General features: G+C 67.9%; 222 protein-coding genes, 2 tRNA genes and 1 riboswitch (1 of these 225 only partly in view). Of the genes, 103 read left to right on the top strand and 121 right to left on the bottom strand.

Features of this window, described 5'->3' with window-relative positions; translation table 11 throughout:
- The 4 genes in view from G8O29_RS01395 to G8O29_RS01380 are tightly spaced (at most 40 nt apart) and all read right to left on the bottom strand, a layout consistent with a single transcriptional unit that may run on beyond the window.
- Positions 1–446, bottom strand: the beginning of a protein-coding gene (locus G8O29_RS01395; protein WP_166401436.1) for a sugar ABC transporter substrate-binding protein. It extends 556 nt beyond the left edge of the window; 446 of the gene's 1,002 nt are visible here — the first part of the coding sequence; it begins with the start codon at positions 444–446; its stop codon lies off the left edge, out of view.
- A gap of 40 nt (positions 447–486) precedes the next feature.
- Positions 487–1,425 (bottom strand): nucleotide-binding domain containing protein, encoded by a 939-nt coding sequence (locus tag G8O29_RS01390; protein ID WP_166401435.1) that lies wholly within the window; start codon positions 1,423–1,425, stop codon positions 487–489.
- 29 nt (positions 1,426–1,454) lie between these two features.
- Positions 1,455–3,065, bottom strand: coding sequence for a D-apionate lactonase family protein (locus tag G8O29_RS01385; protein WP_166401434.1), 1,611 nt, complete (start codon positions 3,063–3,065; stop codon positions 1,455–1,457).
- Positions 3,066–3,069: 4 nt separating this feature from the next.
- Positions 3,070–3,912 (bottom strand): phosphogluconate dehydrogenase C-terminal domain-containing protein, encoded by an 843-nt coding sequence (locus tag G8O29_RS01380; RefSeq protein WP_166401433.1) that lies wholly within the window; start codon positions 3,910–3,912, stop codon positions 3,070–3,072.
- A gap of 86 nt (positions 3,913–3,998) precedes the next feature.
- Here G8O29_RS01380 and G8O29_RS01375 point away from each other — a divergent pair, with 86 nt between their 5' ends.
- Both G8O29_RS01375 and G8O29_RS01370 read left to right on the top strand, forming a co-directional pair.
- A complete protein-coding gene (locus G8O29_RS01375; protein WP_302848552.1) occupies positions 3,999–4,910 on the top strand; it encodes a sugar phosphate isomerase/epimerase family protein in 912 nt (303 codons plus the stop codon).
- 369 nt (positions 4,911–5,279) lie between these two features.
- Positions 5,280–5,353 (top strand) — tRNA-Gly (locus G8O29_RS01370).
- Positions 5,354–5,739: 386 nt separating this feature from the next.
- Here the strand turns inward: G8O29_RS01370 and G8O29_RS01365 are convergent.
- On the bottom strand, positions 5,740–6,528 hold the full coding sequence (locus tag G8O29_RS01365; RefSeq protein WP_166401431.1) for an enoyl-ACP reductase FabI: 789 nt from the start codon (positions 6,526–6,528) through the stop codon (positions 5,740–5,742).
- A gap of 5 nt (positions 6,529–6,533) precedes the next feature.
- Positions 6,534–7,763, bottom strand: a complete 1,230-nt coding sequence (fabB, locus tag G8O29_RS01360) for a beta-ketoacyl-ACP synthase I (protein WP_166401430.1) — start codon at positions 7,761–7,763, stop codon at positions 6,534–6,536.
- A gap of 163 nt (positions 7,764–7,926) precedes the next feature.
- Here fabB and G8O29_RS01355 point away from each other — a divergent pair, with 163 nt between their 5' ends.
- Positions 7,927–8,835, top strand: coding sequence for a glycosyltransferase family 25 protein (locus tag G8O29_RS01355; protein WP_166401429.1), 909 nt, complete (start codon positions 7,927–7,929; stop codon positions 8,833–8,835).
- 130 nt (positions 8,836–8,965) lie between these two features.
- Here G8O29_RS01355 and fabA read toward each other — a convergent pair whose 3' ends face one another.
- A complete protein-coding gene (fabA, locus tag G8O29_RS01350; protein WP_166401428.1) occupies positions 8,966–9,475 on the bottom strand; it encodes a bifunctional 3-hydroxydecanoyl-ACP dehydratase/trans-2-decenoyl-ACP isomerase in 510 nt (169 codons plus the stop codon).
- A gap of 347 nt (positions 9,476–9,822) precedes the next feature.
- Between fabA and irrA the strand changes: the two genes are divergently transcribed.
- Positions 9,823–10,248, top strand: coding sequence for an iron response transcriptional regulator IrrA (gene irrA, locus G8O29_RS01345; RefSeq protein WP_166401427.1), 426 nt, complete (start codon positions 9,823–9,825; stop codon positions 10,246–10,248).
- A 47-nt stretch (positions 10,249–10,295) separates the two neighbouring features.
- Here the strand turns inward: irrA and G8O29_RS01340 are convergent, their stop codons facing one another.
- Both G8O29_RS01340 and G8O29_RS01335 read right to left on the bottom strand, forming a co-directional pair.
- Entirely contained in the window at positions 10,296–10,838 is a 543-nt protein-coding gene (locus G8O29_RS01340; RefSeq protein ID WP_166401426.1) for a fasciclin domain-containing protein, read from the bottom strand.
- 106 nt (positions 10,839–10,944) lie between these two features.
- Entirely contained in the window at positions 10,945–11,814 is an 870-nt protein-coding gene (locus tag G8O29_RS01335; RefSeq protein ID WP_166401425.1) for a hypothetical protein, read from the bottom strand.
- Positions 11,815–11,950: 136 nt separating this feature from the next.
- Here G8O29_RS01335 and miaB point away from each other — a divergent pair, with 136 nt between their 5' ends.
- The 10 genes from miaB (at position 11,951) to aroA (ending at position 22,286) form a co-directional block, all read left to right on the top strand.
- Positions 11,951–13,270, top strand: coding sequence for a tRNA (N6-isopentenyl adenosine(37)-C2)-methylthiotransferase MiaB (gene miaB, locus G8O29_RS01330; RefSeq protein WP_166401424.1), 1,320 nt, complete (start codon positions 11,951–11,953; stop codon positions 13,268–13,270).
- Between the two features lie 171 nt (positions 13,271–13,441).
- Positions 13,442–14,005 (top strand): OmpA family protein, encoded by a 564-nt coding sequence (locus G8O29_RS01325; protein WP_166401423.1) that lies wholly within the window; start codon positions 13,442–13,444, stop codon positions 14,003–14,005.
- A 5-nt stretch (positions 14,006–14,010) separates the two neighbouring features.
- Positions 14,011–14,427 (top strand): hypothetical protein, encoded by a 417-nt coding sequence (locus tag G8O29_RS01320; RefSeq protein ID WP_207623603.1) that lies wholly within the window; start codon positions 14,011–14,013, stop codon positions 14,425–14,427.
- Between the two features lie 190 nt (positions 14,428–14,617).
- On the top strand, positions 14,618–15,622 hold the full coding sequence (locus G8O29_RS01315; RefSeq protein ID WP_166401421.1) for a PhoH family protein: 1,005 nt from the start codon (positions 14,618–14,620) through the stop codon (positions 15,620–15,622).
- Between the two features lie 223 nt (positions 15,623–15,845).
- Positions 15,846–16,346, top strand: a complete 501-nt coding sequence (ybeY, locus tag G8O29_RS01310; protein ID WP_166401420.1) for an rRNA maturation RNase YbeY — start codon at positions 15,846–15,848, stop codon at positions 16,344–16,346.
- A gap of 43 nt (positions 16,347–16,389) precedes the next feature.
- The gene (locus tag G8O29_RS01305) at positions 16,390–17,283 is read left to right on the top strand and encodes a transporter associated domain-containing protein (RefSeq protein WP_166401419.1); all 894 of its coding nucleotides are present in this window, start codon (positions 16,390–16,392) and stop codon (positions 17,281–17,283) included.
- A gap of 3 nt (positions 17,284–17,286) precedes the next feature.
- Positions 17,287–18,765 carry an apolipoprotein N-acyltransferase gene (gene lnt / locus G8O29_RS01300; RefSeq protein WP_166401418.1) on the top strand — a complete coding sequence of 493 codons (1,479 nt, stop codon included), beginning with the start codon at positions 17,287–17,289 and terminating at the stop codon, positions 18,763–18,765.
- Between the two features lie 35 nt (positions 18,766–18,800).
- Positions 18,801–18,849: riboswitch (SAM-SAH riboswitch) on the top strand.
- A gap of 7 nt (positions 18,850–18,856) precedes the next feature.
- Positions 18,857–20,023: a methionine adenosyltransferase gene (gene metK / locus G8O29_RS01295; protein WP_166401417.1), complete on the top strand. Its 1,167-nt coding sequence runs from the start codon at positions 18,857–18,859 to the stop codon at positions 20,021–20,023.
- Positions 20,024–20,148: 125 nt separating this feature from the next.
- On the top strand, positions 20,149–20,847 hold the full coding sequence (gene trmB / locus G8O29_RS01290) for a tRNA (guanine(46)-N(7))-methyltransferase TrmB (protein WP_166401416.1): 699 nt from the start codon (positions 20,149–20,151) through the stop codon (positions 20,845–20,847).
- Between the two features lie 92 nt (positions 20,848–20,939).
- The gene (gene aroA, locus G8O29_RS01285; RefSeq protein ID WP_166401415.1) at positions 20,940–22,286 is read left to right on the top strand and encodes a 3-phosphoshikimate 1-carboxyvinyltransferase; all 1,347 of its coding nucleotides are present in this window, start codon (positions 20,940–20,942) and stop codon (positions 22,284–22,286) included.
- Positions 22,287–22,307: 21 nt separating this feature from the next.
- Here the strand turns inward: aroA and G8O29_RS18665 are convergent, their stop codons facing one another.
- The 4 genes from G8O29_RS18665 to ettA all read right to left on the bottom strand — a co-directional run bounded on the left by G8O29_RS18665 (position 22,308) and on the right by ettA (position 26,459).
- On the bottom strand, positions 22,308–22,430 hold the full coding sequence (locus G8O29_RS18665; RefSeq protein ID WP_302848551.1) for a hypothetical protein: 123 nt from the start codon (positions 22,428–22,430) through the stop codon (positions 22,308–22,310).
- A gap of 30 nt (positions 22,431–22,460) precedes the next feature.
- Entirely contained in the window at positions 22,461–23,366 is a 906-nt protein-coding gene (locus G8O29_RS01280; RefSeq protein WP_166401414.1) for an alpha/beta fold hydrolase, read from the bottom strand.
- An 8-nt stretch (positions 23,367–23,374) separates the two neighbouring features.
- Positions 23,375–24,289: an alpha/beta hydrolase gene (locus G8O29_RS01275; protein ID WP_166401413.1), complete on the bottom strand. Its 915-nt coding sequence runs from the start codon at positions 24,287–24,289 to the stop codon at positions 23,375–23,377.
- 514 nt (positions 24,290–24,803) lie between these two features.
- Positions 24,804–26,459 carry an energy-dependent translational throttle protein EttA gene (ettA, locus tag G8O29_RS01270; RefSeq protein WP_166401412.1) on the bottom strand — a complete coding sequence of 552 codons (1,656 nt, stop codon included), beginning with the start codon at positions 26,457–26,459 and terminating at the stop codon, positions 24,804–24,806.
- A 126-nt stretch (positions 26,460–26,585) separates the two neighbouring features.
- Here ettA and G8O29_RS01265 point away from each other — a divergent pair, with 126 nt between their 5' ends.
- Positions 26,586–27,188 carry a nicotinate-nucleotide adenylyltransferase gene (locus G8O29_RS01265; protein WP_166401411.1) on the top strand — a complete coding sequence of 201 codons (603 nt, stop codon included), beginning with the start codon at positions 26,586–26,588 and terminating at the stop codon, positions 27,186–27,188.
- A 25-nt stretch (positions 27,189–27,213) separates the two neighbouring features.
- Here the strand turns inward: G8O29_RS01265 and G8O29_RS01260 are convergent, their stop codons facing one another.
- A complete protein-coding gene (locus G8O29_RS01260) occupies positions 27,214–28,089 on the bottom strand; it encodes a bifunctional helix-turn-helix transcriptional regulator/GNAT family N-acetyltransferase (RefSeq protein ID WP_166401410.1) in 876 nt (291 codons plus the stop codon).
- Between the two features lie 138 nt (positions 28,090–28,227).
- On the opposite strand from G8O29_RS01260, the gene dacB reads away from it, so the two are divergent.
- On the top strand, positions 28,228–29,709 hold the full coding sequence (gene dacB, locus G8O29_RS01255; RefSeq protein WP_367890113.1) for a D-alanyl-D-alanine carboxypeptidase/D-alanyl-D-alanine endopeptidase: 1,482 nt from the start codon (positions 28,228–28,230) through the stop codon (positions 29,707–29,709).
- Between the two features lie 147 nt (positions 29,710–29,856).
- On the opposite strand, the gene G8O29_RS01250 is transcribed toward dacB, so the two are convergent.
- Both G8O29_RS01250 and G8O29_RS01245 read right to left on the bottom strand, forming a co-directional pair.
- Positions 29,857–31,224 carry an alpha-glucosidase/alpha-galactosidase gene (locus tag G8O29_RS01250; RefSeq protein ID WP_207623602.1) on the bottom strand — a complete coding sequence of 456 codons (1,368 nt, stop codon included), beginning with the start codon at positions 31,222–31,224 and terminating at the stop codon, positions 29,857–29,859.
- 9 nt (positions 31,225–31,233) lie between these two features.
- Positions 31,234–31,467, bottom strand: a complete 234-nt coding sequence (locus tag G8O29_RS01245) for a hypothetical protein (RefSeq protein WP_166401409.1) — start codon at positions 31,465–31,467, stop codon at positions 31,234–31,236.
- A 175-nt stretch (positions 31,468–31,642) separates the two neighbouring features.
- Between G8O29_RS01245 and G8O29_RS01240 the strand changes: the two genes are divergently transcribed.
- Complete coding sequence (locus G8O29_RS01240) at positions 31,643–32,569, top strand: helix-turn-helix domain-containing protein (RefSeq protein ID WP_166401408.1); 927 nt, start codon at positions 31,643–31,645, stop codon at positions 32,567–32,569.
- A gap of 286 nt (positions 32,570–32,855) precedes the next feature.
- Here G8O29_RS01240 and G8O29_RS01235 read toward each other — a convergent pair.
- The 8 genes from G8O29_RS01235 to G8O29_RS01200 all read right to left on the bottom strand — a co-directional run bounded on the left by G8O29_RS01235 (position 32,856) and on the right by G8O29_RS01200 (position 38,894).
- A tRNA-Phe gene (locus G8O29_RS01235) sits at positions 32,856–32,931 on the bottom strand.
- Positions 32,932–32,991: 60 nt separating this feature from the next.
- Positions 32,992–33,168 (bottom strand): DNA gyrase inhibitor YacG, encoded by a 177-nt coding sequence (locus tag G8O29_RS01230; RefSeq protein WP_166401407.1) that lies wholly within the window; start codon positions 33,166–33,168, stop codon positions 32,992–32,994.
- Positions 33,165–34,214: a ribonuclease E/G gene (locus G8O29_RS01225; protein WP_166401406.1), complete on the bottom strand. Its 1,050-nt coding sequence runs from the start codon at positions 34,212–34,214 to the stop codon at positions 33,165–33,167. Before G8O29_RS01225 ends, G8O29_RS01230 begins: the two co-directional genes overlap by 4 nt.
- Entirely contained in the window at positions 34,211–34,786 is a 576-nt protein-coding gene (locus G8O29_RS01220) for a Maf family protein (protein WP_166401405.1), read from the bottom strand. The genes G8O29_RS01225 and G8O29_RS01220 overlap by 4 nt, the downstream gene beginning before the upstream one ends.
- 1 nt (position 34,787) lies before the next feature.
- A complete protein-coding gene (gene infA / locus G8O29_RS01215; RefSeq protein WP_050523081.1) occupies positions 34,788–35,006 on the bottom strand; it encodes a translation initiation factor IF-1 in 219 nt (72 codons plus the stop codon).
- An 80-nt stretch (positions 35,007–35,086) separates the two neighbouring features.
- A complete protein-coding gene (locus G8O29_RS01210) occupies positions 35,087–37,711 on the bottom strand; it encodes an HAD-IC family P-type ATPase (protein WP_166401404.1) in 2,625 nt (874 codons plus the stop codon).
- A gap of 179 nt (positions 37,712–37,890) precedes the next feature.
- Positions 37,891–38,487, bottom strand: coding sequence for a GNAT family N-acetyltransferase (locus G8O29_RS01205; protein ID WP_166401403.1), 597 nt, complete (start codon positions 38,485–38,487; stop codon positions 37,891–37,893).
- Entirely contained in the window at positions 38,484–38,894 is a 411-nt protein-coding gene (locus G8O29_RS01200) for a ketosteroid isomerase-related protein (protein ID WP_166401402.1), read from the bottom strand. The genes G8O29_RS01205 and G8O29_RS01200 overlap by 4 nt, the downstream gene beginning before the upstream one ends.
- A 292-nt stretch (positions 38,895–39,186) precedes the next feature.
- Here G8O29_RS01200 and G8O29_RS01195 point away from each other — a divergent pair, with 292 nt between their 5' ends.
- Genes G8O29_RS01195 through G8O29_RS01185 form a run of 3 tightly spaced genes read left to right on the top strand, consistent with a single transcriptional unit; the run spans position 39,187 to position 40,512 of the window.
- Positions 39,187–39,681 carry a hypothetical protein gene (locus G8O29_RS01195; RefSeq protein ID WP_166401401.1) on the top strand — a complete coding sequence of 165 codons (495 nt, stop codon included), beginning with the start codon at positions 39,187–39,189 and terminating at the stop codon, positions 39,679–39,681.
- Positions 39,629–40,045, top strand: coding sequence for a helix-turn-helix domain-containing protein (locus G8O29_RS18760; RefSeq protein WP_367890112.1), 417 nt, complete (start codon positions 39,629–39,631; stop codon positions 40,043–40,045). Before G8O29_RS01195 ends, G8O29_RS18760 begins: the two co-directional genes overlap by 53 nt.
- Complete coding sequence (locus G8O29_RS01185; protein WP_166401399.1) at positions 40,042–40,512, top strand: hypothetical protein; 471 nt, start codon at positions 40,042–40,044, stop codon at positions 40,510–40,512. The genes G8O29_RS18760 and G8O29_RS01185 overlap by 4 nt, the downstream gene beginning before the upstream one ends.
- On the opposite strand, the gene carB is transcribed toward G8O29_RS01185, so the two are convergent.
- Positions 40,493–43,864 (bottom strand): carbamoyl-phosphate synthase large subunit, encoded by a 3,372-nt coding sequence (carB, locus tag G8O29_RS01180; RefSeq protein ID WP_166401398.1) that lies wholly within the window; start codon positions 43,862–43,864, stop codon positions 40,493–40,495. The two genes, G8O29_RS01185 and carB, sit on opposite strands and share 20 nt — an antisense overlap.
- A 240-nt stretch (positions 43,865–44,104) precedes the next feature.
- Between carB and G8O29_RS01175 the strand changes: the two genes are divergently transcribed.
- The 5 genes from G8O29_RS01175 to G8O29_RS01155 all read left to right on the top strand — a co-directional run bounded on the left by G8O29_RS01175 (position 44,105) and on the right by G8O29_RS01155 (position 49,037).
- Positions 44,105–45,241, top strand: a complete 1,137-nt coding sequence (locus tag G8O29_RS01175; RefSeq protein WP_166401397.1) for an aminodeoxychorismate synthase component I — start codon at positions 44,105–44,107, stop codon at positions 45,239–45,241.
- Entirely contained in the window at positions 45,199–45,807 is a 609-nt protein-coding gene (locus G8O29_RS01170; protein WP_437440788.1) for an aminotransferase class IV family protein, read from the top strand. Before G8O29_RS01175 ends, G8O29_RS01170 begins: the two co-directional genes overlap by 43 nt.
- A gap of 189 nt (positions 45,808–45,996) precedes the next feature.
- The gene (gene aspS / locus G8O29_RS01165) at positions 45,997–47,793 is read left to right on the top strand and encodes an aspartate--tRNA ligase (protein WP_166401641.1); all 1,797 of its coding nucleotides are present in this window, start codon (positions 45,997–45,999) and stop codon (positions 47,791–47,793) included.
- Complete coding sequence (locus G8O29_RS01160) at positions 47,793–48,260, top strand: DUF1993 family protein (RefSeq protein ID WP_166401396.1); 468 nt, start codon at positions 47,793–47,795, stop codon at positions 48,258–48,260. Before aspS ends, G8O29_RS01160 begins: the two co-directional genes overlap by 1 nt.
- Before the next feature lie 57 nt (positions 48,261–48,317).
- Complete coding sequence (locus tag G8O29_RS01155; protein ID WP_166401395.1) at positions 48,318–49,037, top strand: GNAT family N-acetyltransferase; 720 nt, start codon at positions 48,318–48,320, stop codon at positions 49,035–49,037.
- A gap of 27 nt (positions 49,038–49,064) precedes the next feature.
- On the opposite strand, the gene G8O29_RS01150 is transcribed toward G8O29_RS01155, so the two are convergent.
- On the bottom strand, positions 49,065–49,742 hold the full coding sequence (locus tag G8O29_RS01150) for a response regulator (protein ID WP_166401394.1): 678 nt from the start codon (positions 49,740–49,742) through the stop codon (positions 49,065–49,067).
- A gap of 136 nt (positions 49,743–49,878) precedes the next feature.
- Here G8O29_RS01150 and mce point away from each other — a divergent pair, with 136 nt between their 5' ends.
- Both mce and G8O29_RS01140 read left to right on the top strand, forming a co-directional pair.
- A complete protein-coding gene (mce, locus tag G8O29_RS01145) occupies positions 49,879–50,283 on the top strand; it encodes a methylmalonyl-CoA epimerase (protein WP_166401393.1) in 405 nt (134 codons plus the stop codon).
- Positions 50,280–50,549 (top strand): DUF1467 family protein, encoded by a 270-nt coding sequence (locus G8O29_RS01140; RefSeq protein ID WP_166401392.1) that lies wholly within the window; start codon positions 50,280–50,282, stop codon positions 50,547–50,549. Before mce ends, G8O29_RS01140 begins: the two co-directional genes overlap by 4 nt.
- A gap of 67 nt (positions 50,550–50,616) precedes the next feature.
- Here the strand turns inward: G8O29_RS01140 and G8O29_RS01135 are convergent, their stop codons facing one another.
- From G8O29_RS01135 to G8O29_RS01125, 3 genes are all read right to left on the bottom strand, one after another.
- Positions 50,617–51,309 (bottom strand): EI24 domain-containing protein, encoded by a 693-nt coding sequence (locus G8O29_RS01135; RefSeq protein WP_437440791.1) that lies wholly within the window; start codon positions 51,307–51,309, stop codon positions 50,617–50,619.
- On the bottom strand, positions 51,309–51,887 hold the full coding sequence (locus G8O29_RS01130; RefSeq protein ID WP_166401390.1) for a nitroreductase family protein: 579 nt from the start codon (positions 51,885–51,887) through the stop codon (positions 51,309–51,311). The genes G8O29_RS01135 and G8O29_RS01130 overlap by 1 nt, the downstream gene beginning before the upstream one ends.
- 142 nt (positions 51,888–52,029) lie before the next feature.
- Complete coding sequence (locus tag G8O29_RS01125) at positions 52,030–53,133, bottom strand: class II histone deacetylase (RefSeq protein WP_166401389.1); 1,104 nt, start codon at positions 53,131–53,133, stop codon at positions 52,030–52,032.
- 180 nt (positions 53,134–53,313) lie between these two features.
- Here G8O29_RS01125 and G8O29_RS01120 point away from each other — a divergent pair, with 180 nt between their 5' ends.
- From G8O29_RS01120 to G8O29_RS01105, 4 genes are read left to right on the top strand one after another with little or no spacing between them, the layout of a single operon-like run.
- Positions 53,314–54,318, top strand: coding sequence for an AAA family ATPase (locus G8O29_RS01120; protein ID WP_166401388.1), 1,005 nt, complete (start codon positions 53,314–53,316; stop codon positions 54,316–54,318).
- Positions 54,315–55,187, top strand: a complete 873-nt coding sequence (locus tag G8O29_RS01115) for a DUF58 domain-containing protein (protein WP_367890111.1) — start codon at positions 54,315–54,317, stop codon at positions 55,185–55,187. Before G8O29_RS01120 ends, G8O29_RS01115 begins: the two co-directional genes overlap by 4 nt.
- Positions 55,188–57,992, top strand: a complete 2,805-nt coding sequence (locus tag G8O29_RS01110; RefSeq protein WP_166401387.1) for a DUF4159 domain-containing protein — start codon at positions 55,188–55,190, stop codon at positions 57,990–57,992.
- Positions 57,989–60,058 (top strand): hypothetical protein, encoded by a 2,070-nt coding sequence (locus G8O29_RS01105; RefSeq protein ID WP_166401386.1) that lies wholly within the window; start codon positions 57,989–57,991, stop codon positions 60,056–60,058. The genes G8O29_RS01110 and G8O29_RS01105 overlap by 4 nt, the downstream gene beginning before the upstream one ends.
- A gap of 258 nt (positions 60,059–60,316) precedes the next feature.
- Here the strand turns inward: G8O29_RS01105 and G8O29_RS01100 are convergent, their stop codons facing one another.
- Positions 60,317–61,006 (bottom strand): DUF599 domain-containing protein, encoded by a 690-nt coding sequence (locus G8O29_RS01100; protein WP_166401385.1) that lies wholly within the window; start codon positions 61,004–61,006, stop codon positions 60,317–60,319.
- A 185-nt stretch (positions 61,007–61,191) separates the two neighbouring features.
- Between G8O29_RS01100 and G8O29_RS01095 the strand changes: the two genes are divergently transcribed.
- The 6 genes from G8O29_RS01095 (at position 61,192) to G8O29_RS01070 (ending at position 67,488) form a co-directional block, all read left to right on the top strand.
- Positions 61,192–62,625, top strand: a complete 1,434-nt coding sequence (locus G8O29_RS01095; protein ID WP_166401384.1) for an FAD-linked oxidase C-terminal domain-containing protein — start codon at positions 61,192–61,194, stop codon at positions 62,623–62,625.
- A gap of 63 nt (positions 62,626–62,688) precedes the next feature.
- The gene (locus tag G8O29_RS01090; RefSeq protein WP_166401383.1) at positions 62,689–63,771 is read left to right on the top strand and encodes an FAD-binding protein; all 1,083 of its coding nucleotides are present in this window, start codon (positions 62,689–62,691) and stop codon (positions 63,769–63,771) included.
- Positions 63,771–65,060: a glycolate oxidase subunit GlcF gene (glcF, locus tag G8O29_RS01085; RefSeq protein ID WP_166401382.1), complete on the top strand. Its 1,290-nt coding sequence runs from the start codon at positions 63,771–63,773 to the stop codon at positions 65,058–65,060. Before G8O29_RS01090 ends, glcF begins: the two co-directional genes overlap by 1 nt.
- Before the next feature lie 85 nt (positions 65,061–65,145).
- Positions 65,146–66,015, top strand: coding sequence for a trypsin-like serine peptidase (locus G8O29_RS01080; protein ID WP_166401381.1), 870 nt, complete (start codon positions 65,146–65,148; stop codon positions 66,013–66,015).
- Positions 66,012–66,884 (top strand): trypsin-like serine peptidase, encoded by an 873-nt coding sequence (locus G8O29_RS01075; RefSeq protein WP_166401380.1) that lies wholly within the window; start codon positions 66,012–66,014, stop codon positions 66,882–66,884. Before G8O29_RS01080 ends, G8O29_RS01075 begins: the two co-directional genes overlap by 4 nt.
- Positions 66,885–67,017: 133 nt before the next feature.
- Positions 67,018–67,488 carry an Hsp20 family protein gene (locus tag G8O29_RS01070; protein WP_166401379.1) on the top strand — a complete coding sequence of 157 codons (471 nt, stop codon included), beginning with the start codon at positions 67,018–67,020 and terminating at the stop codon, positions 67,486–67,488.
- Between the two features lie 68 nt (positions 67,489–67,556).
- Here the strand turns inward: G8O29_RS01070 and G8O29_RS01065 are convergent, their stop codons facing one another.
- The 12 genes from G8O29_RS01065 to ubiA all read right to left on the bottom strand — a co-directional run bounded on the left by G8O29_RS01065 (position 67,557) and on the right by ubiA (position 80,016).
- A complete protein-coding gene (locus tag G8O29_RS01065) occupies positions 67,557–68,012 on the bottom strand; it encodes a hypothetical protein (RefSeq protein WP_166401378.1) in 456 nt (151 codons plus the stop codon).
- 141 nt (positions 68,013–68,153) lie between these two features.
- Complete coding sequence (locus G8O29_RS01060; RefSeq protein WP_166401377.1) at positions 68,154–68,576, bottom strand: hypothetical protein; 423 nt, start codon at positions 68,574–68,576, stop codon at positions 68,154–68,156.
- Between the two features lie 88 nt (positions 68,577–68,664).
- Positions 68,665–70,680: a vWA domain-containing protein gene (locus tag G8O29_RS01055; protein ID WP_166401376.1), complete on the bottom strand. Its 2,016-nt coding sequence runs from the start codon at positions 70,678–70,680 to the stop codon at positions 68,665–68,667.
- Positions 70,677–71,213 (bottom strand): RNA polymerase sigma factor, encoded by a 537-nt coding sequence (locus G8O29_RS01050; RefSeq protein ID WP_166401639.1) that lies wholly within the window; start codon positions 71,211–71,213, stop codon positions 70,677–70,679. The genes G8O29_RS01055 and G8O29_RS01050 overlap by 4 nt, the downstream gene beginning before the upstream one ends.
- Positions 71,214–71,371: 158 nt before the next feature.
- On the bottom strand, positions 71,372–71,878 hold the full coding sequence (locus G8O29_RS01045; protein WP_166401375.1) for a peptidoglycan-binding protein: 507 nt from the start codon (positions 71,876–71,878) through the stop codon (positions 71,372–71,374).
- A 150-nt stretch (positions 71,879–72,028) separates the two neighbouring features.
- A complete protein-coding gene (locus G8O29_RS01040) occupies positions 72,029–73,147 on the bottom strand; it encodes a pyridoxal phosphate-dependent aminotransferase (RefSeq protein ID WP_166401374.1) in 1,119 nt (372 codons plus the stop codon).
- A gap of 65 nt (positions 73,148–73,212) precedes the next feature.
- Positions 73,213–73,941, bottom strand: a complete 729-nt coding sequence (locus G8O29_RS01035; protein WP_166401373.1) for an SDR family NAD(P)-dependent oxidoreductase — start codon at positions 73,939–73,941, stop codon at positions 73,213–73,215.
- Positions 73,938–74,786, bottom strand: a complete 849-nt coding sequence (gene yghU / locus G8O29_RS01030; protein WP_166401372.1) for a glutathione-dependent disulfide-bond oxidoreductase — start codon at positions 74,784–74,786, stop codon at positions 73,938–73,940. The genes G8O29_RS01035 and yghU overlap by 4 nt, the downstream gene beginning before the upstream one ends.
- 142 nt (positions 74,787–74,928) lie before the next feature.
- A complete protein-coding gene (locus tag G8O29_RS01025; protein ID WP_166401371.1) occupies positions 74,929–76,407 on the bottom strand; it encodes an NAD-dependent succinate-semialdehyde dehydrogenase in 1,479 nt (492 codons plus the stop codon).
- Between the two features lie 178 nt (positions 76,408–76,585).
- Entirely contained in the window at positions 76,586–76,915 is a 330-nt protein-coding gene (locus tag G8O29_RS01020) for a hypothetical protein (protein WP_166401370.1), read from the bottom strand.
- Entirely contained in the window at positions 76,912–78,975 is a 2,064-nt protein-coding gene (locus tag G8O29_RS01015; RefSeq protein ID WP_242678832.1) for an OmpA family protein, read from the bottom strand. Before G8O29_RS01015 ends, G8O29_RS01020 begins: the two co-directional genes overlap by 4 nt.
- 66 nt (positions 78,976–79,041) lie before the next feature.
- The gene (gene ubiA, locus G8O29_RS01010; protein WP_166401369.1) at positions 79,042–80,016 is read right to left on the bottom strand and encodes a 4-hydroxybenzoate octaprenyltransferase; all 975 of its coding nucleotides are present in this window, start codon (positions 80,014–80,016) and stop codon (positions 79,042–79,044) included.
- A 12-nt stretch (positions 80,017–80,028) separates the two neighbouring features.
- Between ubiA and G8O29_RS01005 the strand changes: the two genes are divergently transcribed.
- The 3 genes from G8O29_RS01005 (at position 80,029) to G8O29_RS00995 (ending at position 82,885) form a co-directional block, all read left to right on the top strand.
- Positions 80,029–80,781 (top strand): 16S rRNA (uracil(1498)-N(3))-methyltransferase, encoded by a 753-nt coding sequence (locus G8O29_RS01005; RefSeq protein WP_166401368.1) that lies wholly within the window; start codon positions 80,029–80,031, stop codon positions 80,779–80,781.
- Positions 80,778–81,329: a hypothetical protein gene (locus G8O29_RS01000; protein WP_166401367.1), complete on the top strand. Its 552-nt coding sequence runs from the start codon at positions 80,778–80,780 to the stop codon at positions 81,327–81,329. Before G8O29_RS01005 ends, G8O29_RS01000 begins: the two co-directional genes overlap by 4 nt.
- 209 nt (positions 81,330–81,538) lie before the next feature.
- On the top strand, positions 81,539–82,885 hold the full coding sequence (locus G8O29_RS00995) for a glutamate--cysteine ligase (RefSeq protein ID WP_166401366.1): 1,347 nt from the start codon (positions 81,539–81,541) through the stop codon (positions 82,883–82,885).
- 81 nt (positions 82,886–82,966) lie between these two features.
- On the opposite strand, the gene plsY is transcribed toward G8O29_RS00995, so the two are convergent.
- The 9 genes from plsY to G8O29_RS00950 all read right to left on the bottom strand — a co-directional run bounded on the left by plsY (position 82,967) and on the right by G8O29_RS00950 (position 89,983).
- Positions 82,967–83,578 carry a glycerol-3-phosphate 1-O-acyltransferase PlsY gene (plsY, locus tag G8O29_RS00990; protein WP_166401365.1) on the bottom strand — a complete coding sequence of 204 codons (612 nt, stop codon included), beginning with the start codon at positions 83,576–83,578 and terminating at the stop codon, positions 82,967–82,969.
- 3 nt (positions 83,579–83,581) lie between these two features.
- On the bottom strand, positions 83,582–84,856 hold the full coding sequence (gene pyrC, locus G8O29_RS00985; protein ID WP_166401364.1) for a dihydroorotase: 1,275 nt from the start codon (positions 84,854–84,856) through the stop codon (positions 83,582–83,584).
- Between the two features lie 62 nt (positions 84,857–84,918).
- Positions 84,919–85,446, bottom strand: a complete 528-nt coding sequence (locus G8O29_RS00980) for a hypothetical protein (RefSeq protein WP_166401363.1) — start codon at positions 85,444–85,446, stop codon at positions 84,919–84,921.
- A complete protein-coding gene (locus G8O29_RS00975; protein ID WP_166401362.1) occupies positions 85,443–85,886 on the bottom strand; it encodes a hypothetical protein in 444 nt (147 codons plus the stop codon). Before G8O29_RS00975 ends, G8O29_RS00980 begins: the two co-directional genes overlap by 4 nt.
- 115 nt (positions 85,887–86,001) lie before the next feature.
- A complete protein-coding gene (locus G8O29_RS00970) occupies positions 86,002–86,562 on the bottom strand; it encodes a hypothetical protein (RefSeq protein WP_166401361.1) in 561 nt (186 codons plus the stop codon).
- Positions 86,559–87,521, bottom strand: a complete 963-nt coding sequence (locus tag G8O29_RS00965; RefSeq protein ID WP_166401360.1) for an aspartate carbamoyltransferase catalytic subunit — start codon at positions 87,519–87,521, stop codon at positions 86,559–86,561. Before G8O29_RS00965 ends, G8O29_RS00970 begins: the two co-directional genes overlap by 4 nt.
- A 142-nt stretch (positions 87,522–87,663) precedes the next feature.
- Positions 87,664–88,206 (bottom strand): molybdenum cofactor biosynthesis protein B, encoded by a 543-nt coding sequence (moaB, locus tag G8O29_RS00960; RefSeq protein WP_166401359.1) that lies wholly within the window; start codon positions 88,204–88,206, stop codon positions 87,664–87,666.
- A gap of 83 nt (positions 88,207–88,289) precedes the next feature.
- Complete coding sequence (locus G8O29_RS00955; protein ID WP_166401358.1) at positions 88,290–89,087, bottom strand: uracil-DNA glycosylase; 798 nt, start codon at positions 89,085–89,087, stop codon at positions 88,290–88,292.
- A 104-nt stretch (positions 89,088–89,191) separates the two neighbouring features.
- Positions 89,192–89,983, bottom strand: coding sequence for a protein-disulfide reductase DsbD domain-containing protein (locus G8O29_RS00950; RefSeq protein ID WP_166401357.1), 792 nt, complete (start codon positions 89,981–89,983; stop codon positions 89,192–89,194).
- 138 nt (positions 89,984–90,121) lie between these two features.
- On the opposite strand from G8O29_RS00950, the gene G8O29_RS00945 reads away from it, so the two are divergent.
- Positions 90,122–90,679: a YqgE/AlgH family protein gene (locus G8O29_RS00945; RefSeq protein ID WP_166401637.1), complete on the top strand. Its 558-nt coding sequence runs from the start codon at positions 90,122–90,124 to the stop codon at positions 90,677–90,679.
- 217 nt (positions 90,680–90,896) lie between these two features.
- On the opposite strand, the gene G8O29_RS00940 is transcribed toward G8O29_RS00945, so the two are convergent.
- From G8O29_RS00940 to G8O29_RS00885, 12 genes are all read right to left on the bottom strand, one after another.
- Complete coding sequence (locus G8O29_RS00940) at positions 90,897–91,451, bottom strand: YfbU family protein (RefSeq protein ID WP_166401356.1); 555 nt, start codon at positions 91,449–91,451, stop codon at positions 90,897–90,899.
- A gap of 358 nt (positions 91,452–91,809) precedes the next feature.
- On the bottom strand, positions 91,810–94,149 hold the full coding sequence (locus tag G8O29_RS00935; protein WP_166401355.1) for an aldehyde dehydrogenase family protein: 2,340 nt from the start codon (positions 94,147–94,149) through the stop codon (positions 91,810–91,812).
- Positions 94,150–94,317: 168 nt separating this feature from the next.
- Complete coding sequence (gene deoC, locus G8O29_RS00930) at positions 94,318–95,307, bottom strand: deoxyribose-phosphate aldolase (RefSeq protein ID WP_166401354.1); 990 nt, start codon at positions 95,305–95,307, stop codon at positions 94,318–94,320.
- A gap of 102 nt (positions 95,308–95,409) precedes the next feature.
- Entirely contained in the window at positions 95,410–95,787 is a 378-nt protein-coding gene (gene mnhG / locus G8O29_RS00925; RefSeq protein WP_166401353.1) for a monovalent cation/H(+) antiporter subunit G, read from the bottom strand.
- The gene (locus G8O29_RS00920) at positions 95,784–96,056 is read right to left on the bottom strand and encodes a K+/H+ antiporter subunit F (protein ID WP_207623600.1); all 273 of its coding nucleotides are present in this window, start codon (positions 96,054–96,056) and stop codon (positions 95,784–95,786) included. The genes mnhG and G8O29_RS00920 overlap by 4 nt, the downstream gene beginning before the upstream one ends.
- Positions 96,053–96,544, bottom strand: coding sequence for a Na+/H+ antiporter subunit E (locus tag G8O29_RS00915; protein ID WP_166401352.1), 492 nt, complete (start codon positions 96,542–96,544; stop codon positions 96,053–96,055). Before G8O29_RS00915 ends, G8O29_RS00920 begins: the two co-directional genes overlap by 4 nt.
- A gap of 3 nt (positions 96,545–96,547) precedes the next feature.
- Complete coding sequence (locus G8O29_RS00910) at positions 96,548–98,056, bottom strand: monovalent cation/H+ antiporter subunit D (protein WP_166401351.1); 1,509 nt, start codon at positions 98,054–98,056, stop codon at positions 96,548–96,550.
- Complete coding sequence (locus G8O29_RS00905) at positions 98,053–98,421, bottom strand: Na+/H+ antiporter subunit C (protein WP_166401350.1); 369 nt, start codon at positions 98,419–98,421, stop codon at positions 98,053–98,055. The genes G8O29_RS00910 and G8O29_RS00905 overlap by 4 nt, the downstream gene beginning before the upstream one ends.
- A complete protein-coding gene (locus tag G8O29_RS00900; RefSeq protein ID WP_166401349.1) occupies positions 98,421–101,258 on the bottom strand; it encodes a monovalent cation/H+ antiporter subunit A in 2,838 nt (945 codons plus the stop codon). The genes G8O29_RS00905 and G8O29_RS00900 overlap by 1 nt, the downstream gene beginning before the upstream one ends.
- Positions 101,259–101,568: 310 nt before the next feature.
- Positions 101,569–102,351: an ATP-binding cassette domain-containing protein gene (locus G8O29_RS00895; protein ID WP_207623599.1), complete on the bottom strand. Its 783-nt coding sequence runs from the start codon at positions 102,349–102,351 to the stop codon at positions 101,569–101,571.
- Complete coding sequence (locus tag G8O29_RS00890) at positions 102,348–103,424, bottom strand: ABC transporter permease (RefSeq protein WP_166401347.1); 1,077 nt, start codon at positions 103,422–103,424, stop codon at positions 102,348–102,350. The genes G8O29_RS00895 and G8O29_RS00890 overlap by 4 nt, the downstream gene beginning before the upstream one ends.
- Before the next feature lie 137 nt (positions 103,425–103,561).
- Positions 103,562–104,578: a sugar ABC transporter substrate-binding protein gene (locus tag G8O29_RS00885; protein ID WP_166401346.1), complete on the bottom strand. Its 1,017-nt coding sequence runs from the start codon at positions 104,576–104,578 to the stop codon at positions 103,562–103,564.
- A 225-nt stretch (positions 104,579–104,803) separates the two neighbouring features.
- On the opposite strand from G8O29_RS00885, the gene G8O29_RS00880 reads away from it, so the two are divergent.
- The 3 genes from G8O29_RS00880 to G8O29_RS00870 all read left to right on the top strand — a co-directional run bounded on the left by G8O29_RS00880 (position 104,804) and on the right by G8O29_RS00870 (position 107,502).
- Complete coding sequence (locus G8O29_RS00880) at positions 104,804–105,232, top strand: RbsD/FucU family protein (protein ID WP_166401345.1); 429 nt, start codon at positions 104,804–104,806, stop codon at positions 105,230–105,232.
- A 12-nt stretch (positions 105,233–105,244) separates the two neighbouring features.
- On the top strand, positions 105,245–106,462 hold the full coding sequence (locus G8O29_RS00875) for an ROK family transcriptional regulator (protein ID WP_166401344.1): 1,218 nt from the start codon (positions 105,245–105,247) through the stop codon (positions 106,460–106,462).
- 377 nt (positions 106,463–106,839) lie between these two features.
- On the top strand, positions 106,840–107,502 hold the full coding sequence (locus G8O29_RS00870; protein ID WP_166401343.1) for a hypothetical protein: 663 nt from the start codon (positions 106,840–106,842) through the stop codon (positions 107,500–107,502).
- Positions 107,503–107,554: 52 nt separating this feature from the next.
- Here G8O29_RS00870 and G8O29_RS00865 read toward each other — a convergent pair whose 3' ends face one another.
- The 8 genes from G8O29_RS00865 to G8O29_RS00830 form a co-directional block, all read right to left on the bottom strand.
- Positions 107,555–109,174, bottom strand: coding sequence for a dihydroxyacetone kinase subunit DhaK (locus tag G8O29_RS00865; RefSeq protein ID WP_166401342.1), 1,620 nt, complete (start codon positions 109,172–109,174; stop codon positions 107,555–107,557).
- A 12-nt stretch (positions 109,175–109,186) separates the two neighbouring features.
- Entirely contained in the window at positions 109,187–110,179 is a 993-nt protein-coding gene (locus G8O29_RS00860) for an ABC transporter ATP-binding protein (RefSeq protein ID WP_166401341.1), read from the bottom strand.
- A complete protein-coding gene (locus tag G8O29_RS00855) occupies positions 110,172–111,266 on the bottom strand; it encodes an ABC transporter ATP-binding protein (protein ID WP_166401340.1) in 1,095 nt (364 codons plus the stop codon). The genes G8O29_RS00860 and G8O29_RS00855 overlap by 8 nt, the downstream gene beginning before the upstream one ends.
- A gap of 1 nt (position 111,267) precedes the next feature.
- On the bottom strand, positions 111,268–111,456 hold the full coding sequence (locus G8O29_RS00850) for a hypothetical protein (RefSeq protein WP_166401339.1): 189 nt from the start codon (positions 111,454–111,456) through the stop codon (positions 111,268–111,270).
- A gap of 91 nt (positions 111,457–111,547) precedes the next feature.
- Positions 111,548–112,489 (bottom strand): carbohydrate ABC transporter permease, encoded by a 942-nt coding sequence (locus G8O29_RS00845; RefSeq protein ID WP_166401338.1) that lies wholly within the window; start codon positions 112,487–112,489, stop codon positions 111,548–111,550.
- 151 nt (positions 112,490–112,640) lie between these two features.
- On the bottom strand, positions 112,641–113,585 hold the full coding sequence (locus G8O29_RS00840; protein WP_166401337.1) for a carbohydrate ABC transporter permease: 945 nt from the start codon (positions 113,583–113,585) through the stop codon (positions 112,641–112,643).
- Positions 113,586–113,706: 121 nt separating this feature from the next.
- Positions 113,707–115,023, bottom strand: coding sequence for an ABC transporter substrate-binding protein (locus G8O29_RS00835; RefSeq protein ID WP_166401336.1), 1,317 nt, complete (start codon positions 115,021–115,023; stop codon positions 113,707–113,709).
- Positions 115,024–115,179: 156 nt separating this feature from the next.
- The gene (locus G8O29_RS00830) at positions 115,180–116,235 is read right to left on the bottom strand and encodes a LacI family DNA-binding transcriptional regulator (protein ID WP_166401335.1); all 1,056 of its coding nucleotides are present in this window, start codon (positions 116,233–116,235) and stop codon (positions 115,180–115,182) included.
- 140 nt (positions 116,236–116,375) lie between these two features.
- On the opposite strand from G8O29_RS00830, the gene G8O29_RS00825 reads away from it, so the two are divergent.
- The 3 genes from G8O29_RS00825 (at position 116,376) to G8O29_RS00815 (ending at position 118,961) form a co-directional block, all read left to right on the top strand.
- Positions 116,376–117,020, top strand: a complete 645-nt coding sequence (locus G8O29_RS00825; RefSeq protein WP_166401334.1) for an SGNH/GDSL hydrolase family protein — start codon at positions 116,376–116,378, stop codon at positions 117,018–117,020.
- A gap of 63 nt (positions 117,021–117,083) precedes the next feature.
- Complete coding sequence (locus tag G8O29_RS00820) at positions 117,084–118,214, top strand: aromatic ring-hydroxylating oxygenase subunit alpha (RefSeq protein WP_166401333.1); 1,131 nt, start codon at positions 117,084–117,086, stop codon at positions 118,212–118,214.
- 42 nt (positions 118,215–118,256) lie between these two features.
- A complete protein-coding gene (locus tag G8O29_RS00815; RefSeq protein ID WP_166401332.1) occupies positions 118,257–118,961 on the top strand; it encodes a sirohydrochlorin chelatase in 705 nt (234 codons plus the stop codon).
- 56 nt (positions 118,962–119,017) lie between these two features.
- Here G8O29_RS00815 and G8O29_RS00810 read toward each other — a convergent pair whose 3' ends face one another.
- The 4 genes from G8O29_RS00810 to trpA all read right to left on the bottom strand — a co-directional run bounded on the left by G8O29_RS00810 (position 119,018) and on the right by trpA (position 124,026).
- On the bottom strand, positions 119,018–120,406 hold the full coding sequence (locus tag G8O29_RS00810; protein ID WP_166401331.1) for a glutamine synthetase family protein: 1,389 nt from the start codon (positions 120,404–120,406) through the stop codon (positions 119,018–119,020).
- 2 nt (positions 120,407–120,408) lie between these two features.
- Complete coding sequence (locus G8O29_RS00805) at positions 120,409–121,782, bottom strand: aspartate aminotransferase family protein (RefSeq protein ID WP_166401330.1); 1,374 nt, start codon at positions 121,780–121,782, stop codon at positions 120,409–120,411.
- Positions 121,783–121,920: 138 nt separating this feature from the next.
- Entirely contained in the window at positions 121,921–123,084 is a 1,164-nt protein-coding gene (locus G8O29_RS00800) for an alpha-hydroxy acid oxidase (protein WP_166401329.1), read from the bottom strand.
- A gap of 150 nt (positions 123,085–123,234) precedes the next feature.
- Positions 123,235–124,026, bottom strand: coding sequence for a tryptophan synthase subunit alpha (trpA, locus tag G8O29_RS00795; protein WP_166401328.1), 792 nt, complete (start codon positions 124,024–124,026; stop codon positions 123,235–123,237).
- A 118-nt stretch (positions 124,027–124,144) separates the two neighbouring features.
- Here trpA and ychF point away from each other — a divergent pair, with 118 nt between their 5' ends.
- Positions 124,145–125,242, top strand: coding sequence for a redox-regulated ATPase YchF (gene ychF, locus G8O29_RS00790; RefSeq protein WP_166401327.1), 1,098 nt, complete (start codon positions 124,145–124,147; stop codon positions 125,240–125,242).
- Positions 125,243–125,413: 171 nt separating this feature from the next.
- Here the strand turns inward: ychF and G8O29_RS00785 are convergent, their stop codons facing one another.
- A complete protein-coding gene (locus G8O29_RS00785; RefSeq protein ID WP_166401326.1) occupies positions 125,414–126,019 on the bottom strand; it encodes an amino acid synthesis family protein in 606 nt (201 codons plus the stop codon).
- Between the two features lie 66 nt (positions 126,020–126,085).
- On the bottom strand, positions 126,086–126,871 hold the full coding sequence (locus G8O29_RS00780; RefSeq protein ID WP_166401325.1) for an alpha/beta fold hydrolase: 786 nt from the start codon (positions 126,869–126,871) through the stop codon (positions 126,086–126,088).
- 140 nt (positions 126,872–127,011) lie between these two features.
- Here G8O29_RS00780 and G8O29_RS00775 point away from each other — a divergent pair, with 140 nt between their 5' ends.
- Both G8O29_RS00775 and G8O29_RS00770 read left to right on the top strand, forming a co-directional pair.
- On the top strand, positions 127,012–128,484 hold the full coding sequence (locus G8O29_RS00775) for an aldehyde dehydrogenase (RefSeq protein WP_166401324.1): 1,473 nt from the start codon (positions 127,012–127,014) through the stop codon (positions 128,482–128,484).
- Positions 128,485–128,503: 19 nt separating this feature from the next.
- The gene (locus tag G8O29_RS00770) at positions 128,504–129,538 is read left to right on the top strand and encodes an LLM class flavin-dependent oxidoreductase (RefSeq protein ID WP_166401323.1); all 1,035 of its coding nucleotides are present in this window, start codon (positions 128,504–128,506) and stop codon (positions 129,536–129,538) included.
- On the opposite strand, the gene G8O29_RS00765 is transcribed toward G8O29_RS00770, so the two are convergent.
- Positions 129,519–130,703, bottom strand: coding sequence for a GlxA family transcriptional regulator (locus G8O29_RS00765; RefSeq protein ID WP_242678831.1), 1,185 nt, complete (start codon positions 130,701–130,703; stop codon positions 129,519–129,521). The two genes, G8O29_RS00770 and G8O29_RS00765, sit on opposite strands and share 20 nt — an antisense overlap.
- A gap of 152 nt (positions 130,704–130,855) precedes the next feature.
- Here G8O29_RS00765 and G8O29_RS00760 point away from each other — a divergent pair, with 152 nt between their 5' ends.
- The 11 genes from G8O29_RS00760 to G8O29_RS00710 all read left to right on the top strand — a co-directional run bounded on the left by G8O29_RS00760 (position 130,856) and on the right by G8O29_RS00710 (position 141,181).
- Entirely contained in the window at positions 130,856–131,722 is an 867-nt protein-coding gene (locus G8O29_RS00760) for a PhnD/SsuA/transferrin family substrate-binding protein (protein WP_166401322.1), read from the top strand.
- A 7-nt stretch (positions 131,723–131,729) separates the two neighbouring features.
- On the top strand, positions 131,730–132,533 hold the full coding sequence (locus G8O29_RS00755) for a phosphonate ABC transporter ATP-binding protein (RefSeq protein ID WP_367890110.1): 804 nt from the start codon (positions 131,730–131,732) through the stop codon (positions 132,531–132,533).
- The gene (gene phnE / locus G8O29_RS00750) at positions 132,530–133,333 is read left to right on the top strand and encodes a phosphonate ABC transporter, permease protein PhnE (RefSeq protein ID WP_166401320.1); all 804 of its coding nucleotides are present in this window, start codon (positions 132,530–132,532) and stop codon (positions 133,331–133,333) included. Before G8O29_RS00755 ends, phnE (G8O29_RS00750) begins: the two co-directional genes overlap by 4 nt.
- Positions 133,330–133,998: a class I SAM-dependent methyltransferase gene (locus tag G8O29_RS00745; protein WP_242678830.1), complete on the top strand. Its 669-nt coding sequence runs from the start codon at positions 133,330–133,332 to the stop codon at positions 133,996–133,998. Before phnE (G8O29_RS00750) ends, G8O29_RS00745 begins: the two co-directional genes overlap by 4 nt.
- Complete coding sequence (locus G8O29_RS00740; protein WP_166401319.1) at positions 133,995–135,236, top strand: alpha-D-ribose 1-methylphosphonate 5-triphosphate diphosphatase; 1,242 nt, start codon at positions 133,995–133,997, stop codon at positions 135,234–135,236. Before G8O29_RS00745 ends, G8O29_RS00740 begins: the two co-directional genes overlap by 4 nt.
- A gap of 31 nt (positions 135,237–135,267) precedes the next feature.
- Complete coding sequence (locus G8O29_RS00735; protein WP_166401318.1) at positions 135,268–136,197, top strand: 1-acyl-sn-glycerol-3-phosphate acyltransferase; 930 nt, start codon at positions 135,268–135,270, stop codon at positions 136,195–136,197.
- A 103-nt stretch (positions 136,198–136,300) separates the two neighbouring features.
- The gene (gene phnC / locus G8O29_RS00730) at positions 136,301–137,119 is read left to right on the top strand and encodes a phosphonate ABC transporter ATP-binding protein (protein ID WP_166401317.1); all 819 of its coding nucleotides are present in this window, start codon (positions 136,301–136,303) and stop codon (positions 137,117–137,119) included.
- A gap of 34 nt (positions 137,120–137,153) precedes the next feature.
- Positions 137,154–138,056 carry a phosphonate ABC transporter substrate-binding protein gene (gene phnD / locus G8O29_RS00725; RefSeq protein ID WP_166401316.1) on the top strand — a complete coding sequence of 301 codons (903 nt, stop codon included), beginning with the start codon at positions 137,154–137,156 and terminating at the stop codon, positions 138,054–138,056.
- Between the two features lie 68 nt (positions 138,057–138,124).
- Positions 138,125–139,003, top strand: coding sequence for a phosphonate ABC transporter, permease protein PhnE (gene phnE, locus G8O29_RS00720; RefSeq protein WP_166401315.1), 879 nt, complete (start codon positions 138,125–138,127; stop codon positions 139,001–139,003).
- 3 nt (positions 139,004–139,006) lie between these two features.
- On the top strand, positions 139,007–140,332 hold the full coding sequence (phnE, locus tag G8O29_RS00715) for a phosphonate ABC transporter, permease protein PhnE (RefSeq protein ID WP_166401314.1): 1,326 nt from the start codon (positions 139,007–139,009) through the stop codon (positions 140,330–140,332).
- A gap of 174 nt (positions 140,333–140,506) precedes the next feature.
- On the top strand, positions 140,507–141,181 hold the full coding sequence (locus G8O29_RS00710) for an LbetaH domain-containing protein (RefSeq protein WP_166401313.1): 675 nt from the start codon (positions 140,507–140,509) through the stop codon (positions 141,179–141,181).
- Here G8O29_RS00710 and phnF read toward each other — a convergent pair.
- On the bottom strand, positions 141,172–141,882 hold the full coding sequence (gene phnF, locus G8O29_RS00705) for a phosphonate metabolism transcriptional regulator PhnF (RefSeq protein WP_166401312.1): 711 nt from the start codon (positions 141,880–141,882) through the stop codon (positions 141,172–141,174). The genes G8O29_RS00710 and phnF overlap by 10 nt on opposite strands.
- 119 nt (positions 141,883–142,001) lie before the next feature.
- On the opposite strand from phnF, the gene phnG reads away from it, so the two are divergent.
- The 7 genes from phnG to phnN all read left to right on the top strand — a co-directional run bounded on the left by phnG (position 142,002) and on the right by phnN (position 147,266).
- Positions 142,002–142,445 (top strand): phosphonate C-P lyase system protein PhnG, encoded by a 444-nt coding sequence (gene phnG, locus G8O29_RS00700; RefSeq protein WP_166401311.1) that lies wholly within the window; start codon positions 142,002–142,004, stop codon positions 142,443–142,445.
- Positions 142,446–142,528: 83 nt separating this feature from the next.
- Positions 142,529–143,083, top strand: coding sequence for a phosphonate C-P lyase system protein PhnH (gene phnH / locus G8O29_RS00695; RefSeq protein ID WP_166401633.1), 555 nt, complete (start codon positions 142,529–142,531; stop codon positions 143,081–143,083).
- Positions 143,083–144,273, top strand: coding sequence for a carbon-phosphorus lyase complex subunit (locus G8O29_RS00690; RefSeq protein WP_166401310.1), 1,191 nt, complete (start codon positions 143,083–143,085; stop codon positions 144,271–144,273). Before phnH ends, G8O29_RS00690 begins: the two co-directional genes overlap by 1 nt.
- Complete coding sequence (locus tag G8O29_RS00685) at positions 144,270–145,196, top strand: alpha-D-ribose 1-methylphosphonate 5-phosphate C-P-lyase PhnJ (RefSeq protein ID WP_166401309.1); 927 nt, start codon at positions 144,270–144,272, stop codon at positions 145,194–145,196. The genes G8O29_RS00690 and G8O29_RS00685 overlap by 4 nt, the downstream gene beginning before the upstream one ends.
- A gap of 5 nt (positions 145,197–145,201) precedes the next feature.
- A complete protein-coding gene (gene phnK, locus G8O29_RS00680; protein WP_437440790.1) occupies positions 145,202–145,978 on the top strand; it encodes a phosphonate C-P lyase system protein PhnK in 777 nt (258 codons plus the stop codon).
- Positions 145,979–146,046: 68 nt separating this feature from the next.
- Positions 146,047–146,730: a phosphonate C-P lyase system protein PhnL gene (gene phnL, locus G8O29_RS00675; protein WP_166401632.1), complete on the top strand. Its 684-nt coding sequence runs from the start codon at positions 146,047–146,049 to the stop codon at positions 146,728–146,730.
- Entirely contained in the window at positions 146,727–147,266 is a 540-nt protein-coding gene (phnN, locus tag G8O29_RS00670) for a phosphonate metabolism protein/1,5-bisphosphokinase (PRPP-forming) PhnN (RefSeq protein ID WP_166401307.1), read from the top strand. Before phnL ends, phnN begins: the two co-directional genes overlap by 4 nt.
- On the opposite strand, the gene G8O29_RS00665 is transcribed toward phnN, so the two are convergent.
- Complete coding sequence (locus tag G8O29_RS00665) at positions 147,248–147,919, bottom strand: DUF1045 domain-containing protein (RefSeq protein WP_367890109.1); 672 nt, start codon at positions 147,917–147,919, stop codon at positions 147,248–147,250. The genes phnN and G8O29_RS00665 overlap by 19 nt on opposite strands.
- A gap of 103 nt (positions 147,920–148,022) precedes the next feature.
- Between G8O29_RS00665 and G8O29_RS00660 the strand changes: the two genes are divergently transcribed.
- Positions 148,023–149,168: an alpha-D-ribose 1-methylphosphonate 5-triphosphate diphosphatase gene (locus G8O29_RS00660; RefSeq protein WP_166401305.1), complete on the top strand. Its 1,146-nt coding sequence runs from the start codon at positions 148,023–148,025 to the stop codon at positions 149,166–149,168.
- A 29-nt stretch (positions 149,169–149,197) separates the two neighbouring features.
- Here the strand turns inward: G8O29_RS00660 and G8O29_RS00655 are convergent, their stop codons facing one another.
- The 16 genes from G8O29_RS00655 to G8O29_RS00580 form a co-directional block, all read right to left on the bottom strand.
- Positions 149,198–149,563 (bottom strand): hypothetical protein, encoded by a 366-nt coding sequence (locus G8O29_RS00655; protein ID WP_166401304.1) that lies wholly within the window; start codon positions 149,561–149,563, stop codon positions 149,198–149,200.
- Positions 149,564–149,579: 16 nt separating this feature from the next.
- Positions 149,580–149,963, bottom strand: coding sequence for a type II toxin-antitoxin system death-on-curing family toxin (locus G8O29_RS00650; protein ID WP_166401303.1), 384 nt, complete (start codon positions 149,961–149,963; stop codon positions 149,580–149,582).
- 218 nt (positions 149,964–150,181) lie between these two features.
- Positions 150,182–152,176, bottom strand: coding sequence for an RNA polymerase sigma factor RpoD (rpoD, locus tag G8O29_RS00645; RefSeq protein WP_166401302.1), 1,995 nt, complete (start codon positions 152,174–152,176; stop codon positions 150,182–150,184).
- Between the two features lie 76 nt (positions 152,177–152,252).
- Entirely contained in the window at positions 152,253–154,184 is a 1,932-nt protein-coding gene (dnaG, locus tag G8O29_RS00640; RefSeq protein ID WP_166401301.1) for a DNA primase, read from the bottom strand.
- Positions 154,185–154,273: 89 nt separating this feature from the next.
- Entirely contained in the window at positions 154,274–155,578 is a 1,305-nt protein-coding gene (locus G8O29_RS00635; protein ID WP_166401300.1) for an NAD(P)/FAD-dependent oxidoreductase, read from the bottom strand.
- The gene (locus G8O29_RS00630) at positions 155,578–156,933 is read right to left on the bottom strand and encodes a glutamine synthetase family protein (protein WP_166401299.1); all 1,356 of its coding nucleotides are present in this window, start codon (positions 156,931–156,933) and stop codon (positions 155,578–155,580) included. Before G8O29_RS00630 ends, G8O29_RS00635 begins: the two co-directional genes overlap by 1 nt.
- Positions 156,934–156,969: 36 nt before the next feature.
- The gene (locus tag G8O29_RS00625) at positions 156,970–157,677 is read right to left on the bottom strand and encodes a type 1 glutamine amidotransferase (protein WP_166401298.1); all 708 of its coding nucleotides are present in this window, start codon (positions 157,675–157,677) and stop codon (positions 156,970–156,972) included.
- Positions 157,678–157,807: 130 nt separating this feature from the next.
- Complete coding sequence (locus G8O29_RS00620) at positions 157,808–159,142, bottom strand: glutamine synthetase family protein (RefSeq protein WP_166401297.1); 1,335 nt, start codon at positions 159,140–159,142, stop codon at positions 157,808–157,810.
- A gap of 188 nt (positions 159,143–159,330) precedes the next feature.
- Positions 159,331–160,158: an ABC transporter permease gene (locus G8O29_RS00615; protein ID WP_207623619.1), complete on the bottom strand. Its 828-nt coding sequence runs from the start codon at positions 160,156–160,158 to the stop codon at positions 159,331–159,333.
- 76 nt (positions 160,159–160,234) lie between these two features.
- Complete coding sequence (locus G8O29_RS00610) at positions 160,235–161,113, bottom strand: ABC transporter permease (protein ID WP_166401295.1); 879 nt, start codon at positions 161,111–161,113, stop codon at positions 160,235–160,237.
- Positions 161,114–161,166: 53 nt separating this feature from the next.
- The gene (locus tag G8O29_RS00605; RefSeq protein ID WP_166401294.1) at positions 161,167–161,919 is read right to left on the bottom strand and encodes a transporter substrate-binding domain-containing protein; all 753 of its coding nucleotides are present in this window, start codon (positions 161,917–161,919) and stop codon (positions 161,167–161,169) included.
- A gap of 37 nt (positions 161,920–161,956) precedes the next feature.
- Complete coding sequence (locus G8O29_RS00600) at positions 161,957–162,664, bottom strand: transporter substrate-binding domain-containing protein (RefSeq protein WP_166401293.1); 708 nt, start codon at positions 162,662–162,664, stop codon at positions 161,957–161,959.
- On the bottom strand, positions 162,664–163,443 hold the full coding sequence (locus tag G8O29_RS00595) for an ABC transporter ATP-binding protein (protein WP_166401292.1): 780 nt from the start codon (positions 163,441–163,443) through the stop codon (positions 162,664–162,666). The genes G8O29_RS00600 and G8O29_RS00595 overlap by 1 nt, the downstream gene beginning before the upstream one ends.
- Positions 163,444–163,544: 101 nt before the next feature.
- On the bottom strand, positions 163,545–164,297 hold the full coding sequence (locus tag G8O29_RS00590; protein ID WP_242678829.1) for a phosphate/phosphite/phosphonate ABC transporter substrate-binding protein: 753 nt from the start codon (positions 164,295–164,297) through the stop codon (positions 163,545–163,547).
- Positions 164,298–164,311: 14 nt separating this feature from the next.
- The gene (locus G8O29_RS00585) at positions 164,312–164,746 is read right to left on the bottom strand and encodes a tellurite resistance TerB family protein (protein ID WP_166401290.1); all 435 of its coding nucleotides are present in this window, start codon (positions 164,744–164,746) and stop codon (positions 164,312–164,314) included.
- A gap of 9 nt (positions 164,747–164,755) precedes the next feature.
- Positions 164,756–165,553, bottom strand: a complete 798-nt coding sequence (locus tag G8O29_RS00580) for a 23S rRNA (adenine(2030)-N(6))-methyltransferase RlmJ (protein WP_166401289.1) — start codon at positions 165,551–165,553, stop codon at positions 164,756–164,758.
- A gap of 103 nt (positions 165,554–165,656) precedes the next feature.
- Between G8O29_RS00580 and G8O29_RS00575 the strand changes: the two genes are divergently transcribed.
- Positions 165,657–166,316 (top strand): TerC family protein, encoded by a 660-nt coding sequence (locus G8O29_RS00575; RefSeq protein ID WP_166401288.1) that lies wholly within the window; start codon positions 165,657–165,659, stop codon positions 166,314–166,316.
- A gap of 9 nt (positions 166,317–166,325) precedes the next feature.
- Here G8O29_RS00575 and G8O29_RS00570 read toward each other — a convergent pair whose 3' ends face one another.
- The 4 genes from G8O29_RS00570 to G8O29_RS18215 all read right to left on the bottom strand — a co-directional run bounded on the left by G8O29_RS00570 (position 166,326) and on the right by G8O29_RS18215 (position 170,119).
- Positions 166,326–167,171 carry a glycosyltransferase gene (locus G8O29_RS00570; protein WP_166401287.1) on the bottom strand — a complete coding sequence of 282 codons (846 nt, stop codon included), beginning with the start codon at positions 167,169–167,171 and terminating at the stop codon, positions 166,326–166,328.
- Between the two features lie 196 nt (positions 167,172–167,367).
- The gene (pyrG, locus tag G8O29_RS00565; protein WP_166401286.1) at positions 167,368–169,011 is read right to left on the bottom strand and encodes a CTP synthase; all 1,644 of its coding nucleotides are present in this window, start codon (positions 169,009–169,011) and stop codon (positions 167,368–167,370) included.
- Positions 169,012–169,160: 149 nt separating this feature from the next.
- Positions 169,161–169,574 carry a preprotein translocase subunit SecG gene (gene secG, locus G8O29_RS00560; RefSeq protein WP_166401285.1) on the bottom strand — a complete coding sequence of 138 codons (414 nt, stop codon included), beginning with the start codon at positions 169,572–169,574 and terminating at the stop codon, positions 169,161–169,163.
- Positions 169,544–170,119, bottom strand: a complete 576-nt coding sequence (locus G8O29_RS18215; protein WP_207623598.1) for a DUF6524 family protein — start codon at positions 170,117–170,119, stop codon at positions 169,544–169,546. The genes secG and G8O29_RS18215 overlap by 31 nt, the downstream gene beginning before the upstream one ends.
- 447 nt (positions 170,120–170,566) lie before the next feature.
- Between G8O29_RS18215 and G8O29_RS00550 the strand changes: the two genes are divergently transcribed.
- Positions 170,567–171,859, top strand: coding sequence for an adenylosuccinate synthase (locus G8O29_RS00550; RefSeq protein ID WP_166401284.1), 1,293 nt, complete (start codon positions 170,567–170,569; stop codon positions 171,857–171,859).
- Positions 171,860–171,950: 91 nt separating this feature from the next.
- Complete coding sequence (locus tag G8O29_RS00545) at positions 171,951–172,196, top strand: DUF2842 domain-containing protein (protein WP_166401283.1); 246 nt, start codon at positions 171,951–171,953, stop codon at positions 172,194–172,196.
- 26 nt (positions 172,197–172,222) lie between these two features.
- On the opposite strand, the gene G8O29_RS00540 is transcribed toward G8O29_RS00545, so the two are convergent.
- Positions 172,223–174,553, bottom strand: coding sequence for a hypothetical protein (locus tag G8O29_RS00540; protein WP_166401282.1), 2,331 nt, complete (start codon positions 174,551–174,553; stop codon positions 172,223–172,225).
- Between the two features lie 136 nt (positions 174,554–174,689).
- Between G8O29_RS00540 and G8O29_RS00535 the strand changes: the two genes are divergently transcribed.
- Complete coding sequence (locus G8O29_RS00535) at positions 174,690–175,358, top strand: thiamine diphosphokinase (RefSeq protein WP_166401281.1); 669 nt, start codon at positions 174,690–174,692, stop codon at positions 175,356–175,358.
- On the opposite strand, the gene G8O29_RS00530 is transcribed toward G8O29_RS00535, so the two are convergent.
- The 4 genes from G8O29_RS00530 to G8O29_RS00515 form a co-directional block, all read right to left on the bottom strand.
- The gene (locus G8O29_RS00530) at positions 175,333–176,271 is read right to left on the bottom strand and encodes a DMT family transporter (RefSeq protein ID WP_242678827.1); all 939 of its coding nucleotides are present in this window, start codon (positions 176,269–176,271) and stop codon (positions 175,333–175,335) included. The two genes, G8O29_RS00535 and G8O29_RS00530, sit on opposite strands and share 26 nt — an antisense overlap.
- A 176-nt stretch (positions 176,272–176,447) precedes the next feature.
- Positions 176,448–177,827, bottom strand: coding sequence for an L-serine ammonia-lyase (locus G8O29_RS00525; protein ID WP_166401280.1), 1,380 nt, complete (start codon positions 177,825–177,827; stop codon positions 176,448–176,450).
- Positions 177,827–178,492, bottom strand: coding sequence for a glutathione S-transferase family protein (locus G8O29_RS00520; protein WP_166401279.1), 666 nt, complete (start codon positions 178,490–178,492; stop codon positions 177,827–177,829). The genes G8O29_RS00525 and G8O29_RS00520 overlap by 1 nt, the downstream gene beginning before the upstream one ends.
- Entirely contained in the window at positions 178,489–179,169 is a 681-nt protein-coding gene (locus tag G8O29_RS00515; protein ID WP_166401278.1) for a glutathione S-transferase family protein, read from the bottom strand. The genes G8O29_RS00520 and G8O29_RS00515 overlap by 4 nt, the downstream gene beginning before the upstream one ends.
- A gap of 164 nt (positions 179,170–179,333) precedes the next feature.
- On the opposite strand from G8O29_RS00515, the gene G8O29_RS00510 reads away from it, so the two are divergent.
- From G8O29_RS00510 to G8O29_RS00480, 7 genes are all read left to right on the top strand, one after another.
- Positions 179,334–179,873 (top strand): EF-hand domain-containing protein, encoded by a 540-nt coding sequence (locus tag G8O29_RS00510; RefSeq protein WP_166401277.1) that lies wholly within the window; start codon positions 179,334–179,336, stop codon positions 179,871–179,873.
- Between the two features lie 100 nt (positions 179,874–179,973).
- The gene (gene rpiA, locus G8O29_RS00505; RefSeq protein ID WP_166401276.1) at positions 179,974–180,759 is read left to right on the top strand and encodes a ribose-5-phosphate isomerase RpiA; all 786 of its coding nucleotides are present in this window, start codon (positions 179,974–179,976) and stop codon (positions 180,757–180,759) included.
- 100 nt (positions 180,760–180,859) lie between these two features.
- On the top strand, positions 180,860–182,218 hold the full coding sequence (gene gor, locus G8O29_RS00500) for a glutathione-disulfide reductase (protein WP_166401275.1): 1,359 nt from the start codon (positions 180,860–180,862) through the stop codon (positions 182,216–182,218).
- A 75-nt stretch (positions 182,219–182,293) separates the two neighbouring features.
- The gene (gene hflK / locus G8O29_RS00495; protein WP_166401274.1) at positions 182,294–183,475 is read left to right on the top strand and encodes an FtsH protease activity modulator HflK; all 1,182 of its coding nucleotides are present in this window, start codon (positions 182,294–182,296) and stop codon (positions 183,473–183,475) included.
- A complete protein-coding gene (gene hflC / locus G8O29_RS00490; RefSeq protein ID WP_437440787.1) occupies positions 183,475–184,392 on the top strand; it encodes a protease modulator HflC in 918 nt (305 codons plus the stop codon). The genes hflK and hflC overlap by 1 nt, the downstream gene beginning before the upstream one ends.
- Positions 184,389–184,577, top strand: coding sequence for a DUF2065 family protein (locus G8O29_RS00485; protein ID WP_166401273.1), 189 nt, complete (start codon positions 184,389–184,391; stop codon positions 184,575–184,577). The genes hflC and G8O29_RS00485 overlap by 4 nt, the downstream gene beginning before the upstream one ends.
- A gap of 156 nt (positions 184,578–184,733) precedes the next feature.
- Positions 184,734–186,188, top strand: a complete 1,455-nt coding sequence (locus tag G8O29_RS00480; RefSeq protein WP_166401629.1) for a DegQ family serine endoprotease — start codon at positions 184,734–184,736, stop codon at positions 186,186–186,188.
- Positions 186,189–186,284: 96 nt separating this feature from the next.
- Here G8O29_RS00480 and G8O29_RS00475 read toward each other — a convergent pair whose 3' ends face one another.
- Positions 186,285–186,686, bottom strand: coding sequence for an OB-fold nucleic acid binding domain-containing protein (locus G8O29_RS00475; RefSeq protein WP_166401272.1), 402 nt, complete (start codon positions 186,684–186,686; stop codon positions 186,285–186,287).
- A 107-nt stretch (positions 186,687–186,793) separates the two neighbouring features.
- On the opposite strand from G8O29_RS00475, the gene G8O29_RS00470 reads away from it, so the two are divergent.
- Entirely contained in the window at positions 186,794–187,117 is a 324-nt protein-coding gene (locus tag G8O29_RS00470; protein ID WP_166401271.1) for a 2Fe-2S iron-sulfur cluster-binding protein, read from the top strand.
- A gap of 74 nt (positions 187,118–187,191) precedes the next feature.
- Here G8O29_RS00470 and G8O29_RS00465 read toward each other — a convergent pair whose 3' ends face one another.
- Positions 187,192–187,599 (bottom strand): hypothetical protein, encoded by a 408-nt coding sequence (locus G8O29_RS00465; protein ID WP_166401270.1) that lies wholly within the window; start codon positions 187,597–187,599, stop codon positions 187,192–187,194.
- 93 nt (positions 187,600–187,692) lie between these two features.
- A complete protein-coding gene (locus tag G8O29_RS00460; RefSeq protein ID WP_166401269.1) occupies positions 187,693–188,895 on the bottom strand; it encodes a pyridoxal phosphate-dependent aminotransferase in 1,203 nt (400 codons plus the stop codon).
- An 83-nt stretch (positions 188,896–188,978) separates the two neighbouring features.
- Here G8O29_RS00460 and G8O29_RS00455 point away from each other — a divergent pair, with 83 nt between their 5' ends.
- Both G8O29_RS00455 and G8O29_RS00450 read left to right on the top strand, forming a co-directional pair.
- Positions 188,979–189,254 carry an FAD assembly factor SdhE gene (locus G8O29_RS00455; protein ID WP_166401268.1) on the top strand — a complete coding sequence of 92 codons (276 nt, stop codon included), beginning with the start codon at positions 188,979–188,981 and terminating at the stop codon, positions 189,252–189,254.
- Between the two features lie 77 nt (positions 189,255–189,331).
- The gene (locus G8O29_RS00450) at positions 189,332–189,829 is read left to right on the top strand and encodes a MarR family winged helix-turn-helix transcriptional regulator (RefSeq protein ID WP_166401267.1); all 498 of its coding nucleotides are present in this window, start codon (positions 189,332–189,334) and stop codon (positions 189,827–189,829) included.
- A gap of 282 nt (positions 189,830–190,111) precedes the next feature.
- On the opposite strand, the gene G8O29_RS00445 is transcribed toward G8O29_RS00450, so the two are convergent.
- Both G8O29_RS00445 and G8O29_RS00440 read right to left on the bottom strand, forming a co-directional pair.
- Positions 190,112–190,561: a DUF1178 family protein gene (locus G8O29_RS00445; protein ID WP_166401266.1), complete on the bottom strand. Its 450-nt coding sequence runs from the start codon at positions 190,559–190,561 to the stop codon at positions 190,112–190,114.
- A gap of 54 nt (positions 190,562–190,615) precedes the next feature.
- Positions 190,616–191,152 (bottom strand): NUDIX hydrolase, encoded by a 537-nt coding sequence (locus G8O29_RS00440; RefSeq protein ID WP_166401265.1) that lies wholly within the window; start codon positions 191,150–191,152, stop codon positions 190,616–190,618.
- A gap of 166 nt (positions 191,153–191,318) precedes the next feature.
- Here G8O29_RS00440 and G8O29_RS00435 point away from each other — a divergent pair, with 166 nt between their 5' ends.
- The 10 genes from G8O29_RS00435 (at position 191,319) to G8O29_RS00390 (ending at position 201,259) form a co-directional block, all read left to right on the top strand.
- Positions 191,319–191,834, top strand: a complete 516-nt coding sequence (locus G8O29_RS00435; RefSeq protein WP_166401264.1) for a glutathione peroxidase — start codon at positions 191,319–191,321, stop codon at positions 191,832–191,834.
- Positions 191,831–192,973: an acetoin utilization protein AcuC gene (locus tag G8O29_RS00430; RefSeq protein ID WP_166401263.1), complete on the top strand. Its 1,143-nt coding sequence runs from the start codon at positions 191,831–191,833 to the stop codon at positions 192,971–192,973. The genes G8O29_RS00435 and G8O29_RS00430 overlap by 4 nt, the downstream gene beginning before the upstream one ends.
- A complete protein-coding gene (gene thpR, locus G8O29_RS00425) occupies positions 192,970–193,512 on the top strand; it encodes an RNA 2',3'-cyclic phosphodiesterase (RefSeq protein WP_166401262.1) in 543 nt (180 codons plus the stop codon). Before G8O29_RS00430 ends, thpR begins: the two co-directional genes overlap by 4 nt.
- Positions 193,513–193,586: 74 nt before the next feature.
- Positions 193,587–194,615, top strand: coding sequence for an N-acetylneuraminate synthase family protein (locus G8O29_RS00420; protein WP_166401261.1), 1,029 nt, complete (start codon positions 193,587–193,589; stop codon positions 194,613–194,615).
- Between the two features lie 29 nt (positions 194,616–194,644).
- Entirely contained in the window at positions 194,645–195,736 is a 1,092-nt protein-coding gene (locus G8O29_RS00415) for a capsular polysaccharide export protein, LipB/KpsS family (RefSeq protein ID WP_166401260.1), read from the top strand.
- Complete coding sequence (locus tag G8O29_RS00410) at positions 195,733–196,863, top strand: rhamnan synthesis F family protein (RefSeq protein ID WP_166401259.1); 1,131 nt, start codon at positions 195,733–195,735, stop codon at positions 196,861–196,863. Before G8O29_RS00415 ends, G8O29_RS00410 begins: the two co-directional genes overlap by 4 nt.
- Positions 196,860–197,597 carry an FkbM family methyltransferase gene (locus G8O29_RS00405; RefSeq protein ID WP_166401258.1) on the top strand — a complete coding sequence of 246 codons (738 nt, stop codon included), beginning with the start codon at positions 196,860–196,862 and terminating at the stop codon, positions 197,595–197,597. The genes G8O29_RS00410 and G8O29_RS00405 overlap by 4 nt, the downstream gene beginning before the upstream one ends.
- A complete protein-coding gene (gene neuC / locus G8O29_RS00400; protein ID WP_166401257.1) occupies positions 197,594–198,709 on the top strand; it encodes a UDP-N-acetylglucosamine 2-epimerase in 1,116 nt (371 codons plus the stop codon). The genes G8O29_RS00405 and neuC overlap by 4 nt, the downstream gene beginning before the upstream one ends.
- Complete coding sequence (locus G8O29_RS00395) at positions 198,702–199,949, top strand: 3-deoxy-D-manno-octulosonic acid transferase (protein ID WP_166401256.1); 1,248 nt, start codon at positions 198,702–198,704, stop codon at positions 199,947–199,949. The genes neuC and G8O29_RS00395 overlap by 8 nt, the downstream gene beginning before the upstream one ends.
- The gene (locus G8O29_RS00390) at positions 199,946–201,259 is read left to right on the top strand and encodes a 3-deoxy-D-manno-octulosonic acid transferase (protein WP_166401255.1); all 1,314 of its coding nucleotides are present in this window, start codon (positions 199,946–199,948) and stop codon (positions 201,257–201,259) included. Before G8O29_RS00395 ends, G8O29_RS00390 begins: the two co-directional genes overlap by 4 nt.
- Before the next feature lie 26 nt (positions 201,260–201,285).
- Here the strand turns inward: G8O29_RS00390 and G8O29_RS00385 are convergent, their stop codons facing one another.
- The 11 genes from G8O29_RS00385 to G8O29_RS00335 form a co-directional block, all read right to left on the bottom strand.
- Positions 201,286–202,230: a Gfo/Idh/MocA family protein gene (locus G8O29_RS00385; RefSeq protein WP_166401254.1), complete on the bottom strand. Its 945-nt coding sequence runs from the start codon at positions 202,228–202,230 to the stop codon at positions 201,286–201,288.
- Positions 202,227–203,015 (bottom strand): SDR family NAD(P)-dependent oxidoreductase, encoded by a 789-nt coding sequence (locus tag G8O29_RS00380; RefSeq protein ID WP_166401253.1) that lies wholly within the window; start codon positions 203,013–203,015, stop codon positions 202,227–202,229. The genes G8O29_RS00385 and G8O29_RS00380 overlap by 4 nt, the downstream gene beginning before the upstream one ends.
- Positions 203,008–203,715 carry an acylneuraminate cytidylyltransferase family protein gene (locus G8O29_RS00375; RefSeq protein ID WP_166401252.1) on the bottom strand — a complete coding sequence of 236 codons (708 nt, stop codon included), beginning with the start codon at positions 203,713–203,715 and terminating at the stop codon, positions 203,008–203,010. Before G8O29_RS00375 ends, G8O29_RS00380 begins: the two co-directional genes overlap by 8 nt.
- A 24-nt stretch (positions 203,716–203,739) precedes the next feature.
- Complete coding sequence (locus tag G8O29_RS00370) at positions 203,740–205,161, bottom strand: amidase (RefSeq protein ID WP_367890107.1); 1,422 nt, start codon at positions 205,159–205,161, stop codon at positions 203,740–203,742.
- A 69-nt stretch (positions 205,162–205,230) separates the two neighbouring features.
- Positions 205,231–206,259 carry an ABC transporter substrate-binding protein gene (locus G8O29_RS00365; protein WP_166401250.1) on the bottom strand — a complete coding sequence of 343 codons (1,029 nt, stop codon included), beginning with the start codon at positions 206,257–206,259 and terminating at the stop codon, positions 205,231–205,233.
- A gap of 20 nt (positions 206,260–206,279) precedes the next feature.
- Positions 206,280–207,083: an ABC transporter permease gene (locus tag G8O29_RS00360; RefSeq protein ID WP_166401249.1), complete on the bottom strand. Its 804-nt coding sequence runs from the start codon at positions 207,081–207,083 to the stop codon at positions 206,280–206,282.
- Positions 207,076–207,990 (bottom strand): ABC transporter permease, encoded by a 915-nt coding sequence (locus G8O29_RS00355; protein WP_166401248.1) that lies wholly within the window; start codon positions 207,988–207,990, stop codon positions 207,076–207,078. Before G8O29_RS00355 ends, G8O29_RS00360 begins: the two co-directional genes overlap by 8 nt.
- Positions 207,991–209,064, bottom strand: coding sequence for an ABC transporter ATP-binding protein (locus tag G8O29_RS00350; protein WP_166401247.1), 1,074 nt, complete (start codon positions 209,062–209,064; stop codon positions 207,991–207,993).
- A gap of 62 nt (positions 209,065–209,126) precedes the next feature.
- Positions 209,127–210,563 (bottom strand): amidase, encoded by a 1,437-nt coding sequence (locus tag G8O29_RS00345; RefSeq protein WP_166401246.1) that lies wholly within the window; start codon positions 210,561–210,563, stop codon positions 209,127–209,129.
- A 103-nt stretch (positions 210,564–210,666) separates the two neighbouring features.
- On the bottom strand, positions 210,667–212,346 hold the full coding sequence (locus G8O29_RS00340; protein ID WP_166401245.1) for an ATP-binding protein: 1,680 nt from the start codon (positions 212,344–212,346) through the stop codon (positions 210,667–210,669).
- Positions 212,347–212,410: 64 nt separating this feature from the next.
- Complete coding sequence (locus G8O29_RS00335; RefSeq protein WP_166401244.1) at positions 212,411–212,755, bottom strand: DUF6476 family protein; 345 nt, start codon at positions 212,753–212,755, stop codon at positions 212,411–212,413.
- Here G8O29_RS00335 and G8O29_RS00330 point away from each other — a divergent pair.
- The 10 genes from G8O29_RS00330 to G8O29_RS00285 all read left to right on the top strand — a co-directional run bounded on the left by G8O29_RS00330 (position 212,754) and on the right by G8O29_RS00285 (position 223,511).
- Positions 212,754–213,812, top strand: a complete 1,059-nt coding sequence (locus G8O29_RS00330; protein ID WP_166401243.1) for an RluA family pseudouridine synthase — start codon at positions 212,754–212,756, stop codon at positions 213,810–213,812. The two genes, G8O29_RS00335 and G8O29_RS00330, sit on opposite strands and share 2 nt — an antisense overlap.
- Before the next feature lie 271 nt (positions 213,813–214,083).
- Positions 214,084–214,410 (top strand): YjhX family toxin, encoded by a 327-nt coding sequence (locus G8O29_RS00325; RefSeq protein WP_437440786.1) that lies wholly within the window; start codon positions 214,084–214,086, stop codon positions 214,408–214,410.
- Between the two features lie 448 nt (positions 214,411–214,858).
- Complete coding sequence (locus G8O29_RS00320) at positions 214,859–216,766, top strand: potassium transporter Kup (RefSeq protein WP_242678826.1); 1,908 nt, start codon at positions 214,859–214,861, stop codon at positions 216,764–216,766.
- 182 nt (positions 216,767–216,948) lie between these two features.
- On the top strand, positions 216,949–217,845 hold the full coding sequence (gene rpoH, locus G8O29_RS00315; RefSeq protein ID WP_166401241.1) for an RNA polymerase sigma factor RpoH: 897 nt from the start codon (positions 216,949–216,951) through the stop codon (positions 217,843–217,845).
- 100 nt (positions 217,846–217,945) lie between these two features.
- Positions 217,946–218,671 (top strand): phosphatidylserine decarboxylase, encoded by a 726-nt coding sequence (locus G8O29_RS00310; protein ID WP_367890115.1) that lies wholly within the window; start codon positions 217,946–217,948, stop codon positions 218,669–218,671.
- Between the two features lie 3 nt (positions 218,672–218,674).
- Positions 218,675–219,427, top strand: a complete 753-nt coding sequence (gene pssA, locus G8O29_RS00305; RefSeq protein WP_166401239.1) for a CDP-diacylglycerol--serine O-phosphatidyltransferase — start codon at positions 218,675–218,677, stop codon at positions 219,425–219,427.
- Between the two features lie 83 nt (positions 219,428–219,510).
- A complete protein-coding gene (locus G8O29_RS00300) occupies positions 219,511–220,128 on the top strand; it encodes a class I SAM-dependent methyltransferase (protein WP_166401238.1) in 618 nt (205 codons plus the stop codon).
- Between the two features lie 54 nt (positions 220,129–220,182).
- Positions 220,183–221,166, top strand: a complete 984-nt coding sequence (locus G8O29_RS00295; RefSeq protein WP_166401237.1) for a Gfo/Idh/MocA family protein — start codon at positions 220,183–220,185, stop codon at positions 221,164–221,166.
- A 101-nt stretch (positions 221,167–221,267) separates the two neighbouring features.
- The gene (locus G8O29_RS00290; RefSeq protein ID WP_166401236.1) at positions 221,268–223,094 is read left to right on the top strand and encodes a M3 family oligoendopeptidase; all 1,827 of its coding nucleotides are present in this window, start codon (positions 221,268–221,270) and stop codon (positions 223,092–223,094) included.
- A gap of 93 nt (positions 223,095–223,187) precedes the next feature.
- Positions 223,188–223,511, top strand: a complete 324-nt coding sequence (locus G8O29_RS00285; RefSeq protein WP_166401235.1) for a hypothetical protein — start codon at positions 223,188–223,190, stop codon at positions 223,509–223,511.
- Positions 223,512–223,570: the final 59 nt, after the last annotated feature.

Here is a 223,570-nt window from a genome sequence, read left to right as displayed (position 1 = left end):
GGTGCCCCGGCCAGCGCCTGCTCCACCACGAAGTCGGTTGCGGCCTCGGCGATGGTTGCGTTGTCGGCGACGACGATGATGCCCTTGGACAGGTCGGTCGGCGGCCGGTTGAACACGGCGATCGGCTTGTCGGACGCTTGCGCCTCCTTCACGATCGTCACGGCACTTTCGCCATCCTGCGGGATCAGGATGATGCCGTCGACCCCTTGGGCGATGCAGTCGCGCACCTGTTCCAGCTGCTTGTTGGCGTCTTCGATGGCGTTCTTCTCGATCACTTTATGACCGGCTTCGGTCAGCGTGGTGGTGATCGCCTTGTGGCCGGCGACCCAGAACTCGGTTTCCAGATCCTGGAACGCAAAGCAGATGTTCGCCGCCTGTGCGCCCGACCCGAAGGTCGCACCTGCGGACAACAGGGCCAGGGTGGCGGTGGTTCTCAGCAGCTTCATGGTATCCTCCCTTTGAGAGCTGTTTTCAGTGCTTGTCCGGCTACGCGAGGCGCGCCTCCGGGTCTGATCGGGCCACCCCGTCGCGCATGCGCACGAACAGGTCCTCTGGGCCCATCTGGCCGCCTTTGACGATCCAGTCGCAGGCGGCGTCAGCCTGGTGAAAGTGTGCCTTCATCAGCGGCACCGCGGGCGCGATCTCGGCCTCTGCGGTCAGCGCCACGGCTCCGAAGGCCCGGGTGGCGAAACTCGACGTGTCGCCGCCTGCGACGGCGAAGCGCGATGCCGCGCGACGGTCGTGCAGTCCGCGCAAGGTGCGGCCGAACCCCGCCCCCAACCGTGCGGTCGCTGCCTGGACCGACAGGCCGCTGCTCCGATATGCCGTTCGCGCCGCGGCAAGCGCCGGGTCATCGGGACCGCGTGCCGAGGCGAGGATGACGCTCTGTCCGCTGCCAAGCGCCGCGGTTGCAGCCTCTTCAGCCGCGCGACAGACCTTTTCCCAAGCCGCGGGATCAACCAGGGCAAGGTCCCTGACCTCGGCCAGATAGGGCTGGTTGGCGTAGATGTCGAAGGCATGCCGGAAACTGAGCCGCAGGAAGCGCGGCGCACCGATGGCGCCCGCGGCCAGTGCGGCCCCGAGTGCGCGATAGGGCGACTGCCAGCGAAAGTTCTCGTGCACCAGAAGCGGGACTCCGGCCGCTGCGCAGGCCGCGACCATCGCATCGCCATCGTCAAGCGTTTCGGCAAAGGGCTTCTGGCAGGTCACGCCGCGGCTGTGACGTGCCGCAAGTTCGACCAGCGACCGATGCGCGGCGACGGTCGTGACAATGTCGGTGAAGTCGGGATTCACCTCTGCCAGCATCGTGCCGGCATCGGTATAGGCCAGGGCACCGAAATCGAGGGCGAAGGCCCGGGCCTTTGCGGGGTCGGTATCGCAGACCGCGACGATCCGCACGCCGTCGATTTCCGCCCACCCGCGCATGTGGTTCCGGGCGAGGAAGCCGCAGCCGATCAGGGCACCCCGCAGAGTCGTGGTGCGACCTCCAGCCTTTCCGGGCCATCGGTTCTGATCGACAGACCATCGGTTGTCATGCTGGGGCCCGAGACGGTCTCGCGCCAGGTTGCCGTTCGCCCCGCCAATGGCGCGACGGCGCGGATCAGTGCACCAAGCGGTGTGCCTTCGGCACCGAGCGGGCCATCGGGCATCGCCAGCGAAACGCTTTCGACCCCGGCTCGTGCCGCAGCGGCCAGCACGCCAAACGCATGAACCGCAGCAAAGCCGGTCCTCTGGCGGAGATCGACCATCGCCATCGGCAGTCTCAGCCCGTCGGGGTTGGGCACCACCGACCGGCCATAGGGGTTCGACCGCATGCCGATCGAAAAGAGCCCCAGATGCAGCGGTTTGCCTGGGGCGAGGGCCTTGGCCGAGGCGAAGATGGCCGGCAGGGCTTCGCGCGTTGCAATGACCGAGTCGTCGTCAGCGGCATGCACGATCGCGGTCGTGCCGAAGGTCGCGTAGTCGGCCGAAAGGTCCGGCGGGCAGCGGTTGAATTCGGTGAAGTTGGTCAGGCTTCCCGTGCCGACCGGAACGCCGGGAAAGGCCGCGCGCAACGGCGCGATTGCGTCGCGCGGCGCGGGGCCGTCGGGCCAAGGGCCCTCGGGCTGATGACTGGCGAGATAGCTGCGCGGCAGGGCGACGACCCGCAGCGGCCGCAGTCCCAGGTGCAGCAACCGCCCTGCCTGGGCGTCCAGATCGGCCAGATCGTCGAACAGGATCTCGACCGCCACATCTGCCCGCTGGGCCAGAGCGGCGATCTCGACCTCGGGTGTCGCTGCCGAGACCCGCAGCAGGACCGGCACACCCGGGAAGGCCGCCAACCCCCGCAGCGACGACAGCCCCGGTTCATGCGCCAGCAGAACCTGCGGCAGTCGCCAGATACCCGCCACCGGCTGCGGCCGCGGCGGGGGCACCTCTGCCGCAAGGCCCAGTTCCAACGTGATCTCTTGAACGATCTCGCTGCCCGCCGCAATGACATAGGGGCGTGGCAGCGACAGCGGCCGGCAGTAGGTCTTGAAGCTGGCATCCGACCAGTTGCGCTGATCCTCCATCTCGAAGATGTCGCCCCTGAAAGTCAGCCCGACCGACACCGGACCGACGCGATGTGCGATCCCGGCGATCCCGCCCACCGGTTGCGCCGGGGCAATGCGTTCGGGAAAGGCGGCCTCGGACCGGGAACCGTCGGAATGGGTAACGGTCATCGGGGTGCCTGCAACCTCGGCCAGGGGATGTAGCACAACGAAACCGGCACGGTTCACCTCCATGTCGCGGTCAACGGCAAGCCGGAGAGCAAAGCGAATGCGGGTTTCGGCCTCTGCCTCGACGCGAAAGGTGCCCCGGAACCGGCCGAGCCTTTCGTCGAAGCGGCGAAGATAGCTGTTTTCTTCCACCTCCTCGGCCGAGGTGACGACGGGAACGGTTCCCCAATCCGCATCGCGCACAGGACAGGACAGGCCGCGCAAGACCTCGCGCCCGGCAAACCAGAGTCCGCGCAGTTCGCCCTGGCGGATCACCGCACGAAGCCGTCCCAGCGTGATCGCCGCCTGTTCATGCCAGTCCGTCACGGCTTCATATCTTTCCGTGGACGATCAGATCGGCGGCCTGACGGACCACCTTGGGCGAAAGGGCCTCGCGCCAGTCTGGCCGCATGATCCGCGACTTGCCGAATTCCAGCAGGCGCAGCGCGGCGTCCGACGGCACCTTGGGCGAATAGCCGAACCACATCGCGATCTCGACATTCAGGTGCCCGATCAGAAAGTCCTTCGCCGCCTCTCGGTCGATCCCGTAGCGGGTCGCGCATTCCTCGACCGCCTCGGTCATCGCGTCGATCATGCACATCGCAACCATTTCCGACAGGCCAGGCTCGAGGATCGCTAGCTGCTCGACACTGACGCGATGGGTCCTGGTCACGGGCGACCACATCGCCTCGCAGATTTCGACGCCGAGCGCATAGTGTTCTTCCGGCCCCTGCATCAGGGCGCAGACGATCGCCTGCTTGGCCACCCCTCCATGGTAGTCCCGGCGGGCTTCCCAGTCCGACTCGTCATTGTAGAGCGGCGGATGGCAGGGATGACCGACGAAATAGGTCAGGTCGGGACGGTCCTTGGGCAGGACATCGGCATAAGGCGCGGCCGCATCGAGGATCAGCAGCATGGTTCCTGCCGGCAGGCTGGGCGCGATCTCGGCCGCGACCCTGCCGATGATGTTGTCCGGCAGCGCCAGCACCACGACCTCGGCGCCCGGCAGGCCATGGGCAGCATCCGTTGCCGTGATACCCGCATCGGCGAGCCGCGCCCGGCCGACTTCGCCGATCTCGACCGCGCGCAGGTCATATCCTGCGTCGAAGAGCTTTTTGGTGACGCGAAATCCCATTTTGCCACCAGCGCCCAGAACCGCGACCGGTCGTGTCATTGCATCCTCTCCTGAACAGCGTCCGACGGGTGATATCCCCAGCGAATCATATTGTTAAAAAACACTAAGCAACATAGTATACCATTATGCCAGTGTCACCCCCCCAACCCCCGCTGTTAAACCCTCTCGTCAATGTTGCTGTTTCAACTGTCGTCCTGGACGGCAGGCCGTTGGAGCACGGACTCGCGCTTCTGGCGGAGGCCGGTGCTGTCGCGGTGGAACCTGCCTATATCGAAGGATACATGGCCTTCGACGAGGACAGCTTCCGTGAATCGCGCGCGCAAAGGCTTGCGCGCCTGATCGCGGTCAGCGGCCTTACGGTGCATGCAGTCTCGGCCCATACCGACCTGGGCAGTCCCGACAGCCACGAAAAGCTGCGCCGGAGGATCGGATTTGCGGCGGCGCTCGGTGCGCGGATCCTGATCTGCAATGCCACGACCGCTGATCGCACCCAGGACTTCCGTAGGGTCGTCACCGCTGTCCTGCCCGACCTTGCGGCGGCCGGCCTGACGCTTGCGCTCGAGAATCCCGGCCATGGATCGGACGCGCTGATCCCGGACGGCGTGCGCGGCGCCGCGGTGGTTGCCGCATTCGACAGCCCCTGGGTAAGGCTGAATTATGACATCGGCAATGCACTGACCTACGGTGCGCGCCGCGCGTCGGCAGCCGAAGATTTGCGCGCCGCACTTCCGGTCGCAGCCCATCTCCACCTGAAGGACCTCAGGGATGTCGCCGGAGACTGGGTGTTCTGCCCGGTGGGCCAGGGCGATGTCGGCTATGGAACAGACGTGCCGCTCGCAGCCATTCCGCCAGACGTGCCCCTCGGGATCGAGCATCCCATCCGGCTGTGGCGCCCGGCCCACGGCGATCCCAGGCGCCGAGAAGAGGTTCCCTCGGACAGCGCAGTCGTTGCAGCCGTGCGCAGTTCGCTCGAGTGGGTGGCGCGGTCAGCGTCTGGTGATGACCAGGGCCTGTCGACGTTCACCCGAGGCGAATGACTGTCGCAGCGACTGCGATGAAGGCACAGAAAATCCTGTCTGTCTTGCAGCACCGCGTGGCGATGCTTCCGAATTCCTTGCGCTTTTTCAATGAGGGTCTCGATCAGGTGCTGCCACTTGCAGGTGACGCGGTCGAACTCTGCCGTGACGAACCTGACCCATAGTGCTTCATTCCTTTCCTTCGAAAGGTTCGCACCATCAAACCGTGGGATCAAACACCAGTCTCCTTGGACTTTGTCGGAAGGCCACGACCGGCCGCTTTCGCCTATTGCGTCCGCTTGACAACGGTCCTTACGACCTTTCGCGCCAACGTGCCTTTCTGTCGCGCCTTGACGAAGCGATCAGGTCCGAATACCTACCCGGGGCAGAGCGGGCGTTGTGTAATGGTAAGACCCCTGCCTTCCAAGCAGGAGACGCGGGTTCGATTCCCGCCGCCCGCTCCAAGAAGCACTTGCCGACAGTATGCTGACAAAGCGCTCGCTCCTTGAAGAGCAACGCCTTGATTATGTTTGGTTTCGCACAAAGATCGCACTAGCCTTCCAAGCTGGAGACACGGGTTTGATTCCCGTCACCCGCTCCAGCCTCTTCCGGGCGGAAGCACTCTGTGTCCACGCCGGAAATTTCCGGATCGCCGTCTTTTCGCAAGGGTCCGGTTGCGGACCGTCCGGACACCCCGACCCCTGCGCCGAGACCCGATGCGGGCCGCAACGGAAGCAGGCCGTCCGGGCGTGTGATGCGGTGACAGGCCAGGAGTTCCCCCGATGACCGACCACGAGCCAGGCACCCAGTCCAACCATGATGCGCACGAGGAGCCGTCAGGCGGGACCCCTCAGAGATTTTCGCCCTGCGGCATGCCAAGGACATGGAAGCCGCCATCGACATGGATCACCTCGCCCGTGGTGCAGGCGCCGTAGTCCGAGCAGAGCCAGACCGCCGTGCCGCCGATCGCCTCGAGCGTGGCATTCGACCGCAGGGGGGCGTTCTCCTCGGTATGCCGGTAGGTCGCCCGCGCCCCGCCGATGGCCGATCCCGCAAGCGTCTTCATCGGCCCGGGCGAGATCGCGTTGACCCGGATCTTCTGCGGCCCGAGGTCGTTGGCCAGATAGCGCGTCGCCGATTCCAGCGCCGCCTTGGCCACGCCCATCACGTTGTAGTTCGGCACCACACGGTTCGAACCCTGGAAGGTCAGGGTGATCAGCGACCCGCCATCGGGCATCAGCGCCTCGGCGCGGCGGGCCACGTCGATGAAGCTGAAGCAAGAGATGTTCAGCGAATTCAGGAAGTTGCCCTTGGTCGTGTTGATGAAGCGCCCGGTCAGCTCCGCCTTGTCGGAATAGGCGATGGCATGGATGACGAAATCCAGCCTGCCCCAGCGGCGGCCGATCTCGGCAAACAGCGCGTCCAGGCTTTCCTCGTTCGTCACATCCGCGTCGATCAGGAAATCCGAACCCACGCTGGCGGCCAGCGGCTCGACCCGCTTGCCGAAGGCCTCGCCCTGGTAGCTGAACGCCAGTTCCGCGCCTTCCGCCGCCAGCGCCCGGGCGATGCCCCAGGCGATCGAGCGGTCATTGGCCACGCCCATGACCAGCCCGCGCTTGCCCTTCATGAGGTCTGCCATGGCGATTACCCGAGATATCTGGACATGACGAGGGTGGCGTTGGTGCCGCCGAAGCCGAAGCTGTTGGACAGGACCGAGTCGAGGTCCACGTTGTCGCGCATCGTGGTCACGATCTCGCCCGGATCCAGAGCCGGGTCGGGCGTGAACACGTTCGCCGAGGCGGCGATGAACCTGCCGTTCAGCATGATCAGCGAAAAGATCGCCTCCCACACCCCGGCGCCACCGAGACAGTGGCCGGTCAGCGACTTGGTCGAGGCGATGGGCGGCGTGGAGCCGCGGCCGAAGACGCGGCGGATCGCCTCGACCTCGGTGATGTCGCCGACCGGGGTCGAGGTGCCGTGGCTGTTGATGTAATCGATCTTGCGGCCTGCGGGCAGGGTGGACAGCGCCAGCCGCATCGCCCGTTCGCCGCCCTCGCCCGAAGGGGCCACCATGTCGTAGCCGTCCGAGGTGGCGCCGTAGCCGGTGACCTCGGCATAGATCTTCGCGCCGCGGGCCCTGGCGTGTTCCAGTTCCTCCAGAACCACGATCCCGCCGCCCCCGGCGATGACGAAGCCGTCGCGGTTGGCGTCATAGGTGCGCGAGGCGGTTTCCGGCGCGTCGTTGTATTTCGACGACATCGCCCCCATCGCGTCGAAGAGGCAGGAGAGCGTCCAGTCCAGCTCCTCGCCGCCGCCGGCAAAGACGATGTCCTGCTTGCCCATCTGGATCAGCTCGGTCCCGTTGCCGATGCAATGCGCGGAGGTGGAGCAGGCCGAAGTGATGGAATAGTTCACGCCCTTGATCCTGAACGGGGTGGCGAGGCAGGCGGAGACGGTCGAGGACATGCCCTTGGTGACGCCGAAGGGACCGATGCGTTTCGGCGCGCCGGTTTCGCGCACGATGTTGTGGGCCTTGAAGAAGGATTTGGTCGAGGGACCGCCCGAGCCGACGATGATCCCGGTCCGTTCGTTCGAGATGTCGGATTCCGACAGGCCGCTGTCCTTCACCGCCTGGTCCATCGCGATGAAGGTATAGGCCGCCCCATCGCCCATGAAGCGCAGGTCGCGCTTGTCGATGTGGTCTTCCAGCACGATGTTCGGTGCCCCATGAACGCGGCAGCGGAAGCCGTGCTCGGCATAGTCGGGGGCGAAGACGATGCCGGACTTGCCAGCGCGCAAGGACGCCTCGACCTCGGCGGCGGAATTGCCGATGGAGGATACGATCCCGATCCCGGTGATGACGACGCGGCGCATGGGGCCTCCCTTGGTGACGTGTGGTCTGTTTAAGGGAGTGGGGGGGAGGGGGCAAGGTGGTTGGGTCGCGCGGCGCTTGTCCGATGCCGGGGGACCGACTAATCTTGCCAGGACGGCACCCTCCCGACCCCAGACGCGATTTGACCAGGACCTGCTGCGGACCTTGTTCGACCGCGTCTACGTGATCAACCTGCCGCACCGGACCGACCGTCGGCGCGAGATGATGGCGCAACTGGCGATGATCGGCTTGGCGGATGATCCGCTGGTGCAGTTCCTCCCGGCGGTACGGCCCGCAGACCCCGGCAATTTCAGCTCGGTGGGCGAGAGGGGGTGTTTCCTCAGCCACCTCGCTGCGCTGCGGGACGCGGTGGCAGAGGGCCATCGCAGCCTCCTCATCCTCGAGGATGACGTGGACTGGACCCCCGCCGCGCTGGCGCGGAACGCCCGGCTTGACGCACTGCACGAAACCGACTGGGCCTTCCTGCACGGCGGGCGCGGCCACGACCGGGCCGCGTCGGACGGGGCGATACGGCTGGAGCCGCTAAGCCCGGATCGGGACCTGCTTCTGAGCCATTTCATCGGCCTGCGGGGCGAAGTGATCTTCCGGTTGGTCGATCATCTGGAGGCGATGCTCCAGCGCCCCAGGGGCGCGGCCGAGGGCGGGCCGATGCCCGTGGACGGGGCCTATTCCTGGTTCCGCCGCGCGCATCCCGAGGTGGCGTCCTATGTCTGCACCCCTTCGATCGCGCAGCAGAGATCAAGCCGGTCTGACATCTCGGTGCCGACGGGCTGGCGGGCCACCAGGACCGCCGATTGGGCGCGCCGGGTGCTGCGGCCGGTCAGGGCGCTGTTGCGGAGGAGATGGCAGCAGTCAGGCTGGGTCGCGGGCGCTGTTCAGGGCGATGTCCGGGCGATGGCGGCAATGCGTTCGGTCTCCTTGCGGTCGGCCATCGTGGGGCCTCCGAAGGACAGCCGGACCCCGATGAAGTACCAGCGGAAGAGCCATGGGGCGGCAAGGATCGTGATGGCAGATGCGCAGCCGGTGACGGCAAAACATGCGACCAAGCCATAAACCTGGCAAAGATCGGAAAAACCGCGCGTCGCCACCGCAATCGCGCGGTCTGTGGCGGCCGCAGCTCACTCTTGTGTCGCCAGAGCATGATCCGTTGCCGCAAAGCTCGCCAGCCGCCCCGGCGGGGGACTTACGCCTCGCTCAGCGCCACCTTCATGTCCTTCACCAGATAGATCACTTCGCCATCCGCCTCGACCCGGCCATCGGCCACTCCCATGGTCAGGCGGCGGGTCTGCACCGCCTTGGTGAAATCGACGTGGTACGTCAGCCGCTTGCGGTCCGGGCGGACCATGCCGGTCAGCTTCACCTCGCCCACGCCAAGCGCATAGCCGCGCCCCTGCCAGCCGCGCCAGCCGAGGTTGAAGCCGGTCAGCTGCCAGAGGCCATCAAGGCCCAGACAGCCGGGCATGATCGGGTTGCCGGGGAAATGGCAGTCGAAGAACCACAGGTCCGGGGTGATGTCGAACTCGGCCACCACATGACCCTTGCCGTGCGCGCCCCGGTCCTCCGAGATGTCGGTGATCCGGTCCATCATCAGCATGGGCGGCGCGGGAAGCTGGGCGTTGCCGGGACCGAAAAGCTCGCCCCTGGAACAGGCCAGAAGCGCTTCCTTGTCGAAGAAGGTCGGATACGACGCCATCCCTTGTGGTCCCCCATTTGCCCCGTCACCCTCCCTAGCATCCGGCGGCAAAGACTGGCAAGTCTGGCGGGCGCGCGCAGGGCGACAGGCAGGACGGGTTCGCAGCGGTCGGCACGGCCATCGGGTGGGTGAACCCGGCGCAAGAGATTGCCAGGGCGGCCCGGGGCCGGATCGCCGCGCCGCGGACGCGGGTTGCGCCGCGGGTGGCGGTGGCGCCGGTCGTCGGGCCGCTCTGGCCCCGGATTCGGCAGGATTCTGCGGGGATTTCCCGCTGAAGGCCACGATTCCGCATTGAAACGGTCGGGATTGAGGCCCTATATCGGACTGAGTATGGAACGAGGCGGCCAGTGACCGGCAGGGAACGCAGCGCGGAATGGCTGAAGGCGGGGGGCTTGCGCCCGACGCGCCAGCGGCTTGCGCTGGCGGAACTGCTGATCGGCGACGGGATGAACCGGCATGTGACGGCGGAAAGCCTGTTTGCGCTGTCCGCTGATGCGGGCGAAAAGGTCAGCCTGGCCACCGTCTACAATACGCTGCGCGCCTTCTGCGAGGCGGGTCTGATGAACGAAGTCGTGGTGGATGGCTCGAAAAGCTATTTCGATACCCGCACCGACGACCATCCGCATTTCTACTGGGAAGACAGCCACACGCTGACCGATGCCCCGGCCGAAGAGCTGGAGATCGCCGCGCTGCCGCAGGTGCCCGAGGGCATGACGGTCAGCCGCGTCGATGTGGTGATCCGCCTGCGCCGCGCCGAGCAGGGCGCAGCGTAAAAAGGGCGGGGTTGCCCCCGCCCGCACTGGTCACGCAACCTGTCGGCTCACTTCGGAACCAGCACCGTGTCGATGACGTGGATCACGCCGTTCGACTGGTCCACATCGGCGATGGTGATCGTGCCGATGTTGCGCGATTCCGAATAGACCATCGCCTTGTCGCCCTTGAACTTCACCGACAGCGCGTCGCCCGACAGGGTGCGCAGGTTGGCAAAGCCGTCCTTGCCGACCTTGCGGCGCAGATCGGCCAGCTTCAGGTCTCCGGCCACGACATGGGCGGTCAGGACCTTGGTCAGCATCGCCTTGTTCTCCGGCTTGAGCAGCGTCTCCACCGTGCCGGCAGGCAGGGCGGCGAAGGCGTCGTTCACGGGCGCGAAGACGGTGAAGGGGCCGGGGCCCATCAGCGCATCGACCAGGCCCGCCGCCTTCACGGCGGCCACCAGCGTGGTGTGATCCTTCGAGTTCACGGCATTCTCGACGATGTTCTTCGACTCGAACATCGGCGCCCCGCCGACATCGGGGTTGGCGGCAAAGGCCGAGGTGGCAAGGGCAGACAGCGCGACGGCGCCAAGGATCGATTTCAGCGACATGGGACACTCCATTCCGGGACCAGCCGGACCATCCGGCTGTCACATTCAAGGGAACGGAGGCGTCGGCGCCGAAGTTTCGGTCAGGCGATCACGGCTGCGTGATGGGTCAGAACCACTGCCCCGGCTCCATCAGTCCGAGGTCCATCAGCTGCCGGCTGTTCCAGTCGAACCGCACCGAATTCGGCCAGCGGAAGGTCTGGATCGCGTGACGCGAGCCGGGATTGGTGCGCAGCGCCTTGGCGGTGCGGAAGGAACAGACCGCCGCGGTCAGGTTGTTGTGCCAGCGGCAGGAATAGGTGTTCATCTCTTCCTCCGTCAGCGTGAAGTCGGGCCGCAGCGTCACGCCCGGTTTCGCACGGAACAGCGAGATGCGGTCGATCCGGCGCCGGGAATAGGGGATGTGTTCCTCGAAACGCCAGCGCAATCCGCCGTGGAAATCCAGCTGGCGGTCCTTCGGCTGCCAGTCGTTCGCGGGGTCCTTCCGGGCCAGGGCATAGTATCCGGTGCGGTCCAGCCAGGCATCCTCCAGCGACACGGCATCCGGCGCGGCCCCAAGGTCTCCGGCGTAAAGGTCGATCACATAGGTCAGCATCGCCTCGCGCCGTTCCTCGGCGTGGAAGGCCAGCATCTCGCCGACGCGGCGCGTCTCGCAGAAGGGGAAGAACAGGTATTCGGCGTTGTGGCAGTAGTAGATCCACCGACCGGGCAGCGCCGCGGCCGCCCGGTTCACCGCAGCGACCAGCGCCCCTTCGGCAAAGACGTCGTGCCGCACGATGTGGACCCGCCCTTCCTGTTCGGGATGGACCTCCACCCCCTCGGGCGCCAGCAGCACGACATCGCGGAAGCCGATCTTCAGGTGGTGGTCGAGGGTCGAGTCCAGTTCGACCCCGTCCTCGGCCAGGATCAGCGCGACCGGACCCTTGCCGAACCCGGTCGGCGGGCGGTCGAGCAGGGCGGCAAGGCTGGCGTGGCGCATTCCGGTTTCCGTTGGCGGTGGGCGCGAAGGTCTGCGATCCCGCCCGCGGATGCAAGTCCGCGCGGTGGGCCAGGCAGAAGCGTTGAGGTGGGGGGCCGCTTGCGCTAGAAGCCCGGCAGTCCAGGAGACCAGGCCCATGACCGAAGCCAAGAAGCTGTTCGTCAAGACCTACGGCTGCCAGATGAACGTCTACGACAGCGAGCGCATGGCCGAGGCGCTGGGCGCGAAGGGCTATGTCACGACCGAGACGGTCGAGGATGCGGACCTGGTGCTCTTGAACACCTGCCACATCCGGGAAAAGGCGTCCGAAAAGCTGTATTCCGACCTTGGCCGGCTGCGGGCGCTGAAGGCAGCAAGGCCCGGCCTGAAGATCGGCGTCGCGGGCTGCGTCGCCCAGGCCGAGGGCGAAGAGATCCTGCGCCGCGCGCCGGTGGTCGATCTGGTGGTCGGGCCGCAGGCCTATCACCGCCTGCCCGCCATGGTCGAGGCCGGGGGCCGCATCGTGGACACCGAGTTCCCGGTCGAGGACAAGTTCTCCCATCTGCCCGAACGCCGCGCGCTGCGTGGCCCCACGGCCTTCCTGACCGTGCAGGAAGGCTGCGACAAGTTCTGCGCCTTCTGCGTCGTCCCCTACACCCGCGGCGCCGAGGTCAGCCGCCCCGTCGCGCGGCTTCTGGACGAGGCGCGCAAGCTGGTGGCGCAGGGCGTGCGCGAGATCACGCTTCTGGGCCAGAACGTCAACGCCTATCACGGCGAGGGGCCGGGCGGCACCTGGGGCCTCGCGCGTCTGGTGCGCGAACTGGCCGGGATCGCCGGGCTGGACCGCATCCGCTATACCACCAGCCATCCGAACGACATGGACGACGACCTGATCGCCGCCCATGGCGAGGTGCCGCAGCTGATGCCCTATCTGCACCTGCCGGTGCAGTCGGGGTCCGACCGCATCCTGAAGGCGATGAACCGCAAGCACACGGCGGAACAGTATCTGCGGCTGGTGGAACGCATCCGCGCGGCGCGGCCAGACATCCTTCTGTCCTCGGATTTCATCGTGGGCTTCCCCGGCGAGACGGATGCGGATTTCCAGGCCACGCTGGACCTGATCCGCGCCGTGGGGTTCGGCGCGGCTTTCAGTTTCAAGTATTCCGCCCGGCCCGGCACACCTGCGGCCGAGAAGGCTCCGCTGCCGGCCGAGGTGGCCGACGCCCGGTTGCAGGAGCTTCAGGCGCTGATCACCGCCCAGCAACAGGCCACGCAGGCGGCCATGGTCGGGCGCGAGGTCACGGTGCTGTATGAAAAGCCCGGCCGTCTGCCGGGGCAGATGGTGGGCAAGTCCGACCACCTGCATGCCGTGCATGTCCCCGACCCGGACGGTCGAATCGGTGAGATCGTAAGGGTGCGGGTCGCGGCCTCGGCCCCGAATTCTCTGGCCGGCGCCCTGATTTCGCGCGCGGGCTGACTGCATGTCATCAGATCCTGCTGGCAAGAATGCCGCAGTCGCGGCGCCGAAACGCCGTTCGGGCGCCGATCCTGGTATCTGCGTCTTCTCTTGGTCGGGTTTCGTCGGCAATATCCGCCCATTGCTGCTGCCGGGGCCGAACAGGCCCGAATTGCCGAAGTGGGGGACAGAATGAACATGGAAAGCAGGCTGCGGCTGGCGCTTTCGGCTTGCATCGCCGGGATGTGCCTGGTCGCGGCGCCGATGGCCTGGGCGCAGGAGGGCGCGGTTTCGGGCAAGATCGAATGGGGCGTCTGGATCGACCCGGACGGCTGCCAGCACTGGTGGGCGGATGGCGGGACCGAAGGCTACATGGTGCCGCGCCGCGACCCCAGGACCGGCAAGCCGGTCTGCCTGAAACAGGTCAGCTGCCTGACCGAAAGCACCGACACCTATTTCGCGACCGCCAGCGCCACGCTGACCGCCGCGGGCCGGGAGAAGCTTGAAAGATACTTCCGCCAGACGGGCGCCTTCTCCTTCTCGATCGAAGGTCACACCGACAGCCGCGGTTCGGAGGCCTACAACCAGGGACTGTCCGAGGCCCGCGCCGCAGCCGTGGCGGCGGTCGCGCAGTCGGTCGGCGCAGTGGTGGACAGCGTGACGGGCTACGGCGAAAGCCGGCCTGCCGCCTCGAACGCGACCGCAAAGGGCATGGCGAAGAACCGCCGTGTCGAAGTCTTCTGCAAGAAGGGCTGAGGATGATGACGCTTGCAGGATGCAGGAAAACGGGACGCATCGGCGTGCTGGCACGGGCGGGGCTGATCCTGGGATGTGGCACGCTTCTGTCGGGATGCGGCGGGCTGTTCGAGGGGATCGAGGGCACCAGGCCCTATTCGGGACCGGATTCGGTGATTGCCACCGCCCAGGACTTTGGCCGCGACGATTCGAAGCTGGTCGATGGCGAGGCGGCGATCGCCTATGATCCGGATGGATGCCAGGTCTGGATCATCGACGACGGTCTGGAAGGCTATTCCTCGCCGCGCTTCGACCCCAGGACCGGGCTGCCGGTCTGTGACGGCAAGTATCCGCCGGGAACGGTGATCGGCGTCTACGAGACGCGCGATGCCGGCATCCGCGACCGGGTCTCGGGCCCGGCCCGGGGCCACGGCAAGCCCTGAGGCGATCCGCGACCGACAGGAAAACGCAGGGCCCCGGCGACGCCGGGGCCTTTTTCTGTGCGTCATTGCGCCGACTGTCATCAATTCGGCATGATTCCCTACAAGACTTTGTGTCGGCATCGGGTTTCGCTTGCCAGATGCCGTATCCGGCTGCAAAGTTTTTTCGTGGCCCTGCAACAAGGAGACCCCTTTGGGCATCAGCGCGCTGACCCCCCCGTCCGCCGAGGATATCGTCGAGACCATCCTCGAATTTCCCGACAACCGGTTGCTGATCGATCTGTGCGGCGAATTCGACCGCAACCTGGCGCAGATCGAACACCAGATGGGGGTGCACATCCTGCGACGTGGCAACCGTCTGGCGGTTGTGGGCGACAGGATCACGCGCGACCAGGCCGCAGCGGTGCTGCGCTCGCTTTATGCCCGGCTGGAATCGGGGCGCAACGTGGCTGCCGGCGACATCGACGGCGCAATGCGGATGGGCCGCCCCGCCGGCGAGGCAGAGGGCGCCGAGCAGATCGAGCTTTTCTCGACAGGCATGGAACTGCGCACCCGCAAGAAGCCGATCGAACCCCGGACCGAGGCGCAGAAGGCCTATGTCGCCAACCTCTTCCAGAACGAGCTCGGCTTCGGCATCGGCCCGGCGGGCACCGGAAAGACCTATCTCGCGGTCGCGGTGGGCGTGACCATGTTCATCTCGGGCGCGGTGGAGAAGATCATCCTCTCGCGCCCGGCGGTGGAGGCGGGCGAAAGGCTCGGCTTCCTGCCCGGCGACATGAAGGAAAAGGTCGATCCCTACATGCAGCCGCTTTACGACGCGCTGAACGATTTCCTGCCATCGAAACAGGTGGAAAAGCTGATCCAGGAAAAGCGGATCGAGATCGCGCCGCTGGCCTTCATGCGCGGCCGCACGCTGTCCAACGCCTTCATCGTGCTGGACGAGGCGCAGAATGCGACCTCGATGCAGATGAAGATGTTCCTGACCCGCCTGGGCGAAGGCAGCCGCATGGTTATCACCGGCGACCGGACGCAGGTGGACCTGCCGCGCGGCACCGCCTCGGGCCTGGCCGAGGCCGAGCGGATCCTCAAGGGCGTGCGCGGGGTCAGCTTCAACTACTTCACCTCGAAGGACGTGGTGCGTCACCCGCTGGTCGGCCGGATCATCGAGGCCTACGAGGCGGACGAAGCGCGGGCCTGACCGGCGGCTGTCGGGCAGAGGGCTGGCGCGCGAGGCTTCTGTCTCGTCCTCGGGGCTTCAGCCCGCCTTCTCGGCAGTTGGGGGTTTCACCCCCAAACCCCCAGAGTATTTGTCACATGGGCAAGCAGCATTTGCCCATGTCCCAAATACTCCCGCCGGAGGCAGGTCACTTGCGCGCCGCGCGCGATTTGACGGATGGACGGCTTCGCGTTAGGGGCGGGGCATGGACCTGGTCGAGACGGTGATCGAAGACACGCGGTGGGAGGCCTTCGGGCTTGCGGCCCTGGCCGAAAGCGCCGCGCGGGCGGCCCTCGCGGGGCTGGGTCTGCCGATGGCCGGATTCGCGATCAGCGTCCTTGGCTGCGACGACGCGCGGATCGCCGCGCTGAACGCCGATTTCCGTGGCAGGCCGGTGCCGACGAATGTGCTGAGCTGGCCCTCCGAGGAACGGGGGGCGGACAGTGTCGGAGAGGCGCCGACACTGCCGGAGCCGGGCGACGTCGAGGACCCCGAACCGCTGGGCGACATCGCGATCGCCTGGGAGACCTGCGCGCGCGAGGCAGGTGAACAGGGCAAGCCCATGGCGGACCACGTCACCCACCTGATCGTCCATGCCACCCTGCATCTGCTGGGCTACGACCACATCGAGGACGAGGATGCCGCGCTGATGGAGGCGCTGGAGGTCCGGATACTTGCAAGCCTCGGGGTTTCTGACCCATATTGAGGCTCGCACCCGCTGGACGGGTGTTATCTCGGACAAAGGACCGATGGGCAGTAGCACCGACGGGTCTCCGGCAGCGCAGGCCGCGCTGGACGAGACCGATGATCCCGCCTCAGACCAGGGCCAGCGCGGCTTTTTCGGCAGGCTTCTCTCTGCCTTCAGTTCCGTGCCCGAACCGGCCGCCGGCCTGGCCGAGCCGGGCGCCGCACCTGCCTCGCAGGGGCTGCACGCGCTGCGCCGGATGCGGGTGGATGACGTGGCCGTTCCCAAGGCCGAGATCGTTGCCGTGCCGCTGGACATCGGCAAGGACGAGCTGGTCGAGACCTTCCGCCAGCATGGCTTCAGCCGGTTGCCGGTCTACAAGGGCACGCTCGACCATCCGCAGGGGCTGGTCCTCTTGAAGGACCTGGCCTTGCAGCACGGCTTCGGCGCCTCGGGCCGGTTCAGCCTGAAGCGGCTTCTGCGCCCCATCCTCTATGCGCCGCCGTCGATGCCGACAGGCGTCCTTTTGCAGAAGATGCAGAAGGAACGCGTGCACATGGCGCTGGTGATCGACGAATACGGCGGCGTGGACGGGCTGGTGACCATCGAGGACCTGATCGAGACCGTCATCGGCGAGATCGAGGACGAGCATGACGAGGACGAAGGCGCGCTGTGGAAGGAAGAAAAGCCCGGCGTGATCCTGGCGCAGTCCACCGCGCCCCTGGAAGAGATCGAGGCCGCGCTGGGCCTGGCCCTGCGGATGGGCGAGGAGGACGAGGAGATCGACACGCTGGGGGGCCTTGTCTTCCTGCGGTCCGGCCGGGTGCCGGCGCGCGGCGAGGTGATCGAGCACGAAAGCGGTGTCCAGTTCGAGATCGTCGATGCCGATCCGCGCCGGATCAAGCGGGTGCGCGTGCGCCTGCCCGAGGCGGTGGCCCCGGCTTCGGCGGCCGGGTAAGGCATGGGGCAGGGCTGGACCGAAGGCCGGCGGCGGCTGGTGCTGGCCTCTGGCCTTGGCGCCGTCGCGGCGCTGGGGCAGGCGCCCCTGGGGTTCTGGTGGGCGACGCTGGCGGCGCTGGCCGGGCTGGTCTGGCTTCTGTCCCGGGTGCCGGACGCGCGCGGGGCCTTCCTGACCGGGCTGTTCGCCGGGGCCGGGCATTTCGCCCTCGCGCTGAACTGGATCGTCGAGCCCTTCCTGATCGACATCGCGCGGCACGGCTGGATGGCGCCCTTTGCCGTGGTCCTGCTGTCCTTCGGCCTTGGCCTGTTCTGGGCCGGGGCGGCGGCCCTTGCCCGTCTGACCGCGCAGCCCGCACTGGGATTTGTCTGCTGCTTCGTCGCGCTGGAGTGGCTGCGGGGTGTCCTCTTTACCGGCTTTCCCTGGGCCATGGCCGGCCATGTCTGGATCGGCACACCGGTCGATCAGTTGGCCGCGCTGGCCGGACCATCGGCGCTGAGCCTTCTGACGCTTCTGGCCGCGGCCCTTCCGGTCCTGTGGCGCGGAAGGGGGGGGCTGGCCACGGCCGCCCTGCTTCTGGCCCTGGCCTGGGGGTTCGGCGTCTGGCGGCTGGCCCAGCCCCTGCCCGCCCCGCGCGAGGCGGTGGTGCGGCTGGTCCAGCCCAATGCCGCGCAGTCGCTGAAATGGGACCAGGCCCTGGCGGACGAATTCCTGGACCGGCTGCTGGATATGACCGCCGGGGCGCCGCCGGCAGACCTGACGCTCTGGCCGGAAACGGCGGTGCCCTACATGCTGGAATATGCGCCCTCGGTGGCCGGGATGGTGACGGCGGCTTCGGGCGGGCGGCCGGTCGCGGTGGGGATCCAGCGCGAAGAGGCGGGGCGGTTCTACAACTCGATCCGGGTGCTGGAGGGCGAGAGGGAAGAGACCGCGCGCTATGACAAGGCCCATCTGGTGCCTTTCGGCGAATACATTCCCCTTGGCGACCTTGCCTATCAGTGGTTCGGCCTGCGCGCCTTTGCCGCCCAGGCGGGGGCGACCTATTCGGCGGGGCCGGGGGTGCGGGTGCTGGACCTCGGGCGCTTTGGCAAGGTGCTGCCGCTGATCTGCTACGAGGCGATCTTCCCGCGCGAGGTGAACGCGATGCCCGAACGCGCAGACTGGATGCTTCAGGCGACGAATGACGCCTGGTTCGGCATCTGGACCGGGCCGTTCCAGCATTTCGCGCAGGCCCGCCTGCGCGCGGTCGAGCAGGGTCTGCCGCTGATCCGGGTGGCCAACACCGGGGTGACGGCGGTGATCGACGCCCGCGGCAGGGTCGTGGAGGCGCTGCCCTTCGGGACGATGGCGGCGCTGGATGCCCGGGTTCCGGGGGCGCTGCCGCCCACGCCCTACAGCCGCCGGGGCGACGGACCGCTGCTGCTGTTGCTGGCCGGTCTCGGCCTTCTGGCCATGTTCCGCCGCTGGCCCGCTGCCCATTGACGCCCCGACCCCTGCCGCGTAGGGAGGCGCATCTTGAACTGCCACAACGGCTTCCTGGCGTGGCGGGGATCATCCAACGGAGCACTTCCTCATGAGCCGCAAAGATTACGTCTTCACGTCCGAGTCCGTCTCGGAGGGCCATCCCGACAAGGTCTGCGACCGCATCTCGGATGCCGTCCTGGATGCCTTCCTGAAAGAGGAACCCAACGCCCGCGTCGCCTGCGAGACCTTCGCCACCACGAACCGCGTGGTGGTCGGCGGTGAGGTCGGGCTGTCCTCGAAAGAGGCGACGCGCGCCATGATGGACCGGATCGACGGCATCGTGCGCGACTGCGTGCGCGACATCGGCTATGAACAGAAGAAGTTCCACTGGGAAAAGATCAAGGTCCACAACTACATCCACGAACAAAGCGCCCACATCGCGCAGGGCGTGGACCGCGACGGGGCGGGCGACCAGGGGATCATGTTCGGCTATGCCACGACCGAGACGCCCGAGTTCATGCCGGCGCCGATCCTTTATGCCCATGCGATCCTGCGCCGTCTGGCCGAAGCGCGGAAGTCGGGTGCCGAGCCGACGCTTGGGCCGGATGCGAAAAGCCAGCTGACGCTGCGCTATGCGAACGGGAAGCCCGTGGAGGTGACCTCGATCGTGCTGTCCACCCAGCACACGTCCAAGCGCCAGACCTCGAAGGTCATCCGCAGGATCGTGGAGCCCTATATCCGCGAAGTCCTGCCCGAGGGCTGGATCACCCGCAAGACCGAATGGCACGTCAACCCGACGGGGACTTTCGTCATCGGTGGGCCCGATGGCGACGCAGGGCTCACGGGCCGCAAGATCATCGTGGACACCTACGGTGGCGCGGCCCCCCACGGCGGCGGCGCGTTCTCCGGCAAGGACCCGACCAAGGTCGACCGCTCGGCGGCCTATGCCGCGCGCTATCTGGCGAAGAACGTGGTGGCCGCGGGGCTGGCCGAACGCTGCACCTTGCAGGTGAGCTACGCCATCGGCGTGGCGAAACCCCTGTCGATCTATGTCGACACCCACGGCACCGGCCAGGTCGAGGCCAGCCGCATCGAGAAAGCCGTGGCCGAGGTCATGGACCTGACCCCGCGCGGCATCCGCACGCATCTGGAGCTGAGCCGGCCGGTCTATCAGCGCACCGCAGCCTACGGCCATTTTGGCCGCGCGCCCGAGGCGGACGGCGGCTTCTCGTGGGAGCGCACCGATCTGATCGAGGCGCTGAAGCAGGCCGTTTGATCGGGCAAGCCGTCCTTGTGGCATCGAGCCACGCGGACGGCCTCGCCACTTCGGGCTCCGGTCGCGCTTGACCCTGTCGCCTGGCTCTGTTTGAAGGCCCCGGATCAGTTCCGGGGCTTTTTCACATGACCGACGCGGGCCAACGCCGCAACTTCTACGGCCGGATCAAGGGCAAGACCCTGCGGGCAAGCCAGAAGGGCTATCTGGCCGAGGATCTGGGCCCGCTGACCCTGCGCGGGGTGACGCGGGAGGAAAATCCGTCCCGGTCGGCCCTGGACATGGGCTTCGCCAAGGGGCCCCTGTGGCTGGAAGTCGGCTTCGGCGGGGGCGAGCATCTGGTGCATATGGCGGCGCGCCATCCGGAGGTGACGCTGATCGGGGCCGAGCCTTTCGTGAACGGCGTCGCGATGCTTCTGGGCAAGATCCGGGGGGCGGGGGTGACGAACCTCTGGCTGCATCCGGGCGATGTGCGCGATCTTTTCGACGTCCTGCCCGACGCCTGCCTGTCCAAGGTCTTCCTCAACTACCCCGACCCCTGGCCGAAGGCCCGCCACCACCGCCGCCGCTTCGTCACGCCGGAATACCTGCTGCCCCTGGCCCGCGTCACGGCACCCGGTGCCGAGTTCCGCGTCGCCACCGACATCCCCGACTATGTCCGGCAGACGCTGGAGGAAGTGCCCGAAGCCGGGTTCAGCCTGGTCGCGCAGACGGGGGCGGGCGAGGCCTGGGAGGACTGGATCCCGACGCGCTACGAGCAGAAGGCGCTGCGCGAGGGACGCCAGCCGCATTACCTGACCTTCCGCCGCCGGGCACCGGAATTCTAAGCAGAATTCCGGACCGATTTCCGCAAGAAATCGGGGTCGCGCGGGTCGCAAGGTTGCGCTATCAGGCATCCCGGAACCTGAGGGAGACGAAGATGTCCGGCCATGGCGATGCGCAACCGATGAAATCCCGCAAGTCCGGGCCGCTGACGGGCGTGGCCGCTGTGCCGGGTGACAAGTCGATCTCGCACCGGTCGCTGATCTTCGGCGCGATGGCGGTGGGCGAGACGAAGATCTCGGGCCTTCTGGAAGGCCAGGACGTGCTGGACACGGCCAAGGCGATGCGGGCCTTCGGCGCGACGGTCACCCGGCATGGTGAAGGCCTCTGGACGGTGAACGGTGTGGGTGTCGGCGGGTTTCAGGAACCGGCGGATGTGATCGACTGCGGCAACTCCGGCACGGGCGTCCGGCTGATCATGGGCACCATGGCGACGACGCCGATCACCGCGACCTTCACCGGCGATGCCAGCCTGCGCAAACGCCCGATGGGGCGCGTCACCGAACCCCTCGGCCTCTTCGGCGCCCGCGCATATGGCCGTCAGGGCGGCCGCCTGCCGATGACCGTGGTCGGTGCCGCGAACCCCGTCCCGGTGCGCTATGCGTTGCCCGTGGCCTCGGCCCAGGTGAAGTCGGCGGTGCTGCTTGCCGGTCTGAACGCGCCCGGTGAGACCGTGGTGATCGAGAAGGAACCGACCCGCGACCATTCCGAGCGGATGCTGCTGGGCTTCGGGGCGCAGCTTCACGTCGAGAAGACCGCCGAGGGCCATGTCATCACCCTGAAAGGCCAGCCCGAGCTGCGGCCGCAGACCGTGGCCGTGCCGCGCGACCCCTCCAGCGCGGCCTTTCCGGTCTGTGCTGCGCTGATCGTCGAGGGCTCGGACATCCTGGTCCCCGGCGTCAGCCAGAACCTGACCCGCAACGGGCTTTACCTGACCCTGGTCGAGATGGGCGCGGACATCGAATTCCGGAACCCGCGCGAAGAGGGGGGCGAGCCGGTGGCCGACCTGCGCGTCCGGTTCTCGGGCAACATGCGGGGGATCGAGGTGCCCCCGGACCGCGCGCCCTCGATGATCGACGAATATCCGGTCCTGTCGGTCGTCGCGGCCTTCGCCACCGGCCGCACGGTGATGCGCGGCGTCAGGGAGCTGCGGGTGAAGGAAAGCGACCGGATCGACGCGATGGCCCGGGGGCTGGAGGCCTGCGGCGTCCGCGTGGAAGAGGACGAGGACACGCTGATCGTCCACGGCATGGGGCCGGGCGGTGTGCCGGGGGGCGCGACCTGCGCCACCCATATCGACCACCGGATCGCGATGTCCTTCCTGGTCTGCGGGCTGGCGGCGAAGGCTCCGGTCGCGATCGACGACGGATCGCCGATCCAGACCTCCTTCCCGATTTTCGAGGACCTGATGCGGGGTCTTGGGGCCGAGATCGCGCGAGGCTGACCTCGGCCCGGTTGGCCGGCGTCAGAACACGCCGAGCAGGTAGAGGACGATGATGATCGGGATCGGGATGCCGATCAGCCAGGCAAGGGCGCCTTTCATGGGAGAGCTCCGGTTGTTTCGCTGCCGGGGCAACGCTTCGGCCACCGCTGCGGTTCCGTCAGGCAGGTCTGCCGCCTAGCATGGGGACGTGCCGGCAGGGGCTTCGAACTGGCGCTGGATGCGGCGTATCAGGTCGGGGCGCGACTGGAACACCAGATGTCCCTCCTCGGGCAGCACGCAGAGGCGGGCATCGAACCTGGCCGCCAGGCGCCGCACCGCGCCCAGGCCGAACACCGGGTCGCGGTCGCCATGATAGAAGGTGATCCGGGCCTGCGTCGCCAGCGCTGCGCGCGACGGGGCCCAGAGCAGCAGGCTTGCCGATTGCGCCCGGCCCCGGCCCTCGCCCGGGGTCGTCAGTCTGCCGCGCATCGCCTCTTCCAGCCGGCGGGCGATCTCGCGCTTTTCCGCCGAGCGGCGCCAGCCGGTGCCGAGATAGAGCGTCTTGAAATATTCCTCCCAGACCCGCTGGCGGTTTAGCGAACCGATGGCCAGCGCGCCGCCAGCCACCTGCACCGCGCCGCGCAGCGTGGCCAGCGCCGCCCCGGGAAAGGGGGTGGCGCTGGCGACGGCGACCACCTGGACCCGCTCACTGTGCTGGATCCTCCCGGCGGCTTCCAACGCGATGACGGCGCCGGTCGAATAGCCGAGAAGCTGGATTCGGGCCTCCGGGTGGCGGTTGGCCAGGTCGGCGACCCATTGCGCAGATCGGGCGATGTCAAGCGGGGGGCGCAACGGTTCGCCCTGCATGCCGGGCAGGCGGTATTCGACGACGAGGTGGTCGGGGCCGGCCCAGCCGCGCGCCGGGCCGAAGACCCCGGCTGTGGTCAGCGCGCCGGGCAGAAGGACGGTCACGGTCTGCGGGCGGGCCCGCGTCTCGGCCGCGACGGGGTAGAGGGGCGCGCGGGCCGGCAGGTCGCGGGCGGCGCATGCCGCAAGCAGCAGCGCGGCTGCCGATGCCGCCGCAGTAGCCAGGGGGCGCATCCTGGGTCTTACCAGGGCCATCGGCTGGCGGCGAAGGCGGTGAGGGTTGCGGTGATCCGCGCAAAGCTTGCGGCCGCGCGGGGGGCGGAGTGGCGGGCGCGGAGGTAGCCGTGGACGAGGCCCGGCTCGGTGATCGAACGGGCGCGGCCCCCGGCTTCCGCGATCTTCCGGGCATAGGCCGGGGCGTCGTCCGCAAGGGGGTCGCATTCGGCGGCGATCGCAAGGGTTGGCGGCAGGCCGGTGAAATCGGTGTCCCGCAGCGGGCTGACCGTGGGGTCTGCGTCAGGGGCAGGCCCGCCGTGGCGGATGTCCCGGTAGAACAGGACCTCGTCGCGGGTCAGCATGGGGGCCTTCGCATGGGCGAGGTAGCTGCCTGCGGAAGGATCTCCGCCGAGGCCGGGGTAGATCAGGATCTGGCCCATGATCTGCGGCGTGCCGCGGAGGGCGTGGCAGGCGGCGGCGGCAAGATTGGCCCCGGCGCTGTCGCCCACCAGGATCAGCGGACCCCGGGCCGCAAGGTGGCGGGCCACGGCGCAGGCGTCGTCGAAGGCGGCGGGGTGGAGGTGCTCCGGCGACAGGCGATAGTCGACCGAGACGACGGTCAGGCCGGTGGCCCCCCGGATGTCGGCGCAGATCCCGTCGTGGGAATGGAGGCCGCCGACCACGAAGCCGCCGCCGTGCAGGTAGAGGACGGTCGGTTGCGTGCCGGGGTAGATGCGGCAGGGGACGCCGGCGAGGGGGGCGTCGTGCGAGGTCACACCGGCAGGGTAAGGGGTGTCGAAGGCCCGGCACATCCGGTCGTAGATCGCCCGCTGCTCGGCGATGGAGCGGGTGGCGGTGCCCTCGGGGTAGGCGGCCTCGGTGCGCTTGATGAAGGCCCAGGTGGGGGCGTCGATGAGGCTCTGGTAGTCGGGCTGGGTCATGGGCTCCCCTCTTTCCAGGGGAGTGTAGGGGCGGGGGTGGGGGAGGGGAAGGGCCGCTGGCCGCGCCGCGCGCGGCGCCTGGGGCGGGGTGAGGGATTTCAAGGGGTTGGCTGTGGGCGTTAGGGTGGGGTTAAGGATTGGGGGGTGGCATGACCGATGCAATGAAATGACCTTCCCGACAGTCACCCGGAGAGGCCCGGGCACCGGAGAATTGCCTCGCCGGACGTCCGGCAGCTTGTGGGCGCGCCGCTCTGCCAGCAGCAGCGCCAGTGGCCGCACAGGTTCTCGCCGCGACCAGAGCGGAAGCGCGAGTGCGGAACGACCCGAGGGCATGGCCTGGTGCGCAATCCATGCGCAGCCTGCGGATGGTGAGGCGGAACCTTACCCTGCGGTCATGGTGGTGTCCTGTCATCCCCGCGAAAGCGGGGATGACAAAGGGGGGGAGCGGAGTCGGGCTGAAGCCCGACCTGCGGAACTTGCGCCAAGGGAGTCGGGGCAGGCCCCGACCTACGGGCTACCGCGCGAACCGCTTGTACTTCACCCGCTTCGGCTCCAGCGCGTCGGGGCCGAGGCGGCGGACCTTGTCTTCCTCGTAGGCCTGGAAGTTGCCCTCGAACCATTCCACATGGGCGTCGCCCTCGAAGGCCAGGATGTGGGTGCAGAGCCGGTCGAGGAAGAAGCGGTCGTGGCTGATGATGATCGCGCAGCCGGCGAAATCCTCGATGGCGGCTTCCAGCGCCTGAAGCGTCTCGACGTCCAGGTCGTTGGTCGGTTCGTCAAGCAGCAGGACGTTGCCGCCCGATTTCAACAGCTTGGCCAGGTGGACGCGGTTGCGTTCGCCGCCCGACAGCAGGCCGACCTTCTTCTGCTGGTCCGTCCCCTTGAAGTTGAACGCCCCGGTATAGACGCGGGAGTTCATCGCGTAGTCGCCCAGATGGATCACCTCGGCCCCGCCGGAGATTTCCTCCCACACGTTCTTGTTCGGGTCCAAAGCGTCGCGCGACTGGTCCACATAGGCCAGCTTTACCGTTTCGCCCAGCTTGATCGTGCCGGCGTCGGGTTGTTCCTGACCGGTGATCATCTTGAACAAGGTGGACTTGCCCGCGCCGTTCGGGCCGATGACGCCGACGATGGCGCCGGGGGGGACGGTGAAGGACAGATCCTCGATCAGAAGCTTGTCGCCCATCGCCTTCTTCAGGCCCTCGACCTCGATCACCTTGTTGCCCAGACGTTCGCCGTTCGGGATGATGATCTGCGCGGTGGTGGCGCGTTCGGTGACGGTCTGGCTGACCATCTCGTTATAGCGGTTGAGACGCGCCTTGCCCTTGGCCTGCCGCGCCTTGGCGCCGGAACGGATCCATTCCAGTTCCTTTTCGAGGGCCTTCTGGCGCGACTTGTCCTCGCGCGCTTCCTGGGCCATGCGCTTGGCCTTCTGTTCCAGCCAGGAGGAATAGTTGCCCTCGTAGGGAATGCCGCGGCCGCGGTCGAGTTCAAGGATCCAGCCGGTGATGTCGTCCAGGAAATAGCGGTCGTGGGTGACGATCAGGATCGTGCCCTTGTAGTCGATCAGGTGCTTTTGCAGCCAGGCGATGGATTCGGCGTCGAGGTGGTTGGTGGGTTCGTCCAGAAGCAGCATGTCGGGCTTTTCAAGCAGAAGCTTGCAGAGCGCGACGCGGCGGCGTTCCCCGCCCGACAGCGTGGTCACGTCGGCATCGTCGGGCGGGCAGCGCAGCGCGTCCATCGCGACGCCGACGGTGGCGTCGAGTTCCCACAGGTTCTGGGCGTCGATCTGGTCTTGCAGCTGGGCCATTTCCTCGGCGGTTTCGTCCGAGTAGTTCATGGCCAGTTCGTTGTAGCGGTCGAGGATCGCCTGCTGGGCCGCGACGCCGAGCATGACGTTTTCCTTCACCGTCAGCGCGGGGTCGAGGTAGGGCTCTTGCGCGAGGTAGCCGACTTTCGCCCCTTTCGCCGCCCAGGCCTCGCCTTTGAAGTCCTTGTCGATCCCGGCCATGATCTTCAGAAGGGTCGACTTGCCCGCGCCGTTCACGCCGACGACGCCGATCTTCACGCCGGGCAGGAAGTTCAGGTTGATGTTTTCAAAGCAGGTCTTGCCGCCGGGATAGGTCTTGGAGACGTTCTCCATGTGATAGACGTATTGATAGCTGGCCATGGATGGGGTTCCTGAGATCTGGGGTTGGCGCACATGTAGCGGCGAAGGGGCGGGGCTGCAACCGGGGCCGGGCTTGTGCGGGGCGGGCGGTTCGGGTTTTCTCGGCCGCATGGGAGGACGGGTCCGATGCGGCAGGGGTTTCCGGTGGCGACCAGGGGGATGGTCGTGGGGCTGCTCGGCGGGTCGTTCGATCCGGCGCATGAGGGGCATGTGCATATCACCCGCGAGGCGCTGAAGCGGATGGGGCTGGATCAGGTCTGGTGGCTGGTGACACCGGCCAATCCGCTGAAGGCGCGCCAGCCGGCGCCGCTCAAGGACCGGATCGCGCGGGCGAAGGCGGTGATGCGGGACCCGCGGGTGAAGATCACGGCGCTGGAAGAACGGCTGGGCACGCGGGCGACGGCGGATACGATCGACCGGCTGAAGGCGATCTATCCCGGAGTCACGTTCGTCTGGCTGATGGGGGCTGACAATCTGGTGCAGTTTCATCGCTGGGGGCGGTGGCGCGACATCCTGCGGGCGGTGCCGGTCGGGGTGCTGGCGCGGCCGGGGTCGGGGGTGGCCGCACGGCTGTCTGTGGCAGCGCGGGCGTTCCGGGTGCATCAGGTGGCGCGTGGCGAGAACCTGCGCGGCCACAGGCCTCCGGTCTGGGCTTTCGTGAACCTGCCGATGAGCGATGCCTCGTCCAGCGAAATCCGGGCGCGGGGCGGCTGGCGCGCGGGGCGGTGAGGGCCCGCGCGCGGGGCGGGTCCGGTCAGAGAAGCTTTTCCATCCAGGTATCGGCCGGCGCGCCGGTGTAGGGGGCGCAGACGCGCCAGCCCGTCGCGCGGTAAAGCGCAATCGCCTCGGACAGGGCGGAATTGGTGTCGAGCTTCAGCGCGACCAGTCCCATCGCCCGCGCCTCGTCCTCGATGGCGGTCATCAGGCGGCGGGCGAGGCCCTGGCCCCGGGCGGCGGCATCGACCCAGAGCCGCTTGACCTCGGCGGTCGCGGCATCAAGCGGGCGCAGCGACACGCAGCCCACCGGCAGGTCGTCGGACCAGGCCAAAAGGCAGCGGCCCTGCGGCGGGCGGTAGCGGTCGGCACCCGGGTCGGGCAGCAGGAAGAGATCGGGCGTCGCACCGGGGACGCGGGCGACCAGTTCGGCGACATAGGCCTGCCAGCAGGCCAGCACCTCGGGGCTGTCGGGGTCGGCGGGGCGGATCTCCAGCTGGTCGCGGTTCAGCACCGTGGCGATCAGGTCCATCGCGGCCACCAGTTCGGCCGCGCGCGACCCGGCACGGGCAAGGAGACGCGCAGCCCGGGCCTGGCCGATGGCGTCATAGGCCGCAACTTCGGCCTCGCCCGCCGGGGTCAGCCGGGCGATGCGGCGGCGGCGGTCGGCGGGGTCGGTTGCGGTCTGGATCAGCCCCTCGCGTTCGAGGCTGCGCAGAAAGCGGCTCATGAGACCCGAATCCAGCCCCAGCCGATCCCGGATCAGCGCCACATCCGTCCCCTCGGGGCGCACCATGACCAGAACCCGGACCGCCCCCAAGGGCCGCCCCCGGCCCAGGAACGAGGTGTCCAGCGCCCCCACCTCGCGGGTGACGGCACGGTTGAAGCGGCGCAGGCGCGCGACGGCGTCAAGCATGATGGCAGACCTTGGTCAGGTATTTCATCTGACCATAGTCAGGCAATCGCGTCACGCAAGCGCGAATGGCCCGGCTGCATCCCGGACTGGCGGAATCGGCCGGGAAGGCGTTATGACCGGGAAAACGGAGGAAAAGGCGTGATTTCGCGGCGGATGATGCTGGCCGGGCTGCTGGCGGGCGCGGCCTTGCCGGCGGTGGCAGAGGTGATGGACAGCTCGCCCCGCCCGGTGGCGCGCGGGGGCAAGGCTCTGGCGGCGGCAGGGCAGGCGACGCGGAAGCCGGTCGATGCCGAGGCGCTGATCCAGGCGGCCAGGCTTGGCGGATCGGTGGCCTTTGTGGTGATGGACGGCGCAAGCGGCGCGGTGCTGCAATCGCGCGAGCCGGACCTGCCTCTGCCGCCGGCCAGCGTGGCCAAGGCGGTGACCGCGCTTTACGCGCTGGACCGGCTGGGGCCCACGCATCGCTTTGTCACGCGGGTCCTGGCCACCGGCCCGGTGCAGGGCGGGATGGTGCAGGGCGACATCGTGCTGGCGGGCGGCGGCGATCCGACCTTGCAGACCGACCAGCTGGGCGATCTGGTGGCGCGGCTGGCGCAATCGGGCCTGAAGGGGGCCACGGGTCGGTTCCTCTACTGGGACGGCGCGCTTCCCGGCCTGCGCGGCATCGCCGAGGACCAGCCCGACCATGTCGGCTATAACGCCGCGATTTCCGGCCTGTGCCTGAACTTCAACCGCGTGCATTTCGAGTGGAAGCGCGAGGGGAGCGACTGGCGCGTGGCGGTGGACGCGCGCGGCGAAAGGTTCCTGCCGCCGGTCGGCCGCGTGCGGGTGGCCATCGCCCAGCGCGAGGCGCCGCTGTTCACCTATGCGCCGGGACAGGTCGAGGAATGGACGGTGGCCGCCGGCGCGCTGGGCAAGGGCGGCAGCCGCTGGTTGCCGGTGCGCGACCCCGGCGCCTATGTGGCCGAGGTCTTCCGGACGCTGGCGCGCGCCCAGGGCATCCGGCTGGAGCCGGGCGAGCGGGTGGCGGCGCTGCCTGCGGGGTCCGAACTCGGGCGGCTGGAAAGCGAGCCGCTGACGGTCGTCCTGCGCGACATGCTGCGGTTTTCCACCAACCTGACGGCGGAATGTGTGGGGCTGGCGGCCTCGCGGCTGACGACGCTGAAGGCCTCGGCGCGGGCGATGTCGGACTGGGTCGCGGCGACCTTCGGGGTGCAGGTGGACCTGCATGACCATTCGGGGCTTGGCGGGCGCTCGCGCGTGACGGCGCGGGCCATGGCCACGCTGTTGCAGAAGGCCGAGGCAGGGCGGCGCGGCTTGAAGCCGATCCTGCGCGACATGGGGATGAAGGACGACAAGGGCGAGGCGATCAAGGGCAGCAAGGTGAAGGTGCTGGCCAAGTCGGGGACGCTGAACTTCGTCTCGGGGCTGGCCGGCCATGTGGTGCCGCCCGCGCCGGGGCGGGAACTGGTGTTTGCGATCTTCACGGGCGATCCCGGGCGGCGCGATGCCGTGCCGGTCGCGCTGCGCGAGGAGCCCGAGGGCGGCAAGGCCTGGACCGCCCGCGCGCGGCGGTTGCAGGGGCAGCTCATCAACCGCTGGGCCGGGGCCTACGCCTGACCTTTGCATGGCGGCGCGCGCCCGGCCTTGCGGCGCGGGCTCTTGCCATCTTGCCCCCCGCGCCGGGCGCGATTGCCCGGCGCCCTGGCGACAAGGCACCCCGCGGTCCCGCCCCCCACTACGCAGATGCGCCGGGGCCACATGGGTTTAGCCCGCCTTGCGCAGGGGCACCCGCGCCCATTCCGGCAGCCAGTCGCCATGCGCGGCCAGAAGGTCATGGGTCATCGCCCAGATCTGGTCGAGGTCCAGTTCCGCCCCGGTATGCGGGTCGAGCATGGCGGCGTGGTAGATATGCTCGGGGTTTTCCGTCAGCAGCGCCTGCACCGTCAGGTCCTGCACGTTGATGTTCGTGCGCATCAGCGCGATCAGTTGCGGCGGGATGTCATGCACCACGGTCGGTTGCAGGCCCGAGGCATCCACCAGCACCGGCACTTCCACCGCGCAGCCCTCGGGCAGTTGCGGGATATAGCCGCGGTTGCCGATGTTGCCGTAGATCACCGAAGGCTCGCCGGTGACGACCGAGTTCACGATCTCGGAGGCGTATTCGTGGGATTCCTTCACCTCGACGGTGTTGGCGTTCTTCAGCGCCTCGGCTTCCTTCTTCCAGCGGGCGATCTGTTCGACGCAGCGTTTGGGGTATTCGTCCAGCGGGATGCCGAATTTCTCGATCAGGTCCGGGCGGTCCCGCTTGATGAACCAAGGCGTGTATTCGGCGAAGTGTTCAGAGGACTCGGTCACGAAATAGCCCAGCCGCGTCAGCATTTCATACCGCACCTTGTTCGGGCAGCGCGGGTTCCAGTGCGACGGCTTGGGGAAGCGGCCCTCGCGGTAGCCCTGGATGAGGTCGGGGTAGAGGTTGCGGTAGGTCCCGTCCGGCTGGCGGTGTTCGAAGGTCAGGTAGAAGGCCATGTGATTGATGCCGCCCGCGCGGTAGCGGATCTCCTCGACGGGGATGTCGAGGTCGCGGGCCAGTTCCCACGCGGTGCCCTGGACCGAATGGCAGAGGCCCACTTGTTTGATTTTCGGATATTTCGCCGCGATGGCCCAGGTGTTGATGGCCATCGGGTTGACATATTGCAACATTATGGCATTCGGCGCGACTTCGAGGAGGTCGTCGCAGATCGACCAGAGATGCGGGACGGTGCGCAGTCCCCGCATGATACCGCCGATGCCCAGCGTGTCGGCGATGGTCTGGCGCAGGCCGAACTTCTTCGGCACCTCGAAGTCGGTGATGGTGCAGGGGTCATAGCCGCCGATCTGGAAGCAGACGACGACGAAATCCGCCCCGGTCAGCGCGCGCTTCTGGTCGGTGTAGGTCTTGACCTGCGCCTTGCCGCCAAGGGTCTGGGCCAGCTTGCCGACGATGATCTCGGATTCCTCCAGCCGTTCGGGGTTGATGTCCATGAGCCGGATCTCGGCTTCGGCCAGCGCGGGGCGGGACAGAATGTCACCGGCGATGTTCTTGGTGAACACGGTGGAACCGGCGCCGATGAATGTGATGACGGGTTTGGGCATGATGCTCCTTCAGGCTGCAATCTCGAAGGCCGCCTTGACCGGGCGGCGGGTGTGGACGGTTGAGGGGTTCTCCGGCACGGCGTCAACCGGGCCCTGTTCGCGCTGGAGTTTGCGCAAGGGCGCGATGCTCCGGCGGACCGGCATGCGGCGGTCCGGCGGGGTGGTCGGCGCGGACACCGCCGCCCCGGCAGACACCCCCGGAAGCAGCGCCGCAGGGGCGACGCGCTGGATACGGATCGTCATCTTGCTTCCCTTGATCTGTGCTTGCGCCAGGCCGATCGACGTTGACAGGGCCGCCGGTCGCGGACTCCCTCCTTCCCCGTCCGGCCAGCAAACCTTGCGGAAGTCAGGGGCTTCCAACAATATCACTTTGTCAGATTTTTTTCCGGTTTTCTAAGATCGGCAGGGGAGGGCAGGCATGGACGGCACCCGCAGCATGGCGCAGAGGCGGCGCAATCCGATGCCGGTGCCGAACCACGACCGGCATTTCTATTCGCGCAACCGCGCCTTCGGGCGGTTCGGCATCCGCATCTTCCAGCCGCAGCTGATGCCGCAGCCGCACTGGCACGGCCATGTCGAGCTGAACTTCGCGACGCATGTCCGCATGGCCTATGACTTCGACGGCACGAAGCTGGAGGTGCCGGACCGGCGGCTGGTGCTGTTCTGGGCCGGGGTGCCGCACCAGCTGACCGGGCTTCAGCCCCTGGGCGAGGCCCCGCCGCGGCTGGCCAACATCTACCTGCCCTTGGACAGCTTCCTTCAGATGCGCCACATCATGGGCTTGCAGACCGCGCTGATCGGGCGTGGGATGGTGGCGCTGCCGGAACTGCTCTGCGACAGCAACCTCGTGCAGCAATGGTATCAGGACTATCGCTCGGGCGATTTCGAACGGGCCGAGATCGTGAAGATGGAGCTGAACGCGCTGTTCCGCCGCGCGCTGGTGTCAGGCTTCGACTATCTGCGCCCGCCGCAGAACGAGATCGGCACCGACCGGACGCTGAGCTCGGCCCATGTCCGCCACGTCATCGCGATGGTGCGCCATGTGCTGGAAAATCTGGACAAGCCGCTGCTGAACGCACAGGTGACGGCGGTGACGGGCCTGCATGAAAACTACGCGGTGTCGCTGTTTTCGCGGACCATGCAGGTGCCCTTGAAGCAGTTCATCAACCGGATGCGGCTGATGCGGGCGCGGGCGCTTCTGGTGGAAAGCTCGACCGCGATTTCCGAGGTGGCCGAGCAATGCGGCTTCAGCTCGATCACCCAGTTCTACGCCCAGTTCCGCGCCGGCTACGGCATTTCGCCGGCCGCGCTGCGGCAGCACTATGTCCAGATGGACCTGCGCTAGGCTCGTGCGCGCGCGCCGGGCCGAGGGCGGACCCGGCAGCGGCGGTCGTCGCCTGCGGGTGTCGGATGGTCCGGGCATGAACGACCTGCCTCACCTGCACGCAGGCCATGCCCGGGGGCGCGTTGCCGTCTGGACCGGCTGCACGGCGCCTGGCACAGCCGTCACGGAAGCCAAGGCACAAGTCCGTCAGGGGAACGGGAAACCTGGCCGGCAGCCGATCTGTGCGACAGGACCACGCAGGACCTGAACCCTGCGAAGACGTGTACGCTGTTCCTGCTGATTCAAGTGGTGCCCAGAGCCGGAATCGAACCAGCGACACGCGGATTTTCAATCCGCTGCTCTACCAACTGAGCTATCTGGGCACCGTTTGGTGGGCGGGTGATACTCAAGCACCGGGGGGCTGTCCAGAGGGAAAACGCCCCTCAATGCGCCTTTGGCGGGGTCTCGTCGGTGGACCGGTCCTCGGCCTCGTCCGCGCTTTCGGCCGGGATGCGGTAGCTTTCGGTCAGCCAGCGGCCAAGGTCGATGTCGGCGCAGCGGCGCGAGCAGAAGGGGCGGTAGGCGGGCACGGCGGGCTTGCCGCAGATCGGGCAGCTCATGGCAGGCCCTTCGGCAGAAGCTCGGCCAGGGGCAGGCGGTCGCGCTTGCGCGTCAGCTCGTAAAGGCCAAGCGTGGTCCAGCCGGCAAGGTTCGTCTCGCCATCGGTCTTGAAGGCGGCCTTCAGCACCTGATCCAGGATATGCCGGTCGCGTTTCGGCATGGGCGCGAAGTCCACCACCACCTGCCCGCCGAGGCCCCGCAGGCGCAGCTGGCGCGGCAGGTCGCGGGCGGCGGCGATGTTCACCTTCAGCGCCGCGGCGGGCGAGGTGTCGGGGCCGGTGTTCACATCCACCGCCACCAGCGCGCGGGTCGGTTCGATCATCATGTGCGCGCCCGCCTCCAGCGCGACGCGGGGGGAAAGCAGGGCCTCGACCGCCTCGATCACGCCGTGGCGTTCGAGACTTCCGGGATCGGTGTCGGCATCGTCCACCGCCGGGTCCAGCCAGTCGCGGAAGGCCAGATCATGCGCCGAGGGGCCATCGACCAGCAGTTCCGGGTCCCCGGACAGATCGGCCAGCACCGCCTCGGCCAGGCTGCGCATCGCGGCGATGTCCTCGGTGATCGCCTGATCCTCGGCTTCCTCGCAGCCTGACCGCAGGATCAGGCCCAGCCTTTCGGACGCGCCAGACATGCCGGCCTCGGCCAGCGCCGAGAGGTCGGCGCGGCGGTCCTCGTCGCGGATGCGGCGGCTGATGTTCAGGCCGGGCGCGTCGGGGGTGATGATGGCAAAGCGCGACTTGAACAGCAGCCGGGTCGTCACGGGAACCGCCTTGCCGGGTTCGGCCGGCCCCGTGACCTGCACCAGAAGCCGCTGGCCGGGGGCCACGCCGGAAATCTGCCGCAGGAAGCCCGAGCCGCCCGGCAGCCTGACGAAGATGCCGCCCTGGCCCTTGACCGGACGGTCGGCCACCGCGCGGCAGATCGCGCCGGGCAGGATCACGTCGCCTTCGGGGTCGATGGCCAGCTCCTCCAGCCGTCCGTCCACCAGCAGCGCGGCGGCCTGACGGCCCGCGATCTCGTCCAGAACCAGAAGCCGTCCCTTCATGCCTGCCTCCAGACCGGATAGCCGACGGCGGTCAGCAGCGCCGCCGTCTCGGCCACCGGCAGGCCCATGATGCCGGTGTAGCTGCCCGAAATCCACGGGATCAGCGCCCCCGCCAGCCCCTGGATGCCGTAGCCGCCCGCCTTGCCCTGCCATTCGCCGCTGGCGAGATAGGCGTTCAGTTCCGCGTCCGACAGCCGCTTCATCTTCACCACGCTGACGCTGTCGCGCACCAGCACCCGGTCCCCGCGCCGCACCGCGACCCCGGTGATGACCTGATGCCGCCGCCCGCCAAGAGCGGTCAGGAAGGCCGCCGCCTCTCCCGCATCCGCAGGCTTGCCCAGGATGCGGCGGCCAAGCGCCACGGTGGTATCGGCGCAGAGGACCACATCCTCCGGCCCGGCGGGAACGGCACGCGCCTTTTCCTCTGCCAGCCGCAGGCAATAGGGGCGGGGCAGTTCGCCCTTCCTCGGGTCCTCGTCGATGTCGGGGGGCAGGATCAGATCGGGCACGATCCCCATCTGCGCCAGCAAGTCCTTGCGGCGCGGGCTGCCTGATCCGAGGATGAGGCGCAATTTACTTGAAGCGATAGTTGATGCGGCCCTTCGACAGGTCGTAGGGGGTCATCTCGACCTGCACCTTGTCGCCGGCCAGAACCCGGATGCGGTTCTTGCGCATCTTGCCTGCCATCACCGCGATCAGCTCATGGCCGTTCTCGAGTTCGACCCTGAATGTCGCGTTCGGCAGGAGTTCCTTCACGACACCGGGGAATTCGAGAATGTCTTCCTTGGCCATGGTCTCTCCATTGCAGATGGGCCCGCGGGGGATGTCCCGCAGGCGTCCGGTGCGCGATATGCCCCCGAAAGGGCCGGTTTTCAAGCGGATTCTTCCGTGCCCCCCGGACGGTCGCGCAGGCCGAGGCGGATCTGCTTCTCGATCTCGACGACCGCGAAGAACACCACGCCGATCCCGACGATCAGCAGGCCATAGCCGAACGGCACGGCCTCGGTGCCCAGGATCGCCTGGAGGGGCGGCAGGTAGGTCACGGCGAACTGCGCCGCCGTCACCAGGATCACCACCGTCCAGACGACCTTCGTGCCCCGGACCGCCTCCCAGGTCAGCGAGGTGCCGTGCATGTTGCGGATGAAGAACAGGTTGAAGATCTCCAGCACGACGATCATGTTCATCGCCATCGTCTGGGCCATGGCAAGCGAATAGCCCTGATCGATGGCATAGTTGAAGAGGCCGAAGGTCGCCGCGACGAAGAGGCCCGCGATCAGGATCACCTGCCAGACCAGCCCGCCGGTCAGGATCGGCGCGTTGCGCGGGCGGGGCGGGCGCGACATGGTGCCGGCCTCGGTCGGCTCGAAGGCCAGCGCCAGGCCCAGGGTGACAGCCGTGATCAGGTTGATCCACAGGATCTGCACGGGCGTCACCGGCAAGGCCAGCCCCAGAAGCAGCGCCAGCACCACGACCGAGGCTTCGCCCGCATTGGTGGGCAGCGTCCAGCTGATCACCTTCCGCAGGTTGTCCCAGACCGTCCGCCCCTCGCGCACGGCCGCCGCGATGCTGGCGAAATTGTCGTCGGCAAGCACCAGATCGGCGGCTTCCTTCGCCGCTTCCGATCCCTTCAGCCCCATGGCGATGCCCGCATCGGCGCGTTTCAGCGCGGGCGCATCGTTCACCCCGTCGCCGGTCATCGCCACCGACAGACCGTTGGCCTGCAAGGCCGTGACCAGCCGCAGCTTGTGTTCGGGGCTGGTGCGGGCAAAGACATCGACGTCCATCACCTCCAGCGCCAGCTGCGCATCGTCCAGCTTGTCGAGGTCGGCCCCGGTCAGCACGCGGCCCGGCTGCGCCAGCCCGATCTGCGCGGCGATGGCGGCGGCGGTTCCGGCATGGTCGCCGGTGATCATCTTGACCCGGATCCCGGCGCGGCGACATTCGGCCACCGCTTCGATGGCCTCGGCGCGCGGCGGGTCGATCAGGCCCAGAAGGCCGATGAACCTCAGCCCGCCCTCCAGCGCCTTCGCGTCGATGCGGTCGCCCGCCTGTTGCCGCTCGGCGAAGGCCAGTACGCGCAGGCCCTGACGGGCCAGCGCCTCGGCCCGGTCGTGCCAGTGCGCATGGTCGATGTCGCCGCACATGCGCAGCACCCGTTCCGGCGCGCCCTTGACCAGGGTCAGCCCGTCGCCCGTCAGCACCGCCATATAGCGGTGGCGGCTGTCGAAGGGCACCGCGTCCAGCCGCGTGGCGGGCGGCACCTCGCCCACCTTGCCGGCAAAGGCCAGCAGCGCCCCCTCCATCGGGTCGCCCTCGACGAACCATTGCCCGTCCCGTTCATGCAGGGCCGCGTCGTTGCACAGCGCCGCCGCCCGCGCCAGCCGCGCCAGATCGCCCGCCGGGGTGATCTTGCCCCGGGGCTCATAGCCGTCGCCCGAGACGGTGAAGGCACCCTCCGCCGTCTCGGCGGCGGCCACGACCATCTCGTTGCGGGTCAGCGTGCCGGTCTTGTCGGTGCAGATGACCGAGACCGAGCCGATCGCCTCGATCGCGGGCAGGCGGCGCACGATGGCATTGCGCCGCGCCATGGCCTGCACGCCGATAGCCAGCGTGATCGTCATCACCGCAGGCAGGCCTTCGGGGATCGCGGCCACGGCGACGCCGATCACCGCCATGAAAAGCGCGCCGAAGTCCTGATGGCCGACGAAATAGCCGTAGGCGAGCAGCAGCGCCGAGATCAGCAGGATCAGCAGCGACAGCCAGCGCGCGAAATGGTCCATCTGCTGCACCAGCGGCGTGGTCAGCTGTTCGACCCCGGCCAGAAGCCCGCCGATCCGGCCGATCTCGGTGCCCTGGCCCGTCGCCACCACCAGCCCGCGCGCGGTGCCCTGCGTGACCAGCGTCCCCGACCACAGCATCGACCGCCGGTCCCCCAGGGCCGCATCCGCCGCGACCGGGCGCGTGTCCTTCTCCACCGGCACGGATTCGCCGGTCAGGATCGCCTCTTGCGCCGCCAGCCCCCGCGCCTCGATCACCCGCAGGTCGGCCGGCACCTTGTCGCCCGCCTCCAGCAGCACGATGTCGCCCGGCACAAGATCGGCCCCCGGCAGGCTCACCCGCTGCCCGTCGCGCAGGACGGCCGCCTTCGGCGCCAGCAGCGACCGGATCGCCCCCATCGCCGCCTCGGCCTTGCCCTCCTGGATGAAGCCGATCACCGCATTGGTCAGCACGACCGCCAGGATCGCCCCGGTATCGACCCAGTGCTGCAAGACGGCCGTGACGACCGCGGCGGCCAGAAGCACGTAGATCAGCACATTGTCGAACTGCGCCAGGAAGCGGAGGACCGGCCCCCGCGACCTGGCTTCGGGCAGGCGGTTCGGCCCGTGCTCGGCCAGCCGCCGCGCCGCCTCGTCCCGGGTCAGTCCGGTGGGCCGGGCGTTCAGCCGCGTCAGGGCCTCGTCGGTCGAAAGCGCGTGGAACGGGACGGGATCGGTCATTTCTGGCCTCCTTGGGTCTGTCCGGACGGATCGAGAAAGGGCTTGCGTCTGGCGTGGGCTCTCGCAGCGGTCCGGCGGGTCGGATCGCCTCGAAGCTTAACCGTATATGAATGCCCACGGGCAACGCGTTGATTTGGCTCAATTCGGCGGTCTGCCCAAGCGTGGGCAGAAGGTCAGGGTCACAGCGCGCGCATCCAGAATTGCAGGGGCTTCTCGGTCTCGGCCGTGTCGCCGAGGTCCTTCCAGCTGAACCGCGCGACGACCCCCGGAAGCGGCGCATAGCCCCGCCCGCGCCAGAAGGCGTCGTTGGTGCGGGCCTGGGCGGGCCGCGCAGGGTGGTCGTCGGGCCGGATCACCGAACAGAAGGCGACATGGGTCCGTCCCAGCGCGCGGGCGTGGTCCTCGCGCAGATCGATGAATCGGTGGCCGAGGCCGATGCCGCGGTAGGGCCGCAGAAGGACCGACTCCGCCCCGTAGAGGATGGTCTCCGGCCGCAGGCCAAGGTCGCGGAAGGGGGCGCTGAACTCCGGCGCGTGGTCCTCCATCGGGGTCGAGGTCGAGGCGCCGATCAGCTGGCCGTCGTGGAACGCCCCCACCAAGAGCGCCCCGGGGTTGTCGCGGTAGGTGGCGAGGTATTCGCGTTCGTATTCCAGCGAGCCGTCGTAAAGGTAGGGCCAGTCCCGGAACACGGTGATCCGCAGCTGCGCGACGCCGTCGAGAGCGGCCTCCAGCTCGGGGCCGCGCAGGACCCGGACGTCGATGTCTTCCAGGTTCATTGGCTGACCTGCCGGATCCAGTCGTTGAGGTTGTAGAAGGTGGTGATGCGGGAGATGAGGCCGCCCCGGACCTCGAAGAACCCCCCGGCGGGGAGGATGTATGTCTGCCCCCGCGCTTCGGGCAGGCCAGGGTCGGTCTTCAGATACTCCCCATGGACCACGAACTCGGCGGCCGCCCGGGTGCCGTCGTCGGTGGCGAAGATGGTGAGGTCGTGAAGCTGCTCCCGGTAGCTGACCCCCATGTGGGCGCAGAACTCGCGGAACCTGGCCTTGCCGATTCGGTGCCCGCCCTCGTTCACCCGGTGCTCGACGTCCTCGGTCAGGCAGGCGAGCATCCCCTCGGGGTCGGCGGCATTGAAGGCGTCGTAGTAGCGGCGGATCAGGGAGAGGGTGGTCTCGCGGGTCATGGGGGCCTCCGTTTCCCGGCATGGTAGCGGGGGCCGGGGGCGGGGGGAAGTCGCAGGCGGCGGGGTGGGGGCGGAAAGCGACCTTGCGGTGCGCCGCGCGCGGCGCGGTGGGGGCCGCAAGGGATTCCAATGGGTTGGGTGTGGGCGTTAGGGGGTGGTTAAGGGTCTGAACCCTCCAGCTGTGTCGAGTCGGCTCTCTCCTTGACACAGATTCGGACCTCCATGACACTGAAGAACACTGTACCAGATATCGCCCAGTCCATTCACTATTTCGAAAGACCTGTTGATATAAATGGCAACGATCGCTACGTTGTGTGACCTGGGAGCGCTCGTAGAGCTCGATCCCGGTCTCGATCCTGGAGATCTGCCGACACGGCGGCTCTATGGAACTGTCGAATTTGTGGCGTGGTTGAATGATGTGCTGCCAGACCTGGTTGTTGAGGACGACCCACTAAGTGACGACTTAAGCCCCATGGAACAAGTAGCCGCCCTGTTCTCTGAGTATCTGCTCGGAGAGGCGTTCTCAACAGACCGCCGGTTCAAGAAGCTCAACTCTACTCCTCAGCATCATGTATGGGAATTGAAGACTCCAGATGTGAGGATCTTTGGTTGGGTTCCGGCCAAGGATTGCTTCATATGTTGTTTTGGTGACCTTAAGAATGATGTGGTTACGTTTAGCAGAGCCGGTTTGTACATTGCGCGAACAAAGTACGTGCGAGACAATCTTGATTTGGATGAACCTAAGTGTGTTGAAAGCCGGGAGTTCGAGAATGTCATATCAACTTAAGTTGAGTCGTAGGTCACTCAAGTCAGCCCGATTCATTTCGCGGCTGCACTCTACAATTCAGAAGGCGCTGATCGAATCCGGTAAGACCCAGCAACAGGTTGCTCATGAGCTTGGCGTAGATCGGTCAGTAGTGAATCGTAGGCTCAAGGGAAGCGCGAATCTGACAGCTCGCTCAATTTCCGATTTTGCCTATGTGCTTGGAAAGGAGGTAGAGATCAATTTTATTGACCCTGCTGCACCTAAGGGCACGAACTGGATAGTTACTGCAGGTGCAAATGGGCCGCTAGCATTGGAGGCACCACACAATCGACATGTAAACATTGTCGGGGCTACGCCAGCTGGAATTGAAAGCGCCGAGGCATGACAGACTTTGCATATGGAAACACAATCTTCTGCGACGACATTCGACATGAGATTGGCAGCAAACTGTCCCTTATGGGATGTTTCGGCGCGGAGCTAAGAGCCTTTGGTGAGGCTCCCGTTATGCTTTCCTCGTTTTGCGCATACGTCAGTGTTCGAGTGCCTCAATCAATCAAGTTCAATAATCTTAAGATTGTAATAATCGCTGACTTTAAGGACGGACCAAAGGAAGTCGCGAAGGCGGAAATGCCTTTGGATCCCGCACAGGTCAAGATTACTGATCCTGGTCAGATTTTTTCGGTTGATGTTCCTTTCAGGTTTGCTCCATTCATGATCGAAGGTGACGGTTTCATAAGAAGCCGCGCTTATCTTGATGACCTTGAAGTGAAGCTTGGCTCTCTACGAGTGGTCGTACTTGGGCTAGAGGACGTGCCGCCAGAGTTTGGCGCCATCAACCCTGTAAAGTCCTGACCCCATACCCCTCACCCCGCGCCTTCATCGCGGCCACGGCGGCCACTGACGCCGCAGCGGTCGTGAAATATGGGATCTTGTCCATCAGCGCGACACGGCGGATATCCCGGCTGTCGGACACCGCCTGCGTGCCCTCGGTCGTGTTCATCACCAGGGCGATCTCGTTGTTCTTCAGGCGGTCCACGATGTTCGGGCGGCCCTCATAGACCTTGGCGACCGGCTCGGCCGTCACTCCGTTCCGGGCCAGCCACGCGGCCGTGCCCTTGGTCGCGACGATCACGAAGCCCATCGCCACAAGGTCGCGGGCGGCGGCCGCGAGGGCCTCGGTCTTGTCCATGTCCTTGACCGACAGGAAGACGCGGCCCTCGGTGGGCAGGATCGTGCCGGCGCCCATCTGGGCCTTGAGGAAGGCGAGCGCGAAGGTGCGGTCCCAGCCCATCACTTCGCCGGTCGAGCGCATTTCCGGCCCAAGGACGGGGTCGACGCCGGGGAATCGGGCGAAGGGGAGGACGGCCTCCTTCACGCTGAACCAGGGGGTCTGCGGGTCGGCGAGGGTGAGGGGGTCGGCGAGCGGCAGCGGGCTGTCGGGGCCGACGCCCTCGGGGTAGGGGGCGCGCATCGGGAAGTTCGACAGCGGCTCGCCGGCCATCAGGCGGGCGGCGATACTGGCGATGGCAGAGTCGGTCGCCTTGGCGACGAAGGGCACGGTGCGGCTGGCGCGGGGGTTCACTTCCAGGACGTAGATCGTGCCGTCCTTGATCGCGAATTGCACGTTCATCAGGCCGACGACGTTGAGGGCAAGCGCCATCTGCACGGTCTGGTGTTTCAGTTCCTCGACGGTTTCCGGGGAGAGTTGATGCGGCGGCAGGCAGCAGGCCGAATCGCCGGAGTGGACGCCCGCTTCCTCGATATGTTCCATGATTCCAGCGACATGCACGGATTTACCGTCGCTTAACGCATCCACGTCAACCTCGACCGCACCGGAGAGGTATGAGTCGAGGAGGACAGGGGAGGCGCCGGAAACCTGGACGGCGGTGGTGATGTAGCGTTCCAGCTGGGCGTCGTCGCGGATGATCTCCATCGCGCGGCCGCCGAGGACGAAGGAGGGGCGGATGACAAGCGGGTAGCCGACCTGTTGCGCGACGGCGAAGGCTTCGTCACGGGAGCGGGCGGTGCCGTTCTGCGGCTGTTTCAGGCCGAGGTTGTGGAGGAGCTGCTGGAACCGCTCGCGGTCCTCGGCCAGGTCGATGGCGTCGGGCGTGGTGCCGAGGATCGGGATGCCCTCGGCGTGCAGCGCGTTGGCGAGTTTCAGCGGCGTCTGGCCGCCGAACTGGACGATGACGCCGTGGAGGGTGCCGTCATCCTGCTCGACGCGCAGGATTTCGAGGACGTGTTCGAGGGTCAGAGGTTCGAAATACAGGCGGTCGGAGGTGTCGTAGTCGGTCGACACGGTCTCGGGGTTGCAGTTGACCATGATCGTCTCGTAACCCGCGGCGGTCAGCGCGTAGCAGGCGTGGACGCAGCAATAGTCGAACTCGATCCCCTGGCCGATGCGGTTCGGGCCGCCGCCGAGGATGACGACCTTCTTTGCGCCGGTGGGGCGGGATTCGCATTCCACCTCGCCCATCGCGGGGGCTTCGTAGGTGGAATACATGTAGGGTGTCTGGGCCTCGAACTCGGCGGCGCAGGTGTCGATGCGCTTGAAGACGGCGGTGACGCCGAGGCGCTGGCGCGCGCGGCGGACCTGGGCCTCGTCGCGGCCGGTGAGTTTGGCGAGGCGGGCGTCGGTGAAGCCCATCATCTTCAGCTTGCGCAGGGCTTCGGCGGTGACGGGCAGACCGTCCTTGCGGATCTGCGCCTCGGTGTCGATGATTTCGCGGATGCGGGCGAGGAACCAGGGGTCGAAGGCGGTGACGGCCTGGATTTCGTCGTTCGAAAGCCCGTGACGCATGGCCTGGGCGATGACGCGAAGGCGGTCGGGGGTGGCCTGGCCGAGGGCCTTGACGATCGCCGCGCGAGAGGCGGCGTCGAGGTCCCGGGTCGAGCCCGGGACGGGTGTTCCCGGGACGCCCGGTATGGCGATCTCGTCAAAGCCGGAGAGGCCGGTCTCCAGGCTGGCCAGCGCCTTTTGCAGCGACTCGTGGATGGTGCGGCCGATGGCCATGGCCTCGCCCACGGACTTCATCGCGGTCGTCAGGTTGGGCTCGGCGCCGGGGAATTTCTCGAAGGCGAAGCGGGGGATCTTGGTGACGACGTAGTCGATCGAGGGCTCGAAGGAGGCCGGGGTGACCTTGGTGATGTCGTTGTCAAGCTCGTCCAGCGTGTAGCCGACCGCGAGCTTCGCGGCGATCTTGGCGATGGGGAAGCCCGTGGCCTTGGACGCCAGCGCCGAAGACCGCGACACGCGGGGGTTCATCTCGATCACCACCATGCGGCCGTCCTTCGGGTTGATCGCCCACTGGACGTTCGAGCCGCCGGTTTCCACCCCGATCTCGCGCAGCACGGCGATGCTGCCGTTGCGCATGATCTGGTATTCCTTGTCGGTCAGGGTCAGCGCAGGCGCGACGGTGATCGAGTCGCCGGTGTGGACGCCCATCGGATCGACGTTTTCGATGGAGCAGACGATGATGGCGTTGTCCTTGCTGTCGCGGACCACCTCCATCTCGTATTCCTTCCAGCCGAGAAGGGATTCATCGACCAGGACCTGGGCCACGGGTGAGGCCTCGAGGCCCGAGCGCACGATGGCCTCATAGTCGTCGCGGTTGTAGGCCACGCCGCCGCCGGTGCCGCCAAGCGTGAAGGCGGGGCGGATGATGGCGGGGAGGCCGACGTATTCGATGGCGGCCATGGCCTCGCGCACACCGGCGGCGATGTCGTATTTGCCGTCCGCCATCTTCGGCGCGGCGATGATCGTGGCCTTGGGGTTCTCCAGGCCGATCCGGTCCATCGCCTCGCGGAACAACTTGCGATCTTCTGCCATTTCTATGGCTTCGCGCTTGGCTCCGATCAGTTCGACATTGTACTTTTCCAACACCCCCATGTCGGCCAGCGCGAGCGAGGTGTTGAGGCCGGTCTGCCCGCCCATCGTCGGCAGAAGCGCGTCGGGGCGTTCCTTTTCGATGATCTTGGCGACGACCTCCGGCGTGATCGGCTCGATATAGGTGGCGTCGGCCAGACCCGGATCGGTCATGATCGTCGCGGGGTTGGAGTTCACGAGGATGACCCGGTAGCCTTCCTCGCGCAGCGCCTTGCAGGCCTGGGCGCCGGAGTAGTCGAACTCGCAGGCCTGGCCGATGACGATGGGACCCGCGCCGATGATCATGATCGACTTGATATCGGTCCGCTTCGGCATGACAGCCCCCATCCATGGCGCAAAATTGGGCGGGTTATAGACAGAAGCAACAGGGGCGCAAGGGGCAAACGGCGCAGTCGGGCGGGACAAAATCCTTCGAAGGATTTTGCAAATCTTTTCGAAAAGATTTGCCGCGCGCCGCAGGGATCGGGGTCGCAAAGTCGGTGGGGTGCGTCGGGAAAGCCACTGGCGCGAAGCGCGCGATCGGCCTATCTCGGACGTCTGACGATGGGGGCGCGGGTGATCCTACTTGAACACGGGCCAGGCGGGACACCGGCGCTGTTCGACGCGCCGCGCGCGGTCATTGCCGCCATGCGCCCGGCGGAGGTCGTCCCCGCGCTGGCCCGGGCCGAGGCGCTGCGGCGGGCAGGGGCCTGGCTTGCGGGCTATGTCGCCTATGAGGCGGGCTATGCCTTCGAGCCCCGCCTGCGGCACCTGATGCCCCGCAGGCGGCCCGGCCCCCTGGTCGCCTTCGGGGTCCATGACGCCCCTCGACCGGCCGGGGCGGCCTTGGCAGAAGCCGCCGCTGCGGGGGCCGGGACGCGGATGACGGCGCCGGAGCCGCTGGTCGGCCGCCGGGCCTATGGCACTGCGGCGCGCAAGGTGTTCGACTATATCGCGGCAGGCGACTGCTATCAGATCAACCTGACCTTTCCGATGCGGGCGCGGCTGGTCTCGGGCTCTGCGCTGGGGCTGTACGGCGCGTTCCGCCGCACCGGGCCGGTGGGGCATGGCGCCTATGTCGATCTGGGGGTTGGGCCGGTGGTGGTGTCACGCTCGCCCGAGCTGTTCTTTCGGGTCGAGGGCGGGAAGATCGTCACCCGCCCGATGAAGGGCACGCGGCCAAGGGGCAGGGACGCGACCGAGGATGCGGCGATCGTCGCCGAGTTGCAGGGGGCCGAAAAGGACCGGGCCGAGAACCTGATGATCGTGGACCTTCTGCGCAACGACATCTCGCGGCTGTCGCGGGTGGGGACGGTGAAGGTGCCGGCTCTGTTTGCGATCGAGAGCTATTCCACGGTGCATCAGATGACCTCGACGGTCGAGGGCGTGCTGGAGGGCGCGCCGAGCCTGCCGGGGCTGATGGCGGCGCTGTTTCCCTGCGGATCGGTGACGGGGGCGCCGAAGATCCGCGCGATGGAGATCATCCGCGAAGTGGAGCCCCATGCGCGCGGGGTCTACTGCGGCGCGGTGGGGTGGATGTCGCCCGAGGGAGACGCCGATTTCAGCGTGGCGATCCGGACGCTGTCGGTGTCGGGCGACCGGATCGTGATGAACGTGGGCGGGGGGCTGACGCATGGGTCCACCGTTGCGGGCGAATGGGAGGAGGCGCTGTGGAAGGCGCGCTTCGTGAAGGCGGCCGAGAGCCGGGACTGAGGCTGATCGAGACGATGCTCTGGGACGGGGCGGCGGTTCCGCGCTGGCGGTTGCATCTGGACCGGCTCAGGCGGTCGGCGGAGTGGCTTGGCTGGGCCTGTCCCGAGGTTGCGCCCTCCGGCCCCGACCACCCGGCCCGGCTGCGGCTGACGCTGGACCGCGCGGGCGGCGTGGAGTGGACCGTGTCGCCTTTGCCGCCGGCAAAGGCAACATGGCGGGTCGCGCTGGCCGGGGACAGGCTCGACAGCGCGGACCCCTGGCTGCGGGTGAAATCCACCCGGCGGGCGGCCTACGACCGGGCGCGCGCCGCCCTGGCGCCGGAGCTGGACGAGGTTCTGTTCGTGAACGAGCGCGGCGAGGTCTGCGACGGGTCGATCACCACGGTCTTCTTCGACCGGGGCGAGGGCATGCGCACGCCGCCTTTGTCCTGCGGGCTGTTGCCGGGCGTGCTGCGGGCGGAGATCGGCTGCCCGGAAGAGGTGCTGATGGCCGAGGACCTGCCCGGGGTGCGGCTTTGGGTGGGCAATGCGCTGCGCGGGCTGATCCCGGCGCTCTGGGTGGGCTGAGCGCCGGGGGCCAGCCCCCGGACCCCCGGGATATTTTCGGGACAGATGAAAGGGCAGGGATTTCATCTGTCTGGAAATATCCCCGCCGGAGGCATCCGACCGCGGTCGGGGGCGCGAGGGCTTGACTTGGGCGGGCGCGCGGGGTGTATCGGCGCGATGGAATTTCAGGCCCCCTGGAAGGGAATGACGATGCACGCCTATCGCAGCCATACCTGTGCCGCGCTGAACAAGGCCCATGTGGGCGAAACGGTCCGCCTGTCGGGCTGGGTGCACCGCGTGCGGGACCATGGCGGGGTGCTGTTCATCGACCTGCGCGACCATTACGGGATCACCCAGATCCTTTGCGACGGCGACAGCCCGGCCTTTGACGCGCTAGAGAAGGTGCGCGCCGAATGGGTGATCCGGGTCGATGGCCGGGTGAAGGCGCGGGATGCCGCACTGGTCAATCCGAAGATCCCCACGGGCGAGATCGAGGTTTACGCGACAGAGGTCGAGGTGCTGGGCGCGGCGGAGGAGCTGCCGCTGCCGGTCTTCGGTGACACCGAATACCCCGAGGAGACGCGGCTGACCTACCGTTTCCTCGACCTGCGCCGCGAGACGATGCACCAGAACATGATGCTGCGTTCGAACGTGGTGCGCTGGCTGCGCAACGCGATGTGGGATCAGGGGTTCACCGAGTTCCAGACGCCGATCATCACGGCGTCCAGCCCCGAAGGCGCGCGGGACTTCCTGGTGCCGTCGCGCCTGCATCCGGGCAAGTTCTACGCCCTGCCGCAGGCGCCGCAGCAGTTCAAGCAGCTGATCCAGGTCGCGGGCTTCGACCGCTATTTCCAGATCGCCCCCTGTTTCCGCGACGAGGACCCGCGGGCGGACCGTTCCCCGACCGACTTCTACCAGCTGGACATCGAGATGTCCTTTGTCACGCAGGAGGACGTGTTCGCCGCCGTCCAGCCGGTGTTGCAGGGGCTGTTCGAGATCTTCGGCAAGGGTCGGAAGGTGTATTCGGACTGGCCGCGCATCGCCTACCGGGACGCGCTGAAATGGTATGGCAGCGACAAGCCCGACCTGCGCAACCCGATCAGGATGCAGGACGTGAGCGAGCATTTCCGGGGTTCGGGCTTCGCGATCTTCGCCAAACTGCTGGAGCAGGAGGGCAACGAGGTCCGCGCCATTCCGGCGCCCAAGGGGCCGTCGGGCGAGCCGGTGGGCCGCAAGTTCTGCGACCGGATGAATGCCTTTGCGCAACAGCAGGGGCTTCCCGGCATGGGCTACATCTTCTGGCGCGAGGTCGAGGACGGCTCGGGGATGGAGGCCGCGGGGCCCTTGGCCAAGAACATCGGGCCGGAGCGGACCGAGGCGATCCGGCTGCAACTGGGCCTGGAAAAGGGCGACGCCGCCTTCTTCCTGGGCGGCAAGCCGGAGGCCTTCGAGGGCATCGCGGGCAAGGCGCGGAACGTGATCGGCGAGGAGCTGGGGCTGACCGAGAAGGACTGCTTCCGCTTTGCCTGGATCGTCGATTTCCCGATGTACGAAAGGACCGACGAGGGCAAGATCGACTTCTCCCACAACCCGTTCTCGATGCCGCAGGGGGGGCTTGAGGCGCTGAACGGCGACCCGCTGAAGGTGCTGGCCTATCAGTATGACCTGGCCTGCAACGGCTATGAGGTGATCTCGGGCGGCATCCGCAACCACAAGCCGGAGATCATGTACAAGGCCTTCGAACTGGCGGGCTATCCGGCGTCGGAGGTGGACAAGCGGTTCGGCGGCATGGTCAAGGCGTTCAAATACGGCGCGCCGCCGCACGGGGGCTGCGCGGCGGGGATCGACCGGCTGGTGATGCTGCTGGCCGATACCCAGAACATCCGCGAGGTCATCATGTTCCCGATGAACCAGCGCGCCGAGGATCTTCTGATGGGCGCGCCCAGCGAGCCGACCTTGCAGCAGTTGCGCGAATTGCACCTGCGCGTGGTGCCGAAGGACAGCTGATGTATCAGGCCTCCGTCCCCGTCTTCCGCCACTACCTGTCGCGCGTCAGCGACATCGTGGCGGTCGCGGGGCCGGATGCGCTGGACGCCCGGATCGCCGATGCCTTCCCCGCCCGCCAGCAGTTCGCCACTGCGGCGGGTTTTGCCTTGCGCATCGCCTGCCCCCTGGCCGGGCGCGAGGTGCCGGACCTGCCGCAGGGCCTCGGGCCGCGCCTGGCCGTTGCCCGGGCTCTTCTGGGGTCGATGACGCCCGCCGACTTCGAAGGCGCCGAGACCCGGGTGATCCGCCACCGCGCGGGCCTTGCCGATCTGGAGCAGTCGGGCAGCAAGTTCCTCTATCTCTTCGGCCTGCCGAATTTCTTCTTTCACCTGACCATGCGCTATGCCGCCCTGCGCGCCGCCGGAGTGCCGCTGGGCAAGGCGGATTTCGACGGCTTCCACGCCTATCCCGCCGATTTCCGGTTCTGACCCCGCCTTGCGCCCGAAGGACCGGGGGCCTAGCCTGACCTAAGGGCAGGGGAGGGCATGATGGGGGAGGCAAGGCTGGGAGAGGTGGTTGCCGGCTGGACCCCGCCACCGCGCCCGGACCGCGCGGCGATGACGGGGCGCTTCGTCCGGCTGGAGCCGCTGGAGGCCGACCGGCATGCCTTTGAATTGCACGACGCCTTTCAGGGGCACGACGCGCTTTGGGACTACATGCCCTATGGCCCCTTCGCCTCGGGCTCGGCCTATCACCGCTGGGCGCGCGAACGCGAGGGCGGCGAGGACCCCCGGTTCTTCGTGATGCGCGACCTGGGCAGCGGGACATGCGGCGGCATCGCCAGCTACCTGCGCATCGCGCCCGAAGTCGGGTCGATCGAGGTCGGGCATATCTGCATCTCGCCGTCGATGCAGCGCGGGGCGGCGGCGACCGAGGCGATGTTCCTGATGATGCGCTGGGCCTTCGAGGCGGGCTACCGGCGCTATGAATGGAAATGCAATGCGCTGAACCTGGCCTCGCGCCGGGCGGCGCAGCGGCTGGGGTTCAGCTTCGAAGGGGTGTTCCGCCAGCACATGATCGTCAAGGGCCGCAACCGCGACACCGCCTGGTTCAGCGTGATCGACAGCGAATGGCCGGCCTTGGCCGAGGCCTTCACCTTCTGGCTGTCGCCGGCCAATTTCGACGCGCAGGGCCGCCAGCGCGAGCGCCTGTCGGACCTGACCCGGCTGGTGCGGAGCGGGTCCGATCCGGCGCTTGAGGGCTGAAGCGAAGGCCAGCGCTCAGGCCAGCGCTCAGGCCAGCGCGCGGAGCCGGTTCAGCCGGTCCTCGATCATCCGGGCGACGCGGGCGCGGTCGAAGGGGGTGCCGCTGTCGCGGACCGCAGCCTCGAGCGAAGCATCGCCCGAGGCGCGCGCCAGGCTTTGCACGAAGCCGCGCGCATAGGCGGGATCGCCGGGGGCAAGGATCAGCCTGGCGGCCCGGGCCAGATCGTCGCGCAGCGCCATCGGATCGCCGGCGGGAACGGGCACCTCCTCTCCCTTCGCCACCGGGCCGATGCCGGTGGTCAGCTGCCGAATCAGCCGCACCAGACCGGCGACCGAACCCAATGGCTTTTCCAGGAAGGCTGCCGCCCCGGCATCAAGCGCCGGATCCCGGCCCGCCGGATCGCCCGAGATCCCGAGCACGGCAAAGCCCATCTGCGACAGTTCGGCGATCAGATCCTCACCCCGGCCATCGGGAAGCCCAAGGTCGATGATCGCCAGGTCGGGCCGGTAGCAGTTCAGATGAAGGCGGGCGATTTCAAGGCTTTCCGCCCGTCGCAGCCTGGCCCCGGCGCGGTGCAGGATCAGCCGCAGGGCATCGCAGGTGAAGCGGCTGTCATCGACCAGCAGCAGCGTCAGGCCCTGCAAGGGCAGCGGATCGGCCCCGGCGGGCGGGACAGGCAGGGACGGATCGGGGCGAAACGGCATGGTGTACCTCCAGACTTCCGGGGCGAGTGTCGTCAGCGCCGGTAAAGCGGCGGTTAACGCCCCTGCGACCATCGCGCTGCTTGCAGGTCCGGGCCCGGCGCCGCATAACCCGGGTCGAGAGCCAAGCGAGGACCCCATGATCGGACGCCTGAACCACGTCGCCATCGCCGTTCCCGACCTTCAGGCTGCGGCCGAGCAATACCGGTCAACGCTGGGCGCGAAGGTCGGGCCCCCGCAGGACGAGCCCGACCACGGCGTGACGGTGGTCTTCATCGACCTGCCGAACACCAAGATCGAGCTGCTGCATCCGCTGGGCGAGGCATCCCCCATCGCGGGGTTCCTGGAGAAGAACCCGTCCGGGGGCATCCACCACATCTGCTATGAGGTCGACGACATCCTTGCCGCGCGGGATCACCTGAAAGCCTCGGGCGCGCGGGTGCTGGGGTCGGGAGAGCCGAAGATCGGCGCGCATGGCAAGCCGGTGCTGTTCCTGCATCCCAAGGATTTCAACGGCTGTCTGGTCGAGCTGGAACAGGCATGAGCATCACGGGCGCCATCGTCCTTTACGCCGTGACCTGGTTCATGACGCTGTTCTGCGTGCTGCCCTACCGCACCCGGTCGCAGGACGAGGCCGATCACATCGTGCCCGGCACGCCTCCCGGGGCGCCGGCGGACGAGGTGATGCAGCGCAAGGCCTGGGTGACGACGCTGATTGCAACCCCGATCTGGGCGCTGATCGCGGGGATCATCCTGTCGGGCTGGATCACGGTCGAGGACCTGGACTGGTTCGGTCGGATGAAGCCCTGACGGTGCGGCCGGGGCAAAATCCTTCGAAGGATTTTGCAAGACTTTTCGAAAAGTCTTGCGCCCGGTCCTAGCGTCCGGCGCTGGCCAGCTGGTGGTAGAGATGGGTGAAGGTCGCCACGCCCAGCACCGGGATCACCAGGTTCACCAGCGGGATCGACAGCGGCGCGGCCATCAGCGTTCCGGCGGCCCAGAGCGTCCAGCGGTTGCGGCGGCGCATGAGCCTCGCTTCTCCCGGCGGGAGCCGTCGCAGCGCGACCAGGCTGAAATATTCCCGGCCCAGTAGGAAACCGTTGATCGCCCAGAAGACCAGGGGGATGCCCGGCCCGACGAAGGGATAAAGGAACAGCGCACCGACGTTCACCGCGATGACGAGGCCGAGGAAGTTGACCGACTGGCGCAGGCCCTCGGCCAGCGTAAGCGGCGTTGCCGGGGGCAGGCCGGGATAGTGCCGGTCCTCGACCGCATCGGCCACGTCTTCCAGGAAGAACCCGGTGAAGGCCGCAGCGACGGGCACCATCAGGAAGACCGAGAGCCCCAGCATCAGCAACAGCGAAGCCCAGCCGAGGAAGGTCTCGATCCCCGAGATGGGGCCGATCACCGGCAGGTCCACCTGATCGGGTGACAGCCACCAGATCAGTTGCAGGAACAGGATGTAGGCGGCGAACAGCAGCGCCAGGGCCAGCAGCACACCCAGACCCACCACGCGGCGGAAGCGGCGGTCGCCCAGCTGGCCGAGGGCGGCGAAGAAGGCGGTGAAGATCACGCCTCGACCCAGGTCACGATGCGGGCGAGGTCGGGGCGGGGGCGGTCGGGGCCGTCCTCGGGCGGGGTGGCGATGTGGACGATCCCGGCCACCGTTTCCTCAGCAGAGCAGCCGAAGGCGCGGGCGGCGAAGCTTACGTCATGCGCGGGCCAGCCGGTCAGCCAGCAGGCGCCCCAGCCTGCGGCCTCGGCGGCGTTCACGATGCCGAAGCAGAGGGCGGCCGCCGAGGCCTGCTGTTCGGCAACCGGGATCTTGGGCGAGGGTCTGGGCGAGGCGATCACCACCACGGCAAGCTTGCCCAGATCATACTGCCCGCGCCCCTTGGCGATCATCTCGGCATCCCCGCCCAGTTCCCGCGCCCGCGCCTCGGCCAGATCGGCCAGCCGGGCGAAGGCCGCGCCCTGCACCACGATCAGCCGCCAGGGCTCCAGCTTGCCGTGGTCCGGCACGCGGGTCGCGGCGGTGAGGATTTCCTCCAGTTCCGGCCGGGTGGGGACAGGAAAGGAGAAGAGCTTGGCCGGGCGCGAGCGGCGGGTTTTCAGGAAGGCGAGGGCGGCATCGTTGCGGGCGGGCATGGGGGTCCTTCGGGTCGTGGTCGGTGGGCAGTCTAGGGCCGCTGAGCGGCAACCGCCAGTGCGGGCGCCAGTGCGGGCGGGTGGGCCGGGCACCGGAGTTCGCACGAACTCCGGACCGATTTCCGTCGGGAAATCGGGGCGATCACAGGCCGTGGCCCTGTGCCATCTCCTCGATCCAGCCGGCCACGAAGGCGTCGAACCGGGCGTCGGGCTGGCGGCAGGCAAGCGTCGCGGCCAGAGGGTCGGGGGCCGAGACCGGGGCGGCGGACAGTTCCTCCAGCACGGCATGGCCGCAGAAGGGGACATAGACCTCGGAATAGCCGCCCTCGTGCACCAGCGTCAGGCGGCCGTCGCACAAGGCATCGGCGGCCTGCATCATCTGGCGGGTCATCGCGCGGAAGGTTTCGGCAGTGCAGAGCATCCGGCCCAGGGGATCGACGGCGGCGGCGTCGAAGCCGCAAGCGACCACAATCGCCTCGGGCTTGAAGCTGTGAAGCGCGGGCAGCACCACCCTTTCCATCGCGTGCAGATAGGTCGCATGGCCGCAGCCGGGGGGCAGGGGCAGGTTGAGGTTCGAGCCGGGAGCCTCCGGCCCGCCCGTCGCCTCGACCCCGCCGGTGTCCAGCGGATAGTTGCGGTCCTGATGCAGGCTGATCGTCAGCACATCGGGATCGTTCCAGAAGATCGCCTCGGTCCCGTTGCCGTGGTGCACGTCCCAGTCCACCACCGCCACGCTGCGCAGCAGACCCTCGGCCCGGGCCGCGCGGATCGCCACGGCGATGTTGTTCAAGAGGCAGAAGCCGTTCGGGAAATCGGCGGTGCAATGGTGGCCCGGCGGGCGCGACAGTGCGTAGGCGTTGCGGACCGCACCCGTCAGCACCGCCCGCAGGGCCGCTTTGGCCAGACCGGCGGACAGCGCCGCGATCTCGTAGCCGCCCGCGCCGAAGGGGGTGCGCAGGCCCAACTCGCCCCCGCCCGCGTCCGAGGCGGCCTTGAAGGCGGCAAGGTAGCTGTGGGGGTGAACGCGCAGAAGGTCCTCGCGCGTCGCCGCTGCGGCGCTATGCATCGACAGGTGGCGGGTCAGTCCCGTCACCTCGATCAGGTTGCGCAGGCGCCGTTTGGTTTCCGGGTTTTCGGGCAGGCCGCCCGGCATCGGCTGCACAAGGCCCGCGACCGGCAGGGTGAAGGCGTAATTGCCGCCGCCGTGCCAGAAGCACAGTTCGTCGGAAAAGAAGGCGGTGGTCATGGCGGGTCTCCGTTTCGGGGAAGCCTACTCAGCCGGTGCAGGATTGGCCAGCGGCGGGCGACAGTGCCGGGCCGCACGGGCCTCTCACGATCATTTGTGCCGAGTTGGCTTTTGCCATTTGTGCCCGGCGGGATAGTTCGCTTTACTGGTGGGGACGTCACCCCGAAGGGAGCATGAGGCATGGCCGACACCAAGGCGCTGGTCGCGGAAATCGAAGCGCTTGGCGCGACGCTGGGGCAGGCGAAAGCCTCGATCAACCGGCGCTTCATCGGGCAGGAGAAGGTGGTGGACCTGGTCCTTGCCTCGATGCTCTGCGGGGGACATGCGCTGCTGGTCGGCCTGCCGGGCCTGGGCAAGACGCGGCTGGTGGATACCTTGGGCACGGTGATGGGGCTGAAGGCCAACCGCATCCAGTTCACCCCCGACCTGATGCCCGCCGACATCCTGGGGTCGGAAGTGCTGGAGACCGCCGCCGACGGCAGCCGCGCCTTCCGGTTCGTGGAAGGCCCGATCTTCTGCCAGCTTCTGATGGCGGACGAGATCAACCGGGCCTCGCCCCGCACGCAGTCGGCCCTGTTGCAGGCGATGCAGGAGAAAGAGGTCACCATCGCGGGCCAACATCGGCCGCTGGGCAAGCCGTTCCATGTGCTGGCCACCCAGAACCCGATCGAGCAGGAGGGCACCTATCCCCTGCCCGAGGCGCAGCTTGACCGCTTCCTCGTGCAGGTCGATGTGGAATACCCCACGCGCCAGACCGAACGCGACATCCTGATCGCCACCACTGGCGCCGAAGAGGCCGAGGCGCATCAGGTCTTCACCGCCGAGGACCTGATCCGCGCGCAGGGCGTGCTGCGGCAGATGCCGGTGGGCGATCAGGTGGTCGAGGCGATTCTTGATCTGGTCCGCGCCTGCCGTCCGGGGGAACCCGAGGGGCGCGATCTGGCCGACAGCCTGTCCTGGGGTCCGGGGCCGCGCGCGGCTCAGGCCTTGATGCTTATGGTCCGGGCGCGCGCGCTGCTGGACGGCCGCCTTGCGCCTTCGGTTGCGGATGTGGCGGACCTGGCGCAGGCGGTGCTGATCCACCGCATGGCGCTGTCCTTCGCTGCCCGTGCGCGGGGCGAGACGCTGGCGGGCATCATCGCGCGCGTCACGGGGCGCGTCCTGCGGCTTGAGGCGGCGGCGTGACCATAGCCCCCGACCTGCGGTCCCGCGCCGAGGCGCTGGGGCAGACCCTGCCGCCCTTGCTGGCCGAGGCAGAGATGCTGGCCTCGACGGTGATGATGGGCGAGCATGGCCGCCGCCGGGCGGGGCTGGGGGATGAGTTCTGGCAGTACCGGCCTGCGCATGAGGGCGATTCGGCGCGGATGATCGACTGGCGGCGGTCGGCCCGGTCGGATGCGCATTTCGTGCGCGAACGGGAATGGCAGGCGGCGCAATCGGTGACGATCTGGGTGGACCCGGCGAAGTCGATGAGCTTCTCCGGCGAAAGGTCCCGCGTGCCGAAGGCGGACCGGGCGCGGCTTCTGGGGCTGGCGCTGGCGGTCCTGCTGCTGCGCGGCGGGGAACGGGTGGGGCTGGCAGGCCTGGCCTCCCCTCGCGTGGGGCGGGCGCAACTGCTCAGGCTGGCGGCGCGGTTGGCCGACGGCGCGGCGGATCAGGATTACGGCGCGCCGGAAACCGAAGGCATGGTCAGCCATGGCCGGGCGGTGTTCCTGTCGGATTTCCTGGGCGATCTCGGCGGCATCGAGGCGGGGCTCGCGCGGGCCGCCGACCGGGGGGTGAAGGGCGTGCTGATCCAGGTGCTGGACCCGGCCGAGGAGGAGTTTCCCTTCGACGGCCGCACGATCTTTGAATCCATGGGCGGCACGATGCGGCATGAAACCCAGCAGGCGGGCGAGTTGCGCGCGCGGTATCTGGCAAGGCTGGCGGAACGGAAGGACCGGCTGGCGCAGTTGGCCCGCGCGGTGGGCTGGCATTTCACCACGCATCACACGGGGGCACCGGCGCAGTCGGCGCTGCTTTGGGCCTATCTGGCGCTGAAGGGGGGGCGGTAGATGTTCACGCTCGGCCCTCTCGGCTTTGCCGCCCCCTGGCTTCTGGTGGCGCTGGTGGCGCTGCCGATCCTGTGGCTGCTTCTGCGCGCCGTGCCGCCCGCGCCGATCCGGCGACGGTTTCCCGGCGTGGCGCTGCTTCTGGGCCTGAAGGACGAAGAGGCCGAGACGGACAAGACGCCCTGGTGGCTGCTTCTGTTGCGGACGCTGGCCATCGGCGCGCTGATCCTTGGCTTTGCCGGGCCGGTCCTGAACCCCGAGGAGCGCGGGGCGGGCTCTGGCCCCTTGCTGATCGCGGTCGATGGCGGCTGGGCCGATGCCCGCGACTGGCCCGAACGGCAGGCGCGCATCGAGGCGCTGGTCGAGGAAGCCGGCGCGCGGGGCCGCCCCGTGGCGCTGGTCCGGCTGAGCGACAGGCCGGAACAGGTGGCCTTCCAGACCGCCGAGGCCTGGGCCGGCCGCGCGGCGGGGCTGCGCCCGCAGGCCTGGGCGCCGGGCGATTTCTCAGCCTGGGCGGCCGCGCTGCCCGAAGGCCGGTTCGAGACGGTCTGGCTGTCCGACGGCCTGGCGCATCCCGGCCGCGCGGCCCTGGTCGAGGCCCTGCGGGCGCGGGGCGATCTGCGGGTGATCGAGACCGCCCGGCCGGTCATCGCGCTGCATCCGGCGATCCATGCCGAGGGACAGGTGTCGGTCGCGGCCTCGCGCGTGCCGGCGGGGGCGCCGGTCACGGTCGATGTGCTGGCGCAGGGGCCGGACCCCTCGGGCGTCGAACGCGACCTGGGGCGGGTGACGCTGGCCTTCGCGGCGGGTGCGAACCGGGCCGAGGCGGCCATCGACCTGCCGCCGGAACTGCGCAACCGGATCACCCGCTTCGTGCTGGAAGGCGCCCGGACCGCCGGATCGGTCAGCCTGGCCGATGACAGCCTGAAGCGGCGCAAGGTGGCCCTGGTGCGCAGCGGCGCGGATCAGGAGACCTTGCAGCTTCTGTCGCCGATGCACTACCTGCGCCAGGCGCTGGCCCCGACTGCCGACCTGATCGAGGCAAGCCTTGCCGATTCGCTGCTGGCCAGCCCGGATGTGGTGATCCTGGCCGATGTGGCCGAGATTTCCGGGCAGGAGCGGACGGCGCTGACCGAATGGGTGCAGAAGGGGGGGCTTCTCTTGCGCTTTGCCGGGCCGGTCCTGGCGGCCAGCGATGTCAGCCGCATCGAGGAGGACCCGCTCTTGCCCGTCCGCCTGCGCCAGGGTGGCCGCACGGTCGGGGGCGCGATGAGCTGGGGGGAGCCCAAGGCGCTGGCGCCGTTCCCGGAGGGCTCTCCGTTCTTCGGGCTGGTGCCTCCGGCCGATGTGGTGGTGCGTCAGCAGGTGCTGGCCCAGCCCGACCCGGACCTGGCCGAACGCACCATTGCCGCGCTGGAGGACGGGACGCCCCTGATGACCCGCAAGGTCATGGGGGCGGGGCAGGTGGTGCTGGTCCATGTGACCGCGAATGCCGAATGGTCCTCGCTGCCCCTGTCGGGCCTGTTCGTGCAGATGCTGGAGCGGCTTGCGGTCTCGACCCGGCCCGCAGCACCCGAGGCGGGCGATCTTGCCGGCCAGATCTGGGCGCCCGAGGTGGTGCTGGATGCCTGGGGCCAGACGGCGGAAGCCGGAGAGCTGCCGGGGGTGGAGGGCGAGGTTCTGGCCCGGGCGATCGCCGAGGGGCCGACCCCCGCCACGCCGCCCGGGCTTTATGCCGGGGCCGACCGGCGGGTGGCGCTGAACGTGATCGGGGCCGGGACGGTTCTGGAACCCGCCGTCTGGCCTGCCGGCGTGCCGGTGGACCGGCTGGAGGCCCGCGCGGCCCGCCCGCTGAAGGGAGAGCTTCTGACCCTGGCGACGGTCTTGCTGCTGCTGGACGTGCTTGCCGCGCTGTGGCTGGCCGGGCGACTGCGCGGGCTGTCGCGCGGGGCGACGGCGGTCCTGGCGCTGGCGCTGGTCGCAGGCGCCCCGCAGGGCCTGCGGGCGCAGGAGGCAGCCGGGGCGCCCGCCGCCGATCCGGGGGCCGAGGAATTCGCGCTGAAGGCGACCGGCGCGGTCGTGCTGGCCTATGTGCTGACCGGGGACCGCAAGGTGGACGAGATGTCGCGGGCGGGGCTTCTGGGCCTGTCCGACAAGCTGTGGCAGCGCACCTCGATCGAGCCGACGATGCCGATGGGGGTGAACATCGAAACCGACGAACTGGCCTTCTTCCCCTTCCTCTACTGGCCGGTGGTGGCCGGGGCGGCGCAGCCTTCGGAGGCGGCCTATGCCAAGCTGAACCAGTATCTGCGCACCGGCGGCATGATCCTGTTCGACACCCGCGATGCCGATCTGGCCGGCTTCGGCGGCGGCACCACGCCCGAGGGCCAGGCCTTGCAGGTGATCGCCGCGGGCCTGGACATCCCGCCGCTGGAGCCGATGCCGCCCGACCATGTGCTGACGCGCACCTTCTACCTGTTGCAGGACTTTCCCGGCCGGCATCAGGGGGGGCAGGTCTGGGTCGAGGCTTCTCCGGACGCGGCGGCTCAGGCGGCCGAGGGGATGCCGTTCCGCAACCTCAACGACGGGGTGACGCCGGTGGTGATCGGCGGGGCGGACTGGGCCTCGGCCTGGGCCACCGATGACATCGGCATGCCGCTGGTGCAGATCGGCCGCGGCTTCGCGGGCGAACAGCAGCGCGAGATTTCCTACCGTTTCGGGATCAACCTCATCATGCATGTGCTGACCGGCAACTACAAATCCGACCAGGTGCATGTGCCGGCGCTGCTGGAAAGGCTGGGGCAATGAGCGCGAGCCTGGTCTTCGCGCCGCTGGTGCCCTGGGCGCTGCTGTATGTGCTGGCGGGGCTGGCCCTGGCGCTGGTCGCCTTCGCGCTGTGGCGGGGCCTGTCGGGCTGGTGGCTGCGGGGGCTTGCCCTTGGCGCGCTGGTGGCCGCGCTGGCCAATCCCGCGCTTCAGGAGGAAGAGCGGCAGAGCCTTTCGGACATCGTGATCGTGGTCGTGGACGAAAGCGCAAGCCAGGGCCTGTCCGACCGCCGCGCCCAGACCGAGGCCGCGCTGGCTGCCGTCCAGGCCGAGGTCGCGGCCCTGCCGAACACCGAGCTGCGCATCCGCCGGGTCGGCGACGGGGCCGAGGATGCCGGCAGTCTGGTGCTGACCGCCTTGTCCGAGGCGCTGGCCGAGGAACCCCGCGCCCGCGTCGCCGGGGCGATCCTGATCACCGACGGGCGGGTGCATGATGCAGGCGTGGTGCCGAACCTGCCCGCGCCGCTGCATGTGCTGCTGACGGGACGCGCGGCCGACTGGGACCGCCGGATCGTGATCAGGAACGCCCCCGCCTTCGCCATCATCGGCGAGGAGGTCAAGCTGGAGCTGAAGGTCGAGGACGTGGGCGCCCCGCCCGCGCCGGGCGGCGAGGTGGATCTGACCATCGCCATCGACACCGAGGCGCCTGCGACCTACACGGTGCCGCTGAACACCGATCTGGAACTGCCGGTGACGCTGCCGCATGGCGGGGCCAATGTGCTGCAATTCAGCGTCGCCCCGGTCGCGGGCGAGATCACCGACCGCAACAATGCCGCCGCCGTGCAGATCAACGGGGTGCGCGACCGGCTGCGGGTGCTGCTGATCTCGGGCGAGCCGCATGCGGGCGAAAGGGTCTGGCGCAACCTGCTGAAATCCGACGCGGCGGTGGATCTGGTGCATTTCACCATCCTGCGTCCGCCGGAAAAGCAGGACGGGGTGCCGGTGGACGAGCTGAGCCTCATCGCCTTCCCCACGCGCGAGCTGTTCGTCGAGAAGATCGAGGAGTTCGACCTCATCATCTTCGACCGCTACCGGATGCGGGGCATCCTGCCGATGTCCTACATCGACAACATCGTGTCCTATGTCCGGGGCGGCGGCACGGTGCTGGTCGCGGCCGGGCCCGAGTTCGGCGCGGTGGACAGCCTCTACCGCTCGCCCCTGGCGGAAATCCTGCCGGTCGCGCCCACGGCCCAGGTGATCGAGGGCGGTTTCCGCCCGGCGCTGACCGATCTGGGACGGCGCCATCCGGTCACCGAAGGGCTGGAGAAGGAGGCCCCCGCGGGCGGCTGGGGCCGCTGGTTCCGGCAGATCGAGGTGCGCCAGCTGGCCGGTCAGGTGCTGATGTCGGGCCCGCGCGACCTGCCGCTTCTGGTGCTGAACCGGGTCGGTCAGGGCCGGGTCGCGGTGCTGGCCTCGGACCAGGCCTGGCTCTGGGGCCGGGGCTACGAGGGCGGCGGGCCGCAACTGGAACTGTTGCGCCGGCTGGCGCACTGGATGCTGAAGGAGCCGGAACTGGAGGAAGAGACCCTGACGGCCGAGGTCCGGGGCGAGGTGCTGACCATCACCCGCCGGACCCTGGACGAGGCGGACCCCGGGCCGGTCACGATCACCGGGCCGGACGGGGCCACGGTCGATCTGCCGATGCCCATGGCCGCGCCGGGGCGCTATGAGACCGTCTGGCAGGCGCCGGCGCTGGGGCTGTACCGGCTGGAACAGGGCGAGCTGACCCGGGTCATCGCCGTCGGCCCCGCCGCCCCGCGCGAGTTTGCCGAGACCATCGCCTCGGGCGCGGCGCTGCAACCCCTGGCCGAGGCGACGCGCGGCGGGGTGACGCGGCTTGAGCCGGGCAATCCCGACATCCGCAGCGTGGCCGAGGGGCGCGTCGCGATCGGCCGCGGCTGGATCGGCATCACCCCGCGCGCGGCCTATCTGACCGCCTCGGTCAACGTGGTGCCCGTTCTGCCCGCCTGGGCCTGGCTTGTGATCGCCGCCGGGCTGGCCGTGGTTGCCTGGCTGATCGAAGGCCGCAAGGGCGCAAGGGCGGCCTGAGCGGGGGCTCGTCCCTCCCTTGCGGTCGGTCCTCGCCGGGGCCGGGCGAAGCGCGACCGAAAGCGAGCGATGAGCCTTTCGTGACGGGTCCGGCCCTGGCCGGAACGCCCGACCGGCCATCCTGTCCGCAGGTGAGCGCGGCGGATTTCGGGATGACGGATGTCGATATGGTGGTGCGCGGTGCCGGCTGCGCCGGTCCGGCGGTGGCGAAACGCCGGCGCGCGGGGGTCGGACGAGGCGTTGGCAGGGCAGGGGGCCCTAAGGCTCGCGTGACAGGATGATCTGGCGCGACCGGCTGGCGAATTCGCGGCGCAGCAGGACCGCGGTGGACAGGGCCGTGCCGATCAGAAGGCCCCAGGCGCCCAGCAGCCAGCCGAGCGCGGCGAGGGCGAAATAGATCGACCTCAGCCCGCGGTTGAAGCTTTTCGCCGCGGTGATGTTGATCTCGGCCGCCTGGCCGGCGCGGTGGAAGGCGATGGGGTCCGCAGGGTCGTTCGGGACCGCGGCCATCAGGATCGAGCAGTAACCGAACAGCCGATGCGCCCAGACGAATTTCAGCAGGGCATTGGCCAGCAGCAGGATCACCGGCAGCATCTTCAGCGCCACGTCCGGGCCCGAGGCTGCCAGCGGCAGGTCGTCGGCCAGGCGCTGGACGGCCGCCGCATTGCCGATCAGCGCCACGCCGCCGCCGATGGCGATCAGGCAGGCGCTGGCGAAGAAGGCGGTGCCCTGGCGCAGGGAGTCGATCAGTTGCGCGTCGAAGATGCGCGGCTGGCGGGTGACGAAGGTGCGCATCCAGTCGCGCCGGTAATCCTGCATCAGGAGGCTGACCGAAGGGCGGGCGCGCGGCGGGGTCTCGATCAGCCAGCCCGACAGCGTCCAGGCCAGGCCCAGCGCGAGAAGGGCCGTGGCGTCGAGCGGTGTCAGGGGGCCGAGGGGCAAGGTCATGGCGGCAGACTAGGGCGGAGTGGTGCCGAGCGGAAGGGGCCGGGTTCCCTGCACCGTCGGTTGCCCCCCACCCCCATCCCCTCCCCACGGAGGGGGAGGGGAGGCGCCTGGCGCAGGGGCAGGGATTTTGCTTGCGATCTGCCGGATTGGTTATATTATCTTACCAATCACGCAGGGAGGCGCCGATGCAGATGCCGGAACCGGACGCGGGCGTCCTTGCCCGCAAGGCGCGGATCGTGGGTCGCCTGCGGGCCGTCCTGCCCGCCGATGCGGTGATCGACGCGCCCGAGGAGTTGCGCGTCTATGAATGCGACGCGCTGACTGCCTACCGCTGCCCGCCATTGGCCGCCGTGCTGCCACGGACGACCGAAGAGGTCTCGGCGGTGTTGCGGCTGTGCTGGGAGGAAGGCGTGCCCGTGGTGCCGCGCGGGTCGGGGACCAGCCTTGCCGGGGGGGCGATGCCGACGGCGGATTCGGTGATCCTGGGCGTGGCGCGGATGAACCGGGTGCTGGCCGCCGACTACGACAACCGCTTTGTGCATGTCGAGGCGGGGCGCACCAACCTGTCGGTGACCGGCGCGGTCGAGGCGGAGGGGTTCTTCTACGCCCCCGACCCCTCCAGCCAGCTGGCCTGCGCCATTGCCGGGAACATCGCGATGAACTCGGGCGGGGCGCATTGCCTGAAGTATGGGGTGACGACGAACAACCTGCTGGGCGTGCGGCTGGTCACGATGGACGGGACGGTGGTCACGCTGGGCGGGCCCTGGGGGGAGCCGGCGGGGCTGGACCTCTTGGGCGTGGTCTGCGGGTCGGAAGGGCAGCTGGGCGTTGTGACCGAGGCCTGGCTGCGGATCCTGCCCAAGCCCGAGGGCGCGCGGCCGGTGCTGGTGGGGTTCGACAGCAACGAGGTGGCGGGGGCCTGCGTCAGCGACATCATCAAGGCGGGCATCCTGCCGGTGGCGATCGAGTTCATGGATCGCCCCTGCATCCGCGCGACCGAGGCCTTCGCCAAGGCGGGCTACCCGGACTGCGAGGCGCTGCTCATCATCGAGGTCGAGGGGTCGGAGGCCGAGATCAGCGAGCAGCTTGCCCGTATCCGCCAGATCGCGCTGGCGCATGACCCGGTGGAGTTCCGCGAGGCGGAGGACGAGGACCAGGCCAAACGCATCTGGCTGGGGCGGAAGTCGGCCTTCGGGGCGATGGGGCAGATCAACGACTACATGTGTCTGGACGGGACGATCCCGGTGTCCAGCCTGCCGCATGTGCTGAAGCGGATCGGCGAGCTGAGCCGGGAGTTCGGCCTCGACGTCGGCAACGTCTTTCACGCGGGCGACGGCAACATGCATCCCCTGATCCTGTTCAACGCCAACACCCCCGGCGATCTGGAGAAATGCGAGGCCTTCGGGGCGGAGATCCTGAAGCTTTGCGTCGAGGTCGGCGGCTGTCTGACGGGCGAACATGGCGTGGGGATCGAGAAGCGCGACCTGATGGCGGTGCAGTTCTCGGCCGCCGACATGGAGGCGCAGATGCGGGTGAAGGATGTGTTCGACCCGAAATGGCTGCTGAACCCGGCCAAGGTGTTTCCGCTGGGCGCAAGTGCCGGGCGGCGCGCGGGCTGACAGGGCAGAGCGGGGGTTTCACACCCCCGCACCCCCGTGGAGTATTTGGGACATGAGCAAGACATGCGGCCTGTGACTGAGGCGGAACTGGCGGAGGCCGTGGCTGGGGCCTCGGGGCCTTTGCTCGTGCGGGGCGGGGGGACGCGGACGCTGGGCCATGCCGTGGGCGAGGTGCTGGAGACCGGGGGCCTGTCGGGGGTGGAGCTTTACGAGCCCGGTGCGCTGACGCTGGTGGTCCGGGCGGGAACGCCGGTGGCCGAGGTCGAGGCGGTGCTGGCGGGCGAACGGCAGCGGCTGGCCTTCGAGGTGCCGGACCTGCGCGGGCTTCTGGGGCGCGAGGGGGTCTCGACCATCGGTGGCGTGGTGGCCGCCAATGCCAGCGGCCCGCGCCGGGTGCAGGTGGGCGCGGCCCGTGACGCCTGTCTGGGGGCGCGGTTCGTGGATGGGGCCGGGATGGTGGTCAAGAACGGCGGGCGGGTGATGAAGAACGTCACCGGCTATGACCTGGTGAAGCTCATGGCCGGAAGTCGGGGCACGCTGGGCGTTCTGACGGAGGTCAGCTTCAAGGTGCAGGCGATCCCCGAGGCCGAGGCGACGCTGGTCATCGAGGGGCTGGGGGATGCGGCGGGGCTGGCGGCCTTGCGCGCGGCGCTGGGGTCGCCCTTCGACGTCTCGGGCGCGGCGCGGCATTCGGGGCGGTCGCTGGTGCGGGTCGAGGGGATGGCGGGCTCGGTCGCCTATCGCGTGACGCAGCTGCGCGCGCGCCTGGGCGGCGATGTGACGGTGGCCGAAGGGGCGGAAAGTGCTGCGCTCTGGCGCGAGGTGCGGGACGTGGTGCCCATGCGGGACAAGCCGGGCGAGATCTGGCGGATCGTGACCCTGCCGACCGCGGCGGCCGAGATCGTCGCGCAGCTGGAGGGCGAGGCGCTGTGGGACTGGGGCGGCGGTCTCATCTGGCTGGTTCTGCCGCATGGCAAGGGCGCCGACCTCGCGGCTGCCGTCGCGGGGCGGGGCCATGCGACGCTGGTGAAAGGGCAGGGCGGGCCGGTCTTTCCGCCCGAGGCGCCCGAGGTGGCGGCTCTGGTTGCGGGGCTGAAGGCGAAATTCGACCCCCGGGGGATTCTCAATCGGGGGATGATGGGCTGATGCAGACGCATTTCTCACCCGAACAGCTGAAGGACCCCGGCATCGCCCGCGCGAACGAGATCCTGCGGTCTTGCGTGCATTGCGGGTTCTGCACCGCGACCTGCCCGACCTATCAGGTGCTGGGCGACGAACTCGACAGCCCGCGCGGGCGCATCTACCTCATCAAGGACATGCTGGAGGCCGGGCGGCCGGCGGATGAAAAGACCGTCAAGCATATCGACCGCTGCCTCTCGTGCCTCGCCTGCATGACGACCTGCCCCTCGGGCGTCCACTACATGCATCTTGTCGATCACGCCCGGGCGCATATCGAAAAGACCTACAAGCGGCCCTTCATGGACCGGGTGCTGCGCGCGGTGCTGGCGCGGGTGATCCCCTATCCGGGGCGGTTCCGGCTGGCGCTGCTGGCGGCGAAGGTCGGAAAGCCCTTCGCCTGGGCGATCCCCGACGCGCGGTTGCGCGCGATGCTGGCGATGGCGCCGAAGTCCATTCCCCCCGTCAGCCGCAACGACGATCCGCAGGTCTTCCCCGCGCAGGGCGAACGGCGGATGCGGGTCGCGCTGATGACCGGCTGCGCGCAGAAGGCGCTGAACACCGACATCAACGATGCGACGATCCGCCTGCTGCGCCGTCTGGGCTGCGAGGTCGTGGTGGCAAAGGGTCAGGGCTGTTGCGGGGCGCTGACGCATCACATGGGCAAGGAGGACCTGGCCCATGCCAGCGCCGCCGCCAATATCCGCGCCTGGATGGCCGAGCATCGCGCGGGGGGGTTGGATGCCATCGTCATCAACACTTCCGGCTGCGGGACGACGGTGAAGGATTACGGCCACATGTTCCGCACCGATCCCGCCCTGGCCGAGGACGCGGCCACGGTGGCCGGGCTGGCGAAGGACATCAGCGAAGTGCTGGTGAAGATCGGCCTGCCGCAGGGCGCGCCCAAGGGTCTGCGGGTGGCCTATCATGTCGCGTGCAGCCTTCAGCATGGCCAGCAGATAAAGTCGGCGCCGAAGGACCTTCTGAAGCGCGCCGGGTTCGAGGTGGTGGAGCCCGCCGACAGCCATCTCTGCTGCGGCAGTGCCGGGACCTACAACCTGCTTCAGCCCGAAATCAGCGCCGAACTCAAGCGCCGCAAGGTGGCAACGCTGGAGGCGAAGGCGCCGCAGGTCATCGCGGCGGGCAACATCGGCTGCATGATGCAGATCGGGTCCGGCACCGGCATCCCGGTCGTGCACACGGTCGAGCTTCTGGACTGGGCGACCGGCGGGCCACAGCCGCGCGCCTTGCTGGGCTGAGCCCAACACCGCGCTTGCGTGACCGGCCACGAATCCGCCAGACTTCCGCGCAATGCTGACCGTCGCGGGGAAAGGGAAGGGTTGCATGCGTCACCTCGTTGCCAGGCTTCGGGCTTTGGGGCTGGCCCCGTCGCTGGCCCCGTCGCTGGCGCTTGCTCTGGTCGTCGCCTTCGCCGCCTTCGGCCCGGTCCGCGCGCAAGAGGCCGACATGGTCCGGCTTCAGACCGCCGACGACGCGCGCGGCTGGGATGCGGTGGGCAAGCTGATCCTTGGCGACCGGGGCTTCTGCACCGGGGCGCTGATCGGGCCGCAGCTGGTGCTGACCGCCGCGCATTGCCTGTACGACAAGACCACCGGCGTGCAGCTGCGCCCCGAGGACATCGAGTTCCAGGCCGGTTTTCGCAATGGTCGCGCGGTGGCCTATCGCCGGGTCAGCCGGGCGGTGGCCCATCCCGGTTACCGCTTTGGCGCGGCCGACAAGCTGGACCGGGTGACCGACGATCTGGCGCTTCTGGAGCTGAGCCAGCCGATCCGGCTGCCCTCGCTTTTCCCGTTCGAGACCGGGGCTGCCCCGGTCGAGGGCGATGCCGTCGATGTGGTCTCTTACGCGCAGTATCGCGAGGAGGCGCCGTCGATCCAGGAGGCCTGCGAAGTGCTGGCCGGTCAGCGGAACGCGCTGATCCTGACCTGCAATGTCGATTTCGGCTCCTCTGGCGCGCCGGTGTTCACCGTCCGCGATGGCGTGGTCCGGGTGGTCTCGGTGATCTCGGCCAAGGCCGAGGTCGATGGCCGCAAGGTCGCCCTTGCCGTGCCCGTCGCCGAGCCGCTGGCCGCGCTGCGCGGCGCGCTGGAGCAAAGCAAGGCCGGCTTGGCGCGCGGGGTCCAGTCAGGGGGCAAACCGGTCAGCATCCTGTCGGGGGGCAACGGATCGGGCGCGAAGTTCGTCAAGCCATGAAATGGCTTTTCATGCTGTTTGCGGTCTGCCTTTGCGCCATACCGCAAGGCAGTCTGGCGCAGAATTCCGGCCTGGAAGCCCTGACCACGCGCGAGGCGCTGCGCGGGTTCGAGCCCGTGGGCCGGGTCGATGTCGAGGGCGGCGGTTTCTGCACCGGGGCGCTGATCGCGCCCGATCTGGTGCTGACCGCGGGGCATTGCGTGATTGCCGGCGACGGCCGCCCGGTTCCGGCCGAACGCATCCGGTTCCGGGCCGGTCTGGCCAACGGCGCGGCGCTGGCCGAGGCGGCGGTCGCCCGCACCATCGTCGATCCCGGCTTCCGCAGCCTGGACCCGGCCCCGCCCGAGATGATCGCCCGCGACGTGGCGCTGTTGCAGCTGGCCGCACCGCTTCCGACCGCGCTGATCCCGCCGCTGACCGTGGCCCGGCCCGGCAAAGGCGACGAGGTCAGCGTGGTGTCCTATGCCATGGGGCGGGAAGAGGTGCTGTCCTGGCAGCGCGTCTGCCGTGTGATCGGGCGCGAGGGGGTCCTGATCGTGATGGATTGCGACGTCACCTTCGGCGCCTCGGGCGCGCCGGTGCTGGACCGGTCGGGCTATCGGGCAAGGATCGTCTCGATGATCTCGGCGGGCAGCAATGACGGCGGCAGGCCGGTCTCGATCGGCATGGAACTGCCGGGGCTGGTCGATCGGTTGAAGGCGGCGCTGCGACGGGGCGAGGCAACCAGTGTCGCCAACCCGCCGGCGGCCGCTTCGGTCGGACCTGCCGCGCCGACGATGCCCGGCAAGCCGGTGCGGCGGCTTGAGTTGCAGGGCGAAAGGCGGATCGGGACCGGCGCCGGCTTCGGCCAGCGGAACGTTGCGCCGTGATGCCCGGACGGGCCTTGAAAGCCGATCGGCCGTTGCCTACCTGACGCTCATCCGGGTGCCGTGCCGGGCCCGGACGACCTGCCTTGCCCCCTTGAGGGGGAGGGTCCATGACATCGCTTCCAGGAGGATGACAATGCGCAACCTTGATTTCGCGCCCCTTTACCGCGCCACCGTCGGCTTTGACCGGATCGCCGATCTGATGGACCGGGTGCTGTCCGCCGACGTCGCCCAGCCGACCTATCCGCCCTACAACATCGAAAAGACCGCCGAGGATGCCTATCGCATCTCGATCGCCGTTGCCGGGTTCACGCCCGATGAACTCAGCGTCGAGGTGAAGGACGGCTCGCTGTTCGTCACCGCCCGCAAGACGCCCGAGGAAACCCAGCGCACCTTTCTGCACCGCGGCATCGCGACCCGTGCCTTCGAGCGCCGCTTTGCCCTGGCCGACCATGTCCGCGTGACGGGTGCGGTGCATGAGCACGGGATGCTGCACATCGACCTCGTCCGCGAAGTGCCCGAGGCGATGAAGCCCCGCCGGATCGAGATCCAGCGCGCCAACGCCGCAAGCCCGGCAATCGAGGCCAGGCCGGAAACGGTGAACTGATCCTGGCCTGACCCGGAGGAGGGGGGCGCGACGCGGGCTGCGTCGCGCCCCCTTTCAGTGTCGCGGGGTCACGGCACGGGCGCTGCGCTGACCTCGACCGCCCAGCCGTGGCTGTGGCCGACATTGCAGCCGCCGACATGGCCTATGGCCGAGATGGTGATGTAGGTGCCTTCCTCGGCCCAGCCCTCGGCGAGTTCGATGATCTGATCCTCGCCGGGGGCGAGGCGGCGGGTCGTGGCGATGGGCGTGCTGGAGCCGGGGAAGCGGTTGATGACATAGGTGATGTCCGAGCAATGCGTCGTCGGCGCGCCGATGCGCAGCAGCATCTTCTGGCCGGGATTGGGGGCGCTGACTTTCAGCATCTTGCCTTCGTTGCAGATCATCCCGCCATCGGAGACGGGGGTGGAGGAGGTGCAGGTGACTTCCCAGCTTTCGGGGTCGGCCAGGGCCGGGACGGCGGCGAGGGGGGCGACCGCGAGGGTGGTCAGGGCAAGCAGGCTGCGGGGGGTGAAGGGGGTGAGCATCGGTCAATTCCTTCGGGTGAATGCGGGTTACCGTGTCTCTGTGCCGATGACGCTGGCACGGGGTTCGCGGCTTTGGAAAAGCGTCGGGCTGTCACCGGGTAACAGGCGCGTGATATCAGATGACGCGCCCGTTATCAGGGGTTAGCGGGGAAGGATTTCCGTCTTGGCGCCGAAGGAATGCAGCGTGCCCGGGTTGCAGCCGCCGACATGGCCGACGCCGGTGACGGTCAGGAAATTCTCGCCATCGCGCCAACGGTTGCCCAGCCGCATGGTCCTGGCTTCGCCGGGCTTCAGCATCTCCAGCGTGGCGGTGGGCTCGCTGGAGCCGGGGAACAGGTGGATGAGGTAGGTGACCTGCGAGCAATGCGTCCGGGGCGCGCGGATCTTCAGCACCATCCCGGTCGTGGGGCTGGCTGGCGTGATGGCCAGCATCTTGCCCTCGGAACAGATCTGCGAGCCGGGCCAGGGGCCGGGGGTGCTGGCAGGGCAGGTGACGGCCCAGCTTTCGGCCAGCGCGGGAAAGGCGAAGAGGGCAACGGCAGGCGCAACGGCAGGTCCGGGCATGAGCGGCTAGAACGGACAGGCCGGAAACAGCTCCGGCGCGGATGATCATGGCACCCGCGCCGAACTGGCGAACACGGCGATCCGGGTATCAGTTGGCCGACAGGCCTTTCGCCAGCCGCATCAGGTTCACCGCCTCGATCCGGTAGCCGAACGGATCCTCGCCCCGGTTCGCCAGCGCCAGGTCGATGGCCTGGTCCCAGCCCCAGTCGCCCAGATAGACCGAGCCCCTGAGCAGCTGCCCGAAACCCGCTATGGCGGCGGCAAAGCGGGTCTCGGTCGTGGCCGGTTCCCGCCCGGTGATCGGCGTCTCGACCAGGGTCGAGGCCGTGGCTCCCGGCGCCTTCCAGCGCAGGCGCAGATAGCCAAGCTCGCCCTCCGCCGCTTCGGTCGCCGGGGCCGCGCCATAGCGCAAGGGATCGTTCAGCAGGGCCTCCGACCCCGGCGCCGTCACCTCGTAGATCGCCGTGACCTGGGTCCCCGCGCCGATTTCACCAGCGTCCACCCGGTCGTTGTTGAAATCCTCACGCCGCAGCGCGCGGGTCTCATAGCCGATCAGCCGGTATTCCGCGACCGTGGCCGGGTTCCATTCGACCTGGATCTTCACATCGTCCGCGATGGGGAACAGCGCGCCCGTCAACTGGTCCACCAGCACCTTCCGTGCCTCGCTCAGCGTGTCGATATAGGCGGCCTGGCCGTTCCCGTTCTGCGCCAGCGCCTGCATCACCGCATCGTCCAGATTGCCGCGCCCGAAGCCCAGCACCGAGAGGTAAGTCCCCGTCGCGCGCTTCTTCGCGACATAGGCCTCCAGCCCCTCCGGGTCGCTGACCCCGACATTGAAGTCCCCATCCGTCGCCAGAAGAATGCGTGTGACCTCGCCCTCGGCCTTCATCCCCTCGGCCACCTGATAGGCCAGTTCCAGCCCCTCGGCCCCGGCGGTCGCGCCCCCGGCGGAAAGGATGTCCAGCGCGCTCACGATGGCGGCGCGGTCGGCGGCCTGCGTCGGCGGCAGGACAAGCCCCGCCGACCCGGCATAGGTGACGATGGCCACCTGATCCTCGGGCCGCAGTTCCGGCAGCATCAGCATCAGCGACTGCTTCAGCAGCGGCAGGCGGTTCGGTTCGTCCATCGACCCCGAGGTGTCGATCAGGAACACCAGGTTCAGCGGCGGGCGGTCGGCCACCGCGGGGAGGGCTCCCTGGATGCCGATGGTGACAAGCCGCGTGCCGGGGTTCCAGGGGGTGGGCATCACGGCGACGGTCGAGGCGAAGGCCGCGCCGTTTTCGGGCGCGGGATAGGCATAGGGGAAGTAGTTCACCATCTCCTCCACCCGCACCTGTTCGGGCGCGGGAAGGATGCCCGAGGTCAGCGAGGACCGCACCACGGCGTAAGAGGCCGTATCCACGTCGATCGAGAAGGTCGAGACGGGCTCTTCTGCCGTCACCTTCACCGGGTTAGGGGCGGCATTGGCGAAGGCTTCGGTATTCTCTGCCGGGGCGGACCCGGCCTCGGGCGCAAGGCCGGACGGGGCCGCGACATAGCCCATCGCGCCGTCCGGCATCGGGGCTTCGCTGCGCAGGCGCATCTCGGTCTCGGCCATCCCGACGACGGGCGCGGCGGGCGGGGCCGCGTCCAGTTCGGCCATCGGCTCGGGCACAGGCTCGGCCAGCGCGACCGAGGCGGAGGCATCGCCTTCCGCCGTCAGTGCCAGATCGTCGGTCGCGGTCGGTTCGGGGACCGCCTCGTCCTGCGGCGCGACGGGCCCGGCCTTGCGGGCGACGGGGGCTTCCTTCGGCGCCACGACAGCGGTGGGCTTGCCGATCCGCAGATCGGCGACCGGCAGGATCACGGCCACCCCGATCAGCAGGGCGGCGGCCGAAGTGGTCAGGGCAAGGGCAGGGCGCGAGGTCAGATAGTGGAACATGCGACGTACTCCGTTCGGGGGGGCCGCCTGGTGGCGGTCCTCACTGGAACGCGGCGCCTGCGCGGTTCCTTGGAGCCGGTCGAAATTTTCCATCGCAAGCGCCATCGCCCGCGCCTTCGCCTGCCCATCCGGGGCCGGGGCCGCCTGCAACGCAGACCGGAGGTCGTCGAGATCGTCGCTCATTCCGCCCCCTCCCGTGCCATGGCCCGCAGGCGTTTCTTCACTTCGCTCATCCGCCAGGCGATTGTGCCCTCGCTGACGCCCAGCACAACCCCGGCCTCGGCCTGGGTCATCTCTTGCCCCAGCACCAACGCCACGGTGTCGCGCAATTCGGGTGAAAGCCGCGTCATCGCCTGAGCCAGCCAGTCGGCGGCCTCGGCCTGGGCGGCAATCTCGTCCTGCCGCGCGATCTCCCAGTCGCCCCAGCCCTGCGCGGCCTTCGCGCGCGTCGCCTGCCGCCGCCGCAGATCATGCGCCGCGTTCACCACCACGCGGTAAAGCCAGGTGGTGAACTTCGCCTCGCCGCGCCAGTTGCGCAGCTTGGAGGGAAGGGCGGCGCAGATGTCCTGCGCCAGATCCTCCGCCTCGGCCTGCGAGCCGGTCAGCCGCCACGCCAGCCCGTGGATGCGGTCATAGTGCCGCCCGACCAGCGTCGCAAAGGCCGCCCGGTCGCCCTGGGCGGCATGGGTCGCAAGCATCTCGTCGGGCGTGTCCATCAGCATCACGTTAGCTGTGACGCGCCCCGGGGGGCAATCCTTGGGCGCGCCGGAACAGGGCCGCGCCCGGAAATCCCTACCCCGAACGAAAAGCCCCCCGGTCCGGGTAGCTTCCGGGCCGGGGGGCGGGGGGTCACTCGTTACTGACACTGTCAGGATCAGTAGATCATGCCGTCATACAGGCCAAAGGCGCCCGCCGTGCTGCGCAGGTTGGCCGAGGCGCCCTCGTCGCGGGCATAGGCCACGACCGCATTGTAGGTGCCCGGTCCGAAGGCCCCGTCGATCCCGCCGCGATAATAGCCCCAGGCGCGCAGGTTGCGCTGGATCGCCTTGCGCTCGGCCAGCGAATAGCTCTGGAAGGCGCGGGCGGCCGGGGTGGCGTAGATCGAGGTCGTGGCGCGCGGCTCGACATGGCGCGGCTCGACATAGACGGTGCGCGGCGCGACATAGGTCGGACCAGCGGCCGTATAGCCCCGGTCGTAAAGCCGGGCCTTGCGGTTGTTCTTCAACAGCTCGTCAACGATGATCGCGGTGGCGGCCCCGGCGACGAAGCCCTGTTCCTTGTCGCCCCAGGCCAGCGCCGGGGTGGCGGGGATGGCAGCGATGGAAAGCGCGGTCAGACCGGCGACAAGCGTGGTCCTGGCAGAAGCGAACGAGAGCAGCATGAGCATTTCCTTTCGTGAGGGGCCCGAGGCAGCCGGGCCGATGCCATGGGTTATGGGGACCCGGGCCACGCTAGGCAAAATCAGGCCGGCGTTAGGGGGAAACAGGCGGTTGTTATCCGATAACGCATTTGATTTCAGACGGTTGCCTGCTCAGCCGATGGTGTGCAGCGCAGCCGACAACCGCTCTAAACCTTCGTTGATCCGCGCTTCCGGCCCGCCGCCGGCCCCGATGCGGATGTGATGCGGCAGGCCATAGGCCGATCCGGGCAACAGGAACGTCCGGTAGGGCGGCTTCAGCAGCGCGCGGGCCAGCGATTCGCCGTCGATCCCCGCGACCCGAGCCAGGCCGATCAGCCCCGCCTCGGGCCGGTGCCAGGACAGGCGCGGTTCTGCCGCGACAAAGCGGTCCAGGAGGTCCAGCGTCTCGGCCCCTTCGGCCCGCGCCTGCGCCAGCGCCGAGGCCAGCCTTTCGGGCCGCAGCGCGACTTCGGCGATATGCTCGCCGAGCGTGTTCATGATCTCGGACCCGTTCTCGCGCAGGATCATCGCGTCGCGGATGACCTGCGGGTTCCGGCAGATCATCCAGCCGGTCCTCAGCCCTTGCAGGCCAAGGGCCTTCGAGACCGAGCCGGTGGTGATCCCGTAGGGTGTGAGCCCGGCGACGGAGGGCGGCCGGGGAGGACCCCATTCGAGGCCGGCATAGACCTCGTCCACCACCAGCCAGAGGCCGTGCCGGTCGGCCAGTGCCGCAAGGGCGCGCAACTCGGCCTCGGGGATCAGCCGCCCCGTGGGGTTGTTCGGATTGGTCAGGAAGATCATCCGCGTCCGGGGCGTGATGGCCCGCGCCACCGCCTCGGGGTCCAGCCACCAGCCCCGCGCCTCGTCGCGGGCCACGTCGACCAGTCGCGCGCCGATGGCCCTGGCCATCACCCCCGCCTGCGGCCAGCCGGGGGCCTCGGTGACGATCTCGTCCCCCGCCTGAACCAGCTGCCGGAACAGAAGATAGTTCGCCTCCGCCGCCCCAGCCGTGACAAGGACGCTGTCCAACGGCAGCGAAAGCACCGCCTGATCCAGCACCCGCTGCCGCAAGCCCGGCAGGCCGAGGAAGCTCTTGCCGTTCCAGTCCAGAGAAAGCTCGGGGTCCAGGTCGGGCAGGAAGTCCTTCAGCTTCGGGGAGCGCGCGAGCGAAAAGCCGATGAAGCATTCCGGCGGGTCGGAGGCGGTGGTCTCCAGGAGGTAGTCGAACAGCTTGTGAATGGTGACCTTCATCCGCCCCCTCGCGCGCAAAAGTTTTCGAAAACTTTTGCAAAATCCTTCGAAGGATTTTGGCTCCCTCACCGGACGTCACGCCCCTGGTTCAGGATGATGACGTTCCCCGACGACACATCCCCTGCGGGCGAGATCAGGAACCCCACCCAGTCGGCAATCTCTGACGGCTGCATCGCCCGGCCATGCGGCATCGCCGAAATCGCCTTCGCCAGCACTTCCTCGGTCAGCACATTGAACAGGGGCGTCTCGGTCATCGCCGGCGCGATGGAGTTCACTGCGATCTTCTCCTTCGCATAGCGCCGCGCGAGGTCCTTGGTCAGCGTGTCCATCGCCGCCTTCGAGGCCCGGTAATGCGGCGGGTCGAAGACGTCGAAATTGTAGGCGCCATTGGACGAGATGTTGACGATCTTGCGCACCCCCGGCCGCCCGGCCATCGCCTTCACCGCGCCCTGACAGCAATGGAAGGCCGAGGAGAAATTGACCGCCATCTGCCGGTCGAGTTCCGCCGCCGGAATGTCGGGGAAGTCCGACATGAAGCAGGTCCCGGCGTTGTTCACCAGCGCATCCACGCCGCCGAAGCGGGCGGTCAGCCGGTCGAACAGGTCGGCAATCGCTTCGGCGTCGGTCAGGTCCACCGCATCGGCCACGAACCCCTCGCGGTCCGCCGCCATCGCCAGCAGCGCCGCGCCGTCGATGTCCACCCCCACCACCGTCAGGCCATCGGCCAGCAGCCGGTCAACGAAGGCACGACCCAGGCCCCCGGCGGCACCGGTGACGACGGCAACCCGGCTCATGCCGGGGCCTTCGGCAGCGCGTCGAAATCGGCCGAGGAATGCCGCTCGGGCAGTTGCTCCCACGGTTCGCCCCACGAGCGGTTGACCTTCCGCCCCCGGATCACCGCGGGCCGCGCGTCGATCCGCTTCGCCCAGGCCACCACATTCCGGTAGCTCTCCACATCCAGGAACTCGGCCGCATTGTAGGCGCGGCCGAGGACCAGATTGCCATACCAGGCATAGATCGCCATGTCGGCCAGCGAATAGTCCCCGGCCATCCACTCATGCGTCGCCAGATGCCGGTCCAGCACGTCAAGCTGGCGCTTCGTCTCCATCGCATAGCGGTTGATCGCATATTCGATCTTGACCGGCGCATAGGCGTAGAAATGCCCGAAGCCCCCGCCGACGAAGGGCGCGGAGCCCATCTGCCAGAAGAGCCAGCTGAACATCTCGGTCCGCATCGACGGGTCCTTCGGGATGAAGGCCCCGCCGAACTTCTCGGCAAGATACAGCATGATCGAGGCGCTTTCGAACACCCGCTGGCCGTTGGAATGATCCTTCAGCGCCGGGATCTTGGAATTCGGGTTGATCTCGACGAAGCCCGAGCCGAACTGGTCGCCCTTGCCGATGTCGATCAGCCAGGCGTCGTATTCGGCGTCGTGACCCGCCTCCAGAAGCTCCTCCAGAAGGATCGTCACCTTGATCCCGTTCGGCGTGGCCAGCGAGTAAAGCTGCAAGGGGTGGCTTCCCACCGGCAGCGCCTTGTCATGTGTCGGCCCGGCGATGGGGCGATTGATGTTGGCAAAGGTGCCGCCCGAGGGCTGCTCCCATTTCCAGACCTTCGGCGGGGTGTAGTCGTTCGACATGGGGCTATCCTTCGATTGCGGATCGAAGGGAAAGCTAGTGCTTCGGGCGCATGTGCACCAGAGGCCCGAAACGGCGGGACCGCCCTGCCGAAATGCACAAGAGACGATCCGAAGACCGCCCCTTGCCTGGATATCCGCCCCGTCAGACCGACAGGCAGACGTATTTCAGCTCCATGTAGTCGTCGATGCCGTGGCGGCTGCCTTCGCGCCCCAGCCCCGACTGCTTGACCCCGCCGAAGGGCGCCATCTCGTTCGAGATCAGGCCGGTGTTCACGCCCACCATCCCGTATTCCAGCGCTTCCTGCACCCGCGTGATCCGCCCGATGTCGCGGGCGTAGAAGTAGGAGGCGAGGCCGAAGATGGTGTTGTTCGCCATCGCGATCACCTCTTCCTCGGTCTCGAACCGGAACAGCGGCGCGAGCGGCCCGAAGGTTTCTTCCTGCGCCACCTTCATGTCGGGCTTCACGCCGGTGACGACGGTCGGCTGGAAGAAGGTCCCGCCCAGCTCGTGCCGCTTGCCGCCCGTCACGACCTTGCCGCCGCCGGCCAGCACGTCCTGGATATGCTCCTCGACCTTCTCGACCGCCGCTTCGTTGATCAGCGGGCCGGTCGTGACGCCGGGCTTCAACCCGTCGCCGATGGCCAGCTTCTCGACCGCCGCGGCCAGTTTGGCGGCAAAGGCGTCATAGACCCCGGCCTGGACATAGATCCGGTTGGCGCAGACGCAGGTCTGGCCGTTGTTGCGGAACTTCGAGATCATCGCGCCCTCGACCGCCGCGTCCAGATCGGCGTCGTCGAAGACGATGAAGGGCGCGTTGCCGCCCAGCTCCATGCTGCATTTCAGCACCTGGTCGGCGGCCTGGCGCAGCAGGATCCGGCCCACTTCGGTGGACCCGGTGAAGGTCAGCTTGCGGATCAGCGGGTTCTCGCAGAACTCCTTGCCGATGTCCGAGGACCGTTTCGAGGTGATGACCGAAAAGAGCCCCTTCGGCACGCCCGCGCGTTCGGCCAGAAGCGCCAGCGCCAGCGCGGACAGCGGCGTCTCGGCGGCAGGCCGCGACACCATCCCGCAGCCCGCGGCCAGCGCCGGGGCCACCTTGCGCGCGATCATCGCGTTGGGGAAGTTCCACGGCGTGATCGAGGCGGCGACCCCGATCGGCTGCTTCAGCACCTGGATGCGCTTGTCGCGCTGATGGCCGGGGATGATCTCGCCATAGGTGCGCTTGGCTTCCTCGCCGTAGAACTCGATGTAGCTGGCGCCATAGGCGATCTCGCCCCTGGCCTCGGCCAGAGGCTTGCCCATCTCGGCGGTCAGGATGGTGGCGAGATCGTCCTGGTTCGCCATGCACAGGTCGAACCAGCGGCGCAGCACCTGGGCGCGCTCCTTCGCGGTCCGCCCCGCCCATTCGCGGTGCGCGGCATGGGCGGCGGTGATCGCGCGGGCGGTTTCGGCCCGGCCGAGGTTCGGGAGTTCGCAGATCACATCGCCGCGGGCGGGGTTTGTCACGGGGAAGGTCGAGCCATCGTCGGCCATGACCCATTCGCCGGCGACATAGGCCTTAGTCACCAGAAGCGAGGGGTCTTTCAGAAGCGAGGCGAGATCGGTCACGGAATCGAGCATGGGTGGGCCCTCCTTGTGCTGGTGTGACAGGTGCCACGCAGGGCGCGTTCTGTCCAGTTGCAAGGCCGCCGTCAGGCCAAGGTTTGATCAAATCCCCGACAGACTGGACTTGTGGCCGGGAGCCGTCCGGAAATCGAACGATTTCCGGACCGATTTCCGCAGGAAATCGCTGCGAGGATCACCCGTTCGCGTGCATCCGCTCGATATAGGCGCGCATCTCCTCGGCCTCGTGCCGGGCGTCGCGCAGCCCTTCCATCGCGGCCTTCAGTTCGGCCTCGGTCTGACTGATGTGGTTCATCAGTTCCGCTTCGCGGCTTTCCATGTAGGCCAGCGCCTGGTCGCGCAGCTCTTCGGCCTCGTGCAGGGACTGCGCCAGCTTGTCCATTTCCGCCATGTCGCCGCCCTGGACCCGGGTGAAGCGGTGCAGCAGCCAGTGCGTGAACCAGCCCATCGCGAAGGCGACGAACAGGATGATGGCGGTGGCGACGACGAATTCGGTGCGGTTCATGGGGTGTCCTGGGCCTTGAGGCCGTCGGGCCGGCGCTTCGGAGCCAATGTCTTTTCGGTCGGGGCGACCGACGGGCTGGTGTCGTTCGAGAAGTCGTTCGAGAAGTCGGGCGAGAAGTCGGGCGAGAAGTCGGGCGCGGCGGCAGCCTCTGTCCCGCCCGGCGCGGCCGGGGCGGCCGGGGCCGCCGAACCGGCCACGCCCTCTTGCGCTGCCGCAGCGGCGTCTGTCGCAGTCTTCAGCACGAATTCGATCCGCCGGTTCGCCTCGCGGCCCTCTTCGGTCGCGTTGTCGGCGATGGGCTGCGCCTCGCCGAAGCCGACCGCGGTCATGCCCGAGACATCGACCCTGCGGCCCTGCAAGGCCAGAAGCACCGCCTCGGCCCGCGCCTGGCTGAGCGCCTTGTTGCCGGCTTCGGAGCCCTGGCTGTCGGTATGGCCGGCGATCTCCATCTGCATGGCCGGGCAGTTGACGAGGATCTTCGCCAGTTCGTCCAGGACCGGGCGCGCGGTGGCGGCGATCTCGGCCGAGGCGGGCGTGAAGGTGATCTTGGTCCGGGCGATCACGGCGTTGACATCGGCTGCACATTGCTCGGGCGTGGGCAGGGCGGCCAGCGGATCCAGCGCCTCGTCATAGCGCACGTTGACGCGGAAGGTCTGCCCCTGGCCCAGCGCCTCGGACAGGATCCGGGTGATCCGCCCGCGCGTCTCGGTCGATCCGGTGACCCCGTTCACCTCGACCAGATCGGCCCGGACCAGCAGCCGGCCGCTGTCCACCTGCGACAGCGCCTTCAGCCCGGCCAGGACCCGGATCGCCCAGCCGTCGGGCAGGCCCGGGTCCACCCGGGTCGCGGTCAGGATCTCGGCCCCGGCAAAGGCCGAGCGCGCAAAGGCATCCACCGCGTTGCGCTGCATCTCGTCGGTCAGCCGTCCGCGCAGCTCGACCCGGCCCTTTTCGGTGAAGACCGCGGTGAACTCGGCCGGACCCTGGGCGGCGGTCTCCTTCTTTTCCAGCGTCGAGGTCAGCGAGAACACATCCGGCAGTCCGGTTTCCAGCTCGCCCACCACCTTGTCGAAGACGTCCTGCGGCACGTCGCTGCCCGCCAGCAGGGTCACATCCGCGTCCGAGAAGGTGATCGACCCCGATCCAAGCTCGGTCACCGCCCGAATCCCCAGGCTGACCGCATCCGCCCAGCGCGGGGTCGGCGTGCCAAGGCCGACCTGGCAGACCGTGGTCCCCGTGACCCCCACCGCCGTCGCGGCCCGCAGGATCTGGGTCCGGGCGCGGTCGGTGTCGGCCGAACAGCTGTCGAACCGCGCGCCCTCGGAATCGACCACAAAGCGCAGGCTGAACGGCGTGATGACCGGACGCGGGGCGGAAATCTCCATGACCAGCTGGACATTGGCCGGCACCATCGCCCGCAGGTCGGCCTCGGCCTTGCGCTTTTCCTCGGCGCTGTCGGTGATCGCCTTGACCTCGACCCGCTCGGCCGTGACCGAGACCTTGGACAGCCGCAGCCGTTCAAGCGCCTTCACGCCGAAGGCCAGCGCCTCGTTCCAGCCCGCGGGCGCGGGGTAGTCCGCTGTCTCCAGCATGTCGGGCAGTTCCGTCCCCTGCGCCAGCGCCGCCGCCGCTGCCGCAAGATCGGCCTCGCTCATCCCGCCCTCGTCGGGGGTTTCCGGGATCAGGCCGCTCAACTGCACCTCGTCCTCGGTCCGCAGCATCTCGACGCTGAACCTGGGCGCCTCGATGGCCGAGGCGGGGGTCACGTCCAGCCCGTCGCGGATGCGCGAGGCATCGACCAGTTCGCCCACCTTGTTCACCGCGCGGAACCGCGCCGCCTCGTTCGGCGCCGTTCCGGTTAGGCGCACCTGCAACCCGTCGGTCGTGACCGTGATCCAGGTGATCCCGGCCTCGGCCAGCTTGGTGCTGACCACCTTCTCGGTCCGCGCCTCGATCACGCGCGCAGCCCCGAGCGCCACCGAGACCATCAGCGCCGCCGCCAGGAGAAAGGCAAGAAGCGCAAGCGTGGTCGAGGACAGTCTGGCGATGAAGGGCGGCAAATCGGGTTCCGGAAGACTCAGGTGCGACGACGCACCCCTGTTTCCTAGGGGTTCAGGCCGCCGGGTTCAACCAAGCCATGCCGAAGCGGCAAGAAACGGCACCGGGATCAGGCCCGCGTCCCGGTTTGCCCGGAAGATCATCAGGCAGGAGGCTGGATCGTCCAGGTCCAGCCGCCGCATCTGCCAGCCCAGGTGCAGGCCCATCGCCCAGACCCCGGCCAGCGCCACGACAAAGGCCAGCGGCCGCCCGGCCCCGGCATGGGCCAGGACCACGGCGGCGGCAAACAGCACCAGCGTGGCCGCGAAGAAGCCCCAGAGCCAGGTCCGGCTGTTCTCGCCGAACAGCCGCGCGGTGGACTTCACCCCGATCAGCGCATCGTCCTCGCGGTCCTGATGCGCATAGATCGTGTCGTAATACAGCGTCCATGCGATCCCTGCGGCATAAAGCGCGACCGCCGCCGGGGGCACTTCGCCCGCATGGGCCGCCCAGGCCAGCAGCGCGCCCCAGTTGAACGCCAGCCCCAGAAAGACCTGCGGCCACCATGTGAAGCGCTTGGCGAAGGGATAGATGGCGACCAGGGCCAGGCTGGCCACGCCCAGCCCCACCGCCAGCCAGTTGTAGGTGAACAGGATGCAGGCCGCGAGCAGCGCCTGCACCACCATCCAGACCAGCGCGCCGCGGACCGTCGCCTGGCCCGAGGGCAGGGGCCGCGACCGGGTTCTGGCCACCTTTGCGTCGATGTCGCGGTCGGTGATGTCGTTCCAGGTGCAGCCCGCCCCGCGCATCAGGAACGCCCCCACCGCGCAGGAGACCGCCAGCCAGAGGTCCCAGGGCCGAAAGCCGCCCGCCCCACCCGCCAGCGCCAGCGCCCAGAGGCAGGGCACCAGCAGAAGCCAGGTTCCGATCGGCCGGTCGGCGCGCGACAGGCGCAGATAGGGCCGCGCGGCGGCGGGGGCGTAAAGGTCCACCCAGTTCGCCTGCGGGGCGTCGGCGACCCGGCCCGCTGGGGCAGCCTCTGGCATTTCCGGCGCTTGGGTCATAGGCTCTGGCTCATGGATGCGAAGATCAGGCTCTTTGTAGATCAGCCGCTTGGGGCGGGGCAAGCCGTGGCCCTGTCGCAGGACCAGGCCCACTATCTGACCGGCGTGATGCGGCTGACCGAGGGCGCGGCGATCCTGCTGTTCAACGGCCGCGACGGCGAATGGCGCGCGACCCTTGCCCGGGCCGTGAAACGCAACGCCATCGCGGTCTGCGAGGTGCAGACGAAACCTCTCCGCCTGCCCCCCGACCTCTGGCTGCTGTTCGCGCCGATCAAGAAGGCCCGCACCGATTTCATCGTGGAGAAGGCGGTGGAACTGGGCGCCGCCCGCATCCTGCCGGTCCAGACCCGCCACACCAACGCCGAGCGCATCCGGCAGGACCGTCTCCAGGCCCATGCCGTCGAGGCCGCTGAACAATGCGGCGCTACCCATGTGCCCGAAGTCGCCGCGCTTCAGCCCCTCGACCGGCTCTTGTCGAATTGGCCCGAGGGCCGAGCCCTCATCTGGTGCGACGAGGCCTCGGCCAAGGCGCCTCCCTCCCCCCGGCGTGGGGGAGGGATGGGGTGGGGGGGCCTTGCGCTGCCACCCGCCCCCGCCGCCATCCTGATCGGCCCCGAGGGCGGTTTCTCCGCCGAGGAATCCGCCCGCCTGCGTGCCCGGCCCGATGTCACCGCGCTGTCGCTGGGCCCCCGCATCCTGCGCGCCGACACTGCCGCCGTGGCCGCCCTGACGCTGTGGCAGGCCGCCTGCGGAGACTGGCGATGAGTTTCGTCCGCCCCGAACTTGCCGACACGCTCCACCGCTGGCGCGAGGTGATCGCGGGGGTGGGCCTTGCCGCGCTGGGGCTCTGGACGGCGACGCGAGGCGGCTATCTCCTCACGCCCTTCAGCCTTGCGCTTGCGGTGCTTGGCGGGGCCTGGGCGCTGACCGCCTGGCGCCGGCTCCGGTTCCGGCAGGACGGCGAGGCCCCCGGCATCGTCCGCGTGACCGAGGCGCAGATCGCCTACCTTGGCCCCCGCATCGGCGGCTTTGTCGGCCTGCCGGACCTGTCCGAGATCCGGCTTCTTACCCTGCGCGGTCGCCGGATCTGGAAGCTGAAACAGGGCGACGGCCAGCTTCTGCACATCCCGGTCGAGGCCGACGGGGCCGAGGCGCTGTTCGATGCCTTCGCCACCCTGCCGGGGATCGACATGGCCGCCGTGGTCGCCGCGCTGGGGACGGAGGCGCCCCCCTCCGACAGCCGCGTCATCGCACTGGCCGCACGCGACCGCCTGATCTGGGCGCGCAAGGGGGCGGGCGTCGTGGTGCGCTAGGTCCGCTGCCCTCTGCAAAGCGAGCAATTCCTCTGTGCGATTGCCAACAGAAGTATGACGTCCACAGCCAAGCCCTTGAAATCGAAAGCTCTGCAAAACTGACCACGCGCGGGCACCTGGCGACCCCCCTTGACTTGCCCGCGCCTGCGCGACACCTGTTGGCCTCCGGTCGGCAAGCCGAAGCCAGAGGCAGCGAAGGTCCCAAATCCATGTCCATTCCCCAGTCCGGCGGCGGCCTCATCGAAAGCTTCGACCAGCTTGCCGCCTATATGGAGGCCGGCTGCAAACCCGCCGCCGACTGGCGCATCGGGGCCGAGCACGAGAAGTTCGGCTGGCTGACCGACAGCCGGACCCCCTTGCCCTATGCGGGCGATCGGTCGATCTCGGCGATCTTCGCCCAGCTTCAGGCCCGCTTCGGCTGGACCCCGGTCCACGAGGGCGAACACGTCATCGGCCTGACCCGCAACGGCGCCAACATCAGCCTGGAACCCGGCGGCCAGTTCGAGCTGTCGGGCGCCCCCCTCGCCTCGACGCTGGAGGTCGGGGCCGAACTGCAAAACCACCTGGACGAGCTGCGCCAGATCGCCGAGCCGATGGGCGCGCGCTTCATGGGCATTGGCGCGGCGCCGGTCTGGACCCATGACCAGATGCCGGTCATGCCCAAGGGCCGCTATCGCCTGATGACCGACTACATGGGCCGCGTCGGCACCCATGGCACGCAGATGATGTACCGGACCTGCACCGTGCAGGTGAACCTCGACTATGGCTCCGAGGCCGATTTCGTGCAGAAACTGCGTGTGGCGCTGGCCCTGCAACCCGTGGCCACTGCGCTGTTCGCCTCGAGCCCCTTCTTCGAGGGCAGGCCCAACGGCCACAGGTCCTGGCGCAGCCGGATCTGGCGCGGGCTGGACGACAGCCGGACGGGGATGCTGCCTTTCGCCTTTGAGGAGGGGATGGGTTTCCAGCGCTATGTGGACTGGGTTCTCGACGTGCCGATGTATTTCGTCTACCGCGACGGCCGCTATATCGACGCGCTGGGCCAGTCCTTCCGCGATTTCCTGAACGGACGGCTGCCGGCCCTGCCGGGCGAGAAGCCGACGCTTTCGGACTGGGCCGACCACATGACCACGGTCTTTCCCGAAGCGCGGGCGAAAAGGTTCATCGAGATGCGCGGGGCCGATTGCGGCGACCAGGCGCATATCGCGGCGCTGCCGGCCTTCTGGGTGGGCCTGATGTACGATCATGCGGCCCTGGACGCGGCCTGGGATCTGGTGAAGGGCTTCGATGCCGAGACTCGGGAAGGGCTGCGGGTCGCCGCCTCGGTCTCGGCGCTGCGCGGAGAAGCCGGCGGCGTGCGGCTGATCGACCTGGCGCGGGCGGCGGTGGGCCTGTCGCATGCGGGCCTTGCCGCGCGGGGCCTGGGCGAGGCGGAGCAGCTGGCGCCGCTGGTGGAAAGCCTGAAGACCGGGCAGGTGCAGGCCGACCGCTGGCTGGCGCTTTACGAAGGCGACTGGGGCCGGGACCTGACCCCGATCTACGAAGCCGCCTCGCTCTGACGCGCCGCCTCGTTCGGCGGCGTCTCCTCGTCAGAGCCTGCCCGTAGAGGGGTGCAGCGGCCGAGGCGCAGCCCTGCGGACTCAGGCTTTCTTCGCGCCGATCCGAGGCTCGGTCCCGGCCTTGATCCGCTTCAGGTTCTCGGCATGGCGGACATAGATCAGGATGGTCAGGATCAGCGCCAGCAGCAGCAGGCTGCCATCCGTCAGGGCCAGGATCCACAGCGCCGAAGTGGCCGCAGCCATGAGGGCCGCAATCGACGAGGTGCGGCTGACGACCGCCGTCAACAGCCAGGTCGCGCAGACCGCGGCACCGACGATCCAGTTCAGCGCCAGCAGGACGCCGAGGAACGTTGCCACGCCCTTGCCGCCGCGAAAGCCCAGCCAGACCGGGAACAGATGGCCCAGGAAGGCGGCAAGCCCCGCCAGCTGTGCCGCATCCTCGGCCAGAAGCCAGCGCGCCACAAGCACCGCCAGCGCACCCTTGCCGCCGTCCAGCAGCAGTGTGGCCAGCGCCGCACCCTTGTTTCCGGTCCGCAGGACATTGGTCGCGCCGATGTTGCCCGAGCCGATCCGGCGCAGATCGCCCAGGCCCATGACGCGCGTGACCAGGACGCCAAAGGGGATGGAGCCCAGCAGATAGCCCAGCACCGCCGTCAGCAGCAGAAGCCCGGAAGATGTCACGAGGTCAGGCATGTCTCAGGCGTCCGCAGCAGCAAAGACCTGCGTCCCCGCGACCCAGGTGCCCAGCACCTTACCTTCCATCCTGGCGCCGTCAAAGGGCGTGTTCTTCGACTTCGAGCGCAGGCGGAAGCGGTCCATCAGGAACGGGGCATCCGGGTCGAACAGGACAAGATCGGCCGGTGCCCCGGGTGCCAGCCTGCCCTGCGGCAGGCCCAGCCGCCGCGCCGGGTTCAGCGCCATGGCCCGGAACAGCGCCGGCAGGTCAAGGTGGCCGGCATGAAACAGCCGCATCGCCGCGGGCAGGAAGGTTTCCAGCGCCACGGCACCCGCGGCGGCCTCTTCATAGGGCAGGCGCTTCGATTCCTCGTCGGCCGGCGTGTGCAGCGACGAGATCACGTCGATCGTGCCGTCAGCCACCGCAGCCACGATGGCCAGCCGGTCCTGTTCCGACCGCAGGGGCGGGGTGAACTTGAAGAAGGTCCGGTAGTCGCCCACGTCGAATTCGTTCAGCGTCAGGTGGTGGATCGACGTTCCCGCCGTCACATCCAGCCCCGCCGCCTTCGCGCGCACCAGCGCGGGCAAGCTGTGCGCGGTGGTGATCTGGTCGGCATGATAGCGCACCCCCGTCATCTCGACCAGCGCGAGGTCGCGCTCCAGCCCCATCCGTTCCGCGATGGGCGAGACGGCGGGAATCCCGCGCAGCGAGGCGAACTTGCCGCTGGTGGCCGAAGCCCCGGCCGAAAGCGAGGGGTCCTGCGGGTGCCCCACCACCAGCGCGCCAAGGCTGCGGGCATAGGTCATCGCCCGCGCGATCGCTTTCAGATCGGTCGAGACCCTGAACACATCGGTGAAGGCAACGGCCCCGGCATCGCGCAGAAAGCCGATTTCGGTCATCTCGCGCCCCTCGCGGCCCTTGGTCAGCGCGGCCATGTGGCGGATGCGGACCGGGGCCTCGGCGGCGCGGCGGGTCACGAACTCCAGCGTCTCCGGCGTGTCGATGGCGGGATGCGTGTCGGGCCGGGCGATGATCGTCGTCACCCCGCCCGCCGCCGCCGCCGCCCCGGCCGAGCCGAAACTTTCGCGGTGCCTCTCGCCCGGCTCGCCGATCTTGACGCCCAGATCGACGATGCCGGGGGCAAGGCACTTGCCGCCGCAGTCGATGACCGCAGCCTTCGGCGCCTTCTCGTCGCGGGCCAGGATCACGCCGTCCTTGACCGTCAGGCTGCCCGGGGCATCGGTTCCGGCCTCGGGGTCGATCAGGCGGGCATTGGCGAAATGGATCGTGGTCATGCGAGGTCCGTCCGAGGCTCGGGCAGGGTATGCGACGACGCGGGCGGCTTGTCCACTGGAACTCATCCCAGGGCCAGCCAGAGCGCCACCACGGCCATCAGGACCAGCGCCAAAGCCATGAGAACGAAGGCCGCCGTGGGGCGTTGCGCTGGCGGGGCGGGCTGGGGGGACGGGGCAAGGACGCCCGTCGCGGCGGCGGTGGGCAGGGGTTCGAAATGCACCGGCGGGCGGTCCTCCCGGTAGGTGCCGACCAGCGTCAGGCGCGGATCGAGGCTCAGCGTCACCTCGCGCCCGTGCAGCGCCCTGGACAGAAGGATCACCACCGGACCCTTCAGCGCGTCCAGCCGGGGCCGGTCCGCCTGAAGCGCGGCCTCGGGTATCCCCAGCCCCTCGGCCAGATAGCCCGCAAGGCCGAGGTCGGAAAGATCGGCCACATCGAACAGCTCGACATGGGCCGGGTCGATGTCGGGGTCGCCCAGCAGCACCGGCAGCAGCCGCGCCTTGTCGCGCTGCATCTCGTCCGCGCTCAGCGCCGCCTGAAAGACGCGGACGCCCAGCCGGTCCTGCGCCGGAACGGTCAGCGTGGTCACGCCCGCCCCCCCATGATGCGGGCGGCGGTGGCGGCGGGGTCGGCCTGATACTTGATGAGATGCCGGTCGCCCGAGGCGGTGGTGACCTGCACCGCGCCCAGGAAGGCCCGGGCCGAGACGATCTGACCCTGCGGGATCGCCCGCCCGCCGGGGCCCAGCAGGCGGCGGTCGGTCAGCCGCCAGACCTCGGCCAGCGCCTCGGAGGCAAGGTAGGCGGCCCGCACCCCGATGGCCAGAACCGCGCCAAGGGGACCGGCAACCGGATAGGGGTTGCCCTGCCAGATCAGGAACAGCCCCGCCGCCGTGCCCAGGACCACGGCCATGATCAGATGCCCGCGCCAGTAGGCCAGACGGTCGGCGCGAAACTCGGCCAGCACGGTCTCGCCCTCTTGCAAGGGGGTGACGGTGCCGAGGATCGGGTCGGGTTCGATCCGGGCCATCAGGCGATCCAGACGATGACGATGGTGAAGATGGCGATGAAGACCAGGACGGCGGCGGCCACCATGCCGCCCTGGCGCATCTCCTCGCGGGTTGGCTTGCGGTCGGGGTCAGGGGTCATCGGCTTTCCCTTGTTTGCAGGCCCCGGATCAGGGCAAACACGTCACGCCCCTCGGCGATGTTCTCGAAGCCCTTCTTCTCGGTCGTCGTTCCGCCGTCACCGTCGTCTTCCCGCCGGGTGTGCAGCCACACGGTAGAGGCCCCTTTGCCCTCGACCAGTTCGACCGCCGTCTGCGGACGGATCGGCAGCACTTCCAGCGAGCGTCTCCAGTAGCGCCGGGCGATATAGGCCGCACGATCCGTCAGCGCATAGCGGACCCGGCGATGGGCCTGCATCGCCTCGATCCATTGCAGAACGACCAGGTAGAGGCCCACTGCCAGAAAGGGGGTCGCGAAGATGGCAAGAAAGATGCCCAGACCCAGCGACGCGATCCCGTCAGCCTTGCCCATGAAGAACAGACCGAACCCGAAGCAGGCCACACCGCCGACCAGGAAGGGTGTGCCGAAAGCGGCCAGCAACAGCCGCTTGGGAAGGTCGAAGATGCCGGGCACCGGGGCGCCCTGCCACAGCAGCCGTTCGCCGGGGGCAAGGTAATCCTGCCAGGCCTCGCCGGTCACGCCATCATCCCCACGATCTTCCGCCCCCGCTCGGCCCGCAGGTTCCGCGCCAGAAGGTCCATGCAGGCCATCCGCACCGCAACGCCCATCTCCACCTGATCCTGGATCACGCTGCGGTTGATGTCGTCGGCCAGATCGCCGTCGATCTCCACCCCCCGGTTCATCGGGCCGGGGTGCATGACGATGGCGTCGGGCGCGGCATGGGACAGCTTCTCGGCGTCCAGGCCGTAGCGGTGATAGTATTCGCGTTCCGAGGGGATGAAGCCGCCGTCCATCCGTTCCTTCTGGAGCCGCAGCATCATCACCACATCCGCGCCCTTCAGTCCTTCGCGCATGTCGTCGAAAAGCTCGCAGCCGAAGTCCTCCACCCCCGAGGGCATCAGGGTGGGCGGCGCGATCAGCCGCAGGCGGTTTTCCATTTTTCCCAGGAGAATAAGGTTCGACCGCGCCACGCGGCTGTGCGCGATGTCCCCGCAGATCGCGATGGTCAGCCGCTGGATGCGGCCCTTGGCGCGGCGGATGGTCAGGGCATCCAGCAAAGCCTGCGTCGGATGCTCATGCCGCCCGTCGCCGGCGTTCAGGACCGCGCAGTCAACCTTCTGCGCCAAAAGGTTGACGGCACCGGACGACCCGTGCCGCACGACCAGCAGGTCCGGGTGCATCGCGTTCAGCGTCATCGCGGTGTCGATCAGCGTCTCGCCCTTCTTCACGCTGGAATTCGCCACCGACATGTTCATCACATCCGCCCCAAGCCGTTTCCCGGCCAGTTCGAAGGACGACTGCGTGCGGGTCGAGGCCTCGAAGAACAGGTTGATCTGCGTCATCCCCGCCAGCACGTCGGACTGCTTGACCGTGCGGCGGTTCAGGTCGACGTAACGCTCGGCCAGGTCGAGGACGGTGGTGATCTCCAGCGGCGAAAGGTGCTCGATCCCCAGCAGATGGCGGGCGCGGAAGGCCATGGTCGTCCCCTCTCCGGTCTGATGTCCGGTTTCCCCCTCTATCGCAAAGGGCGTGCGGCGCGGCAAGCGAAAGGCGTGTCGTCGATTTCGTGGGTGCTCGCGGTCGCATCCCGACGAGGACACGAAGTCGAACGGGAAGGCGCTATTTGCGCTTCAGGTGTTCTTCCAGCCGCGGCATGATCTCGACGAAGTTGCAGGGGCGGTGGCGGCTGTCCAGTTGCAGCTTCAGGATCTCGTCCCAGGCATCGCGGCAGGCGCCGGGGCTGCCGGGCAGGGCGAAAAGGTAGGTGCCGCCCGCCACGCCCCCCGTCGCGCGGCTTTGCACCGCCGAGGTGCCGATCTTCTGCATGCTCACAAGGGTGAAGACGGTTCCGAAGGCCTCGATCTCCTTCTCATAGACCTCGCGGTGGGCCTCGACGGTGACATCGCGGCCGGTCAGGCCGGTGCCGCCGGTGGTCAGGATCACGTCCACGGCCGGATCGGCGATCCAGTGCCGCAGGCGGCCCACGATGGCAGAGCGGTCGTCGGGGACGATGCCGCGATCGGCCAGGATATGTCCGGCCGCGGTCAGCCGATCGACCAGCGTGTCGCCGGACTTGTCCGTCTCGGGCGTCCGGCTGTCGCTGACGGTCAGGACCGCGATGCGGACAGGGTGGAAGGGCAGGGTTTCGTCGATGCGTGACATGTCATCCCGTATGGCAGCTGCGTCTGCCCGCATCCTTCACCGAAAGGCCGAAGGACGGAAGGGCCCTCTGATTCCGGTCGGCATCAACCGCGCAGGCTGCGGAGTCGCTCCTGCAACGACAGGAGGTCGGCCCAGGCTTCGCGCTTGGCCGAGGGGTTGCGCAGCAGGTAGGCCGGATGGGTCATGGGCAGCAGGGGCCGGCCCAGCGCCTCGGTCCAGTTGCCCCGCGCGCGCAGGATGCCGCGCGCCCCGGTCAGCGCAAACAGCGGCGTGTTGCCGACCGCCACGATGACCTGCGGATCGACCAGCGCGATATGGCGTTCCACGAAGGGCAGCATCATGGCGATTTCCGCCGGTTCCGGGTCGCGGTTGCCAGGGGGGCGCCAGGGCAGGACATTGGTGATGTAAAGCGCGGCTTCGCCATCAGGCGACCCGCGCGAAAGGCCGATTGCCGCGAACATCCGGTCCAGAAGCTGGCCCGCGCGCCCGACGAAGGGGCGGCCCTCGCGATCCTCCTCGGCCCCTGGGGCCTCGCCCAGGATCAGGACGCGGGCCTGCGGGTTGCCATCGGCAAAGACGGTGTTGCGCGCGCCCTTCCGCAGCTCGCAGTAAGGATAGGCCGCAATGGCCGCGCGCAGGGCGTCAAGCGACCCCGCCGCCGCAGCCGCGCCCCGGGCGGCCGCAACGGGATCGTCGGCAGGCAGGGCTGGAGTCTCGGGTAGAACAGCGTTTGCGGCCAATGGCTTGCGGGGTTCTGCCGCAAGTTCGTAGCGGTTCACGGGGGCGTCGCCGATGGCCTCGTCGGCGCCGCAGTCCAGTTGCCAGGCCAGCGCCGCCAGCGCGGCATGCCAGTCCTCGGCTGTCTCGGCTGCGATTCCCATGGGCAAAGACTAGGCCGGGGTGGCCTGCCCCACAACCCTGCCCCACAACCCTGCCCCCATAACCCTGCCTCGGGGCGTGCGGGCGACTGTCTCAGGGGGCGGGCTCAGGGGGCGGGGCAGCCCTTCACCTCGACCGCGCCATTGGCGGCGAGGATGGTCATGGTGATCCCCGAACGATCCAGCGCGAAGGGCGCGCCGTGCGGGGGGACGAGTTCGGTGATGCTGATCAGTTCGCCGCCGCGCCGTTCGGTGACGGCTTCGGCCACCCAGATCTCGCGGTTGGCGGTTTCGAAGGCGACGACCTCGGGCAGGCCGGGGTCGGGCAGGGTCAGACGGGCGGTCAGGCGCAGGCCGTCCCTGATCGGGTCGATGCTGCACGAGACGCGGGTCACCCCCGCCTCCTGCGCCGTCGCGGCGCGCTGCGACAGGGCGGTGCGGATGTTCGCGTCCGGGGCGCCGGGCGCGGCAAGGTCGGCGCCAAGGTCAACCGAGGCCGGCAGACAGATCTCGTCGCAGACGCCGAGGTCCATCCGCACCCGCAGCCGGACCGGGCGTGCCGGGTCCGAGGGCGTGACTTCCACCGGCAGGACCAGGCGGTCGCTGTAGCCGATGGTCTGCATGCCGTTCAGGTTGAAGACGGCGGGCGCGGGCCAGTGGATGCGCACCGACTGCACGTTGTCCGAGCCCGACCAGTCGAAGCTGGGCGGGATGCCCGCGTCGCCCGGACTGCGCCAGTAGGTCTTCCAGCCCGGGGCGAGCGTCAGGTCCAGGGCCGCCATGTGGCTGCCATTTTCCGTTTGCCATCCTGACCTTAGCTGAGCCTGCAAGACATCATCCTGCGTGGTGGCAAGGGCGGGGGAGGCGATCAGGGCAAGGGTGGCGGCGACTTTCAGCATGGGGCGAAGATAGGCAATCCCGGGGTCAGAGGAAATCACTTTGCGGCGAAGCTGCGTGATCGTGGCGGTTTGGCCATCATCCGGACTTGCTCGCCGCGGTCTCCGGGGCCATGTTTCCGGCAGGGGAGGGCGGTGACGATGGACCTTGCCGGACAGATCCTGATCGCGATGCCGGGGATGACGGACCCTCGGTTCGAGCGCAGCGTGGTGCTGCTTTGTGCCCATTCGGCGGAGGGCGCGATGGGGTTGATCGTCAACAAGCCTTTGGAAGATCTTAGCTTTTCCGGGCTGCTGGAGCATCTTGGCATCCCCCTTGGCCCCCTGGGCCGCGACATCCGGGTGCATTTCGGCGGGCCGGTGGAGCGGGGGCGGGGGTTCGTGCTGCACTCGGCCGACTGGCGGCCTGCGGGCGAGGGCACGATGCAGGTGCCGGGGGGCCTGGAGATGACCGCGACGATCAACGTGCTGGAGGCTTTGGCTTCCGGGGGTGGCCCCGGTAAGGCCTTGCTGGCGCTGGGATATTCCGGCTGGGGGCCGGGGCAGCTGGAGGCCGAGATCGCGCGGAACGACTGGCTGACTTCTGATGCGCCGGAGGGGTTGGTGTTCGGCTCGGATGACCGGGTGAAATGGTCGGAGGCGCTGCGGGGGATGGGGATTGATCCCTTGACCCTGAGTGCGGCGGCGGGGCGGGCCTGAGACCGCAAGGGACTCCGGGTAAGGGGTTGGGAACGCTGGGTTGATCCGGGGGATTTCCGGGAGGTTAACGGTATGGAATCCGTCTGGCATGCGTCTGGAATCTGTCCAGACGCTCGGCGGGCGGGGGAGGCGTTAACCTTGGGGCGCGAATCGGGGCGTCAGATAGATCGACTCCAACGCCCCTAGTGAGACTGTAGTGAGATTTTCCGCGAAGCCTCTACGCGACCGCCTGAGCGGGGTAAGCAGCTTGCAGGACGGAGATGATTTCATCCGCCGTCATCTGGACGTTGGGTCGCAGCCCCACGGTGTCGCGGATCGGATCAAAGACCCGGAACATCAGAAGATAGTTGTCCAGCCGCTGCGAGTGCGAATTCAAGTAATGGTCCTTGAAGTTCTGAAACCGGCCCATTTCATTGATTAGGTGCTTGGCGACGCCGTAGTGATCTTCATTGTTCCCGTCGAAGCCCGGAAACTTCGGAGCGTCGCCGTGGTTTGCTGCGCAAACCTTCGCTTTGTCATCGTCTGACAAGTTGGCAAAGCTCTGTTCAAGAAATGACCACATGACCAAAATGTCGGTAGTTTGGGAAACCACTGCCGGGTCTGCTTCATAGTCGTGCAGAAGTCCGGTCCAGTCCCACTTCAGGCTCCAAAGGTGACCGCCGTAGATCGCAGCCATGAGCCCCTTCACGTCTATTTCGCCTTCAATCTTCAGACCCTTGTGGATGTCTGCAAGCAAAGCGATGATGATTTTCTCGCCGTCCGAAAGTTTCATTTTCTACCCCGAGGTGTTGCCATCTGTCCGATAAGGTAACGGACGATCAACTTTTCAAGAGGCGACAGAACGAAAGGGGAATGAACTGTGTCGGCCCGCTTAAGTCAAAGGTCTAGAGAGACTAACGGATCTGGCCAGGGTGCAAGGCTGACCGCGACCGGCACGCGGGGGTGGGAGCGATATATCGCGCCCGCCCCCGGGGGGCGGGTCGGGCGCGGTCAGATTTGCTTTGGGCAAATCTGACGAAGAAGGAGAAGTTGGGGAGAAAGAGTCGGGGTGAACCCCGACCTACGTTTGGGGCGGCCCCCCATCCTAGCCCTCCCCCACGAGGGGGGAGGGGAGCGCGGGGTGACCGCCCTCACTCCCCATACGGAACCCAGACGGTCTTGATCTCGGTCGCCTGGGCCAGGAAGGTCCGGCCCTCGGAGCTGGGGGAAAGCCAGTCGCGCGCCCTGCCGTGGTTGACCCAGGTGCGTTTCAGGTTGCCGGCGGCCTCGCGCTCGATCAGGGCGGAGAGGGGGTGGGAGGAGAAGCTCCACACCGCATCCACGTCCATGTGGCCGGCGAGGGATTTGGCGAGGTCGGGGGCGGGGCCGGTGACGATGTTGATGACCCCTGCGGGCACGTCGGAGGTGTCGAGGACCTGGTAGAAATCGGTGGCGGCGAGGGGGTGTTGGCCGGGGACGAGGACCACCGTGTTGCCCATGGCGATGGCGGGGGCCATGACGGAGATGAGGCCGAGGAGGGGGCATTCGTCCGGGAGGAGCGCGCCGATCACGCCGACGGGTTCGTTCATCGCCAGCGCGATGCCGCGGATGGGGACGGATTTGGCGGCGCCATCGTATTTGTCGGCCCAGGCGGCATAGGTGAAGAGGCGCTGGATGGAGGCCTCCACCTCGGCTGCGCCGGGCTTGCCGGTGAGGTTCTCGAGGCGCCGGGCGAACTCGGCGGCGCGGGCCGAGAGGTTCTCGGCGATGAAGTAGAGGACCTGGGCGCGGTTGTAGGCCGTTGTTTTCGCCCAGGCTTTGGCGGCATGGGCGGCCTCGACGGCGTTGCGGATGTCCTTGCGGTTGCCGATGCCGACATGGCCGAGGAGGTGGCCCTTGGGGCTGTAGACGGGCTGCGAGTAGCCGCTGTCCGGGCGGGTCTGCTTGCCGCCGATATAGAGCTTGGCGGTGCGGTCGAGGGCATCGACCTGCGGGTCCGCCGGGGCCGGGATGGGCGCGGCAGGTTTCAGGGCGGCGGGTCTTGCGGCGGGCTTGAGGTAGGCCATCAGGCCCTCCCACCCGCCTTCGCGACCGAAGCCGGATTCACGGACGCCCCCGAAGCCTGCGGCGGCGTCGAAGAGGTTGGTGGCGTTGATCCAGACGACCCCGGCCTTGAGTTTGGGGGCGATGTCGAGGGCGAGGTTGATGTTTTCCGTCCAGACCGTCGCGGCGAGGCCGTAACGGGTGTTGTTGGCAAGCTGGACGGCTTCTTCGGGCGTGCGGAAGGTCATCGAGACCAGCACCGGGCCGAAGATCTCTTCCTGCATGAGGGGGGAGGCGGTGCCGAGGCCGGTGATGAGGGTGGGCGGGTAGAAGCAGCCCTGCGCGGGCAGCGGGCAGGGGGCCTGATAGTGCTCGCCCTCGGGGTTGTCCTGGACGAGGCGGGTGATGGTGTCGAGCTGGATAGGGTCGACGATGGCGCCGATGTCGATGCATTTGTCGAGGGGGTCGCCGACCCGCAGGCCGTCCATCCGGCGTTTGAGCTTGTCGTAGAAGCGGGGGGCCACGCCTTCCTGGACGAGGAGGCGGGACCCGGCGCAGCAGACCTGGCCCTGGTTGAACCAGATGGCATCGACGAGACCCTCGACGGCGGAGTCGAGGTCGGCGTCGTCGAAGACGATGTAGGGGCTCTTGCCGCCAAGCTCCAAGGTGAGGGCCTTGCCGGTGCCTGCGGTGGCCTCGCGGATGCGTTTGCCGACCGAGGTGGAGCCAGTGAAGGCGATCTTGTCCACGGGGGCATCGACGAGGGCCGCGCCGGTGCTGCCGTCGCCGGTGACGATGTTGAGGACGCCCTTCGGAAGGCCTGCCTCGCGGCTGATGTCGGCGAAGAGGAGGGCGGTGAGGGGGGTGTATTCGGCGGGTTTGAGGACGACGGTGTTCCCGGCGGCCAGCGCCGGGGCGACCTTCCAGGCGAGCATCAGGAGCGGGAAGTTCCAGGGGATGATCGCGCCGCAGACGCCGAGGGGCGCGAGGTCGGGGTGTTCGGATGGCAGGAGTTGGGCCAACCCTGCGTGGTAGGAGAAGTGGCGGGCGACCAGCGGGATGTCGATGTCGCGGGACTCGCGGATCGGCTTGCCGTTGTCGAGGGTCTCGAGTACCGCGAAAAGGCGGGAATGTTTCTGGACCAGGCGGGCGAGGGCGTAGAGGTATTCGGCCCGGCGGAAGGCGGGCAGGCGCGCCCATTTCGGCTGGGCACGGCGGGCGGCTTCCACCGCGCGGGCCACGTCCTCGGCGGTGCCCTGGGTGACCTGGGCGAGGGGCTGGCCGGTGGCGGGGTTGCGGGTGATGAAGGTCTGCCCGGGCGCGGTGAAGCTGCCGTCGATGTAATGGCCGAAGGTGGCGTTGTGGCTGGCGATCCAGGCGAGGGCCTCGGCGGCGCTTTCGGGGGCGGGGCCGTAGGCCATGCTGTCGAAGATTTCCTTGATGGTCATGGGATCAGTCCTTCGCCGTCGCGCGGGTGGGGGCGGTTTTCGAAATGAGCGCTGACGCGCAAGCTGTTGTCTCGCCTTTGCGCGCGAAGGGCGCGCAACCGGCTCGGGCGAAGGGCCTCCGGCGGGGATATTCCGAGAAGAGAAAGCCGGGAGCCGGTGGCCATGGGGTCAGCCCATCGCGTGGCGGTTGGCGGCGGAGTAGTGGCCGGTCAGGTGGTGTTCGAGCTGGCGTTCGATGTCGCCCAGAAGGGAGGAGGCCCCGAAGCGGAAGAGGTCGGGTTGCAGCCAGGGGTGGCCCAACTCGTCCTTCATCAGCGTCAGATAGACCAGCGCGTCCTTGGCCTTGGCGATGCCGCCGGCGGGCTTGTAGCCGACCTTGTAGCCGGTGCGCGCCTCGTAGTCGCGGATGGCGCGGATCATGGTGAGAGAAACGGGGAGGGTGGCGTTCACCGCCTCTTTCCCCGTCGAGGTCTTGATGAAATCGGCCCCGCCCATCATGCAGACGAGGCTGGCGCGGGCGACGTTGCGCAGCGTGCCAAGCTCGCCCGTGGCAAGGATCGCCTTGACATGGGCGTCGCCGCAGGCTTCGCGCATGTCGCGCATCTCGTCGTAAAGCGCCTGCCAGTTCTGCGTCAGGACATGGCGGCGGGAGATGACGATGTCGATTTCCTTCGCCCCTGCACGGACGCTTTCGCCGATCTCGGCGATCCGGAGTTTGTAGGGCGACAGACCCGCCGGAAAGCCGGTGGAGACGGCGGCGACGGGGATTGAGGTGCCCTCCAGCGCGCGGACGGCGGTTTCCACCATCTCGTGATAGACGCAGACCGCGCCGACCGTGAGGCCGGGCATCCCCAGACGCTCCAGCATCCAGGGCGCGACCGGCTGGCGGGCCTTGGCGCAGAGGCGCTGGACGCGGCCGGGCGTGTCGTCGCCGGACAGGGTGGTCAGGTCGATGAGGCTGATCGCCTTCAGAAGCCAGGCAGCCTGATATTCCTTCTTCACGCTGCGGCGGCCGGGCAGGGTGGCGGCGCGGCGTTCGATGGCCGAGGTATTGGCCTGGACCGAGGCCACCCAGTCGAGATCCAGCGCCATGCCGGGGTTCCGGGCATGGGTGACCTGGGGCAGGAGGCCCGTCCGGGCTGGTGTTTCGGTGTTCATCGGGCTTCCCTGCGGCGCTGCCGGTTCAGCCGGACGATGCCATGCGCGGGGCCGGTCCGGCAAGGGGCGCATCGGCAGAATTCTGACCGTATGGTCAAAAAATCAGGGGTCCGGCCGTTCCTGCCCAAGCGTCGCCCAGGGCGTCCCGGTGCCGGGATCGGGCAGGTCGGGGTCGGCCTCGCCGCGCAGGATCAGGGTCTTGGCCAGGAACAGGGCCGAGATCGGCGCGGTCAGCAAGAGGAACAGGGTGATGAGCCATTCCTGGATGCTGACGGTTCCTGTCACCGGCAGGCTGCCGATGGACGAGGCCAGAAGGGCGGCGCCGACGCCGATCGTGGTGGCCTTGGTCGGCGCATGCAGCCGCTGCATCGGGCGCGGCAGGCGGATCAGGCCCCAGGAGCCGACCAGCGCGAAGAAGCCGCCGCCGACGAGGCCCGCGGCGACGATGAGCTCGATTGCGGTCTGAAGGATCGGGGTCATTCGATGATGCTCCCCCGCAACAGGAACTTGCAGTAGGCCACGGTGCCGAGGAAGCCGGTCAGCGCCAGCAGGACCGCAGCCTCGAGATAGAGGCCGGTGCCGGCGCGGATGCCGTAAAGGACGACCAGGGCGATGGCGTTGATCGTCATCGTGTCCAGCGTCACGATCCGGTCGGTCAGGGTGGGCGCGGTGAACAGGCGCCAGATGTTCAGCGCGAAGGCCAGGCCGATGCAGGCGAACATGAAGGTCAGGGCGTAACCGAGGATCATTCGAAAATCCTTTTCAGGCGGGCCTCGTAGCGGGACTTGATCTGGTCGCGGACGGCGTCCGGGTCGGGGGCATGCAGGGCATGGACCAGAAGCGCGCGGCCGCAGGCGGACATGTCCGAGGACAGCGTGCCGGGGGTCATGGTGATGGTGCCGGCCAAGAGGCTGACGGCCTCGGGCGATTTCAGGTCCAGCGGCACGGTCAGCCAGCGCGACTGCACCTTGTCGCGCGGGATGAACAGGATGACATAGGCCACCTGGAAGTTGGCGACGATGATGTCCCAGAACACCAGCGCCGTATAGCCTAGAAGCCGCAGGGGATGGCGGACCCGCGCGCGGTCGGGCCACCAGGCCGAGGTGACGAGCGGCAGGATCGTGGCCAGGATCACCGCCATCACCAGGCTGCCGAGCTTCCACTGGTTCACCAGCATGAACCACAGCACGATCAGCGTCAGCGACAGGTAGGGATGCGGGAAGAGGCGTTTCAGCATGGTCTATCCCCCCTGGCCCAGGCGCGCGGCGGCGATATAGCCCTGCGGCGCATAGAGGCTTTCGGACGTTGCCCCAAGCCAGCCCGTCACCGGCCCGGCCAGCAGGGTCAGCGCGACAAGCCCTGCAAGCAGGCCGAAGGTGCCGGTGAAGGCCAGACCCTCGGGTGCGCGGTCGTCCGGTGCGGCCTCCATCGCGGAGGGTTTCCAGAACAGGGTGGAGCCCGCGCGGGCAAAGCCGAGGATCATCAGGAAGGAGGAGAGGAGGATCACGCTCCAGACCAGGGGCGCCTGGGCGCGGAAGGCATCGAGGATCAGAAGCTTGCCAAGGAAGCCCGACAGTGGCGGCATCCCGGCCATGGCGATGGCTGCGGCCATGTAGAGCGCCGAGATCAGCCCGGCCTGGGCGATGGGCGGCGCGGTCTCGGTCAGCCGGGCATGGGCGCGGCGGCGGATGACGAGATCGGCCACCAGGAACATCGCCGCGGTCGCCAGCGTGGAGTGCAGGATGTAGTACAGCGCCGCCGCCGTGGTCGCCGGGGTGAAGGCGCCGATCGCGATGAAGGCGGTGCCCATCGAGGCGATGCCGCCGAAGGCCACGAGGCGCGGCAGGGTGGAGGCGCCGAGGACTCCGATGGCGCCGATGACCAGCGTCACGAGGCCGGCCGGCAGGATGAGGTCGGAGATCAGCGTCCCGGTCGCGGGCAGGTCGGGCGGAAAGACCATGGCGCCGAAGCGCAAGGTGGCATAGGCGCCGACCTTGGTCATCACCGCGAACATGGCGGCGACGACGCCGGGGGCATTGGCATAGGTGCCGGGCAGCCAGAATTGCAGCGGCACCAGCGCCCCCTTGATCGCGAAGACGAGGATAAGAAGGACCGCCGTCACCCGCAGCATGGCCGCGTCGCCCTGGGGCAGGTCGGGCAGTTTCGCGGCGAGGTCGGCGATGTTCAGCGTGCCGGTGACGCTGTAGGTCAGCGCCAGCGCGAAGAGGAACAGCGACGAGCCGATCAGGTTGAAGGCGACATATTGCAGGCCCGCCCGCGCGCGCGCCGATCCCCCGCCGTGGATCATCAGCCCGTATGAGGCGATGAGCAGGATCTCGAAGAAGACGAAGAGGTTGAAGGCGTCGCCGGTCAGGAAGGCTCCGCCGATGCCCATCAGAAGGAACTGCAACAGCGGGTGGAAATGCGCCCCCTTCGCGTCCCAGCCCGAGCCGATGGCGTAAAGCACCACGGCCAGCGCCAGCGCGGCCAGAAGCAGGACCATCATCGCCGACAGCCGGTCCAGCACCAGCACGATGCCGAAGGGCGCGGGCCAGTCGCCCAGGAAATAGACCTGCGGCCCATGGGTGGAGGCCGACCACAGCAGCGCCAGCGCCAGGGCGTTCAGCAGCAGGATCGAGGTCACGCCCGTGACGCGCTTCAGCAAAAGGTCGTTGCGCATCGCCGTGACCATCAGCCCGGCCACGAAGGCGGGCAGGACGACCGGCAGGATGATCCAGTGGCCTGTCATGCCCAGCCCTCCTCGGCGTCGTCCTGGTCGGCGTCGGCCGGGTCGCTGGCGGCCATGTTCACCCGGTCATGGCCCGATTCCAGAAAGCCGCCGATGGCCATGATCATGATGACCGCCGTCATCCCGAACGAGATCACGATGGCGGTCAGCACCAGCGCCTGCGGCAAGGGGTCGGCATAGGTCTCGCCGCTGCCGATGATCGGCGCCTGGTTCTGCACCAGCCGGCCCGAGGCGAAGAGGAACACGTTCACCGCGTAGCTGAGCATGGTCAGCCCCAGGATCACCGGAAAGCTGCGCAGGCGCAGCGTCAGGTAAAGGCCCACGGCGGTCAGCGTGCCGATGGTGATGGCGACAAGGGCTTCCATCAGCGGGTCTCCTGCGGGGCTTCGGTGTCATAGGCGCGGGTGTTCACCACCTCGCCCGTCCGCTGCGCCAGCCGCGACAGCGAGGCCAGCGCCAAGAGCACCGCGCCGAGGACGCAGAGGAACACGCCCAGGTCGAAGATCGCCGCGGTGGCCAGCTCGAATTCCTCCAGCGGCCAGAGATGGACATATTCGAAGCCCGAGGTCAGGAACGGCAGCCCGAAGGCCCAGGCCCCCGCGCCCGAGAGCGTGGCGATCAGCACGCCCCAGCCGATCAGCACATGGTGGTCGAAGCGCTGGCGCGAATGGCTCCAGACATAGCCCGAGGCCATGTACTGCATCAGATAGGCGATGGCGAAGACGAGGCCCGCGACGAAGCCGCCGCCGGGCATGTTGTGGCCGCGCAGGTAGATGTAGACGCCGACCATCATCGCCATGGGCAGAAGAAGCCGGGTCGAGACGACCAGCATCATCGGGTGGCGGTCGCCGGCCTCGCGCTCGGGGCGCGTCTCGGCCAGGCGGCGGGTGACGGCGGGGCTGCGCAGCAGGTTCTCGGACAGGGCATAGATCGCCAGGGCGGCGATGCCGAGCACGATGATCTCGCCGAAGGTATCGTAGCCCCGGAAGTCCACCAGGATGGTGTTGACGACGTTCGTCCCGCCCGCGCCGGGTTTCGACTGGGCCAGGTGGAAATGCGAGATCGGCGGAAAGGCGGCCTGGCGGGTCAGCATTTCCCAGGCAAGCCAGCCGATCCCTGCGCCCGCGATGCCCGCGACGCCCGCGTCGAACAGGCGGCGCGGCGCGGGGCTTTCCTCGGGCGTGGTCTTGGGCAGGAAGTTCAGCGCCAGCAGCATCAGGAGGATCGTCACCACCTCGACCGAAAGCTGGGTCAGGGCAAGGTCGGGGGCGGACATCAGGACGAAGAAGGGCACCAGCAGAAGGCCCACCACGCCGACGAAGACCAGCGCCACCACCCGGACCCGGTGCAGGAAGGGCACCGCAAGCGCCGCGGCCAGCATGACCGCCCAGACCACGGCCACCAGCGGTTCGACCGGCATCAGGGCGCGGGTGCCCGGAACATGGCCGCCGCCGGTGAAGGCCCAGAGCCCCGCACCCGCGATGGCCAGGACCGCAACCGCGATCGCGCGGGAGAGCGAGCTGTTGTGCAGCGCATAGGTGAGGCTGCGGGCCAGGGCCGCGAGGGGCTCGATGATGCCGTCGAAGATGCGCTTGGCCTCGGGGCGCGGGGTGGCGTCCCAGATCGCGCGCAGGGGGCCGAAGGCGCCCAGCATCATCAACCCGCCGCCGACCGCCGCGACGGACATCCACAGCGCCACCGCCTGAAGCCCGTGCCAGTGGGTGATCTTCACGGCAACCGTCTCTCCGGTCACGGCCGAGGCGGCTGCATTCACCAGCCAGGCGGCCGAAGCCATGGGAAAGAGGCCGATCACCACGACGAGGACCACCAGGAAGGCGGGCGCCCCCCAGAGGCCGGGGCCGGGGTCATGCGGCGTATGGGGATAGTCGTCGCGGACCGGGCCGAGGAAGCCATGGGCCAGGAAGCGGAAGCTGTAGGCCACCGAGAACAGCGCGGCGATGGTGGCAAGGACCCCCATCGCCCAGGGGGTGATCCATGTGGTATGGGCGGCTTCCTCCAGCATCAGTTCCTTGGAGAGGAACCCGTTCAGGGGCGGGATGCCGGCCATGGAAAGGCTGGCCAGAAGGGCGATGCCGAAAGTGATCGGCATCAGCGTCCTGAGACCGCCGAGACGCTTGATGTCGCGGGTATGGGCCTCGTGATCCACGATCCCGGCGGTCATGAAGAGCGCGGCCTTGAAGGTGGCATGGTTGATGATGTGAAAGACCGCGACCGTCGCCGCGGCCCTGGTGCCGAAGCCGAGAAGCATGGTGATGAGGCCAAGGTGGCTGACGGTCGAGAAGGCGAGAAGCGCCTTGAGGTCGTCCTTGAAGAAGGCGATCTTCGCGGCCATCACCATGGTGACAAGGCCCGCGGTCGAGACGATCCAGAACCATTCCGGGGTGCCGGCCAGCACCGGCCACAGCCGCGCCATCAGGAACAGGCCCGCCTTCACCATGGTCGCCGAGTGCAGATAGGCCGAGACCGGCGTGGGCGCGGCCATCGCATGCGGCAGCCAGAAGTGGAAAGGGAACTGCGCCGATTTGGTGAAGGCGCCCAGCAGGATCAGGATGAGGGCGGGCAGATACCACGGGCTGGCCTGGATCGCCTCCTTCTGGGTCAGGATCACGGTCAGGTCGTAGCTGCCCGCGATGTTGCCCAGGATCAGCATGCCCGCGATCATCGCCAGGCCCCCGCCCCCCGTGACCGCCAGCGCCATCCGCGCGCCCTGGCGGCCCTCGGGCAGGTGCTTCCAGTAGCCGATGAGGAGGAAGGAGGAGAGCGAGGTCAGCTCCCAGAAGATCAGCAGAAGCAGGATGTTGTCGGACAGGACGATGCCGACCATCGCGCCCTGGAACAGCATGAGGTAGCTGTAGAACTGCCCCATCGGGTCGGATTTCGCCAGGTAGAACCGGGCGTAGAGGATGATCAGAAGGCCGATCCCCAGGATCAGCCCGGCGAAGAGCAGCCCGAGCCCGTCGAGGAAGAATGTGGCGTTCAGGCCGAGGGCAGGAAGCCAGTCGATCCTGGTCTGGACGATGCCGCCCGCAAGGACGGTGGGGGCCTGAAGGGCCAGCAGGCAGAGGGCGAGGAGCGTGACCGATCCGGTCAGCGCGGCGCAGGCATCGCGGCCGGCGCGAATCATCAGTCCGGGCAGCAGGGCGCCGAGGAACGGCAGCGCCGCAATCAGGGCTAGGGTCATTCGGGCGGCATCCTCGTCGTGGCGGCTGGTTCTGGTTCTTGATCGCGTCGCGGCGGGTTTCGGGCGATTTTGGGCTTCGCGTCAAGGGTTTCAACCCCCTTGCGACCGGATTGCCGGGTTTTTTGCACGCGGCGGTCCGGCGGAGGACCGTCCTCGGGGGCATCGAACCCCCTCGGCCGGGCTGCCGCGGCGCTGGATCCGGTCGCGGGAGGGGGGAGGGCGCGGTCGCTCTGCGGTTAGCATTTGCAGACGGGTAAATGTCCAGGGGCAGGGCCGGGCTCGGGCGGGCTGCCCCTGGTTGTGCCGCGCGTCAGGCGGCTTCGGTCACGCCCTCGGGCAGTCTGGCGCCGGTCATGAAGGCCACCGCATCCGACATCGTGTAATCCTGCGGCCGGATCACGCAGAGCCTGCGGCCCAGCCGGTGGATGTGGATGCGGTCGGCGATCTCGAACACATGCGGCATGTTGTGGCTGATCAGGATGATCGGGATGCCGCGGTTCTTCACGTCGCGGATCAGCTCCAGCACCCGGCGGCTTTCCTTGACCCCCAGCGCGGCGGTGGGTTCGTCCAGGATCACCACCTTCGACCCGAAGGCCGCCGCGCGGGCCACCGCCACGCCCTGGCGCTGGCCGCCGGACAGCGTCTCCACCGCCTGGTTGATGTTCTGGATCGTCATCAGCCCCAGTTCATTCAGCTTCTCGCGCGCGAACTTCTCCATCCGGGGACGGTCGAGCTGGCGGAACAGCGTGCCCATGATCCCCGGCTTGCGCAGCTCGCGCCCCATGAACATGTTGTCGGCGATCGACAGGGCGGGCGACATCGCCAGGGTCTGATAGACCGTCTCGATCCCCGCCGCGCGCGCCTCGATCGGGGTCTTGAAGCTGACCTCGCGGCCCTCCAGCCAGATCTGGCCCTCGTCCGGGACCACGGCCCCGGAGATCGCCTTGATCAGGGTGGACTTGCCCGCGCCGTTGTCGCCGATCACGGCGAGGATCTCGCCGGGATAGAGATCGAAGTCGCAATCGTTCAGGGCGATGACCTTGCCGTAGCGCTTGGTCAGGCCGCGCGCCTTGAGAATCGGTTCCTGCGTCATGCCGACACCTTTCTGATCCACTGGTCCACAGCGACGGCGAAGATGATCAGCACGCCGATGAGGAAGAAGGTCCATTGCGGGTCGGTGCCGACCAGGCGCAGACCCATCTCGAAGACGCCGACGATCAGGGCGCCGAAGAACATGCCCAGGATCGAGCCGCGCCCGCCGAAGAGGCTGATGCCCCCGATCACCACGGCGGTGATCGACTGGATGTTGCCCAGCTGCCCGGTCGAGGCGGTGGGCGAGACGCTTCCGAAGCGGCCGATCATCACCCAGCCCGCGATGGCGCAGAACAGGCCCGCCAGCGCATAGACCTGGATCAGCACCCTTTTCGTCGGCACGCCGGCCAGTTCGGCGGCATCCGGGTCGTCGCCAGTGGCATAGACATGCCGGCCCCAGGCGGTGTTGCGCAGCACATAGGCCATGATTGCCACCAGCGCGATCATCAGGAACACGGCGTAAAGCACCTTCACCCCGCCGGGCTGGATCGCCTGGCCCCAGAATTGCAGCGCGGGCGCCTTTTCGGCGATGTCGGAGGACCGGATGGTCTCGTTGCGGGAATAGATGAAGTTCGAGGCGAGCAGGATCTGCCAGGTGCCCAGCGTGACGATGAAGGGCGGCAGCTTCAGCCGGGCGATGAGAAAGCCGTTCAGCGCGCCCATCGCGGAGCCCAGAGCAAGGCCGATGGCGATGGCGGCCGGCGCCGGAATGCCGTAGCGGAAGGTCATCTGCCCCATCAGCACCGAGGAAAAGACGGCGATCGCGCCGACCGAAAGGTCGATGCCCGCGGTCAGGATGACGATGGTCTGGGCGCAGCCAAGGATGCCGACGATGGCGATCTGTTGCAGGATCGTGGACAATGTGGTGGCCTTGAAGAAATTGTCCGCCAGAAGGCCGAAGACAATCACGGAAACCACCAGCACGATCATCGGCACTGCCGAGGGCGTCTGGTGCAGCCAGTGCTGAAGCTTCTTCAGCGCGCCTTGCTCTTCGTGAAACTCGGCCACCGTTTCCGCCGCACCCTTGAGGCCGGCCTCATAGGCGCTGGACACCGACTTTGCGTCATTGCTCATGCGTTTCCTCCCCTGGACCCGCCGGTTTGGGACGGGCCGGTTATGCGAAGGGCGGCGCGATGGCCGCCCTTCACCGGTCAGAATGCGGTCAGGGCAGGCCGCAAATCAACTGCGGCCTGCACCCGGCGCTCGCGGGATCAGCCCCAGCAGAGCTCCATGCCCTTGGCGGTGTCGATCGACTCGACCCCCTCGACCGGCTTGTCGGTGACCAGCGCCACGCCGGTGTCGAAGAAGGTCTTGCCTTCGGTCGGTGCGGGTTTGGTGCCGTCGGCGGCGAACCTGGCGATGGCTTCGACGCCGAGAGCCGCCATCAGCAGCGGATACTGCTGCGAGGTGGCGCCGATCACGCCGTCCTTCACGTCCTTGACGCCGGGGCATCCGCCATCGACCGAGACGATCAGCACGCCTTCCTTGCCCGCCGCCTTCAGCGCCTCATAGGCACCGGCAGCGGAAGGTTCGTTGATCGTATAGACCACGTTGATGTCGGGATCCTTGGCCAGGAGCGCCTCCATCGCCTTCAGGCCGCCTTCCTCGTTGCCGGCGGTCACTTCGTTGCCGACGATGCGCGGGTCATCCTCGTCGCCCCATTTGTTCGGATCCTTGGTGTCGATGCCGAAGCCGGTCAGAAAGCCCTGGTCGCGCAGCACATCGACCGAGGGCTGGCTGATCGCCAGGTCCAGCATCGCGATCTTGGCGTTGGCGGCGGCATCGCCGAGGGTCGCCCTGGCCCACTGGCCGATCAGCAGGCCCGCCTGGAAGTTGTCGGTCGCGAAGGTCGCGTCGGCCGCGTCGATCGGGTCGAGCGGGGTGTCAAGCGCGATCACCAGCACGCCGGCATCGCGGGCGGCCTTGACCGAATCGACGATGGCCTTGGTGTCCGAGGCGGTGATCAGGATGCCCTTGGCGCCGTCGGCCACGCAGGCCTCGATCGCGGCCACCTGGCTTTCGTGGTCGCCGTCGATCTTGCCGGCATAGGATTTCAGCGTCACGCCCAGTTCGGCCGCCTTGGCCTCGGCGCCTTCCTTCATCTTCACGAAGAACGGGTTGGTGTCGGTCTTGGTGATCAGGCAGGCCGAGACGCCCTCGGCCGAGGCGACGCCCGCCGACAGCGCAAGCGCGCCCGCGCCCAGAAGGGCTTTGGTGATGACTTTCATGGTCTTCCTCCCAAGGTGGGGGCAGGTTCGCCCCCGTTTCGAAATCCGTGCGCCGGGCAAAGCGACCCGGCGACAGCGCCCAGAAAAGCCGATTCCCGCCCCTGCGTCAAGATAATTAAATCACTCTGATTTATTATTGACAGAACCGGCCTCCGACCGCAGTCTGAGGCGATACGACCGGAAGCCCGGCTTCCGGCGCGCCATCCCGAGAGGAGGGGGGAGGCCATGCTGATCGGTATTCCGCCCCTGCTGGGGCCGGAGTTTCTGGCAACGCTGCGTGCGATGGGGCATGGCGACGAGATCGCCATCGTGGACGGCAACTATCCGGCGGCGGACCATGCCCGGCGGCTGGTGCGGGCCGATGGGCACGGGGTTCTGGCGGTGCTCCGGGCGGTGCTGACCGTGATGCCGCTGGACCGGGCCGCGCCGGCGGCGATGTTCCGGGCCGGTCTGAACAACGATCCCGGCCAGGCGGGCGGCATCCACCGGCAGATCGACGCGCTGTGCGCCGAGATGGCGCCGGGTCAGGCGGTGGTCCCGCTGTCGGGCGAGGCGCTTTATCCCCGCATCCGCACGGCTCATGCCGTGGTCGCCACCAGCGAGACGGCGCTGTTTGCCAACGTGATCCTGCGCAAGGGCGTGATCGGGGCCTGAGGGAGACGCCGGATGCAGGATGCCGCGCCCGACCGCAGCCTTCCCGATCCCGCCGCGGTGCGCGGGACCAACCAGTCGGGCATGCGCGACCACAACGAGCGGCTGGTCCTGTCGCTGGTGCGCCGGCACGGGGCGCTGGCGAAGTCGGACATCGCGCGGATGACGGGGCTGTCGGCGCAGACCGTCAGCGTCATCATGCGCGGGCTGGAGGAGGAGCGGCTGCTGGAACGCGGGCAGCCGGTGCGGGGGCGGGTGGGTCAGCCCTCGATCCCGATGTCGCTGGCCGCCGAGGGGGCGTTCTTCCTGGGGCTGAAGGTCGGGCGGCGGTCGGCCGACCTGGTGCTGACCGATTTCCGCGGTCGGATGCGGGCGGCGCGGCGGCGGGTCTATCGCTATCCCACGCCGGACGCGGTGGTCGGTTTCGTGCGCGAGGCGGTCCCGGCGCTGACCGGGGAACTGCCGCCCGCGCTGCGGGGGCGGGTGATGGGCATGGGCGTGGCGATGCCGTTCCAGTTGTGGAACTGGGTCTCGGTGCTGGGCGTCCCGCAGGAGGAGATGGACGCCTGGCGGCACCGCGATCTGGGCGCCGAACTGGGGGCGGTGGTGGGGCTGCCGGTCTATGTCCAGAACGACGCGACCTCGGCCTGCGGGGCGGAGCTGATCTTCGGGACAGGGGACCGGCCGAAGGATTTCCTGTATTTCTACTTCGGGACCTTCATCGGCGGGGGGCTGGTGATGAACGGCCAGCTTTACCTTGGCCGGACGGGGAACGCGGCGGCCGTGGGGTCGATCCAGGTGCCTGCCCCGGGGGGCGGCACGCGGCGGCTGATCGACCTGGCCTCGATGTCGGTCCTGGCCGAGGCGATGGAGGCGGCGGGCGAGGGGTCGGACCACCTGTGGAGCCAGCATGACCGCTGGGAGGTGTCGGACCGGGTGCTGGAGCCCTGGCTGGATCAGGCGGCGGGGGCGCTGGCGCAGGCCACGCTGGCGGCGGCGGCCTTGCTGGAGATCGAGGCGGTGCTGATCGACGGCTGGATGCCGGTCGCGGTCCGGGCCGAGCTGGTGCGGCGGACGGGGGCGGCACTCTTGCGGCTGGACCTGGCGGGGATCGAGCCTCCGGTGATCCGGGAGGGGACGGTGGGGGCCGATGCGCGGGCGCTGGGGGCGGCGGCGATCCCGCTGTCTCAGCGATACCTGATCGATCAGAACGCCGCGGTGCGGGAGGGGTAGCGCCGCGCGCGGCGCGGTTTGCGGGGCTTTTGAAATCAAGGGGTTGGGTGTGGGCGTTTACGGCTTGGTAACGGGTGCCTCCCGGCCTGGCCCTCCCCCACGGAGGGGGGAGGGAGGCGCTTTGGGCTGGCGGTGGCGTGGGGGCCGCAAGGGTGTCCCCTCTGGCTGGCGGCCGGGGGTTTCACACCCCCGGACCCCCGTGGGATATTTGGGAACAGGTGAGTTCCATAGGTGGGAAAAGGACGATTTTAGCTGCACTTTTGCGATGGCCTGTCGCAACAGCTTGGCAATACCACCGACCGATCCAGCCTCTGGGGTTAGCATTGACAAGAAGTTTGACGGCATGATCTTGTTCCAGAACCAACTTTGGAGGTGACATGGCGATTGATGTTTCGACATTGGGTTACGGGATACTAGCCCTATCAAACCCCGCAAAATGGCCCAACGAAAGCCAACAAGGTGTTGATTTTCTGATTACTGGAAAGGAAGCCTACATCTGGGCTTTGATTGTCGAATCGTACATTATTAATGGCAATGCGAGTTCGCCCAAGAAATTTGAGGCGGGTATAGAGAAGATCGGCTTCTATGCGCATAGGTACTTTGAGCAATATTTCAAAGCCTATCCGCCTGACTTCGCTGATGCAGGACAACAGTACACTTCTGCTAAGCGTGGGTTGTTTCAATCGGTCAAAGGAGTCATGGGGAATCCAATACGCACTATAGGCGTCGGAGAAGCAGCCGAAATGCTTAGTCGTGAATTTCGGTCGCTTGAAAGCAAAGGCTACATCGTAGATCCATTTATTGAGGCGCTAGGCGGAGTTACAGTTGCTGTCTTAGGGGCCGTTCCATACTCTTTTACGAAGCGAACTGAGTCCGGAGATCAAAAGTATCTCAAAGTAAAGGCGCTTCTTTGGGAGTACGAACGACTCTCTGAAGGTGAAAAAGACGAGATACGATTTCACTTCTTTATGGAGAAGGCAATCGAGAGGGTCAAGGCGATTGCAATCGGTTTTGCGGCTGGAGAGAAAAAGATAGATTAGTGTCCGATCCGACGGGGAAGATTATGGGATTGGTGAGGCGCAGAGGATTGGATCACTTCGCCAAGTCCTCGAACAACCGCGCCACGCCCTCGGCCCCCGGATCGTTGTGGCCCTTGAGTTTGTCGGCGGCGAGGTAGCTCGCTCGCCCGGCTTTGGCGCGGGTCATCTGGGCGGTGGCGTTGGCGCCCTCGCGGGCGGCCCTGGCTGCGGCGGCCAGTCCCTGCGGGAGGGCGGCCAGCGCGGGGGCAAGCGCGTCGATCATGGTGCGGTGGCCGGGGGCGGCTCCGCCCACCTGCATCACGCGGTCGAGGCCTGCGGTGAGGGCTCCGATCCAGGTTTTTCCGGACGCGGAGGCGTCGCCGGCGGCGGCGAAGAAGATGGCGAGAAGGACTCCTGACGAGCCGCCCATGGTCTGGGAAAGCTCCATGCCGATGGCGCGGTAAAGCTGGGTCGGGTCGGCGAGGGGGAGGCGGTCGAGGGCGGCGAGGAGCGCCCTGGCGGCCCCGGCCAGCGTGCTGCCGGTGTCGCCGTCGCCGGACTTGGCGTCCAGCGCGTTCAGGTCGGATTCGACGGCGATCAGCGCCTTGCAGCAGCGCTCGATCAGCGCGCGGCGGGCCGGGTGGGCGGATGGCACGGGCTGGATCGGCGCGAGGCCGTCGGGGAGGGGGCGGACGGCGACCGGACCGAAGGGCGAAAGGCCGGGCCAGGCGTGGGGGGCGACGGGCGCGGCGAGGCTGGTCACCTGGGCGTGGTCCACCGGCAGCAGCGAGACGGAAAAGCCGTGCATGTCGAGCGAGGTCATCAGCGGGGCGGGGCCGATCATCCATTTGACGCGTGCCCCCAAGGCGGAGCGGGCGAGTTCCTCGGCCAGGACCGACATTTCGAGGGGCGTTGTGGAGCCGAGGTTGTTCAAGAGCGCCACATGATCGCCGGGCCCGGTGTGAGGCAGAAGTTTCCCGGCCACCATCTGCATGGCCGACCGCGCGCCGGAGAAATCGACCTGTTCGATCCCGGCCTCGCCATGGATGCCGAGGCCAAGCTCGGCCTTGCCCGCACCGATGCGGTCCTCCTTGGGAGAGCCGGGGACGGTGCAGGTGTCCAGCGACATGCCGATGGAGACGGCGCCCTTGATGACGGTCTGGGCGGCGGCGGTGATGGTGTCGAGGTCGGCGCCGGATTCGGCCATGGCTCCGGCGATCTTGTGGACGAAGAGGGTTCCGGCCACGCCGCGGGCCTGCGGCAGGTCGGGCAGCGCCACGTCGTCATCGACGATGACCATGGAGACCTTGAGCCCGAAGGCGCGGGCGCGCTCGGCGGCGAGGCCGAAGTTCAGCCGGTCGCCGGTGTAGTTCTTGACGATCAGAAGGCAGCCCGCCTTGCCGGTGACGGCGAGGATGCCGGCCAGCACGGCATCGACGGAAGGGCTGGCGAAGACGTCGCCGCAGACGGCCGCTGTCAGCATCCCCTGCCCGACGAAACCGGCGTGCGAGGGTTCATGGCCGGACCCGCCGCCGGAGACGAGGGCGACCTTGGAGCGGTCCCAGTCGGTGCGGATCAGGACGCGGATATGGGGATAGCCGTCAAGCCGCGCCAGCTTGCCCGCGCCGGTTCTGAGCAGGCCGTCGATGGCTTCGGTGACGAGGCTTTCGCGGGAGTTCATGAACTGTTTCATGGGCTTGGCCTTTCAGATGCGGTTGCCTGCGGCGTCGAACCAGAGGGGGTTCAGCGGGCGGATGTGCAGGGTCTGCCCGGGTTTCAGGGGGGTGTGCGGCTCGGTCAGGGTGATGAGGCTGTGGGGGCCGAGGGCGAGGTGCAGGCGGGTCTGGTCGCCGAGGTGTTCGATGCGCTGGATCGTGGCCTCCTGCCCCTCGCCGACATGGATATGCTCGGGACGCAGGCCGATCTGCGCTGCGTTCGGGGGCGCGGCCCCGAAGGCATCGGCGGGCAGCAGGTTGATGTGCGGCTGGCCGAGGCGCGAGGCGACATAGGCGGTGACGGGTTCCTCGTAGATCTGGCGCGGGGTGCCGAACTGGACGAGGCGACCCTGGTCAAGGACGCCGACATGGGTGGCCATGGTCATCGCCTCGATCTGGTCGTGGGTGACGTAGAGGAAGGTCGCGCCCATGTCGGCGTGGATGCGTTTCAGCTCGATCCGCAGGTCGGCGCGGAGTTTCGCGTCCAGCGAGGAAAGCGGTTCGTCCATCAGGTAGATGCGCGGGTTGCGGACGAGCGCCCGGCCGATGGAGACGCGCTGCATCTCGCCCCCCGAAAGCGCGGTGGCCTTGTTGTCGAGTTTGTGGGGGATGCGAAGGACTTCGGCGACTTCCTTCACCCTTTGCGCGATCTGCCGTTCCGGCATCGCGATCATGGGCGAGCGCAGCGGGAAGGCCAGGTTCTCGCGCACGGTGAGGTGGGGGTAGAGCGAATATTGCTGGAACACCATCGCCACGTCACGCTGGGCGGGGGTGTCGGCCAGGACGGATGCGCCGTCGATGCGGATGTCGCCCGCGTCGGGCCTGTCGAGGCCGGCGATGAGGCGCAGCGTGGTGGTCTTGCCCGCTCCGGTCGGGCCGAGGAGGACGACGAAGGCACCGTCGGGGATGGTCATGGAGACGTCCTTCAGGGCCTGGGTGGCGCCGTAGGACTTGGACAGGTTCGAAAGCGTGACCTCAGCCATGATGGACCCCGGCATTGGCGGCGGTGCGGAAGGCGCGGCCGGTGGTGGCGTCGAAGAGCGACAGGCGCGGGGTGTTCAGGGCAAGGCCGGTCAGGTCCCCCACGCGCGCGGGCTGGGTGGAGGGCGTGCGGGCCTTCACCGCGCCGAAGGGGGTGGAGAGGGTGACGATCTGGGTGGTGCCGAGGTATTCGACGGCCTCGATCCGGCCCTTGAGGGGGGCGGTGTCGGAGAGCGCGACATGTTCGGGGCGGACGCCGAGGACGAGGGCTCCGGCGGCGGGTTCCTGAAGTCGGGGGAGGGGCTGGGTGTGGTCGCCGAGGGTGATCGTCCCGGCCCCGGCGGCGGCCTGGCCATCGAAGCGCAGGAAGTTCATCGCGGGGCTGCCGATGAAGTCGGCGACGAAGAGCGTCGCGGGGTGGTCGTAGATGTCCTGCGGGGTGCCGAACTGTTCGACGACGCCGTGGTTCATCACCACGATCTTGTCGCCCATCTGCATCGCCTCCAGCTGGTCGTGGGTGACGTAGACGGTGGTCGCGTGCATCCGGTCGTGCAGCGCGCGCAGCTCCTCGGCCATGATCTCGCGGAATTCGGCGTCCAGCGCGCCCAAGGGTTCGTCCATCATGAAGGCCTTGGGGTTGCGCACGATCGCCCGCCCCAGCGCCACGCGCTGACGGTCGCCCCCCGACAGGCCGCCGACGCCCTTGTCCAGGAGATGGTCGATGCGGAGGATCTTCGCGACCTCGGCGACCTTCCGCTGGACCTCGGCCCTGGGGACGCCTTGCGAGACAAGGGGATAGGCGATGTTCTTGCGGACGTTCATGTGCGGGTAGAGCGCGAACATCTGGAACACCATCGCAATGTCGCGCTGGCTGGCCGGCTTCTGGGAAACGTCCTCGCCGTCGATCAGGATCTCGCCCGAAGTGGGCAGTTCGAGGCCCGCGATCATGCGCAGGGTGGTGGTCTTGCCGCAGCCGGAAGGGCCAAGCAGCATGAAGAACTCACCGTCCCTGATGGTGAAGGATGAGCCCTTCACGGCGGTGAAGGCGCCGAAGTCCTTGCGAAGGTTGCGGATGACGATTTCGGCCATGCTATTCCGGGAAATGCGAGACGACGATGAACATCACCGTGCCGACCAGCGTCACGAGGAAGGACCAGGTGTAGGCCCAGAGGAAGAAGGGCTGCATCAGCATCACCACGCCCAGCGCGATCAGGATCGAGGCCAGCATCTCCCAGGGGCCGCGGCGGAGGCGGAGGAGGCCGGTGAGGAAGCCGGTCATGGCGCTCTCCTGTCAGCGGTGCGCTTCGGGCTGCGGGCGGGTGCCTCCGGCGGGGATATTTGGGGACAGATGAACGGGATGAGGATCGCGGTCATTTGCGCACGGCTCCGAAGGTGATCCCGCGCAGGAGGTGTTTGCGCAGAAGGATGGTGAAGATCATGACGGGAAGAAGGAACAGGGTCGCCCCGGCCGCCACGGCGGGCCAGTCCTGGCCGCCGACGCCGATGATCGTGGGGATGAAGGGCGGCGCGGTCTGGGCATTGCCGGAGGTGAGAAGGACCGCGAAGGCATATTCGTTCCAGGCGAAGATCAGGCAGAAGATCGCGGTCGAGGCGATGCCGGTCGCGGCCTGCGGCAGCACCACTTTGCGGAACGCCTGAAAGCGGGTGTAGCCGTCGATCAGCGCGGCCTCTTCGTATTCGCGGGGGATCTCGTCGATGAAGCCTTTCAGGAGCCACACGGCCAGCGAGATGTTCACCGCCGTGTAGAGGAGGATCATGCCCAGATGCGTGTCGGAAAGCCCGAGCTCGCGATACATCAGGTAGATCGGGATGGCGACGGCGATGGGGGGCATCATCCGGGTGGAGAGGATGAAGAACAGCAGGTCGTCCTTCAGCGGCACCTTGAAGCGGGAAAAGGCATAGGCGGCGAGGGTGCCGAGGAAGATCGACAGGAAGGTCGAGCCGAAGCCGATGATGACCGAGTTCAGGAAGCGCTCGCCGAAGCGCGATTGCCCGGCGATGACCATGCCCTGGTCGCGCACGATCCGGTCATACCAGGTTTCGGGCGGAGGCAGGGCCGCGAAGTCTTCGGCCGCGATGCGGGTGCGCGTGGTGAAGAGGTTGACGTAGCCCTCCAGCGAGGGCTGGAACAGGATCTTCGGCGGGTAGGAGATGCTGTCCGGCCCGGACTTGAAGCTGGTCGAGATGATCCAGACCAGGGGCAGGAGGGTGATGCAGGTGTAGAGGACGACCAGAAGGCCCGCGACCCATTTCGAGGCGCGCGAGGGTTCGGTGACGGACCAGGCGCTCATCGGGTGGCTCCTGGGATACCCGCCCCGGGCTTGACCCGGGGCCTCCGGTCGGGCCGGGCGGCGAGGATGGGCAGAGATCCCCCCGGATCAAGTCCGGGGCAGGCTGGGTCGAGCCCGGGATGGGGTTGCCGGGGCGTTGGACGCAAGGACATCACCGTTCCTTCACCTTGTTCAGCGCCTTGACGTAGATCGAGGCGAGGCCGAAGACCGTCACGAAAAGGATGATCGCATAGGCCGAGGAATAGCCGGTCCGCCATTTCTCGAAGGCTTCGCGCTTGAGGTCGATCGAGGCGAGGAGGGTTTCGTTCCCCGGCCCGCCGCCGGTGAGAAGCACGACCATGTCGAACATCTTGAAGTTCTCGATGCCGCGGAACAGCACCGCCAGCATCAGGAAGGGCAGCACCATCGGCACGGTGATCGTCCAGAACTGCCGCCATTTCGAGGCGCGGTCCACCTCGGCGGCCTCGTAGATGTAATCGGGGATGCTGCGCAGGCCCGCGAGGCAGATCAGCATGACGAAGGGCGTCCACATCCAGGTGTCGACGATGATGATCGACCATTTCGCCAGGCCCCCGGGGCCGAGCATGGAGAAGCTGGAGGCCGGGATGCCGGTGACCAGTTCGACCGCATAGTTCACCAGCCCGATCTGCGGCTGATAGAGGAAGGTCCAGAAATTGCCCACCACGGCCGGCGACAGCATCATCGGCAGCACGATCAGCGTGGTCAGGAGGTCGTTGCCCCTGAACTTGCGGTTGATGAGCCAGGCGAGGGTGAAGCCCAGGACGACCTGCAACAGGATGGTCCAGACCAGGAAATGTGCCGTGGTCTGCATATTGGCCCAGATGCCGTCATCGGTGAGGATGCGGGAATAGTTGCGCAGGCCGACCCATTCCACCTCGCGGTTCGGGCGGTTGGCGGCGTAGTTGGTGAAGGACAGCCGCACCGTCCAGATCAGCGGGAAGATGTTGATCGCCAGAAGCAGCAAGATCGTGGGCGCGACGAAGATCCAGGCGATGGCGCGGTCGGAAAGGCCCCGGACGCGGCGGGCGAGGGGGGCGGGCGTGGCGCGTGCGGCGGCTTCAAGCGGGTTTGGCATCGGATGTCCCGTGGATTGGCAGGGGGCGGCGTCGCCCCTCGGCCTGCCCTCTCCCCGGATGGGGAGAGGGGTCACTTCTTGCGGTCGGAGACCCCGGGTCAGGCCCGGGGCGGGGGCGCGATCACAGCTTGCCTTCGTCCTGGAAGATCTCGGTCCAGTCGGCGATCAGCCCGTCCAGCGCCTCTTTCGCCGTGCCCTGGTCGGCCACGATGTAGTTGTGCAGCCGCGCCTGCATGGCCAGAAGAAGCTGGGCATAGGCCGGTTCCTGCCAGAAGTCCTGGACGCCCGCCATCGCCTGAAGGAAGTCGCCGGCGAAGGGCGCGGTGTTCACGAAGTTCGGGTCCTCCAGCACCGCCTTGTGGCAGGAATAGCCGCCGGCGGCCCACCATTTCTTCTGCACGTCGGGCTGGGCGAACCATTTGATGTAGGCCAGCGCGCCGTCCATGTTGTCGGTGTTGGCCACAACGGAAATGCCCTGGCCGCCGAGGGTGGAGGCCGCGACGTTCTGCGGCGGGTTCACGAAGAAGTCGATCTTGTCGCCGCCGGTGTTGGGGTCGGCGTAGAGGCCGGGGAAGAAGGCGAACCAGTTCATCGCCATCGCCACCTGGCCCGACTTGAAGGCGTCAAGCGACTGTTCCATGTAGGCGTTGTCATAGCCGGGCGGCGTCGCGGTCTTGTAGAGTTCCTTGTAGAATTCAAGGGCTTCCACCGCCTCGGGGCTGTTCACCGCGCCTTCCATGTCATAGCTGCCGGGGGTGTTCTCATACTTGAACCCCCAGGCGTACAGCGCGCCGGTCGCGCCCATGGTGATGCCTTCCGAGCCCCGTTCGGTGAAGATCGAGGCGCCATAGACCGTCTTGCCGTCGATCTCGCGGCCCTGGAAGAACTGGGCGATCTGGAGAAGCTCTTTCTGGCTTTGCGGTTCGCGCAGGTCCTGGCCGGTGGCCTCCTTGTAGGCGGCCTTGATGTCGTCGCGGTTGAACCAGTCCTTGCGGTAGAACCAGCCGTTCGCATCGCCCATCGCGGGCAGCGCGTAGTAGTTGGGCGTGCCCTTGGGCCAGGTCGAATAGGCATAGACGGTCGCGGGGGCGAAGTCGTCCATGCTGATGCCTTCGGCGTCGAAGAAGTCGTTCAGCTTGACATACCAGCCGTTCTCGGCGGCGCCGCCGATCCACTGGCTGTCGCCGATCAGCAGGTCGCAGAGCTGGCCGCCCGAGTTGAGCTCGTTCAGGATGCGGTCGGCGAAGTTCGGCCAGGGCACGAATTCGAACTTCATCCTGATGCCGGACTGGGCCTCGAAGTCCTTGGACAGTTCCACCAGCGCATTGGCCGGATCCCAGGCGGCCCAGCACAGCGTCAGCTCGTTCGCCTGGGCATTGGCCTGGGACGCCCAGGCCAGAGCAACAGCCGCCGAAGCGGCCAGAGTCGTCCGTTTCATGTAGTCCTCCCGGTTGATGTGGCGGACCCGTGCGGATGCCGGGCCTTCTTCGGATTGACCGGACGATAGGCAGAAGCGCGGCGGCCTGTAAAGCATTTTTGAGGTGCGTACCTCAGATTTCAGTGGCCGCGGGGATCAAAGCGATTTGAGGTCGGCTCAGGCCAGCGGGTCGATGGCCGAGGGAAGGGGCAGGACGGGCAGGTTCTCGCGCAGGACGATCTCGATTCGAATCTGTTCCTGGGCTGCGTCCAGCGGCTGCCGGTCGGCCTTGGCGCGCAGCACGCGCAGGGTCGAACGGGCAAGATGGCCCAGGTTCTGGGTGATGACGGCGGCGATCTCTCCGGTCGTCAGCGCCTGGCGGACATGGGGGGTCAGTTCGTGGCAGATGACCGTCAGTTTGCCGGAAAGTCCCGTTTCGGCAAGCACTTGCGTCAGGGATCTGTTCCCCCCGCCCATGGCATAGATGCCCCTGATCCTGGGGGCATTGGCCAGCATCTCGACCACCACCTGGCGCAGGGTCGCGGGCGAGCCGTGGGTTTCCAGCGATTGCAGCACCTCGAGCCCCGGAAAGTCGCGCAGCATCACCTCGTCAAAGCCGCGGCGGCGTTCGATCATGTCGCGCGCCAGGAGCGACTGGCCCAAAACCATGACCTGCCCCGGACCGCCCCCCAGAAAGCGGCCCATCAGCACCCCGGCCGTCCGGCCCGCGGCGCGGTTGTCGATGCCGATGAAATGGTCGGCGTTGGGCAGGTCCGAGACCAGGGCGACCACGGGCAGGCCCCGGGCGCGCAGGGCCCGGACCGCATCGCGCACAACGGGCGTTTCCGGCGCCATCAGCGCAACGCCGGCATAGTCGCGGTCAGCCAGGCTGCCCAGGAGAGCGGCCAGGGCATGCGGGTCCTCGGCCGGAAAGCGGAGCAGGCGCAGCTCGGTCCGGCTGGTGGCGGCGGCCTGGCCGGCCTCGACCAGGGCGGCCGCAAGGGATTGAATGAACTGGCTTTCCGTGTCCGGAAGCAGGACGGCCAGCCGATAGCTGCGGCTGCGCGCCAGGTTCGCGGCGCTGAGGTCGCGGACATAGCCCAGCCGCGCGATGGCGTCGTTCACCGCCTTGACGGTCTTTTCCCGCACCCCCGGACGCGCGTTCAGCACACGATCGACGGTGGCAAGGCTGACACCCGCTTCGCGGGCGATGTCGTTCACGGTTGGCCGCAAGAGGGGCTCCACTTTCCTCGGCCGCGAGTATCGGGTGCCGGGTGAGGTACGTCAATCAGGACCTGTGCCTGCCCGGCGCGCCGCGGGTGGATTTCCCGGCGCGCGGGCGCTAGCCTGACCGGGCATTCGGGAGATCGGCAATGACACGGACAATCCTGCTTTTCGGCGACAGCAATACCCATGGCACGATGCCGATGCCGGACCTGGGCGCGGGCGCGCGCTTTGACCGGGACGAACGCTGGGCGGGGCGGCTGGCGAAGCTGATGCCGGACTGGGAGGTGATCGCCGAGGGCCATCCGGGCCGCACGACGGTGCATGACGACCCGGTGGAGGGCGCGCATCGCAACGGGTTGACGGTGCTGCCCGCGCTGCTGGAAAGCCACAAGCCGCTGGACGTGGTGCTGGTCATGCTGGGCACCAACGACCTGAAGCAGCGCTTTTCGGTCAATGCCTGCGACATCGCCCTGTCGCTGGAGCGGCTGGTGCGGGTGATCCTGGGCTCGGACTGCGGGCCGGGGAGGCGGGCGCCGGGCGTGCTGCTGGTGGCGCCGCCGCCGATCGAAGAGGTCGGCTGCCTTGCGGGGATGTTCGCGGGCGGGGCGGCGAAGTCGCGGCAGCTGGCCGCAGAGGTGGCGGCGGCGGCACGGCGGGCGGGCGTGCCTTTCCTGGATGCAGGGCAGGTGGTCAGGGTTTCGCCCATCGACGGGATCCATTATGACGCCGAGGCGAACCCTGCCCTGGCCGAGGCCTTCGCCGCCGCGATCAGGGCGCATTTCCCCGGCTGAACGTCGGCTTTCCGCTGGCGGGAGGGTGGTCCGGGGGGCAGGATGAGGCAGGAGAACACGCCCATGACCCAGCACGACGCCGCGCTTGCCATCGCCGAGTTGCGCGCCAATGTCGCGGTCCCGTTCGAGCGCGCCCGGGCCATGCCGAAATCGGTCTATACCTCGGCCGCCTTCGCGCAGGCGGAAGAGCGGCACATCTTCGCGCAGGAGTGGCTCTGTGCGGGCCGGGCGGATGCGCTGCCTGCCCCCGGCGACTATCTGACCATGGTGATCGCGGGCGAGCCGGTCATCATCCTGCGCGACCGCGAGGGGGTGTTGCGGGGGATGTCAAACGTCTGCCGCCACCGGATGAGCACGCTGCTGGAAGGCCGGGGCAATGTGCGGTCCATCGTCTGCCCCTATCACGCCTGGACCTACAATCTGGACGGCAGCCTGCGCGGCGCCCCGGCGATGGCGCGGAACGAGGGGTTCTGCAAGGAGGAGGTGAAGCTGCCCGCGATCCGGGTCGAGGACTGGCAGGGCTGGATCATGGTCACGCTGAACCCCGAGGCGCCGCCGGTGGCAAAGCGGCTGGCGGGGGTGGACCGGCTGGTGGGCCACCTGCCGATGGCCACCTACCGCGAGGTCTTCCGCGAGGAATTCCGCTGGGACACCAACTGGAAGGTTCTGGCCGAGAACTTCATGGAAAGCTACCACCTGCCGGTCTGCCATGCCGGCACCATCGGCGGGTCCTGCGACCTGAACCTGATGGAATGCCCGCCGGGAGAGGAGGCGTTCAACTACCACTGGATCGTGAAGAACGACTCGATCCCGCTGGCGCTGGCGCATCCGTCGAACCGGGTTCTGGTGGGCGACCAGCGGCGGATCACCTGGCTGCTGGCGATCTACCCGGCGCTGCTGATCACGCTGACGCCGGGGTATTTCTGGTATCTCAGCCTGACGCCCGACGGTCCGGGCTCGGTCCGGGTGCTGTTCGGCGGGGGCATGAGTGCCGACTGGTGCGCCGACCCGGAGGCCAAGCGGCATCTGGCGGCGCTCAAGGCCCTGCTTGACGACGTGAATGTCGAGGACAAGGGCTGCGTCGAACGGGTCTGGAAGGGTCTGTGCGCGGGTCTGTCGAGCCCTGGGGCGCTGAGCCATCTGGAACGGCCGAATTACGACTTCGCCCGCTATATCGCCAGCCGGATGCCCTGAGGCGGGCTTGACCCCGGGCCGCGCTGCGTCAGCTTAGGCGGCATGACGCAATGCGCCCTGATCCTGGCCCACGGCCAGCCCTCCGACCCCCGCCCTGCCGGTGCCGCGCTGGAAGAGCTGGCGGCGCGGGTCGAGCGGCTGATGCCGGGCTGGTCGGTGGGCGCGGCGACGCTGGCCGAAGAGGGCGCCATCGCCCGCACCGTCGAAGGGCGGGCGGGGGGCGTGGTCTTTCCGATGTTCATGGCGGGCGGCTGGTTCGTCCGGGTGCAGATCCCGCAACGGCTGCGCGCGGCGGGGGCGGAGGGCTGGACGGTGCTGGAGCCCTTCGGCTGCGATCCTGCGGTGCATGAGCTCTGCGTGACGCTGGTGCGAGAGGCGGGGGCGGATCAGGTCATCCTGGCGGCGCATGGGTCGTTCAAGTCCTCGGCGCCCGCCGACATCGCCTTCCATGTGGCCGGACGGATCGCGGCAGGGACCGGGGCGGTCGTCGCTGCGGGGTTCATCGACCAGGAGCCTCGGCTGTCCGGGCTGACCGGGCTGACCGGGCGCGGCGGGGTCTGCCTGCCGTTCTTTGCGGCCGAGGGCGGGCATGTCAGCGAGGACATCCCGGCCGCACTGGCGGAAGCGGGCTTCACCGGGCGCATCCTGCCGCCGGTCGGTCTGGATGCGCGGGTGCCGAAGCTCATCGCGGCGGCGATCGCGCGGGGCGTGCCGGTCTGTTCCGGAGCCTGCCGGTGGATGCGGTGAGCCGGATCCTTTGAAGGATCCGGGCCGATTTCTTGAAAGAAATCGGCGCCCGGATTTCAGACCGTGTGCAGGTAGAGGTCGAAGTCCACCTCGCTGACCGTGCGCATCACGCGGGCATATTCGGCGGCGATGATCGCGGTGAAGGTGCGGTGCATGTCCTCACCCAGCGCGTCCTTCAGGAAGCCCGACCGTTTCGCGGCGTCGATGGCGGCCTTCCAGTCGGTCGGGATGCCCACGCTGTCCTCGTCGGCATAGCCGTTGCCGGTGGTTTCCGGGCCGGGGTCGATCTTTTCCTGCATGCCCTTGCGGACCCCCGCCAGCACGGTCGCGGCGACCAGATAGGGGTTCGCGTCCACCCCAGCCGGGCGATGTTCGATCCGCCGCGCCTTGATGTCGCCCGCCGGAATCCGCAGCGCGACCGAGCGGTTGTTGACGCCCCAGCTTGGGCTGACCGGCGCATAGCTCTGGTTGGCAAAGCGGCGCCAGGAATTGGCGTGGGGGGCGAAGACCAGCATCGATTCGCCCATGGTCTGCTTCAGGCCGCCAAGCGCGTGCAGGAGCGTGGGGTTCCACTTGCCCTCTTCGGCCTCGACAAAGACATTCCGGCCCCCGTCGTCCAGCAGCGAGACGTGGAAATGCATGCCCGAGCCCGCGTAGTTCTCGTTCGGCTTGGCCATGAAACAGGCGACGACGCCATGCGCGCGGGCCTGGGCGCGGACGATCCGCTTCAGGCGCATCAGGTCGTCGGCGGCCTGCATCACGTCGGTGCGGTAGTGCAACGTCAGTTCATACTGGCCGGGGGCGTATTCGGAGATCAGCGTCTCGGCCTTGATCCCGGCCTTCTCGGCGCCTGCGTAGATGTCGGAGAAGAGCGGCAGCATCCCGTGCAGGTGATCGACCGAATAGACCTCGGTCTTGCGGGAGGATCGGCGGTCCAGCACGTCGCGCGCGGGCTGCATCTTGCCGTCCGGGCCGCGTTCGGGGTCGAGAAGGAAGAATTCCAGCTCGAAGGCGCCGGCGGGGTGCAGGCCCTCGGCGGCCAGCAGGTCCACCTGCCGTTGCAGCGCATGGCGGGGGTCCGAGGTCATCGGGGCGCCGTCGAGGGTGTACATCGACATGAACACCTCGCCGCGCGGGGGCCGGGTGTTGTGCAGCGGCTTCAGCGTGCCGGGGATCGGCCAGGCCCGCAGGTCGCCGTCGCCCTGATCCCAGATCAGGCCGGTCTCGTGCACATCCTCGCCGCAGATGTCGAGGCCGAGAATGGAAATCGGCAGATGGCGGCCGTTGTTGTAAAAAGACAAAAGCTCATGCCGCCTGATGATCTTTCCTCGGCCGATCCCATTGGCGTCGTGCAGGATAATGTCAAAAGCCTCGATCTCGGGATGGGCCGCGAGAAAGGCTTCCGCCTCGGCTGGGGTGGACCCGGAGGGGCTGGTCTGGGGCATGGTCAGGCTGCCTGGAAAAGGTCGGTCAGGATGGTGTCGAAGTTTGCGATCAGCCTGTCAACCTGGGCCTTCTTCGTCGCCGGGCTGATGAGCATCATGTTGTGAAACGGCGCGATCAGCGTGCCGCGGTTGATGAGGCCGGTGTGGATCGCGGCCTCGACCCGGGGCTGGTGGGCCATGCCCGCCTCGGTGCCATTGCGCAGCGGTCCGGGGGCGCAGATGAATTCCACCCGCGCGCCGACCCGGACGACATGCCAGGGGGCGCGGTGGCGGTAGATGGTCTTAGCCAGCCCGTGCGAGAGACGCTCGGCCAGCTTCTCCATATGGGCGTAGTTGTCGGGCGTCATGACCTCGGACAGCGTGGCGACGAGGCAGGCGAACTGCATCGGGTTGGCGGAAAGCGTGGTGCCCATGCCGGTGCGGCCGGGCTCGCGTTTCGCGTCCGCCTCGTGATAGCGCCTTGCGGTCTCGTCGGTCAGGCCCCAGACGGCGGTCGGCATCCCGCCCGCCACGCATTTGCCGACGACGAAGATGTCGGGCCGGAGCGAGTGGACGCGGGTATAGCCGCCAAGGCCGGAGGAAATGGTATGCGTCTCGTCGATGATGAGCAGCGCGCCGTATTTCCGCGACAGCTGGCGCAGGCCGTCGTGGAACCCCGCCTCGGGCAGGACCATGCAGGAGTTGGTCATCACCGGCTCGGTCAGGATGGCGGCGACATCGCCCTGGGCCAGCCCGGCCTCGACAGAGGCCAGGTCGTTGAACTCGGCGCAGACGGCGGTCTGCGTCGGGTCGTTCACCTGGCCGAGGAGGCCGGGGGAGGTGACGGTGCGGCCGTTCTCCAGGGAGACGAAGGTATCGTCCACCGTGCCGTGATAGCAGCCGTTGAAGACAAGGACCTTCGGCCGCCCGGTGATGGCGCGGGCGACGCGCAGGGCAAAGCGGTTGGCGTCGGTCGCGGTGGTGGCGATCTGCCAGCGGAAGGGGCCGAAGCGGTGGGTCAGCAGGCGTCCGGCCTCAAGCGCGGCCTCGGTGGGCAGCATGTAGGTCAGGCCGCGGCGGGCCTGGGCGCGGATGGCTTTCGCCACGGGCGGCGGCGAGTGGCCGAACATCGACCCGGTGTCGCCAAGGCAGAAGTCGTCGAGGGTGTGACCGTCGATATCCTCGATCCGGGCGCCCCGGGCTTTCGCCACCAGGGGCAGATGCGGCATCGGCCAGTCGGCCATCCAGTGCATCGGCACGCCGCCAAGGAAGGTGCCGGCACCGTCCTTCAAGGCTTTCAGTGCCTTGGGGCGGGCCCTGGCGTAGACCTCGGCCTCGCGCCGGGCAAAGCTGGCCAGACGGTCGGTGGAAATTCCGGCGATGGTTTCAAGTGACATGGCAGGCGCCCCGGGAACAGTCGCTGCGTTTATGCCGAAATTTGATCAAATTGCAAGCGGCGGCTCGTCCTGAGCCTTCGGCGTCTTTTCGCGGGACGGCAGCGAGGAGACGCCGAAGGCGCACGATGAGCGGGGGTTTCAGGCCCAGCGGCCCTCGAAATCCTCGGGCACCAGAAGGTTGTGGCGGCCCATGTTCTTCACGTCGCGTTCGCCGCACAGCGCCATGGTGATGTCCATCTCCTTGCGGATCACCTCCAGCGCGGCGGTCACCCCGGCCTCCCCCATCGCGCCCAGCCCGTGGATATAGGCGCGGCCGATCATCGTGCCTTTCGCCCCCAGCGCCAGCGCCTTCAGCACGTCCTGACCCGACCGGATGCCGCTGTCCATCCAGACCTCGGTCCGGTCGCCGATGGCGCGGACGATGGAGGGCAGCATGCGGATCGAGGACAGCGCCCCGTCCAGCTGCCGCCCGCCGTGGTTCGACACGATCACCGCATCGGCGCCGGCGTCGGCGGCCATCTTCGCGTCCTCGGGGTCGAGCACACCCTTCAGGATGAACTTGCCCTTCCACTGGTCGCGGATGCGGATCACCTTGGACCAGTCGAGCTGGGGGTCGAACTGTTCGTTGGCCCAGGCGGTCAGGTCCGACAGTTTCTGCACGCCCTTCACATGGCCGACGATGTTGCGGAACTGCCGCCGCGGGGTCCGAGCCATGTTCCAGGCCCAGCGCGGCTTGGTGGCGATGTTGATCAGATTCGGGATCGTGGGCCTTGGCGGCGAGGTCAGGCCGTTCTTCAGGTCCTTGTGGCGCTGGCCGAGGATCTGGAGGTCCAGCGTCAGCACCAGGGCCGAGCATTTCGCGGCGCGGGCGCGTTCGATGATCGCATCGACGAAATCCTCGTCCTTCATGACGTAAAGCTGGAACCAGAACGGCTCGGGGCTGTGGGCGGCCACGTCCTCGATCGAGCAGATCGACATGGTGGACAGCGTGAAGGGCACCCCGGCCTTGGCGGCGGCGCGGGCGGCGTGGATCTCGCCGTCCGGGTGCTGCATACCCGTCGAGCCGACGGGCGCGAGGGCCACCGGCATCGAGACCTTCTGCCCGGCCATCGTGCTCTCCAGCACCCGTCCGGTCAGGTCGCGGGCGACGCGCTGGCGGAAGCGCAGTTTCGCGAAGTCCGAGGTATTCTCGCGGAAGGTCTGTTCGGTATAGCTGCCGCTTTCGCAGTAGTCCCAGAACATCTTCGGGGTGCGCTTCTGGTGCAGGCGCTTGAGGTCCTCGATGCAGGTGATGACAGGCATGGCCGGGTCCCTTGCGGCAGATTGGTAAGATCGTGTTACCAATGCGGCGCGGTCCCGTCCATCGCTTTCCGCGACCTTGCCCGGCCGGGCGCCGGAACTCGATACGAGTTCCGGTCCGATTTCCGCAGGAAATCGGCGCGGAGCGCGGCGTCAGGCCGAATGTGCCCCGTCGGACAGCGCCTTGACGCGGGCCAGAACCTCGGCCACCGGGACGCCTGCGCCGATGTCCTTGACGATGGCCGAGCCGACGACGCAGCCATCGGCCACCGAGGCGATGGCCTTGGCCTGTTCGGGCGTGGAGATGCCGAAGCCCACGATCACCGGCAGGTCGGTCGACCGCTTGATCCGCGCAACCTCGGGCCCGACGTCGGAGGCCTGAGCGGCAGCAGCCCCGGTGATGCCGGTGATCGAGACATAATAGACGAAGCCCGAGGTGTTCTGGAGCACCTTCGGCAGGCGTTTGTCGTCGGTGGTGGGGGTGGCGAGGCGGATGAAATTCAGGCCCGCTTTCTGGGCGGGGATGCAGAGCTCGTCATCTTCCTCGGGCGGCAGGTCCACGACGATGAGGCCGTCGATCCCCGCCTCGGCCGCGTCCTTGAGGAACCGGTCGACCCCGCGAGAGTAGATCGGGTTGTAATAGCCCATGAGCACGATGGGGGTCGTCTGGTCGCCCTTGCGGAAGGCGCGGACCATGGCAAGGACCTTGTCCATCGTCATGCCGCCTTCCAGCGCGCGCTGCCCGGCGGCCTGGATCGTCGGACCGTCGGCCATCGGATCGGTGAAGGGCATCCCAAGCTCGATCACATCGACCCCGGCGGCGGGCAGGCCCTGCATGATGGCAAGGCTCGTCGCCTCGTCCGGGTCGCCGCCCATGATATAGGAGACGAAGGCCTTTTTGCCCTGCGCGCGCAGCCGGGCGAAGGTGTCGTCGATCCGTGTCATGGCGGTCCCCCTTGTCAACGGCTCCATCTGCCACGGGGGGCGGGCGGAAATCAATGGGGCCGCTTGATCCTTGGGTCCGGCCCCCGTAATACGCCCCCTGTCGCCAATGGAGGGCATGATGGGTTTCAGGATGGGCATCGTCGGGTTGCCGAATGTGGGCAAGTCCACGCTCTTCAACGCGCTGACCCGGACGGCGGCGGCGCAGGCGGCGAACTTTCCCTTCTGCACCATCGAACCCAATGTGGGCGAGGTCTCGGTGCCGGATGCGCGGCTGGAGAAGCTGGCGGCCATTGCCGGGTCGAAGCAGATCATCCCGACGCGGATGACCTTTGTCGATATCGCGGGACTGGTGCGGGGGGCGTCGAAGGGCGAGGGGCTGGGCAACCAGTTCCTGGCCAACATCCGCGAATGCGACGCCATCGCCCATGTGCTGCGCTGTTTCGAGGACGGGGACATCACCCATGTCGAGGGCCGGATCGACCCGGTGGCCGATGCCGAGACGATCGAGACGGAACTGATGCTGGCCGACATGGAGTCGATCGAACGTCGCCTGACCGCGCTGGGGAAAAAGCTGCGCGGCGGGGATCAGGAGGTGCTGGACCAGGACCGTCTGCTGCGCGCCGCCTTGGCGGCCCTGAATGAAGGCAGGCCCGCGCGGACAGTCGAGGTGGCGGCGGATGACCGCAAGCAATGGCGGATGTTGCAGCTGCTGACCGCGAAGCCGGTCCTTTACGTCTGCAACGTCGAGGAGGCCTCGGCGGCCTCGGGCAATGCGCAGTCGGCCCGGGTGGCCGAGATGGCGGCCAAGCAGGGCGCGGCCTCGGTGGTGATCTCGGCCCGGATCGAGGAGGAACTGGCGCAGCTGCCCGAGGAGGAGGCGAAGCTGTTCCTGGAGGAGATGGGGCTGAAGGAGGCGGGGCTCGACCGGCTGATCAAGGCGGGCTACGCGCTTCTGGGCTTGCGGACCTATTTCACCGTGGGGCCGAAGGAGGCGCGGGCCTGGACGATCCCCAAGGGCACGCTCGCCCCGCAGGCGGCGGGGGTGATCCACGGGGATTTCGAGAAGGGCTTCATCCGGGCCGAGACCATTGCCTACGAGGACTACATCGCCGGGAACGGCGAGGCGGGGGCGAAGGAAGCGGGCAAGTTCCGGGTCGAGGGCAAGACCTACGAGGTCAAGGACGGGGACGTGCTGCACTTCCTGTTCAATGCCTGACGTACCGCGCGCGGCGCGGGTTTCGGGGTGAGTGATTTCAACGGGTTGGCTGCGGACGTTTACCCGAGGTTAACCCCACGGGCCGCTCGTCGTTCACTTCGTTTCTCCGCGCTGGGTCGCGCCTCGCCGGATTGACCGATGAGAAGCCGAAGGCGAACGAGGAGGGGGCCGTCAGACCCCCGCCGGGTTGTCGATCTCGCCGCCCATCTCCCGGATGTCCTGATAGCGGTCGCCGATCCGGTGGTGCGGCCGGCCACCGAGGCTGGCGCCCAAAGCGATGACCAGTTCGTCATGGCCCGGCGCGTCGGGGATCGAGAACTGCACGGTCAGGTAGTGCGAGCGGCGCCCGGCGTCGTGCTTGTCCATCAGGGGCACCTGCACTTGCGTGTTCGCCGGCCCGCGGGTGTTGGTGAAGCCGAGGTAGGTCCTGGCCCCCACCGCCTCGCGGAACACATTGCCGAAGCGCAGGGTGTGGATCAGGGCGGAACAATGTTCCAGTTCGCAACCCGTGCCGCCGAGAGCGGCCTTGCCGTAGGCCTCGATCTTGTCGCCGCCGCCCGCCAGGCGGATCAGGCGGTCGGTGAGAAGTTTCCCGAGGGCCGGTCCCATGCGTCTGATGTCCGGGGAAAGGTCCGCGACGAAGCCGCGCCCGGCCCAGGGGTTCGTCACCACGGCGGCGACGGCGATCATCCGCAGCGGCGGCGTGCAGGCGCGGCCGCCGTCGGTGACGGTCTCTTCGTCATAGGTCACGATCTTGCGCAGTTCCGGCAGAGACATGGGGCGGTTCCTTTCAGGACGGCAGTTGGGCGCGGGCAGCGTTCGGCGAGGTGCGGGCAGGATCGGTCATCGCAGCACCTCGGTCAGGAAATCCACCACGGGGCGGTTCACGGCCTCTGGCGCCTCGGCCAGGGCCATGTGTCGCAGGCCCTTCAGGATGACCAGCCGCGCGCGGGGGATTTCCCCGGCGATGGCCATGCTCATCGCGGGGTTGTTGCCGTGGTCCTCGTCGCCGGTGAGCACGAGGGTCGGGACGGTGAGGGGCGGGGTGGGGGCGACGATTTCGTCAACGCCATGCGCGAGGATGCGGTAGAGCTTGACATAGACCTCGCGCCTGTTGGCGAGGACCCATCGGCGTGTCAGGTCCATCAGGTCGGGGCGGGTCGCCTGCGCGGCCTCGGTATACCAGCGTTGCAGGGCAAGCTCGACGGTGGCTTCGGGGCCTTCGGCCTCGGCCTGGGCGAGGCGGTAGAGGATGGCGGCCTGCTGTTTCTCGCTGCGGCGGTGGGCGGAGTGGAGAACAACCAGCGCCGTGGTGCGGTCGCGGTGGTCCTGGGCGAAGCGGCGGGCGATCATTCCGCCGAGCGAGAAGCCCACCACGGCGGCCTTGTCGATGTGCAGGTGGTCGAGAAGGGCGGCCAGCTGGTCCGACAGGTCCGTTAGGGTTGGGTCCCCTTCCGGCGGGGCGGTCTGCCCGTGGCCGATCAGGTCATAGGTCAGGACGCGGAAATTCGTGAGCTCGGGCAGCAGCCACTGCCAGACGGCGCGGGTCAGCCCGAGGCCGTGGATCAGCGCCACCACGGGGGCGTCCTCGGGGCCGGTCAGGTCGTAGGCGGTGCCGTTGAAGGTCATGGGCGTGTCCGGTGGCTGTGGTGTTCCGGTGTGCCATTCCATGCGGGCTGAGTGTTTCGATTTTTCGACAGGCCATGGCGACTTTCCGGCAGCGTCAGCGGGAAGGCGGCTTCATCAACGGGAAGAGCCGGGAGGGTGCGATGGCCGAGCTGAAGCGCTGCCAGATGCTGATCGACGGGGATTGGGTGGGCGCCTCGGATGGCGGGGTGTTCCCGTCGGTCTCGCCGGTGACGGGCAGGGTCTGGGCCGAGGTGCCGGAGGCGACGGGCAGGGACGTGGACCGGGCGGTGCGGGCGGCGGAGCGGGCGTTGTCGGGCGAATGGGGGCGGATGACGCCCTCGGCCCGGGGCAAGTGCCTGCGGCAGCTGGGGGATCTGCTGGCCGAGGCGTCCGAGGATCTGGGCCGGGCGGAGACGCTGGACACCGGCAAGATGCTGAAGGAGACGCGCTGGCAGGCCAGATACATCGCGGAGTTCTTTCATTTCTATGCAGGCGCGGCGGACAAGATCGCGGGCGAGGTGCTGCCGATCGACAAGCCGGACATGCTTGTCTTCACGAACCGCGAACCTCTGGGCGTGGTGGCGGCGGTGGTGCCTTGGAACTCGCAGCTGTTCCTGTCGGCGGTGAAGCTGGGGCCGGCGCTGGCGGCGGGGAATACGGTGGTGCTGAAGGTGTCGGAGCATGCCTCGGTGCCGATGCTGGAGTTCGGGCGGCTGATCGAGGCGGCGGGGTTTCCGCCAGGTGTGGTGAACATCATCAGCGGGCATGGCGAGGTGGGGCGGGTGCTGACCTCGCATCCTCTGGTGGCGCGGGTTTCGTTCACGGGCGGGCCGGAGACGGCGCGGCATGTGGTGCGGAATACGGCGGAGAATTTCGCGGAGCTGTCGCTGGAGCTGGGGGGGAAGTCGCCCTTCGTGGTGTTCGAGGACGCGGACCTCGACAGCGCGGTGAACGGCTGCATGGCGGGGATCTTCGGGGCGACGGGGCAAAGCTGTGTGGCGGGGTCTCGGCTGATCGTGCATGAGGCGGTGGCGGAGGCGTTCCTGGCGCGGCTGGTGGCGGCGGCGCGGGCGATCCGGATTGGCGATCCGCTGGCGGACGAGACGCAGATGGGGCCGCTTTGCACCGAGGCGCAGGTCAGGCACATCGAGGCGCAGGTGGCTTTGGCCGTGGAAGAGGGGGCCAAGGTCCTGACCGGGGGCAGGCAGCCGAGCCTGGGCGGGACCTATTACGCGCCGACGATCATCGACTGCCCCTCGCCCGACCTGACCATCGTGGATACCGAGCTCTTCGGGCCGGTGCTGTCGGTGCTGCGCTTCCGGGACGAGGCCGAGGCTGTGGCCCTGGCGAACCGTTCGCAACACGGGCTGGCGGCGGGGGTCTTCACCCGCGACGGGGCGCGGCAGATGCGGGTGGCGAAGGCCATTCGTGCCGGGATCGTCTGGGTGAACACCTACCGCGCGGTGTCTCCGATCGCGGCTTTCGGGGGCGTCAAGGGCTCGGGCTACGGGCGCGAGAGCGGGTTCCAGGCGATGCTCGACTACACGCGGCCCAAGACGATCTGGGTCAACACCGCATCCGAGCCCATCGCCAATCCCTTCGTGATGCGCTGAAATTTCAGGGAGTTAGGACATGAAGTTCCATCTGGCGATCAACATGGAGCGGATCGACGGCTCCCTGGACATGAAGGATGTGGCGCGCCACACGCTGGAGATGGTGCAGATGGCCGACGCGGGCGGCTTCGGCATCGCCTGGGCGGCCGAGCATCACGCGCTGGAGATGACCATCGCGCCGAACCCGTTTTCCATCCTGGCCTGGTGGGCGCAGCATACGAACAACATCCGGCTGGGCACGGCGGTGATCGCGGCGCCCTACTGGCACCCGATCCGGGCGGCGGGCGAGGCGGCCTTCGTCGATCTGATCTCGGGCGGGCGGCTGGAATTCGGGATCGGCTCGGGCGCCTATCAGCGCGAGTTCGACCGGATGCGGCCGGGGCTGAAGCAGACCGACGCCTGGCGCTACATGCAGGAGATGCTGCCGGTGATCCGGGCGTTGTGGCAGGGCGATCACGCGCACGAGGGCGAGTTCTGGTCCTTCCCGGCCTCGACCTCCTGCCCCAAGCCGGTGCAGACCGAGGTCCCGGTCTGGGTCGCGGCGCGGGCGCCGATCACTTATGACTACGCGGTCCGGCAGGGCTGCAACATCCAGTCCTGGCCCCTGACCCGCGACATGGGCGAGGCGCGGCTTTACATGCAGCGGCTGGAGGAGGCGCTGGCGAACCATCCCGGCGCGCGGCGGCCGGTCATGGCGATGATGCGGCACACGGCGGTCTATGACCGGAAGGAGGACTGGATGGTCCCGGTCCGGGCGGCGCAGCGCCAGCTGTCGCAGTTCGAGAACCTGTTCAGGAATCTGGGCGATGTCGAGAACGGTTTCCCGAAGGCGATCCCCTTCGATCAGCTGGGCAACCGGGCGGAGTATGACCCCGAGATGCTGCACCGGAACCTGATGTTCGGCACGCCCGACGAGGTGATCGCCAAGCTGAAGGACTACCAGGCGATCGGGGTGGATGCGTTCATCTATTACGCCTCGCTGGGGCTGGGGCTGGCCGAGCAGAAGCGCTCGCTGGAGCTGTTCTGCAACGAGGTCATCCCGGCCTTCGCCTGACGGGCGGCTCGTCCCAGGCCTGCGGCTTCTCCGCGCCGGGGTCCGCCGACGAGGAGACGAAGGCGAACGAGGAGGCCCCGTCCCGCACCGCGCGGGTGGTGCGCTGGCGCAGCGTCTCGAGATAGGCGGTCAGCGTGCCGGGCCAGGAGGGGGTGGCCTCGCCCGGCGCCCAGCCCTGGCGGTAGTCGCTGGGGCGGCGGCCAAAGCATTTGCGGAAGGCGGACGCGAAATGCGACAGCGCGTTGAACCCGGTCGCGGTGGCGATCTCGCGGACCGACAGCTTGGTGGCGATCAGCAGGACGCGGGCATGTTGCAGGCGGACAAGGGTGCCGAACTGGACGACGGAACAGCCGAGGCCACGGTGGAACTGGCGTTCCAGCTGGCGCTGGGACAGGCCCAGCCGGCGGGCGATCTCGGGGACGGGCAGGGGATCGGCGATGTTCGCCTCGATCAGCGCAATGGCCTGACGCAGGACCGGGGCGAACTGGTCGGTGCCCCGGCCAGGCGTGCGGCGCTGAGGCGCGTCGGCCGGGCGGATCCCGTGGTGAAGCATCTGGTCAGCGATCTCTCCCGCCAGACCTTCGCCGTGGCGGTCGGCGATCAGGCGCAGCATCAGGTCCATCCCGGCCATGCCCCCGGCGCAGGTCAGCACGGTTTCCGCCGGCGTGTACAGCTGTTCCACCACCGCGATGTCGGGGTGACGTTCCCGGAAGCCCGGCGCCCAGGACCAGTGCACCGCGACCTGCCGCCCGGTCAGAAGGCCCGCGCGCGCCATGGGATAGGCGCCAAGCTCGACCGCGCAGAGCCGCGCGCCCTCGCGCGACAGGCGGCGGAGCCAGGCCAGAAGCGGGCGCCCGGCATAGTCCTCGGCCCCCCATGAGGCCAGCAGGAACACCGCCTCGCCGCGGCGCGGCCGGTCGTCCAGCGGGCCGGCGGCGATCGACAGGCCGTTCGAGGCCGGAACCTCGGGCCCGTCCGGCGACAGGATCTGCCAGTGATAGAGCGGCCGGGAGGCGAGGTAGTTCGCGATCCGCAGCGGCTCGATCATGGTGATCAGCGTGGCGAGGTTGAAACGGGGCAGGACGGTGAAGGTCATCCGCTCGGCCGCCGGATCGACCGGGGGCGTCGGATCGAGAGCTGGCGACAGGATGCGGTTTTTCGTCATGGGGGCAGGCTAGCCGACGAAAAACCGCAAGGGAAGGCGGGCGGTCCTGGCCGCGCCCCGGCCCTGTCGCAGGACTGTAACCTACGCGTCGCCTGGTTGTCACCGGCCTCTGCTAAGCGAGACCCATCGCTTGCATCGACAGGATCCATGTCATGAACCGCTTGCTCGCCTCGGGCCTTCTGGCCGCCAGCCTTGCCTTCGCCGCCCCCGCGGTCGCGGACGAGACCATCCGCTTTGCCGTCACCGACATCGACGGGCTGGAGCAGCTTCAGCGCGACATGGGCCCGTTCAAGGAGGCCTTCGAGGCCGCTTCGGGGCTGAAGGTCGAATTCTTCCCGGTCTCGGGCCGCACCGTCGCGGTCGAGGCGATGGCCGCCGACCAGGTGGATTTCGTGCTGACCGGCCCGGCGGAATATGTGGTGTTCAACGCCCGGCTGGATGCGCAGCCGGTCGTCACCTTCGCACGGCCCGACTATTATTCCAACGTGGTCGTCCTGGACGAAAGCCCGGTCAAGGACCCGGCGGATCTGAAGGGGATGAAGATCTCGTTCGGCGAGATCGGCTCGACCTCGCAGCACCTTGGCCCGGTCGATCTGCTGGCCAAGGCGGGGCTGACCTATGCGGTGGATTACGAGCCCGTCTTCCTGAACCGCAACGTCGCCGTCGAGGCGCTGATCGCGGGCGACATCGGCGCGATCGGTCTGAACCGGACCCATATCGAGAGCATGGCCAAGAAACTCCCCGACGTGAAGCTGCGCGTCCTGCTGAAGGGGGAACAGCTGCCCGACGACATCCTTCTGGCCTCGTCCAGGGTCGCGCCCGAGGTGGTGGAGACCGTGCGCAGGACCTTTGCCGAACAGGGCGAGACCCTTCTTGCCGCGATCACCTCGGTCGAGGAGAACGCGAAATACATCGGCGGCAGCTTCAACGCCGCGGTCACCGACGCCGACTATGACGTGGTGCGCAGGATGTACGAGAACATCGGCATCAAGGAATTCACCGAATTCGTCGGGCAGTGAGACCGCGGTGAACGCTCCAGTCCTTCCTGTCCGGGCCGAGGCCGGTTCCACCCTGGTGGAGCCGGTCCTTGCCGTTCAGGGGCTGACCAAGGCCTTTGCCGGGACCGGGATCCTGCGGGGGGTCGATTTCGCGCTGGCTCCGGGTCAGTCCACGGCGCTGATCGGGGCGAACGGATCGGGCAAGTCCACGCTGCTGCGCTGCCTGGTGCGGCTGGTTGAGCCGACGTCGGGCGGGGTGCTGATGCTGGGGCAGGATGTCGGGGCCTTGTCGCCGCGGGCGCTGCGGCGGTTCCGGGCGCGGGTGGGGATCGTCTGGCAGAAGCACAACCTGGTGCCGCGCCTCTCGGCCCTGTCGAACGTGATCCATGGCGCGCAGGCGCGGATGTCGGGGCCGCGGGTCTGGACCCAGGCGCTGGCTCCGGCGCAGGTGCGGGCCGAGGCCATGGCCTGTCTGGCCCGCGTGGGCCTGGCCGATCGGGCGCTGGCCCGGGTGGACAGCCTGTCGGGCGGGCAGAGCCAGCGCGTCGCCATCGCGCGGATGCTGATGCAGCGGCCCGAGTTCATCCTGGCGGATGAACCCGACGCCAGCCTTGACCCGCAGACCGGGCAGGAGGTTATGGAGCTGCTGCTTGGCCTCGTGCGGCAGGACGGGCTGTCGCTGCTGGTGATCTCGCACCGGCTGGAGCATACGCTGGCCTTCTCGGACCGCATCCTCGGGCTGGCGCAGGGCCGCATCGCGCTGGACATGCCCACGCCCGCGGCCAGCGCCGGCGAACTGCGGCGCTTCTTCGACCATGAGGCCGCAGCATGAGCGACGCGAGCCTTCCCGCCCCGCCGCGCTTTCGCCAGATCGGCCTGCCGGGCTATGTCGGGCTGCTGGTGGTGGGGGCGCTGGTCGTCTCGTCGCTGGCGGCGACGGCCCCGACGATGGACAAGCTGGCGCGGGGGCTGACGCGGCTTTTCGCGCCCTCGGGCCTGTTCACCCAGATGTTTCCGCCGGATTTCAGCCGCATCGGGCCGATTTCCTGGAAACTGCTGGAGACCTTGCAGATGGCCGTTGCGGGCTGTTTCCTGGGCCTGATCTTCGCGCTGCCCTTCGCGATCCTGGCGACCGACCGGCTGTCGCCGCATCCCCTGGTCCGCACCGTCGCGCGCGCGGTGATCGCGCTGTTCCGCACCGTGCCCGATCTGGTCTGGGCGATCATCTTCATCATCATCGTCGGCCTTGGCCCCGCCGCCGGGGTGCTTGCGATCATGGTGGACAAGATCGGCTTTGCCGGCCGCTTCTTCGCCGAGGCGATGGAGGAGACCGACCCCGGCCCGCAGGACGCGCTGCGCGCGATCGGGGCCAGCCGGCTGGGCATCATCGGGTCGGCCGTGCTGCCCGCCTGCCTGCCGAGTTTCACCGCCACCTCGCTTTTCGCGCTGGAGAAATCGGTGCGCGGGTCCGCCGCGCTGGGCCTGGTCGGCGCGGGCGGGATCGGGGTGGACCTGAAGGTCGCCTTCGACCTGTTCAACTATGACGAGGCGCTGGCGATCATCCTGATGCTGCTGGCGCTGGTCATCGCCGTCGAGCAGGGCTCGGGCTGGATCCGCAGGAAGCTGATATGAACAAGATGACCACCGACACCGCACATCGCTACTGGAACGCCGAATGGCAGAAGTCCGACGGGTCCTCGCCCTGGGCCATCCCCGAGCCCTGGGTGATGGACCATGCCTCGACGCTGCCCTCGGGCGCGCGCATCCTGGACCTGGGGGCGGGGATCGGCCGCCATGCGCTGGCCCTGGCCGAGGCGGGGCACCGGGTCACGGCGCTGGATGCGGCGGAGGCTGCGGTCGCGGCCATCGCGGCGGCGGCCTTCGCGAAGGGCCTGACCATCGAGACGGTCGAGGCGCCGATGACCGATCTGCCCTTTGCCGATGCCAGCTTCGATCACGTCCTGGCCTGGAACGTGATCTACCATGGCGACGAGGCCGTGGTGCGCCGCGCCCTGTCCGAGGTGGCCCGCGTCACCCGGCCGGGCGGCACCTTCCTGGCCACCATGCTGTCGGCCCGCCGCCTGCCGGTGGAACAGGCCCGCGCGCCGGGCCGCGAGATCAGCCGCAACACCTGGGTCTTCGAAGGCCCGGGCGACAAGGTGCATCCGCATTACTTCTGCACCGCGCCGGACCTGCTGTCGCTGCTCTGGGGCTTCGAGGTCCTTACCCTCTTCGACCGGCCGCATGAAAAGCCGGGCTCCTGGCACTGGCACCTGCTGGCGGAGCGGCTGGGATGAGCGCCGAGCTGATCGAAGGCGCGCGGGTGGTGCTGGAGGATCGGGTCGAGACCGCCTCGGTCCGCATCGAGGCCGGCCGGATCACCGGGATCGACGTGGCGCGCGACGGGGCGGCGGTGGTGCCGGGGCGGGGCCGGGTGCTGGCGCCGGCCTTCGTGGATGTGCATGGCGACGCCTTCGAGCGCCAGATCATGCCGCGCCCCGGCGTCACGGTGCCGGTCGAGACCGCCATGCTGGAGACCGACCGCCAGCTTGCCGCGAACGGGATCGGCACGGCCTATCATGCGCTGACGCTGAGCTGGGAGCCGGGCCTGCGCAGTGTCGAGACCGGCTGGCAGGTCGTCCACGCGCTGGCGGCGCTGCGCCCGCGCCTGACCGCGGACAACCGCATCCAGCTGCGCTGGGAAACCTTCTGCGCCGAGGCGGAACCCCTGATCGCGCAGGTGCTGGCCGAGGCGGACCGTCCCGCGCTGGCCTTCAACGACCACACCAGTGCGATGCTCCTGCATCCCGACGTGGCGCTGCACGACCGGCCCTTCGACCAGGTGCCGGACTATCCGGTGACGCCCTTCGACGCGCCGCGCTTCCTGAAGAAGATGGCCGACCAGTCGCGCCGCGCGGGGATCTCGGCGGAGGCCTATGCCGCGCTGATCGCCCGGGTCTGGGAGCGCCGGGCCGAGGTGCCGCGGCAGATCGAACGGCTGGCGGCGCTGGCCCGGCGGCACGGGGCGCCGATGCTGAGCCATGACGACAGCCAGGTCGAGACGCGCGCCCATTACCGCGCGCTGGGCGCAAGGGTGGCCGAGTTCCCGATGCACGAACGGGTGTTCCATGCCGCGCGCGCGGCGGGCGATGCCATCGTGCTGGGCGCGCCGAATGCGATGCGCGGGGGCAGCCATCTGGGCAGCCCGGGTGCGGCCGAGATGATCGCGCGGGGCCTGTGCGACATCCTGGCCTCGGATTACTTCTATCCGGCCATGCTGGGCGCGGTGGCGCGGCTGTCGGCCGACCGCGTGGCGCCCCTGCCGGTGCTGTGGCGGCTGGTCTCGGCCAACCCCGCCCGCGCCATGGGCCTTGCCGACCGGGGCCGCATCGCGCCCGGCCTGCGGGCCGATCTGGTGCTGCTGGACTGGCCGGAAGGCCATGCCCCCGCTCCGCTGCGGACCTGGATTGCCGGGCGCGGCGGCTATTCCGCGCTGCCGGCGATCCCGGCGCCCCACCTCGAACCCGCCCCGTGACTGGGCCGAACCGCTGCCCGGAGGTTTCCCGATGCTGACCGACCTGCTGCCCCTGCCTGCCGAACCCAGCCCCTTCTTCGACGAGACCCCGGCCGAGCCGGTGCGCTTCACCTATTCGCACCCCGACCAGTCCGCCTTTCGCCGCCGGCTGATCCGCACGGTGGAACGGCTGTCGGGCCAGCCGAAGCTGGAGCGGCTGTATCTGGACTGGGCGCGGTCGGGCAAGCGGTCGGGGGAAAGCGTGTTCGACGCCGCGCTGCGGCTGATGCGGGTGGCGGTGCGGGTCCATGCCGACGAGGCCGAGCAGGAGCGCATCCGCCCCGAGGGCGGGCTGCTTCTGGTGGCGAACCATCCGTTCGGGGTGCTGGACGGGCTGGCGCTGGGCTGGCTGGGGATGCGGCTGCGCGGCAACGTGCGGATCCTGACCAACAGCCTGCTCTGCCGGGTGCCGGAAGTGGACCCGCATCTGTTGCCGGTGGATTTCTCGGGCACGCCCGAGGCGCGGCGGCTGACGGCCGAGACCCGGCGCAAGGCGGCGCAGCTGCTGGCCGAGGGCAAGGTGGTGGCGGTCTTTCCGGGCGGCGGCGTCGCCACGGCGAACCGGCCGCTGCGGGGCCATGCGGTCGATTCGCCCTGGCACCCCTTCGTGGGGCGGCTGGCCACGCTGCCGGGCGTGACCACGCTGCCGGTGCATGTCGCCGGGCAGAACTCGCGCCTGTTCCAGATCGCCAGCCACACCTCCTATCCCCTGCGCGTGGCGCTGATCTTCCACGAGACCCGCCGCCGCATGGGGCGCCCGCTGGAAATGACGCTCGGCGCGCCGGTCACGTCCGAGATGCTGGCCCATGTGCCGCGCGACGAGATCGCCGCGACCTTGCGCCGGCGCTGCATGGCGCTGGCCGGCCCCGCGATCCCCGACCCGGACGAGACCTTCGTCTGGCCCGCGCACGTCCGCTGGTAGGCCGCGCGGCAGGCAGGGAACCGTCACAGAAGCTTCATCCCGGTTTTCGCCAGCTGTCACATTCTCCCGCTATGACCCGTTCAACACGACCGGGGGACGATCGATGCTGGATGTTGTCGCAGTGACCAAGCTGTTCGGCCAGAAGGCCGCGGTTGACAACATCAGCTTCAGCGTGGATCGCCCGGCCTTCGTCGGCATCATCGGCCGTTCGGGCGCGGGCAAGTCCACCTTCCTGCGGATGATGAACCGCCTGACCGATGCCACCTCGGGCGAGATCCGGGTCGATGGCCGTGATGTGTTGGCGCTGAAGGGTGCCGAGGCGCGGGCCTGGCAGTCGCAATGCGCGATGATCTTCCAGCAGTTCAACCTGGTGCCGCGGATGGACGTGGCCTCGAACGTGCTGCACGGCATCCTGAACCGCCGCTCCACCCTTCAGACCATGTTCAACCTCTGGCCGCGCGCCGACATCCTGCGCGCGCTGGAGATCCTGGACCGGCTCGGCATCAGCGAACAGGCCCCGAAACGGGCCGAGGCGCTGTCGGGCGGCCAGCAGCAGCGCGTCGCCATCGCGCGGGCGCTGATGCAGGACCCGAAGATCATCCTGGCGGATGAACCCATCGCCAGCCTCGACCCGATGAACGCGCAGGTGGTGATGGACACGCTGCGCAGGATCAATCTTGAGGACGGGCGCATGGTGATCGCCAACCTCCACACCCTGGACACCGCACGCCGCTACTGCGATCGCGTCATCGGCATGCGCGACGGCCGCATCGTCTTTGACGGCACGCCCGACATGCTGTCGACCAATGTCGCGCGCGAGATCTACGGCGCCGACGAAAGCTTCAACGAGGCCGCCACCTCGACCTCGATCCCCACCGATACAACAGCCGACCGCGCCTATGCGGACGCCCTGCTGTCGTGAAACCGGCCGCAAGGCCACAACCCATGGAGTTCCCATGCAAAAGCTGCTGACTGCAACCGCCCTGACCGCGCTGATCGCCAGCTCGGCCGTCGCGCAAGACATTACCGGCTTCAACATCGGCATCCTCGGCGGCGAGAACGCCCAGGACCGTCTGACCAACAACGAATGCTTCCGCGCCTATGCCGAGGAAACGCTGGGCGTTCCGGTCAAGCTGTTCGCCCCGGCCGACTATGACGGCGTGATCCAGGGCCTGCTGGGCGGCACCATCGACATGGCCTGGCTCGGGCCGTCAGCCTATGCCAAGGTCTACCTGACCGACCCGGAAGCCGTGGATGTGGCCCTGGTCAAGACCAACCTCGACGGCACCTTTACCTACTATTCCATCGGCTTTGCCCGCGCCGACAGCGGCATCAAGTCGATGGACGACATGAAGGGCAAGGTCATGTCCTTCAACGACCCGAACTCGGCCTCGGGCTATCTGATCCCGCGTGTGGAGCTGCCGCAGCAGGGCTATTCCATCGAGCCCGGCGAATTCTTCGCCGACGTGAAATTCACCGGCGGGCATGAGCAGACCATCGTCGCCGTCGCCAACGGCACCGTCGATGCCGGCGTGACCTGGGCCGATGGCCAGGGCAACTGGGAAGACGGCTACAACTCGGGCGCGCTGCGCAAGGCGTCGGATGCGGGCCTTGTGGACATGAACGATCTCGTCGAGATCTGGCGCTCCAAGCCGATCCCGGAAGGTCCGATCGTGCTGCGCCGCGCGCTGCCGGAAGAGGTCAAGGCCAAGATGATCGACCTGACCATGGGTCTGATCGAAAAGGACAAGGAGTGCGCCTACAACATCGCCGCCGGCGAGACCGCGGGCTTCTCGAAGATCGACCACAGCTTCTACGAGACCATCGTCGAAGTGCGTCGCCAGCAGGACGGCACCTGATCCGCGCCTGATTTCCGCCGGACCCCGCCGCTCCCCGGGGTCCGGCTTCCGCTTATCTGGAAAAACCCATGGTGGATATCGCCTTCGGACCGGAAAAGGGCCAGCGGCCCGACCTTGCGGACAATCGCGAGGCCTATCTCGACATGGTCCGCCGCAAGCGGATGTATGGCGGCATCCTGATGGTCCTGTTCGTGGCCATCATGGCCTCGGGCTGGTGGCTGGCCGACAGCCGCAATGCCGGCGGCTTCTGGAACGGCCTGAGCCAGCTGTTCGATTTCCCCGCCGAGGTCCTGTCCGAGGCCTGGGCCAAGCGCGCCAATCTGCCGCATCTCTTCTGGGACCATGTCCCGGCACTGATCGAGACGCTGAACATCGCCGCCGTCGCCACGCTGATCGGCACGGTCGCCGCCATGGCGCTGTCGCTGCTGGCCACCCGCGGCCTGGCCCGCTGGCCGCGGATGATCCCGGTGTTCCGCCGGATCATGGACATGCTGCGCGCAATCCCCGAGATCGTGATCGCCCTGGTCCTGATCTTCATCCTGGGCGGCGGCCCGGTGCCGGCCGTCATCGCCATCGCGCTGCATACGGGCGGGGCGCTGGGCAAGCTGTTTTCCGAAGTGGCCGAGAATGCCGACCTCAAGCCCGTCGAGGGGCTGCAATCGGTCGGCGCCAACTGGTCGCAGCGCATGTGGCTGGGGGTGATCCCCCAGGTCGCGCCGAACTGGCTGAGCTATGCGCTGCTCCGGTTCGAGATCAACGTCCGCGCCTCGGCGATCCTGGGCTTCGTGGGCGAGGGCGGCATCGGCCACGACCTGAAGCTTGCGATGCAATGGGGCCAGGGCCGCTATGACGAGGTGGTGGCGATCTTCCTGCTCTTGTTCCTGGCCATCGTCGCCATCGACCGCATCTCGGACCATTACCGCCACAAGCTGGTGAAGGGGCACTGATCCATGACCGCAACCGCAATGGCCCCCTCGCTGGCCGAGACCGTGACCCGCCGCTTCGCCGCCCGGCGCCGCATGGCCTTTGCCATTCCGGCCGCGATCATCGCCTATCTGGTCTATGCCGCGATCAGCTTCGATGTCGCGGGCCTGGTGAACCGCGCGCGGTTCGACAATGCCGCGATCCTTCTGTCCGACTTCTGGTCGCACAAGACCCATGTCACCCGCGACAACCGCAACGGCAAGCTGACCGTCGCCATCGAGGGCGAGGCGAAGGGCACCTATCCCGAAGGCATGCTGCCCGACTGGGTCAGCGTCGCCGGCGGCGTGACGACGATCGACCTCGGGCAGGGCCATGTCGTCACCTATGACGACGCCGGCGCCCGCTATGTCGTTCCCGGCTACGGCACCATCGACATCCGCGAGGTGGACGGCCGCCCGGTCCTGACCGCGCCCGAGCCGCTGCCGTCCTGGATCAACGCGGCCGAAAACCGCATCGCCGTGACCACGCCGGCGGGGCGGTTCAACTACACGCGGTCCAAGGTGGAAACCTTCCGCTATCAGGCCGGCTGGGAGCTGTGGTTCTTCACGCTGGACAGCCCGTTCTACGGCAAGTCCCCGGGCGAGCTGGCGGGCCTGGCGCTCTGGGGCGACCGCATCGCGGCCGACAGGTCCAATCTCGGCTACATGCTGTCCGAGTTCTGGAACAACCGCATGTGGCGGCACGGCGACGTGGCCTGGGCGATCTTCGAGACGATCCTGATGGCCTTTCTCGGCACGATGACCGCCGCGCTGGTCGCGCTGCCGCTGTCCTTCCTGGCTGCGCGCAACTTCATGCCGCTGGGCATCTTCCGCGCCGCCGCGCGCCGGGTGTTCGACTTCATCCGCGGTGTGGACGGGCTGATCTGGACCATCATCCTGTCCCGCGCCTTCGGTCCAGGACCCATGACCGGCGCCATCGCCATCGCCATCACCGACACCGGCAGCTTTGGCAAGATGTTTTCGGAAGCCCTGGAAAACATCGATGAAAAGCAGGTGGAAGGCGTCCGCTCCACCGGCGCGAACGCGGTCCAGCGCGCGCGCTTCGGGGTGATCCCGCAGATCATGCCGGTCTTTCTGGCCCAGGTTCTGTACTATCTGGAATCGAACACCCGCAGCGCCACGGTGATCGGCGCCATCGTCGGCGGCGGGATCGGGCTCTTGCTGACCCAGGCGATCCTCACCCAGAAGGACTGGGAGGAAGTGGCCTATTACATGGTCCTCATCATCCTGATGGTCATGCTGATGGACAGCCTCTCGGGCTGGCTGCGCCGCAAGCTGATCAAGGGCAGCTAGGACCCGCGCTGCCGCTGCCTTTCGTCTTTGCCCGACTATCGTGAGGGTTTGGGGGTGAAACCCCCATCGCCCGAGGAGGAGGCGAAGCCCGACGACGAGACAAAGGACTTGCGCCGCAGGCGCTCCGCTTGAAAACCGCCCGCCCCGGGCGCAGCGCATCAAGGCTAACCGAACATGAATGCCCGCAGCCAACCCCTTGAAAAGACGGACCGCGAAGCCCCGGCCACGCGCGGCGCGCGCCTGTCCCCCGAGGGCGCGGTGATCCATCCCACCGCCCAGGTCGTGAATTCCCGTTTCGAGGCCTGGACCGAGGTCGGCGAAGGCGCCCGCATCCTGAACACGACCTTCGAGGCCTATGCCTACTGCGACCGCTTCGCCGACATCGCCAACACCACGGTCGGGCGCTTTGCCAACATCGCGGCGATGACGCGGATCGGTCCGACCGACCATCCCTACACCCACGCCGCCCAGCACCATTTCCTTTACCGGTCGTCCTATTACTGGGACGATGCCGAGGACGATCCGGCCTTCTTCGCCGCCCGCGCGGCGCGGCGCACGACGCTTGGCCCCGACTGCTGGATCGGCCATGGCGCGATCATCAAGCCCGAGGTCACGCTGGGCGCCGGGGCCGTGGTGGCTGCCGGCGCGGTGGTGACCAGGGACGTGGCGCCGTTCATGATCGTCGCGGGCTGCCCGGCACGGCCCTTGCGCGCACGCTTTGCGCCGGGGGTGATCGACAGGCTGCTGGCGCTGGCCTGGTGGGACTGGCCGCACGACCGGCTGCGCGCGGCGCTGGAGGATTTCCGCAGGCTGAAGGCCGAAGCCTTCCTGGAAAAGCATCACGCCTGATCGGCCACCGTCAGCGTCACCCGTTCCCCCGCGAACCAGGTCTGCCCGTGTTCGACCGGCAGGCCCTTCGGATCCACGTTCAGCGCCACGGTCCGCAGGACCGGAGCGCCGGGCCGCACGGTCAGCGCCAGCGCCAGCACGGGATCGGCCAGCTGCGCGGTGATCCGCGTCTCGGAGCGGGTGTAATCCGCCAGCCCCAGCGCGGCCAGCGCCCGGGTGATCGACTGCGTCTCGCGCAGGGCCCCGGGCAGATCGGGAAAGCGGGCGGCGGGAAAGACCGAGCGGAAGGCCGCAATGGGCTGATCGTCCGACAGCGAGACGCCTTCCACCACATGCACCGGATCGCCCGCGCGCAGCCGCAGCGCGCGCGCCTCCTCGGCGTCGCCGGGGCGCGTCTCGATCCGGCTGATCCGGCGCGAGGGCGTGTGGCCGGCCGCCAGCAGGTTCTCGTGGAACCGCACCCGGCGGCCCAGCGGATAGTCGGTCGGGCGCTGCGCGACAAAGACGCCCGAGCCGCGCCGGGAATGGACCAGCCCGGCCTCGGCCAGCGCGGACAGCGCATGGCGCACCGTGTGACGGTTCACCCCGAACCGGGCGGACAGCGCCGCTTCGGTCGGCAGCCGGTCACCGGGCCGGTAGTGCCCGGCCGCGATCTCGGCCCGCAGCGTGGCGGCAATGGCCGCCCAGAGCGCATCCTTCATCAGGTTCCCCCCGTCATGAAAACTTCACAACTCTCCGGTTGGCCTTGCCGGTCAAGTCGTCTATGATTTGTATAGTTGTATAGAGTATTGGACAACCCCTTCCAGATGTCGAGGTGGCCATGACCCCATCTTCCGCCGAGGCCCGCAAGGCCTGGATCGCAACGCTTGCCAAGGCCCCGCCCGCGCGGCTGGCGGACCTGATGCCAAGCCTGCCGCCGCATGATCTGTTGCGCGCGCCCGAGGTGGGTGCGGTCATGGTGCGTGGCAGGACGGGCGGCACGGGTGCGGCGTTCAACCTGGGCGAGATGACGGTCACGCGCTGCTCGGTCCGGCTGGGCAGCGGTCCGGTCGGCCATGCCTGGGTGCAGGGCCGCGACAAGGACCATGCCCGCCGCGCCGCGGTGATCGACGCGCTGATGCAGACCGATGCGGCGGCGGACCTTGCCGCACGGGTGATCGCCCCCTTGCAGGCCGAGGCCGAGGCGCGCCGCGCGGCCCGCGCCGCGAAGGCCGCCGGGACGAAGGTCGAGTTCTTCACCATGGTCCGGGGAGAGGACAATTGAGCGCCGCAACCCCATCCGCAGCCCAGAGCGAGGCCCAGAGCGAGGCCCCGAGCGAGGCCCGGAGCGAGGCCCGGAGCGAGGCCCTGTCCGGCGGCTTCGCCGATGCCCCGGTCCAGTCGGCCCGCGCCTTCCGCGAGGTTCTGGAGGCGATGGCGCGTCCCGGCACCATCCGGAAGGTGGCGGGTGCCCGGCCCCCCGCGCCGCTGTCGGTCGCGGCGGGGGTGGCGCTTCTGGTGCTTTGCGATCCCACCACGCGGCTGCATCTGGCCGGCGCCGCCGATTGCCCGCCCGTGCGGGACTGGGTGGCCTTTCACATCGGCGCGCCGCTGGCCCCGGCCGAGACGGCGGATTTCGCCCTTGGCCGCTGGGAGGCGCTGCAACCCGTCACGCGCTTCCGGATCGGCCAGCCGGATTACCCCGATCGCTCGGCCACGCTGATCGTGGAATGCGACCGGCTGGTGAACCATGGCCCCGCCCTGACGGGACCGGGGATCGAGACGGCGACCTGGCTGAACCTGCCGGAAACCGCTGCCTTCCGCGCCAACCGGGCGCTGTTTCCCCTGGGCTTCGACTGCCTGTTCACCGCCGGCGACCGGATCGCCGGTCTGCCCAGGTCCACCCGTGTGGAGAATATCTGATGTATGTCGCCGTGAAGGGTGGCGAACGCGCCATCGACAATGCGCACCAGTGGCTGGCCGAGGAACGCCGGGGCGACCTTGCGGTCCCGGAACTGACCATCCCGCAGATCCGCGAACAGATGAAGCTGGCGGTGAACCGGGTGATGGCCGAGGGCTCGCTGTACGACCCCGACCTGGCCGCCCTGGCGATCAAGCAGGCCCGCGGCGACCTGATCGAGGCGGTCTTCCTGATCCGCGCCTACCGCACCACGCTGCCGCGCCTTGCGGCTTCCCGGCCAGTTGCAACCGGGGCGATGGCGGTGGACCGGCGGATTTCGGCGACCTTCAAGGATCTGCCGGGCGGGCAGGTGCTGGGCCCGACCTTCGACTACACCCACCGCCTGCTGGACTTCGCGCTGATGGCCGAGGGCGAGCCGCCGACCGGCGCGGCGCCCCTCAGCCCCATCCCCTTTCCACCGGGGGGAGGGGAGGCTCCCGGCCCGGCTGCTCCGCCAGACGCTGCAAGCGATGCGCCTCCCTCCCCCCGCGTGGGGGAGGGATGGGGTGGGGGGGCACCCCGCTTGCCGCATGTCACCGGCTTCCTCAACCGGGACGGCCTGATCGAGACCGCCGAGGCGAGCGATCGGACACCTCCCGACCTGACGCGCGAGCCGATGGAGCTTCCCGCCGACCGCGCCTTGCGGTTGCAGGCGCTGGCGCGGGGGGATGAGGGGTTTGTGCTCGGCCTCGCCTATTCCACCCAGCGCGGCTATGGCCGGACCCATGCCTTCGTGGGCGAATTGCGCATCGGCACGGTCGCGGTCGAGGTCGAGATCCCGGAACTGGGCTTCGCGGTCGAGATCGGCGAGATCGAGCTGACCGAGTGCGAGACGGTGAACCAGTTCAAGGGCAGCCGCACCGAGCCGCCGCAGTTCACGCGCGGCTATGGCCTTGTCATGGGCCAGTCGGAACGCAAGGCCATCGCGATGAGCCTGGTGGACCGCGCCCTGCGCTGGCAGGAGCTGGGCGAAGATTTCACCGGCGCCCCGGCACAGGATGAGGAGTTCGTCCTGATGCACTGCGACAACATCCAGGCCACGGGGTTCCTGGAACACATCAAGCTGCCGCACTACGTCGATTTCCAGGCGGAGCTGGAGCTGGTGCGCAAGCTGCGGGCCGAGGCGGCGGCACTGCGGGAGGCAGCGGAATGACCGATCAGGCTTACAACTTCGCCTATCTCGACGAACAGACCAAGCGGATGATCCGCCGCGCGATCCTGAAGGGCATCGCCGTGCCGGGCTATCAGGTGCCCTTCGCCAGCCGGGAGATGCCGATGCCTTATGGCTGGGGCACGGGCGGGGTGCAGGTGACGGCGGCCTGCCTTGTGCCCGAGGACCGGCTGAAGGTCATCGACCAGGGCGCGGACGACACCACCAATGCGGTCTCGATCCGCCGCTTCTTCCAGCGCACCGCCGGGGTGGCCACGACCGAGGCCACCACCGAGGCGACCGTGATCCAGACCCGTCACCGCATCCCGGAAACACCTCTGAAGGCGGGCCAGATCCTGGTCTATCAGGTGCCGATCCCTGAACCCCTGCGCTTTCTGGAACCGCGCGAGACCGAGACGCGGAAGATGCACGAGCTGGAGGAATACGGGCTGATGCATGTCAAGCTGTATGAGGACATCGCGCGCCACGGGCAGATCGCGACCAGCTACGCCTATCCGGTGAAGGTCGAGGGGCGCTATGTGATGGACCCCTCGCCGATCCCGAAGTTCGACAATCCGAAGCTGTCGGGCAATCCGGCGATCCAGCTGTTCGGCGCGGGGCGCGAGCAGCGGATCTATGCGCTGCCGCCCTGGACCGAGGTTGTCAGCCTCGATTTCGACGATCACCCGTTCGAGACCTCGAAGGCGCCGCATGACTGCGACCTCTGCGGCGCGCAGGACAGCTATCTGGACGAGGTGATCACCGACGATCAGGGGGGGCGGATGTTCGTCTGTTCCGACACCGATTTCTGCGCCGGGCGGCGGGCGAAGGGCCATGCGGGTCGGTTGGGCGCAGGGCAAAAGTCTTCGAAGACTTTTGCAAATTCCTTCGAAGGAATTTGGCCCGGGACGGAGGGCGCGCGATGACGATGATGGAGCGCATGGCCGTGACGGATCAACCGCTCTTGCGGGTCGAGGGTCTGACGAAACGCTATGGCCCTCGCATCGGCTGTGCGGATGTGTCCTTCGACCTCTATCCCGGCGAGGTGCTGGGGATCGTCGGCGAAAGCGGTTCGGGCAAGTCCACGCTGCTGTCCTGCCTTGCGGGCCATCAGCGCCCCGACCTGGGCCGGATCACCTATGACGGGCGCGACGTGCTGGCGATGAGCGAGACCGACCGCCGGCGCCTGTCGCGCACCGACTGGGCCTATGTCCACCAGAACCCGCGCGACGGGTTGCGCATGGGCGTCAGCGCCGGCGGCAATGTGGGCGAGCGGCTGATGGCAGTGGGCGCGCGGCACTATGGCGAGATCCGCGGCAAGGCGCTGGACTGGCTGGGCCGGGTCGAGATCGCGCCGGACCGGATCGACGACCGGCCAAGTGCGTTCTCGGGCGGGATGCAGCAGCGGTTGCAGATCGCACGGAACCTTGTCACATCGCCGCGGCTGGTGTTCATGGACGAACCCACCGGCGGGCTGGACGTCAGCGTGCAGGCGCGGCTTCTGGACCTGTTGCGCGGGCTTGTCCGCGACCTCGGCCTGTCGGTCATCATCGTGACCCATGACCTGGCCGTGGTCCGGCTGCTGGCGCATCGGCTGATGGTGATGAAATCGGGGCGCGTGGTCGAACAGGGCCTGACGGACCAGGTGCTGGACGACCCGCAGCACGGCTATACGCAGCTTCTGGTCTCGTCCGTGCTTCAGGTGTGAGATGGCGCGGCGGGGGGCCAGCCCCCCGCACCCCCCGGGATATTTCTGGACAGATGAAGGAACGTCCGATGATCGAGGTGCATGATCTGGCCAAGAGCTTTACCCTGCACAACCAGGGCGGCGCGGTGATCCCGGTGATGGCGGGTGCTGCGCTGACCGTGGCGCCCGGGGAATGTGTCGGCCTTGTCGGCCGGTCCGGGGCGGGCAAGTCCACGCTGATGCGGATGGTCTATGGCAATTACCTGGCGGCCTCGGGCAGCCTGATCGTCGCCGGGGTCGATGTGGCAAGGGCCTCTCCGCGCGAGATCATCCGGCTGCGCCGCGAAACGCTGGGCTATGTCAGCCAGTTCCTGCGCGTCGTCCCCCGCGTGCCGACGCTGGATGTGGTGGCAGAGCCGCTCTTGGCCCTTGGCATCCCGGCCGCCGAGGCGCGGAACCGGGCCGCGGCGCTCTTGTCCCGGCTGAACATCCCCGAACGGCTCTGGCCCTTGTCGCCCACCACCTTCTCGGGCGGCGAGCAGCAGCGGGTCAACATCGCGCGGGGCTTTGCCCATGCCTATCCGGCGCTTCTGCTGGACGAACCGACCGCCAGCCTGGATGCCGCCAACCGCGAGGTGGTGCTGGGCCTGATCGAGGAAGCCAAGGCGCGCGGCGCGGCGATCCTGGGGATCTTCCACGACGAGGCCGCCCGGGCGCGCGTCTGCGACCGGCTGGTGGACGTCACCGGCTTCACGCCCAGCGTCGCGGCATGAGCCTGGTGCCGGCCATCTTTGCCGTGGTCGGGCCCTCGGGGGCGGGCAAGGACACGCTGCTTCGCGGTGCGCTGGCCGCGCGGCCCGACCTGCGGCTGGTGCGCCGGGTCATCACCCGGCCCTCCGAGGCCGGGGGCGAGGAGTTCGAGGGCGTCACCGAGGACGAGTTCGCCCGCCGCCGCGACCGGGGCGCCTTTGCGCTGACCTGGGAGGCGCATGGCCTGTCCTACGGTATCCCGAGGGCAGAGGTCGAAGGTCCGGTCGCGGTGATCTTCAACGGCAGCCGCGCCGCGCTGCCCGAGGCCGTCCGGGTCTTTCCGGGCCTGCGGGTGATCCTGGTGACGGCACCCGACATCGTTCTGGCGGCCCGCCTGTCCGCGCGGGGCCGCGAAAGCGCCGAGGACATCCGCGCAAGGCTGTCCCGGGCCGCCTTCGAGATGCCGCCGGGGATCGCCTTCCAGACGGTGGTGAACGATGCCAGTCCCGAGATCGGCACCGCGCGGCTTCTGGCCGCGCTTCAGCCGGTCAGGGCATAGCGGTGGAGAAGATGGAAGTGGCCGTCCGCATCCTCGCCGAAAAGGCACAGGTCCTGAATCTGGAAGGGCCGGGGCAGGGCGTCGGCGAAATGCGCGGCAAGCGCCGCCATCACCGGGGCGGGATCGGCCAGCCGGTCGGTCAGCGTGAGGTGGAAGCGGAATTCCTCCATCACATAGGGATAGCCCCAAAGGTGCAGCAGGTCGCGCTGGCGGGGCGTGAGGGTTTCGGGGCGGCGGCGGGCGATCTCGGCCGCGGTCAGGGGGGCGCGGAGGGCGTTCGTGCCCTCGACCACCGCAGCGCCAAGGTCGAGAAGGGCCGCCTCGCAGCCCTCGGGGGTCAGGGCGAGGAAGCCGTGCAGGTTCTCCAGCCGCAGGCCTTCGCAGGTGACGGGCGCCAGACGCGCGGCCAGTGCGGCGACATGGGCGGCGGCGGCCTGGGGCGTCACGCCTTCGGCCAGCCGGAAGGGCGCGCGGATCGTGCCGTGAAATCCGTAGCGGCGCGGGTCGGCGGTGAACGTGGCGGTTGCGGGCAGGCCCGGCAGATCGGGCTGGGTCAGCGTCCGGCCGGTGGCCGGATCGCGGCCGAGCCATTCATTCGCGCGATCGGCGAGGGCGCCGGGGCGCGGAGCATAGTAGACGGCGAAGCGTTTCATCTGGTCCATGGGCGGGGCCTAGCGGGCGATTGTCACTTGCGCGTGACGGATCTGTGTCAGCAGACGCCAGCCGCAGACGGACCGCAAGACAAGAGAGCATGACATGACGACCGAGACGATCCTGGCCAACGCGACCCTGGTGCTGCCGACCGAAACCCTGCGCGGGCAGTTGCGCGTTGTCGATGGCCGCATCCAGGACATTGCCGAGGGTACGGGCGTGCCCCACGGCGCGGTGGACTGCGGCGGCGACCTGGTGATGCCGGGGCTGATCGAGCTCCACACCGACAACCTGGAACGCCATATCCAGCCGCGTCCCAAGGTGGACTGGCCGCATGCCGCCGCGATCATCGCGCATGACGCCGAGCTGGCCAGCGTCGGCATCACCACGGTCTTCGACGCGCTGCGGGTGGGGTCGGTCGTGTCGAACACCAGGATGAACTATGGCGAATATGCCCGGGCGCTGGCCGACGAGATCCTGGGCCTGCGCGCGGGTGGCGCCCTGAAGATCAGCCATTTCCTGCACCTGCGGGCCGAGGTCTGTTCCGAAACCCTGATCGAGGAGCTGGACAAGTTCGGCCCCGAGGACCGGATCGGCATCGTCAGTCTGATGGACCACACGCCGGGCGCGCGGCAGTTCCGCGATGTCTCGAAGCTGAAGGACTACTATGTCGGCAAATACGGAATTTCCGAGGCCGACTGGGAGGCGCATGTCGCCGCGCAGAAGGCGCTGCGGGCGCGGCTGGGGGCGGCGCACGAGGCCGCCGCCGTCGCCGCTGCCCGCCGCTATGGTGCGGTGCTGGCCAGCCACGACGACACCGAGCCGGACCATGTGGTGCAATCCGCCGCGCATGGCGCGCATTTCGCCGAGTTCCCGACCACCGTCGAGGCGGCCGAGGCCTGCCAGGCGCATGGCATCAAGGTGATGATGGGGGCGCCGAACCTGATCCGCGGCGGCAGCCATTCCGGCAATGTCGCGGCGCAGGACCTGGCCGAGGCTGATCTTCTGGACATCGTGTCGTCGGACTATGTGCCCTCGTCGCTGCTGTCGGCGGCGCTGATGCTGGGGGACCTCTGGGGCGACGTGGCGCGGGGGATTGCCACGGTCACCGCCGCGCCGGCCCGGGCGGTGGGCCTTGACGACCGCGGGGCGCTTGTCGAGGGCCACCGGGCCGACATCGTGCGGGTGGCGAGGATCGGTCAGGCGGGCGCCATTCGCGGCGTCTGGGTGCAGGGCAACCGGGTCGGCTGATCGCGCGGGGCCCGTGGCCTCCGGCCTCTCTAGCCGCAGCTGGTCTGCCAGGACCGGCTGGTGAAATCCCAGCACTGGCCGATGGACTCCTTGAGGTCGTAGATCACGTCCAGCGACTGGCTGGGCGTGTCGGGGTCGCAGGTCAGCCGGGCGATGATGGCTTCGCCTTGCCGCACGGTGACTCCGCCGCGCAGGCCGCCGGTCGCCTCCGGGTCGCGGGTGACGCTGGTCCAGACCTCGTAGCTGTAGCCTTCGTTCGGGAAGGCGACGGTTTCCCAGATGTCGTTGCCGATGCCGGGCCAGGGGGTGAAGGCCAGGGTTTCGAGGGGTTGGGAGAGGGTGAGTTCGGGCCTCCGGTCCGGGCGGAGTGTGCGGTGATGGGGCAGGGGGCGCAAGGTGGGGAAGGGCGGATCAGCGATTGTCAGACTTGACCAGACGCAGCTTGAACCATTGCGCGAGAGCGTCTAAATCGGTCGCACCTTCGGCAACTGACACCACGATATCGTCGATCCATTCTTCTTCAGCCAATCGAATTTCGTATCCGCTGCGTTCCACCATCAAGAGCGTGACGATCAGCGCCGAGCGCTTGTTGCCATCGACGAAACCGTGGTTCTGAACCAGAGCGTGCAGGAGGGCCGCGGCCTTGCGATGAATCGGACGGTGGTAACCTGAATATGGCCTGCCGATTGCCGACTGGATTGCATCCAGACTGACAATGCCGCCCCGGCCACCGTAGGTCAGGGCTTCATCATGCGCCGCCAACACATCGGCAAGCGTCACACGGTAATGGCTCACCGGTTCACAAGGCGCTTCAACGCGTCGTGATGCTTACGCGATATGGCCCTGATGACCCGCTCGGACCCCAGACTGACCTTTGCGGGCTTTTGCGTCAGCGCAGAAGCTGCGCGCGCCTTGGCTTTCGTGCTGGAGCCTTGCGGCTCGTCAAGCGCGCGAGACGTTGGATCGGCGATCCGCTTCGAAGTCTTCTCGAAACTTGGCATATTCGCAGGCCCTTACTGATCCAGGAACGACCTCAGCTTCCGGCTCCGGCTCGGGTGCTTCAATTTGCGCAGCGCCTTTGCTTCGATTTGCCGGATGCGTTCCCGCGTCACGCTGAACTGCTGGCCCACTTCCTCCAGCGTGTGGTCGGTGTTCATCCCGATGCCGAAGCGCATCCGCAGGACACGTTCCTCGCGGGGCGTGAGGGAGGCCAGCACGCGGGTCGTGGTTTCCTTCAGGTTTTCCTGAATGGCGGAATCCAGCGGCAGGATCGCGTTCTTGTCCTCGATGAAATCGCCAAGCTGGCTGTCTTCCTCGTCGCCGATGGGCGTTTCCAGGGAGATCGGTTCCTTGGCGATCTTCATCACCTTGCGGACCTTCTCCAGCGGCATCTGGAGCTTCTCGGCCAGTTCCTCGGGCGTGGGCTCGCGGCCGATCTCGTGCAGCATCTGGCGGCCCGTCCGCACCAGCTTGTTGATCGTCTCGATCATGTGGACCGGGATGCGGATCGTGCGGGCCTGATCGGCGATGCTGCGCGTGATCGCCTGGCGGATCCACCAGGTGGCATAGGTCGAGAACTTGTAGCCCCGGCGGTATTCGAACTTGTCCACGGCCTTCATCAGGCCGATGTTGCCTTCCTGAATGAGATCAAGGAATTGCAGGCCGCGGTTGGTGTATTTCTTGGCGATCGAGATCACCAGACGCAGGTTGGCCTCGACCATTTCCTTCTTGGCCTGACGCGCCTCTTTCTCGCCCTTCTGGACCTGGTTCACGATCCGGCGGAATTCGCTGATGTCCACGCCGACATACTGGCCGACCTGCGCCATCTCGTTGCGCAACTCCTCCACCTTGTCGCGCGAGCGTTCGATCAGCGCTTGCCAGCCGCGGCCCGGTTTCTGCGCCATTCGGTCGAGCCAGGTCGGGTCCAGCTCATACCCCTGGTATTCCTGGATGAATTCCTGCCGGTTGATCCGCGCGGCATCGGCCAGCTTCACCATGGCCGAATTGATCGACATGATCCGCTTGTTGATGCCGTAAAGCTGGTCGATCAGCGCCTCGATCCGGCTGTTGTTCAGGTGCAGCTCGTTGACCAGAAGCACGATCTCTGACCGAAGCTTCTGATAGGCGGCCTCGTCCGCCGTCGAGAACCGCTGAGACGACGACAGCGTCGCGTTCATGCGGCTTTCCTGCATGGCGGCCAGCTTGTCATAATCGCGCGCGATCAGGTCCAGCGTTTCCAGCACGCGCGGCTTCAGCGCGGCCTCCATCGCCGCCAGCGACATGTTCGAGGCCTCGTCATCCTCGTCCTCGTCCATCTCGGCGATGATCGGGTTGCCATCAGCATCCAGTTCGGGCTCGGCGCTGGAGGCCCGGCGCGGGGCTGCCTGGCCGACGCCCACCTCGTCCAGCGCCGGGCCGTCCATCTCGCCCTCCTCGCCGTCAAGGCTGCGGCCGAAGGTTGCCTCGAGGTCGATGACGTCGCGCAGGAGAATCTCTTCGTTCAGGAGTTCGTCGCGCCAGATGATGATGGCCTGGAAGGTCAGCGGGCTTTCGCAGAGGCCCGCGATCATCGTGTTGCGGCCGGCCTCGATCCGCTTGGCGATCGCGATCTCGCCCTCGCGGGAGAGGAGTTCCACGCTGCCCATCTCGCGCAGGTACATCCGCACCGGGTCGTCGGTGCGGTCCAGCGTCTCGGCGGTGGTCCCGGCAACCGCGATCTCGCGGCTGGTGGAAGTTTCGACCAGTTCGCCCGCAGGCGCCTCGCCGTCCTCGACCTCTTCGTCCTCGATGATGTTGATGCCCATTTCGGACAGCATCGACATCACGTCCTCGATCTGTTCCGAGGACACCTGATCCGGCGGCAGGACCGTGTTCAGCTGGTCATAGGTGATGTAGCCGCGCTCCTTGGCGTCGGCGATCATCTTCTTGACCGCCGCCTGGCTCATGTCGAGCGAAACATCCGCGTCATCGGTTTCCGGCTTGGCGTCGTCGGTGTCCTTGAGGGCCATGGGGTCTCCATCGGGGGCGAATCGGTGCAAGGCTGGTCGAATCAATAACGCGAATCAGACCGGGGGAAAGGCCGAATCAGCGGTTTTTCTTGACCCAGACCTGGCTATCGATCAGGGATTGCAGATGTCTTGACAGGGCGGTGCGGTCTTCGCCGAGGTCCGAACTGTCGGTGATGCCGCCTTTTTCCGACCGATGGCGGGCTTCGGCGGCCTGGGAAAGCCGCCAGGTCAGGCCTTCGTCGGGCAGGCCGTCCATATCCTCCATCGCATCTTCGATCTCGCGGCGTGCGCCCCGGCGGGCTTCCAGTTTGGCCAGTTCCTCGGCAAGGCAGAGCGCTGCAAGCTCGTCGTCCTGGGTGTTGCGGACCGGGGGTGCGATGGCGACATGGGGACGCGAGAGGAGTGCGTCAAGGGCCGCAGGCGCGGATTGGGCGATCTTCGCACGCAGGTCCGGCATGTCGGCGCCCGCAAGGATCATCTGGCGCAGCATCTCGTGGTCCTCGCCGGTCAGGTCCAGCCGTTCAAGCGCGCTTTCGAAGCGGTGGATCAGCGCGGGGTGCAGGATCAGCGTGGCCAGGATCACCGCCTCGCGCAGGGCTTCTTCGACGGGGCCTTGCGCCTGGGCCAGAAGCGAGGAACGGGTGGAGGCAAGCGCGCCGCCCGGGGGCGCAAATCGGCCGCGACCGGGACGGAACGGGCCGGGCTGGAAGGGTCGATACTGCGCCGTGCCGAACAGGTCCAGCCGCAGGCGCTTTATCTCGTCGGCATAGTGGCTGCGGATCGAGGGGTCGGTGATGCGTGCGAGGTGGCCGCGCAGCACCTTGTCCAGCGCGGCGCGACGTTCGGGGCTGTCGAAGACGCGGCCCTCGGTCTCGCGCTGCCAGAGAAGCTGCACCATCGGCTTCGCCTGGTCGAGCACCGCCTGCATCGCGGGCGCGCCTTGCGCCTTCAGAAGGTCGTCGGGGTCCATGCCCCCCGGCAGGATGGCGATGCGCAGCGCCTTTCCGGCCTCGAGGAGCGGCAGGGCGAGGTCGATGACCCGTTGGGCCGCCGCGATCCCGGCCTTGTCGCCGTCCAGCGCCATGATCGGCTCGTCACTGATCTTCCAGATCATCCGCAGTTGATCCTCGGTGATCGCGGTGCCGAGGGGGGCGACGGCGGCGGTGAATCCGGCCTCGGACAGGGCGATCACGTCCATGTAGCCTTCGGCGACGATCAGGGGCTTGCCCTTGCCCGCCGCCTCGCGCGCGGGGGCGTGGTTGAAGAGGGTGCGGCCCTTGTCGAACAGGTCCGTTTCCGGGCCGTTGAGGTATTTCGCCGGGGCATTGGGGTCGAGCGCGCGCCCGCCAAGGCTGATCGGGCGGCCTCGGGTATCCTTGATCGGAAAGATGATGCGCCCGCGGAAGCGGTCGTACAGGCTGCCGTCGTCGGCCCTGGCGACAAGGCCGGAGGCCACCATGAGGTCCGGCGCGATTCCCTTGGCCGCGAGGGCGTCCTTCAGGGCGTGGCGGTTGTTCGGCGCCCAGCCGATGTCCCAGCGGTCCCAGGCTGCTTCGGTCAGGCGGCGCTTCTGCGCGAGGTAACTGCGCGCGTCGGCCCCGGCGGCGGTCTTCAGTTGCAGGCGGTAGAACTTCACCGCCTCGTCCATCACCTGTTGCAGAAGCGTGCGGCGGTCGGCGCGTTCGGCGGCCCCCGGGTCGCGGGCGGGGATCTGCATCCCGGCCTCGCGGGCGAGGATTTCCACCGCCTCCATGAAGCCGAGGTTTTCGGACTCTTTCACGAAGGTGACGGCATCGCCCTTCGCATGGCAGCCGAAGCAGTAGTAGAACCCCTTGCGGTCATCGACGTGGAAGCTGGCGGTCTTTTCCTGATGGAAGGGGCAGGGGGCCCAGAAATCGCCCTTGGCCAGGTTCGACTTGCGCATGTCCCAGGTGACTTTCCTGCCCACGATGGAGGACAGGGTGACCCGGGTGCGCAGTTCGTCGAGGAATCCGTTCGGCAGGGGCATGGCTCTGCTTATATCAGATCGCGCGCCGGGTGCAGCCCCCGGGGGCCAGCCCCCGGACCCCCGGGATATTTTCGGACAGATGAAGAACCCTAGAGACCCAGCCGGTCGCGCATCGCATACCAGGTCATGGCGGTGACGAGGAGCGGCCAGCGCAACAGCGCCCCGCCGGGGAAGCGGTATTGCGGGACCGAGGCCATCAGGTCGAAGCGTTCCATCTGGCCCGCGGCGGCTTCGGCCATCAGCTTGCCCGCAAGGGTGGCCATCGCGACGCCGTGACCGGAATAGCCGGAGGCGGAGAGGATGTTCTGACCGGGACGCGTGAAGCAGGGCATCCGGTTCACGGTGATCGCGAGGGTGCCGCCCCAGGCATAGTCGATCCGGGTTTTCGCAAGCTGCGGATAGACCTTCAGCATGGGTTTCGAGACGGTCCTGATGATGTCGGGGAAGCGGTAGCCGTAGGATTCTCCGCCGCCGAAGAGCAGGCGGTTGTCTTCGGAGAGCCGCCAGTAGTTCACCACGAAACGGGTGTCGGCCACGGCGACGGGTTCGGAGAGGAGGTCGCGCGCCGCTTCACCCAATGGTTCAGTTGCGACGATGAAGTTGTTGATCGGCATGACTTTTGCCGAAACCTTGGGGGAAAGCTGGCCAAGGTAGCCGTTCCCGGCCAGGATCACCGTGGCGCAGTCGACGTGGCCCGAGGGCGTGCGGACCACCGGGCGCGGGCCGGGTTCGACGCGGTGGACTTCCGAAAGTTCGTGGATGCGGACCCCCGCCTTCGCGGCAGCCTGCGCAAGGCCGATGGCGTAGTTCAACGGATGCAGGTGGCCCGCGTCGCGGTCGATCTCGCCGCCGACATATTCGGTCGATCCGATCAGCCGCCGGATACCGGTTCTGTCCAGCGGTTCGAGATGCTGATAGCCGTAGTCGCGTCTCAGCTTCTCGGCATAGGCGTGGGCGTCGCGGACCTCGGCTTCTGACCGGCAGGCGTGGGCGATGCCCGGGTGGAAGGTGACCGGCATGGCGTGGTCGCGGATGAGGGATTTGACCAGGGTCTTGGCTTCCTCGGCCAGATCCCACAGGCGGCGGGCGTTTTCGCGCCCCACGGTCCTTTCCAGCCAGACCTGATCCTGTCGCTGGCCAGAGCCCACCTGACCGCCGTTGCGGCCCGAGGCGCCGAAGCCCACGCGATGCGCTTCCAGCAGCACCACGTCGAAACCGCGCTGCGCGAGGTGCAGCGCCGCCGACAGGCCTGTGTAGCCCCCGCCGACCACGCAGACATCGGCCCGGGTCGCGCCCTTCAGGACCGGAAAGCGGTCGATGGGCGCGGCCGTCGCAGCATAGTAGCTGGCCGGCCATTCCCCCCGCCGGTCGTTCGCGTGCAGAAGGTCGACCATCAGACGTTGAGGAGCAGATGCTCCCTCTCCCACGGGCTGATGACTTGCAGGAACTCCTTGTATTCGTTCCGTTTCACGCTGTCATAGACCTTGATGAAATCCTGTCCCATCACGTCCTTCAGCGCCTCGTCCTCGTCGAGAAGGTCCAGCGCGTCGCCGAGGTTCACCGGGATGTCTTCCGAATCGATATAGGCCGAGCCGGTGAATTCGGGCCGCGCCTCGGTCTTGTTCATCAGGCCGAGATAGCCGCAGGCGAGGGTGGCCGCGATGCCGAGGTAGGGGTTGCAGTCCATGCCCGGCAGGCGGTTCTCCACCCGGCGGGCCGAGGCGCCGGAGATCGGGACACGCAGGCCCGTGGTGCGGTTGTCGCGGCCCCATTCCAGGTTGATGGGCGCGGCGAAGTCGGGGACGTAGCGGCGGTAGCTGTTGACGTATGGCGCGAACAGGGCGACGGCGGCGCCGAGGTGTTTCTGCAATCCGCCGATGAAATGCAGGAATTCCGGTGTCTCCACCCCCTTCGGTCCGGCGAAGATGTTCTTGCCGGTTTTCGTGTCCACGACCGAGGTGTGGATGTGCATCGCCGATCCGGGTTCCCCGGCGATTGGCTTGGCCATGAAGGTAGCAAAGCAGTCATGCCGCAGGGCCGCCTCGCGGATCAGGCGCTTGAAGAAGAAGACCTCGTCGGCCAGCCGGATCGGGTCGCCGTGGGCGAGGTTCAGCTCGATCTGGCCCGCGCCGCCTTCCTGGAGGATGCCGTCGATCTCCAGCCCCTGGGCTTCGGCATAATCGTAGATGTCGTCGATGACCTTGCCGTATTCGTCAACGGCGGACATGGAATAGGCCTGCTTGCCAGCTGCCCGGCGGCCGGATCGGCCCATGGGCGGGATCACCGGCTGGTTGGGGTCGATGTTGCGGGCGGTGAGGAAGAATTCCATCTCGGGCGCGACCACCGGGCGCCAGCCTTGCGCGGCGTAAAGATCGACGATCCGGCGCAACACGTTGCGGGGCGAGAAGGGGACGAGGTTGCCCTGCTGGTCCTTGGCGTCGTGGATCACCTGAAGCGTCACGTCCGCCGTCCAGGGCGCGGCGGTGGCGGTGGACCAGTCGGGCTCCAGGATCATGTCGGGTTCGGTGAAGGCGTCGAAGGGGTTGTCGGCCCATTCGCCGGTGATCGTCTGAAGGAAGATGGAATTCGGCAGGAAGTAGCTGGTCTGCTTGGCGAATTTCGCGGCAGGCATCGCCTTGCCGCGCGCCACCCCGGCGATGTCGCCGATGATGCATTCCACCTCGTCCACCCGGCGGTTGCCGATGTAGTCGCGCGCTGCCTCGGGCAGCTGGTCGGTCCATTTGGACATATGTCACACGTTGGTTGGGGGTGGCCCCCGCGCTGTCTAGGCGCGGAGCTTCTCGGCCCCGGTTGTCTTGGCTTGGCGGGTCAGGAAGAAGTCCGCGATCCGGTCGGCCATCGACGGGCTGTCGAGCGGCGTGTCAAGCCGTTGGGTGGCATCGGCCAGAAGCGCGTCGGGGACCAGACCCGGCCCCCGGTGCTTGATGAGCCCTTCCATGAACTCCTTGCGGAATTCGGGGTGGGGCTGGACGGTGAACATGCGGTCGTCATAGAGGAGCGCCGCATTTTCGCAAAGCGCGGTCGAGGCGAGGACCTTCGCCATCTCGGGCTTCTTCACGACCTGGTCCTGGTGCCAGGCGTTCAGCGTATAGGTCCGGTCGCCGAAATCGTATTCGGTGGGTCCGACTGTCCAGCCGCCGGCGAATTTCTCTACCTTGCCGCCCATGGCCTGGGCGATGATCTGGTGGCCGAAGCAGATCCCGACCACAGGGACATGCGCGGCATAGGCGGCGCGGATGAAATCCTCAAGCGGCGGGATCCAGGGGTGAGGTTCATAAGCGCCATGGCGCGAGCCGGTGATGAGCCAGCCGTCGCAGTCGTGCACCGACCCGGGAAATTCATTGCGCAGGACGGCCCAGCGGCGGAAGGTCAGGCCCTTGCCGGCAAGCAGGGTCTCGAAGAAATCCGGGTAGTCGCCCTGGTGGCGCAGTGCGTCGGGGCTTTCGCCGGTCTGGAGGATGCCGATCTGCATCGTCTTGTCCTTCGCTTTGCCTCAAGGTGGGTGCGCCGGGGTGGATTGGTCAAGGGGGCTCGTCTTGCGCCTTCGGCGTCTCTTGGCGCGGCGCGGGCAGCGACGAGGGCCGAAGGCAACCGAGGAGCGGTCAGACGGTGTCGAGGTAAAGTTCCACCCTTTCCTCGGGCGACAGTTCGGCGATGTAGTGCAGTTCCTGCCGCTTGGTCTGCACCATGTTGCGGATCAGTTCCTTCGGCAGGAAGCGGGACAGCACGTCCGAATGTTCGAACGCGTCGATCGCGGCTTCCCAGGTCGAGGGGATCTGCGGCAGGTCCATCGCATAGGCGTTGCCGGTCACGGCGGGCGGGGGTTCGACCTCGTCCTCGATGCCGGTCAGGGCAGCACCCAGGATCGCGGCGAGCATCAGGTAGGGGTTCACGTCCCCGCCCGCGACCCGGTGTTCGATGCGCCGCGCGGCGGGGTTGCCGGCCGGGATGCGGATGGCTGCGGTGCGGTTCTCATAGCCCCATGAGATCGCGGTCGGGGCATGCCGGCCCGGCACGAGGCGTTCGTAGCTGTTCAGATGCGGCGCGAAGAGCAGCGTGGAATCGTGCATCGCCGCCAGGCACCCCGCAACGGCGTGGCGCAGCTGCGCGGTGCCTTTGGGTCCGCCGCTGTCGAAGATGTTGTCGCCCTTTTCGTCGATCACCGAGAAATGCGTGTGCAGGCCGGACCCGGAATAGTCGGCATAGGGCTTGGCCATGAAGCTGGCGGCGAAGCCGTGCCGGCGCGCCAGGCCCTTGACCAGCATCTTGAACAGCCAGGCATCGTCGGCGGCGCGCAGCGCGTCGTCGCAATGCATCAGGTTGACCTCGAACTGGCCAAGGCCGGTTTCCGACGTCGTGGTGTCGGCCGGAATGTCCATCGCCTCGCAGGCGTCGTAGAGGTCGGTGAAGAAGGTGTCGAAGGCGTCCAGCGCCCGGATCGACAGCGTTTCGGCCGCCTTGCGGCGCTTGCCCGAGCGGGGCGAGGGCGGGACCTGAAGCGTCTTGCCCGAGTCGTCGATCAGGAAGAATTCCAGCTCCATCGCGCAGACCGGCGTCAGGCCGCGGGCCTTGTAGCGGTCCACCACAGCGCGCAGCGCATGGCGCGGGTCGCCCTCGTAGGGCTGGCCGTTCTCGCGGAACATCCAGATCGGCAAAAGCGCGGTCGGCGCCTCGAGCCAGGGCATCGGCATGAAGCCGCGTTCGGTGGGTTTCAACACCCCGTCCTGGTCGCCCTGTTCGAAGACCAGCGGGCTGTCGTCGATGTCCTCGCCCCAGATGTCGAGGTTCAGGACCGAGAAGGGGAACCGCGTTCCGTCCTTCACGACCTTCTCGGCAAAGCGGGCCGGCACGCGTTTGCCCCGCGCCTGTCCGTTGAGGTCCGCGGCGGCCACGCGAATGGTCCGCACGTCGGGGTGCTTTCTGAGGTAGTCTTTCATGTTCATGTCGTCGCAAGGTCACGGCACGATCTGCCCGCGCCCGCAGCCAGCCGTGGCTGCCCCCTGCGCAGGATGGGACCATGCCCTTGGCCCTTCCCCTGGTTTCGATCTTTTCCCCCGCAGGCCTTCTTTTCGGCGTTTCCGCGGGTCCGGGCGGGTGCCCGGATAATTTGATCAAATCCAGCCTACTACCGGATCAGGTTCGGACGCAAGCGGATTCTGCTTCGGCTGTTGGAGGGCAGGTGCCGGTTCAGCCGCTTGTTGATCTGTCCGTAGAACGTGGTGACGGCGAGGGTCAGCAGGATGAAATAGAAGGCGACGATCGGATAGGGGATGAAGGGGTTGAAGGTCTTGTCGGCAAAATACTTCGCGTAATAGAGCGCATCGCCCTTCTGCCCGAAGGCCGGGAAGCCCGAAAAGAACACCAGCGTCGTGGCGTGGAACAGGAAGATCGCCTCGTTGGTGTAGGCGGGCCAGCCAAGGCGCAGCATGGTGGGCCATTCGATGCGGATGAATTTCTTCCAGCCGGTCAGGCCGTAGGCCTCGGCGGCCTCGAGGTCGCCCTTGGGGATCGATTTCAGCGCGCCGTGGAAGATCTCGGCCGAATAGGCGGCGGTGTTCAGGAACAGGACCAGAAGCGCGCCGGCCCAGGCCCGGGTGGTCCAGGCGGTGTTGAGGTAGATCCCCAGGATGTCGATCCCGCCCTTGGGCAGAAGGACCAGCGCCTCGTAGGCCAGGAAGAACTGGATGAACAAGGGCGAGCCGCGGAAGATGAAGACGAACCACTCGGCAGGCTTGCGGATCCAGGGGTTGCGCGCGGACTTGGCCAGCGCGACCGCATTTGCCAGGAAGAACCCCGCCAGCAGCGCCAGGATGCCGAAGTAGAGGTTCCACAGCATCCCCGACCCGATCAGGGTGAACTGCTGGCACAGCGTGAAGTCGGACCGCGGCAGGAGGTTCTCGCCGATCCCGATGGAGCGCAGGCCATAGGCCTGGATGGTTTCCCAGCAGGTCATGCTCATGCGCCGGTCTCCCCGGCGGGACAAATTCCTTCGAAGGAATTTGCAAAAGTTTTCGAAAACTTTTGCACGCTCATGCGCCGGCCCTCCGCAGGGCCTCGCCGCCTGCCGTGGCCTGGCCATGGCTGAGCTTGCGGGTGATCCGCGCGATGCCGATTTCCGAGACGCGGGTGAAGGCCAGGTAGAAGACCATCAGCGCCAGGAAATACCACAGCCGCCAGTCGCCGTGCGGGTATTCGTAGGCCTGGGTCTTCGACCCGCCCAGTTCGCGGGCGTAATAGACGATGTCCCTGACCCCCAGCAGGAACAAGAGCGGCGTGGCCTTGATGAGGATCATCCACAGATTGCCGAGGCCGGGCAGGGCGTAGATCCACATCTGCGGAATGAGGATGCGGCGGAAGGTCTGGGCCCGGCTCATGCCGTAGGCCTCGGCGGTTTCCGGTTGCGCGCGGGGCACGGCCTGCATCGCGCCGTAGATCACATTGGCGACGAAGGCGCCGAAGACGATGGCGAAGGTGACGACCGCCAGCATGAAGCCATAGGCCTGGTGCCAGAAGGCCGAGGACCGGGCCAGCGGCACCTTGGCTTCGGGGCAGACGCGGAATTCAAGTCCCTGCCAGGGCCAGGCGTGGTTTTCGCAGACGATCAGGCTTTTGCCGTATTCGATGATCTGATCCAGCGCGATGACGAAGAACAGGAAGAAGATGATGTCGGGCACCCCGCGCACCATCCAGATGTAGATCTTGCCCAGCCAGCTGACCGGAGCGACATGCGACCGCGCGGCGGTGGCCCCCACGAAGCCCATCGCAAGGGCCGCGGGCGCCGTGATGGCCAGAAGCAGCAGGACCGTCACGAAGGACCAGTAGAACTGGATGTGTTTGGCCGAGGTCAGATAGCAGACGGCCCAGGTCAGGCCCTCGATGGCTTTCGGATCAGCGCAGAACTCGAACATTCGCAGGTCCCGTCAGGAAAGGGGCGGACCCGAAGGTCCGCCCGGATCAGGTCTCAGCAGCCTTCCTTGCCGGCATCGCCCCAGGTCTTGGCCTCGGGTCCGAAATATTCCGGCTTGGTGATCATCGCGTCCAGCGTGCCGTCGCATTTCATCGACTTGATCGCCGCGTCGAACTTCGCGCGCAGATCATCGTCGCTTTCCCGGAAGCCCAGGCCCACGCCGCCGCCGATGGATTCCTCTTTCTCCAGCAGGACCAGCTGGCCACCCGATTCCGCCGCGATCGGCACCAGATAGTCCTTGTCGGCCAGCACCGCGACCGCCTCGCCGTTCTTCACCGCCGCCACGGTTTCCTCGGGCGTGGCGTATTCCACCAGCTGCATGCCGTTCTCGGCCACGAAGGCGGCCTGGATCGTCGAGGTCTGCGCCGCGACCGGGCCCGACATCAGGTCGGCATCGGCCGACAGCGCCAGATAGGCCGAGGCGGCGGGCGGCAGGTAGCCCTGGCTGAAGTCGATGACCGCTTCGCGTTCGTCGGTGATGCTCATCCCGGCGATGATGACGTCATAGTTGCCGGACTGGAGGTTCGGGATGATCGAGTCCCAGTCGTTCACCACCCATTCGCAGGTCAGGCCGGCACGCTTGCACAGCTCGTCCCCGAGTTCGCGCTCGAAGCCGGCAACCTGGCCCGCGTCGTTGATGAAGTTGTAGGGCGGGTAGGCGCCCTCGGTCCCCAGACGCACGATGTCCTGCGCCTGGGCGGCGCCTGCCAGGGCCACGAGTGCGGTTGCGGTCAGTAGTCGTTTCATCCTTGGTCTCCCCATTGTCGGATGCTTGTCGTGCCGGTCATTCGAACCAGCGGTTTTCCGGGCGTGCAAGGGTGCCGTCGCGACGCATCGCGTCCAGAGCGCCATCCAGCCGGCCCAGAAGCTCGGTATTGCCCTTGCAGACGGCCATCGCCACGCCGTCGTCCGGGATCATCTCGGGATACAGGAACTCCAGCCCCTCGGCCGCGATGAATTCGTGGATGTCGGGGCGGGAATGGAACGGGCCAAGCGCCAGGCCGACCCGGCCCGAAACCACGGCTTCCAGCACCTGCGGCTCGGTCGGGAAGGCGACATGGCGATAGCCCATCCGGCGCAGATGCGCCTCGTGCACGGTGCCCGACTGCACGGCCACTTCGGTCATCGCGGGCAGCGGGGCGCCGGGCGGGCCGATGTACCATTCCTCGGGATCGGTGCCGTGGTAGGGGGTTGTGAAATCGACCAGCGCGCGGCGGTCGTCGGTCACGGCCATGCCGCCCAGCACCACGTCGAAACGCCCCGACATGACGCCCGGGATCAGCTGGTCGAAATACGCAAGCTCCCAGGTGCAGGACAGGGCGGCCCGGGCGCAGACCTGATCCATCACGTCGCGTTCGAAGCCGGTGATGACGCCGGCCTCGTCCAGGTAGGTATAGGCCGGGAAGGGCGCGTCCGTGCCGATCACCACCGGCCCGGACGCGGCCAGCACCAGCCCGGCAACCACCGAGGCAATGGCCCCCGCACAGGCCATCAGCCTGCCGTCGCCGAAAGGAACCCGCGCAACCGTTCGCTTTGCGGATTGCCGAACAGGGCCGCGGGCGGGCCTTCCTCCTCGATCCGGCCCTGATGCAGGAACACGACATGATCGGAACAGTCCGCCGCCAGCTTCATGTCATGCGTGACCAGCAGCATCGTCCGCCCCTCGTCGGCCAGCGCCTTGATGACCTTGACCACTTCCTGCTCCAGTTCGGGGTCCAGCGCCGAGGTCGGCTCGTCGAACAGGAGCGCGCGGGGCTCCATGCACAGCGCCCGGGCGATGGCTGCGCGCTGCTGCTGGCCGCCGGACAGCTGGGCCGGCCAGGCATCGGCCTTGTCGCCGATGCCCACCTTGGCCAGATACTCCCGCGCCCTGGCCTCGACCTCTTTCGGGTCGCGTTTCAGCACGGTGATCGGCGCCTCCATCACGTTCTGAAGGATGGTCATATGCGCCCAGAGATTGAACTGCTGGAACACCATCGACAGATTGGTGCGGATGCGCGTGACCTGATCGCGGTCGGCGGGGTGGCGGGCCAGACCCTCGCCCCGCCAGCGCACGGCCTCGCCTTCGAAGCGGATCTCGCCCTGCTGGCTGTCCTCCAGCAGGTTGCAGCAGCGCAGAAGCGTGGACTTGCCCGAGCCCGACGATCCGATCAGCGACACCACATGCCCGCGCGGCGCGACGAGATCGACCCCTTTCAGGACTTCCAGCGGGCCGTAGCGCTTGTGCAGATCGCGGATCTCGATGACCGGAGTGTCGGTTGGGTCGGGCATGGCTCTCTGTGCAAAGCGGTATGATCAGGCAGTAGGAATCAGATTCCCGGGCAATGCAACGGCGATTTGGCCGGATCGGGGGCGCGCCGGTGGCGATTTGGTCAGATCGTCGCGGCAATCTGCCCGGGCGATGGCGGATCGGGCACCGCAAGGTAATCGGCCACGGCCAGGCGCACGAAGCCCTTCAGCCGCAGCGTGGCGCGATCGGCGGGCGATAGCGAGACGATGGCTTCGGCGACCGCATCGTGGATCGGCGCAGGGTCGCGGCCGGCTGCGGTGATGAAGGGCAGGCCCGGGGTCGGGTCGGTCAGAGCCACCACGCGCAGGCCGGCGACCTGCGGGTCGAGATCGCAGAGCAGCGCATGGGTCACTGCGTCCAGCGCGGCGATGTCGGCGCGGCCCTCGGCCACCGCCTGCGCCGACAGCCGGTGCCCGCCGGTCTGCACTCCGGGCAGAAGGCGCAGCCCCAGCCGTGCCGCATGGGTCTGCGGCGCGGCCCAGCCGGATTGCGACAGGGGTTCGTTATAGGCCAGCCTCGCGCCGTCGAAATCGGCCAGGTCGCGGCGCGGGTCGTCGGGGCGGGCGACGAAGACCGAGCGGTAGTGCCCCGGCGCGCAGCCCTCGACCCCGTAGTCCGGCGTGCCGACATAGGTCACGCGGTCATGCAGCCGGGCGCGGAACGGATAGCCGCAGGTCTGCGACAGCACGAGATCGGGCGCGGTCCAGGCCTCCCAGTAGGCCCGTTCGCCGCGGGTCAGCGTCTCGGGTGCGGCGATGCCCCGCGCCCGAAGTCCCGCGCGGATCAGCGACCAGAGCCGGTCATTCGCGCCCTGTGCCGGACCGAAGTCGTACATTCCCAGGCTTGCGATCATTCGCGTTCGGCCCGCTGCCGCGCCAGCGAGGATTCGACATCGGTCAGGCCCAGAAGGTTGGCCACCAGCCGCATCAGCCGGTCCTCATGCGCCTCGCGCAGGCCGTCGGCCAGCGCCACCGACCAGAGCGCGGTCATCAGCTCGGCCCGGTCCTCCAGCGGCACCGCGTCCTTCAGCGCGCGGGTGAAGCGGACGGTATCGGGGGCCTCGGCCTCCAGCGCCTCGGCCTCGCTCCGCAGCCGCGCGGTGGCGAAGGGATCCAGCCCATAGCGGCGTGACAGCACACGGTCGATCCGTTCGACCTCTTCGGCGGCATAAAGCCCGTCGGTGCGGGCGACGCGGACCAGAAGCGTGGCTAGGGCCAGCCGGGCATCGGGTTCCGGCAGGGGCGCGGGTTCGGGGGCCAGAAGGCGGCGGAGAAGGTCGATCATCCCCTGAACCTAGGGCTTTGCGGCCGAATTGGAAAGCCGGGCAAAGCGGGTCGCGATCGCGGCCAGTTCCCCGGCGAGACCATAGGGCGGGTTGACGGTGAACAGGCCCGAGCCCTCCATCCGGTGCCCCGCGCGCGCCGGGGGAAAGCGCAGCTCGTGGCGCAGCCCGTCGGGGAAGGCCGTCTCCAGCGCCCGCAGCATCGGCCCGTGGGCACCGCCCTTCAGGATCGGATACCACAGGATCAGCACGCCCACGTTCCACTTGCGATGGATCTGCGCCATATGCTGCGGGATCGCCGCGTAATCCGCCTTCACCTCGTAGGAGGGGTCGATCAGCATCAGCCCCCGGCGCGGGGTGGGGGGCGTCAGGGCAAGGGCCAGCTCGAAGCCGTCCTTCCGGTGAACATGCGCGCCCCAGTCCCTTGCAGCCGCCGCCAGGGCGGCATGTTCCTGCGGGTGCAGCTCGGCCAGGTGGAGCGTATCGGTCTCGCGCAGCCCCAGGGCCGCGATCAGGGGCGAGCCGGGATAGACCCGCGCGCCATATTGCGCCCGCGCCTCGTCCAGCCGCAGCCGGTAGGGGTGATCGGGCGGAAACAGCGGTTCGGCCCGCGCGATCCCCGCCGCGGCTTCGCCGGTCTTCACCGCCTCGTCCGCCGACAGGTCATAGAGCCCGCGCCCGGCATGGGTCTCGATATAGGTCAGCGGCTTGTCCTTGCGGGTCAGGTAGTCCAGCGCCCATGCCAGAGCGGCGTGCTTGTGGACATCCGCAAGGTTTCCGGCGTGGTAGAGGTGCTGGTAGGAAAGCATCCCTCTGCCCTAGCCGGCTTTCGCCCGCTTGGGAAGCTCCGGCCAGCTTGCGGGGCGTTCGGGATGGGCGTAGGAGCGGCGCGGGGGCGATGCGGGAGCTGCCATGGAAATCTTCACCTACCAAGGGTTCGTCGCCCTGATGCAGGTCATCGGGATCGACCTGGTGCTGGCGGGCGACAACGCCATCGTGATCGGGCTTGCCGCCGCCGGGCTGCCGAAGGACCAGCGCCGCAAGGCGATCCTGGTCGGGATCATCGCGGCCACCATCATGCGCATCGGCTTTGCCCTGGCGACGACGCAACTCTTGGAGATCATCGGCCTGCTTCTGGTGGGCGGGCTCTTGCTGCTGTGGGTCTGCTGGAAGATGTGGCGCGAGTTGCAGACCAGCCATGCCGAGGAACATGCCGCGGTCGAGGCGCTGGCCGAGGCCGATCTGAATGCCGACGGCACCATCGTCGCCGCCGCCCCGCGCAAGACCTTTGCCCAGGCCGCGACCCAGATCGTGATTGCCGACGTGTCGATGAGCCTGGACAATGTGCTCGCGGTGGCCGGGGCCGCGCATGACCATCCGACGGTCATGGCGATCGGGCTGATCCTGTCGGTCGCGCTCATGGGGCTGGCGGCAAGCTTCATCGCCAACCTGCTGAATCGCCATCGCTGGATCGCCTATGTCGGGCTGTTCATCATCCTTTACGTCGCGCTGAAGATGATGTGGGAGGGCTGGCACCAGGTCGAGCCCATGGTCCTTGGCATGCTGGGTTAGCCCCGGGGCTCAGGCGTCCTCGCCCTCGGGATCCTCGATCTGCCGACCGGCCAGAACATCGTCCAGCGCGCGCTGCCGGCGCTCCTCCTTGCGGGCGATGGCCTTCAGGATGTCGCGCCGGTCCGGACAATGGCGCAGCACATCCGCCCGCCGCTGCCGCATGATCGCAAGATCCTGCCGCAGCTTGCGGACCTGGTCCTCCTTGGACTGGAACGACAGGCCGATGCTGCGGCGATAGCGCAGCAGGCGGTCGTCCAGATAGGTCACGCTGCCCAGAAGCCGGGCGCGGAACATCAGCACCTGGTCCTCGAAGACCTCGGTCTCGGTGATCGGCCCGAAGCGGTCGAACAGGACGCGATGCCAGGCGCTGCTGGCACCCAGCGCATGCGAGACGGCCTTCGCCAGCTCGGGCAGGGACTTCTGCTGGAGCGCGGCGGGCCTCGTTCTGGTCCGCTGCCGGGCAAGCGCCGCGCCCGAGGCATCGAGGTCGGTCACGTTGGAATAGACATAGCGCGGATCGTCCCGCGCGATGGCCTCGGCGATGACGCGGGCGCGATGCGGTTCCGAGATGTCGTCGCCGGCGTTGTAGATCAGCCAGTCCGAGGTCACGAGGTCGAACAGCCGGTTTACATGGCCGATCAGCCCCAGGTTCTGCGGATTGCGGTTCAGGACGATCCGGTGCGGCCCGGCATAGGCTGCGGCCATGTCGGACATGATGCGGAAGGTGGCGTCGGGCGAGGCGTCGTCGCTGAGGACGATCTCGAGATCCGGGTGATCCTGCGCCAGAGCGGCGGCCACGGTCTCGGCGATGAAGGCTTCCTGCCGGTAGGCCATGACGACAAGGGAAAGGCGCATGCTGGGCTCCTACAGCTGCGACGGACTATGCGTCGCGGCTGGGCCGGCTGCAACCGGGGCCGGGAGGCCTCGGGGCGGGCTTTGCTGCGGTACAGGGGGCAGGGCACGACTTTGTCCGGTCCGTCCGGTCCGATCCTCGCTTGCGCGAAAGTGCGCGGCGGCACCCGAACCGGGTTTGACCGCTTGCGGCGGCTGCCTAGACCAGCCGCGACACCTCTACCGCCGCCCGCACGAAATCCGCGAACAGCGGATGCGGCGCGAAGGGTTTGGACTTCAGTTCCGGGTGGAACTGGACGCCGATGAACCAGGGATGGTCCTTGACCTCGACGATCTCGGGCAGGCGACCGTCGGGAGACATGCCGCTGAAGATCAGGCCGCATTTCTCCAGGTCCTCGCGATACTGGATGTCCACCTCATAGCGGTGGCGGTGGCGTTCCTCGATCACGGTCGTGCCATAGACCTGCGCGACCTTCGAGCCCTCCTTGAGGTTCGCGGTATAGGCGCCAAGGCGCATGGTGCCGCCCTTCGCGTCGTCGGCCTTGCGGCGGACGGTGTGGTTGCCCTGGATCCATTCCTTCAGGTGATAGACCACCGGAGTGAAACGCTTTTCACCCGCCTCGTGGTCGAATTCCTCGGAGCCCGCGTTCTTCACGCCCACAAGGTTCCGCGCGGCCTCGATCACCGCCATCTGCATGCCGAGGCAGATGCCCAGATAGGGGATCTTCTTTTCCCGCGCGAAGGTCGCGGCGCGGATCTTGCCTTCGGTGCCGCGTTCGCCGAAACCGCCGGGGACAAGGATCGCGTGGAAGTTTTCCAGATAGGGCGCGGGATCCTCGCGCTCGAAGATCTCGGCGTCGATCCATTCGGCGCGGACCCTGGTGCGGTTTGCCATGCCGCCGTGGGTCAGCGCCTCGGCGATGGATTTGTAGGCGTCTTCCAGCTGGGTGTATTTGCCGACGACGGCGATGCGGACCTCGCCCTCGGGGTGGGTGATACGGTCCATCACGTCCTCCCATCGGGCAAGGTTGGGCTTGGGCGCAGGCGTGATGCCGAAGGCGTCGAGGACGGCCTGGTCCAACCCTGCGTGGTGATAGGCCAGCGGGGCCTCGTAGATCGTCTTCAGGTCGTAGGCCGGGATGACATGTTCCTTGCGGACGTTGCAGAAGAGGGCGATCTTTTCCCGCTCGCGGTCCGGGATCGGGTGTTCGCTGCGGCAGACGAGGACATCGGGGGCGAGGCCGATGGACTGGAGTTCCTTGACCGAGTGCTGGGTGGGTTTGGTCTTGAGTTCCCCGCTTGCGGCCAGGTAGGGCAAGAGCGTCAGGTGCATCAGGATCGACTGGCCGCGCGGGCGTTCGTGGATGAACTGGCGGATGGCTTCGAAGAACGGGAGCCCCTCGATATCGCCGACGGTGCCGCCGATCTCGCACAGCATGAAGTCGACCTCGTCTTCGCCGATGCGGAGGAAGTCCTTGATCTCGTTGGTGACGTGGGGAATGACCTGGATGGTTTTGCCCAGATAGTCGCCGCGACGCTCCTTTTCCAGGACATTGGAATAGATGCGGCCGGAGGAGATCGAGTCGGTGGTCCGTGCATGGACGCCGGTGAAGCGTTCGTAGTGGCCGAGGTCGAGGTCGGTCTCGGCCCCGTCGTCGGTCACGAAGACTTCGCCGTGTTCGAAGGGCGACATCGTGCCGGGGTCCACGTTGAGATAGGGGTCGAGTTTGCGCAGGCGGACGGTGTAGCCGCGGGCCTGGAGCAGCGCGCCGAGGGCGGCGGAGGCCAGCCCCTTGCCGAGAGAGGAAACCACGCCGCCGGTGATGAAGATGTAACGCGCCAAGGCGGGACTCCCGTGTTTGTCGGCGATTCGGATGGGGTGGAATCGCGGCACCACGGGAGTTGAGCTATAGCCGCTCCCGTGCAGGTTAGCAACGCCTTGCCCGCTAGATCATGCGGGCAGGGCAGGAAGGGACGGCAATCGGTTGTGGGTCAGTTGCCGGTGGCCGGTGCGGCGGGTTCGTCCGCACGCTGCGGGGTGACGGGCGCACCCCCGCTGCCGGTGATCATTCCGGGAAGGGTCAGGTCGGTGCCGGCAAGGCCGCCGCCGGTCGCGGGCGCGGTGGTTGCGGGTCCGTCCGCCGGCGCGGTGGTCGTTGCGCTGTCCACGACCGAACCGCCATCGCCGCCGCGGGTGGCGAGGATCGTCAGGATGAGCGAGGTCACGATGAAGGCCGCCGCGAAGAGCCAGGTCAGCTTGGTCAGCGCGGTCGCCGCGCCGCGCGCAGACATGGTGCCGCCGCCCCCGCCCATGCCAAGCCCGCCGCCCTCGGAGCGTTGCAGCAGCACGACGCCGATCAGAAGCAGCGCGAGGATCAGGTGGATGGTGAGGATGACGTTTTCCATGGGCCTTCCCGGAAGCTGACGCGCCTATCTAGGCGGAAGGGGGCCGGGGCGCAAGGGTCGGCTTCCTTGGCGGGGGAGCCGTCCTCGCGGCATCGAGCCGCTCGGACGGCGCTGCCGCGGGCCCGGGGCCGGGACGGGGGGATGGCGGAGGTGTCGGATGCCTCCGGCGGGAGTATTTGGGCCATGGGCAAGATGGAAGGGGCGGGAGAACGGCGCCGGCCGTGCATCTCGTCGGTGGTCTGCGGGTCCGAGAGGCGCCGGCGCAGGATCGACCAGCTCATGCCGATGCTTAGGACCAGCGAGAGGGCGGGGATCGCAAGCCGGGTGTTCGGGGTGGAATTGTCGAGGCCGATCAGGCCCCGGTCGCTCAGCACCCGGAGGCCCGCAGCGAAGATCGCCACGATCACCAGGGCGCCGAGGAGGCCGATCGAGCGCAGGGTGGCCACCGCGCAGACCATGACGAGGACCGCGTGGATCAGGCCGAGGAGGACGGCGAGGGGCGTCGGGTCGGCCCGGGCGCTGCGCGCCCGGATGACATGTTCCACGAGGTCGGGTTCAAGCTTGCCGTCAGCAGCAGGAAAGCGCCAAGGCAGCGCGGAAGGATGCCCATGCTGGTGCCCCCCGGGAATGCGGTCGGCCCATGCTATCCCTGTCGGCCCCTGTCGGCAGCCGTGGCAGGGGCTGCGACGGAGGTGTCCTGGCATGATCCGGCCCCGGCGGACCTGTGGCTGCGACTCTCCGTGGCCTCTGGATGTTGACTGGTTCCTGGCCTGGATGAGTGCCGCGCGGTCGGTGCAGCATCTGCGGCTGCCGGTGGATCGTCGGACTGCCGACGCCGCGGGTGGCCGACCGATTGCCCGGATTTGCCTGCCCTTGGCCGACCGGGCGGGGCCAGCCATGCCGCGCAGGCTGCGCGCGCGTTTCGAGGGTTTCCCCTGCGCCGCCCGGTCGCTATACCCCCCGTGGTTTGATCGTAGTCCGGGGAGATCGGAATGGCCAACGTCGTCGTGGTGGGTGCCCAGTGGGGCGATGAGGGCAAGGGCAAGCTCGTCGACTGGCTGAGCGAGCGCGCCGATGTGATCGCGCGGTTCCAGGGCGGGCATAACGCAGGCCATACCCTTGTCATCGGGAACACGGTCTACAAGCTGTCGCTTCTTCCCAGTGGCATCGTGCGGCCGGGCAAGCTGTCGGTCATCGGCAACGGCGTGGTGGTGGACCCCTGGCATCTGGTGGCCGAGATCGAGAAGCTGCGCGGCCAGGGGGTGGAGATCGGCCCCGAGAACCTGATGCTGGCCGAGAACGCCTCGCTGATCCTGCCGATCCATGGCGAGCTGGACCGGGGGCGCGAGGCGCAGACGACTGTCGCCAAGATCGGGACCACCGGGCGCGGGATCGGCCCGGCCTATGAGGACAAGGTGGGACGCCGGGCGATCCGGGTGGCGGATCTGTTCGACACGGCGACGCTGGAGACGCGGATCGGGCGGCTTCTGACCCACCACAACGCGCTGCGCGCCGGGCTGGGGCTGGAGCCGGTGGACCCCGCGGCGCTGAAGGCGCAGCTGCTGGAGATCGCGCCGAAGCTGAAGCCCTATGCCGGCCCGGTCTGGAAGGTGCTGACCGAGGCACGGCGGGCGGGCAAGCGCATCCTGTTCGAGGGCGCACAGGGCTCGCTTCTGGATATCGATTACGGGACCTATCCCTATGTGACGTCCTCCAACACCATTGCCGGGCAGGCGGCGACCGGGACGGGGGTGGGGCCCACGGCCATCGACTTCGTGCTGGGGATCGTGAAGGCCTATACGACGCGGGTGGGCGAGGGGCCGTTCCCGGCAGAGTTGCATGATGCGGATGGCGAAAGGCTGGGCGAGCGCGGGCATGAATTCGGCACGGTGACGGGCCGCAAGCGGCGCTGCGGCTGGTTCGATGCGGTCTTGGTGCGGCAGACCTGTGCCACCTCGGGCGTTTCGGGGATCGCGCTGACCAAGCTGGACGTGCTGGACGGTTTCGAACGGCTGAAGATCTGCGTGGGCTATGAGCTGGACGGCAAGCGGCTGGATTACCTGCCCATCGCGGCGGATGAACAGGCGCGCTGCCGGCCCGTCTACGAAGAGATGGAAGGCTGGTCGGAGACCACCGCCGGGGCGCGGTCCTGGGCGCAGCTGCCGGGGGCGGCGATCAAGTATGTGCGGCGGATCGAGGAGTTGATCCAGTGCCCGGTCGCGCTAGTGTCCACCTCTCCCGAGCGGGACGACACCATCCTGGTGACCGACCCCTTCGCGGACTGAACGGGCGGGCTCTTCGTGCGGCTTCGCCTTCTCTTCGCGGGAAGGCGAGGAGCGACCGAAGGAAGCGAGGAGCGGTGCGGGGAGAGATGCGATGGCGTTGAGCTACAAGGCCCGCAGGCGCTGGGCGCTGGTGATCCTGCTGGTCGGGATGCCGATATACGTCGTTGCGGCGGTGACGCTGGTCGGGCTGATCGAGCGGCCGTCGGTCCTGGTGGAACTGGCGATCTACGTCGCGCTGGGGTTTCTGTGGATCCTGCCGTTCCGCTTTGTCTTCCGCGGGATCGGCCAGCCGGACCCTGATGCGGAAAAGACGGACGGGCAGGGCCCGTCCGTCTGAACCGGTTGCCAGGATTTGCGAAAGGCTCAGCTCAGGCGACGGGCCTCGGCCAGGTAGGGCGAGGTTTCGGCCAGGCTGTAATGCCCGCGCGTCACCTTCTCGATCCGGCCGGTCCGCAGAAGCGTGCCGAAGCTGCGCAGGCCGTCTTCGCGGCTGACCGGCTTGCCGCCCGCGCTGGCGATCATCCGCCGCATCAGTTGCGGGCGGGTGAACTGGCTGCGCTTCTCGACGCAGGTCGCGTAGGCCGCCGCCGCCTCCAGAAGCTCGGCCATGGACTGGGCGCCGACCGTCTCGGCAAAGGCGGCGAGGCCGGAGTCGTCGATCGCGGCGCTGTCCTCTGCGAGGTCCTCGTCATCGGCCACTTCGGCAGCGGTGCCGTAGGAGGGCTTTTCCAGCACGATGTTGCGGGCCGGTGACGCAGATGCGGCAACCGCGGCACCTGCGCCGATGGCACCGGAAAGCCGCCCGGTGCGCAGCGCCACCATCGGCTGGCCGTCGGGACTGGCCGGCGCGATACCGGGCGCGGCCGGCGCCATCGAGGGGGCCGGTGCCTGGGCGGCAGCCGGAATAGGAGCGGAAGCTGAAGCAGCAGCGGCGGCCGGGCTCACCCGGTCGATGCGCTGTTCGGACACCAGGACCAGCGGCGGCGGGCTGATCATGCCGGGCCGGATCGTGCCCGGCCGCGGTTCCTGCGGGCGGATGCTGACCGACTTGCGCCGGGTCGGCCTGACCTCGGCCGGCGCTGCCGGTGCTTCGGGTTCGTCCGGCTGGATCGCTTCGGCCAGATCGTCGCGGTAGGGATCGAGTTTCACGTCGGCGCGCGGCGCCTCATAGTCCAGATCGGCGCGGTCGGCCTCGGTGGAGGCCACGGCGGCCTTCAGGCGCGACAGGGCTTCCTGCCGCCGACGGTTGGTCTCTTCGGCCATGACCTCTTCGGCCTGCTGCATGAGACGGGCGATCTCTTGCGATTCGCTTTCCCGGTCCAGCCCCGCAGCGGCAGGATCGCCTTCCGGATCGGGATGCAGCCGCACGACCCGCGAATTCAGCCGGCGCGACCGCCTGGTGGCCCTTGCATCGGGCTGAAGGGCGTCAGGCGCGGGCGCGTCAAGGGCGGCAACGGTTTCGACCGGCGGCTCGGCTGCCAGAGGTGCGGTGTCCTCGGTAAGGTCCGCGTCGGCACGACCCGTGCGGACCGGCTGCTCAAGCATGGCCGGATCGTCGGCTTCCTTCCGGAAGAAGGCAACATCCGCCTCGGGCAGTTCGTCACCGGCGGCAGCGAAATCCTCGGGAAGCGGGTCTTCCGCAGCCAGCGCAACCGCATCGGTCGAACCCTCAGCTGCGGCAAAGGCCACCTCCTCGAGCAAGGGCGGCTCGACCCCGGCACGATCCATGGCAGCGACCGATCCGGCGGACTCCGGCACCCTGCCGTCAAGCGCGGCCAGATCGGACAGGTCGGTGGCCTCGGTGAAGGCCTCTTCGAGCTGAAGCGCGCCGAACGCGGCGTCGTTGAACGGATCGAAGGCGTCCGCGTCGGCGGCTGCGGGCGCCGAGGCGCTGTGTTCGTCCGCGACCAGCGCGCCAAGCCGCGCGACCATTTCCGGACCCTCGTCCCGGATGGTCTCGACGGCGGCCGGTGCCAACGGCTCGTCAACCGGCACCTCGAGCGTCCATGCGTCAACCGCGGCGTCGGCTTCCCCGGCACCCGCAGCCTCGCCGTCGGCCTCAAGAAGCATGTCCCCTTCCTCGGACGCCGGAGACTCGGCCTCGAAGGCGATGCCGGTCGCATCCAGCCCGGTGTCTGCGGCCTCTGCCGGGGCGCGGTCCTGCGGCACCGGCAGGTCCGCATCCGGTAGTTCTTCGGTCAGCGCGTCAGCCGCGCCTGCGGCCAGATCGGCGGCCAAAGGTTGCACCGACCGGCGAATGCGGGTCAGCTTGGCGGCGACGCCTTCCGGGATGACATCCCGCAGCGCGGGTTCGTCGCTGCTGGCATCCTCTTCCCCCGGATGCCCGGCCTCGTCCGCAAGGCGGGCACGGCGCCGGGCGGGCGCCTGATTGAGCTGGATGCGCGGCGTGACCGAGGGCTCGGCCGGCCGGGCTCCGTCCGGCGCCTCGTCCTGCGCGGCATCGTCGCGCCTGGCCATTCCGTCAGCCAGACGGGCCACCTCGCGCTCGGCCAGCCGGTGCAGCATCGCAGCATCCGGCGGCGGCGGTTCGGCGCCGAAATGGCGATCCTGGGCCGCAAGATCCCGGAAGTATTCCGCAATCGCCTTCATCGTGTCGAAGGGATTATCGAACCCTTCCAGCGTGCAGCTGAAAGTCCCGTAGGATACGGTCAGGATCTTGCTTTCACTGGTCATGACTGGACAGCCTTTCGCCTTGGTCGTCTCACGTTAGTGCCGGACATCGTCCTATTGCATGGACAGACCGGGGTAATTTGATGGATTGATTGTGGCCGCAGCGCGGGAAATCTGCCTTAATTGGATACAGTCTTACATGAATTCACCGATTGTCCAGTCAACCCATGGTGTGACACTGGCCGGGGGAGGCCCGATCCCCGCGCGGGATCTGGCCCTGGCCCTGGCCCGGGCGCCGGTGGCGGTCGCGGCCGACGGCGGGGCGGACCGGCTGTTGCAGCTGGGGGTCATGCCGGAGGCGGTGATCGGCGACATGGACTCGATTTCCCCGGCCGCCCGGCGGGCGGTTCCCGCGGCCCGTCAGCACCTTGTGGCCGAGCAGGTGACGACCGATTTCGACAAGGCGCTGCGGCTGATCGCGGCGCCGCTGGTCCTGGCGCTCGGCTTTGCCGGCGCGCGCATGGATCATGGCCTGGCGGCCTTCGCCACGCTGATCGCGCAGGCCCATCGGCGCTGCATCCTGCTTGGCCCGAAGGATTTCGCCTTTGCCGCCCCGCCCCGCCTGACCATGGACCTGCGGCCGGGCGAGCCCCTGTCGCTGTTCCCGATGGCCCCCGTGACCGGGCAGAGCGAGGGGCTGGAATGGCCGATCTCGGGCATCGACTTTGCGCCGGACGGGATGATCGGCACCTCGAACCGGGTCACGGCGCCGCGGGTGGTGCTGGAATTCGACCGGCCGGGGATGCTGGTGATCCTGCCCCGCAGGCGCCTCGATGCGGCAATCAGGGCGCTTCGGTCAACGCCGTGACCGCAGGGGTCTGGCGCTTGGTTTGCGCGGCCAGCCGCTCGCGGTGGATGATGTAGAGGCCCGAGGAGACAATGATCGCGATGCCGATCCAGGTCAGCCGGTTCGGGAAGTCGTCGAAGATCAGGTAGCCCAGGATCACGGCGGTCACGATCTCGACATAGTGCAGCGGTGCAAGCGTGGCCGAAGGCGCGAATTTCAGCGCGTAGGTCATGCACATATGGCTGACCGCGGCCCAGAAGCCGACGCCGAACAGCCAGAGCCAGGTCCAGCCTTCGGGCCAGATCGGGTCGAGCGACGGGATGCCGGAACCCTCGGCCAGAAGCATGATGGGAAGGCAGAGGAGAAGCCCGGTCCAGGAGGTGTGGAACTGCATCGTCACCGGATGCATCCAGGCGGAAATCGCGCGGGTGACCAGCATGTAGAAGGCGAAGAGGAAAGCGGTGGCGAGCGGCCAGAGCGCCACCAGGCCGAAGGCGGCAAGCGAGGGCTGGATCACGAACATCGCGCCGACAAACCCCACCGCACAGGCGGCGATGCGGCGGGGACCGACCTGGTCGCCGAACAGGAATGACCCCAGGATCAGCAGGATGAAGGGCTCGACGAAGACGATGGCCAGGGCATCGGCGATGGGCATGAACGCGATGGCCGAGACGAAGGCGAAGGTCGAGACGAGGAGGAACAGCGCGCGCAGCGTGGTGTAGCCCAGTGCGCGCAAGTCAATCCCCAGCGGCAGGCGCAGGACCAGCACCACGGGCAGCATGAGGGCGGTCTGCACCACGAAGCGCGCGGCGGTGACCTGGCCCACGGGCATCCCGGCCTCGGCGGCGAGTTTGGCGGAGACGTCCAGCATGGGCGCGATCACGCAGAAGGCAAGCATCAGGACGACGCCCTGAAGGGTGGTGTCGCGGGTCATGACCCTTGGCTAGCTGTTGCGCAGGGGCGCTGCCTGCCTGAAAGCGACATCGCTTGCGGGGCGGGTTTCAAATTGAGCGCTGACGCGCAAGCCTTTCGTCTCGTCGTCGGCCTGCGCCTCCTCCTCGGGCGATGGGGGCGCTGCCCCCGAATCCTCCCGTCGGAGGCACCCTTCGGTCAGCAGTTCGGGACGTTGACGGCAAGGCCGCCGAGGCTGGTTTCCTTGTATTTCTCGTGCATGTCTCGGCCCGTCTGGCGCATCGTCTCGATGCAGACGTCGAGGGAGACGAGGTGCTGGCCGTCACCGCGCAGGGAAAGAGAGGCGGCGGAGACCGCCTTGATCGCGCCGAGGCCGTTCCGTTCGATGCAGGGCACCTGCACCAGACCCTTCACCGGGTCGCAGGTCATGCCGAGGTGGTGCTCCAGCGCGATCTCGGCGGCGTTTTCCACCTGTTCCGGGGTCCCGCCCAGGACGGCACAGAGGCCTGCGGCGGCCATGGCGGCGGCGCTGCCCACCTCGGCCTGGCAGCCGCATTCCGCGCCCGAGATCGAGGCGTTGTGCTTGCACAGGCCGCCGATGGCCGCAGCGGTCAGAAGGAAATCGCCCACCCGGGCCGTCGAGGCACCCGGGACGTGGTCGAGGTAGTAGCGCAGGACCGCCGGGACGACGCCAGCGGCCCCGTTCGTTGGTGCGGTGACGACTTGGCCGCCGGCGGCGTTTTCCTCGTTCACGGCCATCGCGTAGAGCGACATCCAGTCGTTGATCGTGTGCGGCGGGGTCAGGTTCAGCCCGCGTTCGGCCAGAAGCGCATCGTGGATGCCCTTGGCCCGTCTGCGGACCTTGAGGCCGCCGGGCAGGATGCCTTCGCCCTTCATGCCGCGGTTGATGCAGTCGTTCATCACCTGCCAGATGCGGTTGATGCCCTGGTCCAGCTCCGTGGCAGAGCGGAACGTCAGCTCGTTCGCGCGCTTCATCCGGGCGATGGTCAGGCCCGACCGCCTGGCCATCTCCAGCATTTCGGCCGCCGTCTCGAACGGGTAGGGCACATCGGCGCGGGCCTTGGCCTTCGCGCCCCCGGCCTCGGCCAGTTCGCCCGCGGTCAGCACGAAGCCGCCGCCGATGGAGTAGTAGGTTTCCTCAAGGATCACGTCGCCCTGGGCATCGGTCGCCTTGAGGATCATGCCGTTTGCGTGGCCGGGCAGGGCGGGGCCGTAGTCGAAGGTCAGGTCCTTTGTCGGGTCAAAGGCAAGGGTGCCAAGGCCCGGGGCCTCGATCACGCGGGTTTCCTTGATGCGGGCCAATGTAGCCTCGGCCTTTTCCGCATCGTAGGTGTCGGGCGCAAAGCCTGCGAGGCCGAGGATCGTCGCCCGGTCCGTCGCATGCCCGACCCCGGTGAAGGCAAGCGAGCCGTGCAGCGAGGCGCGCAGGCCGTGGAAATGGAAGGGCGAGGCGCGCATCGTTTGAAGGAAGCGCGCGGCGGCGACCATCGGGCCCATGGTGTGGGACGACGACGGGCCGATGCCCACCTTGAACATGTCGAAGACGGACAGGAACATCAGGAACCCGGGTTGGTGAAAGGGGTGGGGCCAAGGCCGTCCGACGCCGCGACGCGCAGGGCGGCGGGGCGCGATTCATGTGCGGCGAGGACGGCCTTGAGATGCGGGAAATCGTCGATGCGGATGCCGTAGGGCGCGGGCGGCAGCAAGATCAGCCAGCGCACCAGAACGCCGATGTAGTAGCCCAGAACGCCCGGATGATCGGGCGACAGCCAGCGCGGCGCCTGGGCGGCCAGCATCGCCTCGATCAGGCCCAGCCGGGCGATGATCTGTTCCTGCGCGGCGGCCTGGGCGGCGGCGCTGTTCGCCTCGCCCGCCGGACGGTGCGGGTAGAACATCGCCAGCGCCGCCTGGTGCAGCGCATTCGAGGTGAAGAAGAGCCAGGACAGGAACGCCCCGCGGTCGGGATCGGTCGGGCCGGGGCCAAGGCGCCCGGTCCGGTCCACCAGCCACAACAGGATCGCCGCCGTCTCGAACATCGGGCCGTCGTCGGTTTCCAGCGCCGGGATCAGCCCGACGGGGTTCACGCGGCGGTATTCCGGGCTTGCCAGAGCGCCGCCCTCGATGTCGACGATGGCCAGGGTATGCGGCAGCTCCAGCTCCTCCAGTGCGAAGCGGACGATGGTCGAGGCGAAGTCGGGCGCATGGTGCAGGGTCAGGGTCACAGGACAGATCCTTCCGGCGGGTTTGGCTGTTCGGGGTTGGTGAAGGGATGGGGGCCGAGGCCCTCGGCGCGGGCGACGACCGGGGTCTCGACGCGCGCCTCTTGCGCACGGGCCAGTGCGGCGAGGGTCGGGTAGTCGGCCAGGTCCAGCCAGCGCGGGCCGTCCACCGGGTAAAGTGCGGCCCAGCGGGTCAGGACCACGGCATAGACGCCCAGCGGCCGCCCGGCGGCGAAAAGGGCCGGATGCGTCCCGGCCGCGCTGTCGAGCAGGCCGAAGTGGCGCAGCATCCGGGCCGACATGATCTCGTGATGCGCGGCATGGGCGTCGGCGGGGGCGTACTGGTGCGGGTAGAAGATCGTGCGCAGGTCGGCATGGGCGGTGTTCGACAGGAAGAACAGCCATTTCAGGAAGGCCGGGCGGTCGGGGTCGGCGGGGCCGGGCCCCAGCTTGTGCGTGTCCGTCAGCCACAACAGGATCGCACCGGTTTCCGAGATAGGGCCCACCGGCGTTTCCAGCGTCGGGATCAGCCCGGTCGGGTTCAGCGCGCGATAGGCGGGGCCGTCCTGTTGCCGCGTCCTTCGGTCCACCAGCGCCGTCCGGTAGGGGATGCCCGCGCCATCCAGCACCAGGCGGATGATGAGAGAGGCATTGTCCGGGGCGTAGTGCAGCGTGTACATCGGCGGCTTCCGTAGGCGGCAGAGGCAGGCTTGCGCAAATCTGGGCACATCGCTGCGAAAAAAGCGACCCTCTGCAATCATTCGACGCTTGGGGGCCTCCGGCGTTAACCGTCTGGCAACCCTGATCGGGTCAGACTGCGCCGTGACAGGCGAGGGAGGTCGGGATGCGGCGGCGGATGATGATGGCGGTGCTGATGGCGATGGGGCTGGCGCGGGCCGCCTCGGCACAGGACTCCTTTGCCGAACTGCGGGTCGGGGGCGACCCGGACCGGTTCGTCGCCGAAGTGACCGACCTGATCGCAGGGTTCGGCGGGCCGCAGGGCCTGACGGCAGCCGGGATCGAGGACCATATCGCGCTGGAGCGTGCCGGGGCGCGGGCATCGGCCTTGCGCCGCCTTCTGGCGATGGACCTGGACGGGGACGGGGCGCTGGATCGCGCGGAGCTGAAGGTCAGCCAGCGCGCGGCCAGCGCCGCGATGCGGGGCCGGATGGAACGACAGTTCATCGCGGCAGATGGCGATGGCGACGGGCGGATCAGCCCGGTCGAGATGGCAGAGGTTGGGCGGACGGCGGCCCTGCGCGCGCTGGGCGAGGCGGAGGCAGAGGCGCTGCGGGCGCTGATGTCGCTGGACCGCAACGGCGATGCCGCCCTGACGCGGGACGAGGTTGCCGCCGCGATCATTCCGCCGGACGAGGCGACATGACGTCCTGCACCCCGGCCGATCGGCAGCGGCACCGGTCTGAACCCTCTCGCCCTGCGGCCGTCTTTGCGCTATTGCGAAGCAACCAACAGGGGATTTCGCCATGGCTGCCGAATTGTCACCCATCGACCAGGCCAAGTTCGTCGCCGCGCGGCGGTCGGTCGATTTCGTCGAATCGGGGATGAAGCTGGGGCTGGGCACCGGCTCGACGGCGGCCTGGATGGTGCGCTGTCTGGCGGAACGGGTGCGGGACGACGGGCTGGAGGTGACCTGCGTCGCCACCTCGACCCGCACGGTGGACCTGGCGCGGTCCTGCGGGCTGAAGGTCGTCTCGCTGGACGATGTGAAATGGCTGGACCTGACCATCGACGGCGCGGACGAGTTCGACCAGAACCTAAACCTCATCAAGGGCGGCGGCGCGGCGCTGCTCCAGGAAAAGATCGTGGCTACGGCCAGCGACCGGATGATCGTGATCGCCGATGCGGCCAAGGAAGTGGCCCAGCTTGGCGCCTTTCCCTTGCCGGTAGAGGTGGTCCCCTTCGGCTGGCAGACCACCAAGGCGCTGATCGAGGAAACGCTTTACAGCCTGGACGTGCTGAACCGCGAGGTCAGCCTGCGCATGGCGGGTGATGCGCCCCTGCGCACCGACGAGGGGCATTTCCTGCTGGACCTGAACCTGAAACGGATCGGCAACCCGCGCCAGCTGGCGCTGGTGCTGAACCAGATCCCGGGCGTGGTCGAGAACGGGCTGTTCATCGACATCTGCGACGTGGTGGTGATCGGGCAGGGCGACGGGCGGGTGACGGTGCGCGACATCAACTCGGGCCGGATCGAGAACGGTGCGGTGGACATCACCGAAAGCCGCAACATCTTTGCCGACCTCGACTGACCCAAGGAAGATCCGGCAAACGGAAAGTGGCCTTCGGGGGCTTTCGCTCTGTCGCAGGACGGCTTAGCTCTGGCATGCGGCAACGGTAAGGGGGGCGGCAATGGCCTTCGACTACGATCTCTTCGTCATCGGCGGCGGCTCTGGCGGGGTGCGCGCGGCGCGCGTCGCGGCGGGCGAGTATGGCGCTAAGGTCGGCCTGGCCGAGGAAAGCCGGATGGGCGGCACCTGCGTCATCCGCGGCTGCGTGCCGAAGAAGCTGATGGTATTCGCCTCGGCCTATCCCGAGGCCATTGCCGAGGCGCGGGAATATGGCTGGGACGTCACGGCGGGCGGCCTGGACTGGCCGCGGTTCCGCACGCGGCTGGAGGCCGAGCTTGACCGGCTGGAAGCGGCCTATCGCAATACCCTGAATTCGGCGGGTGTGACCGTCCACGACGAACGCGCCCTGATCGTGGATGCGCATCGCGTCCGCCTGGCCTCGGGGGCCGAGTTCTCGGCAAAGCACATCCTTGTCGCCACCGGCGGCCGGCCCTTCGTGCCCGACATTCCGGGGCGCGAACTGGCGATCACCTCGAACGAGATCTTCCACCTGCCCGCGCTGCCCCGGCGCGCGCTGGTGGTGGGCGGCGGCTATGTCGCGTCAGAGTTTGCCTGCATCCTCAAGGGACTGGGGGGCGAGGTCTGCCAGTATTACCGCGGCGCCCAGATCCTGCGCGGATTCGATGACGAGGCGCGCGGCCATGTGGCCAACGCCATGCAGGCGCAAGGCATCGATATCCGCTGCGGCACCGATGTGATGCGGCTGGAAAGGACCGGCAGCGGCATCCGCGCCGTGGCCACCGACGGCAGCGAGGAGGTGTTCGACCTGGTGCTCTATGCCACCGGGCGGCGGCCCAACAGTGCGGGCCTGGGGCTTGAGGCGCTCGGGATCACCCTGGGGCGCAACGGCGAGATTCCGGTGGACGCCTACAGCCAGACCGTTGTGCCTTCGGTCTATGCGGTGGGCGATGTGACCGACCGGATCAACCTGACCCCCGTCGCGATCCGAGAGGGCCATGCCTTCGCCGACACGGTCTTCGGCGCAAGGCCCACCGCCTTCGACCATCAGCTTGTCGCCTCGGCCGTCTTCACCCGGCCCGAACTGGGCAGCGTGGGTCTGTCCGAGGAAGCCGCCCGCGCGCAGGAACCGGTCGAGGTCTATGCCACCGCCTTCCGGCCGATGCGGACGGCCTTTGCCGGCAAGCCCGACCGCGTGCTGATGAAGCTGATCGTCTCTCAGGCCACGCGCAGGGTTCTGGGCTGCCATATCGTCGCACCCGAGGCCGGCGAGATGATCCAGCTTGCGGCCATCGCCATCCGGATGGGGGCGACGAAAGAGGATTTCGACGCCACCTGTGCCGTGCATCCGACCATGGCCGAGGAACTGGTGACGATGCGAAAACCGGTGCGCATCGGCTGAGATCGGGTCGGGATGGGTTGATTTCCGGCTGGATATGACCAGCTTAGGGATAACGGAAAGAAGAGGTTCGGTTCTATGGCAGGAAGTGGCGGTCCCTGGGGCGGCGGTGGCGGCTCGGGCGGGGACGACCGAGGGGGAAGAGGGAACGGCGACGACGGCGACCGTCGCGGCGTCCGGCCTGGCGCGGGCGGGGGACAGATCCCCGAGATCGACCAGCTGATGAAGAAGGGGCAGGAACAGCTGCGCGTGCTGATGGGCGGGCGCGGCAGCCGCGGCACCGGGGGTCCCGGCGGCGGCGATGACGGCCCGCTGTTCACCAGGCAAGGCATCGGCCTTGGCGTTCTGGCCCTGATCGCGGTCTGGTCCTTCATGTCCTTCTACACCGTCCGTCCGGAAGAGCGTTCGGTCGAGCTTTTCCTTGGTGAAAGCGCCGGCGTCGGGGATCCGGGCCTGAACTTCGCACCCTGGCCGATCGTGACCTACGAGAAGGTTCAGGTGACGGGCGAGCGCACCACCGAGATCGGCACCGGACCGGGCCGCAAAGATTCGGGGCTGATGCTGACCCGCGACCAGAACATCGTGGACATCGGCTTCCAGGTGGTGTGGAACATCTCGGACCCCGAGAAATATCTGTTCAACCTCGCCGACCCCGAGGCGACGATCCGCGCGGTCAGCGAAAGTGCCATGCGCGACATCATCGCGCGGTCCGAGCTTTCGCCGATCCTTAACCGGGACCGCGGCGTGATCGCCTCGGATCTGCGCAAGGCGGTGCAGGCCACGCTGGACAGCTACAATTCCGGGATGACTGTGATCCGCGTCAACCTTCAGGTGGCCCAGCCCCCGCGCGAGGTGATCGACGCCTTCCGCGCCGTGCAGGCCGCGCAACAGGAACGCGACCGGCTGGAAAAGGAAGCCGATGCCTATGCCAACCAGGTGACTGCGGGCGCACGCGGTGAGGTGGCACGGCTTCTGGAAGCCGCCGAAGCCTACCGGGCCGAGGCAGTGAACTCGGCCCAGGGTGAAGCGGCGCGGTTCCTTTCTGTCTACAACGAATATGTGAAGGCGCCCGAGGTGACCCGCCGGCGGCTTTACCTGGAAACCATGGAACGGGTGTTTGGTGGCATGAACAAGGTGATCCTCGACGGCGTGGCCGGGGGCGAGGGTGGCGGTCAGGGCGTGGTGCCCTTCCTGCCGCTGAACGAGCTCGGTCGCGGAAACGCCGCGCAGGGTGCGGCTGCAACCGGAGGATCGAACTGATGCGTGCGGTCTATCTTCTTGGCGCGCTTGTCGTGCTTCTGGTGCTGGTGCTGTCCTCGCTTTTCATCGTGGACGAACGCAAGAAGGCGCTGGTGCTGCAATTCGGCCAGGTCGTCCAGGTGAAAGAGGACGCGGGCCTTGGCTTCAAGATCCCGCTGCTTCAGGATGTCGTGCTGTACGAGGATCGTATCCTCGGGCTCCAGACCCAGCCGATCGAGGTCACGCTTCTATCCGACCGCCGTCTGGTGGTGGATGCCTTCGCGCGCTGGCGCATCGTCAACCTGGTGGAGTTCCGCCAGTCGGTCGGCACCGGCGGCGAGGACCGGGCGCAGCAGCTTCTGGGCAACATTCTCAGCCAGGCCATCCCGGAAGTGCTGGGCAACACGACGCAGGATCAGGTCCTGTCGCAGGACCGCGTGGGACTGATGAACCAGATTCTGACCATCGCCAAGCGCGAGGGGGCGGCGCTGGGGATCGACGTGATCGACGTGCGCCTGACCCGCACCGACCTGCCGGAACAGAACCTTGAGGCGACCTTCGCCCGGATGCGCGCCGAACGCGACCGTGAGGCGGCGGACGAACGCGCCCGCGGCGGCGAGGCCGCGCAACGGGTGCGGGCGGCCGCGGACCGGACGGTGGTCGAGCTGACCTCGGACGCCCGGCGCCAGGCCGAGGTGATCCGCGGCGAGGCCGATGCCGAACGGAACGGCATCCTCGCCGCGGCCTATGGCCAGGACCCGGAGTTCTTCGCCTTCATCCGGTCGCTTTCGGCCTACGAGGCCAGTCTGAAGGGGGGCAACTCCTCGATCGTGATGCAGCCCGACAGCGAGTTCTTCGATTACCTCCGGTCCGATGCAGGCCGGGCCAGCGGGGCGTCGGTCGGTCCGACCACAGTGCCGGCCCCCGCCGCGCCGTGAGCGAAATCCTTCTGGCACTGGGTCTGGTGCTGGCGGTCGAGGGGCTGGTGCTTGCACTGGCCCCTCGGCGTGTCGAGGACGCGCTCCATCTGATCGCATCGCTGCCGCCAGAGCGGCGGCGCATGCTTGGCCTGGTTGCCCTTGCGCTCGGCGTTCTGGTGATCTGGCTGGTGAAACCGGCCTGACGCGCCGATGTTCGTGAAATCTGCGTTCACATCCCTTTGAAACAACGCGACGGGGTTTGCATTGCGAACCTCCTTGCCTAACTGTCTTGTCAGCAGCGCCGGGCGAGGGTCTGTCAACACCCTCCCTCCCGCCAGATCCGATGAACAGGAGTTCGCATCGTGCCCGATCTCACCCCTTCCATCCGCTCGGCCCTGCGGTCCAGCACGCTTCTGGCGCTGGTCCTGGGCTTCGGCCTCAGCCTTGCCCCCGCCAGCGAGGTGCAGGCCTTCGGCGCGCCGGAAAGCTTTGCCGAACTGGTGCAGAAGATCAGCCCGGCCGTGGTGAACATCACCACCAGCGCGATGATCGCCGGCCCGGCCAACAATCGCCCGATCGTGCCGGAAGGCAGCCCGCTCGAGGACCTCTTCCGCGACTTCAACGGCCCCGGCCAGCGCGGCCCGCAGCGGTCCGAGGCGCTCGGCTCAGGCTTTGTCATCAGCGAGGACGGCTACATCGTGACGAACAACCACGTCATCGAGAACGCTGACGACATCACCATCGAGTTCTTCTCGGGCAAGAAGCTCAAGGCGAAACTGGTCGGCACCGATCCCAAGACCGACATCGCGCTGCTGAAGGTGGACAGCGACAAGCCGCTGGAATTCGTCAGTTTCGGCAATTCCGACCTCATGCGGGTGGGTGACTGGGTGATGGCGATGGGCAACCCGCTGGGCCAGGGCTTCTCGGTCAGCGCCGGCATCGTCTCGGCCCGCGGCCGCGTATTGCAAGGGTCCTACGACGACTACATCCAGACCGACGCGGCGATCAACCGGGGCAACTCGGGCGGGCCTCTGTTCAACATGGACGGGCAGGTGATCGGGGTGAACACGGCGATCCTCAGCCCAAACGGCGGCTCGATCGGCATCGGCTTCTCGATGTCGTCGAACGTGGTGGCGAAGGTGGTGGACCAGCTGAAGCAGTTCGGCACCACCCGGCGCGGCTGGCTTGGGGTCAGGATCCAGGATGTCTCGCCCGAGATTGCCGAGTCGCTGGGTCTGGACGCAGCCGCCGGCGCGCTGGTGGCCGATGTGCCGGACGGCCCGGCCAAGGAGGCCGGCATCCGCGCAGGTGACGTCATCACCCGCTTTGCCGGGCAGGAGGTGGCGGATGCCGGCGACCTGACCCGCCGGGTCGCCGATGCGCCGATCGGCGAGGCGGTGCCGGTGATCGTGCTGCGCGAGGGCAAGACCGAGACGCTTCAGGTCACGCTTGGCCGCCGCGAAGAGGCCGAGGCGACGGCGACGCCTGCCTCGGCGCCCGCCGATGCCGGCCCGAAGCAGATGGAGACGCTCGGCCTGACCTTGGCGCCGCTGGATGACGAGGCGCGGGCGCGGCTGGGGCTTGAGGCTTCGGCCCAGGGTCTGGTGATCCTGAAGGTGGATCCGACCTCCGAGGCCTCGACCAAGGGGCTGATGGAGGGAGACCTGATCACCAAGGTCGGGCAGCAGGCCGTCGCGCGCCTTCAGGATCTGGAGGACCGGATCAAGGAGGCCAGGGACGGCGGACGGAAGTCGGTCCTGCTGCTCCTGCGGCGCGGTGGCGACGCGCGCTACGTGGCGCTGTCGATCGAATAGGGGCGACCGGCCGCCTGGCTGCGGGGGCGCGGACTTCTGCGAAGTCCGGATCGGAGCCTGAAAGGCTCCGGTCCGGTTTCCGCAGGAAACCGGCGCCTAGGGCTGGTCGCCCGCCCGCACCCCGTCGGGCCGGAACCCCGGGTCCAGAAGCCGGTCGAGCAGCGACGACAGGTCCTCGATCACCTCGGCCACCACATGCACCACCCCCGCCTCGCGCTGGAGCCTGCCCGTCACCCGCAACAGCCGCCCCGCGATCACCGCGCGGCGAAAGCGTTCATAGACACTGGCCCAGACCACGACATTGGCCGTTCCCGTCTCGTCCTCCAGCGTGACGAAGATCACCCCCTTCGCCGTGCCCGGCCGCTGCCGCACCAGCACCAGCCCCGCCACGGTGACCCGAGCGCCTGCCGGCGGCTCGCCCAGCCGGGCGGCTTGCAGCGCCTTCGGCGGCCGCGGCCAGGATCCGCCACGCGGGCCAGTGGGGTGCATGAGGGTCATGAGAACAATGATAGAACATGCGCCGCAGAGGGCAAGACCCGCAGACCTCTGGCAAATCCGGCCGGACTGGCCTATGTCACGTCTGACGATCCCGAGAGGCATGAGACATGGCGAAGATCATTTACGTCGAACACGGTGGCCGCGAGCATGTTGTGGAGGTTGCGAACGGCCTGACGGTAATGGAAGGCGCCCGCGACAACGGCATTCCGGGGATCGAGGCCGATTGCGGCGGCGCCTGCGCCTGTTCGACCTGCCATGTCTATGTCGATCCGGCCTGGGTGGACCGCCTGCCGCCGAAGGACCACATGGAATCCGACATGCTGGACTTCGCCTGGCAGCCCGACCCTGTCCGCTCGCGTCTGACCTGCCAGATCAAGGTCACCGACGCACTGGACGGGTTGCGGGTGCAGATGCCGGAAAAGCAGATCTGACGCCCGCTCCTCGGTGACTTCGTCCCTCGTCGCTGGCCTCCGGCGACGAGAAGCCGAAAGCGAACGAGGAGCCCTCAGTCCGTGGCCTTGCCCAGCCGGTCCGCCTTGCGGCGCACCAGCATCGACCGCAGGTCGTGCATCGCCAGCAGCAGCGCATCCGTGACCGCCTCAAGCTGGGCATCCGTCGCCCGCGATTGCGCCCATTGCGTCGTCAGGTTCAGGTGATCGACCGTGCGCAGGATGTCATCCACCTCGCGCGCCGCCAGCTGGGCCTGGCGCGCGGCAAGCCACTCTCCGATCGCCGCCCGGTCTGCCGCCGTAAGTTCGGCCTCGCCATGCGGCTTGATGTTGCCGTTCTTCACGTTGACCGTGGCGATTTCGACCATCTCGATCCGGCGCTGCCGGTTCTCGGTCCCGACGCGGAAGACCACCGCCCCGTTTTCGCGCACCCGGAAGTAGTAATCGGGAAGATCAGCGGTCATTGTTGCGAAATGCCTATGTCAAACACGTCGGGACAACCCCGGCGTGCAGGATGCCATTCCTTCCCGAGCCAAGCAGAATCGTCAACCCTGACATCAGACCAGCGCGGCGCAGAAGGCCTGGATGCGCGCGCAGGCCTCGCGCAGCACCGCATCGCTGGTGGCATAGCTGACCCGGAAGTTCGGCGAGACGCCGAAGGCCGCGCCGAACACCACGGCCACCCCGGTTTCCTCCAGCAGGGCGGTTGCGAAGACCTCGTCATTGGAGATCACCGTGCCCGCGGGCGTCGCCTTGCCGATGAGGCCCGAGATGTCGGGATAGACGTAGAAGGCGCCCTCGGGCTTCGGGCAGCGGATGCCCGGGGCCTGGTTCAGCATGCCGACCACCAGATCGCGCCGGCACTGGAACACCCGCCGCCAGTCGGCCAGAAACTCCTGCGGGCCCGACAGGGCCTCCAGCGCGGCCCACTGGCTGACCGAACAGGGGTTCGAGGTCGATTGCGACTGGATCGTGCCCATCGCCTTGATCAGCGCCACCGGGCCGCCGCAATAGCCGATCCGCCAGCCGGTCATCGCATAGGCCTTGCTGACGCCGTTGCAGGTCAGCGTGCGGTCGTAAAGGCCCGGCTCCACCTCGGCGGGGGTGCAGAATTCGAAATCGTCGAAGACGAGATGTTCGTACATGTCGTCCGACATCACCCAGACATGCGGGTGGCGCATCAGGACATCGGTCAGCGCCTTCAACTCGGCGCGCGTATAGCCCGCGCCCGTGGGGTTGGACGGCGAGTTGAAGATGAACCACTTGGTCCTTGGCGTGATCGCGGCCTCCAGCTGTTCCGGCGTCAGCTTGAAGGCGGTCTCGATGCCCGCGACCACGGGGACGGGCGTCCCCCCGGCCAGAAGCACCATGTCCGGGTAGCTGACCCAGTAGGGTGCGGGGATGATGACCTCGTCGCCGGGGTTCAAGGTCGCCATCAGCGCGTTGTAGAGGATCTGCTTGCCGCCGGTGCCGACGGAAATCTGGGCGGGCGTGTAGGTCAGCCCGTTCTCGCGCAGGAACTTGGCACAGATCGCGGCCTTCAGCTCCGGGATGCCGTCCACAGCCGTGTAGCGGGTCTTGCCCGCGTCGATCGCGCGCTTGGCAGCCTCGCGGATATGTTCGGGCGTGTCGAAATCCGGCTCTCCGGCACCCAGGCCGATCACGTCGCGGCCCTCCGCCTTCAGCTGTTGCGCCTTCGTGGTAACGGCGATGGTGGGCGAGGGCTTGACCCGCGCCAGGGTGTCGGAGAGGAAGGCCATGGCCGCGCCTTTCGGTGGTGGAGTTTCGATCCGGCGTGACTTAGGCTGCGGCCCGACAGGGTTCAAGCAGGAACGGAAACCAGATGGACGAGACGGCCGAAGCGCGCCTGAAACGAATGCGGATGCGGTCCTGGCGGCGCGGCACCAAGGAAATGGACCTCGTGCTCGGCCCCTTTGCGGATGCGCATCTGGCCGGGCTCTCCGCCGCCGATCTTGACCTTTACGACGCGCTTCTGGCCGAGAACGACCAGGACCTGATGTCCTGGATCCTCGGCCAGTCCGCCGCCCCGCCGGCGCTGGCCGGGCTCCTGGCCCGGATCGCGGCTTTCGCCGAAACGCGGCTCAAGGCAGGAAACTGACCAAGGTTCTCGGCAAGTTTACTGAATGTTTGCGGTTTGTGCCGAATCTGTCGCTGTGCGAACGGTGGAGAAACGGTATGACAATCTATGCCCCGGTGCTGGATGGGTCGCAGAAGGCCTTCCTGTCCTGCTATCTTGACAACCTGGCCCTGGTCGAACGGCTGCACCGGCTGCTTCTGGACGTGATCAAGGATGAATTCGAACGTCTGGGCATGCTTGAGATCAATTCGGTCCAGGCCCTGCTGCTGTTCAACATCGGCGACAACGAGGTCACGGCGGGCGAGTTGAAGTCGCGCGGCTACTATCAGGGCTCGAATGTCAGCTACAACCTGAAGAAGCTGGTGGAACTGGGCTACATGCATCACCAGCGCTCTGAAATCGACCGCCGCTCCGTGCGGGTCCGGTTGACCGAGAAGGGCCGCCAGGTGCGGGCGGTGCTGGCCGAGCTGTTTGCCCGCCATGCGGAAGGCATCGAGCGGCGCGCGCTGATCGACGCCTCGGGGATGGATGAGATCAACATGGCGCTGAAGCGGATGGAGCGGTTCTGGACCGAACAGATCCGCTACATCTACTAGGCCAGGGTCCGACGGCGGCCGAGGCTGGCCGGGCTTGCGGCGCGACTGGCCATCGGGGCGCGGCCCGAAACCCCGCCACAGCGCAATGACCCGCGCCCGGGCTGGCAACGGCATCGGGGCGGGAAACCGGACCGTCCGGGCGCGCGCCTGCTGCCGCGAGGCGAGGGCCGATCGAGCAGGGCCGACCGAGCAGGACCGACAGAGAAGGCCCGACAGCCGCAGCCCGCAACCCGCGCGCCGAAGGACGCGGGCCGGGGAAAGGCGGACAGGCAGGTCGACGGGTCAGTTCACTTTGCGGGCGGGCAGGAAGGGCAGGGGGGTGACCGGCAGGCCCTCTTCGATCAGCGCCCTTGCCTCGTCGGGTCTGGCCTCGCCATGGATCGCCCGGCCCGGCGCTTCGCCGGCGTGCATGCGGCGGGCCTCGGCCGCGAAGTTCATGCCGACATATTCCGAGTTCTCCTCGATCTGCCGGCGCAGCGCGGCCAGCTTCTCTTCCAGTTCGGATGCCGGGGCGGTCAGATCGGGACGACCATCGCCCTCACGCAGGCCGGCACCGTGGGCCTTGCGGGCAGGCCGCACGGCCGGTGCCATCAGGTCCTTGCGCACCTCGGTCGACCCGCAGACCGGGCAGGCGATCTGTCCCGCCGCTTGCAGCGCGGCGAAGGCGTCGGCCCCCTTGAACCAGCTGTCAAAGCCGTGGTCGTTCCTGCATCGAAGACTGTATCGGATCATCCCGCGCCCGCCTGTTTCTGGCGAAACCACTAGCTAATCAGTCCGGCAGAAAGTTCAATGCCGGCGGCGCCCGTCACGTTTGCGCTTCGGTCCCCAGTCCGCGCCCTCCTCGGCCGCGATCGGCGCGGGACGTCCGTCCTCGGGCGGCGTGAAGCCAGCGATGATCCTTGCCAGTTCGGGTTCGTTTACCAGTGCCGCCGCCTCTGCCGCCGGGAACCACTGGCGCCGGCGTTCCTTCGCTTCGGGAAAGCTGTCGGCCAGCCGGAACACCTTCATTCCGTAGACCGCGACGGCGCAGGGCACCGAGGCGTCTGCGCCCAGCAGCTTCTGATAGCCGAAGCGCCCCAGGCAGAGCGGGCTGATCCGGCCATCGACCCCGGCTTCCTCCCAGGCCTCCTGCGCGGCGGCAGCTTCGGGCGCAAGCCCGGGCATCGGCCAGCCTTTCGGGATCACCCAGCGTCCCGTGTTCCGGCTGGTGATCAGCAGCACCTCGATCCCTTCGCTGCCCTCACGCCAGCACAAGGCCCCATACTGCACTTTTGCATGCCCCGATCCGGCGCCCTGCGCCCCGAACTTTTCTTGCCAACTCATTCCGACATCCACCTGACCGCCCGTTCACCGGCGCTGGCCGCTGCTCGATGTTTACCTTTCAAATATGGCATGACCGGGGACGAAATCACAGTGCTTTCGGGATTATTTGACGCGCGGCGGACCCGAATTATCTCTCCCGGCGCAAGATGCCGCGAAAGGAGGCGACATGATAAGGCTCATCTTCTGCCTTCTGGCCTGGATCACCCTGTCCCCGGCTTTCGCGGGCGAAAGCTTCCGCTTCGCTTCGATCGACGGCGGGGTGATCGACCTTGGCGACTGGCGGGGCAAGCCGGTCCTGGTGGTCAACACGGCCTCGCTTTGCGGCTATGCCGGCCAGTTCGAAGGGCTTCAGGCGCTGCACGAGCGGTTCGGAGACCGGGCCCTGATCCTGGCCGTGCCCTCGGATGACTTCAACCAGGAGCTTGCCGACGAGGCAGCCGTCAAGGAATATTGCGCCCTGACCTTCGATCTGACCCTGCCGATGACCGAGATCACCCATGTCAGGGGCGCGGCGGCGCATCCGTTCTATGTCTGGCTGCGCAAGGAGACCGGCTTCGTGCCGCGCTGGAACTTCAACAAGGCGCTGATCGGCCCCGATGGAAAGGTCGTGGCCACCTTCGGCGCCCCGGTCGCGCCGGAAAGCGCCGCCATCGCCGGACGGATCGAGAAACTGCTCCGATGATCGTGGCGCCGCCGCCCGTCCTGGCCGGGCCGGGGGCAGGCCCGCTGTTCATCGGGTCGGACATCTATCGCCGCTCGTCCTATGGCCAGGCGCATCCGTTGCGGATCCCGCGCGTCTCTACCGTGATGGACCTTGCCCGCGCCCTGGGCTGGCTGCCGCCCGAACGGTTCCGCAGCAGTCCGCGCGCCAAGCCGGCCGCGCTGGCGCTCTGGCACGAGCCGGCCTATGTCGCGGCGCTGCAAGAGGCCGAAACCCTGGGCGCGGCCTCGCCCGAGATGCGCGACCGCTTTCACCTCGGCACCCTGTCGAACCCCGTCTTCCCCGAGGTCTATCGCCGCCCCGCCACCGGGGCGGGCGGGGCGATGCTGGCGGCCGAACTGCTGGCCCGGACGCCCGGTATGATCCATGTGCCGGGCGGGGGCACGCATCACGGGCTTCCGGGGCGGGCGAACGGGTTCTGCTACCTCAACGACGTGGTGCTGGGCATCAAGGTTCTGCAAGGCGCTGGCCTGTCCCGCATCGTCTATGTCGATCTTGACGCGCATCATTGCGACGGGGTGGAGCTGGCCTTTGCCGCTGATCCGGGGGTGCGGATGATCTCGGTCCACGAAGAGGGGCGTTGGCCCTTTACCGGCGCGCTGGAGGATCGGGCAGGCGGCAGCGCCTTCAACCTGCCGGTTCCCAGGGGTTACAACGACAGCGAGGCGCGGGCCGTGCTGCACGGGTTGATCCTGCCGCGGGTGGCCGAGTTCCGCCCCGAGGCGCTGGTGCTGCAATGCGGGGCGGACAGCCTGCGCGAGGACCCGCTGTCGCGACTGGCCCTGTCGAACCGCGCCTATCTGGAGGCGGTGCGGTCGCTGCTGCCCCTGGCGCCGCGCGTGCTGGTGCTGGGCGGGGGCGGCTACAATCCGTGGTCGGTCGGCAGGCTCTGGACGGCGATCTGGGGGCTGATAGCGGGACGCGAGCTGCCGGACCGCCTCCCGGAGGCCGCGCAGGCGGTGCTGCGGGGGCTGGGCTGGGGCGGGGGCGGCCGACCGGTGCCCCAGCCCGAGATGTGGACGACGCTGCTGGACGCGCCGCGCGAAGGGCCGGTGCGGGAGGAGATCCGGGACCGGCTGGCGGTGCTGGCGCGGCGATGATCCGGGCCTTTCTGGGCATCGACCTGCCGCAGGCCGTGCGCGGGGCGTTGCAGGTGCAACAGGTGCTGATGCCGCTGCCGCGCAAGGTCGAAGCGCAGAACCTGCATCTGACGCTGGTGTTTCTGGGCGAATGTCCCGAGCCGGTGCTGGACGCCGCGCACGAGGGGTTCGACGCCCTGCGCGAAAGGCGGTTCACCCTGTCTTTGCAGGGGCTGGGGCTGTTCGGCAAGGCCAGGCCGCACACGGTCTGGGCCGGTGTCGCGCCTTCGGCTCCGCTGACCCATCTGCAAGCCAAGGTCGAAACCATCGCGCGCCGCGCCGGGTGCCCGATCGACGCGCGCAAGTTCGTGCCGCATGTCACGCTGGGACGGCTGCCCGCGATGGACCCCGCCGACATCGCTCGCCTGGAGCGGGCGGTCGCAATGGGCGCAGGGTTCCGCAGCGAGCCCTGGGAGGTGACCGAGCTGACCCTCTGGCGCAGCCATCTGACCACGCGCGGTCCGCAGTACGAGGTGCTGGTCCGCTATCCGCTGGGCTGAGCCGCCCGTTGCCCTGGTCGTCTTGACAGGCGCGGCGGGCTGACGCACCACGGGCGGCAACGATGGAGACCCCCATGAAGATCGCCCACCGCGAGATCGGCCCCGGCCACCCCCCGCTTGTCATCGCCGAGATCGGCATCAACCACGGCGGCGACCTTGCCGTGGCGAAAGAGATGGTGCGCCTGGCCGCAGGCGCGGGCTGCGAGATGATCAAGCACCAGACCCACATCATCGAAGACGAGATGACCGAGGAGGCGAAGTCGATCTTTCCGCCGAACGCCGATGTCTCGATCTGGCATGTGATGGAGCGCTGCGCCCTCAGCCGGGACGAAGAGGCCGAGCTGAAGCGCCATACCGAAAGTCTGGGGATGATCTGGATCTCCACCCCGTTCAGCCGGGCGGCGGCGGATTTCCTGGAAACGCTGGACGTGCCGGCCTACAAGATCGGCTCGGGCGAGGCGGACAACCTGCCCCTGATCCGCCACATCGCGCGGAAGGGCAAGCCCGTGATCCTGTCCACGGGGATGCAGACCATCGAGACGATTCGCGCCAGCGTGGAGATCCTCGATCAGGCCGGGATCGACTATGCGCTGCTGGAATGCACCAACCTCTATCCCAGCCCGGCCGAGATCGTCAGCTTGCGCGGGGTGACGGAACTGCGCGAGGCGTTCCCGAAGGCGGTGGTGGGGTTCTCGGACCACTCCATCGGGCCGGAAATGGCCTTGGCCTCGGTGGCGCTGGGGGCCTGCATCCTGGAACGGCACTACACCGACACGCGCTATCGCAAGGGGCCCGACATCATCAACTCGATGGACCCGGCGGAACTGCGCTTCCTGATCGACCGGTCGAAGGAGATCTGGATCGCGGCGAACAACCCCAAACAGCGGTCCGCGCCAGAGGAGGACGTCTATCGCTTTGCCCGTGGGTCCGTGGTCGCCGACCGCGACCTGCCCGAAGGCCATGTGATCGGCGAGATGGACATCTGGGCCCGGCGCCCCGGCAGTGGCGAGATCGCGGCCTATGATTTCGACAAGGTGGTGGGCAAGCGGCTGAAGCGCGCGGTGACGCGGAACACGCAGCTGAAATGGGGGGATCTGGGGTGAGAGGTGCAGGCGGGAGCCGGCCAGAGTTCGTGATCCTTGATCCGCGCAAGGAAAAGCGGCGGCTCATAGCAGAGGTTCTGGAACCCGTCGGTAAGCTGAAATGGCTGCGCCTGCCGCCAATCTCAGTGCATCGCTATCCTGAAACGTTCGCTAGGGCCGAACTTGCTGCCAAGGCCGCAGTTCGCCTACCGAAGTCGGGGTTGGGCGGCTGGATGCAGCGCCGAATTTATTCCTGGCAATACAATGGCACCCGTGCCCTGCTGGAAAAGCGACCGGAGGCGGTCGCGGTGGTTTGGAACGGGCTGAACGGGACACGGCGCGCCTTTGCAGAAGCTGCGCGTGATGCAGGCGTCCGCACATTGTTCTTCGAGCTGGCACCCTTTCGCGACCGGGTGACTTGTGATCCACGGGGGGTAAACTTCGCCAATTCGCTGCCACGAGAAATCCGGCCCTATTTGGACTGGGCAGCCCGCAGCGGTATCGCGCCCGATACCTGGAAAGCCGAGCGTGCGCGCATTCGTCAGCGCAAGCCTCTGCGTCCCGCTGTTGCGCATAACACGGCGAGCAGGGCTGAAGGCCTGACAGGACCTTTCCTTTTTGCGCCTCTTCAGGTTCCGGGCGATTCCCAGCTGCGCCTCTTTGGCGGTGCCTTTCGCACTGTGCCCGACTTCATTGCTGCCCTGGTGAGTGCGGCTGATGCGCTTCCCGAAGGTTGGCATCTTCGGATCAAGGAACACCCGTCCGCCGAGAAATCCTTTGCACATCTGGTCCGGGGCGCGCGTGTCGTGCTGGACAATGACAGTGACACTTTCGACTTGGTGGCGCGGTCAGCGGGTGTCATCACAGTCAATTCGTCGGTAGGCTTGGAGTCCATGTTCTTCGACCGTCCAGTCATCGCATGCGGCCAGTGCTTCTGGGCTATCCCCGGAGTCGCCGAGATCGCAGCCGACCCTTCCGCCATTGCCCGCAAATTTGCAGAAGCGCCAGGACTGGGGTTCGATCCTGCTGCGCGGGCGGCGTTCCTCAACTTTCTGCTTGGCGAATACTATATTGCGACGGACAACAGCGATCCCGCGCGATCGGACAAAATTATGGCTCGACTGGAGAAGGCGTGGCCATGATCCCGCGCTGGAAACTGCGCCGCGAGCTGGTGCGAGCGAAAGATCGCCTTGCCGCGATGACTGGCAGTCTTTACGAACCCTTCCTTCAACGCCGCCACGACCGCTGGCGAGCTGCTCGGCCAGTCCCAGTTGAACTGGGGGTGCCATTCACCGGCAAGGTCGCCATCTTCCTTATCTACCAGCCGAACCGCATCGCCCCCTCCATTCTGGTAACGCTGCGCTGGCTGGTGGCCAACGGCTACGCGCCGCTTGTGGTCGCAAACAGCCCGATTCCCAACGTGGACCGTCCGGCGCTTGAGGCATCGTGCTGGCGGCTCTTCGAACGACCGAACTTCGGCTACGACTTCGGCGGGTACCGCGACGGTGTGCTCTTGCTGGAGGCCTGGGGCGTGCGGCCTGACAGGCTGATGATCCTGAACGACAGCGTCTGGATGCCGCAGCGCGCGGACTCGACACTCTTGCGAAGACTGGAAGAAGTCGACGCTGATCTGGTGGGCGGGACGATGCATGGTCCGGCAGGAAAACGGCGCGGACATCTGGAGTCCTACCTGTACCTCATCAACCGTGGTTGTCTGGAAAATCATGCATTCCGCCAGTTCTGGTCGCAGTACCGATGCTCGAACGCGAAACAGAATGCGATTCGGCGGGGCGAACGGCAGTTCACCGCCGAAATGCAGGCGGCTGGAGCGAGGGCTGAGGGGCTCTTCTCATTGGAGCGGTTCTTAGGGACGATGGCTGAGCAATCGGTCGAGGTACTACGGAAGACGCTCGACTACGCGTCCTACGTCGAACCCGAACATGCCGAGGAGCGCGATGCCCTTCTGGCGGGGTTCCAGCCCAGCGAGAACTGGAAAAGCCGCGCACTGGCGCATCTGGACCGGGCCGCGCGCCGCCGCCGTTTCAACGCTGTATTCATTTATCCCTGCGACTGCCTGCTGGGCATGGACTTCGTGAAAAAGTCCACCGGATCGGCGGGGCTGCTTGGCTTGTCATTGCATCACGAGATGCGAAAGGCCTATCTGCGTGCTGTTGCCGCAGGCGACTTGCCACCTCTGGCTCCTGAGGTGCGGTTAGAGATGGAGAACTCCGTGCGCAAGTACATCCAGAAAGGTGAAGGACGCAGATGAAGAATCCTCTCGCCTCAGTCACTTACCCGCTTCGCAAGTTTCTCTCGCCGCTGAACTTTCGTGGTCTGAAAGTCTCTACAAATGGCACGCATGTCTCGCGTGGGGTCTGGAAGGCGGTCTATCGTGGCACCTATGAGTTGCCCGAGATAGAGGCGCTTTTCGGACTTCTGCGACCGACCGACCGGCTGCTGGAACTTGGTACCGGGATGGGTATTGTGTCAGGCCTTGCCGCGCTGGCGCATCCACAACTTCAGGTCATCAGTTACGAAGCCAACCCCGTCATGATCCCGGTAATCGCCGAACTGCACCGGCTGAACGGCATTTCCAATGTGCAAGTGAACAATGCCGTGCTCACTCGTACCAGTACTGCCGGCATGCGCGACTTCTACCTGAAGAAGTCCTTTGCAGTCAGTTCGCTGTTGCCAAACAGTGATAGCGATCAAAGGTCGATAAAGGTGGCCGAGCACCGCATTGAGGATGTGCTCATGGACTTCCGACCGGATGTGCTGCTCTGCGACATTGAGGGCGGCGAGGCAGAGCTTTTCCCCGGATTGGACCTGACTGGCTTACGTGCCGTTATCTTGGAGCTTCACCCGTCAGTGATCGGCAGGGTTTCTGAAGCCGCAATCTACGCTTCACTCGCGGCGTCTGGGCTGTATCCGCGCATCGAACTGTGTTCTGGAACGGTTGTCGCATTCGAGACGGTCAGTCGGAAAGTTGAAGCTTCCGCATGACCCGCCACCTCCTCTTCCTCACCGGCACCCGCGCCGATTTCGGCAAGCTGGAACCCCTGGCCATCGCCGCCCGCGATGCCGGGCACCGGGTCACCTTCTTCGTCACCGGGATGCACCTGCTTGATCGCTACGGCCTGACGGTGAACGAAGTGCGGCGGCTCTCCGGGGTGGGGGTGCATGAATTCCTCAATCAGCGCCCCGGCGATCCGCAGGATGTGATCCTGGCCAAGACAGTCATGGGCTTTTCCGACTATGTCACCGAAAACCGCCCCGACCTGATCGTGATCCACGGCGACCGGATCGAGGCGCTGGCGGCCTCGCTGGTGGCGGCGACGAACTACATCCGCTCGGCCCATGTCGAGGGCGGCGAGGTCTCGGGCACCATCGACGAGGTGTTCCGGCACTGCTGCACCAAGCTGTGCGCCTGTCACTTCGTGTCGTCCGAGGCGGCGGCACGGCGGGTGATGGCGCTGGGGGAACCGGAAGAGACGATCCACATCATCGGCTCGCCGGAACTCGACTTCCACGCGCGGCCCTCGGGCGTGACGATTGACGAAGTGCGCAGTCGCTACGAAATTCCCTTCTCCGACTATGGGATAGCGGTCTTTCATCCGGTGACGTCTGAACAGGATTCCATCGGTGCGCAGGCCGCCGACCTTTTCGGCGCCCTGGAAGCCTCGGGGCGCAACTTCGTGGTGATCGCCCCGAATAACGACCCCGGCTCGGCCGAGATCTTCGCCGTGCTCGACCGCCTGCCGAAGGACCGGTTCCGGGTGCTGCCCTCGATGCGGTTCGCGCATTTTTCCGAACTGATGAAGAACGCGGCCTGCATGGTGGGCAATTCCAGCGCCGGCGTGCGCGAGGCGCCGTTCCTGGGCCTGCCGTCGCTGGATGTCGGCACGCGCCAGACCAACCGGGCCGAGGCACCCTCGGTCATCGCCTGCAAGGCCAGCGACCGCGCGGTGATCCTGGACTTCCTGGCCGGCCATTGGGGCCGACGGGACGCACCGCACCAGGGCTTCGGCCAGGGCACGGCTGCCGGGCGCTTTGTCGAGGCGCTGGCCCGCCCCGAATTCTGGCAGCGCGATCTGCAAAAGGCCTTCCGTGACTGATCCGACCGGCCCCGGCCTGCGCGCCTATCTTGCGGCAAGCCATCTCATCCCGCTGGCGGCACCGTCCCTCCTGCGCCGCCGACTGGTGCGCGGCAAGGAACTGACCGACCGCTGGCGCGAGAAGCTGGGCGAACCCGGCCTGCCACGCCCCGAAGGACCGCTGGTCTGGCTGCATGCCGTGGGCCTGGGCGAGACGCTGGCCCTGCGCGGCCTGATCGCGGCCATGGCGGATCAGGCACCGGGAGCCGAGTTCCTCGTCACCTCGACCACACGCGGATCGGCCGAGGTCATGGCCGCGAACCTGCCGCCCCGCACGCGGCACCAGTTCCTGCCGCTGGACGCGCCCGGCTATCTGCGGCGGTTCCTTGATCACTGGCGGCCCGCGCTTTCGGTCTGGGCCGAACAGGATCTCTGGCCGGGTGCCGTCGTCGCGACCGCGGCACGGGGCATCCCGCTGGCGCTGGTGAACGCCCGGATGAACGCGGCCGCCTTCGCCCGCCGCCGCCGACTGCGCGGCCCTTTTCGCGATATGCTCGCCCGCTTCCGCCTGATCGCCGCGCAGGACGAGACGACGGCCCGGCACCTGCGGCAGCTTGGGGCGCCCGAGGTCCAAGTGACGGGATCGCTGAAGGCCGCTGCCCCGCCGCTGTCTGCCGACCCCGACGCGATGGGGACGCTTCGGCAGATGTTGTCCGGCCGGCCAAGGGTTCTCCTCGCCTCCTCGCATCCCGAGGACGAGGCGGTGGCCCTGACGGTGCTGCGCGGCATGGCGGACCGGCCCTTGTTGCTGATCGCGCCGCGCGAGCCGGCGCGGGGGGGCGACATTGCCGCGATGGCGGCCGGGCTTGGCCTGCGCGCGACGCGGCGCAGCGCGGGCGAGGGGCCTTCGGGCGAGGTCTGGATTGCCGATACCCTGGGCGAGATGGGCCTGTGGTACCGGCTCTGCCCCGTGACCCTGATCGGCGGCACCTTCGGGGCGACCGAAGGCCACAACCCCTGGGAGCCGGCCGCACTGGGCTCTGCCATCCTGCACGGGCCCCGGGTGGCGCATTTCGCCGCCGACTTCGCCCGGCTGGACGAGGCGGAGGCGGCGCTGGAGATCGGGGCCGAAACGCTCGGGCCCGCCCTGCTGGCCGACCATGCCGACCGCGCCGCCCGGGCGCATGCGCTGTCGCAGGCCGCGCGGGACAGCCTCGCGCCCCTGGCGCGCGAGCTTCTGGTGCTGGGGGGGCTGGGATGAGGCTCTGGGTCTTTCTCAGGCTCTGGTCGGCGCTCTGGCATCTCGGGCTGCCCGTGGTCCTGGCCTATCTCTGGTGGCGCGGGCGGAAGGATCCGCTGTATGCCCGCCACATCGGCGAACGCTTCGGCCGCCATGCCGAACAGTCCCCCGGGGCGGTCTGGGTTCACGCGGTCAGCCTGGGCGAACTGCGCTCTGCCGTGCCGCTGATCCGCGCGCTGCTTGATCGGGGCGAAAGGGTGGTGACCACCCATTTCACCCCCGCAGGCCGGCGCGAGGCCGACCGGGTCTTCGCCGCCGACATCGCCGCCGGCCGGCTGACCCCGGTCTGGGTTCCCCTTGAAACCTCATGGGCTTACGCCGGGTTCTTCGATGCTTTCCGCCCGAAACTGGGCCTGGTCATGGAAATCGAGATCTGGCCGCGCATGATCCTTTCCGCGCGCCGGGCGGGCGTGCCGCTTTATCTCTGCAACGCGCAATATCCCTCGGATTCCATGGCGCGCGATGCCCGTCTTGGCATCCGCCCGGCCCTGATGCGGCTTTGCACCGGGGCATTGGTCAAGTCCGGGCTTCAGGCGCAGCGCCTCGCTGCGGTGGGCGTCCCGAACCTCACCGTTACGGGTGAACTGCGCTTCGACCAGCCGATCCCGGCCGAGCATCTGAAGGCCGCCGGCCGCCTGCGCCCGACCCTCGGTCCGCGCCGGGTGATCGCCTTCGCCTCGGTGACCGAGCCCGAGGAAGCGCTGTTCATCGCCGCCGCACAAGAGATCCTGTCGGTCCGCACCCCGCCCGTCATCCTGTTCATCCCGCGCGCGCCGGAACGGTTCGACGCCGTGGCGCGGGCGCTGGCGGCGAAGGGCGTCCTCTTCGACCGCCGCAGCACCCGCTTCGACCACAGCTTCGCGCCGCGCTCGCAGGCGCCGATGGATGTGCTGCTCTGCGATTCGCTGGGCGAGATGTATTTCTACCTGGGCTTGGCGGACCGCGTGGTGGTGGGGGGCGGCTTCCAGCCGAAGGGCAGCCACAACATCATCGAGCCGCTGGCCCTGCGGAAGCCCGTCCTTGTCGGTCCGCAGATCCAGACCATCGAATACCCGGCGGTCGAGGCCATCGCGGCCGGTGTCTGCCATCAGACGACCGCTGACCGACTGGTGCAGGATGTGCTGGCCTGGCCTGATCCCGATCCCGAAGCGATCAGCGCCTTCATGGCGGCTCATTCGGGTGCGACCCGGAGGACACTGGCGGCATTGGAGCCGCTGCTGTCGGATCCTGACTCCGGGCTGACAGGCAAGAACCAGCCGGCTTTCCCTTGACCCGATCCGGATGCCATGCGTGATGGCTACAGGTCCATCTCGATCTGGCCGGTGAACTTCCGGGCCTCCCAGGCAGCCGCGATCAGATCGTTGGTCGCCCGCATCCGATCAAAGCGCGGGCGCAGATGATCTTCCGGCAAGTCCTCTCCGGCGGCGAGTGCCAGGAAATCCCGCGTGGCCGCCAGGAACATCCCGTTGCGTTCAAAGGGAAAAGCGCGCTGTTCCTGCCCCGAGGCCGTCAGCACGTCCAGACGGGCGGCCTGCAAATCCGCCTCGATCCTGCACTGGTCGGTCGCCAGTGCCAGTCGCCGCACGAAGACGGGCGAGATGTAGTCCATCGCCACCGATCCCGCGGCCCCGCCGGGGGCGCTCAGATGCAGGCTTGTTGCGAAATCGACCCCCGGAAATCCGGCATGCCCAAGACTGCGGACATCGTGCAGACGCAACCCCGGAAACAGGGCCAGCATCAGGTCGATCTCGTGACAGAGATCCAGCAACACGCCGCCGCCTTCGGCTTTCGCGGCATAGCTTTCGGCAAAGCGCCAGTTCTGACGCCATTTCCGCACATCATGGCCGATCTCGGCATGAAATCGGAACGTCCGGGACAGGTCCATGGCCGCAAGGGCCCGCACCACCGGATGATAGCGCATCATGAAGCCGATCATCGACCGCCGTGCCACCGGCTCGGCTGCGGCGCGGATCTCGGCGACCTGCGCCATCCTCCAGGCCAGGGGTTTCTCGACGTAGAACGGCCAGCCCCGGTCGGCACATAGCCGGATCAGGTCAAGCCTGACCGGGGTCTCCGTGGCGATGACCATGCCCGCCACGTCGCGCCGAGTGGCCACTGTATCGCGCTGGAAACACCGCCACGGGATCAATTCTGCCCTGGCTCCCAGCGTGGCAAGGTTCTCTGCGTGGCGCCGCCCGATCGATCCCGCCCCGATGACAAGGATGGTTCCGGTCGGGATCACCACGCCGAGAACCCTCCATCGACATTGACCATCTGGCCGGTCATGTAGCCGGCCTGCGGGCTGCACAGGAACAGCATGACGCCGGCGATCTCGTCGGGGCTGGCCATGCGGTTCAGCATGATCAACTCGCCGACGCGGCGCTGGAATTCTTCGGAATGGTTGTTGAAGACGGCCCCGGGAGCAATGGTGTTCACCGTCGCTCCGCGGTGGGCCCAATAGCCTGCAAGCCAGACCGTAAGCCCGTGGATTCCGGCCTTGGACACACCATAGGCGGCGAAGTTCTTGAACGGCATTCCGTCGTAGATCCGGTGATGCGCGCCATTCAGGGCGTACATCGAGGCGACGTTGATCAATGTGCAGGGCCATCTGCCCACGATGTCGCGGTCCATCTGCCGCGCGATCATGAAGGGGGCGGTCAGATTGGTGCGCATCGTGCGTTCCCAGTCGGTCACGCTGATGTCGGCGAAATCGGGAAACGGCTTGCCGGCCCCCATCAATAGCTCGCCCGTGATGGCGGCATTGTTCACGACCACGTTCGGTTGCCAGCCGTCAGCCAGGATGTGTCCGAAGATCTCCGACACCTGAGCTTCATCGCTGACGTCGAGTTCGTAGAATCGGAACCGGTCGTTCCCGGCATGGGCGTCCTGCAAGGCTTCGGCCCGGGCGCCGGGAAGGTCCGAGGCGATGACCCGTGCCCCCGCCGACAGCATCTGCCGCACATAAGTCGAACCCAGCACGCCGCCGGACCCGGTGATGAAGATGGTGCGCGATGCAAGGTCAGTCATGCGATGCCTCTTTCAACCTTTCGCTCAGCAGCCATTCCACAAGCCGGAAATCGAATGGCGTGTCGATATCCACGCAGCGTTCCGGCGGAATTTCGTAAGGGATGACCCGGCCCTCGTAGATGCTGGTCGCGCGCCGCAAGTAGTCCGGGTTGACCACGTATGTGCTTGCCGCATGTTCCCAGACCTTCGGCGCGGATTGCCGCGACCAGACCCCACCCGGCAGTTCCTTCGACACTTTCAGGCCGCCGTCAGGACGAAGCTCCACAAGGTTGAAATATGGATTTTTTCGCGCCTCGCAGACGCTCATCACCATGTCAGGATGTTCGATTTCGTAAAGTGTAAGGGCACCGTCGATATCCTCGGGCAACCGCAGGGGTGAGGTGCAGTCGAGGTCTAGGAAGGCCGAGACCGGCCCGGTCAGCGCCTCGCTTGCCGCCAGCGCGTGCTGCCAGACCCCCCATTTCGGCGCGGAGTCGGTGGCAAGCTCTGCCGGACGCAGACCGATCTCCAGCGCGCCGCGCTTGACGGCATGGTCATAGATCGCCTCGTCGTCGGTGGACACGACCACCGCGCCCACCCGCGGGTTGGCGAAAAGCTGGTCCAGCGACCAGTCGATCAGCGGCTTGCCGTAGAGCATGCGGAAGTTCTTCCCCGGCACGCCCTTCGACCCCTTGCGCGCCCCGATATGACCCAGGATCATCCCTGCCTCCCGTTTCGCCCAGCCCTAGCGCGAAACTGCGGCGGCCACCAGAGGCGGGTGGCGCTGGGGCCATTCGGTCGCCCGGTGCCAGGCCTGCCCGATGGCCAGCACGCGGGCATCCTCGCCCGATCGGCCGATGATCTGCATGCCCATCGGCAGGCCCTGCGCGCCAAAGCCCACGGGCACCGACAGCGCGGGCAGGCCGATCAGGCTGGCCGGCACGACGACCTCCATCCAGCGGTGATAGGTGTCCATCCTGCGACCGGCGATCTCTTGCGGCCAGCGCCAGTCGGCCGGGAAGGGCCAGACCTGCGCCGAGGGCAGCACCACGGCATCGAACCGATGGAACAGCCGCGCCGCATGGGCGTGCCAGCGGCTGCGGATGACGCTGGCCTCGTAAACGGCCTGGGCCGTCAGCCCCAGACCCTGCTCGATTTCCCAGAGCGTCTCGGGCTTGGTCAGCGCCCGTTTGGCGGGGTCTTCCGCCAACGCCCGCTTGCCGCCGGCGTTGAGCATCGCCCGCAACGTGACCCAGGATTGCCACAGCTTCTCGGCCGGGAAGGGCGGGGCAAGAGGCTCGACCACCGCGCCCATGTCTTCCATCCGGCGCAGGGCGCTCTCGCAGAGATCGAGGATACCCGGCTCCATCGCATAGGCCCCGCCCCAGTCGCCCAGCCAGCCGATCCGGCAGCCTCGCATCCCGCCTTCCAGCCCCGTCAGCAGATCGGGCACCCGGCGCGGGAAGGGCACTTCGGGGTTCTCGCCCGCCAGCACCGCAAGCAGCCGCGCCAGATCCTCGACCGTACGGGCCATCGGCCCCTCGGTCGAAAGCGTGGACAGATAGGTATCCCCCTCGGCATCCTGCGGCACCAGACCCCAGGTCGGGCGAAAGCCGTAGACGTTGCAGAAGGCCGCCGGGTTGCGCAGGCTGCCCATCATGTCCGACCCGTCCGCCACCCAGGCCATGCGACAGGCCAGCGCCGCCGCCGCTCCGCCCGAAGACCCGCCCGTGCTGCGCGACAGGTCATAGGGGTTGCGCGTGACCCCGAAGACCGGGTTGAAGCTGTGCGACCCCTGGCCCCATTCCGGCACATTGGTCTTGGCCGCGATCACCGCCCCCGCCGCCCGCAATCGCGCGGCCACGAGGTCGTCCCCTGTCGGCACATGATCGGCAAAGACGGGCGAGCCCCAGGTCGTCCGCAGCGCCTCTGTCGCCACCAGATCCTTTACGGCAAAGGGGATGCCATGCAGCCACCCGCGCGGTTCGGCGTCATCCAGACGCCGGGCCTCGGCCATCAATGCGTCGGGATCACGCAATGAAACCAGCGCGTTGATGGCAGGATTGACCGACACCACCCGGTCAAGCCAGACGGCCATCACTTCGGACGGGGCAACCTTCCGGGCATGGATCGCCGCCGAAAGTTCTGTCGCGGACCATTCCAGCACGGCGTTCCCTTCCCCAGACATCCCAGCCGGAGCGGGGGGCGCCCCCCGCTCCGCCGGGTCGAACAAGGCCTATTTCTGCAATTCGGTCCAGATCGCAGTGATGTAGTCCAGCGCCTTGCCGGTGCAGGTCGGCAGGAACACACCCGCCGCCTTGTGCTCTTCGGGGATCATCACCTCGGGTGCCTCGCGCATTTCCGGGTCCATGAAGGCTTCCGAGCCGGCGATCCCGTTCGCATAGCGCGCAAAGTTCGAGATCAGCGCGGCGTTCTCGGGCAGCATGATGAAGTCGAGGAACCTGTAGGCCTCGTCCACGTTCTTCGCATCCGACAGCAGCGCGACCGAATCCATGAACAGCGGATAGCCCTCGCGCGGGTAGCCATACTGCACGTCGCCATTGGTGTTGAGCCGCACCCGCATGGTCGAGCCGTTCCAGTTGACCGAGGCTGCCCAGTCGCCGTTCGACAGCCGTTCGGTCGCGCCATAGTCCATGCTGATCCAGTCGGGCTTGGCCGCCAGCAGCGCGTCGCGCGCCTTCTTCATGACCTCGGGGTCCTCGCTGCACGGCTCGCCGCCGACATACATCGTGGCCAGCGCCACGATGTCGTTCATCTCGGGCACGACGTTGATCTTGCCCTTCAGCTCGGCCGGCACATCCAGGAAGACGGCCGAGGTGTTGATGTCGCCGGAATAGACCTTGGTGTTCACCGCGATCCCGGTCGAGCCCCACTGCCACGGAATGGTGAACTTGCGACCCGGGTCCCAGGCCACGTCGCGCCATTCCGGGGCGATGTTGGCATGGTTCGGCAGCCTCGACAGGTCCAGCTCCTGGATCAGGCCCTTCTCGATCCAGATCGGCACATAATTTGCCGAGGGCACCACAAGGTCGAAGCCCGACCCTCCGGCCTCGACCTTGGCCAGCGCCACGTCGTTGCTGTCATAATCGGTGACCGTGACCTTGATCCCGGTTTCCTTCTCGAACTTCGCCAGAAGCTCGGGGCTGGTGTAGTTGCCCCAGTTGTAGAGTTGCAGCTTGCCTTCCGCCGAGGCAAGGCCGGTCGAGGCCAGAAGCAGCGCGGTTGCGGACAGAAGTCTTTTCATTGTCGTCTCCCGGTTGGTTGTCAGTCTCTTTTGCGGGTCAGCAGGAAAAAGGCGGTCAGCAGGACCACCGTCACCCCCAGAAGCATGGTCGAGATGGCGTTGACCTCGGGGGTGAAGGCGCGGCGCAGCTGGCCCAGCATGTAGGTGGGCAGCGTGTCCTGCCCGCCCGATTTCACGAACTCGGTAATCACCACGTCATCCAGGCTGATGACGAAGGACAGCATCGCCCCGGCCATGATCCCGGGTGCCAGCAGGGGAAGGGTCACCCGCCGGAAGGTCTGCCAGGGGGTCGCGTAAAGATCGGCCGCGGCGGTTTCCAGCGACAGGTCCATGCTTTCCAGCCGGGCGCGGATCGGCAGATAGGCGAAGGGGATGCAGAAGGCGGTATGGGCCGCGATCAGGTAGCCCAGGCCCTGATACCCCGTGGCGACCTTGATGATCCCGAAGAAGATCATCAGCGCCACGGCCGTCACCACCTCGGGCACCATCAGCGGCTGGTTGATCATCACATAGATCAGCGTCTGGCCCCGGTAGGCCCGCCGCCGTGTCGTTCCAAGCGCGGCCAGCGTGGCCAGCGTCGTTGACAGGACCGAGGCCGAAACCCCGATGACAAGCGACCGCACGGTCGCATCCTTCACCGCCTGGTTCGCCCAGGCATCGCCGTACCAGTGCAGCGAGAACCCGCCCCAGACCGCGACCGAGTTCGAGGCGTTGAACGAGAAGATCACCAGCGTCACGATCGGCAGATAAAGCAGGACGAAGGCCGCGACGGCCATGGTCGCAAAGCCGGGCAGGCGGCTGATCTGGAACCCGCGCTCAGCCATGGCCCGCGCTCCGGTCGCGGTTCGCCACCCGGACATAGACCAGCAGCGCCGCCATCACGATGATCAGCAGCAGCACCGACAGCGCCGCGCCCAGCGGCCAGTTCCGGCCTTGCAGGAATTGCAACTCGATGAAGTTGCCGATCATCATCTTCTTGCCCCCGCCCAGGATGCGCGGGGTGACATAGGCGCCCAGCGAAGGCACGAAGACCAGGATCGACCCGGCGATGATCCCCGGCTTCACGATGGGCAGGATGACCCGGCGCAGGGTCGTCCAGCGGCTGGCGTAAAGGTCGTAGGCGGCCTCCAGCAGCCGCATGTCGAAGCGCTCGATCGTGGCGTAAAGCGGCAGCACCATCAGCGGCAGGTACACATAGGTCATCCCGATCAGCACGGCGGTCTCGGTATAGACGATGCGCAGGGGTTCGCTGATCACGCCCAGCCAGAGCAGCGTCGTGTTCAGGATGCCCTCGTTGCGGATCACCTCGTTGATCGCGAAGGTGCGGATCAAAAGGTTGGTCCAGAACGGAATGGTGATCAGGAACAGCCACAGCGCCCGCTGCGAGGGCGGGCGCGTGGCGATGAACCAGGCGGTCGGGAAGCCGATGACAAAGGTCAGGGCCGTGGTCGTCAGCGACAGCCAGACCGAGCGCCAGAAGATCTTCAGATGCGCGTCGGCCAGGGTATAGCGGTCCTCGAAGATGTCGTAGCTCAGAAAGATCGAGCGCCAGCCTTCGATCGAGAACTGCCGGATCACGCCGCCGGTGTCGTTCGCGGTCAGGAAGGAATAGTAGACCACGATCAGCAGGGGCCCCGAGGCCGCCAGCGCCAGCACCACCAGCGCCGGCAGCGACAAAAGCCAGCCGTTGCGGGCAGAGGCGCGGAGGGCCTGTTCCTCGGCGGGGCTCATTCAGTCCTCCACCCGTTGCACGGCGCCGTCCGCAAAGCGGATGCCGACCGCCTGGCCCTCGACCAGTCCGGCCTCGCCCGAGGCCGGGCTTTGCAGCCGCGCGACGACCTCGGTCCCGTCCGCCAGCGCCAGGTGGCAATGCGTGTCGGTGCCGAAATAGACCAGCGTCCTGACCGTCGCCTTCAGCCCGTCCGAGGGCAGGCCAAGCCGCACCTGTTCGGGCCGGACGCTGACCGTCGCCTCGCCGCCCGCGGGCAGGCCCGGCACGTCGATCCGCTCTCCGGTGGCAAGGCGAATCGCCCCGGCCTCGGCGGTGCCGTGCAGGAAGTTGGTCTCGCCGATGAAACTGGCGACGAAGCGGTTCTTCGGATGGATGTAGATGTCCTTTGCCGATCCGACCTGCTGGATCTTCCCCGCACTCATCACCGCGATGCGGTCGGACATGGTCAGGGCTTCTTCCTGGTCATGGGTCACGAAGATGAAGGTGATGCCCGTCTCCAGTTGCAGCCGCTTCAGCTCGATCTGCATCTCCTTGCGCAACTTCAGGTCCAGCGCCGACAGCGGCTCGTCCAGCAGCAGCACCTTGGGCTGCGGCGCCAGCGCGCGCGCCAGCGCCACCCGCTGCTGCTGCCCGCCCGACAGCTGGCTGGTCTTGCGACCCGCCATCGCCTCCAGCTTGACCAGGGCCAGCATCGCGGCGGTCCTGGCCTTGACCTCCGACGCGGGCTTGCCAAGCATTTCAAGCCCGAACGAGATGTTCTGCGCCACGGTCAGGTGCGGAAACAGCGCATAGCTCTGGAACACCGTGTTCACCGGGCGGCGGTTCGGCGGCAGGGTGGTGATGTCGGTCCCGTCCAGCAGGATCGTGCCCTCTGTCGGCATCTCGAAGCCCGCGATCAGGCGCAGAAGCGTGGTCTTGCCGCAGCCCGAGGGCCCAAGCAGCGTGAAGAACTCGCCTTGCCGGATGTCCACCGAAACATCGTCCAGCGCCCGCACCACGCCGCTGCCTTGCCCGAACGCCTTCACGACATTCCGGGCCGAGATCGTCACCGCATCGGCCAAGGACACCCCCATTCATCCCCGCTTTTGATCATATTGGGCGGAATCCTTCCCGCGGGACAAGCGATTCCTTGCCCTCAACCTGCCATCGGCGCCCTTTTCCCCGCCCAGGGGGCGGCGCGCTCGATCTCTGCACAGAGGCTGATCAGAAGCTCGTCCTGCCCGAACTCCGCCGCCAGGTGAATGCCGATCGGCAGCCCGGCCGAGGAGCGGCCCAGAGGCAGGCTGGCCGCCGGCTGGCCGCTGGCGTTGAACACGGCGCAGAAGGGGGAATAGGCGAAGATGCCGTCCGGCCCGGTGCGGAAGCCCACGTAATCCTCGGTGTCGTGGCTGAAGCGTCCGATCCGCGCCGGCGGTTCGGCCAGCGTCGCCGACAGCAGCACCTCCGGCCCCTGATCGAAGAACCCAGCCATCTGCCGCCCGAAGGCATGGATCTCGCCCACCGCCTCCAGATAGCGGGTGGGATGCAGGGTCTGCGCATGGGCCCAGGCGCCGCGCCCGACGCCCTCGACCTCGTCCGGCCGGGGCGGACGGTCCCCCAGTTTCGACCGGATCGACAGCGCGGTGCCGATGCCGACGATGTCGGTCCAGGCCCGCATCATCATGCCCACATCCGCCTGCGGCCGGGCCGGTTCGACCCGATGGCCCAGCGATTCCAGCAGTCGGCCCGCCGCGCGCACCGCCTCGGCCACCTCGGGGTGGATCGGCGCGCCGGTGAAGGTCGTGTCGCAGATCCCGACCCGCAGCCGCCGCGGCGGGCGGCTGATCGCCGCCGCATGGCCCCGCACCAGCGGCGGGGCGACATAGGGCGCGCCCAGGTCCGGGCCCTCGCAGGCGTCCAGCATCACCGCCGTGTCCCGCACCGACCGCGTGAGGAACCCGTCGATCGCCATGCCCGCCCAGCCTTCGCCCGCGTAAGGCCCGTCCGGCAGCCGCGCCCGCGTCGGCTTGAAGCCGAACAGCCCGCAACTGGACGCCGGGATCCGCACCGACCCGCCCCCGTCCGAGCCATGCGCCATGGCCACGATCCCCGCCGCCACCGCCGCCCCGGCCCCGCCCGAGGACCCGCCCGGCGTGTGGTCCAGGTTCCAGGGGTTCCGCGTCGGCCCGCCATAGACGACGGCTTCGGTCGCCGCCCCAATGCCGCCCTCGGGTGCGGTCGTGCGCCCGAAGGTCACGACCCCCGTCGCCTTCATCCGCGTGAAGATCGCCGAATCCTGCGCATAGACGGTGTTGGCGAACAGGCGCGAGCCATTGTGGCTGGGAAAGTCCCGCGCCTCGGCGCCCAGGTCCTTGATCAGGAAGGGCACGCCGCGGAACGGCCCCGGCGGCAGGCCCTCGGCAATCGCCTTGCGCGCCACGCCTTCCTGCACCAGCACCACCGCGTTCAGGGCCGGATTGCGCGCCTCGACCGCGGCCAGTGCCGCATCCAGCAGCTCGGACGGCGTGACCTCGCCCGCGGCCACCAGCGCCGCCAGGGCGGTTGCGTCCACGGCCCCCAGATCTCCGATCATCCCGGTCTCCCTTCCTGCGGCGCGCCCAGCCTGCGACGGGCCGCAGGGGATCGTCATGTCCGAACCCGACATCGCCTGCCGCTATCGGACGGACAGAGGCGCGTCAGCGTCCCGGCATCACCCGAGCCAGGGCCTCGCGCAGCGCCTCGGGCAGGATCGGCTTGGGCAGGAACCCGTCAAGGGCCGCGCGCAGCGCCTCGTCCTCGCGCACGGCCAGGATGTCCGCCGTCATCGCGATGACCGGAATCCGCTGGCCGTGGCGGGCGCGGATATGTTGCAGCGTCTCGGCCCCGTCCATGCCGGGCATCATCAGGTCCAGCAGCACCGCGTCCACGCCGCCCTGCTCCAGCCGTTGCAGGGCCTCGGGGCCGCTGGCCGCCTCGATGAACCGGGCGCCGATGGCGGTCAGCAACTGGCCGGCGACCAGCCGGTTGGTGGCGATGTCGTCCACCACAAGGACGGTGCAGTCGCGCAGGTCCGACAGCTCGCGCTGCTGCGGCACGGCCTCGGCCTCGGGGGCCAGGACGGTCAGGCGCATGGTCGTGCCCTGGGCCGTGGGCAGGATCACCAGATCGCCCGACATCTGCCGCGCCACTGCCCGGCTGATCGCCAGGCCCAGACCCACGCCGGGCGTCTCGCTTGATCCGCGGAAGAAGGGTTCGAACACCTTCTCCCGCAAGGCCTCGGGGATGCCGCGGCCCTGGTCGGCCACGTCGATGACCAGCCGCGACCGCATGTAGCGCACCGTGACCGACACCGGCCCGCGCGCGGAATGCTTCAGCGCGTTGCCGACCAGATTGCCCAGGCATTGCCGGACGCGCTGGCTGTCGATCAGCAGATGCGTCGGCACGTCGCGTTCGACCGTCACCACAAGGTCGCGCCCCTGGTTGCGCGCCTGAAGCTCGAAGACCAGCAGGTTGGCCGACAGTTCCGCCCGGACCGCGACCGGGCGCGGGGTGATCGCGACCCGGCCCTCGGTCAGGGCCGAGTAATCCACCGCATCGTCCAGCATCACGGCCAGGTCGCGGGCCGAGGTGACGATGGTGCGCAGCCGCTGCCGCGACGGGCCGCTGGCCGAGGCCGCCTCGATCTCGCCCAGGCCGATGACGGCGTTCAGCGGCGTGCGCAGTTCGTGGCTGATCTGGGCAAGGAAGCGACCCTTGGCGACATTCGCCGCCCGCGCCGCCGCCGCCGCCTCGACCCCGGCCCGGTGCATCCGGTTGTTCGAGATCATCGCGGTCGCGGTGTAGCCGAAGGTGACCAGGACCGTCAGCGTCGAAATGCCAAGCGCGATCCAGTTCCCGCCGGCGATCCAGTGCCACGTGTTGAAGCCCAGCACGACCGCGCCCGCGCTGATCAGGCCGACAATGCCAAGCGGCAGATGGATCGACCGGACCGAGGTCAGGTGCAGCAGCGCACCCATCACGATCCCGACGGAGATCGCCTTGGCATAGGGATCGTCGTGCAGCCAGAGCATGCCGGCGGCGGAAATGATCGCCGCCTCCATCGGTATGAGGGTGGCCAGATAGGCCAGATGGCGGCCAGGCTGCCGGGCGGGGTCAAGGCCGCGCAGCAGGCGCTGCGAGACGATCTCGCCGATGATCTCGACGCAGAACAGCGCGGCGGCCAGGGCCGGCGGGATGAACAGCGAACACAGAACATAGGCGAGTGCGACAAGGATCAGACGCGGCAGGAACTCGCCGCGGAGGATGCGGTACTGCCGCGCCAACTCGTCCCGGACCCGCTCTGCTTCGGCAATCGAGGGGCTGGGAAGCTTGGGCATCGGGCGGGTTGCACCAGGGCGTTGACGGGGCTGTCCGACACTAGCCCCATCGCTGTGCCGCCGGTCAAGGGCCGGTCTCCGGTTCGATGCGCAGTTCCTGCCGCAGCGTGCCGCCCTTGCCATAGATCAGGATGCGGTCGTCCTCGGTGACGATGGCGGTCCAGCCGGTGCCGAAGGTCACGGCGGCGGGCCGGGTGCCTTCGGGCAGGTGCAGCCCCGCGGGCAGGGCAGGGGTCTGGGGGGCGAAAGTCTGAGGCATGCGGGTGACAAGCAGCCCGACCACGGTTATGACGCCGCCGATCATGGTAAGCGTCAACAGGACGACAAGCCATTTCAGCAGCCGCAGGCCGGGCGGCAGGGCGGCATCGGGGGCCTCGGGCGTGACGGGATCGGACAGCGGAGACGACATGGACGGGCCTTTCGAGGACGATGACGTCGCGGGCGGGGGCGGCGGCGGGACGCTTTCGGTGACCATCGGCCCGGAGGCTCCCGCCCGCCTTGATAAGGCCCTTGCCGCCGCCGTGCCAGAGGCAGCCGCCCTGTCCCGGTCGCGGCTGATGCGGATGATTGCCGAGGGCGCGGTCAGCCGCGCGGGGCAGGTGGTGACCGACCCCAAGGCGAGGGTGGCCGAAGGCGAGATCTACCTTCTGCGGCTGGACCCCGCCGCCGAGGTCGAGACCCGGGCCGAGGCGATCACGCTGTCGGTCGTCTGGGAGGATGCCGATCTCATCGTCATCGACAAGCCCGCGGGCATGGTCGTCCATCCCGCGCCGGGTTCGCCCTCGGGGACGCTGGTCAACGCGCTGCTGCACCATTGCGGCGACACGCTTTCGGGGATCGGGGGCGAAAGGCGGCCGGGGATCGTGCACCGGATCGACAAGGATACCTCGGGGCTTCTGGTCGTGGCCAAGTCCGACCGGGCGCATCACGGGCTGGCGCGGCAGTTCGAGGAGCATTCGGTCAACCGGCACTATCTGGCCGTGGTCCATGGCCTGCCCTCTGCCGCCGATCCCCGGCTGCGCGGCCTGCGGGGGGTCGGCTTCGAGCCGGGGGGAACCCTGCGGATCGCCACCAACCTGGCCCGGCACCGCACCGACCGGCAGCGTCAGGCGGTGGTCTGGGAGGAGGGCCGCCACGCCGTCACCCGGGCGCGGGTCGTCGAGGCCTTCGGGGCCGACCAGGCGGCGCTGATGGACTGCTGGCTGGAGACCGGCCGCACGCATCAGATCCGGGTCCACCTGGCCTATGCCGGGCATGGCCTGGTCGGGGACCGGACCTATGGCGGGCGGCGGAAGCTGTCGGCCGCGCTGGGGCGGGGGGCGGAGGTCGGGAACGGCTTCCCCCGGCAGGCGCTGCATGCGGCCAGCCTGGGGTTCGACCATCCGGTGACGGGGGAGAGGATGGAGTTCACCTCGCCCCTCCCGCCGGACATGGCCGGGCTGATCGAGGCCCTGCGGGCCGGATGAGGCCGGGGGCGCCGCGCGCGGCGCATTCATGCACGCCAATGAAATCAATGGCTTGTCTGTGGGCGTTAGGGATATGTTAGGGTTTCCGCAGCCCCGTGCTCGGGGGGCCGGATTTCCTGAGCCAGAAATCTGACACATCCCTTACGGAAGGGATCCGGGTCCGCCGTAGCTGTGGGTGCACGGGCCGAAAGCGGCCAATGGAGTGCGTTTCATGTCCGAGACTGTGGCAACCTGCTGACGTCATCCGCCCCCTCGGGGGCTGCCGGATGACATGAACGACCCGACGAAGCGCATCGGCCTTCGTCCGGTCTGGCATGGCTACAGACTTCGGACAAGTCCAATGAACATCTCGCGGACCGAACAAAGGGTCCTTCACGTCCTCGCCCTTGGCGGGCGTATCGAACACGCGCGCAGCAGCGGCAGGGTCCGCGAGATCCTCTGCGTGACCCGCGACGGGCTGATCCGGGCCGACTGCACGCTGGAGGTCTTCCAGCGGCTGCGGCGCAAGCGGCTGATCGCTTCGGAAGGCGGCGGACCCTACCGCATCTCGCGGCCGGGGCGGCTGTCGGTGCGGGCGCAGGCCGACAATCAGGGCTGATGCAGGACAACGCGGCGCGGGTGACGGGCGCGGATGCCTCCGGCGGGAGTATTTGTGACATGGGCAAGCGCCTGAGTGTGTTCGGTGGGTGTCGCACGGGCCTGCCCGAGGCCAGCCGGCGGCGTGTTGGCCTGGGCGGGCGCCCCTCTCCGGCGCCCGCCCGCCGCTTTGCAGGCGCAGCATTGTCGGGCATCCGTCATCGGCGTATGACTCCTGCCATCACCGACTGTCTGAGTCGGTACCGGCATCGGAGCCAACGCTTGCCCCTCCTGCCAGGGGGAAACCACATCCGGCCGTCGCCGCAAGGCGGTTCTGCCGGGTCGCCTGAGCCAATCGCAACCCACACATCGCCAGCCACGATGTCACCCGAGGGTGAATCATGATCCATGACCCGTTGCCGCGGGGCGTTCAGCCTGCCTTGCCTCTGTTTGACGAAGACAAGAGCGAATTGGCGGACTGTCTGACCGCAGAGGGACAAGCCGACGACATCCACAGCGACGCAGCCGGGCGACAGGGCGTCGCGGCGCTGACGCCGGGCGCGATCGGAGTCGTCTATGGCGACATCGGCACCTCGCCGATCTATGCCTTCCGCGAGGCCCTGCGCGCCACCGGCGCAGCCGTGCCCGGCGCGGGCGAGGTGCCGGGCATCCTGTCGCTGCTGATCTGGACGCTGATCCTGATCGTGACGGTCAAATATGTCTTCCTGCTGCTGCGCGCCGACAACCGGGGCGAGGGCGGCATCCTTGCGCTTTACACGCTGGTGCGGCTGGCGGCGGGGCGGCGGTCGGTGCCGGTTCTGCTGCTGGCCCTGGCCGGGGCGGCGCTGTTTGCCGGTGACGCGGCGATCACGCCGGCGATTTTCGTCCTGTCGGCGGTCGAGGGGCTGGGGCTGATCCTGCCCGCGCTGACGGCTTACGTCCTGCCGATCACGCTGGGCATCCTGCTGGTGCTGTTCGTGGTGCAGCGGCGCGGCACGGCCAGCGTGGCGGCGCTGTTCGGGCCGATCTGCGTGGTCTGGTTCCTGACGCTGGCGGGCCTTGGCCTGTGGCACATCGCGGACGAGCCGTCTGTGCTGGCCGCGTTCAATCCGGTCTGGGGGCTGATCTTCCTGCTGAACCATCCGGGCGTGGCCTTCGTGGTGCTGGGCGCGGTGTTCCTGGCGGTGACCGGGGGCGAGGCGCTTTATGCCGATCTGGGCCATTTCGGGCGGCGGCCGATCATGCTGGCCTGGTTCTGCCTGGTGCTGCCGGCGCTGGTGCTGAACTATCTGGGGCAGGGGGCGATGGTGCTGGTGCATCCCGAACGGGCGGCGGATTCCTTCTTTGCAATGACGCCCGAGCCGGGGCTGCCGCTTCTGGTGATCCTGGCGACGATGGCCACGGTCATCGCGAGCCAGGCGGTGATCACCGGGGCCTTTTCCATGGCGCGGGGGGCGATCCAGCTGGGGTTCCTGCCGCGGCTGCGCATCCGCCACACCGCCGAGGGGCAGAGCGGGCAGATCTACATCGGCTCGGTCAACTGGCTGCTGTTGGCCGGGGTGCTGTGGCTGGTGCTGAGCTTCGGGTCCTCCTCGGCGCTGGCTTCGGCCTACGGGATCGCGGTGACCGGGTCCATGGTGCTGACAACCTGTCTGGGCATGCTGTATCTGGTGCGCGGCAAGGGCCTGTCGGTGCCGCTTGCGCTGCTGGTGGGCGCGCCTTTCCTGACGATGGAGCTGGTGTTCCTTGCGTCGAACGCGCTGAAGATCGGCGATGGCGGCCATGTGCCGGTGGTGGCTGCGGCGGTCACGGGGTTCGTGATGTGGACCTGGTGGCGCGGCACGCAGGCCGTGCGCGCGCGGGTGGCGAAGCTGGCCGTTTCCACCGGCAGTTTCGTGAAGAGGATGCGAGACTCGTCCGTCAATGTGATCCCCGGGACGGCGTTCTTCCTTACCGGCGACCCGGACATCGTGCCCTCGGCCCTGCTGCACAACATCAGGCACAACCGGGTGCTGCACGAGCAGACGGTCCTCTTGACGGTCGAGACGCTGCGGGTGCCCTGTGCGAGGGCCGAGGAGCGGGCGAGCGTGGAGCCCCTGGAAGGCCGTTTCATCCGGGTGATCCTGCGCTTCGGCTTCATGGAGACGCCGAACGTCAGCCGGGCGATGGCCCATGCGCGGGCGGCGGGGCTGAAGTTCGACGTGATGGCCTCGACCTTCTTCCTGGGGCGCAGGCGGGCGGTGGCGACGGGGAGCGGGGTGGAGCTGTGGCTGGACAAGGCCTATGTCGCGCTGAGCCGGATGGCGGCGGACCCGTCGGACTTCTACCACCTGCCGCGCGACCGGGTGGTGGAACTGGGGGAGCGGGTGGCGATCTGACGAAATCGGTCGGGAATTCTGACATTCGCGTGAAATCCTTGACATGTTTCTTTTCGACCAACGGCGGGAGCCACAGCTGGCGTTAAGGGTTGCATGATAGAGACCCTTGCAGGGGCGCTGTGGTTACCTTAGGTTATCGGCGTCCCGGGGGCGCTTACGCACCGGGATGAACAGGGGGCAAGATGAGCACCTACACCAACCTACCCGCACCCAGCCCGGAACAGGGGCTGAACCGGTATTTGCAGGAGATCCGCAAGTTTCCGCTGCTGGAGCCGGAAGAGGAGTACATGCTGGCCAAGCGCTGGGTCGATCATCAGGACCCCGAGGCGGCGCACAAGCTGGTCACCAGCCACCTGCGCCTGGCGGCGAAGATCGCCATGGGCTATCGCGGCTATGGCCTGCCGCAGGCCGAGGTGATCTCCGAGGCGAACGTGGGCCTGATGCAGGCGGTCAAGCGCTTCGACCCGGAAAAGGGCTTCCGCCTGGCCACCTATGCGATGTGGTGGATCCGCGCGGCGATCCAGGAATACATCCTGCGGTCCTGGAGCCTGGTGAAGCTGGGCACGACCTCGGCCCAGAAGAAGCTGTTCTTCAACCTGCGCAAGGCCAAGGCCAAGGTCGGCGCGCTGGAGGATGGCGACCTGCGCCCGGAGAACGTGGCCCAGATCGCGCGCGACCTCAGCGTTTCCGAGGAAGAGGTCATCGACATGAACCGCCGGCTCTCGGGCTCGGACGCCTCGCTGAACGCGACCGTGGGCTCGGACGGCGACAGCGCGACGCAGTGGCAGGACTGGCTGGAGGACGAGGACAGCGACCAGGCCGAGGCCTATGAGGAAAAGGACGAGCTGGACGCCCGCCGCGCGCTTCTGGCGCAGGCGATGGCGGTGCTGAACGACCGCGAGAAGGACGTGCTGATGCAGCGCCGCCTGGCCGAGGACCCGGTGACGCTGGAGGAACTGTCGGAAAGCTATGGCGTCAGCCGCGAACGCATCCGCCAGATCGAGGTCCGCGCCTTCGAGAAGCTTCAGGCCCGGATGCGCGAGCTGGCCAAGGGCAAGGGGATGCTGGTCCCGGCGTGAGCGGGGCGCCGATTTCCGTGCGGAAATCGGCCCGGAGCCTGTGCAGGCTCCGGGCCGGAGTTTTTGAAAACTCCGGCTTGCGCCCGGTCGGTTTTCGTTGATCCCGGATCACGGCAGGGATAGGGAAGCGGCCATGCGCATGATCGACACCTTCCTGAAACCGATGCACCCCGAGGGGTGGAAGTTCGTTCCCGTCTTTGCGGCGGTCACGCTGGTCCTGTTCTGGATCTGGGACCCGCTGGGCTGGCTGGGTCTGGGCCTGACCGTCTGGTGCTACTATTTCTTCCGCGACCCCAGGCGCGCCGTCCCGGAAAACGCAGGCCTTCTGGTCAGCCCCGCCGATGGCGTCGTCAGCCTGATCGAACGCGCGGTGCCACCGGCCGAGCTGGGGATGGGCCCCGAGGCTCTGGTGCGGGTTTCGGTCTTCATGTCGGTCTTCAACTGCCATGTGAACCGCGCGCCCATCGCGGGCACGGTGACGGCAGTGGCCTATCGGCCGGGCAAGTTCTTCAACGCCTCGCTGGACAAGGCGTCCGAGGAGAACGAGCGCAATGCGCTGGCCATCGAGATGGCGGACGGGCGCAAGATCGCCGTGGTGCAGATCGCGGGCCTGGTCGCGCGGCGGATCATGTGCTGGAAGCAGCCGGGTGAGAGGGTGCGGACCGGCGAACGCTTTGGCCTGATCCGCTTCGGCAGCCGTCTGGACGTCTACCTGCCCGAGGGCGTGCAGCCGCAGGTGGCGCTGGGGCAGACGATGATCGCGGGCGAAACGGTGATCGCGCTGATCGGTCAGGACGCCCCGGCGCGCGTGGCGCGGGTGGAGTAGCCCATGGCTCGCAACCCGACCGACGCCCCGCGCGAGCTTTTGCTTCTGAAGCTGTTGCCGAATCTGGTGTCGATCCTGGCGCTGTGTTCGGGGCTGACGGCGATCCGCTATGCGATTGCGGGGAACTACACGCTGGCGGTGCTGCTGATCGGGATCGCGGCGGCGCTGGACGGGCTGGACGGGCGGCTGGCGCGGATGCTGAAATCGGAAAGCGCCATCGGGGCCGAACTCGACAGCCTGTGCGACTTCGTGAACTTCGGCGTGACGCCGGCGCTGGTGCTGTATCTCTGGGGGCTGCGGCCCGAGACGAGCCTGGGGTGGATCGCGGTGCTGGTCTATGTGGTCTGCTGCATGTTGCGGCTGGCCCGGTTCAACGTGGGCAGCAAGGTGGCGGCGGGAGAGGCGGCGGAGAAGACCTCGTTCATCGGCGTGCCTTCGCCTGCGGGCGCGCTGCTGGTGCTGTCGCCGCTGTATCTGGTCTTTGCCCTGGACCGGACCCTGCAGATTTCGCCGGTGCTGGTGGCGGCCTGGATGGTCGGGATCGGCGCGCTGATGATAAGCCGGGTCCGCACGCCGTCGCTGAAGCGCATCACCGTTTCCTCGGACCATGCGCGCTATGTGCTGGTGGCGGCGGTGGTGGTTGTCGCGGCGGTCCTGACCTACCCCTGGGTCACGCTGCTGACGCTGTGCCTGGCCTATCTGGCGGGGGTCCTGTGGCTGGCGCTGCGCGGATGGCGCCGGGCGCCGACCGGCTGACGCACGCCTGGGTTGCGTCTTTTGCTTGCAATCCTGCGCAGGCCGGGCACAGTCGCGCGCGCAGGAATTTTCACGAGAGTCGCATGCAGATCGATGCCATTCAGAAAACCTATCGTCGTTGGGCCCCGGTCTATGACCTGACCTTCGGGCGCATCACCCAGGGCGGCCGCATCCTGGCGGCGAACCATGTCAACGCCCAGGGCGGCGAGGTGCTGGAAGTGGGCATCGGCACCGGCCTTGCGCTGGACTACTACGCCCCGAATGTGCGCGTCACCGGCATCGACCTGTCGGCCGAGATGCTGCGCGAGGCCGCGAACCGCGCCCATCGCAAGGGCCTGAAGAACCTGGCCGGGCTTTACCAGATGGACGCGCGCGAGATCGCCTTTCCCGATGCCGCCTTCGACCATGTGGCTGCCATGCACATCATGTCGGTCGTCCCCGAGCCCGAGCGGGTGCTGGACGAGATGGCCCGCGTCTGCCGTCCCGGCGGTTCGGTCATGATCGCCAATCACTTTGCCGGGCGGGCCGAGGGCTGGTCCTGGGCCGAACGGCTGGCGGCCCCGCTGGCCGATCTTCTGGGCTGGCATTCGGATTTCGCCATCGAGCGGGTGCTGGGCCATCCGAAGCTGAGACTGGAGGAACAGGTCCAGGTCCCGCCCTTCGGACTGATGACCTTCCTGCGCTTCCGACGGGTTGAATAGTCCGGCAAACTCTGCCCTAGTGCGCCCGACATCCGGCAAGCAGGGGGGGCGGTCATGAAACCAGTCAGATGGGGTGTGCTCGGGGCCGCCAATTTCGCGCGCGAACACATGGCCCCCGCGATCCATGCCGCCGAAGGGGCCGAACTGGTGGCGCTGGCGACGTCGGACCCGGCGAAGGCGGCGGGGTTCCGGGCCTTCTGCCCCGGCCTGACAGTGCATCCCACCTATGAGGCGCTGCTGGCCGATCCGGGGGTCGATGCGGTCTATATCCCGCTGCCGAACCATCTGCATGTGGACTGGACGCTGAAGGCGCTGGCTTCGGGCAAGCATGTGCTGACCGAAAAGCCCATCGCGCTGCGGGCCGAGGAGATCGACCGGATCATCGCCGCGCGTGACGCATCGGGCCTTCTGGCGGCCGAGGCCTACATGATCGTCCACCATCCGCAATGGCAGCGCGCGAAAGAGTGGTTCGAGGCGGGCGAGATCGGCGATCTGGTCCATGCCGATGTGGCCTTCAGCTTCAACCTGACCGACCTGGGCAATATCCGCATGAAGCCGGAAACCGGCGGCGGGTCCTTGCGCGACATCGGGGTCTATACCTTCGGCTGCGCCCGTTTCGTCACCGGGGCCGAGCCGGTGGACCTTTCGGCCCGGATCGCCTGGGCGAACGGGGTGGATGTCTTTGCCCAGGTGGCCGCGACGATGGAGGGGCCGCGCGGGCGGTTCACCTATGGCTCGATGACCTCGATGCGGATGTACAACCGGCAGGTGGCGACCTTCCAGGGCACGAAGGGCATGATCCGGCTGGAGGGCGGGCCGTTCAACGCCAACGTGAACGACCTGGCCGAGGTAGAGCTGCATCAGAACGGCAACCGGGTGACGGTGGAACGCTTTCCCACGGCGAACCATTACAGGCTTCAGGTCGAGGCGTTCTCGCGGTCGGTGCGGACGGGGGCGGCCTATCCCTGCCCGCTGGAATTCGTCCGCGGCACCCAGGCGATGATGGACCGCGCCTATGAGGTGGCGGTCGCGATCTGAGGCGCCACGACGAGAGGCCGAAAGGCGCAAGCGGAGCGGTCGGGGGCTTTCCCCGGGCCGGTCCGGCGCATAGATGATGTGAAACCAGCCCGGAGAGTGCCATGACCCTTGATCTGCCCCAGCCCGTTTTCGACGCCAATGCCAGCGGGGGCGGCCTCAGTGATTTGCCGGACTGGGACCTGACGGACCTTTACCCCAGCCCAGACGGCCCGGAATTCGCCGCCGACATGGCGGAACTGGAACGCGCCTGCGCGGCCTTTGCCCGGACCTACGAGGGCCGTCTGGGCCGGCAGGACGCGGCGGGCCTTCTGGCCTGCGTGCAGGAATACGAACGGATCGAGGTGATCGCCGGGCGGCTGATGTCCTATGCCGGTCTGCGCTATTATCAGAACACCATCGACCCCGAACGCGCCCAGTTCATGGGCAATGCCCAGGACAGGGTGACGACGGCGACGACTCCGCTGGTCTTCTTCAGTCTGGAATTCAACCGGCTGGACGACGACCATCTGGCGCGGCTGATGGCCCAGAACGCGGACCTTGCCCGCTACAAGCCGGTCTTCGACCGGATGCGCGCGATGCGGCCGCACCAGTTGTCGGACGAGCTGGAACGCTTTCTGCACGACGAAAGCGTGGTGGGCGCCAGCGCCTGGAACAAGCTGTTCGACGAGACGATGGCGGGGCTGATGTTCCCCGTGGACGGCGAGCCCGAGGAGCTGAACCTGGAAGCCACGCTGAACCTCCTGACCGACCCGGCGCGTCCCCGGCGCGAGGCGGCGGCGCGGGCGCTGGCCGAGGTGTTCCAGAAGAACATCAAGCTTTTCACCCGCATCCACAACACGCTGGCCAAGGAAAAGGAAATCCACGACCGCTGGCGCAAGATGCCCACGCCCCAGCATTCGCGCCACCTGGCGAACCATGTCGAGCCCGAGGTGGTCGAGGCGCTGCGCAATGCCGTGGTCGCGGCCTATCCGAAACTCAGCCACCGCTACTACCGGCTGAAGGCGAAATGGATGGGGCTCGACAAGTTGCAGGTCTGGGACCGCAACGCCCCCCTGCCCACGGAAACCCCGCGTCTGGTGGACTGGGCCGAGGCGCGCCGCACCGTGACCGAGGCCTATGCCGCCTTCGACCCGCGCATGGCGGACCTTGCCGCCCCGTTCTTCGACAAGGGCTGGATCGACGCAGGCGTGAAGCCGGGCAAGGCCCCCGGCGCCTTTGCGCATCCCACCGTCACTACGGTGCACCCCTATGTGATGCTGAACTACCTGGGCAAGCCGCGCGACGTGATGACGCTGGCGCATGAGCTGGGCCACGGAGTGCATCAGCTGCTGGCGGCGGGGCAGGGGGAGCTTCTGTCCTCCACCCCCCTGACGCTGGCGGAAACGGCATCCGTGTTCGGCGAGATGCTGACCTTCCGCAAGCTTCTGGATCAGGCGCAGAGCCCGGCCGAGAAGAAGACCCTGCTGGCGGGCAAGGTCGAGGACATGATCAACACGGTCGTCCGCCAGATCGCCTTCTACGACTTCGAATGCAAGCTGCACGCCGCCCGCGCGCAAGGCGAGCTGACGCCGGACGATATCAACGCGCTGTGGATGTCGGTGCAGGCGCAATCCCTGGGCGATGCCTTCGAGTTCATGCCGGGCTACGAGACCTTCTGGACCTATATCCCGCATTTCGTCCATTCGCCCTTCTACGTCTATGCCTATGCCTTCGGCGATGGCCTCGTGAACGCGCTTTATGCCGCCTATGCTGCGGGTCTGCCGGACTTTCAGGAGAAATACTTCGCCATGCTGAAGGCGGGCGGGTCGATGCACCACAAGGATCTGCTGGCACCCTTCGGTCTGGACGCCAGCGACCCGACCTTCTGGGACAAGGGCCTGTCGATGATCGCAGGCTTCATCGACGAGCTGGAGGCGCTGGAGGCGTGACCGCCCGCCCGCCCTGCGGCGGAACGGCGCGGGGCAGGGGGCTTGGCAACCGGCGATCATGCGCCTAGCTTGAAGGTGTGACAGGAGGATTCCATGCCGAAACTCGTCCGCCTCTACATCGAAAGCGTTGCGCTGGGTTTCCTGATCTCGGCGGTCTTCACGGGCGGACTTCTGTGGCTGGACGTGGCGGGGCTGGGGCATCTGGTCCTTGGCTCTGGCATCGGCTGGATCGCGGCGGTGATGCTGGTCGTGTTCAACGGCATCGTGTTCTCGGCCGTCCAGTTTGCCTTCCGGATCATGGGGATGGCAGAGCCCGAGGATGGCCCCCGCGGCGGGCGCGGCGTGCGTGAGCCGGTTGCCGTTCCTGTCACGGTCCCCGTTGCCGTCCCGGTGCAGACCCGGCAGCCGCGGCGCTGATCTGACCGGGCTCACGATTTGCTGCGAAGGGTTTCGCCCGGTCCGTGGCGCCGTGAGCG

The sequence above is a fragment of the Rhodobacter calidifons genome, from assembly GCF_011174775.1.
Taxonomy (GTDB): Bacteria; Pseudomonadota; Alphaproteobacteria; order Rhodobacterales; family Rhodobacteraceae; genus Tabrizicola; species Tabrizicola calidifons.
The sequence above is the reverse complement of the archived record's forward strand: the minus strand, read 5'-3'. Positions and strand labels throughout refer to the sequence as shown.

Coding starts and splice junctions, on each gene's coding strand:
- G8O29_RS00880 (WP_166401345.1), top strand. CDS start 104,804: ATGCTGATCGGTATTCCGCCCCTGCTGGGGCCGGAGTTTCTGGCAACG.
- secG (WP_166401285.1), bottom strand. CDS start 169,574: ATGGAAAACGTCATCCTCACCATCCACCTGATCCTCGCGCTGCTTCTG.
- phnG (WP_166401311.1), top strand. CDS start 142,002: ATGACCCCATCTTCCGCCGAGGCCCGCAAGGCCTGGATCGCAACGCTT.
- pyrC (WP_166401364.1), bottom strand. CDS start 84,856: ATGACCACGATCCATTTCGCCAATGCCCGCCTGATCGACCCCGAGGCC.
- G8O29_RS00420 (WP_166401261.1), top strand. CDS start 193,587: ATGAAGATCGCCCACCGCGAGATCGGCCCCGGCCACCCCCCGCTTGTC.
- G8O29_RS01025 (WP_166401371.1), bottom strand. CDS start 76,407: ATGCTCGATTCCGTGACCGATCTCGCCTCGCTTCTGAAAGACCCCTCG.
- G8O29_RS00615 (WP_207623619.1), bottom strand. CDS start 160,158: ATGACCTGCTGGGAAACCATCCAGGCCTATGGCCTGCGCTCCATCGGG.
- G8O29_RS00600 (WP_166401293.1), bottom strand. CDS start 162,664: ATGGCCTGTGCGGGGGCCATTGCCTCGGTGGTTGCCGGGCTGGTGCTG.
- G8O29_RS00300 (WP_166401238.1), top strand. CDS start 219,511: ATGCAGATCGATGCCATTCAGAAAACCTATCGTCGTTGGGCCCCGGTC.
- thpR (WP_166401262.1), top strand. CDS start 192,970: ATGATCCGGGCCTTTCTGGGCATCGACCTGCCGCAGGCCGTGCGCGGG.
- G8O29_RS00735 (WP_166401318.1), top strand. CDS start 135,268: ATGCTGACCGACCTGCTGCCCCTGCCTGCCGAACCCAGCCCCTTCTTC.
- G8O29_RS01110 (WP_166401387.1), top strand. CDS start 55,188: ATGTTCACGCTCGGCCCTCTCGGCTTTGCCGCCCCCTGGCTTCTGGTG.
- G8O29_RS01075 (WP_166401380.1), top strand. CDS start 66,012: ATGAAATGGCTTTTCATGCTGTTTGCGGTCTGCCTTTGCGCCATACCG.
- G8O29_RS01105 (WP_166401386.1), top strand. CDS start 57,989: ATGAGCGCGAGCCTGGTCTTCGCGCCGCTGGTGCCCTGGGCGCTGCTG.
- G8O29_RS01265 (WP_166401411.1), top strand. CDS start 26,586: ATGCGGCAGGGGTTTCCGGTGGCGACCAGGGGGATGGTCGTGGGGCTG.
- aroA (WP_166401415.1), top strand. CDS start 20,940: ATGTCCGGCCATGGCGATGCGCAACCGATGAAATCCCGCAAGTCCGGG.
- G8O29_RS00285 (WP_166401235.1), top strand. CDS start 223,188: ATGCCGAAACTCGTCCGCCTCTACATCGAAAGCGTTGCGCTGGGTTTC.
- G8O29_RS01380 (WP_166401433.1), bottom strand. CDS start 3,912: ATGACACGACCGGTCGCGGTTCTGGGCGCTGGTGGCAAAATGGGATTT.
- G8O29_RS01060 (WP_166401377.1), bottom strand. CDS start 68,576: ATGCCCGGACCTGCCGTTGCGCCTGCCGTTGCCCTCTTCGCCTTTCCC.
- G8O29_RS00550 (WP_166401284.1), top strand. CDS start 170,567: ATGGCCAACGTCGTCGTGGTGGGTGCCCAGTGGGGCGATGAGGGCAAG.
- G8O29_RS01130 (WP_166401390.1), bottom strand. CDS start 51,887: ATGCCCGCCCGCAACGATGCCGCCCTCGCCTTCCTGAAAACCCGCCGC.
- trpA (WP_166401328.1), bottom strand. CDS start 124,026: ATGACACGGATCGACGACACCTTCGCCCGGCTGCGCGCGCAGGGCAAA.
- G8O29_RS00595 (WP_166401292.1), bottom strand. CDS start 163,443: ATGCCCGACCCAACCGACACTCCGGTCATCGAGATCCGCGATCTGCAC.
- G8O29_RS01325 (WP_166401423.1), top strand. CDS start 13,442: ATGAACATGGAAAGCAGGCTGCGGCTGGCGCTTTCGGCTTGCATCGCC.
- G8O29_RS01140 (WP_166401392.1), top strand. CDS start 50,280: ATGAGCATCACGGGCGCCATCGTCCTTTACGCCGTGACCTGGTTCATG.
- hflC (WP_437440787.1), top strand. CDS start 183,475: ATGCGTGCGGTCTATCTTCTTGGCGCGCTTGTCGTGCTTCTGGTGCTG.
- G8O29_RS01365 (WP_166401431.1), bottom strand. CDS start 6,528: ATGGCAGACCTCATGAAGGGCAAGCGCGGGCTGGTCATGGGCGTGGCC.
- G8O29_RS00570 (WP_166401287.1), bottom strand. CDS start 167,171: ATGCGCCTTTCCCTTGTCGTCATGGCCTACCGGCAGGAAGCCTTCATC.
- G8O29_RS01125 (WP_166401389.1), bottom strand. CDS start 53,133: ATGACCACCGCCTTCTTTTCCGACGAACTGTGCTTCTGGCACGGCGGC.
- G8O29_RS01000 (WP_166401367.1), top strand. CDS start 80,778: ATGAGTTTCGTCCGCCCCGAACTTGCCGACACGCTCCACCGCTGGCGC.
- G8O29_RS00360 (WP_166401249.1), bottom strand. CDS start 207,083: ATGGCTGAGCGCGGGTTCCAGATCAGCCGCCTGCCCGGCTTTGCGACC.
- G8O29_RS00475 (WP_166401272.1), bottom strand. CDS start 186,686: ATGACCCTCATGCACCCCACTGGCCCGCGTGGCGGATCCTGGCCGCGG.
- G8O29_RS00345 (WP_166401246.1), bottom strand. CDS start 210,563: ATGATCGGAGATCTGGGGGCCGTGGACGCAACCGCCCTGGCGGCGCTG.
- G8O29_RS00375 (WP_166401252.1), bottom strand. CDS start 203,715: ATGATCCTGGGTCATATCGGGGCGCGCAAGGGGTCGAAGGGCGTGCCG.
- G8O29_RS00745 (WP_242678830.1), top strand. CDS start 133,330: ATGAACAAGATGACCACCGACACCGCACATCGCTACTGGAACGCCGAA.
- G8O29_RS00590 (WP_242678829.1), bottom strand. CDS start 164,297: ATGTACGACTTCGGTCCGGCACAGGGCGCGAATGACCGGCTCTGGTCG.
- G8O29_RS00820 (WP_166401333.1), top strand. CDS start 117,084: ATGACCCAGCACGACGCCGCGCTTGCCATCGCCGAGTTGCGCGCCAAT.
- G8O29_RS01155 (WP_166401395.1), top strand. CDS start 48,318: ATGATGGGGGAGGCAAGGCTGGGAGAGGTGGTTGCCGGCTGGACCCCG.
- G8O29_RS00895 (WP_207623599.1), bottom strand. CDS start 102,351: ATGACGCAGGAACCGATTCTCAAGGCGCGCGGCCTGACCAAGCGCTAC.
- G8O29_RS00620 (WP_166401297.1), bottom strand. CDS start 159,142: ATGAAAGACTACCTCAGAAAGCACCCCGACGTGCGGACCATTCGCGTG.
- ettA (WP_166401412.1), bottom strand. CDS start 26,459: ATGGCCAGCTATCAATACGTCTATCACATGGAGAACGTCTCCAAGACC.
- G8O29_RS00815 (WP_166401332.1), top strand. CDS start 118,257: ATGACGCAATGCGCCCTGATCCTGGCCCACGGCCAGCCCTCCGACCCC.
- lnt (WP_166401418.1), top strand. CDS start 17,287: ATGGGGCAGGGCTGGACCGAAGGCCGGCGGCGGCTGGTGCTGGCCTCT.
- G8O29_RS00800 (WP_166401329.1), bottom strand. CDS start 123,084: ATGCCTGTCATCACCTGCATCGAGGACCTCAAGCGCCTGCACCAGAAG.
- G8O29_RS00885 (WP_166401346.1), bottom strand. CDS start 104,578: ATGAAAGTCATCACCAAAGCCCTTCTGGGCGCGGGCGCGCTTGCGCTG.
- G8O29_RS00840 (WP_166401337.1), bottom strand. CDS start 113,585: ATGCCAAACCCGCTTGAAGCCGCCGCACGCGCCACGCCCGCCCCCCTC.
- dnaG (WP_166401301.1), bottom strand. CDS start 154,184: ATGCCCCTGCCGAACGGATTCCTCGACGAACTGCGCACCCGGGTCACC.
- G8O29_RS01275 (WP_166401413.1), bottom strand. CDS start 24,289: ATGACCCAGCCCGACTACCAGAGCCTCATCGACGCCCCCACCTGGGCC.
- G8O29_RS00405 (WP_166401258.1), top strand. CDS start 196,860: ATGAAGAATCCTCTCGCCTCAGTCACTTACCCGCTTCGCAAGTTTCTC.
- G8O29_RS00810 (WP_166401331.1), bottom strand. CDS start 120,406: ATGCCCCAGACCAGCCCCTCCGGGTCCACCCCAGCCGAGGCGGAAGCC.
- G8O29_RS00865 (WP_166401342.1), bottom strand. CDS start 109,174: ATGAAACAGTTCATGAACTCCCGCGAAAGCCTCGTCACCGAAGCCATC.
- G8O29_RS01035 (WP_166401373.1), bottom strand. CDS start 73,941: ATGAGCCGGGTTGCCGTCGTCACCGGTGCCGCCGGGGGCCTGGGTCGT.
- G8O29_RS00685 (WP_166401309.1), top strand. CDS start 144,270: ATGACCGATCAGGCTTACAACTTCGCCTATCTCGACGAACAGACCAAG.
- G8O29_RS01055 (WP_166401376.1), bottom strand. CDS start 70,680: ATGAGCGACGATCTCGACGACCTCCGGTCTGCGTTGCAGGCGGCCCCG.
- plsY (WP_166401365.1), bottom strand. CDS start 83,578: ATGCCTGACCTCGTGACATCTTCCGGGCTTCTGCTGCTGACGGCGGTG.
- G8O29_RS00330 (WP_166401243.1), top strand. CDS start 212,754: ATGGACGGGCCTTTCGAGGACGATGACGTCGCGGGCGGGGGCGGCGGC.
- G8O29_RS00945 (WP_166401637.1), top strand. CDS start 90,122: ATGGACCTTGCCGGACAGATCCTGATCGCGATGCCGGGGATGACGGAC.
- pssA (WP_166401239.1), top strand. CDS start 218,675: ATGGCTCGCAACCCGACCGACGCCCCGCGCGAGCTTTTGCTTCTGAAG.
- G8O29_RS01250 (WP_207623602.1), bottom strand. CDS start 31,224: ATGCCCAAACCCGTCATCACATTCATCGGCGCCGGTTCCACCGTGTTC.
- G8O29_RS00770 (WP_166401323.1), top strand. CDS start 128,504: ATGAAGTTCCATCTGGCGATCAACATGGAGCGGATCGACGGCTCCCTG.
- G8O29_RS00855 (WP_166401340.1), bottom strand. CDS start 111,266: ATGGCCGAAATCGTCATCCGCAACCTTCGCAAGGACTTCGGCGCCTTC.
- G8O29_RS01280 (WP_166401414.1), bottom strand. CDS start 23,366: ATGCGCCCCCTGGCTACTGCGGCGGCATCGGCAGCCGCGCTGCTGCTT.
- rpiA (WP_166401276.1), top strand. CDS start 179,974: ATGGCTGCCGAATTGTCACCCATCGACCAGGCCAAGTTCGTCGCCGCG.
- G8O29_RS00890 (WP_166401347.1), bottom strand. CDS start 103,424: ATGAGCAATGACGCAAAGTCGGTGTCCAGCGCCTATGAGGCCGGCCTC.
- ychF (WP_166401327.1), top strand. CDS start 124,145: ATGGGTTTCAGGATGGGCATCGTCGGGTTGCCGAATGTGGGCAAGTCC.
- carB (WP_166401398.1), bottom strand. CDS start 43,864: ATGCCGAAGCGGACCGATATCAAGTCGATCATGATCATCGGCGCGGGT.
- deoC (WP_166401354.1), bottom strand. CDS start 95,307: ATGAACACCGAAACACCAGCCCGGACGGGCCTCCTGCCCCAGGTCACC.
- G8O29_RS00850 (WP_166401339.1), bottom strand. CDS start 111,456: ATGACCGGCTTCCTCACCGGCCTCCTCCGCCTCCGCCGCGGCCCCTGG.
- G8O29_RS00915 (WP_166401352.1), bottom strand. CDS start 96,544: ATGCTGAAACGCCTCTTCCCGCATCCCTACCTGTCGCTGACGCTGATC.
- G8O29_RS00995 (WP_166401366.1), top strand. CDS start 81,539: ATGTCCATTCCCCAGTCCGGCGGCGGCCTCATCGAAAGCTTCGACCAG.
- G8O29_RS00845 (WP_166401338.1), bottom strand. CDS start 112,489: ATGAGCGCCTGGTCCGTCACCGAACCCTCGCGCGCCTCGAAATGGGTC.
- G8O29_RS00355 (WP_166401248.1), bottom strand. CDS start 207,990: ATGAGCCCCGCCGAGGAACAGGCCCTCCGCGCCTCTGCCCGCAACGGC.
- G8O29_RS01150 (WP_166401394.1), bottom strand. CDS start 49,742: ATGCCGTTTCGCCCCGATCCGTCCCTGCCTGTCCCGCCCGCCGGGGCC.
- trmB (WP_166401416.1), top strand. CDS start 20,149: ATGACCGACGCGGGCCAACGCCGCAACTTCTACGGCCGGATCAAGGGC.
- G8O29_RS00340 (WP_166401245.1), bottom strand. CDS start 212,346: ATGCCCAAGCTTCCCAGCCCCTCGATTGCCGAAGCAGAGCGGGTCCGG.
- G8O29_RS00775 (WP_166401324.1), top strand. CDS start 127,012: ATGGCCGAGCTGAAGCGCTGCCAGATGCTGATCGACGGGGATTGGGTG.
- G8O29_RS00935 (WP_166401355.1), bottom strand. CDS start 94,149: ATGACCATCAAGGAAATCTTCGACAGCATGGCCTACGGCCCCGCCCCC.
- G8O29_RS00540 (WP_166401282.1), bottom strand. CDS start 174,553: ATGACCAGTGAAAGCAAGATCCTGACCGTATCCTACGGGACTTTCAGC.
- G8O29_RS00530 (WP_242678827.1), bottom strand. CDS start 176,271: ATGACCCGCGACACCACCCTTCAGGGCGTCGTCCTGATGCTTGCCTTC.
- G8O29_RS00805 (WP_166401330.1), bottom strand. CDS start 121,782: ATGTCACTTGAAACCATCGCCGGAATTTCCACCGACCGTCTGGCCAGC.
- G8O29_RS01095 (WP_166401384.1), top strand. CDS start 61,192: ATGCAGATGCCGGAACCGGACGCGGGCGTCCTTGCCCGCAAGGCGCGG.
- G8O29_RS00825 (WP_166401334.1), top strand. CDS start 116,376: ATGACACGGACAATCCTGCTTTTCGGCGACAGCAATACCCATGGCACG.
- G8O29_RS01045 (WP_166401375.1), bottom strand. CDS start 71,878: ATGCTGCTCTCGTTCGCTTCTGCCAGGACCACGCTTGTCGCCGGTCTG.
- yghU (WP_166401372.1), bottom strand. CDS start 74,786: ATGTCGAACGACTACACCCCGCCGAAGGTCTGGAAATGGGAGCAGCCC.
- G8O29_RS01020 (WP_166401370.1), bottom strand. CDS start 76,915: ATGAACCGCACCGAATTCGTCGTCGCCACCGCCATCATCCTGTTCGTC.
- fabA (WP_166401428.1), bottom strand. CDS start 9,475: ATGGCGTCGTATCCGACCTTCTTCGACAAGGAAGCGCTTCTGGCCTGT.
- G8O29_RS00515 (WP_166401278.1), bottom strand. CDS start 179,169: ATGTACACGCTGCACTACGCCCCGGACAATGCCTCTCTCATCATCCGC.
- G8O29_RS00625 (WP_166401298.1), bottom strand. CDS start 157,677: ATGCAGATCGGCATCCTCCAGACCGGCGAAAGCCCCGACGCACTGCGC.
- G8O29_RS01070 (WP_166401379.1), top strand. CDS start 67,018: ATGCGCAACCTTGATTTCGCGCCCCTTTACCGCGCCACCGTCGGCTTT.
- G8O29_RS00290 (WP_166401236.1), top strand. CDS start 221,268: ATGACCCTTGATCTGCCCCAGCCCGTTTTCGACGCCAATGCCAGCGGG.
- G8O29_RS00950 (WP_166401357.1), bottom strand. CDS start 89,983: ATGCTGAAAGTCGCCGCCACCCTTGCCCTGATCGCCTCCCCCGCCCTT.
- G8O29_RS00605 (WP_166401294.1), bottom strand. CDS start 161,919: ATGAAACGACTACTGACCGCAACCGCACTCGTGGCCCTGGCAGGCGCC.
- G8O29_RS00710 (WP_166401313.1), top strand. CDS start 140,507: ATGAATGCCCGCAGCCAACCCCTTGAAAAGACGGACCGCGAAGCCCCG.
- G8O29_RS00975 (WP_166401362.1), bottom strand. CDS start 85,886: ATGGCCCGGATCGAACCCGACCCGATCCTCGGCACCGTCACCCCCTTG.
- G8O29_RS00870 (WP_166401343.1), top strand. CDS start 106,840: ATGGCGATTGATGTTTCGACATTGGGTTACGGGATACTAGCCCTATCA.
- aspS (WP_166401641.1), top strand. CDS start 45,997: ATGCACGCCTATCGCAGCCATACCTGTGCCGCGCTGAACAAGGCCCAT.
- G8O29_RS00920 (WP_207623600.1), bottom strand. CDS start 96,056: ATGATCCTCGGTTACGCCCTGACCTTCATGTTCGCCTGCATCGGCCTG.
- G8O29_RS00780 (WP_166401325.1), bottom strand. CDS start 126,871: ATGACCTTCAACGGCACCGCCTACGACCTGACCGGCCCCGAGGACGCC.
- G8O29_RS01200 (WP_166401402.1), bottom strand. CDS start 38,894: ATGACCCGCGAGACCACCCTCTCCCTGATCCGCCGCTACTACGACGCC.
- phnF (WP_166401312.1), bottom strand. CDS start 141,882: ATGAAGGATGCGCTCTGGGCGGCCATTGCCGCCACGCTGCGGGCCGAG.
- G8O29_RS00470 (WP_166401271.1), top strand. CDS start 186,794: ATGGCGAAGATCATTTACGTCGAACACGGTGGCCGCGAGCATGTTGTG.
- G8O29_RS00455 (WP_166401268.1), top strand. CDS start 188,979: ATGGACGAGACGGCCGAAGCGCGCCTGAAACGAATGCGGATGCGGTCC.
- G8O29_RS00580 (WP_166401289.1), bottom strand. CDS start 165,553: ATGCTTTCCTACCAGCACCTCTACCACGCCGGAAACCTTGCGGATGTC.
- phnL (WP_166401632.1), top strand. CDS start 146,047: ATGATCGAGGTGCATGATCTGGCCAAGAGCTTTACCCTGCACAACCAG.
- phnK (WP_437440790.1), top strand. CDS start 145,202: ATGGAGCGCATGGCCGTGACGGATCAACCGCTCTTGCGGGTCGAGGGT.
- phnE (WP_166401314.1), top strand. CDS start 139,007: ATGACCGCAACCGCAATGGCCCCCTCGCTGGCCGAGACCGTGACCCGC.
- G8O29_RS00440 (WP_166401265.1), bottom strand. CDS start 191,152: ATGAGTTGGCAAGAAAAGTTCGGGGCGCAGGGCGCCGGATCGGGGCAT.
- G8O29_RS01245 (WP_166401409.1), bottom strand. CDS start 31,467: ATGACGATCCGTATCCAGCGCGTCGCCCCTGCGGCGCTGCTTCCGGGG.
- phnD (WP_166401316.1), top strand. CDS start 137,154: ATGCAAAAGCTGCTGACTGCAACCGCCCTGACCGCGCTGATCGCCAGC.
- phnE (WP_166401320.1), top strand. CDS start 132,530: ATGAGCGACGCGAGCCTTCCCGCCCCGCCGCGCTTTCGCCAGATCGGC.
- rpoD (WP_166401302.1), bottom strand. CDS start 152,176: ATGGCCCTCAAGGACACCGACGACGCCAAGCCGGAAACCGATGACGCG.
- mce (WP_166401393.1), top strand. CDS start 49,879: ATGATCGGACGCCTGAACCACGTCGCCATCGCCGTTCCCGACCTTCAG.
- miaB (WP_166401424.1), top strand. CDS start 11,951: ATGACCGAAGCCAAGAAGCTGTTCGTCAAGACCTACGGCTGCCAGATG.
- G8O29_RS00785 (WP_166401326.1), bottom strand. CDS start 126,019: ATGTCTCTGCCGGAACTGCGCAAGATCGTGACCTATGACGAAGAGACC.
- G8O29_RS00460 (WP_166401269.1), bottom strand. CDS start 188,895: ATGGCCTTCCTCTCCGACACCCTGGCGCGGGTCAAGCCCTCGCCCACC.
- G8O29_RS00660 (WP_166401305.1), top strand. CDS start 148,023: ATGACGACCGAGACGATCCTGGCCAACGCGACCCTGGTGCTGCCGACC.
- phnN (WP_166401307.1), top strand. CDS start 146,727: ATGAGCCTGGTGCCGGCCATCTTTGCCGTGGTCGGGCCCTCGGGGGCG.
- G8O29_RS00410 (WP_166401259.1), top strand. CDS start 195,733: ATGATCCCGCGCTGGAAACTGCGCCGCGAGCTGGTGCGAGCGAAAGAT.
- G8O29_RS00390 (WP_166401255.1), top strand. CDS start 199,946: ATGAGGCTCTGGGTCTTTCTCAGGCTCTGGTCGGCGCTCTGGCATCTC.
- G8O29_RS01005 (WP_166401368.1), top strand. CDS start 80,029: ATGGATGCGAAGATCAGGCTCTTTGTAGATCAGCCGCTTGGGGCGGGG.
- G8O29_RS00630 (WP_166401299.1), bottom strand. CDS start 156,933: ATGTCCAAATGGACCGACCAGCTGCCCGAGGCAGCGCGCGACTACATC.
- G8O29_RS01040 (WP_166401374.1), bottom strand. CDS start 73,147: ATGAAGGTCACCATTCACAAGCTGTTCGACTACCTCCTGGAGACCACC.
- G8O29_RS01205 (WP_166401403.1), bottom strand. CDS start 38,487: ATGAACCTGGAAGACATCGACGTCCGGGTCCTGCGCGGCCCCGAGCTG.
- G8O29_RS01195 (WP_166401401.1), top strand. CDS start 39,187: ATGGCAACGATCGCTACGTTGTGTGACCTGGGAGCGCTCGTAGAGCTC.
- hflK (WP_166401274.1), top strand. CDS start 182,294: ATGGCAGGAAGTGGCGGTCCCTGGGGCGGCGGTGGCGGCTCGGGCGGG.
- G8O29_RS00575 (WP_166401288.1), top strand. CDS start 165,657: ATGGAAATCTTCACCTACCAAGGGTTCGTCGCCCTGATGCAGGTCATC.
- G8O29_RS01080 (WP_166401381.1), top strand. CDS start 65,146: ATGCGTCACCTCGTTGCCAGGCTTCGGGCTTTGGGGCTGGCCCCGTCG.
- G8O29_RS00585 (WP_166401290.1), bottom strand. CDS start 164,746: ATGATCGACCTTCTCCGCCGCCTTCTGGCCCCCGAACCCGCGCCCCTG.
- G8O29_RS00350 (WP_166401247.1), bottom strand. CDS start 209,064: ATGGGGGTGTCCTTGGCCGATGCGGTGACGATCTCGGCCCGGAATGTC.
- rpoH (WP_166401241.1), top strand. CDS start 216,949: ATGAGCACCTACACCAACCTACCCGCACCCAGCCCGGAACAGGGGCTG.
- moaB (WP_166401359.1), bottom strand. CDS start 88,206: ATGTCACGCATCGACGAAACCCTGCCCTTCCACCCTGTCCGCATCGCG.
- G8O29_RS00860 (WP_166401341.1), bottom strand. CDS start 110,179: ATGGCTGAGGTCACGCTTTCGAACCTGTCCAAGTCCTACGGCGCCACC.
- G8O29_RS00610 (WP_166401295.1), bottom strand. CDS start 161,113: ATGTTCGAGTTCTGCGCTGATCCGAAAGCCATCGAGGGCCTGACCTGG.
- G8O29_RS00450 (WP_166401267.1), top strand. CDS start 189,332: ATGACAATCTATGCCCCGGTGCTGGATGGGTCGCAGAAGGCCTTCCTG.
- G8O29_RS00545 (WP_166401283.1), top strand. CDS start 171,951: ATGGCGTTGAGCTACAAGGCCCGCAGGCGCTGGGCGCTGGTGATCCTG.
- infA (WP_050523081.1), bottom strand. CDS start 35,006: ATGGCCAAGGAAGACATTCTCGAATTCCCCGGTGTCGTGAAGGAACTC.
- phnE (WP_166401315.1), top strand. CDS start 138,125: ATGGTGGATATCGCCTTCGGACCGGAAAAGGGCCAGCGGCCCGACCTT.
- G8O29_RS00690 (WP_166401310.1), top strand. CDS start 143,083: ATGTATGTCGCCGTGAAGGGTGGCGAACGCGCCATCGACAATGCGCAC.
- G8O29_RS01335 (WP_166401425.1), bottom strand. CDS start 11,814: ATGCGCCACGCCAGCCTTGCCGCCCTGCTCGACCGCCCGCCGACCGGG.
- G8O29_RS00295 (WP_166401237.1), top strand. CDS start 220,183: ATGAAACCAGTCAGATGGGGTGTGCTCGGGGCCGCCAATTTCGCGCGC.
- ubiA (WP_166401369.1), bottom strand. CDS start 80,016: ATGACCCAAGCGCCGGAAATGCCAGAGGCTGCCCCAGCGGGCCGGGTC.
- G8O29_RS01230 (WP_166401407.1), bottom strand. CDS start 33,168: ATGAGCTGCCCGATCTGCGGCAAGCCCGCCGTGCCCGCCTACCGCCCC.
- G8O29_RS00875 (WP_166401344.1), top strand. CDS start 105,245: ATGCAGGATGCCGCGCCCGACCGCAGCCTTCCCGATCCCGCCGCGGTG.
- G8O29_RS00905 (WP_166401350.1), bottom strand. CDS start 98,421: ATGGAAGCCCTTGTCGCCATCACCATCGGCACGCTGACCGCCGTGGGC.
- G8O29_RS01320 (WP_207623603.1), top strand. CDS start 14,011: ATGACGCTTGCAGGATGCAGGAAAACGGGACGCATCGGCGTGCTGGCA.
- G8O29_RS00955 (WP_166401358.1), bottom strand. CDS start 89,087: ATGGGAATCGCAGCCGAGACAGCCGAGGACTGGCATGCCGCGCTGGCG.
- G8O29_RS00740 (WP_166401319.1), top strand. CDS start 133,995: ATGAGCGCCGAGCTGATCGAAGGCGCGCGGGTGGTGCTGGAGGATCGG.
- G8O29_RS01340 (WP_166401426.1), bottom strand. CDS start 10,838: ATGTCGCTGAAATCGATCCTTGGCGCCGTCGCGCTGTCTGCCCTTGCC.
- G8O29_RS00435 (WP_166401264.1), top strand. CDS start 191,319: ATGATAAGGCTCATCTTCTGCCTTCTGGCCTGGATCACCCTGTCCCCG.
- G8O29_RS00535 (WP_166401281.1), top strand. CDS start 174,690: ATGAATTCACCGATTGTCCAGTCAACCCATGGTGTGACACTGGCCGGG.
- fabB (WP_166401430.1), bottom strand. CDS start 7,763: ATGCGCCGCGTCGTCATCACCGGGATCGGGATCGTATCCTCCATCGGC.
- G8O29_RS00965 (WP_166401360.1), bottom strand. CDS start 87,521: ATGGCCTTCCGCGCCCGCCATCTGCTGGGGATCGAGCACCTTTCGCCG.
- G8O29_RS00430 (WP_166401263.1), top strand. CDS start 191,831: ATGATCGTGGCGCCGCCGCCCGTCCTGGCCGGGCCGGGGGCAGGCCCG.
- G8O29_RS00445 (WP_166401266.1), bottom strand. CDS start 190,561: ATGATCCGATACAGTCTTCGATGCAGGAACGACCACGGCTTTGACAGC.
- G8O29_RS00365 (WP_166401250.1), bottom strand. CDS start 206,259: ATGAAAAGACTTCTGTCCGCAACCGCGCTGCTTCTGGCCTCGACCGGC.
- ybeY (WP_166401420.1), top strand. CDS start 15,846: ATGGACCTGGTCGAGACGGTGATCGAAGACACGCGGTGGGAGGCCTTC.
- G8O29_RS00665 (WP_367890109.1), bottom strand. CDS start 147,919: ATGAAACGCTTCGCCGTCTACTATGCTCCGCGCCCCGGCGCCCTCGCC.
- G8O29_RS01225 (WP_166401406.1), bottom strand. CDS start 34,214: ATGAAGGGACGGCTTCTGGTTCTGGACGAGATCGCGGGCCGTCAGGCC.
- neuC (WP_166401257.1), top strand. CDS start 197,594: ATGACCCGCCACCTCCTCTTCCTCACCGGCACCCGCGCCGATTTCGGC.
- G8O29_RS00325 (WP_437440786.1), top strand. CDS start 214,084: ATGAACGACCCGACGAAGCGCATCGGCCTTCGTCCGGTCTGGCATGGC.
- metK (WP_166401417.1), top strand. CDS start 18,857: ATGAGCCGCAAAGATTACGTCTTCACGTCCGAGTCCGTCTCGGAGGGC.
- glcF (WP_166401382.1), top strand. CDS start 63,771: ATGCAGACGCATTTCTCACCCGAACAGCTGAAGGACCCCGGCATCGCC.
- G8O29_RS00760 (WP_166401322.1), top strand. CDS start 130,856: ATGAACCGCTTGCTCGCCTCGGGCCTTCTGGCCGCCAGCCTTGCCTTC.
- G8O29_RS00335 (WP_166401244.1), bottom strand. CDS start 212,755: ATGTCGTCTCCGCTGTCCGATCCCGTCACGCCCGAGGCCCCCGATGCC.
- G8O29_RS01050 (WP_166401639.1), bottom strand. CDS start 71,213: ATGGACACGCCCGACGAGATGCTTGCGACCCATGCCGCCCAGGGCGAC.
- G8O29_RS01260 (WP_166401410.1), bottom strand. CDS start 28,089: ATGCTTGACGCCGTCGCGCGCCTGCGCCGCTTCAACCGTGCCGTCACC.
- G8O29_RS01210 (WP_166401404.1), bottom strand. CDS start 37,711: ATGACCGATCCCGTCCCGTTCCACGCGCTTTCGACCGACGAGGCCCTG.
- G8O29_RS01090 (WP_166401383.1), top strand. CDS start 62,689: ATGCGGCCTGTGACTGAGGCGGAACTGGCGGAGGCCGTGGCTGGGGCC.
- G8O29_RS18760 (WP_367890112.1), top strand. CDS start 39,629: ATGAACCTAAGTGTGTTGAAAGCCGGGAGTTCGAGAATGTCATATCAA.
- G8O29_RS00635 (WP_166401300.1), bottom strand. CDS start 155,578: ATGGTCGACCTTCTGCACGCGAACGACCGGCGGGGGGAATGGCCGGCC.
- G8O29_RS00510 (WP_166401277.1), top strand. CDS start 179,334: ATGCGGCGGCGGATGATGATGGCGGTGCTGATGGCGATGGGGCTGGCG.
- G8O29_RS00380 (WP_166401253.1), bottom strand. CDS start 203,015: ATGACTGACCTTGCATCGCGCACCATCTTCATCACCGGGTCCGGCGGC.
- G8O29_RS00765 (WP_242678831.1), bottom strand. CDS start 130,703: ATGACGAAAAACCGCATCCTGTCGCCAGCTCTCGATCCGACGCCCCCG.
- G8O29_RS01065 (WP_166401378.1), bottom strand. CDS start 68,012: ATGCTCACCCCCTTCACCCCCCGCAGCCTGCTTGCCCTGACCACCCTC.
- G8O29_RS01160 (WP_166401396.1), top strand. CDS start 47,793: ATGTATCAGGCCTCCGTCCCCGTCTTCCGCCACTACCTGTCGCGCGTC.
- G8O29_RS00940 (WP_166401356.1), bottom strand. CDS start 91,451: ATGAAACTTTCGGACGGCGAGAAAATCATCATCGCTTTGCTTGCAGAC.
- G8O29_RS01305 (WP_166401419.1), top strand. CDS start 16,390: ATGGGCAGTAGCACCGACGGGTCTCCGGCAGCGCAGGCCGCGCTGGAC.
- G8O29_RS00835 (WP_166401336.1), bottom strand. CDS start 115,023: ATGAAACGGACGACTCTGGCCGCTTCGGCGGCTGTTGCTCTGGCCTGG.
- G8O29_RS01120 (WP_166401388.1), top strand. CDS start 53,314: ATGGCCGACACCAAGGCGCTGGTCGCGGAAATCGAAGCGCTTGGCGCG.
- G8O29_RS00900 (WP_166401349.1), bottom strand. CDS start 101,258: ATGACCCTAGCCCTGATTGCGGCGCTGCCGTTCCTCGGCGCCCTGCTG.
- gor (WP_166401275.1), top strand. CDS start 180,860: ATGGCCTTCGACTACGATCTCTTCGTCATCGGCGGCGGCTCTGGCGGG.
- G8O29_RS00910 (WP_166401351.1), bottom strand. CDS start 98,056: ATGACAGGCCACTGGATCATCCTGCCGGTCGTCCTGCCCGCCTTCGTG.
- G8O29_RS00525 (WP_166401280.1), bottom strand. CDS start 177,827: ATGTTCCTGTCCGTCTTCGACATGTTCAAGGTGGGCATCGGCCCGTCG.
- phnC (WP_166401317.1), top strand. CDS start 136,301: ATGCTGGATGTTGTCGCAGTGACCAAGCTGTTCGGCCAGAAGGCCGCG.
- G8O29_RS01390 (WP_166401435.1), bottom strand. CDS start 1,425: ATGCGCGGGTGGGCGGAAATCGACGGCGTGCGGATCGTCGCGGTCTGC.
- G8O29_RS00465 (WP_166401270.1), bottom strand. CDS start 187,599: ATGACCGCTGATCTTCCCGATTACTACTTCCGGGTGCGCGAAAACGGG.
- G8O29_RS01100 (WP_166401385.1), bottom strand. CDS start 61,006: ATGACCTTGCCCCTCGGCCCCCTGACACCGCTCGACGCCACGGCCCTT.
- G8O29_RS01185 (WP_166401399.1), top strand. CDS start 40,042: ATGACAGACTTTGCATATGGAAACACAATCTTCTGCGACGACATTCGA.
- G8O29_RS01375 (WP_302848552.1), top strand. CDS start 3,999: ATGCCAGTGTCACCCCCCCAACCCCCGCTGTTAAACCCTCTCGTCAAT.
- G8O29_RS01240 (WP_166401408.1), top strand. CDS start 31,643: ATGGACGGCACCCGCAGCATGGCGCAGAGGCGGCGCAATCCGATGCCG.
- mnhG (WP_166401353.1), bottom strand. CDS start 95,787: ATGACCCCGATCCTTCAGACCGCAATCGAGCTCATCGTCGCCGCGGGC.